This window comes from Streptomyces sp. AgN23, assembly GCF_001598115.1.
GTDB lineage: Bacteria > Actinomycetota > Actinomycetes > Streptomycetales > Streptomycetaceae > Streptomyces > Streptomyces antimycoticus.
In genome coordinates, this window is the sequence record NZ_CP007153.1 from 1,832,429 (window position 1) to 2,063,114 (window position 230,686).

199 protein-coding genes and 17 pseudogenes are annotated in these 230,686 nt (G+C 69.7%); 101 read left to right on the plus strand and 115 right to left on the minus strand.

Features of this window, described 5'->3' with window-relative positions; translation table 11 throughout:
• Positions 1-4: 4 nt before the first annotated feature.
• A complete protein-coding gene (locus tag AS97_RS08085) occupies positions 5-676 on the minus strand; it encodes a phosphatase PAP2 family protein (protein WP_125755770.1) in 672 nt (223 codons plus the stop codon).
• Between the two features lie 161 nt (positions 677-837).
• On the minus strand, positions 838-1,770 hold the full coding sequence (locus AS97_RS08090; protein ID WP_210564619.1) for an alcohol dehydrogenase catalytic domain-containing protein: 933 nt from the start codon (positions 1,768-1,770) through the stop codon (positions 838-840).
• A gap of 83 nt (positions 1,771-1,853) precedes the next feature.
• Between AS97_RS08090 and AS97_RS08095 the strand changes: the two genes are divergently transcribed.
• Positions 1,854-2,639 carry a TetR/AcrR family transcriptional regulator C-terminal domain-containing protein gene (locus AS97_RS08095; RefSeq protein ID WP_247204271.1) on the plus strand — a complete coding sequence of 262 codons (786 nt, stop codon included), beginning with the start codon at positions 1,854-1,856 and terminating at the stop codon, positions 2,637-2,639.
• 171 nt (positions 2,640-2,810) lie between these two features.
• Positions 2,811-6,236 (plus strand): protein kinase, encoded by a 3,426-nt coding sequence (locus AS97_RS08100; RefSeq protein ID WP_210564620.1) that lies wholly within the window; start codon positions 2,811-2,813, stop codon positions 6,234-6,236.
• Between the two features lie 91 nt (positions 6,237-6,327).
• Here the strand turns inward: AS97_RS08100 and AS97_RS08105 are convergent, their stop codons facing one another.
• Both AS97_RS08105 and AS97_RS08110 read right to left on the minus strand, forming a co-directional pair.
• Positions 6,328-6,486, minus strand: a complete 159-nt coding sequence (locus AS97_RS08105; protein WP_156107413.1) for a hypothetical protein — start codon at positions 6,484-6,486, stop codon at positions 6,328-6,330.
• A gap of 175 nt (positions 6,487-6,661) precedes the next feature.
• A complete protein-coding gene (locus AS97_RS08110; protein ID WP_247204272.1) occupies positions 6,662-7,234 on the minus strand; it encodes a helix-turn-helix transcriptional regulator in 573 nt (190 codons plus the stop codon).
• A 94-nt stretch (positions 7,235-7,328) separates the two neighbouring features.
• On the opposite strand from AS97_RS08110, the gene AS97_RS08115 reads away from it, so the two are divergent.
• From AS97_RS08115 to AS97_RS47005, 3 genes are all read left to right on the plus strand, one after another.
• On the plus strand, positions 7,329-8,435 hold the full coding sequence (locus AS97_RS08115) for an alpha/beta hydrolase (RefSeq protein ID WP_210564621.1): 1,107 nt from the start codon (positions 7,329-7,331) through the stop codon (positions 8,433-8,435).
• 163 nt (positions 8,436-8,598) lie between these two features.
• Positions 8,599-9,819, plus strand: coding sequence for a metallophosphoesterase (locus AS97_RS08120; protein ID WP_210564622.1), 1,221 nt, complete (start codon positions 8,599-8,601; stop codon positions 9,817-9,819).
• A gap of 63 nt (positions 9,820-9,882) precedes the next feature.
• Entirely contained in the window at positions 9,883-10,242 is a 360-nt protein-coding gene (locus AS97_RS47005; RefSeq protein ID WP_349017583.1) for an HAD family hydrolase, read from the plus strand.
• Here the strand turns inward: AS97_RS47005 and AS97_RS08130 are convergent.
• A complete protein-coding gene (locus AS97_RS08130) occupies positions 10,236-11,705 on the minus strand; it encodes an FG-GAP repeat protein (protein ID WP_247204273.1) in 1,470 nt (489 codons plus the stop codon). The genes AS97_RS47005 and AS97_RS08130 overlap by 7 nt on opposite strands.
• A 102-nt stretch (positions 11,706-11,807) precedes the next feature.
• Here AS97_RS08130 and AS97_RS08135 point away from each other — a divergent pair, with 102 nt between their 5' ends.
• Entirely contained in the window at positions 11,808-12,074 is a 267-nt protein-coding gene (locus AS97_RS08135; RefSeq protein WP_210564624.1) for a hypothetical protein, read from the plus strand.
• On the opposite strand, the gene AS97_RS08140 is transcribed toward AS97_RS08135, so the two are convergent.
• From AS97_RS08140 to AS97_RS08150, 3 genes and pseudogenes are all read right to left on the minus strand, one after another.
• Positions 12,057-12,956, minus strand: a complete 900-nt coding sequence (locus AS97_RS08140; protein ID WP_086707984.1) for a MerR family transcriptional regulator — start codon at positions 12,954-12,956, stop codon at positions 12,057-12,059. The two genes, AS97_RS08135 and AS97_RS08140, sit on opposite strands and share 18 nt — an antisense overlap.
• 178 nt (positions 12,957-13,134) lie before the next feature.
• A pseudogene (locus tag AS97_RS08145) lies at positions 13,135-13,482 on the minus strand (transposase); the annotation flags it as partial.
• 486 nt (positions 13,483-13,968) lie between these two features.
• Positions 13,969-15,756 carry an AfsR/SARP family transcriptional regulator gene (locus AS97_RS08150; protein ID WP_086707986.1) on the minus strand — a complete coding sequence of 596 codons (1,788 nt, stop codon included), beginning with the start codon at positions 15,754-15,756 and terminating at the stop codon, positions 13,969-13,971.
• 219 nt (positions 15,757-15,975) lie between these two features.
• Between AS97_RS08150 and AS97_RS08155 the strand changes: the two genes are divergently transcribed.
• Positions 15,976-17,229, plus strand: a complete 1,254-nt coding sequence (locus tag AS97_RS08155) for an MFS transporter (protein ID WP_185929684.1) — start codon at positions 15,976-15,978, stop codon at positions 17,227-17,229.
• A gap of 126 nt (positions 17,230-17,355) precedes the next feature.
• Here AS97_RS08155 and AS97_RS08160 read toward each other — a convergent pair whose 3' ends face one another.
• Genes AS97_RS08160 through AS97_RS08195 form a run of 8 tightly spaced genes read right to left on the minus strand, consistent with a single transcriptional unit; the run spans position 17,356 to position 24,410 of the window.
• A complete protein-coding gene (locus AS97_RS08160; RefSeq protein WP_161500393.1) occupies positions 17,356-18,738 on the minus strand; it encodes a class I adenylate-forming enzyme family protein in 1,383 nt (460 codons plus the stop codon).
• A 5-nt stretch (positions 18,739-18,743) separates the two neighbouring features.
• Positions 18,744-19,337: a hypothetical protein gene (locus AS97_RS08165; RefSeq protein WP_059143060.1), complete on the minus strand. Its 594-nt coding sequence runs from the start codon at positions 19,335-19,337 to the stop codon at positions 18,744-18,746.
• The gene (locus AS97_RS08170) at positions 19,334-20,455 is read right to left on the minus strand and encodes a beta-ketoacyl synthase N-terminal-like domain-containing protein (protein WP_086707992.1); all 1,122 of its coding nucleotides are present in this window, start codon (positions 20,453-20,455) and stop codon (positions 19,334-19,336) included. Before AS97_RS08170 ends, AS97_RS08165 begins: the two co-directional genes overlap by 4 nt.
• Positions 20,456-20,514: 59 nt before the next feature.
• Positions 20,515-21,018, minus strand: a complete 504-nt coding sequence (locus AS97_RS08175; RefSeq protein WP_232546478.1) for a beta-hydroxyacyl-ACP dehydratase — start codon at positions 21,016-21,018, stop codon at positions 20,515-20,517.
• Complete coding sequence (locus AS97_RS08180; RefSeq protein WP_059143062.1) at positions 21,005-21,457, minus strand: thioesterase family protein; 453 nt, start codon at positions 21,455-21,457, stop codon at positions 21,005-21,007. Before AS97_RS08180 ends, AS97_RS08175 begins: the two co-directional genes overlap by 14 nt.
• On the minus strand, positions 21,454-22,827 hold the full coding sequence (locus AS97_RS08185; RefSeq protein ID WP_210564625.1) for an aminotransferase class III-fold pyridoxal phosphate-dependent enzyme: 1,374 nt from the start codon (positions 22,825-22,827) through the stop codon (positions 21,454-21,456). Before AS97_RS08185 ends, AS97_RS08180 begins: the two co-directional genes overlap by 4 nt.
• 46 nt (positions 22,828-22,873) lie before the next feature.
• The gene (locus AS97_RS08190) at positions 22,874-23,140 is read right to left on the minus strand and encodes an acyl carrier protein (protein WP_059143064.1); all 267 of its coding nucleotides are present in this window, start codon (positions 23,138-23,140) and stop codon (positions 22,874-22,876) included.
• A 19-nt stretch (positions 23,141-23,159) separates the two neighbouring features.
• The gene (locus AS97_RS08195) at positions 23,160-24,410 is read right to left on the minus strand and encodes an ATP-grasp domain-containing protein (RefSeq protein WP_247204274.1); all 1,251 of its coding nucleotides are present in this window, start codon (positions 24,408-24,410) and stop codon (positions 23,160-23,162) included.
• Between the two features lie 541 nt (positions 24,411-24,951).
• On the opposite strand from AS97_RS08195, the gene AS97_RS48490 reads away from it, so the two are divergent.
• Both AS97_RS48490 and AS97_RS08200 read left to right on the plus strand, forming a co-directional pair.
• Positions 24,952-25,086: a hypothetical protein gene (locus tag AS97_RS48490; RefSeq protein WP_260612994.1), complete on the plus strand. Its 135-nt coding sequence runs from the start codon at positions 24,952-24,954 to the stop codon at positions 25,084-25,086.
• A 244-nt stretch (positions 25,087-25,330) separates the two neighbouring features.
• Positions 25,331-26,143 (plus strand): AfsR/SARP family transcriptional regulator, encoded by an 813-nt coding sequence (locus tag AS97_RS08200; RefSeq protein ID WP_059143065.1) that lies wholly within the window; start codon positions 25,331-25,333, stop codon positions 26,141-26,143.
• 134 nt (positions 26,144-26,277) lie between these two features.
• Here the strand turns inward: AS97_RS08200 and AS97_RS08205 are convergent, their stop codons facing one another.
• From AS97_RS08205 to AS97_RS08220, 4 genes are all read right to left on the minus strand, one after another.
• Positions 26,278-27,060 (minus strand): SDR family oxidoreductase, encoded by a 783-nt coding sequence (locus AS97_RS08205; protein WP_059143066.1) that lies wholly within the window; start codon positions 27,058-27,060, stop codon positions 26,278-26,280.
• 19 nt (positions 27,061-27,079) lie between these two features.
• On the minus strand, positions 27,080-28,045 hold the full coding sequence (locus tag AS97_RS08210) for a DUF3500 domain-containing protein (protein WP_125755754.1): 966 nt from the start codon (positions 28,043-28,045) through the stop codon (positions 27,080-27,082).
• A 136-nt stretch (positions 28,046-28,181) separates the two neighbouring features.
• Positions 28,182-29,243, minus strand: a complete 1,062-nt coding sequence (locus AS97_RS08215) for a Gfo/Idh/MocA family oxidoreductase (RefSeq protein WP_059143068.1) — start codon at positions 29,241-29,243, stop codon at positions 28,182-28,184.
• Positions 29,240-30,244, minus strand: coding sequence for an aminotransferase class IV (locus AS97_RS08220; RefSeq protein WP_063804845.1), 1,005 nt, complete (start codon positions 30,242-30,244; stop codon positions 29,240-29,242). The genes AS97_RS08215 and AS97_RS08220 overlap by 4 nt, the downstream gene beginning before the upstream one ends.
• A gap of 924 nt (positions 30,245-31,168) precedes the next feature.
• Between AS97_RS08220 and AS97_RS08225 the strand changes: the two genes are divergently transcribed.
• The 15 genes from AS97_RS08225 to AS97_RS08295 all read left to right on the plus strand — a co-directional run bounded on the left by AS97_RS08225 (position 31,169) and on the right by AS97_RS08295 (position 47,721).
• The gene (locus tag AS97_RS08225; RefSeq protein ID WP_059143069.1) at positions 31,169-31,948 is read left to right on the plus strand and encodes a transketolase; all 780 of its coding nucleotides are present in this window, start codon (positions 31,169-31,171) and stop codon (positions 31,946-31,948) included.
• Between the two features lie 10 nt (positions 31,949-31,958).
• The gene (locus tag AS97_RS08230) at positions 31,959-32,936 is read left to right on the plus strand and encodes a transketolase C-terminal domain-containing protein (protein ID WP_059143070.1); all 978 of its coding nucleotides are present in this window, start codon (positions 31,959-31,961) and stop codon (positions 32,934-32,936) included.
• Positions 32,937-32,938: 2 nt separating this feature from the next.
• On the plus strand, positions 32,939-34,195 hold the full coding sequence (locus AS97_RS08235; RefSeq protein WP_210564626.1) for a hypothetical protein: 1,257 nt from the start codon (positions 32,939-32,941) through the stop codon (positions 34,193-34,195).
• Complete coding sequence (locus AS97_RS08240) at positions 34,192-35,181, plus strand: phosphotransferase (protein ID WP_086708002.1); 990 nt, start codon at positions 34,192-34,194, stop codon at positions 35,179-35,181. The genes AS97_RS08235 and AS97_RS08240 overlap by 4 nt, the downstream gene beginning before the upstream one ends.
• Complete coding sequence (locus tag AS97_RS08245) at positions 35,174-36,658, plus strand: NAD(P)/FAD-dependent oxidoreductase (RefSeq protein ID WP_125755750.1); 1,485 nt, start codon at positions 35,174-35,176, stop codon at positions 36,656-36,658. Before AS97_RS08240 ends, AS97_RS08245 begins: the two co-directional genes overlap by 8 nt.
• Positions 36,658-39,054 (plus strand): non-ribosomal peptide synthetase, encoded by a 2,397-nt coding sequence (locus AS97_RS08250; RefSeq protein ID WP_210564627.1) that lies wholly within the window; start codon positions 36,658-36,660, stop codon positions 39,052-39,054. Before AS97_RS08245 ends, AS97_RS08250 begins: the two co-directional genes overlap by 1 nt.
• Before the next feature lie 2 nt (positions 39,055-39,056).
• Entirely contained in the window at positions 39,057-42,053 is a 2,997-nt protein-coding gene (locus AS97_RS08255; protein ID WP_210564628.1) for a type I polyketide synthase, read from the plus strand.
• Complete coding sequence (locus tag AS97_RS08260; RefSeq protein ID WP_210564629.1) at positions 42,050-42,892, plus strand: 3-hydroxyacyl-CoA dehydrogenase family protein; 843 nt, start codon at positions 42,050-42,052, stop codon at positions 42,890-42,892. Before AS97_RS08255 ends, AS97_RS08260 begins: the two co-directional genes overlap by 4 nt.
• Before the next feature lie 4 nt (positions 42,893-42,896).
• Positions 42,897-43,160: an acyl carrier protein gene (locus tag AS97_RS08265; RefSeq protein ID WP_063804846.1), complete on the plus strand. Its 264-nt coding sequence runs from the start codon at positions 42,897-42,899 to the stop codon at positions 43,158-43,160.
• Positions 43,157-44,296, plus strand: coding sequence for an acyl-CoA dehydrogenase family protein (locus AS97_RS08270; RefSeq protein ID WP_210564630.1), 1,140 nt, complete (start codon positions 43,157-43,159; stop codon positions 44,294-44,296). The genes AS97_RS08265 and AS97_RS08270 overlap by 4 nt, the downstream gene beginning before the upstream one ends.
• Positions 44,293-45,375 (plus strand): HAD-IIIC family phosphatase, encoded by a 1,083-nt coding sequence (locus AS97_RS08275; RefSeq protein ID WP_059143078.1) that lies wholly within the window; start codon positions 44,293-44,295, stop codon positions 45,373-45,375. The genes AS97_RS08270 and AS97_RS08275 overlap by 4 nt, the downstream gene beginning before the upstream one ends.
• A complete protein-coding gene (locus AS97_RS08280) occupies positions 45,372-45,995 on the plus strand; it encodes a class I SAM-dependent methyltransferase (RefSeq protein ID WP_059143079.1) in 624 nt (207 codons plus the stop codon). The genes AS97_RS08275 and AS97_RS08280 overlap by 4 nt, the downstream gene beginning before the upstream one ends.
• Positions 45,995-46,729 (plus strand): SDR family oxidoreductase, encoded by a 735-nt coding sequence (locus AS97_RS08285; protein ID WP_059143080.1) that lies wholly within the window; start codon positions 45,995-45,997, stop codon positions 46,727-46,729. The genes AS97_RS08280 and AS97_RS08285 overlap by 1 nt, the downstream gene beginning before the upstream one ends.
• The gene (locus AS97_RS08290) at positions 46,716-47,324 is read left to right on the plus strand and encodes a TIGR00730 family Rossman fold protein (protein ID WP_059143081.1); all 609 of its coding nucleotides are present in this window, start codon (positions 46,716-46,718) and stop codon (positions 47,322-47,324) included. The genes AS97_RS08285 and AS97_RS08290 overlap by 14 nt, the downstream gene beginning before the upstream one ends.
• Before the next feature lie 100 nt (positions 47,325-47,424).
• Positions 47,425-47,721 carry a hypothetical protein gene (locus AS97_RS08295; RefSeq protein WP_086708818.1) on the plus strand — a complete coding sequence of 99 codons (297 nt, stop codon included), beginning with the start codon at positions 47,425-47,427 and terminating at the stop codon, positions 47,719-47,721.
• Between the two features lie 156 nt (positions 47,722-47,877).
• Here AS97_RS08295 and AS97_RS08300 read toward each other — a convergent pair whose 3' ends face one another.
• The 7 genes from AS97_RS08300 to AS97_RS08330 all read right to left on the minus strand — a co-directional run bounded on the left by AS97_RS08300 (position 47,878) and on the right by AS97_RS08330 (position 54,685).
• The gene (locus AS97_RS08300; RefSeq protein WP_059143083.1) at positions 47,878-48,189 is read right to left on the minus strand and encodes an SCO5918 family protein; all 312 of its coding nucleotides are present in this window, start codon (positions 48,187-48,189) and stop codon (positions 47,878-47,880) included.
• Between the two features lie 54 nt (positions 48,190-48,243).
• Positions 48,244-48,648, minus strand: coding sequence for a CBS domain-containing protein (locus AS97_RS08305; protein WP_086708819.1), 405 nt, complete (start codon positions 48,646-48,648; stop codon positions 48,244-48,246).
• 46 nt (positions 48,649-48,694) lie between these two features.
• Positions 48,695-50,209, minus strand: a complete 1,515-nt coding sequence (locus AS97_RS08310; protein ID WP_086708820.1) for a DEAD/DEAH box helicase — start codon at positions 50,207-50,209, stop codon at positions 48,695-48,697.
• 319 nt (positions 50,210-50,528) lie between these two features.
• Positions 50,529-50,732 carry a cold-shock protein gene (locus AS97_RS08315; protein WP_059143086.1) on the minus strand — a complete coding sequence of 68 codons (204 nt, stop codon included), beginning with the start codon at positions 50,730-50,732 and terminating at the stop codon, positions 50,529-50,531.
• Positions 50,733-51,246: 514 nt separating this feature from the next.
• Positions 51,247-51,585 (minus strand): MerR family transcriptional regulator, encoded by a 339-nt coding sequence (locus AS97_RS08320; RefSeq protein WP_059143087.1) that lies wholly within the window; start codon positions 51,583-51,585, stop codon positions 51,247-51,249.
• 902 nt (positions 51,586-52,487) lie between these two features.
• Positions 52,488-53,954, minus strand: a complete 1,467-nt coding sequence (locus AS97_RS08325) for a HAMP domain-containing sensor histidine kinase (protein WP_086708821.1) — start codon at positions 53,952-53,954, stop codon at positions 52,488-52,490.
• Positions 53,951-54,685 carry a response regulator transcription factor gene (locus AS97_RS08330; protein ID WP_059143089.1) on the minus strand — a complete coding sequence of 245 codons (735 nt, stop codon included), beginning with the start codon at positions 54,683-54,685 and terminating at the stop codon, positions 53,951-53,953. Before AS97_RS08330 ends, AS97_RS08325 begins: the two co-directional genes overlap by 4 nt.
• 251 nt (positions 54,686-54,936) lie before the next feature.
• Here AS97_RS08330 and AS97_RS47010 point away from each other — a divergent pair.
• From AS97_RS47010 to AS97_RS08335, 3 genes and pseudogenes are all read left to right on the plus strand, one after another.
• A pseudogene (locus AS97_RS47010) lies at positions 54,937-55,231 on the plus strand (ferric reductase); the annotation flags it as partial.
• Positions 55,232-55,540: 309 nt separating this feature from the next.
• Positions 55,541-55,702: pseudogene (locus tag AS97_RS47015) on the plus strand (DUF1918 domain-containing protein); the annotation flags it as partial.
• A 72-nt stretch (positions 55,703-55,774) separates the two neighbouring features.
• Positions 55,775-56,773 carry a nitroreductase family protein gene (locus AS97_RS08335; RefSeq protein ID WP_349017637.1) on the plus strand — a complete coding sequence of 333 codons (999 nt, stop codon included), beginning with the start codon at positions 55,775-55,777 and terminating at the stop codon, positions 56,771-56,773.
• A gap of 29 nt (positions 56,774-56,802) precedes the next feature.
• Here AS97_RS08335 and AS97_RS08340 read toward each other — a convergent pair whose 3' ends face one another.
• From AS97_RS08340 to AS97_RS08355, 4 genes are all read right to left on the minus strand, one after another.
• Positions 56,803-57,474 carry a CBS domain-containing protein gene (locus tag AS97_RS08340; RefSeq protein ID WP_210564632.1) on the minus strand — a complete coding sequence of 224 codons (672 nt, stop codon included), beginning with the start codon at positions 57,472-57,474 and terminating at the stop codon, positions 56,803-56,805.
• A gap of 717 nt (positions 57,475-58,191) precedes the next feature.
• A complete protein-coding gene (locus tag AS97_RS08345) occupies positions 58,192-59,289 on the minus strand; it encodes an alkene reductase (protein WP_210564633.1) in 1,098 nt (365 codons plus the stop codon).
• A 122-nt stretch (positions 59,290-59,411) separates the two neighbouring features.
• Positions 59,412-60,374, minus strand: coding sequence for an Lrp/AsnC family transcriptional regulator (locus tag AS97_RS08350; RefSeq protein ID WP_059148771.1), 963 nt, complete (start codon positions 60,372-60,374; stop codon positions 59,412-59,414).
• Between the two features lie 554 nt (positions 60,375-60,928).
• Positions 60,929-61,666, minus strand: a complete 738-nt coding sequence (locus AS97_RS08355) for an SDR family oxidoreductase (RefSeq protein ID WP_059148779.1) — start codon at positions 61,664-61,666, stop codon at positions 60,929-60,931.
• 93 nt (positions 61,667-61,759) lie between these two features.
• Between AS97_RS08355 and AS97_RS08360 the strand changes: the two genes are divergently transcribed.
• Together AS97_RS08360 and AS97_RS08365 are read left to right on the plus strand one after the other, a co-directional pair.
• The gene (locus AS97_RS08360) at positions 61,760-62,599 is read left to right on the plus strand and encodes a LysR family transcriptional regulator (RefSeq protein ID WP_086710368.1); all 840 of its coding nucleotides are present in this window, start codon (positions 61,760-61,762) and stop codon (positions 62,597-62,599) included.
• Positions 62,600-62,660: 61 nt separating this feature from the next.
• Positions 62,661-63,254: a DinB family protein gene (locus AS97_RS08365; protein ID WP_059148769.1), complete on the plus strand. Its 594-nt coding sequence runs from the start codon at positions 62,661-62,663 to the stop codon at positions 63,252-63,254.
• A gap of 275 nt (positions 63,255-63,529) precedes the next feature.
• Here AS97_RS08365 and AS97_RS08370 read toward each other — a convergent pair whose 3' ends face one another.
• On the minus strand, positions 63,530-64,018 hold the full coding sequence (locus AS97_RS08370) for an ArsI/CadI family heavy metal resistance metalloenzyme (RefSeq protein ID WP_210564634.1): 489 nt from the start codon (positions 64,016-64,018) through the stop codon (positions 63,530-63,532).
• An 80-nt stretch (positions 64,019-64,098) separates the two neighbouring features.
• Here AS97_RS08370 and AS97_RS08375 point away from each other — a divergent pair, with 80 nt between their 5' ends.
• From AS97_RS08375 to AS97_RS47025, 6 genes and pseudogenes are all read left to right on the plus strand, one after another.
• Entirely contained in the window at positions 64,099-64,509 is a 411-nt protein-coding gene (locus AS97_RS08375) for a metalloregulator ArsR/SmtB family transcription factor (RefSeq protein WP_059148767.1), read from the plus strand.
• Complete coding sequence (gene arsB, locus AS97_RS08380; protein WP_059148766.1) at positions 64,506-65,618, plus strand: ACR3 family arsenite efflux transporter; 1,113 nt, start codon at positions 64,506-64,508, stop codon at positions 65,616-65,618. Before AS97_RS08375 ends, arsB begins: the two co-directional genes overlap by 4 nt.
• Positions 65,611-66,030, plus strand: coding sequence for an arsenate reductase ArsC (locus tag AS97_RS08385; protein ID WP_210564635.1), 420 nt, complete (start codon positions 65,611-65,613; stop codon positions 66,028-66,030). The genes arsB and AS97_RS08385 overlap by 8 nt, the downstream gene beginning before the upstream one ends.
• 120 nt (positions 66,031-66,150) lie before the next feature.
• Positions 66,151-66,368: pseudogene (locus AS97_RS47020) on the plus strand (site-specific integrase); the annotation flags it as partial.
• Positions 66,369-66,764: 396 nt separating this feature from the next.
• The gene (locus AS97_RS08390; protein ID WP_059148764.1) at positions 66,765-67,268 is read left to right on the plus strand and encodes an ATP-binding protein; all 504 of its coding nucleotides are present in this window, start codon (positions 66,765-66,767) and stop codon (positions 67,266-67,268) included.
• A gap of 35 nt (positions 67,269-67,303) precedes the next feature.
• On the plus strand, positions 67,304-67,774 hold the full coding sequence (locus AS97_RS47025; RefSeq protein ID WP_247204275.1) for a hypothetical protein: 471 nt from the start codon (positions 67,304-67,306) through the stop codon (positions 67,772-67,774).
• Positions 67,775-67,806: 32 nt separating this feature from the next.
• On the opposite strand, the gene AS97_RS08400 is transcribed toward AS97_RS47025, so the two are convergent.
• Positions 67,807-68,490 carry a pyridoxamine 5'-phosphate oxidase family protein gene (locus AS97_RS08400; RefSeq protein WP_125759524.1) on the minus strand — a complete coding sequence of 228 codons (684 nt, stop codon included), beginning with the start codon at positions 68,488-68,490 and terminating at the stop codon, positions 67,807-67,809.
• 372 nt (positions 68,491-68,862) lie between these two features.
• Here AS97_RS08400 and AS97_RS08405 point away from each other — a divergent pair, with 372 nt between their 5' ends.
• Positions 68,863-69,738 (plus strand): universal stress protein, encoded by an 876-nt coding sequence (locus AS97_RS08405; protein ID WP_086710376.1) that lies wholly within the window; start codon positions 68,863-68,865, stop codon positions 69,736-69,738.
• Between the two features lie 65 nt (positions 69,739-69,803).
• On the opposite strand, the gene AS97_RS08410 is transcribed toward AS97_RS08405, so the two are convergent.
• Positions 69,804-70,673: a universal stress protein gene (locus AS97_RS08410; protein WP_086710373.1), complete on the minus strand. Its 870-nt coding sequence runs from the start codon at positions 70,671-70,673 to the stop codon at positions 69,804-69,806.
• 137 nt (positions 70,674-70,810) lie between these two features.
• Positions 70,811-71,329: a CBS domain-containing protein gene (locus AS97_RS08415; protein ID WP_059148761.1), complete on the minus strand. Its 519-nt coding sequence runs from the start codon at positions 71,327-71,329 to the stop codon at positions 70,811-70,813.
• 166 nt (positions 71,330-71,495) lie between these two features.
• Here AS97_RS08415 and AS97_RS08420 point away from each other — a divergent pair, with 166 nt between their 5' ends.
• The 9 genes from AS97_RS08420 to AS97_RS08460 are packed head-to-tail and all read left to right on the plus strand — an operon-like array spanning position 71,496 to position 79,398.
• The gene (locus tag AS97_RS08420; RefSeq protein WP_059148760.1) at positions 71,496-71,993 is read left to right on the plus strand and encodes a hypothetical protein; all 498 of its coding nucleotides are present in this window, start codon (positions 71,496-71,498) and stop codon (positions 71,991-71,993) included.
• Positions 71,993-72,919, plus strand: coding sequence for a V-type ATPase subunit (locus AS97_RS08425; RefSeq protein ID WP_210564637.1), 927 nt, complete (start codon positions 71,993-71,995; stop codon positions 72,917-72,919). Before AS97_RS08420 ends, AS97_RS08425 begins: the two co-directional genes overlap by 1 nt.
• 4 nt (positions 72,920-72,923) lie before the next feature.
• Complete coding sequence (locus tag AS97_RS08430; protein WP_247204277.1) at positions 72,924-74,375, plus strand: V-type ATPase 116kDa subunit family protein; 1,452 nt, start codon at positions 72,924-72,926, stop codon at positions 74,373-74,375.
• Positions 74,372-74,791, plus strand: a complete 420-nt coding sequence (locus AS97_RS08435) for an ATP synthase subunit C (protein WP_125759520.1) — start codon at positions 74,372-74,374, stop codon at positions 74,789-74,791. The genes AS97_RS08430 and AS97_RS08435 overlap by 4 nt, the downstream gene beginning before the upstream one ends.
• Positions 74,792-74,829: 38 nt before the next feature.
• Positions 74,830-75,015 carry a hypothetical protein gene (locus AS97_RS08440; protein WP_247204278.1) on the plus strand — a complete coding sequence of 62 codons (186 nt, stop codon included), beginning with the start codon at positions 74,830-74,832 and terminating at the stop codon, positions 75,013-75,015.
• The gene (locus tag AS97_RS08445) at positions 75,012-75,536 is read left to right on the plus strand and encodes a hypothetical protein (protein ID WP_210567457.1); all 525 of its coding nucleotides are present in this window, start codon (positions 75,012-75,014) and stop codon (positions 75,534-75,536) included. The genes AS97_RS08440 and AS97_RS08445 overlap by 4 nt, the downstream gene beginning before the upstream one ends.
• Positions 75,524-77,302, plus strand: a complete 1,779-nt coding sequence (locus AS97_RS08450) for a V-type ATP synthase subunit A (RefSeq protein WP_247204279.1) — start codon at positions 75,524-75,526, stop codon at positions 77,300-77,302. The genes AS97_RS08445 and AS97_RS08450 overlap by 13 nt, the downstream gene beginning before the upstream one ends.
• Positions 77,303-77,347: 45 nt before the next feature.
• The gene (locus AS97_RS08455) at positions 77,348-78,763 is read left to right on the plus strand and encodes a V-type ATP synthase subunit B (RefSeq protein WP_059148756.1); all 1,416 of its coding nucleotides are present in this window, start codon (positions 77,348-77,350) and stop codon (positions 78,761-78,763) included.
• Positions 78,760-79,398 carry a V-type ATP synthase subunit D gene (locus AS97_RS08460; protein ID WP_210564640.1) on the plus strand — a complete coding sequence of 213 codons (639 nt, stop codon included), beginning with the start codon at positions 78,760-78,762 and terminating at the stop codon, positions 79,396-79,398. Before AS97_RS08455 ends, AS97_RS08460 begins: the two co-directional genes overlap by 4 nt.
• A gap of 81 nt (positions 79,399-79,479) precedes the next feature.
• Here AS97_RS08460 and AS97_RS08465 read toward each other — a convergent pair whose 3' ends face one another.
• Positions 79,480-79,674 carry an acyl carrier protein gene (locus AS97_RS08465; RefSeq protein WP_247204280.1) on the minus strand — a complete coding sequence of 65 codons (195 nt, stop codon included), beginning with the start codon at positions 79,672-79,674 and terminating at the stop codon, positions 79,480-79,482.
• 186 nt (positions 79,675-79,860) lie between these two features.
• Between AS97_RS08465 and AS97_RS08470 the strand changes: the two genes are divergently transcribed.
• Together AS97_RS08470 and AS97_RS08475 are read left to right on the plus strand one after the other, a co-directional pair.
• Positions 79,861-80,061 (plus strand): hypothetical protein, encoded by a 201-nt coding sequence (locus tag AS97_RS08470; protein ID WP_059148754.1) that lies wholly within the window; start codon positions 79,861-79,863, stop codon positions 80,059-80,061.
• 125 nt (positions 80,062-80,186) lie between these two features.
• Positions 80,187-80,346, plus strand: a pseudogene (locus AS97_RS08475) (universal stress protein); the annotation flags it as partial.
• Positions 80,347-80,397: 51 nt separating this feature from the next.
• Here the strand turns inward: AS97_RS08475 and AS97_RS08480 are convergent.
• From AS97_RS08480 to AS97_RS47035, 3 genes are all read right to left on the minus strand, one after another.
• Positions 80,398-80,904 carry a DUF6328 family protein gene (locus AS97_RS08480; RefSeq protein ID WP_086710238.1) on the minus strand — a complete coding sequence of 169 codons (507 nt, stop codon included), beginning with the start codon at positions 80,902-80,904 and terminating at the stop codon, positions 80,398-80,400.
• Positions 80,905-80,930: 26 nt separating this feature from the next.
• Complete coding sequence (locus AS97_RS47030) at positions 80,931-81,296, minus strand: hypothetical protein (RefSeq protein ID WP_247204281.1); 366 nt, start codon at positions 81,294-81,296, stop codon at positions 80,931-80,933.
• Positions 81,297-81,357: 61 nt separating this feature from the next.
• Complete coding sequence (locus AS97_RS47035; protein WP_125760539.1) at positions 81,358-81,510, minus strand: cation-transporting P-type ATPase; 153 nt, start codon at positions 81,508-81,510, stop codon at positions 81,358-81,360.
• Between the two features lie 185 nt (positions 81,511-81,695).
• Between AS97_RS47035 and AS97_RS08490 the strand changes: the two genes are divergently transcribed.
• A complete protein-coding gene (locus tag AS97_RS08490; RefSeq protein ID WP_125760547.1) occupies positions 81,696-82,571 on the plus strand; it encodes a universal stress protein in 876 nt (291 codons plus the stop codon).
• Positions 82,572-82,585: 14 nt separating this feature from the next.
• On the opposite strand, the pseudogene AS97_RS08495 reads toward AS97_RS08490, so the two are convergent.
• The 5 genes and pseudogenes from AS97_RS08495 to AS97_RS08515 all read right to left on the minus strand — a co-directional run bounded on the left by AS97_RS08495 (position 82,586) and on the right by AS97_RS08515 (position 88,099).
• Positions 82,586-85,314, minus strand: a pseudogene (locus AS97_RS08495) (bifunctional GNAT family N-acetyltransferase/acetate--CoA ligase family protein).
• The gene (ppk2, locus tag AS97_RS08500; RefSeq protein WP_125760541.1) at positions 85,311-86,192 is read right to left on the minus strand and encodes a polyphosphate kinase 2; all 882 of its coding nucleotides are present in this window, start codon (positions 86,190-86,192) and stop codon (positions 85,311-85,313) included. Before ppk2 ends, AS97_RS08495 begins: the two are co-directional and overlap by 4 nt.
• Before the next feature lie 34 nt (positions 86,193-86,226).
• Positions 86,227-86,376: pseudogene (locus AS97_RS47040) on the minus strand (universal stress protein); the annotation flags it as partial.
• Positions 86,377-86,522: 146 nt separating this feature from the next.
• Positions 86,523-87,377 carry a universal stress protein gene (locus tag AS97_RS08510; RefSeq protein ID WP_125760543.1) on the minus strand — a complete coding sequence of 285 codons (855 nt, stop codon included), beginning with the start codon at positions 87,375-87,377 and terminating at the stop codon, positions 86,523-86,525.
• A gap of 47 nt (positions 87,378-87,424) precedes the next feature.
• The gene (locus AS97_RS08515; RefSeq protein ID WP_125760545.1) at positions 87,425-88,099 is read right to left on the minus strand and encodes a CBS domain-containing protein; all 675 of its coding nucleotides are present in this window, start codon (positions 88,097-88,099) and stop codon (positions 87,425-87,427) included.
• 233 nt (positions 88,100-88,332) lie between these two features.
• Between AS97_RS08515 and AS97_RS47045 the strand changes: the two are divergent.
• A pseudogene (locus AS97_RS47045) lies at positions 88,333-88,494 on the plus strand (DUF1918 domain-containing protein); the annotation flags it as partial.
• Between the two features lie 72 nt (positions 88,495-88,566).
• Entirely contained in the window at positions 88,567-89,565 is a 999-nt protein-coding gene (locus AS97_RS08520) for a nitroreductase (protein ID WP_247204780.1), read from the plus strand.
• A 77-nt stretch (positions 89,566-89,642) separates the two neighbouring features.
• Here the strand turns inward: AS97_RS08520 and AS97_RS47050 are convergent.
• From AS97_RS47050 to AS97_RS08580, 12 genes and pseudogenes are all read right to left on the minus strand, one after another.
• Positions 89,643-89,882, minus strand: a pseudogene (locus AS97_RS47050) (BON domain-containing protein); the annotation flags it as partial.
• A gap of 7 nt (positions 89,883-89,889) precedes the next feature.
• The gene (gene hypE / locus AS97_RS08530) at positions 89,890-90,951 is read right to left on the minus strand and encodes a hydrogenase expression/formation protein HypE (RefSeq protein WP_059149066.1); all 1,062 of its coding nucleotides are present in this window, start codon (positions 90,949-90,951) and stop codon (positions 89,890-89,892) included.
• Complete coding sequence (gene hypD, locus AS97_RS08535; protein ID WP_210564642.1) at positions 90,944-92,065, minus strand: hydrogenase formation protein HypD; 1,122 nt, start codon at positions 92,063-92,065, stop codon at positions 90,944-90,946. Before hypD ends, hypE begins: the two co-directional genes overlap by 8 nt.
• The gene (locus AS97_RS08540) at positions 92,062-92,361 is read right to left on the minus strand and encodes a HypC/HybG/HupF family hydrogenase formation chaperone (protein WP_059149064.1); all 300 of its coding nucleotides are present in this window, start codon (positions 92,359-92,361) and stop codon (positions 92,062-92,064) included. Before AS97_RS08540 ends, hypD begins: the two co-directional genes overlap by 4 nt.
• A gap of 18 nt (positions 92,362-92,379) precedes the next feature.
• Positions 92,380-94,665, minus strand: coding sequence for a carbamoyltransferase HypF (gene hypF / locus AS97_RS08545; protein ID WP_210567165.1), 2,286 nt, complete (start codon positions 94,663-94,665; stop codon positions 92,380-92,382).
• A 218-nt stretch (positions 94,666-94,883) separates the two neighbouring features.
• Positions 94,884-95,393: a hydrogenase maturation protease gene (locus tag AS97_RS08550; RefSeq protein WP_210564643.1), complete on the minus strand. Its 510-nt coding sequence runs from the start codon at positions 95,391-95,393 to the stop codon at positions 94,884-94,886.
• On the minus strand, positions 95,390-96,745 hold the full coding sequence (locus tag AS97_RS08555; protein ID WP_059149062.1) for a nickel-dependent hydrogenase large subunit: 1,356 nt from the start codon (positions 96,743-96,745) through the stop codon (positions 95,390-95,392). Before AS97_RS08555 ends, AS97_RS08550 begins: the two co-directional genes overlap by 4 nt.
• On the minus strand, positions 96,742-97,584 hold the full coding sequence (locus AS97_RS08560; protein WP_236669549.1) for an oxidoreductase: 843 nt from the start codon (positions 97,582-97,584) through the stop codon (positions 96,742-96,744). Before AS97_RS08560 ends, AS97_RS08555 begins: the two co-directional genes overlap by 4 nt.
• A 1-nt stretch (position 97,585) precedes the next feature.
• A complete protein-coding gene (locus AS97_RS08565; RefSeq protein WP_210564644.1) occupies positions 97,586-98,398 on the minus strand; it encodes an FAD/NAD(P)-binding protein in 813 nt (270 codons plus the stop codon).
• On the minus strand, positions 98,395-98,853 hold the full coding sequence (locus AS97_RS08570; RefSeq protein WP_312846990.1) for a cyclic nucleotide-binding domain-containing protein: 459 nt from the start codon (positions 98,851-98,853) through the stop codon (positions 98,395-98,397). The genes AS97_RS08565 and AS97_RS08570 overlap by 4 nt, the downstream gene beginning before the upstream one ends.
• Positions 98,850-100,001 carry a 4Fe-4S dicluster domain-containing protein gene (locus AS97_RS08575; RefSeq protein ID WP_236669548.1) on the minus strand — a complete coding sequence of 384 codons (1,152 nt, stop codon included), beginning with the start codon at positions 99,999-100,001 and terminating at the stop codon, positions 98,850-98,852. The genes AS97_RS08570 and AS97_RS08575 overlap by 4 nt, the downstream gene beginning before the upstream one ends.
• Positions 100,002-100,976: 975 nt before the next feature.
• Positions 100,977-101,420, minus strand: a complete 444-nt coding sequence (locus AS97_RS08580; RefSeq protein WP_125759023.1) for an ATP-binding protein — start codon at positions 101,418-101,420, stop codon at positions 100,977-100,979.
• A 412-nt stretch (positions 101,421-101,832) separates the two neighbouring features.
• On the opposite strand from AS97_RS08580, the gene AS97_RS08585 reads away from it, so the two are divergent.
• The 3 genes and pseudogenes from AS97_RS08585 to AS97_RS08595 all read left to right on the plus strand — a co-directional run.
• The gene (locus tag AS97_RS08585) at positions 101,833-102,525 is read left to right on the plus strand and encodes a FadR/GntR family transcriptional regulator (protein ID WP_086706484.1); all 693 of its coding nucleotides are present in this window, start codon (positions 101,833-101,835) and stop codon (positions 102,523-102,525) included.
• Complete coding sequence (locus AS97_RS08590; RefSeq protein WP_247204282.1) at positions 102,522-103,796, plus strand: MFS transporter; 1,275 nt, start codon at positions 102,522-102,524, stop codon at positions 103,794-103,796. Before AS97_RS08585 ends, AS97_RS08590 begins: the two co-directional genes overlap by 4 nt.
• 116 nt (positions 103,797-103,912) lie before the next feature.
• Positions 103,913-104,451: pseudogene (locus AS97_RS08595) on the plus strand (acyl-CoA dehydrogenase family protein); the annotation flags it as partial.
• A gap of 194 nt (positions 104,452-104,645) precedes the next feature.
• Here AS97_RS08595 and AS97_RS08600 read toward each other — a convergent pair.
• From AS97_RS08600 to AS97_RS08620, 4 genes are all read right to left on the minus strand, one after another.
• The gene (locus tag AS97_RS08600; protein WP_059149054.1) at positions 104,646-105,308 is read right to left on the minus strand and encodes an adenylate kinase; all 663 of its coding nucleotides are present in this window, start codon (positions 105,306-105,308) and stop codon (positions 104,646-104,648) included.
• Between the two features lie 529 nt (positions 105,309-105,837).
• The gene (locus AS97_RS08605; RefSeq protein WP_125759021.1) at positions 105,838-108,180 is read right to left on the minus strand and encodes a pyruvate dehydrogenase; all 2,343 of its coding nucleotides are present in this window, start codon (positions 108,178-108,180) and stop codon (positions 105,838-105,840) included.
• An 893-nt stretch (positions 108,181-109,073) separates the two neighbouring features.
• The gene (locus AS97_RS08615; RefSeq protein WP_125759017.1) at positions 109,074-110,639 is read right to left on the minus strand and encodes an acyl--CoA ligase family protein; all 1,566 of its coding nucleotides are present in this window, start codon (positions 110,637-110,639) and stop codon (positions 109,074-109,076) included.
• Positions 110,640-110,739: 100 nt separating this feature from the next.
• Entirely contained in the window at positions 110,740-111,921 is a 1,182-nt protein-coding gene (locus tag AS97_RS08620; RefSeq protein ID WP_210564646.1) for an LLM class flavin-dependent oxidoreductase, read from the minus strand.
• Between the two features lie 308 nt (positions 111,922-112,229).
• Between AS97_RS08620 and AS97_RS08625 the strand changes: the two genes are divergently transcribed.
• The 5 genes from AS97_RS08625 to AS97_RS08645 all read left to right on the plus strand — a co-directional run bounded on the left by AS97_RS08625 (position 112,230) and on the right by AS97_RS08645 (position 115,600).
• A complete protein-coding gene (locus AS97_RS08625) occupies positions 112,230-112,400 on the plus strand; it encodes a hypothetical protein (protein WP_156107833.1) in 171 nt (56 codons plus the stop codon).
• Positions 112,393-112,887: a flavin reductase family protein gene (locus AS97_RS08630; RefSeq protein ID WP_086706482.1), complete on the plus strand. Its 495-nt coding sequence runs from the start codon at positions 112,393-112,395 to the stop codon at positions 112,885-112,887. The genes AS97_RS08625 and AS97_RS08630 overlap by 8 nt, the downstream gene beginning before the upstream one ends.
• Positions 112,888-112,999: 112 nt before the next feature.
• Positions 113,000-113,365: a VOC family protein gene (locus AS97_RS08635; protein WP_059149049.1), complete on the plus strand. Its 366-nt coding sequence runs from the start codon at positions 113,000-113,002 to the stop codon at positions 113,363-113,365.
• Positions 113,366-113,729: 364 nt separating this feature from the next.
• Positions 113,730-113,945: a hypothetical protein gene (locus AS97_RS08640; RefSeq protein ID WP_125761037.1), complete on the plus strand. Its 216-nt coding sequence runs from the start codon at positions 113,730-113,732 to the stop codon at positions 113,943-113,945.
• 11 nt (positions 113,946-113,956) lie between these two features.
• Positions 113,957-115,600, plus strand: coding sequence for a transporter (locus tag AS97_RS08645; protein ID WP_247204285.1), 1,644 nt, complete (start codon positions 113,957-113,959; stop codon positions 115,598-115,600).
• 91 nt (positions 115,601-115,691) lie between these two features.
• Here AS97_RS08645 and AS97_RS08650 read toward each other — a convergent pair whose 3' ends face one another.
• From AS97_RS08650 to AS97_RS08665, 4 genes are all read right to left on the minus strand, one after another.
• Positions 115,692-116,990, minus strand: a complete 1,299-nt coding sequence (locus tag AS97_RS08650; protein WP_059149047.1) for an MFS transporter — start codon at positions 116,988-116,990, stop codon at positions 115,692-115,694.
• Positions 116,991-117,746: 756 nt separating this feature from the next.
• A complete protein-coding gene (locus AS97_RS08655) occupies positions 117,747-118,616 on the minus strand; it encodes an AMP-binding protein (RefSeq protein WP_059149046.1) in 870 nt (289 codons plus the stop codon).
• Between the two features lie 343 nt (positions 118,617-118,959).
• Positions 118,960-119,508, minus strand: coding sequence for a TetR/AcrR family transcriptional regulator (locus AS97_RS08660; RefSeq protein ID WP_197049295.1), 549 nt, complete (start codon positions 119,506-119,508; stop codon positions 118,960-118,962).
• 68 nt (positions 119,509-119,576) lie between these two features.
• The gene (locus tag AS97_RS08665) at positions 119,577-120,344 is read right to left on the minus strand and encodes a creatininase family protein (protein ID WP_197049294.1); all 768 of its coding nucleotides are present in this window, start codon (positions 120,342-120,344) and stop codon (positions 119,577-119,579) included.
• A 197-nt stretch (positions 120,345-120,541) separates the two neighbouring features.
• Here AS97_RS08665 and AS97_RS08670 point away from each other — a divergent pair, with 197 nt between their 5' ends.
• The 6 genes from AS97_RS08670 (at position 120,542) to AS97_RS08695 (ending at position 127,014) form a co-directional block, all read left to right on the plus strand.
• On the plus strand, positions 120,542-121,720 hold the full coding sequence (locus AS97_RS08670; RefSeq protein WP_059143249.1) for an LLM class flavin-dependent oxidoreductase: 1,179 nt from the start codon (positions 120,542-120,544) through the stop codon (positions 121,718-121,720).
• Positions 121,717-122,535 carry an enoyl-CoA hydratase/isomerase family protein gene (locus AS97_RS08675; RefSeq protein WP_125759194.1) on the plus strand — a complete coding sequence of 273 codons (819 nt, stop codon included), beginning with the start codon at positions 121,717-121,719 and terminating at the stop codon, positions 122,533-122,535. Before AS97_RS08670 ends, AS97_RS08675 begins: the two co-directional genes overlap by 4 nt.
• Positions 122,536-122,547: 12 nt before the next feature.
• Positions 122,548-123,327: an enoyl-CoA hydratase/isomerase family protein gene (locus AS97_RS08680; protein WP_059148589.1), complete on the plus strand. Its 780-nt coding sequence runs from the start codon at positions 122,548-122,550 to the stop codon at positions 123,325-123,327.
• Positions 123,320-123,820 carry a flavin reductase family protein gene (locus tag AS97_RS08685; RefSeq protein ID WP_125759196.1) on the plus strand — a complete coding sequence of 167 codons (501 nt, stop codon included), beginning with the start codon at positions 123,320-123,322 and terminating at the stop codon, positions 123,818-123,820. Before AS97_RS08680 ends, AS97_RS08685 begins: the two co-directional genes overlap by 8 nt.
• A 46-nt stretch (positions 123,821-123,866) precedes the next feature.
• Positions 123,867-125,702, plus strand: a complete 1,836-nt coding sequence (locus AS97_RS08690) for an AMP-binding protein (protein ID WP_059148587.1) — start codon at positions 123,867-123,869, stop codon at positions 125,700-125,702.
• A 328-nt stretch (positions 125,703-126,030) separates the two neighbouring features.
• A complete protein-coding gene (locus AS97_RS08695) occupies positions 126,031-127,014 on the plus strand; it encodes a LysR family transcriptional regulator (RefSeq protein ID WP_059148586.1) in 984 nt (327 codons plus the stop codon).
• A 461-nt stretch (positions 127,015-127,475) separates the two neighbouring features.
• Here the strand turns inward: AS97_RS08695 and AS97_RS08700 are convergent.
• From AS97_RS08700 to AS97_RS08760, 13 genes and pseudogenes are all read right to left on the minus strand, one after another.
• Positions 127,476-127,646 (minus strand): annotated as a pseudogene (locus AS97_RS08700) (LuxR family transcriptional regulator); the annotation flags it as partial.
• A 45-nt stretch (positions 127,647-127,691) separates the two neighbouring features.
• Positions 127,692-128,435, minus strand: a complete 744-nt coding sequence (gene narI, locus AS97_RS08705) for a respiratory nitrate reductase subunit gamma (protein ID WP_059148584.1) — start codon at positions 128,433-128,435, stop codon at positions 127,692-127,694.
• Positions 128,432-129,154 carry a nitrate reductase molybdenum cofactor assembly chaperone gene (gene narJ, locus AS97_RS08710; protein ID WP_059148583.1) on the minus strand — a complete coding sequence of 241 codons (723 nt, stop codon included), beginning with the start codon at positions 129,152-129,154 and terminating at the stop codon, positions 128,432-128,434. Before narJ ends, narI begins: the two co-directional genes overlap by 4 nt.
• The gene (gene narH, locus AS97_RS08715; protein ID WP_059148582.1) at positions 129,151-130,806 is read right to left on the minus strand and encodes a nitrate reductase subunit beta; all 1,656 of its coding nucleotides are present in this window, start codon (positions 130,804-130,806) and stop codon (positions 129,151-129,153) included. Before narH ends, narJ begins: the two co-directional genes overlap by 4 nt.
• Entirely contained in the window at positions 130,806-134,462 is a 3,657-nt protein-coding gene (locus tag AS97_RS08720) for a nitrate reductase subunit alpha (protein WP_210567166.1), read from the minus strand. The genes narH and AS97_RS08720 overlap by 1 nt, the downstream gene beginning before the upstream one ends.
• A 414-nt stretch (positions 134,463-134,876) precedes the next feature.
• Positions 134,877-135,938: a tellurite resistance/C4-dicarboxylate transporter family protein gene (locus AS97_RS08725; RefSeq protein WP_086709605.1), complete on the minus strand. Its 1,062-nt coding sequence runs from the start codon at positions 135,936-135,938 to the stop codon at positions 134,877-134,879.
• Positions 135,939-136,507: 569 nt separating this feature from the next.
• A complete protein-coding gene (locus AS97_RS08730; protein ID WP_236669999.1) occupies positions 136,508-137,185 on the minus strand; it encodes a VOC family protein in 678 nt (225 codons plus the stop codon).
• Between the two features lie 6 nt (positions 137,186-137,191).
• Positions 137,192-138,550 (minus strand): MFS transporter, encoded by a 1,359-nt coding sequence (locus AS97_RS08735; protein WP_210564647.1) that lies wholly within the window; start codon positions 138,548-138,550, stop codon positions 137,192-137,194.
• A 171-nt stretch (positions 138,551-138,721) separates the two neighbouring features.
• Entirely contained in the window at positions 138,722-139,696 is a 975-nt protein-coding gene (locus AS97_RS08740; protein WP_210564648.1) for an amidohydrolase family protein, read from the minus strand.
• Complete coding sequence (locus AS97_RS08745; RefSeq protein WP_125759204.1) at positions 139,693-140,163, minus strand: hypothetical protein; 471 nt, start codon at positions 140,161-140,163, stop codon at positions 139,693-139,695. Before AS97_RS08745 ends, AS97_RS08740 begins: the two co-directional genes overlap by 4 nt.
• 60 nt (positions 140,164-140,223) lie before the next feature.
• Entirely contained in the window at positions 140,224-141,414 is a 1,191-nt protein-coding gene (locus AS97_RS08750) for an FAD binding domain-containing protein (RefSeq protein WP_210564649.1), read from the minus strand.
• Positions 141,411-142,808 (minus strand): MFS transporter, encoded by a 1,398-nt coding sequence (locus AS97_RS08755; protein WP_247204286.1) that lies wholly within the window; start codon positions 142,806-142,808, stop codon positions 141,411-141,413. The genes AS97_RS08750 and AS97_RS08755 overlap by 4 nt, the downstream gene beginning before the upstream one ends.
• A gap of 88 nt (positions 142,809-142,896) precedes the next feature.
• Entirely contained in the window at positions 142,897-144,402 is a 1,506-nt protein-coding gene (locus AS97_RS08760; protein WP_210564650.1) for an aldehyde dehydrogenase family protein, read from the minus strand.
• Between the two features lie 197 nt (positions 144,403-144,599).
• On the opposite strand from AS97_RS08760, the gene AS97_RS08765 reads away from it, so the two are divergent.
• A complete protein-coding gene (locus AS97_RS08765) occupies positions 144,600-146,474 on the plus strand; it encodes a GAF domain-containing protein (protein ID WP_125759068.1) in 1,875 nt (624 codons plus the stop codon).
• 592 nt (positions 146,475-147,066) lie between these two features.
• Positions 147,067-148,299 carry an MFS transporter gene (locus AS97_RS08770; RefSeq protein WP_236669863.1) on the plus strand — a complete coding sequence of 411 codons (1,233 nt, stop codon included), beginning with the start codon at positions 147,067-147,069 and terminating at the stop codon, positions 148,297-148,299.
• Positions 148,300-148,487: 188 nt separating this feature from the next.
• Here AS97_RS08770 and AS97_RS08775 read toward each other — a convergent pair whose 3' ends face one another.
• From AS97_RS08775 to AS97_RS08785, 3 genes are all read right to left on the minus strand, one after another.
• Positions 148,488-149,366: a LysR family transcriptional regulator gene (locus AS97_RS08775; protein ID WP_210564651.1), complete on the minus strand. Its 879-nt coding sequence runs from the start codon at positions 149,364-149,366 to the stop codon at positions 148,488-148,490.
• A gap of 851 nt (positions 149,367-150,217) precedes the next feature.
• Positions 150,218-151,072, minus strand: coding sequence for an alpha/beta hydrolase-fold protein (locus AS97_RS08780; RefSeq protein WP_210564652.1), 855 nt, complete (start codon positions 151,070-151,072; stop codon positions 150,218-150,220).
• The gene (locus AS97_RS08785; RefSeq protein ID WP_247204287.1) at positions 151,069-152,346 is read right to left on the minus strand and encodes an amidohydrolase family protein; all 1,278 of its coding nucleotides are present in this window, start codon (positions 152,344-152,346) and stop codon (positions 151,069-151,071) included. Before AS97_RS08785 ends, AS97_RS08780 begins: the two co-directional genes overlap by 4 nt.
• Positions 152,347-152,381: 35 nt before the next feature.
• Here AS97_RS08785 and AS97_RS08790 point away from each other — a divergent pair, with 35 nt between their 5' ends.
• From AS97_RS08790 to AS97_RS08800, 3 genes are all read left to right on the plus strand, one after another.
• Positions 152,382-152,984, plus strand: coding sequence for a TetR/AcrR family transcriptional regulator (locus tag AS97_RS08790; RefSeq protein ID WP_210564653.1), 603 nt, complete (start codon positions 152,382-152,384; stop codon positions 152,982-152,984).
• Between the two features lie 170 nt (positions 152,985-153,154).
• Positions 153,155-154,465 (plus strand): FAD-dependent oxidoreductase, encoded by a 1,311-nt coding sequence (locus tag AS97_RS08795; protein ID WP_125759059.1) that lies wholly within the window; start codon positions 153,155-153,157, stop codon positions 154,463-154,465.
• Positions 154,466-154,825: 360 nt separating this feature from the next.
• Positions 154,826-155,086 (plus strand): hypothetical protein, encoded by a 261-nt coding sequence (locus AS97_RS08800; RefSeq protein WP_059148569.1) that lies wholly within the window; start codon positions 154,826-154,828, stop codon positions 155,084-155,086.
• Between the two features lie 27 nt (positions 155,087-155,113).
• On the opposite strand, the gene AS97_RS08805 is transcribed toward AS97_RS08800, so the two are convergent.
• The 6 genes and pseudogenes from AS97_RS08805 to AS97_RS08830 form a co-directional block, all read right to left on the minus strand.
• A complete protein-coding gene (locus AS97_RS08805; protein WP_185929959.1) occupies positions 155,114-156,370 on the minus strand; it encodes a helix-turn-helix domain-containing protein in 1,257 nt (418 codons plus the stop codon).
• Between the two features lie 55 nt (positions 156,371-156,425).
• Positions 156,426-157,028, minus strand: a pseudogene (locus tag AS97_RS08810) (IS5 family transposase); the annotation flags it as partial.
• 103 nt (positions 157,029-157,131) lie between these two features.
• Entirely contained in the window at positions 157,132-158,031 is a 900-nt protein-coding gene (locus tag AS97_RS08815) for an SDR family NAD(P)-dependent oxidoreductase (protein WP_125759055.1), read from the minus strand.
• A gap of 76 nt (positions 158,032-158,107) precedes the next feature.
• Positions 158,108-158,845: an SDR family oxidoreductase gene (locus AS97_RS08820; protein WP_086708599.1), complete on the minus strand. Its 738-nt coding sequence runs from the start codon at positions 158,843-158,845 to the stop codon at positions 158,108-158,110.
• An 838-nt stretch (positions 158,846-159,683) separates the two neighbouring features.
• Positions 159,684-160,691: an aldo/keto reductase gene (locus tag AS97_RS08825; RefSeq protein ID WP_210564654.1), complete on the minus strand. Its 1,008-nt coding sequence runs from the start codon at positions 160,689-160,691 to the stop codon at positions 159,684-159,686.
• A gap of 77 nt (positions 160,692-160,768) precedes the next feature.
• Entirely contained in the window at positions 160,769-161,089 is a 321-nt protein-coding gene (locus tag AS97_RS08830) for a hypothetical protein (protein ID WP_059148564.1), read from the minus strand.
• A 117-nt stretch (positions 161,090-161,206) separates the two neighbouring features.
• On the opposite strand from AS97_RS08830, the gene AS97_RS08835 reads away from it, so the two are divergent.
• The 3 genes and pseudogenes from AS97_RS08835 to AS97_RS47055 all read left to right on the plus strand — a co-directional run.
• Entirely contained in the window at positions 161,207-161,965 is a 759-nt protein-coding gene (locus AS97_RS08835; protein WP_210564655.1) for a TetR/AcrR family transcriptional regulator, read from the plus strand.
• Between the two features lie 166 nt (positions 161,966-162,131).
• Complete coding sequence (locus AS97_RS08840; protein ID WP_210564656.1) at positions 162,132-162,326, plus strand: DUF6192 family protein; 195 nt, start codon at positions 162,132-162,134, stop codon at positions 162,324-162,326.
• A gap of 140 nt (positions 162,327-162,466) precedes the next feature.
• Positions 162,467-162,568, plus strand: a pseudogene (locus tag AS97_RS47055) (GlxA family transcriptional regulator); the annotation flags it as partial.
• Between the two features lie 42 nt (positions 162,569-162,610).
• On the opposite strand, the gene AS97_RS08845 reads toward AS97_RS47055, so the two are convergent.
• Positions 162,611-163,447 carry an SDR family NAD(P)-dependent oxidoreductase gene (locus tag AS97_RS08845; RefSeq protein WP_210564657.1) on the minus strand — a complete coding sequence of 279 codons (837 nt, stop codon included), beginning with the start codon at positions 163,445-163,447 and terminating at the stop codon, positions 162,611-162,613.
• A 157-nt stretch (positions 163,448-163,604) separates the two neighbouring features.
• Here AS97_RS08845 and AS97_RS08850 point away from each other — a divergent pair, with 157 nt between their 5' ends.
• Entirely contained in the window at positions 163,605-164,243 is a 639-nt protein-coding gene (locus AS97_RS08850) for a TetR/AcrR family transcriptional regulator (protein WP_210564658.1), read from the plus strand.
• Positions 164,244-164,369: 126 nt separating this feature from the next.
• Here the strand turns inward: AS97_RS08850 and AS97_RS08855 are convergent, their stop codons facing one another.
• Positions 164,370-164,930 (minus strand): TetR/AcrR family transcriptional regulator C-terminal domain-containing protein, encoded by a 561-nt coding sequence (locus AS97_RS08855; RefSeq protein ID WP_185930009.1) that lies wholly within the window; start codon positions 164,928-164,930, stop codon positions 164,370-164,372.
• 78 nt (positions 164,931-165,008) lie between these two features.
• Here AS97_RS08855 and AS97_RS08860 point away from each other — a divergent pair, with 78 nt between their 5' ends.
• The gene (locus tag AS97_RS08860) at positions 165,009-166,259 is read left to right on the plus strand and encodes an FAD-dependent monooxygenase (protein WP_059145416.1); all 1,251 of its coding nucleotides are present in this window, start codon (positions 165,009-165,011) and stop codon (positions 166,257-166,259) included.
• A gap of 111 nt (positions 166,260-166,370) precedes the next feature.
• On the opposite strand, the pseudogene AS97_RS47060 reads toward AS97_RS08860, so the two are convergent.
• From AS97_RS47060 to AS97_RS08895, 8 genes and pseudogenes are all read right to left on the minus strand, one after another.
• Positions 166,371-166,804, minus strand: a pseudogene (locus AS97_RS47060) (integrase); the annotation flags it as partial.
• 231 nt (positions 166,805-167,035) lie between these two features.
• Positions 167,036-168,172, minus strand: coding sequence for a mandelate racemase/muconate lactonizing enzyme family protein (locus AS97_RS08865; protein ID WP_125759689.1), 1,137 nt, complete (start codon positions 168,170-168,172; stop codon positions 167,036-167,038).
• The gene (locus AS97_RS08870; RefSeq protein WP_236670205.1) at positions 168,169-169,113 is read right to left on the minus strand and encodes a dihydrodipicolinate synthase family protein; all 945 of its coding nucleotides are present in this window, start codon (positions 169,111-169,113) and stop codon (positions 168,169-168,171) included. The genes AS97_RS08865 and AS97_RS08870 overlap by 4 nt, the downstream gene beginning before the upstream one ends.
• Positions 169,110-170,411 (minus strand): MFS transporter, encoded by a 1,302-nt coding sequence (locus tag AS97_RS08875; RefSeq protein ID WP_059145357.1) that lies wholly within the window; start codon positions 170,409-170,411, stop codon positions 169,110-169,112. Before AS97_RS08875 ends, AS97_RS08870 begins: the two co-directional genes overlap by 4 nt.
• A 169-nt stretch (positions 170,412-170,580) precedes the next feature.
• On the minus strand, positions 170,581-171,219 hold the full coding sequence (locus AS97_RS08880) for a GntR family transcriptional regulator (protein WP_059145358.1): 639 nt from the start codon (positions 171,217-171,219) through the stop codon (positions 170,581-170,583).
• A gap of 194 nt (positions 171,220-171,413) precedes the next feature.
• Positions 171,414-171,578 (minus strand): hypothetical protein, encoded by a 165-nt coding sequence (locus tag AS97_RS08885; RefSeq protein ID WP_185930008.1) that lies wholly within the window; start codon positions 171,576-171,578, stop codon positions 171,414-171,416.
• A 185-nt stretch (positions 171,579-171,763) separates the two neighbouring features.
• Positions 171,764-173,179: a C4-dicarboxylate transporter DctA gene (gene dctA / locus AS97_RS08890; RefSeq protein ID WP_210564659.1), complete on the minus strand. Its 1,416-nt coding sequence runs from the start codon at positions 173,177-173,179 to the stop codon at positions 171,764-171,766.
• Positions 173,176-174,294, minus strand: a complete 1,119-nt coding sequence (locus tag AS97_RS08895) for a PrpF domain-containing protein (RefSeq protein WP_210564660.1) — start codon at positions 174,292-174,294, stop codon at positions 173,176-173,178. The genes dctA and AS97_RS08895 overlap by 4 nt, the downstream gene beginning before the upstream one ends.
• 146 nt (positions 174,295-174,440) lie before the next feature.
• Between AS97_RS08895 and AS97_RS08900 the strand changes: the two genes are divergently transcribed.
• Positions 174,441-175,346, plus strand: a complete 906-nt coding sequence (locus AS97_RS08900) for a LysR family transcriptional regulator (RefSeq protein ID WP_210564661.1) — start codon at positions 174,441-174,443, stop codon at positions 175,344-175,346.
• A 686-nt stretch (positions 175,347-176,032) separates the two neighbouring features.
• Here AS97_RS08900 and AS97_RS08905 read toward each other — a convergent pair.
• Positions 176,033-177,931, minus strand: a complete 1,899-nt coding sequence (locus AS97_RS08905; RefSeq protein ID WP_247204289.1) for a beta-L-arabinofuranosidase domain-containing protein — start codon at positions 177,929-177,931, stop codon at positions 176,033-176,035.
• Positions 177,932-178,649: 718 nt separating this feature from the next.
• Between AS97_RS08905 and AS97_RS08910 the strand changes: the two are divergent.
• Positions 178,650-180,303 (plus strand): annotated as a pseudogene (locus AS97_RS08910) (alpha-L-fucosidase).
• 513 nt (positions 180,304-180,816) lie between these two features.
• Here the strand turns inward: AS97_RS08910 and AS97_RS08920 are convergent.
• Positions 180,817-181,689, minus strand: a complete 873-nt coding sequence (locus AS97_RS08920; protein ID WP_086710673.1) for a helix-turn-helix transcriptional regulator — start codon at positions 181,687-181,689, stop codon at positions 180,817-180,819.
• Between the two features lie 130 nt (positions 181,690-181,819).
• Here AS97_RS08920 and AS97_RS08925 point away from each other — a divergent pair, with 130 nt between their 5' ends.
• Entirely contained in the window at positions 181,820-182,770 is a 951-nt protein-coding gene (locus AS97_RS08925; protein WP_210564662.1) for an NADP-dependent oxidoreductase, read from the plus strand.
• Positions 182,771-183,228: 458 nt separating this feature from the next.
• On the opposite strand, the gene AS97_RS08930 is transcribed toward AS97_RS08925, so the two are convergent.
• Together AS97_RS08930 and AS97_RS08935 are read right to left on the minus strand one after the other, a co-directional pair.
• Entirely contained in the window at positions 183,229-185,640 is a 2,412-nt protein-coding gene (locus tag AS97_RS08930) for a right-handed parallel beta-helix repeat-containing protein (protein WP_210564663.1), read from the minus strand.
• Positions 185,641-185,995: 355 nt separating this feature from the next.
• Entirely contained in the window at positions 185,996-187,045 is a 1,050-nt protein-coding gene (locus AS97_RS08935) for an aldo/keto reductase (RefSeq protein WP_349017584.1), read from the minus strand.
• A gap of 88 nt (positions 187,046-187,133) precedes the next feature.
• Here AS97_RS08935 and AS97_RS08940 point away from each other — a divergent pair, with 88 nt between their 5' ends.
• Both AS97_RS08940 and AS97_RS08945 read left to right on the plus strand, forming a co-directional pair.
• Positions 187,134-188,153: an alcohol dehydrogenase catalytic domain-containing protein gene (locus AS97_RS08940; RefSeq protein ID WP_210564664.1), complete on the plus strand. Its 1,020-nt coding sequence runs from the start codon at positions 187,134-187,136 to the stop codon at positions 188,151-188,153.
• On the plus strand, positions 188,150-188,911 hold the full coding sequence (locus tag AS97_RS08945) for an SDR family oxidoreductase (protein ID WP_210564665.1): 762 nt from the start codon (positions 188,150-188,152) through the stop codon (positions 188,909-188,911). The genes AS97_RS08940 and AS97_RS08945 overlap by 4 nt, the downstream gene beginning before the upstream one ends.
• 272 nt (positions 188,912-189,183) lie before the next feature.
• Here the strand turns inward: AS97_RS08945 and AS97_RS08950 are convergent, their stop codons facing one another.
• Positions 189,184-189,486 (minus strand): hypothetical protein, encoded by a 303-nt coding sequence (locus AS97_RS08950; protein WP_059145365.1) that lies wholly within the window; start codon positions 189,484-189,486, stop codon positions 189,184-189,186.
• 800 nt (positions 189,487-190,286) lie between these two features.
• Here AS97_RS08950 and AS97_RS08955 point away from each other — a divergent pair.
• The 6 genes from AS97_RS08955 to AS97_RS08980 are packed head-to-tail and all read left to right on the plus strand — an operon-like array spanning position 190,287 to position 195,898.
• Complete coding sequence (locus tag AS97_RS08955) at positions 190,287-191,657, plus strand: ABC transporter substrate-binding protein (protein ID WP_125756527.1); 1,371 nt, start codon at positions 190,287-190,289, stop codon at positions 191,655-191,657.
• A 1-nt stretch (position 191,658) separates the two neighbouring features.
• Positions 191,659-192,612, plus strand: coding sequence for a sugar ABC transporter permease (locus tag AS97_RS08960; protein ID WP_059145367.1), 954 nt, complete (start codon positions 191,659-191,661; stop codon positions 192,610-192,612).
• A 2-nt stretch (positions 192,613-192,614) separates the two neighbouring features.
• On the plus strand, positions 192,615-193,517 hold the full coding sequence (locus tag AS97_RS08965; protein WP_210564666.1) for a carbohydrate ABC transporter permease: 903 nt from the start codon (positions 192,615-192,617) through the stop codon (positions 193,515-193,517).
• A 31-nt stretch (positions 193,518-193,548) separates the two neighbouring features.
• A complete protein-coding gene (locus AS97_RS08970; RefSeq protein WP_210564667.1) occupies positions 193,549-194,730 on the plus strand; it encodes a mandelate racemase/muconate lactonizing enzyme family protein in 1,182 nt (393 codons plus the stop codon).
• On the plus strand, positions 194,727-195,065 hold the full coding sequence (locus AS97_RS08975; RefSeq protein ID WP_059145370.1) for an L-rhamnose mutarotase: 339 nt from the start codon (positions 194,727-194,729) through the stop codon (positions 195,063-195,065). The genes AS97_RS08970 and AS97_RS08975 overlap by 4 nt, the downstream gene beginning before the upstream one ends.
• Positions 195,062-195,898 (plus strand): amidohydrolase family protein, encoded by an 837-nt coding sequence (locus AS97_RS08980; RefSeq protein ID WP_185929740.1) that lies wholly within the window; start codon positions 195,062-195,064, stop codon positions 195,896-195,898. The genes AS97_RS08975 and AS97_RS08980 overlap by 4 nt, the downstream gene beginning before the upstream one ends.
• Here the strand turns inward: AS97_RS08980 and AS97_RS08985 are convergent.
• Positions 195,883-196,665: a FadR/GntR family transcriptional regulator gene (locus tag AS97_RS08985; protein WP_059145371.1), complete on the minus strand. Its 783-nt coding sequence runs from the start codon at positions 196,663-196,665 to the stop codon at positions 195,883-195,885. The genes AS97_RS08980 and AS97_RS08985 overlap by 16 nt on opposite strands.
• A 162-nt stretch (positions 196,666-196,827) precedes the next feature.
• Here AS97_RS08985 and AS97_RS47065 point away from each other — a divergent pair.
• The 4 genes and pseudogenes from AS97_RS47065 to AS97_RS09005 all read left to right on the plus strand — a co-directional run.
• Positions 196,828-197,030, plus strand: a pseudogene (locus AS97_RS47065) (zinc-binding dehydrogenase); the annotation flags it as partial.
• Between the two features lie 737 nt (positions 197,031-197,767).
• Positions 197,768-198,529, plus strand: a complete 762-nt coding sequence (locus AS97_RS08995) for a class I SAM-dependent methyltransferase (RefSeq protein WP_086711012.1) — start codon at positions 197,768-197,770, stop codon at positions 198,527-198,529.
• A 117-nt stretch (positions 198,530-198,646) separates the two neighbouring features.
• Complete coding sequence (locus tag AS97_RS09000; RefSeq protein WP_236670287.1) at positions 198,647-198,841, plus strand: hypothetical protein; 195 nt, start codon at positions 198,647-198,649, stop codon at positions 198,839-198,841.
• Between the two features lie 212 nt (positions 198,842-199,053).
• Complete coding sequence (locus AS97_RS09005) at positions 199,054-200,766, plus strand: chloride channel protein (RefSeq protein WP_201724764.1); 1,713 nt, start codon at positions 199,054-199,056, stop codon at positions 200,764-200,766.
• A 218-nt stretch (positions 200,767-200,984) separates the two neighbouring features.
• Here the strand turns inward: AS97_RS09005 and AS97_RS09010 are convergent, their stop codons facing one another.
• The 6 genes from AS97_RS09010 to AS97_RS09035 form a co-directional block, all read right to left on the minus strand.
• Positions 200,985-201,989, minus strand: a complete 1,005-nt coding sequence (locus AS97_RS09010) for a PP2C family protein-serine/threonine phosphatase (RefSeq protein WP_210564668.1) — start codon at positions 201,987-201,989, stop codon at positions 200,985-200,987.
• Between the two features lie 215 nt (positions 201,990-202,204).
• A complete protein-coding gene (locus tag AS97_RS09015) occupies positions 202,205-202,594 on the minus strand; it encodes a hypothetical protein (protein ID WP_059145374.1) in 390 nt (129 codons plus the stop codon).
• 139 nt (positions 202,595-202,733) lie between these two features.
• Positions 202,734-203,846, minus strand: coding sequence for a helix-turn-helix domain-containing protein (locus AS97_RS09020; RefSeq protein ID WP_210564669.1), 1,113 nt, complete (start codon positions 203,844-203,846; stop codon positions 202,734-202,736).
• A 28-nt stretch (positions 203,847-203,874) separates the two neighbouring features.
• On the minus strand, positions 203,875-205,173 hold the full coding sequence (locus AS97_RS09025; protein WP_210564670.1) for an ArsB/NhaD family transporter: 1,299 nt from the start codon (positions 205,171-205,173) through the stop codon (positions 203,875-203,877).
• Positions 205,166-205,636: a CBS domain-containing protein gene (locus AS97_RS09030; RefSeq protein WP_059145377.1), complete on the minus strand. Its 471-nt coding sequence runs from the start codon at positions 205,634-205,636 to the stop codon at positions 205,166-205,168. Before AS97_RS09030 ends, AS97_RS09025 begins: the two co-directional genes overlap by 8 nt.
• Positions 205,623-206,906: a cation:proton antiporter gene (locus AS97_RS09035; protein WP_059145378.1), complete on the minus strand. Its 1,284-nt coding sequence runs from the start codon at positions 206,904-206,906 to the stop codon at positions 205,623-205,625. Before AS97_RS09035 ends, AS97_RS09030 begins: the two co-directional genes overlap by 14 nt.
• 593 nt (positions 206,907-207,499) lie before the next feature.
• On the opposite strand from AS97_RS09035, the gene AS97_RS09045 reads away from it, so the two are divergent.
• From AS97_RS09045 to AS97_RS09055, 3 genes are all read left to right on the plus strand, one after another.
• Complete coding sequence (locus tag AS97_RS09045; RefSeq protein WP_210567168.1) at positions 207,500-208,258, plus strand: AraC family transcriptional regulator; 759 nt, start codon at positions 207,500-207,502, stop codon at positions 208,256-208,258.
• Between the two features lie 160 nt (positions 208,259-208,418).
• Positions 208,419-209,591, plus strand: a complete 1,173-nt coding sequence (locus AS97_RS09050; protein WP_210564671.1) for a 4-hydroxybenzoate 3-monooxygenase — start codon at positions 208,419-208,421, stop codon at positions 209,589-209,591.
• A 65-nt stretch (positions 209,592-209,656) separates the two neighbouring features.
• Positions 209,657-210,436 carry a siderophore-interacting protein gene (locus tag AS97_RS09055; protein ID WP_210564672.1) on the plus strand — a complete coding sequence of 260 codons (780 nt, stop codon included), beginning with the start codon at positions 209,657-209,659 and terminating at the stop codon, positions 210,434-210,436.
• Positions 210,437-210,701: 265 nt separating this feature from the next.
• On the opposite strand, the gene AS97_RS09060 is transcribed toward AS97_RS09055, so the two are convergent.
• Entirely contained in the window at positions 210,702-212,678 is a 1,977-nt protein-coding gene (locus AS97_RS09060; RefSeq protein ID WP_086707870.1) for a helix-turn-helix domain-containing protein, read from the minus strand.
• Between the two features lie 223 nt (positions 212,679-212,901).
• Between AS97_RS09060 and AS97_RS09065 the strand changes: the two genes are divergently transcribed.
• The 7 genes from AS97_RS09065 to AS97_RS09095 all read left to right on the plus strand — a co-directional run bounded on the left by AS97_RS09065 (position 212,902) and on the right by AS97_RS09095 (position 222,261).
• The gene (locus AS97_RS09065) at positions 212,902-213,414 is read left to right on the plus strand and encodes an ATP-binding protein (RefSeq protein WP_059145382.1); all 513 of its coding nucleotides are present in this window, start codon (positions 212,902-212,904) and stop codon (positions 213,412-213,414) included.
• A gap of 118 nt (positions 213,415-213,532) precedes the next feature.
• Positions 213,533-214,807: a hydroxymethylglutaryl-CoA reductase, degradative gene (locus AS97_RS09070; protein WP_059145383.1), complete on the plus strand. Its 1,275-nt coding sequence runs from the start codon at positions 213,533-213,535 to the stop codon at positions 214,805-214,807.
• 50 nt (positions 214,808-214,857) lie between these two features.
• Complete coding sequence (locus AS97_RS09075) at positions 214,858-216,918, plus strand: hydantoinase/oxoprolinase family protein (RefSeq protein ID WP_059145384.1); 2,061 nt, start codon at positions 214,858-214,860, stop codon at positions 216,916-216,918.
• A 28-nt stretch (positions 216,919-216,946) separates the two neighbouring features.
• Positions 216,947-219,103: a hydantoinase B/oxoprolinase family protein gene (locus AS97_RS09080; protein ID WP_210564673.1), complete on the plus strand. Its 2,157-nt coding sequence runs from the start codon at positions 216,947-216,949 to the stop codon at positions 219,101-219,103.
• A gap of 36 nt (positions 219,104-219,139) precedes the next feature.
• The gene (locus AS97_RS09085; RefSeq protein WP_197049140.1) at positions 219,140-220,402 is read left to right on the plus strand and encodes a CoA transferase; all 1,263 of its coding nucleotides are present in this window, start codon (positions 219,140-219,142) and stop codon (positions 220,400-220,402) included.
• Between the two features lies 1 nt (position 220,403).
• The gene (locus AS97_RS09090; RefSeq protein ID WP_125756508.1) at positions 220,404-221,201 is read left to right on the plus strand and encodes an enoyl-CoA hydratase/isomerase family protein; all 798 of its coding nucleotides are present in this window, start codon (positions 220,404-220,406) and stop codon (positions 221,199-221,201) included.
• A gap of 109 nt (positions 221,202-221,310) precedes the next feature.
• Positions 221,311-222,261, plus strand: coding sequence for a hydroxymethylglutaryl-CoA lyase (locus tag AS97_RS09095; protein ID WP_059145387.1), 951 nt, complete (start codon positions 221,311-221,313; stop codon positions 222,259-222,261).
• A gap of 865 nt (positions 222,262-223,126) precedes the next feature.
• Here AS97_RS09095 and AS97_RS09100 read toward each other — a convergent pair.
• From AS97_RS09100 to AS97_RS09120, 5 genes and pseudogenes are all read right to left on the minus strand, one after another.
• Positions 223,127-224,866: pseudogene (locus AS97_RS09100) on the minus strand (pyruvate dehydrogenase).
• 538 nt (positions 224,867-225,404) lie between these two features.
• Complete coding sequence (locus tag AS97_RS09105) at positions 225,405-226,367, minus strand: pirin family protein (protein ID WP_125756504.1); 963 nt, start codon at positions 226,365-226,367, stop codon at positions 225,405-225,407.
• 149 nt (positions 226,368-226,516) lie between these two features.
• Positions 226,517-226,822, minus strand: a complete 306-nt coding sequence (locus AS97_RS09110) for a GNAT family N-acetyltransferase (RefSeq protein ID WP_210564674.1) — start codon at positions 226,820-226,822, stop codon at positions 226,517-226,519.
• A gap of 275 nt (positions 226,823-227,097) precedes the next feature.
• A complete protein-coding gene (locus tag AS97_RS09115) occupies positions 227,098-227,379 on the minus strand; it encodes a (4Fe-4S)-binding protein (protein ID WP_059145390.1) in 282 nt (93 codons plus the stop codon).
• A gap of 31 nt (positions 227,380-227,410) precedes the next feature.
• Positions 227,411-227,719 (minus strand): GNAT family N-acetyltransferase, encoded by a 309-nt coding sequence (locus AS97_RS09120; RefSeq protein ID WP_059145391.1) that lies wholly within the window; start codon positions 227,717-227,719, stop codon positions 227,411-227,413.
• 446 nt (positions 227,720-228,165) lie between these two features.
• Between AS97_RS09120 and AS97_RS09125 the strand changes: the two genes are divergently transcribed.
• A complete protein-coding gene (locus AS97_RS09125) occupies positions 228,166-228,633 on the plus strand; it encodes a MarR family transcriptional regulator (RefSeq protein ID WP_086710526.1) in 468 nt (155 codons plus the stop codon).
• Positions 228,634-229,016: 383 nt separating this feature from the next.
• Positions 229,017-229,607 carry a GPP34 family phosphoprotein gene (locus AS97_RS09130; RefSeq protein WP_086710525.1) on the plus strand — a complete coding sequence of 197 codons (591 nt, stop codon included), beginning with the start codon at positions 229,017-229,019 and terminating at the stop codon, positions 229,605-229,607.
• Between the two features lie 272 nt (positions 229,608-229,879).
• On the opposite strand, the gene AS97_RS09140 is transcribed toward AS97_RS09130, so the two are convergent.
• A complete protein-coding gene (locus AS97_RS09140; protein ID WP_125756500.1) occupies positions 229,880-230,536 on the minus strand; it encodes a hydrolase in 657 nt (218 codons plus the stop codon).
• Positions 230,537-230,686: the final 150 nt, after the last annotated feature.

Consider the following 230,686-nt stretch of genomic DNA (forward strand, 5'->3'; position numbering starts at 1 on the left):
GACGTCAGTGACGCTCCCGCCGACCGGCGTCGGCCAGCCGGTCGGCCAGCCGGTCGACCAGCCACGCGGTCGCCGGTATCACCGCCAGCGCGGTGCACCAGCCGCCGAGGACGTCGGTCGGGTAGTGCGCGCCCAGGGCGACCTGCGCCCAGCCCATCGCGGCGCCGGCAACCAGCGCCGCGGCGAGCACGAGTGATGTGCCGGCCGTCCTGCCGAGGCCGAGCCGACCGGTCGCGAGCAGGGCCACCACGAGGGCGAGCGCGGTGAGGAAGGCGGTGTGCCCGCTCGGGTAGGAAAGGTTGTCGGCGCCGTGGATGGTGCGTCCCACCAAGGACTTGAGCAGGGTCGCGGTCCCCACGGTCATGCTGGCGCCGACCACGACGAGCACCGCCGCGCGAGGACTCCGAAGCAGCAAACAGCCCGTCACGGTGGCCACGACCAGCGTCGCCGCTCCCACCGGCTCCCCCAAGAAGTCCGTGGCCGAAGCGACATGCCGCCACGGCGACCCCATACCGTCCACCGCCGCCCAGATCCGGGCGTCCACCATGCCGGGCCCGCTGTCGCCGGCATACCGGACCCCGAGCACGACGACCACCAGCGCGGCGAGGGCCGCGATCGGCCCGAGCCACACGCGCAGCGATGGGGGCAGCACCGCAGGCGCCGACCGGCCGGTCACCCGCCCACCGCGTCCGGTCGACCCGCTCCCGCCAGGCGATCCAACGCGAGCCCCCCTCGTGTCCGACCCACTCTCAAGCCGCCGTCATCCTAACCAACCGTCCGGTCGCGGCAACCGCCGTCGGATTCCGTGTCCTCGCGCCTGCTGTGAGCCGACCGCCGTCAGGGGTGAAGGACGACCTTGATGGCTCCGGAGGCCCGGTCACCGGCCACGCGGAAGGCCTCCGCGGCTTCGTCGAGCGGGAAGCGGTGGGTGATCACGGTCTGCGCGATCGTGGGGTTGCCGGCGAGCAGCGCCGCGGCCTGTTCGGTGTCGCGGATGCCGTCGTGTCGGCCGTAGGCGATGGAGTGGACGTAGGTGAGTTCCTTGACCAGGCTGACGATGCCCGGGATGGGAAGGGTGTGCTGGTATACGCCCAGCAGCACGACGCGACCGCCGGGGCGGGCCAGTTCGGCGCACCGGGCGAGACCGGTCTCGCTGCCCGCGGCGTCGATCACGACGTCGTAGAGTCCTTCGGCCGAGCCGACTTCGAGGCGTTCCGCCGCGATCCTCTGGTGCTTGTGGCGCACCTCGATATCGACGTCGAAGCCGCGCTGCCGGGTCGCGGCCGCGGCCAGCAGCCCGATGCTGCCGCCGCCCACGACTGCCACCCGCTCCCCCGGCGTGAGGGCCGCGCTGCGGACACCGTGCCAGGCCACTGACGCCGGCTCCACGAGGCAGGCGTCGCGTACGTCCAGGCCGTCCGGAAGCGGGACAAGCATGTTCTCGGAGACTGTCACGGCATCGCACATGCCGCCGTCCCGGAATATCCCGAGCGTTCCGTGCTCCGGGGCGACGCACCGCTGGACATGGCCGGCGCGGCATTGGCCGCACTCTCCGCAGTACACCGTGGGCTCGACGGCGTAGCACCGGCCGTCGGCGGCAGTGCCGGCGAACTCGTGACCATAGGTGTAGCCCTGAACGCCACCGGTCGCGAAGTTCACGTCGGTCCCGCAGATGCCCGCCGAGCGGACGGTGAGGCGTACCCCGGGCGCCTCCGGTTCGTCGGCCTCGGTCACGAGGATGCCCTGATCGGTGTTGCGTACTGCGCGCATGGTGACCCCTTCGACCTCCGCTATGCGAACGCTGTTAGCTTATGTTAAGTGATCGGAGTTCGCCTCACACCTATCCTTGTCCGGTGCGTGAACCGATGACGAAAGCCACGGCAGGCGAGCCGCCGCCGGAGGCCCCGCGGAAGAACCAGCGGGCGGACCCGAGGCCGGGCACGGCGGCCTGGTGGCTTGCCCGGGAGAACGAACCCGCGCGGCAGCGGCGGCGCAGATCACTGACCCTCGATGCCGTCCTCGACGCGGCCATGGCCCTGCTCGACACGCGTGGGGCAGCCGCGCTGACGATGCGCAACATCGCCGATGCGCTCGGCTGCACGCAGGCGTCCCTCTACCGCCATGTGCGCAACCGTGAGGAACTGGTGACCCTACTGGTCGACCGGGCACTCGACGTGGCGAGCTCGGTTCCGCCCGACGGCGGGGACTGGGCCGAGAAGGCGGCGTGGTCCGCACGCCTGTTCCGCGAGCACCTGCTCCGGCACCCCGGCGTGGCCTCGCTCCTTCGCGGGACCGAGCGGCTCGGTCCCAACTCGCTGGCCGGGGTGCAGTACTCCCTCGAACTGTTCATCGGCGCCGGCCTCAACCCCCGGCTCGCGTCCGCCGCCGCATCGTCGCTGGCCACCTTCATCATCGGCTCGGTGCACCTCAACCTCGGCCTGGACATGTCGGATCCCGAAGAGAGCCGTCACCGACGCCTGCTGTACCGCTCCCGAGACGCCGCGGCCTTCCCCCTGCTCGTCCAGCACGCCGACACCCTCGCGGAGGTCAGCAGCGACGACGAGTTCGAAGTCGGCCTCAACGCCTTGTTGACCGGATTCCGCACCCTGATCCAGAACTCGGACCTCACACGCGACTAGGGCGCGTTCACGGGGCCTGTGAACGGCGCGCTCCCGCACCACCGCGCTGAGCCCGAGACATCGACACCAGGATCGACGACGTCACATACTGGCCCTCGTCGAAAGCTGGCCCTTCTGCGTCCGGGCCTTCCAGGACAGCGACTTCTGCCGCGATCACGATGAGGAATCCCAGTGAACGCACCTACGTCACCGGCGGTTTGGGTGACCGGCGAGACCGTCGACGGCCGGTACCGGGTGATCGGCGAGCTCGGCCGGGGCGGGATGGGCGTCGTGCACCGGGTACGGCATCTCGGCTGGGGCATCGACATGGCGGTGAAGAGTTCGCGGCCCGAGCTGTTCCGGACCCCCGGCGATCAGGAGCTGTTCGTCAGGGAGGCCGAGGCGTGGGTGTCCCTCGGGCTCCATCCCAACGTCTGCGCCTGCCATTACGTGCGGGTGATCGACGGTGTCCCCCGCGTGTTCGCCGAGTACGTCGACGGCGGCAGCCTGGCCGAGTGGATCGGCGACGGGCGCCTCCACGCCGGGGATGCGCGGCAGGCCCTCGCCCGTGTTCTCGACACGGCAGTCCAGGCGGCCCGTGGGCTCGAGCACGCCCATCGCGCAGACCTGGTGCACCAGGACGTGAAGCCGGCCAACATTCTGCTCGACGGCACGGGCGCCGCGAAGATCACCGACTTCGGTCTCGCCCGGTCCAAGGCCGCCACGGCCCCGACTGACCTCCAAGGGGCGCCGGACGCCAGCGTGCTGGTGCCGTTCGGCGGCATGACGGTCGGCTACGCGTCCCCGGAGCAGCTCGCGGGCGAGCCCGTCGGGCGGCGCAGCGATGTCTACAGTTTCGCGGTCTCGGTCCTGGAGATGTTCACCGGCGGTGTGCATTGGGCGGCTGGTTCGGTCGCGGGTCTCGCCCTGGAGGAATACCTGGCCGACCCCTCGAATCCGGTCGCGGCGCCACCGGAAGTCGCCCACCTGCTCCGGCGCTGCCTGCGGCAGCACCCGGCCCACCGGCCGGCCTCGATGGCGGACATCGCGGATGTACTGGCCGGGATCTACGAGCAGGCGACCGGCTCGGCGTATCCGCGTCCCGCGTCGCAGGCCGCCGATCTGCGCGCCGACGAGCTCAACAACCGTGGCCTCTCGCTCCTCGACCTGGACCGGGCCGCCGACGCCGAGCATGCCTTCGACCAGGCGCTCGCGGTCGACCCGCACCACGTCGGGGCCGTGTACAACGGTGGCCTGTTCCGGTGGCGTACGGGGGCGATCACCGATGGGGAACTCGTCGCCCGGTTGGAGGCGATCCCACGTGGGTCCGGCGCGTCCTCCTGGCAGGTGCGGCTGTTTCTGGCCCGGGTCCACCTCGAACGCGGCGACCTCGCGGCGGCACACGACCTGCTCGACGCGCTCGTGCGCGAACGGCCCGACGACACCGACGTACGGGCGGCGCTGCGGGTGGCGGCCTCCGGAACCGTGGCCGATGCCCGCCACACCGGCACCCGCGTGTTTCGCGAGCCGTTCGCGCTGCCGTTCGCGCCGGTGGAACTGCTCGCCCGGCACGAGGTGATGGGCTACCTGCCGATCCGGTTCACTCCCGACGGGCGCCTCGCGCTGAGCGGCCACTGGGACGGCGTGCTGCGGCTGTGGGACACGGCGACCGGCGCACAGCGGTTGGCGGTCGAGGGCCACCGCACGCAGGTGCTCGGCGTCGACCTCACCCCTGACGGCTCGTACGCACTGTCCACGAGCCGCGACGGCACGGTGCAGTTCTGGGATCTCAGGGCAGGCAGGTGTACCCGCGTCCTCCGCTCCACCGCACGCGCCACGGGGTGCCCGGTCAGGTTGAGTGCCGACGGGCGCATCGGTGTGTGGCAGGGCGTGGACGGGCGCGTCCAGGTCTGGGAACCGCGGACCGGGACCCACCGGTGGTCGCTCGGGGCAGCACTCGAGGACGGCGCCCTGGACGGCTCGCAGTACGAGGTGAGCGCCGACGGGCGCCATGTGCTCACCGCCGAGGAGGACGGGGCGCGGCTGTGGAACGTGGCCGATGGCCGGTGCCGGGTGCTGGCCGCCGGCTCGGCGACGCATGCGCTGTGCTTCCGTCCCGACGGGCGGATGGTCGCGGTGGCCGGCACGGACCGGGTGATCCGGTTGTGGGATGTGGGGGACGGCCGACAGGTCGGTACATCGCGTACCTTGACGGGGCTGACCGCCGCGGCCGGTCACCTGGCCTTCGCCGACAGTGGGCGGCTGCTGCTGTCCGGAACCACCGGCGACCACACCGTTCAGATCTGGGAGCTGGGCAGCGGCCGGTGTCTGCGGACCTTCACCGCCCACGCGTACGGGATGCACCACGTCGGATTCCCCGACGGCGACGACCGGTTCGGCTGCTCCGTCGGAGGACATCCCGAACTGCCCCTGCACCGCTGGCGGTTGCCCGACACCGCATACGCCGCCGAGCCGCACGTGATCAAGCCGCGCGAGTACGCGGAGGTCAGCCGGCTCGGCGGACTGGCCGAGGGACTGCTCGCCGAAGCACGTCAGGCGATGTCGAACGGCCGACACCGGTCAGCCTTCGACCTGTTGACCCGCGCACGGGAGATACCGGGGTACGAGCGCGCGCCCCAGGTCCTGGCCGCCTGGCACGAACTGGGCCGCTCGGCGCGCCACGTACGGCTGCGCTCCGCCTGGTCGCGGCCCCTGGACGCCGGCCACCTCTCCTTCGGCGCCATCACGGCGATCGGTGTCGCCGCGGGTGTCCGGCTCGCCGTCAGCGGGCAGAGCGACGGCACGGTACGGATCTGGGATCTGGACAGCGGCGCGTGCACGCACGTCCTCGACGATCACCCGGGCAGGGTGGGCGGAGTGGCGTTGAGCGACGACGGTCGGCACGTCCTGTGCGAGGGCACCAAGCCACTCGCGATCATCCGGCGGCGACTGGCAGACGGCGAGTGCCGTCGGCTGACTCCGGACTGGGACATGAGGCGGACCATCGTGTTCACCGGCGACGGAAGGTACGCCTGGTTCGGCAGCGGCGACGGTGTCCTTCGCCGATGGGACCTGGACGACGACCGCTGCGTCACGACGATCACCGGACACGGCCCGGTCAACGTGATCTCCACGGCCGCGGACGGGCGGCTCGCGGCGGTCGGCGACTCAGGCGGCGTGGTCCGGCTGCGAGATCTTGACACCGGAGCCTGCCTGCGGACCTGGACCGGCCCCCGGGAACCGATCCTGTCGGCGTGCCTGAGCGCCGACGGCCGCCTGGCCATGTCCACACACCAGGTCATGTCCTCGGGCGCCGAGGACGAACCGATCCGGCTGTGGGACGCCGGTTCCGGGCGGTGCGTACGCGAGTTCGCGGGGCACGAGGGCTGGGTCTCCGCCGTGCGGTTCACACCCGACGCCCGGTTCGCCTTCTCGGCCGGCCACGACAGAACCGTACGGATGTGGGAGGTCGCCACCGGCCGATGCCTGCACGTGCTCGAAGGGCACCAACAACGCATCCGGCACCTCGAACTCACCTCCGACCTGCGCAACTTGGTCTCGGCGGGAGACGACGGCATCCGGCTCTGGGACCTCGACTGGGAGCTGGCGGCCGACTGAGCGGAGCGGGAGGCGAACGGCCCGACGCCGTGCTCAAGCTGCTGCTCGAGCCGGCGCACGGCGGCCGCGCCGACCTCAAGGCCATCCGCGGCTACTCGGTGATCCGGGAGCTCGGCCGTGGCGGCATGGGCGCGGTGTACCTGGCCCGGCACGAGGCCACCGGCGTCGAGGTGGCGCTGAAGGTGATGCTGCCGAAGGTGGCGGCGAGCGAGACGGCGCGCGCCCGGTTCCTGCGCGAGGTGGCGCTCACCCGGGCAATGAAGCTCCGCACGTCGTCGCGCTGCACGACGCGGGCTTCGGATACGGAACCTCCGCAAAGACCTCATGGCCGACCAGGAAGCCGCCTATGCCCGCCGCACGCATCCGCCGGGGTATCCGACAACTGCCACGCGATATGGCGTCCGACAGGACCGTGTCAGGCGTTCTCAGACGTCCGTGATGTGAACTCGTTCGCCTTGCTGCCCGTAGAGCACGATGGTCTCCGCCGGCGTATCGTCCCGGGCATTGCCGATCCAGTGAGGCACGTTCGTATCGAACTCCGCCGCTTCGCCCGCCGTCAGTTCCGTCCGGGTACCGGTGAGGACTAGGTGGACCGCCCCATGGAGCACGTAGAACCACTCCCGGCCGGGATGCCTATGAAATTTCGGCGGCGGGAGTCGCGAAACCGGGGGATAGATCACCTTGTACGCCTGCAAGCCACCTGTTTTCATGCCCAGCGGCACGAATGTCAGCCCATGTTTGCGAAAGGGGCGCAGGTGGACTCGCGGATCGGCACTGGCCGGCGCGGCAACCAGTTCATCGAGCGGCACAGCGTAGGCGCGGGCAAGCGGCAATAGCTGTTCCAGAGTCGGACGAATGTGTCCGCGTTCGAGCCGAGAGATGGTGCTCGGCGTGAGCCCCGTGCGTTCCGCCAGCTCGGCGAGGGTGACACCGAGAGCCTTGCGGAAGCCCCGCAGCCTCGGACCGACGTTCTGCAATACCGCTTCGTCTTCCGTCACTGACCGGCTCCTCCACTCGGATCCACCCGGGGCCATTTTTGCAATCCTGCAAAAAAGTCTCCAGAACCGCAAGGCCGCATCTGAGGATTGCGACATGAACCTGACTCTCAACCACAGGCGCCCTCCCCGCCGACGCCTCCTCCTCGGAGCCGGCGCGCTGGCCCTCTCACTCGCCGTGGGCAGTACTGCCGGGTGCGATGGGCACGACGGGGCCGCCGCGTCATCTCCCGCTACCGTCTCGACGGCCGGGCCGGCGGCGTCGTACGACGCCGCGACGGAGCATGACGCAGAGTTCAACGCGACGTTCAAGCACAAGTTCTCGACCGTCCGCGGTGTGCGCATGCACTACGTCACCGGCGGCAAGGGCCCGGCGCTGGTGCTGCTGCACGGCTGGCCGCAGACGTGGTACGAGTGGCGGAAGATCATGCCGGCTCTCGCCAGACATCACACGGTATACGCTCTCGATCTCCCCGGCCTCGGCGACAGCAAGGGAAGCCCGGAGAGCTTCGACAAAAAGACCCTGGCACGTTACGTCCACGGTCTCCTGCGTGACCAGATCGGACTCGACAGGTTCGACCTGGTCGCACACGACCTCGGCGGTGGCGTCGGTTTCCAGTACGTCTCGCAGTTCCCCGGACAGGTGAACTCTTACGTACACATGGACTATCCGCTCCCCGGGCGGAAGCTTCCCGCCGCGCAGTACCGGACCTTCTCCTGGCACATGGCCTTCAACAGTCAGCAGGCGATCCCCGAGAAACTCGTCGACAACCCGAGCGATGTGCGCGAATACCTCACGGCGTTCTATCCGCAAGTCGCCTACGGCGGAACGTCATTCGGCGGCAAGAGGACACGGTCCCCCTTCACCGAGGCGGAAATCAACGAGTACGTCCGCACCTACAGCCGCCCGGACGTACTGCACGCGGGATTCGAGCTCTACCGAAGCCTGGACAAGGACGAACGTGACAACACCGCGGCCGCCCGTATCAACACCCGCACCCTCCTCCTCACGGCAACCGGCTCACTCGCCTCCACCCGACCCACCCTGACACCGGCGCTGCACAACATCACCCGCGCAGTCGAGATTCCCACATCGGGCCACTGGCTCGCGGAAGAAAACCCCGAGGCCGTGGTGCGTGAGATCCTCTCGTTCATCAGCAAGACGGGAACGAAGTCGTACTCAAACTCGGGTACGAGCACCTGAGCCGCCACGACCCTGCGCCACACCGGCCTGACCTGGATGGCAGACGCCGGAGTCCCGTCCACGTTCTGCGAGGAATCGCCGGACACGGCTCGAACGCCGGTCCGGCGGCCCAAGGCCACCGGATACAGTGCGCGAGACGGCAGCCTGGTCAGGGAGGGACAGCGTGACCGACACCAGCAACACCCGGCCCGCCGAGGGCGAAACGCAAGCGCCACGGCAGAGCCGGCTGCGCCGCCTGATGCACTACATACCCCTGATCGCCCCCGTCCTGCTGTGGGCCGTGCCCTGCTGGGTGCTCCTGCACACCGGCCAGCACTGGCCACCGCCCGTCACCCTGGTCGGCACCGCCCTGTTCGCCCTCGGTCTCATCGGCATGCCGCTCGCGATGGTGCGCGGCCACGGCCGGCGCCAGCAGGACCGGGCGGCGATCATCGGCGACACCCTGCTGGGCACTAGCTGGATTCTGTTCACCTGGTCCGTTCTGCTCGGCGTCCTCTTGCGGCTCGCCCTGACCGTGGCCGGCGTCGGCGAGAGCCAGGACCGGGCCCGAATCGTCACCTGGGCCGTCCTCGGCATCACCGCCGTACTGCTCGGCTGGGGGTACGCCGAGGCCCGACGCGTGCCACGCGTGCGCCGACTCGACGTGCAACTCCCACGGCTGGGAGCCGGGTTGGACGGCATGCGCGTCGTCCTCGTCACCGACACCCACTACGGCCCGCTCGATCGCACTCGCTGGTCGGCGCGGGTATGCGAGACGGTGAACACTCTGGAAGCCGACCTGGTCTGCCACACCGGCGACATCGCGGACGGCACGGCCGAACGCCGCCGCGCCCAGGCCGCCCCACTCGGTACCGTGCGGGCCACCCGGGCCCGGGTATACGTCACCGGCAACCACGAGTACTACAGCGAGGCCCAGGGCTGGGTCGACCTGATGGACGAGCTGGGCTGGGAGCCGCTGCGCAACCGCCATCTGCTACTCGAACGCGGAGGCGACACCCTCGTGGTCGCCGGCGTGGATGACGTCACCGCCGAGTCCTCCGGCCTGGCGGGCCACCGCGCCCACCTCGCCGGAGCCTTGAACGGCGCCGACCCCGACCTCCCCGTCCTGCTCCTGGCACACCAGCCCAAGTTCATCGACCGGGCGGCAGCCGCCGGCATCGACCTCCAACTCTCCGGCCACACCCACGGCGGCCAGATCTGGCCCTTCCACCACCTCGTCCGCATCGACCAGCCCGCCCTCGCCGGCCTCAGCCACCACGGCCCCCGCACCCTCCTCTACACCAGCCGCGGCACCGGCTTCTGGGGCCCGCCGTTCCGCGTCTTCGCCCCCAGCGAGATCACCCTGCTCGTGCTCCGCTCCCCGCACCTGCCCACCTCGACGTAGCACTCGACGGGCCGACACAACCACCTGGAGCAGTCCACGAGCCGAGGGATGCAGCGTCGGCAGATGACCAGACCCGTCTCGTCGTCCCGGACCCGGCCGGTGCGCTACCTTCCCTCCGCGCTCGCGGAAGGTTGTCCCGTGAAGGAGACCGGCGCCGACGCGGTGGCCGAGCTGCGGGGACTGGACCTGAGGCCCGTCCTGCTGACCGGCGACAACCAGGCCGCTGCCGAATCGGTCGCCAGGGCCGTCGGCATCGACGAGGTGATCGCCGAGGTCCTGCCGCAGGACAAGGTGGATGTGATCAAGCGTCTGCAGGACGATGGCCTGGCCGGCGCGGCTTCGCGATGGCGCCATGGCCATCCTGCGGCCCAACGGCCCAATCCCCTCCGCGCAGACCGCCCGACCTGTAGGGGCACTCAGTGACTGCTCAGTGGCTTGCCGTACTTCTGGGCCGTGGACAGGTACGGGAGGCCGAGCGTACGGGGCGAGAGGGCCGTCGAGCCGGCGGCCGAGCCGCTGCGGAAGAGCCATGCGGCGCCCAGGGAGGCGTTCTCGCCAGGGGATCCGACCGTGACATCCGGTACGCCGTCGGCGTCGCAGTCACCCGAGGCGACCGCCGCGCCGAAGGTGTCGCCCGCCTCGGCGACGCCCGGGACACCGGGCGTGTCCTGGTTCCAGGAGACGGATGTGGCGGCGCCGCCTGCGTCGAGCAGGCCCTGAGCACTGCCAGAGAGCAGCCAGGCGGCGCCCGCCCCCGCTTTACTTCCGATGGCCTCACCAGGAGCACCCACGACCAGGTCGTCGCGGCCGTCGCGGTTGACGTCGGCGACGGCAAGGGCGGCGCCGAAGCGGTCGCCGTCCTCGGCCACGCCCGGGACACCCTCCGTGTCCTGGTTGAGAGTCTGGGCGCGGCTGCCGAACGAGCCGCTCGCGGGGCTTCCGTAGTGGAGGTGGATGCCGCCCCCCTCGGCGAGTCTTTCGGGGCCGCACGGGTCGTCGATGTTCTCGTCGGCGATCTCACGGCACTCGCCGAGGGCCAGGTCGTCGTGGCCATCGCCGTCGAAGTCGCCGGCGGCCAGGGCGGTCACGCCGGCGTTGTCCGTGTTCCAGAAGTTGGCCATCTCCGACCGGTCGGCGTCCCACTTCCACAGGCGCACGTGAGACTGCGTGTTGGGGTTGCCCGCGGTCCAGTACGCCACGGCCAGGTCCGCCGTGCCGTCGCTGTCGAAGTCGCCGGTGGTCAGGACGGGGGCGCGGCCGCCCATGGGGGCGGCGACGACGGTGGTGATCATGCTGTCTTCACCCTGGATGACACGCGCGACGACCCTGTCCGTGCCGCCGATCACGATCTCCTTGTTGTCGTCACCGGTCAGCTCGGCTGCCGCGACCGATGTGCCGTACGCGGCCGACGGCGACGGCCCGGTCAGGACTGTCGCCCCCGGTCCCGGCGCGTCCGTCGAGCCGCCTACGGCGATGACCATGCCTGCGTCCGTACCGCGGTCGATGACATCCTCGCCGGGGGCACCGGCGAGCAGTTCCGCGATGCCGTCGCTGTTGAGGTCCACCAGGGCCACGGATGCGCCGAAGCGGTCACCCGCCTCCGGGGTCCCGGGAACCTCGGGAGTGGCCTGGGTGACACGGATGCTTCCGTAGGCGCCGAGACCCTTCGGCCCACCCCAGACGATGTTCACGTATCCGGCCTTGGCCTGGCCGCCGACGGTCCCGTCCGGGACGCCGACGGCGAGGTCCGCGTAGCCGTCCCCGTTGAAGTCGCTCGTGGCGGTACGGGGTGCGGCAGCGGTGGCGCCAGGCGGGAACACGAACCCGGCGGTGGCCACAGCGCCGGCCGCGATGGCGTATGTCAGGATGCCGCATCTGTGTGGCACGGAGGCTCCCACTCGGTCGACGGGTGCGGGTTATCCGGTGTGACCGTCGAAGGCCGGTGCTGGTTGTACGGAAGGCCGGTGCCGGTTGTACGGAGTGCACCGGTGGTTGGCTCGCTCAACGCCCTCACTGCGGATGCGGACACTTTGGAGCGCATCCTCGAGGACACGGTCTTCTCCTCCCGCGCGCACCTCGAAGTACAGCGGCAGCAGGCTGAGCGGAAGCTCACCCAGACCCGTCAAGCCAACCTGAACCTGGCCGAGGAGCTCACCGCCGCCGCCGTCGCGCTGCGCTTGCGGATCAGCGAGGCGGAAGCCGAACTCGCCCGCATCTCCCGACGCCGCCGCGGCTGCTTAGGCTTGGGCGGATAGCTCTTCGGCCAGTTCCATACAGCGCAGGCGGGCTGGGGAGAAGTCGTAGGGCATCTTGCCGGTGGCTTCGAACGCGCTCATGGAGTCAGCCTCCCGCCCGCCAGAGCTGAGGTCGGCCTCGTCCTCGCCGTCATCGGCGGTAGCAGGGTGCATGGTGTCCCAGGCGTCGCAGAGGGCATCGTCGTCCTTGCCCAGGCCGGACTCCTCGATGACGGCTTGCAGGGCGCATTCGAAGGCGTGCCGCTCGACCGCCACTTGAGCCACCCGTGGATCATCGACGGCGACGCTGTCATCGAGTGCCTCCTCGGCGTCGTCGATGCGGTCGGAATCCTCCCGCAGAGTGGGATGCGTGGCCAGGACGACGAAGCGGGTGGCCTGGAGGGCCGCGCCGAGTGGGCCGAAGATCCGCTCAGTGACCAGCAGACTGTCCAGGTCCGCCTGACGCAGGGAGCCCTCGGGCAGGCTCTTGAGGCGTTCGGTGACGACGTCGGAGAGCAGGCCCATCCGGCTGCCTTCGGTGCGCATCCGCTGCACGGCGGTCCGTTGCCGCCGCAATTTTGCCTCCTGCTCGGCGAGGGTTTCCTCCAACTGCTCCAGGATGCCCGCGATACCGTCTCCGCTGTCCGCACCGGCGGAAGCCATGCCGGTGGTAAAGGCGTCACGGATGTCGTCCAGGGCGATCCCGGCGTCGGCCATCTTGCGAATCCACAGCAGGCGGATCATGTCCTCGTACCCGTAGCGGCGGCGGTCATCGCCGCCCCGCTCAGGCTCGGGGAGCAGGCCGATCGCGTGGTAATGGCGAATCGCCCGTGGCGTGCTGCCGGCGAAGGCCGCCGCGTCACCGATCTTGACCTGGCGGGGTGGCATGAAAGACGCATGCATGAGCAGAGACCTTTCCTCAAGGGATCGGGACGTAAGTCCACCGGACCACATGCCGCTACGGAAGATGCAACCCCATACACACCGCCCCGCGCCAATGCCAGGAAATGCGCCCTTCCTCCGTAATGACCGCAGGGCGTCGTTTCCTGCCGGGGCGTCCACACGACGGCAGGCTGAGTGTTCACAGCCACTGATGAATCGCCGCGACCTGAACCGTCGCCTCGAACCGAACCGCAGGTTCGTCAAACCGGGTCGCCACGGCCCGGTGCTGCGTGAGACGGCTGATCCCGCATTCGACCGCGTGCCGGGCCTTGCAGTCCTCGCGGTCGAAGAAGGGCGGACGGCCACCGCCACGTCCTCGGCGCCTGCGGTTGCGGACCTGATCGACCGGCGCAGGAATCGTGCACCTGATGCCACGTCTGCGCAGGCAGGAGCGATTCGCGCGTGAAGAGTACGCCTTATCGCCCCGCACCCGCGGCGGGCGGCTTCTCGGCCGGCCGGCACCGGGCCGGGGCACCCCGATCGCGTCCGGCGCGGGAGCACCCGGGGTGGGGCTACCGCCGCAGCCACGGCCGGCTCGTCGGCCCGCAGCGAGTCGTTGGATTCGCCGAGCGGTACTGGACACCGTCCCTCGCCGCCCGCGGGCGTCTTCTTCCCTTCGCTTACGCCACGTTCTGCTTCCGTCGAGGTCATCCGCCCTGGTCAGAGGGGATACACCAAGCTCCGCGGTCGTCGGCCACGGTCGCTCGTGCAGATGCTCTCGCGTAGCCGGTGGTCCACACGTGATGATGACCGATCGTGCGGCCGCGACTGGCCTACCTCGGCGTGACGAATGCGTTCGCGCTGCTGCGTCTGCCGCCGTTGCCCGCCCAGCGGCGTCTGCGACGTTCGGCACGCGGTTGTACGTACTCGTGGTGACCGGGCACAGCAGCCGCCGCATGAGGTGCTCGGCAAGGACACCGATCCGCGGGCTTCGCGAGCGGGTAGAGCGGACACGGCCTGGGTGCGGATATCCTCATGCCAGCGACAACAGCCGACGCAGAGCGTACGGGCTGCCCCCGCTGCGCTTGTGCAGGGCCAGCGTCGCCTCGGCGTCGACGTCGGCATCGACGTGAGTGGCCACCAGGGCGGCGACCGCCTGCTCGGAGAGGCCGCCCAGCCGCAGGGTCAACGTCCGGGCGCTGCCCAGCAGATGGTCCAGCGCCGTCTGCGGTGTGCTCTCGGACGCCGGGCGCGGGTCGGCGCTGGCCACCAGGACGCCCAGCGGCACCTCGGGCAACCGGCAGGTGAGCAGGTGCAGCAGGTTCAGGGAGGAGTAGTCGGCCGACTGCAGATCGTCCAGCACCAGCAGGAACGGCTTCTGCCGGGCCAGCGCCACGAGGATGGCGCACACGGCGTCCTCGACGAGGAAGGGCGCCCGCAGCGGCGGTTGCACGTCCTCCACCGCGTCTGACGGCACGTCGGACAGGAGGCCGCCGAGCAGACGGCTGTACCGTGCGCTGACCATACGGAAGCCCTCGGGGTGCGTATGGGAGAGCTGCCGCAGTATCCGGGCCCACACCCCGTACGCCGGACCGTCCTTCCCGCGGCAGGAGACGCCGATCACTTCGTGCCCGGCTTCCCGCGCCCCACGCGTGACTTCCATCGTCAACTCGGTCTTGCCGATCCCGGATTGACCCGTCACCGCGGCCAGACCGCCCTCGCCGGAGAGGGCCGCGTCCGCCCAGGCGCCGAGCACGGTCAGCTCATAGGTGCGGCCGACGAATGGCAACGATGTCAGGGGGTGGGGAATCCCCGCACTGCGCGGAACCCCGGCACTGCGCGGAACCGCAGCCCCGGCATCCGGCTCCGCCCGCTCATGGGAGAGGGCCGACCGGGCCGACCGGGCGCCGCACGCCACCACGTCCTCGTGGCCGCCACCCGTGGGGTGTTCGGCCTGCGGTGAGGCCGCCGCGTCAGCCCGGTCCTCGCCCGCGGTCACCTCCACACGCGTGGCGGCACGGTCGCCGAACGGCAGCTCCTGCCGCAGTATGGCGGCGTGGATCCGCTGGAGCTCGGCGCCGGCGTCCACACCTAGCTCCTCCGCCAGGTGCGCACGCGTCCGCTCGAACAGCCGCAGCGCGTCGGCCTGCCGGCCCAGCCGGTACAGACCGGTCATCAGATACGCGATCAGGCATTCGCGCGTCGGGTACCGCTGGGCCTCCGGATGCAGCCGCGCCACGACGGCGTCGTTCTCCCCGAGCGCGAGGGACGTCTCGGCGTGCAACTCCACGGCGGTCAACCGCGCCTGCTCCAGCCGGGCGCTCTCCTCGGCCATCGGCGCGTAGTCGACGAGCTCCAGGTAGGGGACGCCCCGCCACAACGCCAGGGCGGCGCCGAGCCGGTCCTGCGCCACCCGGTGGTCCTGGGCCGCTATGTCGCGCCGTGCCTGGATCACCAAGCGCTCGAACCGGTGGGCGTCGACCTCGTCCGGGTCCAGGGCGAGGACGTAGCCGGGCGCCTGGTGGCGCACCAGCATCGACGGGCCTCCCGGCCTCGCGCCGAAGCTGAGCGCACGGCGCAGATGGCAGATGTACGTGTGCAGGGCGGCCGTTGGGCGCCGGGGCGGACGGTCACCCCACAACTCCTCGATGAGCTGGGGGACGGGGACGACCTGGTTCAGCCGCACCATCAGGAGTCCCAGCAGCGCCCGATGGCGCGGAGCGCCTAACGACAGTTCCCGCGTCCCGTGTAAGGCGACCATCGTCCCGAAGACCCGCATCCTCAAGCCCTGGGCGGAAAGCGCACGTCGCTGATCACTCATAACTCTCCCGCCGTGCTTTGTCGTTACGGTGGTTTGTTACCCTTCCCGCCAGGTCCTTATCCGCTCGCCCCACGTCCTCGGCCACCATTGTGGCGCTCAGCGTCGGGGGACCGACGGACCGTCAGACCGACAGGATATGGTCAAACTTGTCCCGTTCTGCCTCGGTTTGGATATCTCCGCATGCCCTCTGCCCCTGGGCCCACATCCACACACGCGTCATTGCCCGGCTACGGGGGGTTCCTGACCGGCTGGAGCGCCACCGCGTTCGGCAGCGGTATGGTGCTGCCCCTCATCGTGGCCTACCTGCGGGAGACGCTCGGCGTGTCCACCTCGGGCGTCTCCTTATACTTCGCGCTGTTCGCGCTCTCCGGGCTCGTGGTCAATCCGTTCGCCGCCTGGATCGGCCGCGTCCGGGGACCCGGCCCGACCGCGGTCGCCGCCACCGTCCTCCAGGCCGCGGGCGCGACCTGGCTCACGACGGCGGACTCGATGGCGGCCACGGTGCCCGCCGCCTGCCTGTCCGGTGCGGGCACGGGCATCTACTATGCGGTCCAGACCCCGTTGCTGACCAGGGCGTTCGGCGACGCGGCGTTCAGCCGTGTGCTGTCCGGCCAACACCGCGCGTCCGCGCTGATGATGACGGTCGGTTCACTACTGGGCGGCCAGGCCGTCCAGCGGCTCGGTGACGACGGCTACACCGTGTGCCTGGCGGCCAACGCCGCCAGCTACCTGGTGTACGGGGTGATGCTGGTCCGCCTCAGGCGGACACGCGTGGAGCCACCGGGCTCGATGTCCAGTGCCAGCGCCACCGAGGCCGCCGCCGCGCCGGGTCGGCGCTCCGCCGCCCTGCGCGATCCCGTGTTCCTGCGTCTGCTGGTGCTCCAGTCGGCCCTCGTGATCTTCGGACTCGGCCAGTTCGAGTCCGTGGTGCCCGCCGTACTGCGCGACGCGCACCTCTCCGTGGTGGCGATCAGCGTCGTCATCGCGTGCAACACCGCCGGAATCATCATCTTTCAGGGGCTCGCCCTGCGCGTCGTCGAACGCGTCGGCTACACGAGTGCCCTGTGGGTGGCGATCCTGGCCTGGATGGCGGCGCTGGCCTTCCTGGCGGGCGCCCTGCTGGTCCCCATGCCGCGTGGACGACTGCTGCTGGGAGTCCTGTTCGGCCTCGTGTTCTCCATCGGGCAGTGCCTCATCGCGCCCAGCGTCCAACCGCTCGTCACCCGGACCGCTCCGCCGGGCGCGGTGGAGGGCTATGCCGCCGCCACGTCGCTCGCGCACGGCCTCGGCATGTTCGTCGCGCCCTTGGTGGTGCTTCCGGTCGTGGAGAGCGGCGGGACCGGGAGCTATCTCTCCGTCCAACTCCTCGGCTACTGCCTGGCCCTGTACGCCCTGTGGTCCTTCCGCACCCGGAGGACCACCCCGCGCCAGGACACCGTCCAGCCCGCCGGCAAGGCGTGGGTGTCGCGGTGACCCAAGGCCCGTCGTGTGCGCCGCGGCGGGCGTGCAGCGGGGCGTGGTCCGCAAAGGCCCCGTGGAGCGGAGACCTCGGTCCGGTACGGGCCCATGGCCCGGCCCCGAACCGGCGTATGGGCGCGGTCACTTGTGCCAGTCGGTGGTCCGCGCCGGCCGTACGGTGATGCGGTGCGGTCGCTCGTTGCGGAGCAGAAGGCGGTAGAGGGTCCGCTTGATGTCCGCGGTCAGCGCCGGACTCGGGTGATCCACGTACACGTCGAGCTCGTAGCGGTGCTCGCCGTTCTCCGCGTGCACCCGGCTCGTGGACCGGCGCACGCCCGGGATGGCCTCGGCGGCGGCGCGGACCGAGGGAAGCCAGACCTTCTCGCCGCCCACGATGATGGAGTCGGAGAGCCTGCCCTGGATGTAGTGGTATCCGTCCTCGTCGATGGTGAAGAGGTCGCCGGTGGCGATGGTCCCCGGTGCGACCAGCGGACTGCTCTGGTCGTCCGGCACCCTGCGGCGGAGCACCGTGCTGGATTCCACCAGGAGTTCCTGGGAGCCGTCGGCGAGACCGGACGGCCGCAGCCGCGTACGGACTCCGTGCAGCGGAAGGCCGCTGGACGCGTACCGGCGGGGCGGCTCGCGGTGCGCCGCCAAAGTGGTGACCCGCGGGCCGGCCTCGGTGAGGCCGTACGTGAGGTAGAGCTCGAGTCCGGGCCTGGACGCCAGCAGCCTCCGCACGTGGGCCGGTGGCAGTCGGTCTCCGCCCACGGTCAGGGTGCGCAGTGTGCCCGGCAGGGCGAGGTCCTGCTCGATGAACCGGGCGACCGCGGCCGGGGTCAGGGACGAGAGGGCGACCTGGTGGGTGCGCAGCGCCTCGGCGTAGGTCCGCGGAGTGAACGGCGGGCCCGTGATGACGAGGCGTGAGCCGCGGACCAGCGCGGCGAGGGCCTGCGCCACGAGAGCGTACGAGTAGTGCAGCGGAAGGTTGAGCAGCACCGTGTCGCCCTCCCGCTGGCCGACGGCGTTCGCGTGCCGTGCCGCGTTCTCCAGCAGCGAGTCGAAGGCGTGCAGGCACCCGCTGGCGATACCGGAGGTGCCCGAGGTCATCAGGATGACCTCACCACGGGAGTGGTGCCGCCGTTCGCTCCACGGCAGGAGCAGCAGATCGGCGTCCCCGAACGGGCGCGGGGGCGCCGCGCCGTAGCGCCGTGCGTCAACTCTCGGCGCGATCAGCGCACGTGCGCCGAGCCGGCGGGCCACTTCGGTGATACGGGCGGAACTCGACGCCGGTGCCAGGGGAACGGGCACGCCGCCGTGGAGGAGCACCGCGAAGAAGGCCGTCAGGAGGGACGTACCGTTGGGCATGGCGATCAGGACGGGCTCCCCCGCGCCCACGACCGTCCCGGCGAGGTCGTCGAGCGCGGCAGCCAGGGGTCGGGGCGGGCCGTGCCCGTGCACGTCCACCGTGCTGCCGAGGAACGTCTCGATCACGTCCGCGTCCGGAAGGGAGTCCGTCGGCATGGCGCTCACTCCCGGCCTGCCGTGGCACGGCCCACGTCCCCGGCGTGTGCGACGCCGGCCGCGGGGGCCAGCAGGGCACAGCGCACCGAATGCCCCTGTCCCTCGTGCACCTGGTGGGCGCAGAGCACCACGTAGGGGGCGGCACCGGAGCGCAGCCATGAACGGGCGACCGTACGCGCGGCGGGCAGCCCGTCCTCGGGTGTCATCGAGAACGTCAGGGACGATCCCTTGAAGCCGTGCAGCAGGCAGAGCAGACTCCCCGCGCTGCCCGGACTCGCGCCCGCGAAGCGCAGCGGGGACACGCGTGGGGCGGGCAGCGAACGCGCCACCGCGTCCATGGTGTGCAGCGTGCAGTGCGCGCTCACCAGGATCACGGCGACGTCTTCGCGGCAGGCCAGGACATCGGCGGCGCACTCCGACAGCGCGTTCTCGACCGCGTCCGCGACCAGCCAGGCCAGCGGGTCGGCGTACAGGGACGGGATACGGCTGCGGACAGCCGTCAACTGCTCCCGGGAGGCGTCCCCGTGGCCCACGACGGCGACGTCCGCCGTGTCCGGCGGACAGATGGCGTACGACCCGAAGGCCGGGAAGGCGTTCATGGTGTCCCCTCAAAGGCCAGGCAGGTGTTGAAGCCGCCGAAGCCGAGGGTCACGCTCAGCCCGAGTCGGCCGGTGAACGCGGCGGGCCGGCTTTTCGGCACCGGCAGCGGGAAGTCCGGACGGAGCGTGGTGAGGCCGTGGACCGGTGGCACCGCGCGGTCACGGAGAGCCAGCAGTACGGTGATGGCCTCGATCGCACCGGTCGCCCCGAGGGTGTGGCCGAACGCCCCCTTGGTGGCGAACACCGTAGGGGCGCCTGGCGCCTGGCCGCCGGTGCCGAACAGCCGTGTGTAGCTGACGGATTCGACCGCGTCGTTCGCGGGAGTGCCGGAGCCGTGGGCGTTGACCACGTTCACGTCGGCCGCGCCACGGGCCGCGCCGCGCAGCGCCTTGCTGACGGCCCGTACGACGCTGTCACCGGTCGCGTCGGGGGCCGCGGGGCTCACCGCGTCATTGGCCGAGCCGGTGCCGACGAGGAAACCGTGCGCGCGAGCCCCGCGCGTACGGGCCGACCGGCCGGATTCCAGGACGAGGAACGCCGCGCCTTCCCCCAGGATCGTGCCGTCGTTGTCGACATCGAAGGCGCGGAGCGAGGTGGGCGACATGGTGCCGAGCACCGAGTGCCCGAGTCTCTTGGCCGCGGTGAGGACGTCCGCTCCTCCGCAGACGCAGAGGTCCTCCGCACCGCTGCGGATGAGCTCCGCGCCGACCAGGAGGCTGTCGGAGCCGGAGGAACAGGCGGTCGTCACCGAGAGCGGGGCCTTCGCGATGCCGAGTGCCCGTACGGCATCGGCGGCCCAGCGGTCGAGGGCCGGTACGCCGACCGTGTCCAGGTGCGGTCCGTAGCTGGTGCCCAGCACGGGCCGCAGGCGCGCGTCGGTGAGTTCGAGTCCGGCGTCGCGCACCGCGGCGGCCAGGGTGTCCCGGGTGAGGAGGTGCTGGCGCTCGACCGGGGTCATGGACAGCGGAAGGTCGCGGACGACCGCGGCGTCGCCGTTGCGCAACCGGTGCTCGGAGGGGACCGCGTCGACACCGGTACGGCCCTGCAGCAGAGCGCTCCAGACCTCCTCCAGCCCGCATCCGAGGGCGGTCGCCCACCCCAGGCCCGTGACCCACACGTCCGCGTTCTCCCCTGCCGACGCGGGAGTCGACGCCGGTGCCGGACGTGAGCTGGACGTCACCACAACTGCTCGCCCAAGTCCGCGATCTTGGACCGCACCAGCGTGCCCTTGAACGCCGCGACGACGTGGTCGTCCACGGTCGCCCTGCAGGAGAAGCTGAAGGTGTTGCCCCTGATGCGGTCACTCCGCACATCGAAGATCACACGGTCGCCCGGGACCACGACGCGGGTGAAGCGCGCCTTCACCGAGCCGATGACGGTGATCTCGTCGTCGGTGAGGCGGGAGGTGCTGAGCTGGTAGAGGATGATGCCCGACTGGGCGAACGCCTGGGTCAGATGGCTGGCGGGGAAGACGGCCCGCTCCGGGAAGTGTCCCGCGATCACGTCCATGGTCCCGGAGACCGACAGGCTGCTCCGGAGCCGGACCCCGGGCTCGTAGTCGAGGATCCGGTCCAGATACACCATCGGGTGGCGGTGGCGAAGCCAGCTCTTGAGCTCCGTGAAGCCCATGGTCCGCTTCGCCGTCGGCTCTGTCGTCTGGGCGGAATCAACCCTCTGCACGGGCAGTGCACTCCTTCAGTGTGGTTCTGACGTTTTCGGGGAGCAGGGAGGGTGCCCCGGTCGAGCGGTCCACCGCGCCGAGCAGCAGGCTCCCGGACGCGCACCGCGGCACGTCGCCGGGGTTCTCCCGCGAGATCTCCCCGGAGACCTGGACGCGTGCGGGCCCGACTCGTTCGACACGGGCTCTGACGCGGACGTGGTCCAGGAAGCGGGCCGGTGCGTGATAGAGCATGCGAAGTTCCACGACGGCCAGTTCGAGGTTCGCGCGAGCCAGAGCATCGAGCCCGGCGCCGAGGCGATCCAGATTCTCCAGCACGGCGGTTTCGAGCCAGGAGGAGTATCGGGAGAAGTGCACGACGCCGGACGCGTCGGTGTCGACGTGCTCCACGCGTCGACGGACCTCCGCCCATTCCCGCGGTACGGGTTCTACGGCGGTCACGCGGATACCTCGAGAAAGGAGCGGGAACCGGCCGCCAGACGCTCCACGATCGCGTCCGCGTCCGCGAGGGTGGAGACGATGGGAGGGGCGACCCGCATGGTCGGGAAGACGTAGCGCAGACCGCCCGAACGCCGGCCCGCGCCGCCCATGAATTCGACGAACACACCGCTGCGGATCATCGTCTCGCGGAATTCGCCCAATCGGTCGGCCACGCGTTGCGTCAGCTCGACGCCGTGCATGACGCCGGATCCTCGGCTCTCCGTGTAGAGCTCCGGGAAGGCGGTGACGAGTTCCTCGTCCAGCCGCTTGGCCACGTGCTCACCCAGGCCCCGTGACTTCTCCAGCATTCCCTCGGCCTGGATGTGTTCGAGGCCCGCCCGGATCACCGCGCAGGTGAGGGGGCGAAGGTCCGAGGTGGAAATGGCGCCGGTGGCCCGTACGGTCAGGTTGCGGCGGGCGATGACCATGGACGTGGACAGCGCGCCCATGCCGAGGCTCTTGCCCACCACGGAGACATCGGTCGGAATCGGCCCGTTCTCGTCGGCCATACCGAAGAACTGGCCCGTCTTGGCGAAGGTGAGGACCTCGTCCGCCACGAGGAGGGCCCCGCTGTCCGTGCACAACCGGGCGACTTCACGCAGATAGCCGGCGGGCGGCACGATGATTCCGGCGTCGCCCTGAACGGGTTCGATCACCACCGCGAGTACGCGGTCACCGTGTCGTGCGAAGAATTCGCGGGCCGCGTCGAACTGCCCGAACGGGATGTGCCGGACGGTGAAACCGTACGGCTCCGGTGCCACGGAGGGCAGTCCGATCCGGTAGTGCCTCTTGTTCAGCAGCGGGAGCAACCCACCGGTCCAGCCGTGCCACGCCCCCTCGAAGGCGAGAACGATGTCCCGATGTCCCCGCCCTTCCGCGGGCCGTAGACGACGGTGGTCGAAGCGGGATTCCAGCGCCAGCCGCAGCGCCATCTCCATTCCCTCCGACCCGGAATTGCGTCCGGCGACGTGGTACTCGTCGGCCGGAAACTGCTCGGCCCACAACCCGTCTCCGCGGAAGAGGAGTTCGAGCAGTTTCGAGCGTTCCCACGAGTGGATCTCGTCGGTGACATAGCCCGCCTCCTCCACGGCGCGGGAGAGAGCCGCGCCGACCACCGGTGAGCCGGCCCCCAGACACGCGCTGGCATAACCACCGCTCGCGTCGAGGACGTTCAGCTCGCGCCCCCGGTCGGCACCGCTCAGCTCCACGAAGCGGTGGGTCAGCCCCTTGGCGCCGAGGCTGCCGAACGGAAGCCGCGTTCCGTACTGGTCCATGTGCATCGTGCGGTCGAACCAGGACTCGGTCGTTTCGCTGTCATGTCCGTGAGTCATATCAGGCAGCTCGCTTCGCGGGAGGTCCTCTGCGGACGCCATAGGCTCAGGTCGTTTCGAGCTGGGTCTCACGCAGGCGGAGAACCAGGTCGGAGATGGATCGGATGCTGGTGAAGTTCTCGGGAGTGAAGTCGTCCTCGGAGATCTCGATGTCGAACTGCTGCTCGCAGATGACACGCAACTCGAGGAAGCCGAGTGAGTCGAGTGCCAGTACGTTCCGCAGTCCGTCGTCGACTCCTATCTCGGATTCGGGGATCTCGCAGAACAAGTCGTTCACGATGATCGACCTGATGGCAGCCTGAATTTCCTTCATCGCGCACTCCCTTCGTAGGTCACACATAGGGCCCCTGGACGGTCAGGGCGCGTTCGGCCTCGGTGAGGCGTTCGTGGACCTGATCGGCGTGGGTGCCCTCCGCGATCACCCACCCGGCCCGGCCGAAGAAGTCCTCGGGCGGAGGCTCCACCACGGCGCCGCGTTCGGGCAGTTCACCTACCTCGTGGAGCCACGGCTGCGCCCTCAACTCCGGTGCCTCGGCCAGCCCTTCGAAACGCTGCCGGCGGGCGGGGTAGAGAAACTTGATGCCGGCGGCGCGGTGGGGAACGGGCTCGGCGCGCAGCGGGCGCCCCAGAGCCGCGTCCGCCAGCAGGCCGCCGACGCTCAGACCGGTGCCGAGGTGGGCGATCACGGAGGCCAGGTCCCCGGCGGGGCGCCCGTTGATCTCCATGACGCGGGGGCCGTGGGGCGTCAGCACGACGTCCAGGTTGGCGATCGTGCGGTCGATACCGGCGGCCAGGACGGCGTCCCGGGCCAGGGCGAGGCCGGCGGCGTACTCCGCTGCCGGGAGCGCGCCCTCGCCCATGATGTGCCCGGTGTCGATCGGGTACGGGTCGCGCGCCATGTACTTCCGGCCGCAGTAGACGACCTCGGCCGTTCCCCCGCTGCTCCAGACGTCGACCAGGAACTCGGTCCCCGTCACGCACTCCTCGACCAGGACGCCGTCGCTGGCCAGGTCCATCTTGTCGACTCCCGCGGCCAGTTCGAAGAACCGGGTGAAGTCCGCCGGGTCGGCGACGCGGCCGACACCGAGGCTTCCGGACAGGCCACGCGGCTTGACCACGACGGGGTAGCCGATGTCGGCGGCGGACCGCAGCCCCTCGTGGACGTCGTGTACGAGGACGGACGCGGTGGGCGAGAGACCCGTGCGGTTGAGCAGCTCGCGCTGCCGGTGCTTGTCCCTGCTGATCCGCGCCGCCTCGACGGGCAGGCCGGGCAGGCCGAGCGTCGCGGCGAGTTCGGCCGCCAGGAGGATTTCCGACTCGTTGTAGGCGACGACGGCCCGCACCTCGTGATCCCGGCACAGCCGGCGGGCCTGCTCCACGGGGAACGGCGTGTCCCGGGGGTCGTACACCTCCGCGCCCTTGAGCCAGGGCTTCTGCCAGGTCGGTGCCACGGTGTCGAGGAGGACCACGTCAGCGGCGGCGGCCAGCTGGGACAGGAGGTGTCCCTGACGGAGGCGGGAACCGGATCCGACCAGAAGGAGGGTGGACGAGGTCGCGGGTGGTTCGGACGGAGGCAGCTTCAAGGCGCGAACTCCTTGCCGAGGGCGGGACGGTGTCCGGGCGTTTCCACGGTGAGATGTGTCTCGCTGACGTCGCGTGCGGCCGAGGATCCCCCACATCTCAAAGGAATAAGCGGCGATGGGATTCAGGGCCAGCGAAACAGATTCCGTCGCCATGGTCGATACGGCGTGGTCGATCCGTGTGTGGTACCAGTTCCGGAAGTCTCCACCATGCTCCTTGCGGTTGTCTTGTCCGCGGGCTTGTCCAACTCCTTACGGGGCTCTTGCGGCCGGCTTGGTTCCCGCGGCCGCCGCCTGTTCCACCGGCCGATTTACGTAAACGCCGGAAAGCTGACTGCGTGACCCCTACAAGGAGTTGGACAAGGTGGTGAACAAGGTATTGGACAAGCCGACGGGTAAGACGGCCGTAAGACGCGTCGTGGAGACTTCAGGAATTCAGCGCGACGCTGTGTGCCGCGGAAGTGATGGCGTGAGGGGAAGGGCGAATGAGGGCGTTCACCGACCGTTGGGCCGCCAAGTTCTCCACCACCTGCCCGGACCCACCGTGGCGCGGCCGTCCCGGTGCACCGCCTCGCCGGGGATCGAGCTGATCAAGCTGGTGGTCGACGGGGTGATCAAGCGGGGTGACCGCGTCGTCGACTTCGGCTGCGTGGCCCGGTGTCGGCCCGGCACGAACTGATCCGTCCTGCGGTCACCGCGCCCGTAGACGTGGCAGAACAACCGGTTCTCGCCGGTCGGCGCGTCAGGGCGGAGCCAATCGCCTACGTCCACGGCCAGCACGATCCGTCCGTCGGCCGCCCGCTACCGCCGTGCGGGGAGTCGACGGGATCCTGCGCCACCGCAACGACACCGGCGAGGACCCGAGGAGACTTCATGCCGGAACGCACCCCCGGTCCTGCGTCGATCCCGGAGGAGCGTGAACCATGACCCACGACTTGCGCTTCGAGATCCTCGGTCCACCCCGCCTCGTCGTCGACGGTCGCCCCCACCCGATCCGGTCGCGAAACCTGTCAGTGATCCTGACCACCCTGCTGGTCCGGAGCGGCCGCGTGGTCAGCGTCGAGGAGTTGATCGGCGAGGTGTGGCACCAGCCGCCACGGCGGGCCCGGGACGCCATCTACGTCTACATCTCCAAGCTGAGGGACCAGATCGGGAATGGGGTCGTCGACAGCCAGTTCCCCGGCTACACCATGCTTGTCCGCGGTCAGCAGCTGGACGTGCAGCTGTTCGGCCGGTATCGCGCCGACGGCCATCTCAGCATGGCCAACGGTGATCACGAGGAGGCGGCGCGGGCGTGGCGCAACGCGCTCGCCCTGCACCGGGGCAGCCTGGTGGGGGGCGTGTGTGCGGGGCCGATCCTCAGCTCGTTCGATTCATGGCTGCGGCAGTCGCGCACCGAATGCGTGGAACTCACCGCCTGGGCGCAGCTCAGCGCCGGCCTGTACCACGAGGCAATAGGCTTCCTCACTCAGCAAGTGCCGCGGAATCCGCTCAACGAGATCCTGCACCAACAGCTGATGCTGGCGTTTCTCCTGTCTCGTCATCGTGCCCAGGCGCTACGGGTGTTCGGCAACGCCCGTCGGACGTTCTCGGACAGGCTCGGTCTGGAGCCCGGCGGCGACCTGGTGGAGGTGCACGACATCGTGCGGTCCGACGACGTCGGCCGGGCCAAACGGGCCATCTCGAGCGCCGTCGCCTCGCGACTGCGCTCGCACCGGTCGCCGGTGGAGTCCTGACATCGGACGTGCGGGGGGGCGCAGATGGGCTCCCGCACCGCCCCGGTGCGGTCCGGGGTTCGGACCGGAGTTCGGTAGATCGCCTGCGTCACGGGGACGCAAAGAATGCTGGCCCGGACCGCGACGCGGCGGCCTCACACCACGGGCGATGCGCCGCCGTCCATATTGATCGCCGTCCCGGCGGTGAAGCCCGCGTGATCCGAGCACAGGAAGCAGGCCATGGCGGCGAACTCCTCGGCCTTGCCCATGCGGCCGACCGGGATATTGGCGCCGGCCTTGGCAACATAGTCCTCGAATGAAACGTTCGTGCCCTCGGCCCTGTAACGACGCACGATCTGATCCGACACGATCTGGCCGACGAGCATGGCGTTGACCAGGATGCCATGCGGGGCGCCCTCACCGGCGAGGACCTTCATCAGCGCCATGCCGGCCGCACGCGACACCACCGTGGGGGCACCATTGGCCTGCGGTGTCTTGGCCCCGGTGTTGAGCACGTTGATGATCCGGCCCCATGTGCGTTGCTTCATACCCGGCCAGACAAGCCGGGTAAAGCGGATCGCCGCGAAAACCTTCAGATCCAGGTCTTCCTGCCAGATGTCATCGGTAATCTGGTCCGACGGCATGGACCGGGTCTGGCCGGCATTGTTGATCAGGATATCGACCTGCCCGAACGCGCCGACGACCGCATCATAGGCATTCTGGATGTCGGCGGCTTTGGAAACGTCGCAGCCGAAGGTTTCGACCCGTCCCTGGGCACCGGCCGATGTAACAGCCTTGGCTGCGGCCAGCGTATCGGGATCGCGGGCCAGGATCGCCACATTGGCGCCGGAGGCAGCGAATTCCTTGGCCATCGCGAGTCCGAGACCCTTGCTGGCACCTGTGATGATGGCGCTGCGGCCGTCCAGACGGACGTCCATCGGTTTCCTCCCGGGTTCCTCAACCGTTCTGGGCCGCTCCAAGGGCGACAGTGTGCCGTGACGCGTCGCAGTGGGCGGCAAGGAGGTCGTCGCCGAAGTCACCGCAATGGCGACGCCAGACGGTGTGGATGTGGTTGGCCTCGTTGAATGTGTTGTCGTACTCGATAAGCAGTTCCGGGCCCTGGACGCGGTAATAGTGGCCTTCGCCGCGCCGCAGCGAACCCTCCCACGAGAAGTGCAGGCGTTCCTGGTCGATCCGCGCGAACTCCTCGTCGGCCAGTTCGTGCCTGAGCCGGTCGAGGTAGAAGCGGACGATGTCGAGCAGTAGCTCGCCGGCGGGCTTGCTGAGTTGCGCCGGGGTCACGCCGACCGGTTCCGATGGGTTGACGCGCGGGGAATCGCTGCTGCGGATGTCGTGTGGCGTGAGGTCCGACACGACGGCGAGGCGGCGGGCGGTCGGGTCCATGCGGTCGAGGAGTTCGCGGGCGAGTTCCTCTTCGAACAGCAACGGTTGGCCGACGACGCGGCCGCGGTAGGTGACGCGGGCCGGGTTCGCGCCGAGGAAGAACGGTGTCGCCGAGACGCGGCCGTCGGCGACGAGGACGTTCACCGACAGGTGGTGGCCTTCGATGCGCCATCCCCACGGTTCGTCGCCGTCCGGGGTGCCGAAGAGGATTGTCCAGTAGTCGCCGCTGTGACGGTCGCGGTGCCCGCCCTCTCGGTGGTCGAGGACGTCTTCCAGCGCCATGACCGCCGCGGCCTGCGTGTAGGTGTGAGGACTGAGCACTGTCGCGAGCATGCCGTGCACCGCCTTGCGCTGGTCTCGCCGCAGATCGCCGAGGACCAGGCCAGGTCGTATGCCGGGGGCGTATCCCCAGCGGTGCCTGAGATCGTCGTCGGTGACCGAGCGCATCGCGTGTTCGCGTTGGTCGGCGTCCAGCAAACCGATAAACCGGCGCGTGGCATCGGTGACATCGTGCAGCATGCTTCGGACTCCCCTTCACTCGCTTCCAGAAACCGCTTGACGAATGGAATTCCTCCGCCGTCGCCGGTTCAGCACGCGGGGCAGGCCGCCGGGCGGCTCGGCGCCGACCGCAGCCACGGTCTCTGCCACCGGTGACTCAGCTCCTGAGCGCTGAGAGGACGGGAGACGCCACCTCGTGCCGGGCCGCACGATAGATGTCCTGGAGCAGGATCAGGGTCTCCAGCCCGGCCCGTTCGTCGGCGATCATCTTGTGCCCGTCCCGCACGGCCGCCGCGAAGTCCGCGATCTGCCGGCGGTGGGAGATGCCGTAGTAGCCGATCCCCGGCGGAGCCTGCTCCACCTCCGCTGAGGCGAGTTCTGCCGCCGCCGCGCGCAGCTCCTCGTTGCCTTCCGCCACGTGCAGGGTCCCGGGGTGGTCGAGGTCGAACAGGACCGACCCTCCGGTGCCGATGATCTCGACGCGGGTGCGCCAGGTGATGCTGCTGGCCACGGTGACCTGGTAGGTCACCAGCGCGCCCTGCGGGCCGCGCAGCAGAGCCGCGAGGGTGTCCTCGGTCTCCATGCCGCCCCGCGGCGCGGTGTGCCCGGCGGCCGCGCCGACCACCGCGAGCCCGCCGGTCAGCCAGCGGGTCACGTCGAGCGCGTGGTAGCCCTGGTTGACCAGCGCCGAGCCACCCTCACCCGCGTAGGTGCCGCGCCAGTCACTGCCCGCGTAGTACGCGTCGTCGCGGCCGCACTGCAGGCTGACCACGCCCGAGACGAGGCTGCCGAGCAGGCCGGCCCCGATCCAGTCCCGGACGGCGGTGACGACGCGGTCGTAGCGGTGCTGGGAGACGACCGACAGCACCCGTCCGGCGCGCTCGGCGAGGGACGTCAGGGCCGCGCCGTCCTCGGCGCTGAGGGCGAGCGGCTTCTCCACGAGCACGTGCTTGCCCGCTTCGAGCGCCGCCGCGGCCAGCCCGTGGTGCGTGGCGTGCCCGGTCGCGACGGAGACGCTGTCCACCTCCGGGTCGGCCAGCACCTCGCGCACGTCCGTCGTGACGCGCGGCAGGCCGTGCGCGCGAGCCAGCGACTGGGCGGTCGTGAGATCGCGGTCGCAGGCCCAGCGCACCTCCACGTCGGGCAGGACGGAGAAGCCGTCGACGTGGTTGGGGGCGACACGGCCGCAGCCCACGACGGCATGGACGAGACGCTTCACTTCGCACTCCCGGCATCGCTCGAACCAGTGAGGGAGGGGACCGACGGCGCGCCAGGAGCTCGGTCGAGGTGCACCGGGGTCAGCCATTCGTCGTGCTTGCCGGTCACGGCTCGCACGGTGTCGTGGTAGCAGGCCTCGATCGCCTGCGTGATCTCACCCGCGGTCTTGCCGTCGCCGACCGGGAAGCCGTCCACCTCGACGGCGGGCAGCACCTCGGCCGAGGTGCCCATGAGGAAGATCTCGTCGGCGAGGTACAGCTCGGTGCGCTCCACCGGCCTGGTCTCCACGTCGAGGCCGAGCTCCTCCTGGACCAGCTGGATGAGCGTGCGTCGGGTGATGCTGTCCAGCACACCGTCGGACAGGGCCGGGGTGACCAGCCGGCCGCGTTCGACCAGGGCGATGCACGACCCCGACGACTCGGTGACGTGGCCGCCTGTGTTGAGGAAGATCGGCCAGTCGGCCCCGCGTGCTCTGGCGTCGATGTTGCCCAGTCGGCCGTTGTGGTAGTTGGAGAACACCTTCATCGACGCCGGTGAGGCACCGTGGTTGAACCGCGGCCACGAGCTGACCGCGAGCGTGCAGGTGCGGCCTTGGCGCAGCTTGCTCTCGAACTCCCAGGTCTCGATGGCGATCTCGGCCGGGGTGCCGCGCGGCACCATCTGCTGGCGATGCGTTCCGGCGGCGAAGCCCCACGGGCGGATGTGCAGGTCCTTACCCGTGGTCTGCCAGGACGCGAGGAGTTCGACCGTCGCGGTGACGAGCGCGTCCGCGTCGAACTCGGGCTCCATCCAGCTCATCCGCAGCGATTCGAGCAGGCGTTGCATGTGGTCGCGCAACCGGAAGCCGTGGAGCGTCTCCCGCGTGCTGCTCCAGTACGCGTGCACGCCTTCGAACGCGGCTGAGACCGAGGCGTGGCCCACTGAGCTGATGTGGACGGTGGCCTCCTCCCACGGCAAGAGGACACCGTTGCGCCAGATCAGCCGCCCGTAGCCAGCAGACATGAATGGTCCTTTCCGGAAAAGGATGGGGCAGAGAACAAGGATGTCCATGCGCGCGAAGCCGTATTGGCCGGCAGGGTCAGCTGTCGGGGCCGGTCGAACGGGGCGTCGATGTGCCCGAGCGCACGCCGATTGACATCCGCACCCTGTCGTTCGTGCCGTGCCGGAAACCAGAGCCGGGCGTCATCCGCACCCCGCTCACGGTCAGAACCCGTTCGCGCAGCTGCTCGGGTCGGCCGGTTTGAGCCATGCAGTACCGTATGGGACTGGCGCTCTGTCAGAGACGCTCTCGTACCGCGGGCGACGCATCGACATCATGGTGCCCCCTCGAAGCGAATTTCTGGTGTACGCGGCTCGATTCGCAGCCGGCCTGTGGTGATCACGGACGCCGTGGCTCCCATCACAACACGGCAACGAGCGGCTGTCCAAGATTTCGAGGCGTCGACGATACTTCATTTAGGCGAGGTATAGGCGGGCGTTTAGGTCGCATTTAGATTACTGGCAACCGGGCGATCCAGGCTGATACAAAAAAGCGATACGTTTCTTTCGGGCCCACCGGGAGCGGCGGAGACGACCTTCTCGACCGCGGGTGGGCATCTGCCCCGGTCTCGATCAGGAGGTGGAGGGCTGGCTGAGACTGGCGAGAAGCCGTTCAGGCGGAATCCGGACTCCGGTGGCCGTGTCGTTCGCGGGCGCGGCTGTCGCTCTCTACACCAGTCCGGCCTTCGTCAAGGCGTTGAGCGACGTCGCGGGTGAACAGGTGTTGGAGTCGCACGATCATCGACATGGCTTACGCGGCCGAACGGGATCTGAGCGAGGAAGTTTCGCACGAAATCATGGAAGACCTTTCTGCGTCTAGAAGCCAGACGGCTTTGTCCCGCGCTTATCCGGCTCATTCCAACCCCGTTCTCGCGAGGAGTGTTCCTTATGTCGAACGTGGACGAACTGGCCAGGCGGGCCCGACTCCGCGTCGTCGAACTGGCGGCGCGCAAGGCCATCCACTTGGGCCCCGCGCTTTCGCTGATCGACGTGCTGGTCGCGCTCTACACCAGGATTTTGCGTCGCGACCCGGCCCGCCCCGACTGGCCGGACCGCGATCAGCTCGTCCTCAGCAAGGGCCACGGCGTCTACGGCCTGTACGCCGTGCTCGCCGAACTGGGCGTGCTGACCACGGACCTGAATGAGCTGCCAGGGCACCCCTCGGACGGTATTCCCGGGATCGAGGCGGCCACCGGGGCGCTGGGCCACGGCCTGTCCCTCGCAAGCGGCCTGGCGCTGGGCGCACGGCTCGCGGGCAAGGACCGCCGGGTCTACGTGATCACGGGCGACGGCGAGCTCGACGAGGGCAGCAACTGGGAGGCGGCGCAGTTCGCCGCCCACCACCGGCTCGGCAACCTCGTGGCCGTCGTCGACCGCAACCGCCTTCAGCAGGAGGGTGACACGGAAGAGGTCTGCGCGCTGGAACCCCTGGCGGACAAGTGGCGTGCCTTCGGCTGGCGGGTCGGCGAGAGCGACGGCCACGACATCACGGCTGTCGCCGACGCCGTCACCGCGCTGGAGGCCGGTGACGGCCCGGCGGTGCTGATCGCCCACACCACCAAGGGCAGAGGCGTTCCCTTCGCCGAGGGTGATCCCGCCTGGCACATGGGAGAGCTGGACGCCGCCCAACGCCGGATCGCCGTCGCGGCGCTGACCGCGACGGCGTGAGGAGACTACCTTGACCACCACATCCATCCCGCCGCACCACACATCCATCCCGCCGCGGAGCATGCGAGCCGCGCTCGCTCCGGTGCTGGCCGCCGCCGTGGACGCCGACCCCAGCCTGATCGCCCTGGGTGCGGACGGACGGGCCTTGTTCACCCAGGTCCTCGAGCAGGATCCGCGTCGCTATGTGGACGCGGGCATCGCCGAGGCCAATCTGGTCGGCGTCGCCGCGGGGCTGGCCCGCGCCGGCCTGCGTCCGGTGGCCGCCGCCATGGCGCCGTTCCTGGTCCGCCGGGCCAACGAACAGATCCGGCTGGACGTATGCGTGCCCGGCCTGCCGGTCGTACTGCTCGGCGTGGGCGGCGGCTTCGGCTATGGCCCGCTCGGCCCCACCCACCACGCCCCGGACGACATCACCCTGATGTCGGCCATGCCCGGCATGAGGGTGTACTGCCCGGCCGATGCCGCCGACGCCGTCTCCGTGGTGCGAACGCTGCTGGCCGACCCCTCGGGACCGGCCTACGTGCGGCTCTCCGCGCGTCCTGATCCCGTGCTGCCGGCCGCGGCTTCCGAGAGTGATCCCCGCGGGCCCCGGCTGCTGCGGGACGGCGAGGACGTCCTGGTCCTGGCAACCGGGCGATGCGTGGCCGAGGCACTCGACGCCGCGGACGGGCTGGCCGCGGACGGGGTGGCGGCGGCTGTCGCCTCGGTGACCACCCTGCACCCCTTTCCCGCCACCGCGATCCGAGAGCTCGCCGGCCGCCGGCCGCTCGTCGTGACCGCGGCGGAATCCCTGGCGCCCGGCGGTCTCGGTCCGTCCACCGCGGAGGCACTCGGCCGCCGCGGTCCGGCGGTGATCAGCCTGCACACCGACCACCGGTACCCGCCGGTCGCCGCCCACCAGGACCTTCTCCGTTTCTACGGCGTCGACGGCCAGAGCATCCGGTCCGCCGTACTGAGCTACCGCAACCGGAAGACGAGGGAAGCGTGACGATGAGGATCCTCTCCAGCGCCCAGGCCTGCGGCTTCGGACCCATCTCCAAACTGACCGCCATATCGCCGCTGTTCGAGGGCGCCACGATCGACTTCACGGGCCGCGACGTCGCGCTGGACTTCGCGCGGCGCCACGTGCACCGCTTCACCAACATCAGCGAGGGCGACACCCAGCGGTACGAGGACGTGGCGGCCGGCCTGGCCGAGGCCGACTTCGTGGTCAGCGTGATGGACGCGGAGCTGGTGTTCTGGGCGGTGCGTGCCGACGTGCCGGTGCTGTTCTTCGACAGCCTGCTGAGCTTCTGGCTCACCGAGCGCAGCATTGAGGAACTGGCCGCCCGCGCTCAGCTCGTGCGCTGGTCCGACGACGAGACCGCGCGGTTCGTCTTCGACACGCTGACGCCGCACGAGCGCATCCTGCTGGCCCACCTGCTGGCCACCCGGTCCTACGCGCAGAACTTCCCCGGTGTCGCGGCGCGCATCGACTCCCTGACCAGGGCGGGCGCGAGCCACATCGAGCTGTGCGGCCCCATCGTGGACCGAGGCGCGCTGGATGCCGCGTTGTCCGCTCCCGCCCCGGACCGCATTCCCGACCTACTGATCAACTTGGGTGGCTTCCAGAACTTCTTCCTGAATTACGAGTCCCACAACGCCTATCTCGACCTGCTGCGCCGGTGGGTCGCCGAACTCGCCGCGGCGCAGCCCGAGCTGCGCCGCGTCCTGGTGTGCGGTGGTGCGTTCCGCGAATCGGTGACCGAGACCCACGGAGGCGTCGAGATCGAGTACACCATGTTGCCGCACAAGGACTTCCTGCGGCACCTGGCCCACGCCCCGTTGTACGCGGTGCCGCCCAGCCTCACCTCGTTACACGAGGCGGTCATCCTGCGCAAACTCCCGCTGCTGCTGCCCGAACAGCACTACGGGCATGTAACCAACCTGCGGGCCCTGCGCGGTACCGCGATCGGTGACAACGCGGCCAGCCTCATCGACCTCGGCACCCGGTTCAAGGTACCGGAGGACGATCTGGAGGGCACGCGGGCGCTGGACCGGCTCACCCGCGAACTCCTCTCGGACGAGGCGGAGTACCGCTCCTTCGCCGACTACCTGGACAAGCGGCTGGCCGACTACCGGCAGCTGACGAACCAGGAACGCGACGCCGCCGTCGACGAGCTCGGCGGGCTTCTCGGCGGCCCCGCCCTGGCCGACCTGCTCGCCCACGTCAGTGACCGCCTCACTCCCGCCGGGAAGACGTCGTGACCGCCGCCGATCTCGCGGAGCGCACCGTCGACACCGACGAGATCATTCAACTCATGCTGGCCGCGCACCGGGAACGCACCGGGCAGGGCGAGGTGTCACCGGAGCGCGTGACCACCAGCACCTGGACGCCTGCCAGCGCCCGCAAGGTCCGCCGTCGGACGTTCGTCCGTCTCGACATCGACGGAGAGGCCGTGGCGGTGGCCAAGATCCCGCTGTCGCACAGCGACCCAAAGCTCGCCGGCGAGTTCGAGGTCCTGCGCTCCTTCCGGCCTCCGTCGCCCCTGGGCTGTCCGGCTCCGCTCGACGCGCTGGGGGGCGGGTTCACCATGAGCTACCTGCCCGGCGTCGACCTGCCCACCGCCGTCACGGGCGTGGACACCCCTGACGGCCTGTGGCAGGTGCTGCGCCCGGCAGTGGACCGCGTCGTCGAACTGCACCGGTCGCATCCCGCGGTCTCCAGCACGCCCGAGCTCGCGCTGGAGACGGCCGCTACTTACGTCCGCACGCCGGAGTTCGGCGTTCAGCAGGCCGACGAGGCACTGCGCACGGCACTGCTGGCGCCGACCCACGGCGACCTCGGCCCGTGGAACGTCCGCTGCGACCCGCGTGACGGCACCGCCAGGGTGCTGGACTTCGAGGACTACCGCGCCACCGGCATCGCCGCCATGGACGTCGTCAACCTGCTCATCACGACGGCGCTCGCGGTCTTTCCCGACTACCAGGAGCGCGGCTTCGACTGGCTCTACGACCAGGTCTTCGACGGCGAGCACTGGTTCGGCGCCGTCCTGGCCCGCGGTCTCGGCCACTACGCCGCCCACACCGGTCAGCGGCCCGGCCGCGTGCTCGACCTGCTGCCGTTCACCTGCCAGTGGCTGATCGAGCGCATCGAGGCCGAAGGCCGCGACACCAGCCGTCTCTTCTACCGCCCCTTCCGCGAGCGCTACCTCGAACGGCGCCCAACGGTCAACGGGAGGATCCATGTCTGACCCCAACGCCACGCCGGTCCGCAGCGACGCCGTGGTCATCGGCGGCGGCCCCGCCGGACTGTTCGCGGCCCTGACCCTGGTGCGGGCCGGCCGCCGCGTCGCCCTGCTGGAGGCCGGCGGCGACATGCGGGAGAGCCTGTGCTCCCGCCTGGTGGCCCGCATGGACGGGCGGTCCGTGCGGGACGCCGAGAAGTTCCGCCTGCAGTGCCCCCGCTGCACCTGCCTGACGGGGCTGGGCGGCGCCGCCTTCCACTTCGACACCAACCTCGGCTACATCTCCTCGCTCACCCGCTCCAAGATCGAGTCGGCGCCGGACGGCACGGTCCGCTCCTACAGCGGGCTGGAGCGCGCCCTCGGTTCGTTCCACCGCGCCCAGGAGCTGATCTCCACGGCGTACCGCGTCTTCTACGAACTGGGCTTGCCGCCCGCCGAGCCCGTCCACGCCGAACAGGACGACTCCTTCGGTGCGATGTTCCAGCACGTCGACACCGCGTTCTCGCAGAGCGTCACCGTGGACGACTCCCTGGTCGTCATCGCCCGTCTCAAGGCCGAACTGGAGGAGAGAGGCGGCCGCGTCCTGCTGCACCACCGCGCCGAGGACATCGAGCCGCTGGACGGCGGCGGGTTCGAGGTGCGCGCGGCCACTCCTGACGGGCCGGCCGCCTTCCACGCCGATGACGTCGTGGTGGGCGTGGGCAAGCTCGGCCTGCCGTGGGTGCGCGAGCTCATCGGCCGGATCGGCGTGCGCCACCGGCCCAGCCGCCGCGTCGATCTGGGCGTGCGCCTGGAGACGCGGCGGGAGGACCTCGACCGCCTGCTGGACGGCTGCCACAACCCGAAGCTGTCCTTCCTCAACGAGGAGGGCCACTCCGTGCGGACGTTCTGTGTCTGCGGGGGCGGCCGGGTCATGCAGTACGGCTTCCTGGACGCCGTCGCCCTGGACGGGCAGCACTGCCTCAACCAGCCCACCAGCAAGTCCAACATGGGTGTTCTCACCACCGTCGACCTGCCGGAGGGGACCGACGGCACCGAGCACGCCGCCGCGTTCGCGGCCAGGGTCGCGGCCTACGGCCGAGGTCTTCCGGTCGTGTCCACCGTGGACGAGTTGGCGCAGCGCCCTGCCGTGGAGGGGCCGCTGACCACCAGCCTGATCAACTACCACCACGGCGACCTGCGCGAGTGCCTGCCCCCGTCGCTGGTCCGCGACGTGCTGGCCATGGTCGAGCGGCTCAACGCCCTGCACCCGGGACTCGTGCCCGGCACGGCCACCGTCGCCGCCCCCGTTGTCGAGCGGATCTTCCCCGACATCGAGCTCTCCGACGACCTGGAGTCCTCCATCCCCGGGCTGTACTTCGTCGGCGACAGCTCCTCGAAGATCATCGGCATCACCTACGGCGCCGCGACCGGTATGGCGGCGGCTCGCTCCGTGCTGCGCCGCAGGGCCGGCCTGGCGACCGTGACGGGCGGGGATCGGTGATGATCACTCTCCCGCAGCGCATTCCCGATCACGGCGAGCCGCGGCCCCGGCACGCCACGGCACGGTTGAGCAGCCCGGCGGCAGCTTCGCTGCGGGGGCCCGGCGGGGTGGTCCGGCTGGCCGCCCTGAGCCGTCTGCTGCTGCACCGCTACGGCGCCGGCTGGGATGTCGTCTCAGTCGCCGACGACGGCCGCACGGTCGTGTGCCACGACAGCGATGCGGACCAGGAGACCGCCCCGCTGGGCGAACTCGCCCGCGCCATCCGGCCGCGGCCCGCCGCGCCGCCTGCCGAGGGCGAGCTGTACACGGCCGTGCTCCCGGCCCCCGCCGAGATGCCACCGGCCGTACTCGGCCGGCCCGTCTGGACGCTTTCCGCCGACGGTGACGTACTGGACCTGGCGCACGACGCCGCCGTATTCGACGACGGCAGTGCGGATCGGGTCGCGGAACACCTGGCGCTGCTCGCCCACGAAGTGGCCGAGCACCCGGACCGGGCCGCCGGCGACGCCGAGTTGCTGCTGCCGGCGGAGCGCACGCTCCTGCTGGAAACCTGGAACGCCCCGCACACCCCGCACGCCGACGTCACCTTGCACCGCCTCTTCCGCGAGCAGAGCGCCCGCACGCCGGATGCCGTCGCCCTGCGGTACGGCGACACCGAACTGACCTACGGCCGGCTGGACGCGGCCTCCGACCGGTTCGCGCACGCCCTGCTCCCGTACCTCGGGGCACCCGGCGACCTCGTGGTGCTGACCGGTGAGCGGGACCTCGTCCTGTTCACCGCCATCCTGGGCATCTGGAAGGCGGGCGGCGCGTTCGTCTACCTCGACCCGGCACTGCCCGCACCGCGGGCCGCGGACATCCTCGGCCTCACCGATCCGGTGGCCCAGCTCACCACCGCCAGTGGCCACACCGCCGTCGGCGGGCAGGCCCGGAAGGTCGAGGCCCTGCTCGCCCTCGACCAGCCGTCCGGTCCCCCGCCGGACACCGCACAGCCCGACACCACGGCCTACGTCCTCTTCACCTCGGGCAGCAGCGGCACCCCCAAGGCCGTGCTGCGCCCGCACCGGATGCACACCTCCCGCATCCGACTCGAACAGGACCTCTACGGCCCCGGCCCGGCGGACCGGCACCTGCTCAAGTCGCCCATCAGTTTCCGGGAGTTCGTCTGGCCGCTGGCCGGCGGTGGCACCGCGGTGCTGGCCGAGCCCGGCCGCGACCGGGACGACCGGTACCTCGCCCGGCTCATCCACGACGAGGGCATCACCACCGTCAGCTTCGTGCCGTCAATGCTGCGGCTCCTGCTGACCCAGCCCGCGTTCCGCACGGCGCCCGCGTTGCGGCACGTGTTCGTCGGGGGCGAGGCGCTGAGCCAGGACCTGGAGGGCGAACTGCGCTCGCTGGGCTTCGCGGTGCACAACACCTACACCCTCAGCGAGGCCGACTACGTCTGCCACCGCACCGCGGCCCCGGCCACCCCCGCGACCGGCGGCCCCGGCACCAACGTCGGCGTCCCACTCGACATGCGCGTGTACCTGTGCGACTCAGCGGGCCGGCTGGTGCCGCCCGGCATCCCCGGCGAGATCCATACCGGAGGCCCCGGGCTGTCCGACGGCTACCTCGGGCGGCCCGACCTGACCGCCGAGCGGTTCCTGCCCAACCGGCACGATCCCGGTCGCCCGCCGGTCGTGTTCCGGACCGGGGACCTGGCCCGGTACCTGCCCAGCGGCGAGCTGGAGTACCTGGGCCGGGCCGACGACCAGGTCAAGGTGCGCGGGCAGCGGGTGGAGCCGGCGGAGGTCGAGACCGTGCTGCGGGGGCACCCGGGCGTGGCCGACGCCGCCGTCGTCAGCGCGCCGGATCCCGACCAGGGGGCCGCCCTGGTCGCCTACGTCGTGCCCGCGGGCGAGGAGGTCCCTGTCCAGCGGCTGCGGGAGTACCTGGCCGGGCGGTTGCCGGACTTCATGGTGCCGGCGCGGCTGGCTTCGGTGCCCGCCCTGCCCCTGCTGGGCAGCGGCAAAGTCGACCGCAAGGCACTGCGGGTCGTGCCCCGTGGCCGTCCGGAACTCGACGTGCCCTACGCCGAACCGGCCACTGCCGGGCAGCGCGGGGCCGCCGAACTCGTGGCCCGCGTCCTGGGGCTGGACCAGGTCGGCCTCGACGACGACTTCTTCGCCCTCGGCGGCGACTCGCTGCGTCTGATGCTGCTGCGCGGCGCGCTGGAGACCGCGGCGGGCAGGCAGTTCGCGCTGGCCGAGGTGTTCGCCGCCGGCACCCCGCGTGGCTACGCCCGTCTGCTGGACGCCCAGGAGCCCGCCCGCCCACCCGCCCGGCGGCCGTCCGACCGCCGCCGGCGCGTCCACTCTCGGACCGCCACCCACGTCGAAGGAGGTGATTGAAGGTGAACGCGCTCGACCACGAGGACGCCGTCGCGGTCGTCGGCCTGTCCGTGCGGCTGCCCGGCTGTGACAGCGTGGCGCGGTACTGGTCCATCCTCGAAGCCGGCGTAGACAGCATCACCCGGCGGGAGGCCGCCACGGCTGCCACGTTCGTGCCTGCCTACGGATCGGTGCCGAGCCCCGGTCACTTCGACCGCGACCGCTTCGGGATCGCCTCGTCCGAGGCACTGCTGACCGATCCGCAGCAGCGGCTGCTGCTGGAGGCCGTCGACGAGGCCCTGACCACGGCCAACGTCGACCGGGCCGGGACGATGGCGGTCAGCGTCTACGCCGGGGTCGGCCACAGCGACTACGAGCGGTGGGTCGGCAGTGCGCTGGCCGGCCGCCCCGGCGTCGACGCCCAGTCCCTGGAGGTGACCAACCGCGGCGACTACGCCGCCACCCGGGTCGCCTACCGGCTCGGCCTCCAGGGCGCCGCCGTCACCGTGCAGTCGGCCTGCTCCACCGCGCTGACCGCCGTCCACCTGGCCGTGCAGGACCTGCTCGGCCACGGCAGCGACCTGGCCGTGGCCGCCGTGTCCTCGGTCCGCGTCCCCGCTCCCGGCGGCTACGACGCCCCGCTCGGCGGCATCGGCTCCCCGGACGGGGTGTGCCGCCCCTTCGACGCGGCGGCGGGCGGGTCCGTACCCGGCGACGGCGTCGGCGCCGTCGTCTTCAAGCGGCTGGCCGACGCGGTGAGCGACGGCGACGAGATCTGGGCCGTGGTGCGGGGCAGTGCCATGAACAACGACGGCTGGGGCAAGTCGGGTTTCGCCGGGGTCGACGCCGCCGCCCAGGCCGAGGTGATCCGGGCCGCACTGGACGTGGCCGGGCTCGGGCCCGGGGACATCGACTACGTGGAGGCGCACGGCAGCGGAACCCGGATCGGGGACTCCACCGAGTGGTCGGCGCTGGCCGAGGTGTTCGCCGAGGCCGGCCACCCGGTCCACGTCGGGGCGGTCAAGGGCGGTCTCGGGCATCTGCGGGAAGCGGCGGGCCTGGCCGGCTTCGCCAAGGCGGTGCTCTCGCTGCGCCACCGGCGTCTGGCCGCCACCCCGCACTTCGAGCGGCTGCCCGCCGACCTGGCCGCCCGGTCCGGCCCGCTGCGGCCACTGGGCGAGGCCCTGGACTGGCCCGCGGTGCCCGGCCGGCCCCGGCGGGCCGGGGTGAGTGCCTTCGGCCTGGGCGGCACGAACTGCCACGTGGTACTGGAGGAAGCGCCCGCCGCACCGGTGACGCCGCCTTCGCGGGATCCCGAGTTGCTGCTGCTGTCCAGCCACCACCCGGACGCCCTGGACGTCGACCTGGCCGCTCTGCGCGACCACGTGGGCGAGAACCCTTCGCGGATCGCTGACGCGGCGTGGACGACCCAGACCGCACGCCACCGCTATCCGCATCGTGCCTACGCCGTGGTGCGCTCCCCGGACGAGGTGGCCGCGGCGTTCGGCGGCGACCGGCTGCGGATCCAGCGCGGCCACGCCACAGCCGACGCCCCCGAGGTCGTGTTCGTGCTGCCGGGCCTCGGCAGTCACTACCCGGGCATGGGCGCCGAACTGGCCCGTACGGACCCGCTGTTCGCCCGCCACCTCCAGGCCGTCGTGGCCGTGGCGGACACGCTGACCGACGGTGCCGTGGGCCGGTCGTTCGCCACCGAGCCGGCCGGGCCGGACCGCCAGGGCGACCGCGTGGACCTGCGCGCCCTGCTGCGGCGCGGCGGCTCGGCGCCCGCGCCCCGGGTACTGCGCGAGGTGCACCTGTCACTGTTCTGCATGGAACACGCCATGGCCCGCACGCTCATGGACCTCGGGATCCGCCCGGCCGCGCTGCTGGGCCACAGCCTTGGCGAATGGGTGGCGGCCGTACTAGCCGGGGTCGTCGGGCCAAAGGACGCGATGGCCGCCGTCGCCCGCCGGGCCGACCTGGTCGAGACCGCCGGGCCGGGCGCCATGCTCAGCGTGCTCGCCGCCGCGGAGGAGGTGGAGCGCTACGCCGAGGAGGACACCTGGATCGCGGCCGAGAACGGGCCGGGCCACTGCGTGTTCTCCGGCCGGCCGGAAGCCGTGTCGACGCTGGCCGCCCGGCTGCGTGCCGCGGGGTTCACCACGTTGCCCGTGGACACCAGGCATCCCTTCCACACACCGCAGTTGGCGGGCGCCGCCGCCCTGCTCGGCGAGGATCTGCGCCACGTGGACCTGGCGCCGGCCCGCATCCCCATCGCTTCGAGCGTGCTCGGCGCGTGGCTGGACGGGGAGGTACCCGAACCCGGCTACTGGCGTGACCACATGGTCAGCCGGGTGCGGTTCCGCACGGCGGCCGGGCTGGTCCTGTCCCGGCACCGGGTCCTGGTCGAGGTGGGACCGGGCACCGCCCGTCCCTGGATCGCCCAGGCCGACCCGGACGCCGTGTGCGTGCGCACCGTGCGGCAGTCCTACGAGAACGCCGGCGACCGGCAGATCCTGCTGGAGGCACTGGGAGCACTGTGGGCCCACGGGGTCGAGGCCGACTGGCCACGCCTGCGCCGTGATCCGGCGCGCCGGGCCAACCTGCCCCCGCGCGCCCTGCTGCGCCGCCGGTACCTGCCCGACACCGAGCCGCCCGCCGGTCCCTGGCCGGCGCCTGCCACGGCGCGGCAGGCCGGGCCGGCACCCGAGACCCCCGCGCCGGCGCCGCCGGAAGAGGCACCCGGATCCACCGTCGGGCAGTTCCTGGCCCACCGCTTCCGGGTCCTGCTCGGACTGCGCCAAGTCCATCCCGACGACCACTTCTTCCACCTCGGTGGCGATTCCCTGATGGGCGTGCACCTGATCGCGGGCCTCAAGGAACTCACCGGACAGGCCGTGCCCTCCTCCGTCGTCTTCGCCTCCGCGACCCTCGGCGGCATGACGCGCGAGATCCAGGACTGGCTCGCCGCCACCGAGCACGAACCGGAACCCCTCGACCACGGGAGCCCAGTGTCATGAGCGCACCCACGCTCGGAGTGATCGGAGCCGGTGTCATCGGCTCCAGCGTCGCCCACGCCGCCGCGGCGGCAGGCTACGCCGTCACCCTCGTCGACACCGATACCTCCGCACTGGACGCGGCCCGCGCGGCCGTCCGGCGGCACGAGCGGCTGGCCGCGCTGCTGGGCGGCCGGGGACCGCGGCCGCTGGACATCCGCTTCAGCACCGGCCTGGCCAACGTGGCCGGCGCCGGATTCGTGGTGGAGAACACCACCGAATCGGAATCGGGCAAGCGCGAGCTGTACCCGTTGCTGGACAAGGCGCTGGCGCCCGGCGTGACCATCGCCGCCAACACCTCCGCCATCCCCATCGCCCGGCTGGCGGAGTGCCTTGCCGACCCCGGCCGCGTGGTCGGCGTGCACTTCATGAACCCGGTCGACCGCATCGACATGGTCGAGGTCGTCCGCTCCCCGTCCACTTCGGACACCGCGCTGGCCGCGGCCCGGGATCTGCTGGGCCGCATGGGCAAGCGCTCCGTCGTGGTCAACGACGCCCCCGGCTTCGTCATCAACCGCGTGCTGATGCCGGTGGTCAACCTCGCGGCCGCCGTCGTCGCGGACGGTGTCGCCACCCCGAACCAGGTCGACGAGCTGTTCAAGGGCTGCCTCGGCCACACCTCCGGGCCGCTGCGCACCGCCGACCTGATCGGCCTCGACACGGTCGTGCGCACGCTCGAGGTCCTGCACGAGCACTACGGGACCACCGAGTTCGCCACCCACCCGCACCTGCGCCGGATGGTCGACGAGGGCCGGACCGGGGCCAAGAGCGGCCGCGGTTTCTACTCCTACGACGGGAGCTGACACGATGACTGCTCAGAGCACGCCCACGCATGAGGAAATCGCCGCCGTGGTGCGGGAATTCATCGCCCGGCTCAGCGGCCACCCGGACATCGAGGACGACTGGCCGCTGATCTCCGGGGGCGTCCTGGACTCGATCGCCGCGGTCCAGATGGTCGACTTCGTCGAGCGCACCTTCCACGTCGAGGTGGCCGACGAGGACCTGGAACTGCTCAACTTCGACTCCGTGCGGGGACTGGCCGCCCTGGTCACCCGCCGGGTGGCGGCGTGAGCACCACTGTGCCGGTAGCGGTCCTCGACGTGCTGCGGGGCGAGCAGTTCGCCGACCTGGCCACGACCTGGGAACGGGCGGGCGCCGTCCCGCGCGAGGACGTCGAGTTCCTGGCCGGGCACGGACTGCTCGGCATGACCGTCGGCACCGCGCACCACGGCAGCGATCTCCCGCTGGTGGACGTGACCGAGGTGCACCGGCTGGTGGCCGCCGCCTCGCCCAGCCTGCACAGCCTGCTGGTGGTCCACGCCATGGTCTGTCACGCCCTGCGCCGCTGGGCGGTGCGGGAGACCCGCGACGCGTTCCTGCCCGAGCTGGCCACCGGCCGGGTGCTCGCCGCCTTCGCCCTCACCGAGACCACCGGCGGAGCCGACGCCGGGGCACTGACCACCAGGATCGACCGGGAGGGCGACACCCTGCGCGTCACCGGGGTGAAGCGCTGGCTGTCCTTCGGCCAGATCGCCGACGCCTACCTCGTCTTCGGCCTCACCGAGGGCCTGGACAGTTGCGCGCTGGTCGACGCGGGCGGTGCGGTGCGGGTCGAGCCCGAACCCCGCACCGCGGGCCTGCGGGCCGCGCGGCTGGCCCGCGTCGCCTTCGACGGGGCGACCGCCCCCGCCGCCCGTGTGGTGGGGCGACCGGGCACCGGCATCCCGTTCGTCGCGACGTCGTGCCTGACCCTGGGCCGGCTCTGCGTCGCGGCGGGTGCGGCGGGCATCGCTCAGGCCGCGCTCGACCTGGCCGTCGGCCATGCCACCACCCGCTCCACGGGGGACCGCGTGCTCGGGGACCACCAGCTGGTGCGCGGGCTGCTCGCCGACGCCGCCCTCGCCACCGAGTCCGCGACCCACTACGTGCGGTCGGCGGCACAGGAGGTCGAGAACCGCACGCCGACGGCGGCGGTGACCGCCGCCCGCGCCAAGCTGCTGGCCTCCCGGGCGGCCAGCAGCGTGACCGCCGCTGCCTCGCGTCTGCTGGGCGCCGAGGGCCAGACCGAGAACCATCCGCTGGCCCGGCTGGCCGCCGCGGCCCGGGTGCACGAGGTGATCGAGGGACCCACCGAGGTGCTCCAGGACGTCGTGGCCACCGCGCTGCTGCGCGACCAGGGCGCCGCGGGGAAAGGAAAGCAGCGATGACCCCGGCCACGGCCGAGAACACCGTCAAGTGCGTGGTCTGGGACCTGGACGACACCCTATGGGACGGCACGCTCCTGGAGGGCGACGAACTCCACGTTCCCGACGCCAACCGCACCCTCGTGCGCGTCCTGGACGAGCACGGCATCCTCCAGTCCGTCGCCAGCCGCAACGAGCCCGGTCCCGCCGAGGACCGGCTCCGCGACTTCGGGCTCGACACGTACTTCCTGCATCCGCAGCTCGGCTGGTCGGCCAAGTCCGCTTCGCTGCGCACGCTGCTGGACCTGCTCAACATCAGCGCCGACAGCGTGCTGTTCGTCGACGACTCGGAGTTCGAACGTGCCGAGGTGGCCAGGGAACTGCCCGAAGTCCGCTGCGTGACGCGGGAGAAGCTGCACGAACTGGTCGCCGGCGGCCGGGTCCTGCCGCGGCAGGTGACCGCCGACGCCGCCCGCCGCCGGGAGATGTACCAGGCCGAGGACCGCCGCCGCGGGCACGAGGAGACGTTCCAGGGCCCGGCCGAGGAGTTCCTGTCCTCGCTGGGCATGACGTTGCGGGTGCGCAACGCGACCGAGGGCGATCTGGACCGCGCGGCGGAGCTGACCCGGCGCACCCACCAGCTCAACACCACCGGCATCACCTTCGACCGGGACGAGCTGGCCGAGCTGGTGCGGGACCCCGGCCACCGGGTGATCGTCGCCGAACTCGACGACCGCTTCGGCACCTACGGCACCATCGGGCTGGCGGTGCTGTCCACCGGTCCCGAGTGGACGATCCGGCTGCTGCTGATGTCCTGCCGGGTCATGGGCCGCAACGTCGGCACCGCGCTCATCGCGGCGCTGGCCCGCACCGCCGCCGCGCACGGTGCCCGCACCGTCGCCCACTTCCGGCCCACCGACCGGAACCGGCAGATGCTCGTCACCTACCGATTCGCCGGATTCGCCGTCGTGTCCCGTTCCGAGGACCGCGTCGTCCTCACCATGCCGGAGGACCGGATCCCGGCCGTACCCGGTTACGTCCGCCTCGTCACCGACGACACCGCCACCGTGCTGAGCCGCCCGACCCAGGAGGTCACCCGATGACTGCCTTCACACAGAGCTGGACCGACACGTTTTCCTCCGTCTATGCCAACGAGTCGCTGGCCAAGCTCTCCTGGTTCAACGCCTCCCCCGGCCTGGAGCTGATCAAGCGGGTGATCGACGGCACGCTGGCCCCCGGTCAGCGCCTGATCGATCTGGGCAGCGGCCCCGGCGTCGACGCCGTCTTCCTGTCCGTGCAGGGCCTGGACGTCACCGGCGTCGACCTGTCCGCGGACGCCGTCGCCCGGGCCACCCGCTGGGCCGAACTGGCGGGCGCCGACGCCGAGTTCATCGAGGGCGACGTGCTCGACGTCCCGCTGCCGGACTCCTCGGCCGATGTCGTCACCGACTCCTTCGTGTTCCACAACATGCGTGACGACGCCAGGTCGCGCTACGCCGACGAGGTGCACCGCCTGCTCAAGCCCGGCGGCCTGTTCCTGCTGAACTCCTTCTCCGACAAGATGGTGGCCGGTACCGGCCCGCGCCGGATCACCAGCGAGGAGATCCTCACCACCTTCAGCGCCGACCGGTTCGAGTGCGTGGCGCTGTACGTGTACCGCAACGTGCCCACCCGCTCCAAGCCGGACCAGCTGCACTGGTTCGGCGAGTTCCGGGCGCGCTGATGCGGGTCGTGGTCACCGGCGGCGGCCGGGGCATCGGGCGCGCCGTCGCCCTCGGCTTCGCGGCCCGCGGTGCGCGGGTCGCGGTGCTGGCCCGCACCGGGTCCCAGGTGGAGTCGGTGGCAGGCGAGATCGCGGAACTCGGCGCCGAGAGCGTGGCCGTGGACGTGGACGTCGCGGACGAGGCGGCGCTGGGCGAGGCGGCCGAGCGGGTGGTCCAGAGGTTCGGCGGCGTGGACGTCCTCGTCAACGCCGCAGGCGTCTTCCATCTCGGGCCCACTGCCGGGTTTCCAGCGGAATCCGCGCGGACCCTGCTGGAAACCAATGTCATGGGCACGTTCCTGGCCTGCAAGATCTTCGGCAGGCACCTGCTCGAGCAAGGCCATGGCAAGGTCGTCAACTTCTGCTCGCTGTTGTCCTACACCGCTTTCCCGGAACGGGCGCTGTACGCCGCGAGCAAGGGCGGCGTACTCCAGCTGACCCGCAGCCTGGGGGTGGAGTGGGCGGCGCGCAACGTCAACGTCAACGCGGTCGCCCCCGGCATGATCCGCATCGAGACCCCGCATCCGGCCGCGCTCGACGAGGACGCCATCGTCGGGCGCATCCCCTCCGGCCGACGCGGTCGGCCGGACGACATCGTCGGACCCGTCCTGTTCCTGGCCTCCTCTGCGGCCGACTACATAAACGGCCAGACCCTGGTCGTCGACGGAGGCTGGCTCAGTTATGGATACCTCTGAAAGCTCCCTGGCGCTCGGAGTCTTCTGTGGCTTCTCCACGGGACCGTCGGACCGGTACGTCCAGGCCGCCGCCGAGCTCGGCGCCGGCTTGGCCGCCCGCGGCCACCAGCTGGTCTACGGGGCGGGCGGGGCCGGCCTGATGGGCGCGGTGGCGCGCGGTGCCGCCGAGGGCGGTGCGCCGATCCTCGGGGTCATCCCGGAGTTCTTGCGCGCCAAGGAGATGAACGACCACCTGCCGCCACAGCAGATCGTACTCACGGAGGACCTCCTGGAACGCAAGCGCGTCATGATCGACCGCGCGGACGCCTTCGTCGCGCTTCCGGGCGGCTACGGCACGCTCGACGAGGTGCTCGAAGTGGTGTCCATGGCCGCACTCGGGCAGGACGTCGGTCCCCTCGTGCTCCTGGACGTGGACGACGACTGGCTGCCCTTGCTCAACTACGTCGAGCGGCTGCGGAGACGGGGTTTCGTGCGCGACGCCGGCATCCTGCGCGTGGCCCGGACACCGGAGCAGGCGCTCGACATGGTGGCACCGACCTCGGCCGGTGCGCTTGCCCTGGCGGGCGATCCGCAGGGCACGCAGGCGGCTTCATGATCTCCGCGGTGTCCCGGGCACGACTGGCCGATTACCGGGCTTTCCTGACCGGCTGGGGTGCCACCACGTTCGGCAGCGGGCTGGTGGGAACTGCCGCGGCGTGTCTGTCGCAGGCGAAGCCGTCGGCAAGATGATGTACCCGCTCGTCCGCGAGCCGACTGCCGCCGGTGCCCCTTACCGGGTGCCGGTGGCGGTGACGTACCGGGTGCTCGGACTGGCCCGCCGGCCCTACTACCGGTGGCTGGACCGCCCGGTCACCGACGCCGAGAGGCTGGACGCCTGGAGCCGACGATGGGCAAGGGAAACGGACACCGCGACCCGGTATGACACGACCGCCGCGGCCTATGAAGCAGCGGTCTCCCTGGCCTCGCGCCTGCTTTGGGCAAGATCCGTTTGATGACGGGCCCTGGACGGCATCGCACGTCTTGTACACACATCGACGAGGGTGACACCTCCTCGCCGAGAAACCCTCGGTACGCGGTGCGAGTCCGACCGGCGCATCCCGGTCGGACCCTCACCGCAGTTTCGGTGGCAGCTCGCGCCTGCCCGTCGGTCAGACGGCCGCAGGGGCGCCGAGCATCGCGGATGCCTGCTGCAACGGGTTGAGGACGCGAGCGGGCGGGGCGGCCTGGGGAAGGCCGCGGCAGGTGAAGCCGAGCTGGGTCATGGCCCGGAGGACTTCGCCGGCGCTGAAATCGCGGCGGTCCTGGCGCGTGATGACCTGGCCGACCTGCTTGACGGGGTAGGTGCGCCGGCCGATGATCACGGACTCGCCGGTGACCTGCTCGGGCTTGACGCCCTTCATGGCTTCCAGGACGCCGCTTTTGGTGAGGTCGAACGGGAAGCGGGCGATGACACAGCGCATGATGCCTCACAGGAAGAAGAGTGAAGGGGGATGGTTCTGCCGCGGTGAGGTGGTTCAGCGGGCAGGGGCGAGGACACCTGGAGCGCTGCCTTGTTTGTCGACGACAGGCAGGGCAGCGTGCCGGCTGTAGCGCATCGCGTGCTCGGCTTCGGTCATCGTGGTCACGGGCGAGGTGAACAGCCCGTGGTCGCCGAGGATGTCGCGCAGTTGGACCCGGTCCGTGTACGCGGAGCTGTCGCGGACTGCGGCGAGCTGGGCCCGGGTGACCAGTCCGGTACGCAGGCCGTCGTCGTCGCAGACGAGCAGGTGCCCGGTGCGGGCGCTTGCCATGACGGACAGGGCGACCTCGATGGTCATGTCGTCGCAGACCTGCGGCCCGGCTGTGTCCACGGCGTCGGCCTCGTTCCTGGGCACGGGGGTGGCATTCGCCGAGCGGAGCTGCATCTGAACCAGCGTCAAAACGTGCCTCCTGCAGAGATAGGTCAGTTTTCTGATCACGAAGGCTCTAGGCTGCCTTCGCGTCGAAGGAGGACTGCCGCGCGGTCACGCGCCGGGAAGCCGAAGCGGGGCTGCGCCGGCCGCGTGCGGCCGTGCTGCGCTTACGTCGCTCGGTCACCGGCGCGGTGATCGTCACGGGGACGCCGGAGGGGGTCTGGGCACCGGTGATCTGGCTGAGTGCCTCTTCGCCGGAGCGGATCTGGGTGGTCTGGGGCACGATGCCGGCGGCCGTCATGAGGCGGGTCATGTCGCGGCGCTGGTTGGGGGTGACCAGGGTGACGACACTGCCGGTCTCACCGGCTCGCGCGGTACGACCTCCGCGGTGGAGGTATTCCTTGTGGTCGGTCGGCGGGTCGACGTTGACGACGAGGTCAAGGTTGTCGACGTGGATGCCGCGCGCCGCGACGTTCGTCGCCACGAGCACGGTGACGTGCCCGGTCTTGAACTGGGCCAGGGTCCGGGTGCGCTGCGGCTGCGACTTCCCGCCATGCAGGGCGGCGGCCCGGACACCGCTGTTCAGCAGGTCCCGCGTCAGCCGGTCGACGGCGTGCTTGGTGTCCAGGAACATGATCACCCGGCCTTCGCGGGCCGCGATCTCCGTCGTCGTCCGCAGCTTGTCGGCGCCGTGGATGTGCAGCACGTGGTGCTCCATCGTGGTGACCGCACCTGCGGACGGGTCGACGGAGTGGACGACCGGGTCGGTGAGGTAGCGGCGGACCAGGAGGTCGACGTTGCGGTCGAGGGTGGCGGAGAACAGCATCCGCTGGCCCTCGGGGCGGACCTGGTCCAGGAGCGCGGTGACCTGGTGCATGAAGCCCATGTCGGCCATCTGATCGGCCTCGTCCAGGACGGTGATCGCGACCTGGTTCAGCCGGCAGTCACCCCGGCCGATAAGATCCTTGAGGCGGCCCGGCGTAGCGACGACGACCTCGGCGCCACCGCGCAGCGCACTGGCCTGACGGCCGATCGACATTCCGCCGACGACGGTGGCCAGACGCAGCTTCACCGAGCGGGCGTAGGGGGTGAGCGCGTCAGTCACCTGCTGGGCCAGCTCACGCGTCGGCACGAGGATCAGGGCCAGCGGCTGGCGGGGTTCGGCGCGCTGTCCGGCGGTGCGGGCCAGCAGGGCCAGGCCGAAGGCGAGGGTCTTGCCGGAGCCGGTGCGCCCGCGACCGAGGACGTCGCGGCCCGCGAGGCTGTTGGGCAGGGTCGCGCCCTGGATCGGGAACGGGACGCTCACGTCTTGTGCGGTGAGCGCGGCCAGCAACTGCTCGGGCATGTCGAGATCGGCGAACGCCTCGACGGCGGGCAGTACGGGAGTGATCGTTTTCGGCAGGGCGAACTCGCCCTGGGGCTCTGCGGGCCGCCGGCCGTGGCCGCCCGAGCGGCGCTGCCCCCCTGAACGGCCCGGGACGGGCGAGCCGACACGGCTACCCCGGCCCGCACCGGCACCGGAGCGGAAAGCGGGGCCGTCGGTGCGGCGGGGGCGGGAGGAGCGGCCGTTCGTACGTGAGGGGTTCATTCAGAACCTTCCTTGATACGGCGCGTATCAAGGAATTCCCGCAGCGGAAGAGCAGCGCGGGCAATCACAAGAACGGGCCGAATAGAATGCGAAAGCCAATCTGGCTTGCAGTGAATCTGGTGCGGGCGCAGCCATGAAATGGGTGACGCCAGGTGGACGTGAAATCCAGGATGCCGACGGGTGTAGCTCCGAAGAGGACCGCTCCCCGGTGAGGGGGTCACGGACGGCGCCATCCCACAGGTGAAACCTCGGAGAATGCCCGTAGCCGAGGCCCGCGCCCCGAGGGATGCGGGCCCCAGTTACAAAGTGCGCGTCAGCATCAGAGAGGAACGATGTTCTCGGCCGTCGGGCCCTTCTGACCCTGCGCGACGTCGAAGGTGACCTTCTGGCCTTCGAGCAGCTCACGGAAGCCCTGTGCGGCGATGTTCGAGAAGTGGGCGAACACGTCAGCGCCGCCACCGTCCTGCTCGATGAAGCCGAAACCCTTGGCCGCGTTGAACCACTTCACGGTGCCTGACGCCATGTCATATCTCCTTTGGGGCAGTACGCCGGACCCGCAATGCACGGATACCGGGTCGCCGCGATGATGCCCCACCCGGAAAATGACCGGAAATACAAAATGCTTCCAACGGCAAAAATGCCGATGGAGGTGCTTCAAGTTTGGGAATCAAGACTGCAACTGAGATCGACACTAGCATGCCGTAGCAGTCTGTGCACGTTAAATGATTCCACTCTGTTCATTGCGGTAAGAAAATTCTCCGCACGGCACGTTAAACCTTCACGTCGCGGCCATAGATATTGATCCGCCCGGAGCACAACGTTTCAGGAAGTTCGGGTGACCCGTTAGGCAGCAGGGCGTGCCCGGGGGCAGCCGTACGCTCCGAGCGCGGGCGGGAAGGTCAGGCGGGGTTGTTCCCGTAGCCAGTCTTATGCCTTCCAGTCGATGAACGCCTCCCACGACGTACGGAAGGGGGGACGACCCATGCGCCACGCCCCGCGTATGCGGGGCCGCCGGTACCCGGCGGGCCCGCATCACCTCAGACCGCGGGCGGTGAATTCACAGATTCGGCGGCACGGCGGTATTCGGCGTTGATGCGCTGGGCTTCTTCGAGCTGGTCTTCGAGGATGACGATGCGGCAGGCGGCCTCGATGGGGGTGCCCTGGTCGACGAGTTCACGCGCGCGGGCCGCGATGCGCAGTTGGTAGCGGGAGTAGCGGCGGTGGCCGCCCTCGGATCGGAGCGGGGTGATGAGGCGCGCTTCGCCGATGGCGCGCAGGAAGCCGGGGGTGGTGCCGAGCATCTCGGCGGCCCGGCCCATGGTGTACGCGGGATAGTCGTCGTCATCGAGACGGCCGAACGAGTCGTCTGCTGTCATTGCACCTCTCTGTGGAACACGCTGGAGGGGCCCTGGTGCCAATGGCACCAGGGCCCCGAAGGAACTGCTACACCATCTGCCGGCCCTGGTACTGCGCCGGCGTCATGTTTCCGCTGACCCGACCGAGATGCTGTCGGGGTTGCGGGGATCGCGGTTGCTTGACCGGAGACCACCTCACTATCGATGTCCTGCGGTACCCGGGCTCAGACTTCCGCCCGGGCGATCCTGATGGCGCGTGGCTCCTCCGTTCTTCCCTCTGGGACCAACCGCTTGCCAAGCGGGGGACTGCGTACTTGCTGGTGATGCGAACTCTCTCCGTGGCCTGTGACAGCGCCACTCTTCGGCAGCCAGCCCCATCGCCCGTCCTGCGTTTGCTCTGGCTTGGAACCCCACTGCCGAAGGTCCCGGTGCGCGCGTCCGCAGCCGACGCCTTCACCGAGGTGCTGCTTACCGACTTCGCTGCTGGGTACTGCGACCTGCTCTTACGGGTACTGCCACTGCGGTACTGCTTACGGCGGCCCCTGATCACCGCGGGCCACCCGGTCCGGTCGCCAGTCCCGTCGCCGTCCTGCAACCACCTTGGCTTCGGAACTCCACCACCGCACCGTCCTGCGCACTGCAACTGCGTGTACTACCGCCTGCCAGTTCGTTTCTGCCAGGCCCTGTTGACCTCGGTTACGAGAGAAACCATAACCACACCACCACCCAATGTCTACTCCAGCCAACACAGATTTCCGCGTGTTCGACTGTGAGGTAATCCACCTCGAACAGCGATGGAGGGACGGGAGCGAGATGGTCGTCGCCGAGTTGGCGGACCGCCGGCCGGGGCACAGGCACTGGCACTGGCAGGGCAGAAGATGACCGTCCAGGGGCCGGGCTGTTGAACTCCGCCCGTCCCCCGCTCAGCCCGGATCGGGCGCCGTGGTAGGGCGGGGGAGCCGGGTCCGGAAGACGGTGGTGCCCGGCCTGCTGGTCAGCGTGATCGTGCCGCCGTGGGCCGCGACCACGGCCCGGACGATCGCCAGGCCCAGTCCCGTTCCGCCGGCCGTCCGCGAGCGGCCGGGGTCGGCGCGCGCGAACCGCTCGAACACCTCGTCCTGGAGTCCGTCGGGCACCCCCGGACCGTTGTCCGACACTGTCAGCTCCGCCCAGGCCGCACCGGCCGTGGCGAGCCGTACGGTGATCCGCGTGCCGGGCGGGGTGTGGGTACGGGCGTTGGCCAGCAGGTTGCCCACCACCTGCTGGAGCCGGTGCTCGTCGCCGAGTACCCTCACCGGCTCCTCGGCCAGCTCCAGCGTCCAGCGGTGCCCCGGACCGGCGGCCCGTGCGTCGTCCGTCGCGTCCAGCACCAGCCGGGTCAGATCGACCGATCGGCGGCCCAGCGGCCGTCCCGCGTCGAGCCGGGCGAGCAGCAGCAGATCGTCCACCAGCGTGGACATCCGCTCCGACTCGGCTTGGATTCGCTCCAGCGCGTGCCGCACCTCATCCGGCACCGGACCTGGATGACGCAGTGCCAGCTCGGCGTGTCCGCGGACGGAGGCCACCGGCGTCCGCAGCTCGTGGCTGGCGTCGGCGGCGAAGTGCCGCAGCCGCTCCTCGCTCGCGTGACGACGGGCCAGCGCGTCCCCGACGTGGCCGAGCATGCGGTTGAGCGCGGTGCCCACCTGGCCCACCTCGGTGCGCGGGTCGGTGTCCGGCACCGGTGGCGGCATGGCCACCTCACCGCTGGCCAGTGGCAGCTCGACCACTTGGGCGGCCGTCGTGGTCACCCGCCGCAGCGGGCGCAGCGACAGCCGTACCCACAGTGCCCCGGCCACCCCGGTGACCAGCAGCGCGCTGCCGAACACCACGGTCTCCACAAGCTCCAGCCGGTGCACGGTCTCCTCCACCGGGCGCAGCGGCAGCCCGGTGACCAGGACGTCGCCGTCGTCCCCGTGGACGGCGGCCACTCGGTAGCCGCCGAGCGCGGACAGACGCACGCTGTGGCCGTCGCCGTCCACCGGCACCCCCGCCAGGACCCGCCGGTCGGCGCCGGTCAGCGGTACGGCGGCGTCCGTCTGGTCCCGTACCACCGCGGCATCGGTCGTCGTACCGCGCAGCAGCCGGGCGCCGAAGGTGCGTTCCGACTGGCCGCGGGTGTCGGGCGCGTTGTCGGCGTCGGGGCGCCGCTCACTGTGTTCAAGGCTGGCCGGGAACCGGCCTCCGGCCGCCGTGAGCTGCTGGTCCAACCGGCGCACCAGAAATCCCTCCAGCGCGAACACCGTCGTCAGCCCCACCGCCAGGCTCGCCACCGCCAGCAGCACCACCAGACCGGCGGTCAGCCGGGCGCGCAGCGTACGGGGCAGCCACCCGGGCAGCCGCCCCCTCATGACACCTCCGCCTTCAGGACATAGCCGACCCCGCGCACCGTGTGGATCAGCGGCGCCCGCCCCGCGTCGATCTTCTTGCGCAGATAGCTGATGTACAGCTCGACCACATGAGCCTGGCCACCGAAGTCGTAGCTCCACACCCGGTCCAGGATCTGCGCCTTGGACAGCACCCGCCGGGGGTTGCGCATCAGGAACCGCAGCAGTTCGAACTCGGTGCGGGACAACTCAACGGCCACACCCCCGCGGGTCACCTCCCGCGCCTGCTCGTCCATCACCAGATCCGCGACCACCAGCCGGTCGTCGCCCGGCTCCCGCGCCATCCCGGCCCGGCGCAGCAGCCCGCGCAGCCGGGCCAGCACCTCCTCCAGGCTGAACGGCTTGGTCACATAGTCGTCGCCGCCCGCCGTGATACCCGCGATCCGGTCCTCCACCGCGTCCCGCGCGGTCAGGAACAGCACGCACACATCCGGCAACTCCGACCGCACCGCGCGCAGCACCGCGAGCCCGTCGGTGTCCGGCAGCATCCAGTCGAGCACCACCGCATCCGGGTGGAACGCCCGCACGGCGTCCAGCGCGGACGCGCCATCGGCGGCGGTACGGACCTCCCAGCCCTCGTAGCGCAGCGCCCCCGACAGCACCTCGGTCAGATCGGGCTCGTCGTCGACGACGAGAACGCGGACCCGGGCGCCGTCGGGCCGCAGCAGAAAACGGCCGGTGGTGTGCGTATCCATGATGCGTCCAGCATCCCTCGCGGTGCGCCGTGGGCAGGCCCGCCCTTCCTCTGAGTTTCCTCTGAATCCGAAGGCGTCCGCCTCGTTCACAGGGTCCACAGGGCTTCGCCGATGACGCTGGCCGGGCACAATCGCCCGGGAGGACCCCCATGACCAGCACGACCCCAACGGTCCCGGCCATGACCCGCCCGTCCCGGTCGGCACCGCGCCCGCCCAGCCCCGTCCCGGCACTCGCACACCTGATGATCTGGGGCGGGGCCGCCGCCGTCCTGGCACTCGCCCGTCTCCACACCGGCCCCCGGGTACTCGCCGAGGGTCCGTACGGGGGCTTCACCGCACGCCGCCGCACCCGCAAGACCCTCCTGCTGGGCGGCGGCGTCGGGATCACCCCACTGCGGACCCTCTTCGAGACACTGCGGCGAGGTGACTCTCGTCTACCGGGCCCGGCGCCCCGAGGACCTGGCGCTGCGCGGCGAACTCGACGCCGTCGCCGCGGCGCGCGGGGCGGCCGTCCATTACGTCGTGGACGAGCCCGCCGTCTACTCCTCACCGCCTTCTCTGCCCCCTCCTCGCGGACCTCGGGAGCCTGAGCGGTCCGCGCCGCGTGCGGCGGCAGCATCCAGGTGTTCACCACAACGCGGGAGGGGCAGCCGACCGGACGTGTCGGTCTGACCAGACGACTTGCGCAGCAGATCGGCCTCGGACACCACGCCGATCGGACGCCTCATGGCTCCCTCTCCTGGCCACACGGCCCACCAGCGGGCCGTTCGGCCCCTGGTTCGAGGGCTGGCCGCCCCCGGGACACCGCTCGCCGACCGTGCCACGTTGGAGGTGAGGCAGAGAGGCGGGATGTCGATGCGTGCCCAAGTCGGCGACCAACTGATTGTCGAAAGCCCCCACACCGGTGCCACCAAACGGGACGGTGAAATCGTCGGACTCCACCACGACGACGGAACACCTCCCTATGACGTGCGATGGTCGGACACCGACCAGATCACCCTCGTGTTCCCCGGTCCGGACGCACACATTCACCCCATCGGGCACAGGCCGGAAGGGCAACGGGAGACGACCGGCCCCCACGGGTCCGCAGTGACGCACCGCAGTGCGCGTTCGCTCTCCGAAGCGGTGGTCATGGCGCTGGTGCGGGACGCCACGGCCGCCCCCTCGATGCACAACGCCCAGCCCTGGCGATTCCAGTACTCCCGGCGCAACCGCGTCTTCCATCTGCGAGCCGACCTCCGGGGCGCTCTCCCGCACACCGACCCCGTACTCCGCGCCCTGCACATCGGCTGCGGCGCCGCCCTGATGAACCTGCGGGTCGCGGTCGCCCACGAAGGCTGGCAGGCCACCACCCGGGTACTGCCCGACCCCAGCGACCCCATGCTGCTGGCCACCGTGACCCTCACCGGCCCGCTCGGCGACAAGGACGATCCAGCCGCCCTGTACCCCGCCGTGCACACCCGCCACACCAGCCGGTACCCCTTCGCCGAGACCCCGCTGCCCGATGCGGTGCTGACCGCCCTCGCCGAGGCCGCACACCGGGAGCACCTTTCGCTGTCCTTCGCCTCCGGCTCGCATCTGCGGTCCGTTATGGACCTGGCGCTGGAGGCCGAGGCCCGCAACCTCACCGACGCCGGCGCCGCCGCGGACCTGGCCCGCTTCACCCGCCGGGCGGGCGACACACGGCCGGCCACCGAAGGGGTCCCGGAATACGCCTTCGGGCCCCGCCGCCGCATCGGCAAGGCCCCCATGCGCGACTTCGCCGGCGGCAAACCGATCCCCGGCCGCCCGACCGTCGATTTCGAAACCGCACCCCACCTGGCGCTGCTGAGCACCGCACGCGACCGGCCCCTGGACTGGCTGCGCACCGGCCAGGCGACGGAACGGGTCCTGCTGCGCGCCACCGTCGAGGGAGTCTCGACCTCGTTCCTCACCCAGGCCCTCGAATGGCACGACCTGCGCTGGCCACTGCGTGACCCCATGTCGGGCAACGCGTATGTGCAGATGGTGCTGCGCCTTGGATACGGACCTCCGGGTACGCGGACCCCCAGGCGGCCGGTCCACGATGTGCTGGACATCGAGCCATAGCCACACCCGCACGATCAGGAACACCCCGTTCAGAAGGTGCCCGCCGTCGTCTCCCCCCGTCCGACACCCCGGAAATGGCACTCGACATCCACCACGCCCTCCACGGCCCGGGCAAGGCGCGCGGCCACAGGGATCGGCGCGGTGTCGCGGAGCTGCCCGCTGAGCGTGACAACTCCCTCATCCACCCCGACATGGATGCCGCTGTCGCCAGGAAAGAGATAGGCCACCACCGTGCGGCGGACCTCCTCCTCAATGTCCTCGTCCGGACGAAGGAAGACCTTCAGCAGATCAGCCCGGCTGACGATTCCCAGCAACATCCCCTCGGCATCGACCACGGGAAGCCGTTTGACCCCTCTGACGGCCATGATCCGGGCCGCCTCGGCCAACGTGGCATCCGTGTGCACGCTCACCGCCGGGGAACTCATCAGCTCCTCCGCCGTCACCGCCCTCGCTTTGGCGAGGTCAGGGAGGCGCCGCAGCTGCTCGAAGCGGCCCGGGTCGCTGTCCCGGAGTTCCTCCTTGGGCAGCAGATCCGCCTCGGAAACGACGCCGATAACACGCCCCTCACCCTCCAGCACCGGCATGGCGCTCACCCGCCACTGCCTCAGCGTCTGCACCATCTCCTTGAACGGCGCGTCACGCCCGACGGCGACCACCGTCCGGGTCATCACATCACTCACGATGTGCGGAGTCTCGGACACACGACCATCCTCCTTCTGCTTCTGCCTCGCCCGCCCCACGGCTCCCGACGCCCCACCACTTCCAGTCTCCGGCCGGGGAGTGTCCTCCGGCCACCGGAGAGCGCCCGGCCACCGGAGAGCGCATCGTTCGGCGAATCAGTCGATCACCGTCCTCTCCGCCCTGCGGGGGACATGGATCACCCCACAGCTGCTGGACGTCGTCCGTATCGTGATCGCGCTGCAATGGCCGCCTGGGCTGCTGTGCTGCCGAGGCGGCCTTTCGGGGGGATGGTTGGGGTCAGCGGCCGGGTGTGAGTTCGCCACTGAGCTTGCCGTGGAGGTAAGCGCTGGGCCCTCGGACACCGGATCGCCGCCTCGACCACTACAACAGACACCGGCGGCACCGATCCGTCGGACAACGGGCACCAGACCGACTCACCGGTCCAGAGCCGCCCATCGCCGGGGACCACACTCGCATCAGTGGACACGATCGGCTCAGCGGCCTCATCCGCGAAGACGCGCGGATCGCATAGGGTGACACGGATTCCGGCACCCACAGGCCCCGATCCGACCGGATCGGCGACCGCCCTCACGCTGCGGTCACTCAGAGAGTGGAGAGCTGGGACAGCGAGGCTCGACCCCCGCGCGCGGCCGGCCAGGGTGAGCCTGCGGCGTTTGCGGGGCTGATGCGACTGCCGGCACCGGTGACCACGGTGATCGCGCTGCTCAGGGCAGCGGTCACGAGAGGACTTCCTCGAAGCAGGGGTAGTCGGTGTAGCCGCGGTGGTCGCCGCGGTAGAACGTGGTCTCGTCGGCCTCGGCGAGCGGCGCGCCGAGGCGGAGGCGGTGCACGAGGTCGGGGTTGGAGATGAACAGCGTCCCGAACGAGAGGATGTCCGCCAGCCCGTCGTCGACCAGGCGCAGTTGCCGGGGGCCGGCGGGCCAGTCGTGGTGGGTCTCGTGCGGATTGAGCATGAACACTCCTGCCCAGTGCTCCCGCAGTTTCACCGTGAGGTCGCGGTGGCCCGGGAACTCGAATACGTGCAGGTAGGCCAGGCCGCGTGGCAGACCGTCGACCAGGGTCGGGTAGAGCTCGTGCAGGTCCGGCTCTTCGAGGCCGAACGCGGTGCAGCCAGGGGAGATCCGCAGTGCGAGCCGCTCGGCTCCGATGCGCGCGGCGACGGCATCGACGAGGTCGAGCGGGAACCGGACGCGCCCGGCGACGTTGCCTCCGTAGCGGTCGGTGCGGCGGTTGGCGTTGCCGGAGAGGAACTGCTGAATGAGGTAACCGTAGGCTCCATGCAGTTCGACACCGTCGAACCCGGCGTCGATCGCGTTCGCGGCCGCGTCGGCGAAGTCGGCGATGGTATCCGCGATGCCCTGCAGGGTCAGGGCTTGCGGTATCGGGTACGGCTTGCGCACGGCCGGTTCGCCGCCGTGGACGCGCACGACGCCTTCGGCGGCACACGCGGACGGCGCGAGCGGGTGCAGCCCGCCGCCGAGGAGTTCGGGGTGGCTGTTACGGCCGGCGTGCATGAGCTGTGCGTAGATCCGGCCGCCCGCGTCGTGCACGGCGTCGGTGACCTGGCGCCAGGACGCGACCTGCGCCGTGTCGTGCAGGCCGGGGGTGTCGGTATAGCCCTGGCCGACACGACTGGGTTGGGCGGCTTCGGCGACGATCAGCCCGGCCGTCGCGCGCTGCCGGTAGTACTCGGCCATGAGCGGGGTCGCTGACAGGCCGTCGCCGTAGGCGCGGCGGCGGGCCAGCGGGGCCATGGCGACGCGGTTGGGCAGGGTAAGCGGTCCGATGGTGATCGGGTCGAATGCGTTGGGCATCGGAAGTTCTTTCTCGGAGGGATGTGTTCTCGTGCCCCGCCACAATCCCCTCGCGCCGAGTTCCGCGGCAGGAACACCGTTTCAGTGGGCGCTATCCGACACGAAGGGCCTCGTACGCGGCGCTATCCGACGATCGGAGACGCCCCCTTGACCACCCGCATACTCGGCGCGGTCTCCACCGACAGCAGCCCGGGCAATGCCGCCACCGAGCCCGTCAGGTACTCGTACAGCGCCGTGCCAGTGGGGCACTGCACGCTCGCGTACAGATTGGACACACCGGTGGTGGCAGCCGCGAAGCTCACCTGCGGATGCTCCGCCAGCGCCGCACCCGCAGCCGCCAGCTCACCCGGCGCGACCGTCAGCCACAACCCCGCCGACGTCCGCGACCCCAGCAACGCCGGGTCGACATCGACATCGAAGTACACCACCCCGCCCGAGCGCAGCTCCGCCAGCCGCCGCCGCACAATCGTCTGCGACCAGCCCGTCGCCGTGGCCAGCGACCGGAACCCGGCCCGCCCGTCCAGCGCGAGCGCCTCCAGCAACGCGTTGTCCCCCGCCGACAGTTCCACCGGTCCGGTCACGCGTTTCGCCGCCGGTGGCGACAGCTGCGCGCGCTGCTCCGCCGTGAGCGGCCCGTTCTTCGTCAGCTGACTCTCGCTTCCACCGAAGAACGGGTGCAGCACGCGGTGCGCACTCACCCCGGTGACCCGGGGCGTGCGGGGCAGGCGAGACAGCACGGTCGACTCCGCGGCCGGCGTGTCCGTCACCGCCTGAACCATGCACAGGACCTCCGCGCCACCCGAGGCGATCTGCACCCACGACGTCTCCGCCTGCTTCGCCAGCGCTCGCGCGAGCCCCGCGACCGCCTCCGGTACGCACCGCACCCGCACCAGCCACAACTGCCGCCCCACCGCCTCCGGCCACACCGCACCGATCACCCGAACGCCCGCCTCGTTCCGCAGCCGCGCGTACCGGCGCGCCACTGTCTGGTCCGAAACCCCCAGCACCGCACCGACCAGCGAGAACGCGACCCGCCCATCGATCTGGAGCGCCTGCAGCAGCCCACGTTCGACCGCGTCCAACATGTGTCCCGTCCTACCGATCCGACTCATCCAGCGCGCCCCGTGGGCTCCCCGTACCGGCCACGCCTGATGGGCTCCGCCAACTACGCGTATCAGGGTTGATGCTCCGGTCTCGACGCCGTTGAGACCGGCCCGGCGTTATACGACAGACCGCTGGCCGACGGGGTGCTATGCGTCGATGAGTTCGGCCCGCTGCAACCTGATGCCGCGCGAGGCCAAGGCTTGGCGCCTGCCGGCCAAGCCTTGGCGCCTGCGGGCCACGTACAACCGCTAGCGGCGGGGTGATCCACACGCTCGCAGCCCGCGACCTGACCACCGGCCAGATCCGCTACCGGATCCTCAAACGCTGACGCGAGTTCCACGCCGCCCGCATCCGCTGGTACAACGCCCGCGCCGAGCCGAGGAACCGCCCCGCACCCAAGTCGCCCATCCGGCAGTGGACCGAGTACCCGGCCAAGGCTGCGTGGCAGAGCCCAGCGACGGCGATCTCCGCGGGACGCACATGGTCCGACGCGCGGTTACGGCCTGATCGACGGGGAACGCATCCGAGGGTCAGATCACCAGGGGACGACCCCGTTGTCGTCGAAAAGCTGGCCGGTCGGGCCGTCGTCCGGCAGGGTCGCCAGCCGGATGGCGATCGCCGCGCCCTGCTCGGGGGTCTGGGTCCCGCTGAATCCGTTGAGGTCGGTGGCCACGTAACCAGGGCAGGCGTTGTTGATCAGGATGCCGGTGCCGTCCAGCTCCTTGGCGTACTGGATGGTGATGGCGTTGAGGTAGGTCTTCGTCGGCGCGTAGGCCCCGCTGATCCCCCCGAGGTCGACAGCGGGCGTGGTCTGCAGGGTCAGGGAGCCGACATGGCTGGACTGGTTGACGATCCGCGGGTGCGCCGAACGGCGCAGCAACGGCAGCATCGCATTGGTGACCCTGATGACGCCGACGACATTGGTCTCCACCAGCCGCCGCACGGTGTCGAGGTCGAGGGTCGAGGGTTCCTCCGGCCAGCCGCCGGCCACGCCGGCGTTGTTGACCAGTACGTCCAGCCGCCCCGCACGCTCCTCGATCAGTTGGACCGCGGCGATCACGCTCTCGTCGTCGGTCACGTCCAGGGGCACACCGAAGGCGTCGGCACCAGCCGCGCGCAACTTCGCCACGGCGTCCTCCCGGCGCTGCTCGTCCCGGGCGCCGACGCCGACACTCCAGCCCCGCGCACCGAGCCCGGCCGCGATCTCGTACCCGATTCCCTTGTTCGCGCCAGTGACCAGCGCGATCGTTTTCTCGTTCACGACAGCGAGCATGCCCGCGCCGCGGCCGGACACCAACACCTACTCGGTCGTGCAGAAATACCCGAACGATATCGATCAGCCGTGAGCGGTCATTAGCCTGGGCGCATGGAAATACGCGAGCTGCGGTACTTCGTCGCCGTCGCCGAGGAGCTGCACTTCGGCAAGGCTGCCCAGCGCCTTGGGATAGCCCAGCCGCCCCTGTCCCGCACGATCACCCAGCTCGAACGGCGGCTCGGAATCGCACTGCTGGAGCGCACCAGCCGCAAGGTCACGCTCACCGAGGCCGGAGCCGTGCTGCTGGCCGAAGGACACGCGATCCTCAGCGCAGTGACCGCGGCTGAGCGGCATGCTCAACAGGCCGCGACAGCACACCCCAGCCTCGTCCTCGCCGTCAAAACCGGCACCGCCGGCGAGCTGCTGACGAAACTGCTCGACGCCTACGCCGCGGAACCCGGCGCAGCCACCGTCGAGCTGCTGCTCTGCGAGGCACACCAGCACCAGCGGCTGCTGCAGGACGGGCAAGCCGACGTGGCGCTGCTCCACCTGCCCTTCGACTCAGCGGCCGGGCTCGACACCGAAACCCTGTACACAGAGGGACAGGTCGCGATCCTGCCGGCCTCACACCCGCTCGCCGGCCGCTCCCAGGTCCAGATGGCCGACGTCACCACCCTGCCAACCCTCCCGATGGCCCGCTGGCCCGGCCCCGGCGGCAGCTACCCAGAAGGACCGGGCGCAGAGGTACGGAACCTGACGCAGCTCTTCCAGCTGATCGCGCTTGGCCGTACCACCGTGGTCATTCCCGAGTCCGCCGCCGCCGACCTGCGCCGGGACCTCGCCGCCGTGCCGGTCCTGGATGCCCCGTCCGTGACAACGGTGATCGCCTGGCCGCCGCGCAGCCGCCTTCGTACAGTTGCCGACCTGATCCGCGTGGCGACACGTCTTTGAACCGGGACGAGGAGGGCGGGAGCCGCGACCGCTGTCGGCGGGCGGTGCGAGACTCAGCCCCATGAAGCCCAATGACCCCAAAGATGACCTGCACCGCTACCTCAAGGCAGCCCGCGAAGCCGTCGTCTGGAAGCTGGACGGACTGTCCGAGTACGACGTCCGCCGCCCCCTGACACCGACCGGCACCAACCTTCTCGGCCTCGTCAAGCACCTCGCCAGCGTCGAACTCGGGTACTTCGGCCCAACCTTCGGCCGCCCGCACAACGAATCCCTCCCCTGGCACGAGGAGAACGCCGAGCCCAACTCGGACATGTGGGCACCCGCCGACGAGTCGCGCGAGGATGTCCTCAGCCTCTACCACCGCGCCTGGGCGCACGCGGACGCGACGATCGAGGCGCTGCCACTCGATGCGATGGGCCACGTCGCGTGGTGGGGCGACAACGACGGCGTGACGCTTCAGCGGATCATGCTGCATATGACGGCCGAGACGAACCGTCACGCCGGCCACGCCGACATCGTCCGCGAACTGATCGACGGCAAGGTCGGCATGCGGGAAACCAACAGCAACATGGATGGTGGCGACGTGGCCTGGTACGAGGAGTACTGGAACAGGCTGGAGGCGTCTGCCAAGGAGGCCCAGGCCAAGCCGAGCTGAACGGAGTCCGTTCGCGGAGGTGGGGGCTTGCTCGGGCAGCTCGCGTTGTCGCTACCTCCCCATCTCCACCTCATGAGGGCGTCGTCCGTTCCGCAGATTGATGACGTGAGGAGCCGTGTCCCGGAAGAAGTGGTGGGACAGGGGGCACCGCGAGCCGAGCCATCAACGGCAGCCAGCCTGAAAACCATCCCTGCCCCACCTGCAGGTCCCCATCGTCGCGAGCGATCAGGACGTGCTCAAGAAGGTAGGGCCGCCTGACCACCCATGGTCGCTTGTCAGTTGCCGCACCCGCAGCCCGCACCGGCCGCGGCGGGCGCGTCTTTCTCTTCGCCGCCGCAGCATCCGCCGGTGCCGGTGCCGGAGCTGGTGCTGAGGGCGGGGCCGTTGCCCATCTGCTCGGTGTCGGCCTTGACGGTGTAGACCTCCCAGGGCTCCTTGCCCGGGCCGTGGACCCAGACCTTGTCCTGGAGCGCGTAGCAGCAGGAGGTGTCGTTCTCCTCGAAGGTGGCCAGCCCCGCATCCTTCAGACGACCGGCGGCCGCGAGCACCTGGCCGGTGGAGGTGACCTCGACGCCGAGGTGATCCAGGCGGGTGTCCTGGCCGGGTTCGCCTTCGATCAGGACGAGCTTGAGCGGCGGCTCGCTGATGGCGAAGTTGGCGTACCCGGGGCGACGCTTGGCGGGCTCGACGCCGAAGAGCTGAGAGTAGAACGCGATGGACCCCTCAAGGTCGGCGACGTTGAGAGCGAGCTGGACGCGGGACATGACGATCCCCCTGTTCTCGTTGTATCGATGTCTGTCGATATAACCTTGCGCCTTGAATCGAAGAACGTCAACATAGAGGCATGTCGAAACAAGAGCTTGATGTGCTCGACCAGGACGGGGTCGAGGGCTGCTGCCCGGGACTGCTGACCGCCCCGCTGGACGAAGCACAGTCGGTGGAGCTGGCGAAGGTGTTCAAGGCCCTGGGCGACCCGATCCGGCTGCGGCTGCTGTCAATGATCGCCTCCCGGGCGGGGGGCGAGGTCTGCGTGTGCGACCTGACCCCCGCCTTCGACCTGTCGCAGCCGACGATCTCCCACCACCTCAAGCTGCTGCGGCAGGCCGGGCTGATCGACTGCGAGCGCCGTGGCACCTGGGTGTACTACTGGCTGCTGCCGGAAATGACCGACCGGCTCGCCGGCATCCTCACCCGCCCCGCGGGCACACCGCTCCCCGAGCGGACCGGGAAGACCGCCGCGGGGGCCGCCTCATGACCGCCCAGACACCCCACTCCGGGCCGGTCGCGGCCCGGCTGTCATTCCTGGACCGGTTCCTGGCGGTCTGGATCCTGCTCGCGATGGCCGCCGGCCTCGGCCTGGGACGGCTCGTTCCCGGCCTGGGCGAGGCGCTGGCGAAGGTGACCGTCACCGGTGTCTCGCTGCCGATCGCGCTCGGCCTGCTGGTGATGATGTACCCGGTGCTGGCCAAGGTCCGCTACGACCGCCTGGACACCGTCACCCGGGACCGCCGCCTGCTCATCCCCTCCTTGGCCGTGAACTGGATCGCCGGACCGGCGGTGATGTTCGCCCTGGCCTGGCTTCTCCTGCCGGACCTGCCGCAGTACCGGACCGGCCTGATCATCGTCGGCCTGGCCCGTTGCATCGCCATGGTCATCATCTGGAACGACCTCGCCTGCGGCCACCGCGAGGCGGCCGCCGTCCTGGTGGCGCTCAACAGCGTGTTCCAGGTGATCGCCTTCTCCGCGCTCGGCTGGTTCTACCTCTCGGTGCTGCCCGGCTGGCTCGGTCTGGAACAGACCGGCCTCGATGTCAGCGTGTGGGAGATCGCCCGCAGCGTGCTGATCTTCCTGGGTATCCCGCTGCTGGCCGGGTTCCTCACCCGCCGCCTGGGCGAGAAGGCCCGGGGCCGCACCTGGTACGAGAACAAGCTCATCCCGCGCATCGGACCGTTCGCGCTGTACGGGCTGCTGTTCACCATCGTCCTGCTCTTCGCCCTCCAGGGCGACGCGATCACCTCCCAGCCGTGGGATGTGGCACGCATCGCGTTGCCGCTGCTGGTGTACTTCGCCGTGATGTGGACCGGATCCATGGCCCTGGGACGGGCGGTCGGGCTGGACTATCCGCGGGCGGTCACGCTGGCCTTCACCGCGGCGGGCAACAACTTCGAACTGGCCATCGCGGTCGCCATCGCGACCTTCGGCGCCTCCTCCGGACAGGCCCTGGCCGGAGTCGTCGGCCCGCTGATCGAAGTCCCGGTCCTGATCGGCCTGGTCTACGTCGCCCTGGCCGCACGGCGCTTCTTCCCCGCCCCCGACAGCGCCCTTCAGCCGACCGTTGCTCCGGAAGGTTCCGCCCGTGTCTGAGTCCCGCAAGCCCTCGGTGCTGTTCGTCTGCGTCCACAACGCGGGCCGCTCGCAGATGGCCGCCGCCTTCCTCACCCACCTGGCCGGCGACCGCATCGAGGTCTGCTCCGCCGGGTCCGCCCCCGCGGACACGATCAACCCCGCCGTGGTGGAAGCGATGGCCGAGGTCGGCATCGACATCGCCGCCGAAACGCCCAAGGTCCTCACCAGTGAGGCCGTGCAGGCATCGGATGTGGTCATCACCATGGGCTGCGGCGACGCCTGTCCCGTCTTCCCCGGCAAGACCTACCTCGACTGGAAACTCGACGACCCGGCCGGACAAGGCGTCGCGGCTGTCCGACCGATCCGCGACGACATCCGCACCCGCGTCCAGAACCTGATCAACGAACTCACCCAGGGACACCGCGCGTGACCGCCACCACCGGGATATCCCGCACGAGGTCGGTCAACCCGCCCTACGGTGCGTTGATGCCCTGACCGGAGGCGTCCATGGAGACGACGGCCACCATGCAGCCGTACAGCTCGTTCCTCGGATGAGCACACCGTGGTGCGGGGGCCGGGTACCGGGTGGGATCTGCACGAGTACCGCCATTCCGTCCTGACCCACCCCGCGAGCAGGGCACTTCGCTGCTGATGCTGATGGCGAAGTCCCGGCACAAAAAGCCGGAGAACGTCCGCCGCGACTTCAAGCCGTCCCCCGAGGCGATCTCGGAGCTGACCAGCCTGCTCGCCCCCGGCGACGCCCGCCGCCGACCCGGCTGTCACAGCTGTGCCCCGCCGTGGAACCGCACCACGGCCAGACGGCATACCGCTGCCCGCCACCGCTCCGGGCGCCCACGCCGCCCGGGGCACAGTCGGTCCGCTATGGTCAAGGCATGTGCTGCTGTGCTCCCATGACAACAACCGCCGCTTAGCGGCGGTACCGCGGTTCCCGTAACCGCGGCCATTGCCTGCCCCCGCATGGGGCGGTGCCAGGACGTACCGCCGGATCAGTGTCCTGCCGGCAGTCACTCATCTTCCTGTGACGCCGGGTCGTCCTGCCTGATCAGGGAAGTCATGCCTCAGTCGCAGCGTTTCGATTCACAGCATCCGCATGCAGCCGGACCCAGCGTTACGCAACACCCACGTGCTGCCATCCTGCTTCTGATGGTCGGGCTCCCCGGGGCTGGGAAAACCACCCGCGCAAAAGAACTCGCCGCAACCCACCGGGCGCTGCGGCTGACCCCAGATCACTGGATGATCCCGCTGTTCGGCGATTCCATGGCCGACGGCAAGCGCTGGCTGCTCGAAGGGCGGCTCATCTCGGTCGCCCTGCAGGCGCTGAGGCTGGGGACCAGCGTCGTGCTCGACTTCGGGCTCTGGAGCCGCGATGAACGGTCGGCGCTGCGCTGGCTGGCCCGGTCGGTGGGGGCCTCATGCCAGGTGGTCTACCTACCCGTGGACAAGGACGTCCAGCTCGCCCGCGTCGCGCACCGCCAGGAAACAACACCGCATCAAACGTTCCCGATGAGCGAGGCCGACCTGGATGCCTGGCGGGAGCAGTTCCAGGTGCCTGACGCCGCCGAACTCGACGGCGGCGAGATTCCCACCCCACCGGCGGGCTGGCCGGAGTGGGCGGTAGACAAATGGCCCTCGTGTACCGACAGCTGACCTGGCCGGCCGCCATCGGCCACCACCCTTCGGTGATGACGCTCGACCCGCTGCGACTGGCAGCGGTGTTCCCGCGCCGCGCCGCCGGCGCAGAGATCACTCACCTCATCCACGACCGGGACGCGAAACTCACGACCGCCTTCGACGCCGTGTTCACCAGCGAGGACATCACCGTGGCCAAGGCCCCTCCACGCAGCCCCGACTACACCCCACACCCAGAACGCTTCACCCGCTCGGCACGGAAAGAGTGCACCGACCGTGTCCTGCTCTTCGACCGTGGTCACGCCCAGAAGATCCTCCGCACGACTACGCACACCACTTCAACAGCCGCCGCCCCCGCCACGGCCGACGCCGACAAGCCGCAGGCCCCATCAACGAGTACCACCGAGCCGGCTGACCGTAAGGAAAATCCCAGCTCACAACCAGCGAAGCCGTCTCAAGCGCTACGGGGTTCCCCAAGCCGCCGGCCCGGTGCGCAGGGCGGTGCGTGGTGTCACATGCCGTGACGCCGAAGCCGACCGGCACCCGTAGCGGCTGGTCAATCCACCTGGATCCGGCGACCGGTGATGCTCGTGGGCTCGAGGCGCAGCCACAGGTCACGGCTGCCGCCGGGCCATGGGGTGGTGAACGCCTTGTCGGCCAGCTCGCGTACCGCCGCCGGCTCTGTGACCTGCTGAGCGCGTCCGACGACGAGAACGCTCCAGCCCTGGCTGAGCGCCTCATCGAGATGATCCACCTCGAAGGCGACCTCGGTGCCGCCGGCCGCCGCCGTTGCGGTGTCGGGCGCGGTCCGGAAGACGACGGCGTCGTCGATCACGCTGTAGTTGACCGGGAGGATGACCGGTCCCCGGGAGGTGGACACCGAGATCCTGCCCACGCCGTGCGTCGCGAGTCGGGCCCGACACTCGGTGATGTCCAGCTCCAGCAGTCGGGGGTGGTGTCCGGCCCGACCGAGGCCGGGCGGCTGATCGGTGCCGCAGCCGTGCAGTGCGGCCGTGGTGGTCTCCAGGGCCGCGGCGATCCGGAGGAGGGTGCCGAAGCTCGGGTCGGCGGCGGACTCCTCCAGATAGCGCACGTAGCCCGGCGAGCTGCCCGCACGGGCGGCTACCTCCTCCTGTGAGAGGCCGAGCTGCGCGCGCCGCAGCGCGATGCGCCGCCCGAGGTCGCCTCCGTCGCCGGTGGGCTGCCTCGCTGCCGGGCTGGGGCGTGGTGGCTCGGACATCGGGGATCACCATCCCTTCGCCCATCGATGTCCTCTTCTGATACTCCGTGCGCGACCTTGAGCGGCGCCGGTGCTCCGGACGCCGAGCGCTCGGGACCCGAGCGCCTCGGCCATGGCCTCGCGGCCGAGGAACCTGCCAATCCGTCCTCCCAACCCGGTCATGAAGGCTCACTCGCCGCGACGTGGACTCGAGCCCCGCCGAAAAGGATCGCCCTCATGGCTCCATCGAATCACCGCTGTGGCCACACCGCGACGGGGCAAGCGGTGAAGCCGCGCATGACCGACTCGCGGCCGACGGACGCGCGTGGTGGGATCGCGCGCCCACGGGTACCCGAAGCGACCGGGACAGCCGCAGGAGAGGCGGTGGAAATCATGGATCTCCCGCTGGTGGTGGGTGTCGACGGCTCGGACTCCAGTCTGCGAGCGGTGGACTGGGCCGTGGACGAGGCGGCGCTCCATGGGCTGCCCTTGCGCCTGATCTACGCCTCCCGATGGGAGCACTACGAGGAAGAGCTGGCGTCGTACACGGGCTGCTCGTCAGGGGAAGTGGTCGCGCAGCACATCGTCGCCTCCTGCGTGGAACGCGCCCGGCTCCGGAGTCCGGCGGTGAGGATTTCCGGCGAGGTCCTGTACGACGGCCCCGTGTTGGCACTGCTGCGAGAGGGCCGTGAAGCTTTCGCTCTGGTCACGGGCTCCCGTGGCTGGAGCGAACCCGTGGAGACCCTTTTGGGCTCGGTGAGTCTGGCAGTGGCGGCCCGCGCCGTGTGCCCGGTGATCGTGGTCCGCGGCCCGGAGCAGGACCGGCGTGGGGCCGGTCGGCCGGTGGTGCTCGGGATCGGCCGCCTCGCTCAGGACGCCGCGGCTGTACGGTTCGCCTACCGCGAGGCGCGGGCGCGGGGTGCCGAGCTGCACGCCGTACACGCCTGGCGGCGCCCCGCACAGGCGCAGACGGGTCGGTCACTGCTCATGCACGAGGCGACTCATCTCCTCTACGAGGAACGGGCGACGACCATCCTGGACGAGGCCATGAGCCGGCTCCCGTGCAATGGCGGGGAGACGGTGTGCCGCCGCAAGGTGGTCGAGGGGCCGGCGCACAGGGTCCTCCTGGCGGCGTCGGCAGGGGCCGACCTGCTGGTCGTCGGCGCCCTCCGGACTCCGGGCGACTCCGGTCTGCAGCTCGGCCGGGTCGCCCATGCCGTACTGCACCAGGCCGACTGCCCGGTCGCCGTCGTCCCGCGGCGGGGATGAGCCCACGACGTCGCACCGCGGGCCGCCCGTCCGCCGGTGTGTCCGCACCACGTCGCAATCCGGCCTCAGCCGTGGGGGACGACCGCGACGGGGCACGCCGCGTGGTGGAGCAGGGCATGCGCCACATGGCCGAGGCGCGGGCCGACGGCGGGCCGGTGTGAGTACCGGCCGACGACCACGAGCCCCGCCCCTGCGGCCGATGTCAACAGCACCTCCGCGGCGTTGCCCAGCTCGACGTGCTCGGTCACCGGTACCTGCGGGTACTTCTCCCGCCACAGCAGTACCGCTTCCGCCAGCCGTTTCCGCTCACCTGGTCCGATGCCACCGGCCTCATCGAGGGCCCGCAGATACGCCGGGCCGTACTCGAACACCGGCGGCAGCGCCCAGGCCCGCACGGCGCGCACTCCCGTGCCTCGTGCCGCGGCCGTGGCGAAGGCGAACTCGATCGGTGCGGCCGACCCGGGCGGGTCCTGGATGCCCACCACCACATCTCCCCCGGCTGCCCCATGAGCCTGGCCGCTCCGGTGCCGCACCAGCACGACCGGACGCGTGGCCCGGCCGAGCACCCGCAGCCCAATGGAGCCGAGCAGGAAGCCGGCCATGGCGCCACGGCCCCGCGAACCCAGCACCAGCATCTGAGAGCCCGCGCCGTGAGCCGCCAAGGCCGGGACGGCCGTCTCCGCCACCAGCTCGGAGGAGACCGCCACCTCCGGGTAGCGGGCGGCCAGATCGGCTTCCGCGTCGTCCAGGGTCTTGCGGGCCCACTCCTTGCGGACCTCGGGAGCTTGAGCGGTCCGCGCCGTCTGTGGCGGCAGCATCCAGGCGTGTACCAGACGCAAGGGCGCATGACGCCACCGAGCCTCCCGCGCCGCCCAGTCGGCGGCGTCCAGGCTCTCGGGCGATCCGTCCACGCCTACGGTTATGGGGTGGGTCATGGAGCCTCCTCCGTATCCGCCGCGGTTCACGGCTGCCGAAGGCGCGGGGTCGGGTCAGGTGACCCCGGTGAGGTGATCGACCACATCGTCGACGTCCTCGATCGCCCGGATCGACTCGACCAGTCCGGGGGCTGCTGTCACGTCCGCCCCCTGCCCTCCACGGCCACGACGCCGCCCTCCACTGTCACCTCGATGGCATGCGGGTCGAGATGGTGTTCCTCGCGGAGGATCCGGGACTCGATCGCCTCGCGGATCTCCGGGGCGCCACGGACGGGCGACCGCGGCAGATCCGCCCGGGTCACCACGCCGACGACGTGTTCTGCGGCATCGACCACCGGTATCGCGCTCAGATGTTCGTGCGCGAGCGTACGGGCGACATCGAGGAAGGGCGTATAGCCCGGCGCCGGGACGGCCGGCGCCCTCATCACCTGGCCCACCCGCGGTGCGGTGGCGTGTGCCGGAGTCCGGCGCCTGGCGCGTACGGGTGCGGCCCGCCCCTCTCGTGCCGTCTCTCCCGCGGTGGACGAGGCGGTGGCGACGGCACCGAGGTAACGCCTCAGCATGTCCTGGCGCCGCTCCGCCTCCGGTGTCCGGTGGCGGCCGGGGGCGCCGTGGTGGGCTTCCTCCCCCGCCGCATGACGTTCGAAGTCGCTCATGGCAACCTCCCCATGAGCGCGGCCGGTCACCTATGCCGCCAGTGTCGCACCGATCGGGCGGTCGCGCCGCCGGTCGCACGGCCCCACGGGCGGGCCCGTTCGGCGCGACAGGTAAGCAGCGCGTACGCACACTTGGGGCAGGGGCCTGACCGTGAGGAGGGCGGCAGTGGCCGGATTCCGGGATTTCCTGCTGCGGTTCCGCCCGGTCGGCTCTCCGGGCCGGGCAGCGCCCGGAGGTGTGCCCGCGGACCGCGCCGCCGAGCTCACCGCGGAGCTGGTGCCACCGCTGTCCTTGCTGGAAGAGGCCGAGGCGGAAGCTCGTGGCATCAGGGACGAAGCGGCCCGCACGGCGGCGGAGAGGCGCCGCGTGGCCGAGCGACAGGCCGAGGAGATCGTGGAGCGGGCGACCGCGCGTGCCCGGGACCTACGGGCGCGGACGGCGGCCCGGGTGCGCCATCAGGCCGAGGCAGCGGCCGCGGCGCTGCTCGACGCAGCGGAGCGGGAGGTGTCCGCGGTGCGCTCCCGTGCCGAGGCCCGTATGCCCGCCCTCCTGGACCGGGTGGCACGGCTCGTGGCCGAGGACATCGGGATGCCGTCGGCCCCCGGAGCCGGGGGCCCCGGGACGCCGGGGCACCCCGAGGGGCCGCGGAAAAGGGGCCCGTGATGGGCGCCGGCTGGGTCGCGGGGGTCACGCGTGCCAGGGCCATGCTCTCCCGTGCCCTCGGGAGGGAGAGGGCCGAACAGGTGGCTTCGGCTCCGGGCCTCGATGACGCCGTGCGTAGTCTGAGCGCCACGGCGTACGGCCACGATCTGCTGCCCGGGGCGTGTCTCGCCGATGCCCAGCGGGCGGTCGGAGCGACGCTGCTGTGGAATCTGCGGGTGCTCGCCGGCTGGCAGCCGCCGGCGGGCGCGACCGCCCTCCGCCTGCTCGCCTCCGGCTTCGAGATCGCCAATACCCGGGACCATCTGCGTGCGTTGACGGGCAGCGGGCCGCCCCGGGCTCCGTACCGTCTGGGCACGCTGGCGACCGCCTGGCCGCTGCTGGCCCGTACCCGTTCCCCCCAAGAGCTGCGGGCCTCGCTGGCCGCCTCCGCCTGGGGTGATCCGGGAGCCGCGTCCCCGGCGGCGGTGGCCACCGGCATGCGGGTCTCCGCCGCGGTGCGCACAGGAACTGCCCTGCCGGAGGCCGTGCGCTGGGCGGCGGGCCGCCTGGCGCTGCTGGTCGGCCGTGAGGTGTTCGTCGCCCACCGCCCGATGACGCGGGCCTCCGGGCGACGGGCGGGGCGGCTGCTCGGTGCCGAGGCCATGACGGCGACGTCGTATCAGGACTTCCGGCAGCACCTGCCGACCACCGCACGCTGGGCTGTGAACGGCGTCGAGAGCGCGGGCGACCTGTGGCGAGCGGAGGCACGGTGGTGGTACCGGGTCGAAGACGACGGACGGGAGCTGCTGCACGGGGCCCGGCTGGGCTCCGCACCGGTGGTGGGTGCGGTCGCCGTGCTCTCCGCCGACGCCTGGCGGGTGCGTGGCGCGCTGGAGCTGGCCGCGCGGGGCGGGGGACGGCTGGAGGTCTTCGATGTTCCGGCTTGAGGAGATGACTCCGGTTCGCATGCGGCGGGTGGCGATCGTCGCGCCGCGAGAGGCGATGCGGAGCGCGCTGGTGCGCGTCGCCGAGGCCGGATGCGTCGAAATCGACAGTATCGACAGTATCGACGACGCCGGATCGGTCGGGCCGTCGGCCGCGCCGGGGTCCGCCGTCCGCCGGCTGCGGCACGCGCGCGTCGAGCCGCCGCGCGCCATCCTCAGCGTGGCTCCACCCGATCTCGACTCACTGGAGCGTGCGGGGCGTATGGACCTGCTGGCGGGCGAGGCACAGCTGGAGGAACGCCTCGGCGGCGCGCTGCCGCACGGCGCCGTCGCGGCACTCGCCGGATGGTGTCCCGCCGCGGACGTCCCGGCGACCGCCGAGCGCCTGGCCGGGGCGGGCGCGGCGCTGGTACCCCTGCGCGCGCCACGCGGAGCCGATCCGCCGACGCTGCTCCGCGGTACCGGGGCGGTACGGCGCTCGTTCGCGCCACTGGTGCGCACCTACGGCACCGTGCCCTACGCGGACCTCGACCCGACGATGCCCGCGGGCATCGTCTACGTGGTGATGTTCGGGGTCATGTTCGGGGACGCCGGACACGGGGCGCTGTTGCTCCTCGCCGGGCTCCTGCTGCGCCTCGGGCGCCCCCGCCGGGCCCGACCGCTGCGTCCGCTGTGGCCGTTCATCGCCGGGGCCGGGCTGACCAGCGCCCTGGCCGGTGTGGCGTACGGGGAGTTCTTCGGCCCCACCGGTGTACTGCCGGTGCTCTGGCTCAATCCGCTTCAGGAGCCGATGCGGCTGCTCATCGCCGCCGTCGAGTTCGGCGCCGTGCTGCTCGCCCTGGCCTACGGGGTGGGCATCGTCAACCGCTGGCGGGAGGGCGGGCCGACGGGTGCCCTGTACGCGCTCTCCGGCATCGCCGGAGCGGCGCTCTACTTCGGGCTCGCCGCCATGGGCGGTGCTGCCTCGCTGCACCGCGCGGAATGGGCTTATGCGGGCGCGGCGCTCGCGGGCACGGGTCTCGTCCTGGCGGGCACCGGTCTGTTCGCCGTGACCGGCGGCGGACCGGGAGGCGTCGTCCAAGTCGGCATCCAGCTCTTCGACGGGGTGCTGCGCATCGGGTCGAACGTCGTCTCCTTCGCCCGGCTCGCGGCGTTCGGACTCACGCACGCGGCGCTCGGCGCGATCGTGTGGCAGGGCACCACGGCGCTGGCGGGATGGGGCCCGGCGGGACTGCCCGCGGCCGTGGTGCTCTTCGTCGTCGGGAATGCGCTCGCCTTCGCCCTCGAGGCTCTGGTCGCCGGGGTGCAGGCGCTGCGGCTGGAGTTCTACGAGTTGTTCTCGCGGGTTTTCGAGCCCCAGGGCCGCCCGTTCCACCCCTGGCGGCTGCCCGTGCTGGACGGTGACGGGCCCATGGCCGCTCCGCCGCGAGGGGACCCCCCTGGCAAGGAGACCACATGATCGTTTGGCTCATCGTTCTGCCCGTTGTGGCCGTCGTCCTGGCGGTCGGCCGGGGGCTGCTGCGGCGTTCCGGGCACACCGCCCTGCGGTGGGTGCTCGCCACCAACTCCCTGCTGTTCATGGGTGCGGTGGCGCTGCTCTCGGTGGCGCTCGACCACCGCCCGGCGCAGGCGGCCGCGCCGGCCGCGGCGGCGGCGCAGGGCTCCGGTTCCGCCGCGCTGATCGGTGCGGCGATCTCGGTGGCCGGGGCGTCCATCGGCGCCGCCATCGCCGTGGCCTACACCGGGGCCGCCGCCGTGGCCGCGATCAGCGAGCGTCCGGAACTGTTCGGCCGGGCGATGGTGATCGTCGGGCTGGCCGAGGGCATCGCCATCTACGGACTCGTCGTGGCGATCATCTTGATCGGAAAGTCCTGATCATGGGTCGGGTGGTAGCTGTCGGGGAGTGGACACGAGTGGCCGGATTCGTCCTGGCGGGGGTCACCGTGGTGGCCGCCGAGGAACCGGACGCGGTCCGCGAGGCGTGGCGGGCCCTGCCCCCCGGGGCCGCGCTGGTCATCCTCACTCCCGCCGCGGCGGACGCCCTCGGCCAAGTCCTCGTGGAGAGTACCCGGCCACTCACCGTGGTGATGCCGTCATGAAACCGGCTTCCGACCAGGCGGTGACCGCGCTCGCGCCGGTGCGTGCCGCGTTGCTGCGCACGGCCCGCGGTGAGGCGCAGGGGCTCCTCGAGCGGGCGGACCGGGAGACCGCGGCCCTGCTCGACGAGGCGAGGGCCCAGGCGCGCTCGCTTGTGGAGGAGGCTTCGCGGCAGGGCGAGCGGGACGGCGCGGCCGCCGCCCGTGCCATACGGGCGGACGCCCGCCGCGCGGCCAGGGCCCGTACGCTCACCGTCCGGCGGGAGGCGTACGAAGAGCTACGTCGCCGGGCTTTCGCACGTGGCCGTGGACTGCGGGACGCCGAGACGTATCCGGCCGCCCGGGACCGGCTGCGAGGGCGGGCGTCGCGGTTGCTGGGCCCTGATGCCGAGATCACCGAGGCCCCGGATGGAGGGGTGGTGGGCCGCGCCGCGGGCCGGCGCGCCGAATGCACTCTCGACGGTCTCACCGCACGCGCGCTGGACCGGCTCGGGGCGGAGGCGGAGACGCTGTGGTCGCCGTAAGCGGGTCCGCCGAGGCGTCCGGGCGATCCGGGCACCGAGCCGGCCCGGGAGGTTCCTGCCGCGTTCTGCGGGTCGCCGGGCCACTGGTCGAGCTGGAGTACGTGGGCGGTACCGCGATGTACGACCTGGTCTCCCTCGGTGAGACCGGGATTCCCGGCGAGGTGGTGGCGATCAGCGGCGGAGTGGTGACCGCGCAGTCCTACGAGTACACCGGCGGGCTGGCCCCGGGTGATGTGGCGCGGCCGCAGGGCACCCCGTTGTCCGCGTCGCTCGGCCCCGGACTGCTCGGTGGCGTGTTCGACGGCCTGCTGCGGCCGCTGTCCGGCAGCGGGGACTGGCTCTCGCCGGGGACGGCCCGGGGCGTGGCCGAGGAGCGCGCCTGGCCCTTCGTGCCGGCGGTGAGCGAGGGGGACCGCGTCCAGGAGGGCGGCGTGGTGGGGCGAATCCGGGACGGGGGGCCGGTCCCGTTGCGGGTCCTGGTGCCTCCGGGGGCCGGTGGAGTGGTGGAGCGCGTCGCCTCCGAAGGGGGATACCGCCAGGAGGCGGTGGTCGCCGTCGTGAACGGGACGGAGGTACGGATCGGCACCACATGGCCGGTCCGCCGTCCGCGCCCGGTGCGGACGCGTGGTGGCGAGCGGGAGGCACTCGCCACCGGACAGCGCGTGATCGATCTGCTCTTCCCCGTGGCGCGCGGTGGCACGGTGGCCGTCCCGGGTGGCTTCGGCACCGGGAAGACCATGCTGTTGCAGCAGATCGCCAAGTGGTGCGACGCCGATGTGATCGTCTATGTCGGCTGCGGGGAGCGCGGCAATGAGATGGCGGATGTCATCGCCGAGTTGTCCGCCCTGGAGGACCCGCGCGGCGGGGGGCGGCTGGCCGACCGCACGGTGACCATCGCCAACACCTCCAACATGCCGATGATGGCCCGCGAAGCCAGCATCTACACGGGGGCCACGGTCGCCGAGTACTTCCGCGACATGGACCTCGATGTGGTCGTCATCGCCGATTCCACCTCGCGGTGGGCCGAGGCGTTGCGCGAGTTCGCCTCCCGTACCGGGGCACTGCCCGCTGAAGAGGGCTATCCGGCGGGCCTGGCGTCGGCGATCGCCGCGTTCTACGAGCGTGCGGGGGCGGTGACGACGCTGGGGGGCGGGCAGGGCTCGGTCACCTTGATCGGGGCGGTCTCGCCGCCCGGCGGCGACCTGACCGAGCCGGTCACCGCGCACACCGAACGTTTCGTGCGCTGCCTGTGGACGCTGGACCGCGATCTGGCCTACGCCCGCCACTATCCGGCGCTGTCCTGGGCGGGCTCGTTCTCCCGGGACGCGGCGGCGCTCGCCGCCCGGCACGCGGCGGCGGGCGACCCCGCCTGGTCCGTCCGGCGTGACCGGATCGCCTCGGTGCTCGCGGAGGCCGACCGGCTGGCCGACCTGGTCGACCTGATCGGCATCACGGCCCTGCCCGACCAGGAGCGTGTCAGTGTCCTGGCCGGGCGGCTGGTGCGCGAGGGAGTGCTGCGGCAGAGCGCGCTGTCCGCCCACGACGCGTACTGCGGGCCGGACAAGGCCGCGGCGCTGGCCGAGGCCGTGCTCGCGGTCGTCGACCGCTGCCGGGAACTGGTCGCCTCGGGGCTGCCCGCGGCCACCGTCGAGACGGTGGACTTCGGCCCGGTGCTCCGGGCCGGGGAGGAGGTGGGGCCGCACGACGCCGAAGGGGTGCGGGCGCGGCGGGAGGCGATGCTCACCCGCCTGGGGGACCTCCGGTGACCGGGTGTCTTCCACCGTCCCGCGGCGGGTCGGGGGTGAGCGACCGTGACCGGCTGGAGTGAGGTCGAGTACACGGCCGTGCGGGAGCTGCGCGGTCCGCTCGCCATCGTGGAGGGGGTCTCTGGAGTGGGGTGGGACGAATTCGCCCGGATCACTCTCGACTCGGGCGAGCGCCGCTACGGCCTGGTCCTGGAGGTGGATCGCGAACTCGCCGTGGTGCAGGTGCTGGAGGACACCTCCGGAATGGACCCGGAGGGTGTACGGGTGTCCTTCGCCGGGCAACCGCTGCGGATCCCAGTCGGGCCGGGCTGGCTGGGCAGGGTGTGCAACGGCCGGGGCGAGCCCGTCGACGGCGGTCCGCCGGTCTTCGGTGAGCACAGCGCGGCGGTGGGCGGCACCCCGATCAATCCGGTTCGGCGGGAGCCGCCCTCGGATCCGGTCCTCACCGGGGTCGGCGCCGTCGACGCTCTGACGACGCTGGTGCGCGGGCAGAAGCTGCCGGTGTTCTCCGTGGCCGGGCTCCCCCATCTGGAGCTGGCCGCCCAGATCGCCGCGCAGTCCACCGTCGGCGGCGATCCGTTCAGCGTGGTCTTCGCCGGCATGGGCCTGACCCACCCCGATGCGCGTTTCGTCCGGGACGTCCTCGAAGAGCGTTCGGCCGCCGGGGAACTCGTGCTGCTGCTCAACACCGCCGACGATCCCGTGATCGAGCGGATCCTGACCCCGCGGATCGCGCTGACCGTGGCCGAACACCTCGCCTTCGCCGGCGGACGCCATGTGCTCGTGGTGATGACCGACATGACGGCCTACGCCGAGGCGCTGCGCGAGGTCTCCGCCGCCCGGGGCGAGGTCCCGGCCCGCCGCGCCTACCCCGGCTACCTCTACAGCGACCTGGCCTCGCTCTACGAGCGCTGCGGGCGGATCCGCGGCCGGAAGGGATCGATCACCGTACTGCCGGTCCTCACGATGCCCGCGGGCGACATCACCCACCCGGTCCCCGACCTGACCGGCTACATCACCGAAGGCCAGATCGTGCTCTCCCGCCGCACACATGCCCTGGGCGTGTATCCGCCGATGGACGCCCTCTCCTCGCTGTCCCGGCTGATGCGCAAGGGCGCGGGCCCTGGGCGGACCCGGCCCGATCACCTCGATCTGGCCGCCCAGATGCTGGCCGCCCTCTCCCGGGCACGGCAGGTCCGGGAGCTGGCCGACCTCGTCGGGGAGGCGGCCCTGAGCCCGACCGACCACCGCTACCTCGCCTTCGACGAGGCGTTCCTGCACCATTTCGTGGACCAGCCGCGCGACGAGGCGCGCTCCATGGACCAGACGCTGGACACCGCCTGGCGGGTGCTGCTCGCCCTCCCCCGCAGCCAACTCGCCATGCTTTCCCCCACACTGCTCGACGCGCACGGCGCGCGGGAAGGGACAGCCGACGGCGAGGAACGGGAGTCAGGAGCGTGAGCGCCACGTCCGCCATCCCGCCCTCACGCGCGGCCCGCCTGCGGCTGCGGCACAGCCTGGACGTCGCCTTGCGAGGAGCCGACCTCCTCGAGCAGAAGCTGCGCATCCTGCGAACGCGGCACGAGAGCCTGCTGCGTGCCGAGGAGGCCGGTGCGCGCGCCTGGCGCGACACGGTCCGAGAAGCTGAGACCTGGCTGCTGCGAGGACTTCTCCAGGGCGGCGAACACGCCCTGGCGACGGCGGCGGACGGCGTCGGCCCCACGGAGATCACCTGGCGCGCGGAGACCACGATGGGAGTGCGCCACCCCTGGCACCTCTCGTGCCAGGTCCCCGACCGCTCCCCCGACGCCGCCACTCCCGGGAACACTGCCTTGGTACACGCCGAAGCCGCCTGGCGGGAAGCGCTGCGGGCAGGCGCGGAGTACGCCGTCGCGCGGGCGGCCGCCGGGATCGTCGGGGCCGAGGTGGCGCGCACCCGCCAGCGGGTGCGCGCGCTGAGGCGCCATTGGATCCCCCGTCTGGAGGAGTCGCTCGCCCAGATCGGACTGGCCTTGGAGGAGAGTGAACACGAGGACGCCGTTCGACGCCGGTGGACGACCGGTTCGTCCGACACCGGCAGGACCGGTGGCGGATGACCTCCGCCCGGCCCTGGCCCCGGCTGGTCGGATGCGCCGACCGCCGCGGTGGACGCGAACCCGCGTCAGCCGCCGCCCTTCTCACTCCGGGTGCGAGGTGAGGAACTCGGCGCAGCCGGACAGGGTGGTGAGCCGCGGAGTGTCTTCGTCGTCGATGCGGACGCCCGTGCGCCGGCTGAGTGTCTCGATGAAGCTCAGGAAGTCCAGCGAGTCGAGGTCGAGGGCGTCGCGGAAGGCATCGTCCGGGCGCAGGGCGGCGAGGTCGGCACCCGGCACGACCTGCGCCAGGGATTCCTTGACGACGTCCGTCGCTTCGGTTCCCCCACCCGGCCGAGGAACGCCAGGTCATTCGGCACAAGTCCTTCTGCCTGGCTCGCGAGTCACCCGACGAGGCGGCCTTCGAGCCGGAGACGATGGACTACGGTCCACCTGTTCACCGACATCGGAACCGGCGAGGACAGCGTGCTGTACCGGTCCGGCCCGACCGGCTACCGCCTCGCTCGGGTACACCCCCACCCCCACCTCTCCGGCCTGGTGGCCGTGCCGCTCACCCTCAGCGACCTGCCCGCACCCCGGATGAACGTGGCCAGGGCGAAGCAACGACTGGACCTCGCCGGCTTGCCGTTCGTGTTCTTCGCCGACGACACCACCGGGCGGGGATAGCGCTCGGCTGGGCCGCCGACGCGGCGGACCGGCGCCGTCTGCCGCTGGTCCTCGCGCAGAACCTGCCGACCCCGGGCTACCGGCCGACGGGTGGGCGGCCCTCCTGGGCGGAGTGGAACGAGGCGGTGCAGGTCCTCGCCAAGGCGTCCGAGCACGCCCTCGGCCTGGTCGTGGGCACGCGCGGGCGCGGCGGCTTCACCGGCATGCCGCCGGACTCCGTCAGCCAGGGAGCGGGGCACCACGCGCTGCCCGGTCATCGCTGTTCCGCACGCGCACGATGAGTAGGCCGCCGTTCATCGAGGGGAGGCTCCTCAAGTCCGGGCCCCCTCTGTCTGGCTAGATCCGCCCTCGATCCTTCCGCGGTGAGACAATCGCCCGCCGCACCACCCACGGCAGGATCCGCCACAGCCCCACGCACACCAGCAGCGTCCCCGCACCGGCCGCGACCCCTGTCACACGGCCGAGCGACACGTCCACCACCAGTAGCACCGAGCCGGTGAACGCCAGCATGAGCACCCACATCCCGATCTTGGCCAGGCGCGAGGAGACGCGCACGACGACGGGCTTGGCATGCTGCTGGAACAGCGCCCTGTGCAGCGCGGCGGGTGCTGTGAAGATGGCCGCGGCCAGCATGGCGAGCAGGAGCGTCGTCACGTACGTGACGCGCTGGACCGTGTCCAGCGTCGGAAAGCGCGGAGCGAAGGCCAGCGTCAACAGGAACGCGAAGAGGATCTGCACCCCGGTCTGGGTGACGCGCAGCTCCTGCAACAACTCGGCGAAGTTACGGTCAGCACGCTCCAGGGACGTCTCGTGCCGTGCTTCGTCGGGAGGTCGGTCGGCCATGCTCAACAAGTATCCGCTCCATCCCCTCACGCACGCGAGGCAAGGCGTGCTTCGTGGAGTGACGGCAGGCCGACGGGGTAACGGCGTACCGCGGCGTCACCCCGTCGGACGACGCAGGCGCCCGGCTCGAACAGGCTCATATCCAGCCGTCCCAGTCCGTGTTGGAGTCCCTGGCCCGCGTTCTGCGTCTGGACGACGACCAGCGCGCCTACCTGTACGAACTCGCGGCCAAACGGCACCACGTCGGCCGCCGGTACGGAAGAGTCCACGCCATCGCGTCTCACCCGGGCGGTCGGCGCGCTGAGGGCCGTCAGGGCGGCCACGGCACGTTCCGCCCTGACCTCCTGGACGACGCCGGCCACGGTGTTCACCGTGATGACGAGCGGGATCACCGAGGCGTCGGGCAGGTCTCCGTGGCCAGGGTCAGCACGGCGGCCACGAGCAACACCACGATCAGCGGTCGCGCAACTGCTGCAGCACACGACGCCACACCGGAGTGCGCCGCTCCCGGGCGACGACATCGGAGCCGTACTCCTCCAGCCGCCGCGCCGCCTCCTCCCGCGGCAGACCCGCGGCGAAGCGCTCGGCGGGGCCGGGGGGCGGCATGCCTTCATCGTGTGGCCGATGTTCCCGGATCGCATCCGGCGCCCACCGGACCGGGCGACGGGGGCCGAAGCCGACCGGTTCCGCCGTCAGAACTGATCGGTCCGAGCGGGGAAGCGGGGCGGTGTGTGCGTGGCCACGGGGTACCCGAGGCGGACGAGTCGACCGGAGGAAAGGCGGTGGGGATGATGGCGCTCCCGCTGGTCGTGGGTGTCGATGGATCGGAGTCCAGCCTGGAGGCCCTGGACTGGGCCGTGGACGAGGCGGCACGCCATGAACTGCCCTTGCACCTGGTCAACGCTTCCCGATGGGAACGGTACGAAGGACGTCTGCCCTCGTTCGGCACCGATCGTCCCACCGGGGATGTGGCGGCCGAGAACATCGTCGCCGCCTGCGCGGAACGCGCGACGTTGCGCAACCCTGATGTGAAGGTGTCCGCCGAGGTGCTGGCCGAGGACACCGTGATGGCGCTGTTGGAGCAGAGCCGTGAGGCGTTCGCCGTGGTCACGGGGTCCCGTGGCAGGGGCGCGATCACGGAGTCGCTTCTGGGGTCGGTCAGTTTGGCGGTGGCGGCGCGTGCCGTCTCCCCGGTGGTCGTGGTCCGTGGTGGGGAGAGCAACCGCGCGGGCGCCCTCGGGCGCGTGGTTCTCGCGGTCGGCGACCTGGTGGAGGGGTCGGTGGCCGTCCGGTTCGCCTTCCGCGAGGCGCGGGCGCGGCACGCCGCACTGCACGCCGTACGCTCCTGGCGGCGCCCCGCGCACCCCCGTGCGGGCCAGTCGCCGCTGGAGCGTGAGGCGAGGGGCCTGATCTACGAGGAGCAGGCGGCGGGCGTCCTCAGCGAGGTGCTGGACCAGGTCGAGCGCGAGCAGGATGACCTCACGGTCCACCGCGAGGTCATCGAAGGACCGGCGCATCGGGTGCTGCTGGACGTGTCGGAGCAGGCCGATCTGCTGGTCGTCGGTGCTCTCCGGCGCCGCGACCACATCGGACTGCAACTCGGTCGGGTCAGCCACGCCGTACTCCACCGCTCCGCATGCCCGGTGGTGATCGTGCCGCAGGTGTGACGGCGGCACGGTGCTCAGGCCCGCCACTGCCGGGCGGCGCGCAGCCGCCGCAGATAGGGATCGTGCGCATGGCGTGGCAGGAGGCGCAGCCGGACGTCCAGGGCGACGACTCCGTCTGGCCGGGCCACCACGGGGTTGAGGTCGGTCTCGGCGAGCTGAGGCAGGTCACAGGCCATCCGGGACAGCCTCAGCAGCAGCTGTTCCAGCCCCGCCAGGTCCACCGGCCCGCCACCCCGGTAGCCGAAGAGCAGCGGGGCGCAGCGCGGGGCGGTGAGGAGGCTGTGCACATCGCGGTCGGTGAGGGGGCGAGCCTGGCGGCGTGGTCGGCGAGGAGCTCGGTGGCGGTGCCACCGAGGCCGAAGAGCACCAAGGGGCCGAACACCTCGTCCTGGACGACGCCCGCGAACAGCTCGATACCCCGGCGCGCCATGGGCTGGAGGAACACACCGGCCATCCGGTCACCGAAACGCGCGCGCAGGTCCCGGTAGGCGTGGCGCACCTGGTCCGGTCCCTCCAGGTCGAGCCGCAGCGCTCCCAGGTCGCTCTTGTGCACCAGCCCCGGCCAGTACGCCTTGATGGCCACCCGGCCGCGCTCGTCCGCCACCAGGTGCCGTGCGGCGGCCAGGGCGGTGTCCTCGTCCTCGGCCCAGGCCCAGGGCAGCTGGGGGATGCGGTAGCGGTCGAGCAGGGCCGCGCAGTCACGGGGGTCGGGCCATCCCCCGTCGGGGTGGCGGGTGAGGAACTCCTCAACGATGGCCGTGGCACCGGCGGGGTCGATGCCCGACAGTGGTGGCACGCTGCCCGGCGGTTCGGCGCGCCAGCGCGCGTAGCGGGCGGCGTGGACGAGTGCGCGCGCCGCCGACTGCGGCTCGGCGTAGGCGGGTACGGGGCGGTCGTCGGCGCTCGCGAGCAGCCGTACGGGGGCCTCCTGGTCGAGGAGGACCGCGGCCACCGGCCGGGGCCGCCGTCCCGGTGCTCCGGTGAGGGCCAGCAGCGGGTCGTCCCGCGTTCCGGTGGCGAGCGCGGTGGGCACGAGCACCACCAGCACGGCGTCCACGGTTCCGTGCGCCGCCAGCCGGTCCACGCAGGAGCGCATCCGGTCGGCGGTGACGGCGGCCGTGGTGTCCACGGGGTTACTGGTGGCAGCGCCGGGCGGCAGGACCGCCCGCAGTTCACCGGCCAGGCCGACGTCCAGGGCGGGGACGGCGAGTCCCGCGTCGACGCAGGCGTCGGCGGCGAGCACACCGGTGCCCCCCGCGTTGCTCACCACCGCGACCCGGATGCCCGCGGGCAGCGGTTGGGCGTGCAGCAGGGCCGTGGTGTCGACCAGTTCGGCGATGCTCCGGGTGGCGATGATGCCCGCCTGGGTGAACAGGGCGCCGCGGGTCATGGTGGGGGTGGCCGCGGCGGCGGTGTGCGAGGCGGCGGCGCGCCGTCCGGCTTCCGAGCGGCCCGCGTCCACGGTGAGCACGGGCATGGTGCGGGCGACACGGCGCGCGGTGCGGGAGAAGGCCCGCGGATTGCCGAAGGACTCCAGGTGGAGCACGGCGAGCCGGGTACGGGCGTCCGCCTCCCACCACTGGAGCATGTCGTTGCCGCTGACGTCGTACTTGTCGCCCAGCGATACGAAACTGGACACGCCGACGCCGAGCCGTCCGAACTGCTCGAGCAGCGCGATGCCGACCCCTCCGGACTGCACGGCGACCCCAGCGCACCCTGGTAGCGGAGGATGCGCGGCGAACGTGGCGTTCAGCCGCGCCTCGTCGGCCGTGTCGGCGATGCCCAGGCAGTTGGGGCCCACCAGCCGCATCCCGTGGCGTCGGCAGCAGGTGAACAGCGCCTCCGCCTGGCCGGTGTCGAGCCCCGCCGTCAGGACCACCAGCGCCCGCACACCCACCGTGCCGCACTGCCCGGCGACGTCGGCCACGGCGGGCGCCGGTACGGCGAGTACGACGAGATCCGGTACGAGCGGGAGGTCCGCCACGGAGGGGAACGCCGGTGTCCCCTCGATGACCCGGGCGTGCGGGTTGACCGCGTACAGCGCCCCGGTGAGGCCGCCGGACCGCAGGTTTCGCAGTACGGCCCGCCCGACCGATCCGGGCCGCCGGCCCGCCCCCGCGACGGCCACCGAGCGTGGTCTCAGCAGTGGCCGCAGGCTGGCCACGTCGGCGATCCGGCCCCGTCGGTCCACCGCCGCCAGGTAGTGCTCGTCCTGCTCCAGGTGGACGGTGCAGCGGACGTCGGTGCCGTCGAAGTGGCGGGAGGTGCGCAGCCCCAGATCGGCGAAGACCTTCAGCACCTCGTGATTCTCTGCGAGCGCTTCGGCGGTGAAGCCGGAGATGCCCGCCTCCCGGGCAGCGTGGACGAGGTGTTCGAGCAGCAGGGTGCCTATGCCTAGGCCGTGGCGGCCCTCGGCGACGGCCAGAGCGATGTCCGCGGACACCGGTTCGCCGGGGGCCATGGGCAGCATGGTGTACTCGGCCACCCCGACCACCCGGCCGTCGGCCAAGGCGACGAGCGCTCGGTGACCACGGTGTCCCGGTGTGCAGATGCGCTCCGCCGCCTCCTGTGCGTAGCGCGGGTTGACGGCGAAGAAGCGCAGCCGCATGGCCTCGGGAGACATCTCCTGATGCATGCGCAGTACTTCGTCCCGGTCCTGTGGTCGCGCGGGGCGTATCTCAACGGTGCTGCCGTCGGCGAGCAGGGCGTGGACCGTATCGGGACGGTGTGTGGTGTCCGTCATCCGTGTCCCCTCGCTTCGGCCGTGTCCGTGTCGGGGGCTGGTCCACGGCCCGGCGCCAGGAGTGAGGCCGCGTGGTCGGGCACGAAGGTCTGCAGCTCCTTGGGCGGCCGCTGGTAGCCGGTGGACGGGGGGCGGGACGGCAGGCGCAATTCCGGGAGCCGGACGTCGCCGTACGGCACGGTCGACAGCAGATGGGCGATCATGTTGATCCGGGCGGCGCGCTTGTCATCGCTGTCGACGACGTACCACGGGGCCTCGGGGATGTCGGTGCACGCGAACATCTCGTCCTTGGCGCGGGAGTACGCCTCCCAGCGTTTGACGGATTCCAGGTCCATCGCGGAGATCTTCCAGCGCCGCGTGGGATCGCTCAGCCGCTGGCGGAACCGCCGTTCCTGTTCGGCGTCGCTCACCGAGAACCAGTACTTGCGCAGCAGGATCCCGTCCTCGACCAGCATCCGCTCGAAGACCGGGCACTGGTGGAGGAAGCGCTGATGCTCCTCCTCGGTGCAAAAACCCATGACGCGTTCGACGCCGGCCCGGTTGTACCAGCTGCGGTCGAAGAGCACGATCTCTCCCGCGGCGGGAAGCTGTTCGGCATAGCGCTGGAAGTACCACTGGGTGCGTTCGCGGTCCGTGGGCACGGGCAGGGCGACGGTGCGTACGACGCGCGGGTTCAGGCGTGCGGTGACCCGTTTGATCGCTCCGCCCTTCCCAGCCGCGTCCCGTCCCTCGAAGACCACCACGACCCGCTGTCCCCCGGCCCGCACCCACTCCTGGAGCTTCACCAGTTCGATCTGCAGACGGCGCAGTTCCTTCTCGTACCGGGCGCGCGGCAGCCGTCCTGGTCCGTCTTCGCCCTGCGGTGAGCGGCGTGCCATCGGTGCTCCCTTCCGGACCGGCCGAGCAGTGACGTCATGGGTGGGGCACGACAGCGACGGGGCACGCGGCGTGGTGGAGGAGCGCGTGAGCGACATGGCCGAGGCGTGGGCCCACGGCGGGCCGGTTGATGGGGCGGCCGACCACCATCAGCCCGGCCTGCGACGCAGCTCCCAGCAGGACCTCCGCCACGTGTGCCTCCCGCGCCGCCCAGTCGGTGGCGGCCAGGCTTTCGAGTGCCCCGTGCAAGCCCGCGGTGATGGGGTGAACCATGGAGATCTCCGTCGTCGGGAATGCGGATGGTCATCCGTCCCGCCAATGCCGCGTCCCGGTCATTCGTGGGGGACGACGGCGACCGGACAGTCCGCGTGGTGCACCGCCGCCTGCACCACGGGCCCCAGGCGGGGACCCAGCGCGGGCGGGTGCTTCCGCCGTCCGACCATCAGCAGATCGCTGTCGGCCGCGGCCTGTACGACGGCCTGGGCCGGGCTCTCCAGCCGGACCTCGTCGACAACTCGCACCCGGGGGAACTTCTCCCGCCAGGGCCGCAGTACCTCATCCAGCTCCCGTCGCGCCTGCTCCATGGTGTCCTGAGCCACCTCGGGTTCCCCGCCCCGGGCGGTGTGAACCCGGTCGGGCCTTCTTCCGTGGACGGCGTGCAGTGGCACATCGCGAGTGAAGGCGGTGACATAGGCGAACTCCAGGAGGTTGTCCTGGGGACCGTGCAGACTCAGGCCCACGACCACAGGTCGCCGGCGTCCGTCCGCTTCCCGCCCCGCGCGCATCAGCACCACCGGCCGCTCCGCCCGGGCAATGGTGTGCGATCCGATGTCACCCAGGAAGAAGCTCGCCACCCGGTCCAGCCCTCGCGACCCGAGCACCAGCATGCGGGACCGCGCCGCCGCGTCGAGCAGGGCCGTCTCGGCCTCGTCCGCGACCAGGTCCTCGATGATGGTCAGCTTCGGGTGGCCGCGGGCCAGTTCGGTGTGCGCGTCGTGCACGATCCGCTTCGCCCAGTAGTTCTGTTCTTCCGCCGCTGGGCTGTCGGGCGTGGGCGGGCACAGCAGGATCCACGCGTGCGTCAGACGCAAGCCCAGCTCACGCCGTTCCGCCTCGTCGGCGGCCCAGCGAGCGGCGGCCAGGCTCTCGGCCGAGCCGTCGAGACCCACGGTGACCACTTGTTCCATGGCAGTGCCTCCTGCCGGGTGCTGGGGTGTCGGTGGGGTGCCGGCTTTCACGCGGCCGCGGCGGAGCCGCCGGTGTCATCGGTGCCGTAGGCGATGTGCTCGGTGACCGACACCACCCCGTCCACGCCGCGGCACAACCGCACAATGACCGGGATCAGGCTCCTGGCCTCGACCGATCCGTCCAGTGTCACCTCGCCCTCCCGCACATCGACTGTCACGGCCGAGGGAGCCAGCCGCAGGGTCCGTCGCAGCAGATCCCTTTCGATCTCGTCGCGGATCGCGTCGTCGTGGCGCAGGAAGACCCGCAGCAGGTCGCCACGGCTGATGATGCCGAGCAGCTTGCCGGTCTCGTCCACCACGGGTAGCCGCTTGATGTTCCCGTCCGACATCACACGGGCCGCCTCGACGACCGTCCACTCCGGGCGCGCGCACACCGCGGGTGCCGACATCAGCTCCTCCGCGCTCGCGCCCTGCGCCTTCGCGCGTTCCCACGCCTCCAGATGCGGGACCGGGAGGAGACCGGAGGGATCCGCCTGGCCGGACGACTTCCGCAGCAGATCACCCTCGGACACAACGCCGACCGGACGTCCCGAACCGTCCACGACCGGCACGGCGGTGACATCGTGCTCCGTGAGCAGTTGTACGAGTTCCTTGAACGGCATGTCACGCGGTGCCTGGACCACCGGACGTGTCATGAGCTCTCCGACCGTTCTGTGGTGCATGTCCCGACTCCTCTCGCAGAGTCGCGGTGGGTCGGCCCGTGTTCCCTTATAGAGCTTGCCAGCTATAGAGCCTGTCGGCTCGTCCCCGCCACCGAATGAGCCTCATGGCTCCCTCTCCTGGCCACACGGCCCCCAACGGGGCCGTTCGGCCCCTGGCTCGAGGGCTGGCCGCCCCCAGGACACCACTCGCCGACCGTGCCACGTTGGAGGTGAGGCAGAGAGGCGGGATGTCGATGCGTGCCCAAGTCGGCGACCAACTGATTGTCGAAAGCCCCCACACCGGTGCCACCAAACGGGACGGTGAAATCGTCGGACTCCACCACGACGACGGAACACCTCCCTATGACGTGCGATGGTCGGACACCGACCAGATCACCCTCGTGTTCCCCGGTCCGGACGCACACATTCACCCCATCGGGCACGGGCCGGAAGGGCAACGGGAGACGACCGGCCCCCACAGGTCCGCAATGACGCACCGCAGTGCGCGTTCGCTCTCCGAAGCGGTGGTCATGGCGCTGGTGCGGGACGCCACGGCCGCCCCCTCGATGCACAACGCCCAGCCCTGGCGATTCCAGTACTCCCGGCGCAACCGCGTCTTCCATCTGCGAGCCGACCTCCGGGGCGCTCTCCCGCACACCGACCCCGTACTCCGCGCCCTGCACATCGGCTGCGGCGCCGCCCTGATGAACCTGCGGGTCGCGGTCGCCCACGAAGGCTGGCAGGCCACCACCCGGGTACTGCCCGACCCCAGCGACCCCATGCTGCTGGCCACCGTAACCCTCACCGGCCCGCTCGGCGACAAGGACGATCCAGCCGCCCTGTACCCCGCCGTGCACACCCGCCACACCAGCCGGTACCCCTTCGCCGAGGCAGAGATCCCCATGTCCGTGCGGACCGCCCTGGTCGACGCAGCGGACCAGGAGCACGTCTCGCTGTCCTTCGCCTCCGGCTGGCATCTGCAGTCCGTCCTGGACCTGGCGCGAGAGGGTGAGGCCCGCAACCTCACCGACGCCGGCGCCGCCGCGGACCTGGACCGCTTCACCCGCCGGGCGGACGACACACGGCCGGCCACCGAAGGGGTCCCGGAATACGCCTTCGGGCCCCTTCGCCGGATCGGCAAGGCCCCCATGCGCGACTTCGCGGGCGGCAAGACCGTCCCCGGCCGCCCGACCGCCGATTTCGAGACCTCCCCTCACCTGGCGTTGCTGACCACCTCCCGCGACCGCCCGGTGGACTGGCTGCGCACCGGCCAGGCGGTGGAACGTGTTCTGCTGCGCGCCACCCTGGCGGGACTGTCCGCCTCGTTCGTCACCCAGGCCCTCGAATGGCACGACCTGCGCTGGCCACTGCGTGACCCGATGGCGGGCATGGCCTATGTGCAGATGGTGCTGCGGCTCGGATACGGACCTCCGGGTACGCGGACCCCCAGGCGGCCGGTCCAGGATGTGCTGGACATCGAGCCGTAGTACCGGCCGCGTGTCCCGGAGGAATCGCCCTCGGATCGTGCGCTCCGCCTCGTCCGGTCCGACGCCCGGAAGTGGCATTCCACCTCCACGGCCCCCTCCACGGCCCGGGCGAGGCGAACGGCCACGGGCACCAGCGAGGTATCGCGCAGCTGTCCGCCGAGCGTGACCACTCCCTCCCGCACCCGGACATGGACACTGCTGCCAGGGAGAAGGTAGGGGAGCCGGCGCAGCTGCTCGAAGCGGTCCGGATCGCTGTCCCGGAACTCCTCCTTGGGCAGCAGATCCGCCTCGGAAACGACGCCGACAACCCGGAGACCGTGCCGTTCAGCAGATCCGGGGCAGTTGCTCGCCCAGCGGCAGATCGACGATCCGGGTCCCGCCGAGTCCGGTGCGGGCCACGACCATGCCGGGGTGTTCGGCCACACACGTGCCGATCACGGCCGCCTCCCGTCCCAGCGGATGGGCACGCATCGCGTCCAGTACCGCGTCGGCGTCTTTCCTGGGCACGAAGGCGACCAGGCGGCCCTCGTTGGCCACGTACAGAGGGTCCAGGCCCAGGAGGGCGCAAGCGGTGGCCACCGCCTCCGGGACAGGCACCGCTCCCTCGTCCAGGACGACACCGGTGTCCGAAGCGGTCGCGATCTCGTTGAGCGCGGCGGCCAGGCCGCCTCGCGTCGGATCGCGCAGGACGTGGATTCCGGGGGTGACGGCGAGCATCGCCTGGACCAGTCCGGCCAGAGGCGCGGTGTCACTGACCACCTCGGTGCCGAACGTCAGCCCTTCGCGGACGCTGAGGATGGCGATGCCGTGCTGTCCGATCGGCCCGCTGACGATCACCACGTCACCGGGCCGGGCACGCTGCGGACGGATGTCCACGCCCTCGGGGATCAGCCCGATCCCCGCCGTGTTCACGTACACACCGTCGCCGTGGCCGGAGTCGACCACCTTGGTGTCGCCGGTGACCACCGTGACGTCCGCCGCTCGGGCTGCCGCGCCGAGCGCCTGGGCGATCCGGCCGACGGTGCTCAGCTCCGTGCCCTCCTCCAGGATGAACGCGCAGGACAGATAGGCGGGAACGGCTCCGCTCATGGCGAGGTCGTTGACGGTGCCATTGACCGCCAGATCCCCGATGCCGCCGCCGGAGAAGAACAGCGGGCGGACGACGTAGGAGTCGGTCGAGAAGGCCAGCCGGGCGCCCCCGAGCGTGACGGCGGCCGAGTCGGTGAGTCCTCGCAGCGCCTGGCTGCCGTAGGCCGGGAGGAAGAGGTGCCGGGTCAGCTCCGCGGAAAGCGCTCCTCCGCCGCCGTGGCCCATCACCACCACCGGGTGGTCGCGCAGCGGCGTCGGGCAGGACCAGCCTGCGGTGTCGGCGGTGATGTCAGTCAACGGAAGCCGTCTCCTCGATGCGGGGCGTGGCCAGACGCCGGTACAGGTAGTAGGCGGCGCACGTGCCCTCGCTGGAGACCATGGTCGCGCCGAGCGGTGTGCGCGGAGTGCAGATGGTGCCGAAGGCCGCGCACTCATGGGGCTTGATCAGGCCCTGGAGCACCTCTCCGCTGCGGCACACCGCGGGCTCGTCGGTGACCAGACCGGTGACCTCGAACCGGTGCTCGGCGTCGTAGTCACGGTAGGCGTCCGACAGCCGCCAGCCACTGTCCGCGATGGTGCCGATCCCGCGCCAGGCGCGGTCGGTGGTGGTGAACACCTCTCGCAGCACGCTCAGGGCGACCGGATTGCCCTGCGGGCGCACCACGCGTGGGTAGGCGTTCTCGACGCGGTGTTCTCCTCGCTCGAGTTGGCGGGCCGCCCGCCGGATGCCCTCCAGGATGTCCAGCGGCTCGAATCCGGTCACCACAATGGGCACCTTGTAGGTGTTGGCGAGGTCGGGGTACTCGGTGGTGCCCATGACGCTGCAGACGTGCCCGGCGGCGAGGAACGCCTGGACGCGGCAGTCCGGTGATCGCATGACCGCCTCGATGGCCGGCGGCACCCGGACATGTGAGACCAGCAGGCTGAAGTTCCGGACCTCGAGCCGCTTGGCCTGGTGGACCGCCATGGCGATGGCGGGCGCGGTGGTCTCGAAGCCGACGCCGAAGAACACCACCTGCCGGCCCGGGGTCTGCTGGGCGATCCGCAGCGCGTCCAGCGGTGAGTAGACGACACGGACGTCACCGCCGCCACTCTTGATCCGGAACAGGTCGCGGTCGCTTCCCGGCACCCGGAGCATGTCGCCGAATGAGCAGAAGACCACACCCGGGCGCGAGGCGATTTCCAGCGCCTTGTCGATCACTTCCAGCGGTGTGACGCAGACCGGACAGCCCGGCCCGTGGATCAGCTCGATGTTCTCGGGCAGCAGTTGGTCGATGCCGTGCCGGATGATCGAGTGGGTCTGACCGCCGCAGACCTCCATCATCGTCCAGGGCCGGGTGACCGTCCGGGCGATGTCGTCCAAGAGCCGTCGGGCCAGGGCAGGGTCCTGGAATTCGTCGATGTATTTCACCGGTTCTCCTCCTCGGGCGCCCGTTCCACCTCGGCCGCCGCTCGTTCCCAGGCATCGCCGAACTCTTCGTCCAGTGCCCCGATCCGCTCGAAGAGCCGGAGGGTGGCCAGGGCGGATTCCTCGTCGAGCCGCTGGATGGCGAAGCCGACGTGGACGATCGCGTACTCACCGACCTGGATCTGAGGCAAATAGGCGAGGCAGACGTCCTTGACCACCCCGCCGAAGTCGACCCGCGCCATCGGCGTGCCGTCCCGTTCCTCGATGCCGACCACGCGGCCGGGTACCGCCAGGCACATGTGCTCCTCCTCGGTTCCTCAGTCGTCGGCGACGCGGCCGGCGATGACCGCCTGTCCCAGGGCCAGGCCGCCGTCGCCGGGCGGCACCACCGTGTGCCCGAGGACGGTCAAACCGTCCTCGCCCAGCGCGGCGGTGCACATCTCGTCCAGGAGGGCGTTGGCGAACACCCCGCCGGTGAGGACGACCGTCCGCACTCCCGTGCTCTGGCGAGCCTTCCGGCAGGCCGTGCGGACCGCACCGGCCACCGCCAGATGGAAGCGGGCTGCGATCAGCGGGACCGCCGTACCCGCGCGGAGGTCGGCCACGATCGCCGCCAGCAGCGGTGCGGGAGCCTCGAGCGCGAAGGCATAGCCGTCCCGCACCCCGTCGGCGGTCAGGGCCGCGGCCTCCAACTCCACGGCGGCCTGAGCCTCGTACCCCGCCCGGTGACAGACACCGACCAGCGAGGACACGGCGTCGAACAGCCGCCCCACGCTGGACGTCGGCACACACGCGATACCGCGCGCCAACTGGCCTTCCAGCAGCCGGCGTTCCTCGGGCGGACAGGCGGCCACGCACGGCAGGTCGGGCGACCAGGCGAGACCGGCCGCGCGCAGATGCGCCAGTGCCATCCGATACGGGTTGCGCACCGCCGCGTCACCGCCCGGCAGGGGTGCGTACGCCAGGTGTGCCAGACGGCGGTAGCCCGCGTAGTCGGCCAGCAGCACCTCGCCGCCCCAGACGGCGCCGTCGTCGCCGTAGCCAGTGCCGTCGAAGGCGACGCCGAGCACCGGCTCGTCCAGCCCGTGCTCCGCCATCACGGAAGCGATGTGGGCATGGTGGTGCTGCACCAGGGTCAGCGGCCGGCCGCCACGCCGTGCCCATCGCGCGGACCGGTAGCCGGGGTGGCGATCAGCCGCGACGCGGACCGGGTCGACGCGGGTGAGCGCCCGCAGATGACCCTCGGCACGCTCGAAGGCCCGCTGGGCGGCCAGGCTGTCCATGTCCCCGATATGGGCGGACAGCCAGGCGGAGTCGCCCTCTGCCAAGCACAGGGTGTTCTTCAGATCCCCACCGACGGCGAGAACCGGACGGACGGCCACCGGAAGACCGATACGCACCGGGGCGAAGCCGCGCGAGCGGCGGACCGGCAGCGGCGAACCGTCCGCACGGACCCGGACCACCGAGTCGTCACAGGCCACCACGATGGGCCGGTCGTGCCAGAGCCAGGCGTCGGCCAGCCCGTCCAGACGGCGCAGCGCCTCCCGGTCGTCGGTCACCAGCGGCTCGCCGGAAACGTTTCCGCTGGTCACCACCAAGACGCCGGGACCAGGTGGATCGCCCGGAAGGCCGAACAAGAGCCGGTGCAGCGGGGTGTAGGGCAGCATCACCCCGATGTCCGGGCTCCCCGGACACACCTGCGGTGCGAGCGGAGACGGAGTTCGGCGGCGCAGCAGCACGATGGGGCGGGACCGCCCGGTGAGGACGCGATGCTCCGCCGGGCCGAGGTGGCCGAGCCGGGCGGCGGAGTCGGAATCGGGGGTCATGACGGCGAACGGCTTGTCCGCACGGGCCTTGCGGCGTCGCAGTTCGCCCACGGCCCTCGGGGCGGTGGCGTCGCAGACCAGGTGATAGCCGCCGATGCCCTTGACCGCCAGGATCGCCCCGGCCGCCAGCATCCGCCGGGCCCCGGCCAACGCGGCCCCGCCCTCCCGTCGTACGGAGCCGGTGAGTCTCAGGCGTGGCCCGCAGGCCCAGCAGGCGATGGGCTGGGCGTGGAACCGCCGGTCGGACGGGTCCGTGTACTCCGCCGCGCAGTCCGGGCACATCGGGAAGGCCGCCATGGTGGTCGTAGCCCGGTCATACGGCATGGCGGTGGTGATGGTGAAGCGCGGGCCGCAGTCGGTGCAGGTGATGAACGGGTGCCGGTGGCGGCGGTCGGCCGGGTCGGCAAGCTCCGTCAGACACGCGTCGCAGGTGGCGGCGTCGGGCGGGACCAGGGTGCGGCCGTGGCCCTTCGCGGAGGGCACGATCGCGAAACCGGTGCCGCCGGTCGGGCGCAGCTCGGAGCTGGCCACCGCGGCGATGTCCGCCAGCGGTGGTGCGTCCGCCGTCAGCCGGTGGCAGAAGGCGTCCACCACCTCGGGGTCGCCCTCGATCTCGATCCGCGCCCCGGCCGGTCCGTTGGCCACCTGTCCGGACAGGCCCAGTTCGGTGGCCAACGCATGGACGAAGGGCCGGAAGCCGACTCCCTGCACCACACCACCGACCGCCAGCATGCGGCGGACCGGCCGTTGCGAGCCCTTGGTGTCCGGCTCCGCCATGGCGGAGCCGGACACCAAGGGCTGTTTCATGGACACGGCGCTTCCGTCCGGAGTGGTCATGAGCCTGCGTGAGGTTCCGGCCGTGCCACCAAACCCGTCCGACCAGACCGTTCGCCATGTTAGGAACGGGGCCGGCCATCGTGGGAAACCACGCCCGCGCGGCGGCCCGACGCACCCCGAACGGCCCAGGCGACGCACCATGTTGCCCAGCGGGCGGACTATGCGGTTCCCCGGTCGTCGGTCAGCGCGCTCGCGAACCGAAACCGGTCGTGCGCCTCGTCGATGGCCTTGGCCACGTGGCGGATCAGCTCGGGGAGCGCGTCGGCCACCGCGGTGCTGAACCCGCGGCCGAGGCCGAAGTCGCCCCCTTCCACCGCGTGCACCGTCAGCTCCCTGGGCATCCGGTCGAGCGCCGCGGCCAGGGCGAAGGTCTCACCGAGCCCGAGGGCATGGGTACTGGCGGAGCGGGCGGCGCATCGCGCGGCACGCTCCGCCGTCAGCGTGTGCAGCCGCCCCGGCCGCCCGGGATGCGCGTGCACCACCTCGACCACGACAACGGCATCCTGCCAGCGCCACAGGCCGAGCATCCTCCCGGGCTCGCCATCGCTGTCGGCCAGCACCGTGCCCGCAGGCACTCGGGTACGCAGGGCCTCGATCACGGCCGGGCCGGCTCCATCGTCCCGGCGGTACGGATTGCCCACGCCAATGACCACCACCCGGCCCGTCATCCGCGCTCCACCGTCAGGTCCAGGAAGTGCGCGGAACAGGAGATGCACGGGTCGTGGTTGCGGACCGCCCGCTCGCACAGCGCGGTCAGCTCCTCGTCGCCGGGCGGCTCGCCCGGCTCATCCAGGCGGGACTGCACCTGGCGGCGCAGGTCGTCCTCGATGGCCGCCTGGTTCTGCGCGGTGGGCGGCACGATACGGGCCAGGGTGAGGGTGCCGTCGGCGTCCATGGCATAGCGGTGATAGAGCAGCCCGCGCGGCGCCTCGGTGGCCGCGCAGCCGGTGGCCGGGCGCGCTGGGACCGCGACGTACGGCCGGGAGGGCGGCTCGTAGGCGTCGATGATCCGCAGCGCCTCAGCCACGGCATGGGCAACCTCGACGGCGCGGACGATGATGCTCCGGAACGGATTGCGGCACACCGCGCCGGTGGCCGGATCGCCCAGCCCCGCCGCTCGTGCCGCGTCGAGGGCCGAGGGGTGGAGCCACCGTCCGCTGATCGCGTAACGGGCCAGGCAGCCGGTCAGGTAGTGGTGGCCGTCCAGCTCGGACACCAGGGCGGTCGAGTGGGGCACCTGCCGTTCCACCACATGGCGCTCGAACTCCTCCACCGGAAGCGCTCGTACGGGGGCGGCGCCGTCCGATCCCGCCCCGGCGGCCATGACGGCCGGGGTTCCGGAGGCGATGGCGTACCGGCCGGGGTCGCGCATCGCCAGCAGCGGGCCGTCGTATTCGACATCGGGGAAGTCGAAGCCGGCCACCCAGCGCACGGTCTCCAGCGCGTCGTCACGGGCCCGGCGCAGCCGCTCGGCCAGCGGGGCGAGTTCGGCCGGAGCGGGTACGTGGTAGAAGCCTCCGATCCGGACGTTGATCGGGTGGATGGCGCGGCCGCCGAGCCGCTCCATGATGGTGTTGCCCGCTTGTTTGATCCGCAGGCCGCGCTCCACGGCCGCGCGGTGCTCGCGGGCGAGTTCGACGGCGCTGGGGTGGCCGAGGAAGTCGGGGGCGTGCAGCAGATGGATGTGCAGGGACTGGCTCTCGATCCATTCGCCGTAGTAGAGCAGCCGCCGCAGTTCCGCGACCGGTCCGTCGACCGTCACCCCGCAGGCCCGCTCGATGGCCTGGCATGCGGTCGTCTGGTAGGCGACCGGGCAGATCCCGCAGATCCGTGAGGTGATGTCGGGTGGCTCGCCGTGGCCGCGGCCGACCAGGAACGCTTCGAAGAAGCGGGGCGGCTCGTAGATCCGCAGTCGCGCCTCGGTGACCGTCCCGTCGCGCACGGCCAGGTGGAGGGCCGCTTCCCCCTCCACCCGGGCGAGTGCGTCCAGACGCAGCACACGGGATCCGCGGTGGCTCATCGGGGCTCTTCCTCCGCCGGGGGCCCGGGGGTCTCCTGCGCCGCGAGTTCGGGTACGGGGCCGTATTCGGGCGAGGCCGCGTTGAAGGTGCGGAAGACCCGCACGATGTCCCGCTCGGTCATGCCGTCGTGCCGCAGCTCGCGCACCATGGCCTCCAGGTTGGGCTGGACCATCGGCCCGAAGCAGCCGTAGCAGCCACGCCCGTAGGCGGGACAGAGGGCACCGCACCCGGCATGGGTGACCGGCCCCAGGCACGGGATGCCCTGGGCGACGGTGATACAGGTCGTGCCGCGCCGCTTGCACTCGAAGCAGACACTGTGGCCGGAGACGTTCGGCTTGCGCCCGGCCAGGAACGCCGTGATCACCTCCAACAGCTGGCCGCGGTCGATCGGACAGCCGCGCAACTCGAAGTCGACCGGCACATGCGCCGAGATGGGCGTGGAGGTGTCCAGGGTGGCGATGTACTCCGGACTGGCGTACACCGCGGCCCGGAATTCCTCGACGTCCGCGAAGTTGCGCAGCGCCTGGATGCCGCCCGCGGTGGCGCAGGCGCCGATGGTGACCAGGCGGCGGGAGATCCGGCGGATGCGGTGGATGCGCCGGACATCCTCGGCGGTGGTGATGGACCCGTCCACCAGGGAGAGGTCGTACGGCCCGGTCCCCGCGAGGGTGGCCGGCTCCCGGGAGTCTTCAGCACTGGACATCTCCAGGAAGTGCGTGATGCGCACCCGGTCGGTGAGCGGGAGCAGTTCGTCCTCGCAGTCGAGCAGGGTCAGCTGGCAGCCGTCGCACGAGGCGAACTTCCACACGGCCAGGGAGGGGCGGGAGTCGGGTTCCACGTCACAGCTCCCTGACGGCGAGCAGGGGCCGGGCGCGGTCGTAGCCGACCACCGGGCCGTCCCGGCACAGCAGCAGGGGCCCGAGCTGGCAGTGACCACAGTGGCCGGTGCCGCAGCGCATGTTCCGTTCCAGTGACACCTGGATCCGACGCGCGGGCAGGCCGCGGGTGAGCAGCACCCGGGCGGTGTGCCGGATCATCACCTCGGGGCCGCAGATCAGCACGGCGGTCCGATCCGGGCGCCAGTCGACCCGGTCCAGCAGGGTGGTGACCACGCCCACGCTGCCGCGCCAGCCGGGGACGGGCCGGTCGACGGTCACCTCCACCTCGGCCGAGGCGCGCCGCCAGTGCTCCAGTTCCTCCCCGTAGAGCAGATCCTCGGGGGTGCGGGCCCCGATCAGCACGTGAAGGCGGCCGTAGTGGCCGGGGCGGTCGAGCACATGGCGTACCACCGGGCGCAGCGGGGCGAGCCCGATACCGCCGGCGACCACCAGGACGTCCAACCCGGCCGCCGCGTCGAGGTCCCAGCCCGTACCGTAGGGGCCCCGCAGGCCAATCGCGTCCCCGGCCCTGAGCCGGCACAGCGCGCCGGTGACCGCGCCGATCGCACGCACGGTGTGCACCAGACGGCGGCCGTCACCGGTCGCGCTGACCGAGATCGGCACCTCCCCGACGCCGAAGGCGTACACCATGGCGAACCGGCCCGGCGAAAACTCCGGCAGCGCCCGCCCCACCGGTGCCACCTCCAGCGACACACAGTCCGCGGTCTCCGCCGAAACAGCGGTCACCCGGTACGGCACGGGCACAGTGGTCACGACGGGACGCTTCCGTGCGGCGTGTACAGGTCGAGCAGCCGCAACCGGGTGGCCTGCAGCCGGTCGGCGATCAGCGCCGCGCAACGCAGCATCAGCTCGTATCCGAGCGCTGTATCGGCCATGCACAGCTCACGCACCTCGGCAGCGGGAAACTCCCACGTCCGCACGGTCCCCAAGGCGCGGGCGCCCAGATGCCAGCGGTACGGCGGGAAGATCCACGACCATCCGAGCTGCTGCCGCGGCCCGAGGGTCTCCACCACCTGGGCCCGACGGCCGGGGACGTAAACATCCAGGGCGACCTCGCCGGAACGGATCAGCCAGAACCGGTCGGCGATGTCGCCCTCGTCGAACAGGGTGCTGCCCGCGGAGAAGTCCCGCTCGTCGGCGAGCGTGAACAGCCGGTCGCGCTGGACCCGGGGAAGGGTCTCCAGCAGCAGTGGCCACCCGGTCATCATGGCTCGTCCTCCGCACGCCGGGTCCAGTCGTACAGGGCCGCGGCCTCCTCGGTGATGTCGATGGCGACCGGACACCAGACGATGCACCGCCCGCAGCCCACACATCCCGAGGACCCGAACTGGTCGTACCAGGTGCCCAGTTTGTGGGTGAGCCACTGCCGGTAGCGGCTGCGCGGCGAGGCGCGCACGGGTCCGCCCGGAAGATAGGAGAAGTCCAGGTCGAAGCAGACGTCCCAGACCCGCCAGCGCTCGGCGTGGTCCCCCGTCAGGTCGGTGACATCCTCGGTGGTGGTGCAGAAACAGGTGGGACACACCATGGTGCAGTTGCCGCAGGTCAGGCACCGGGAGGCGACGTCGTCCCAGCGGGGCGCCTCCAGCGTTTCCGCCATCAGCCGCCGCATGTCGGTGTCCGGCATCGTGCGGCCCATCCGCTCGGCGGCGGACGCGACGGCGCCCACGGCGGCCCGGCAGACGGCCTCGGAGGCCGGTTCGCCCGGTAGCTCCGCCAGGATCTCGGCCCCCTCCGCGCTGCCGGCGCGGGCCCAGAACCGGTGTCCCCCGTCGTCGACCAGCTCGGTCAGCACCAGGTCGTACCCGGGCCCGGCGGCGGGACCGGTGCCCATCGAGACGCAGAAGCAGGTCCCACCGGGCTCGGTGCACTCCACCGCCACCAGAAACGCCCCGGCCCTCCTGCCCCGATAGACCGGGTCGGAGTGCGGCCCTGCGGTGAGGATCCGGTCCTGGACGGCGATGGCCCGCAGATCGCACGAGCGGACACCGAGGAACGCGAAACGGGGAGGCGCGGTGTCGTCCGCCTCGATGACCAGCTCTCCGCCCGCGCGTTCCGCCGTCCACTGGCGGACCCGGGCGGGGTGCAGAAAGGTCTTCCACGACTGCGGACCGGCCGCGTTGGCGAACGCCGCGCCATCCGTACGCGACCGCAGCCGGTACTGCCCGGCCTCCAGGTCCACGCCCCATCCATACGGCAGCTGAGCAGCGGATTCCAGCTCCTGCAAGACAATGGCACCGTCCCGCACAGTGGGTCCGACCACCGTGTACCCGCGTGCCCGCAGCACATCGACCAGGGCGACCAGCCCCTCCTTACCGATCGCGACTCCTTCGGCAGAAGGAAGGGTCGGCGCACTCACCACAGCTCACCCCGGTCACCGGCGGACAACGGGCCCCATATGCTCACACGTCCCGCCATCAGCGCGGGAAGTGCGGCCCCGACACGGCGATGATCGGCCGAACGCGCACACCGGCACCACTTGTGCGGCGCAGCCGCGACGTCGAACGCCGCGTCATCCCTGAGACCGGCAGCAGCCGGTGGGGCAAGCTCGCCGAGTGAGAGAGCGTGGTCCGTGAAGCCTCGCCATGCCTCGGTCGCCGCCCGGTGCCCGGCTGTCACCGTTGCCGTCATCGCCGGTCTCTCCCTCACTCCGCCCGCGGCACTTCCGCGCTTCGCATGCTCGTCGCTCGCGATGGCCGTCTGGAGGGACTCTCGGCGCACCTGGGGCGCGCCATCCGTCCCTCTTATGCCGGGCTGTAGGTCCCTGCCAGGACGGCCCCCCTTCCCATCGCCTGCCCTCAGGACGCGCCTATGGGCTCGCTCCGCGGCCTGGCCTGTGGCAGCGCGAACGGCCGGGGCACCTCCGCCAACGAGCGGAGGTGCCCCGGCCCGAGAAGCATCCGGCCCTCAGAGGAGCCAGCGGTTGCGGCTGACGAAGGGCAGCCGCGCCCCACCCCGCCCAGCCCCCCAGCGGCGCCGGCGCCCGCGGCTGCGAGTGCGGGCTGCGTCCGCGTCGGCGTTGCTTTCCAGGCCGAGCGGTACCTCGCGCCCGTTGGCGCAGGGCTGGTCCCCTCGGACGACCGGGTGGACCGGTCCAGTCGGCCGACCAGCTCTGGCGCCAGGCGCTGGATGAACGCCGCAATCTCCTCCACGAGCGGTGGCCGACCGGGCGCGGCTGGAGTTCGGCGCGATTTCCAGCGCACCAGACGACGGTGCCACGTCAGCAAAGTGCCCGGTGTGACCAGCCGAGGGCACCAGCCGCGGGTGACACGTCTGCCGCGCGACCGCACGCTGCCATGCGGGGTGGACGTCGGGGGCCTGGTCAGGGCGTGGGCTATTGGATTTCCGCCCATCGAGTGGTCCCGCCTTGGTAAATCGCGGTTCCGGAGCGGGCGGACAGTGCGGCGACGATGGCGCTCCCGCGGCCGCTCTCCTCGGGCTGCCGAGGACTGCCGCCGTGGTGGCGCGGCAGCGCCGGGCCCGCGTCAGTGACCTCGATGCGGACAGCGCACGCAGCCCGGCCACCCTGCCGGGACAAGCAGAGCGACGCAGGGGGAAGGGCATGAACGACCGCGTTGGTGATCAGTTCGGAGACGACCAGAAGCGCATCGTCCGCGAGGTCCGAGGGGATGCGCCACTGTTGCATGGCGCGGGCGGCGCGTCGCCGGACGGCGGCAAGACCTTCTGGAATGGGAGGCAGAGGGAAGACCACATCTGTCCGAGCGGACGAGACTGTCTCAAGGCTGTTGCCGAGCTTCACGGGCAGGTTGTGAGGCATGGTGCTGTCCTGGGGGTGTTCCCGGTGGGGCGGGAGACGACGAGGCCGGAGAGGAACGCGTCGGGCGCGGTGTGGCGGTGCCCGGCCACCGGGGATCCGGCGGGGGTGGCCCCTCAGCCATGGCGACGACGTCCGTACCGACTCTTCCGTCGTTATTCATGACTAACGTTATGGACGATTCACATTCAACGTATGTCCTGATATCAGGGCAGTCAAGGCGTGAACGAAAGAGAAAAAGGTTAATGCGCAGTAATGTGCCCGCCGCGTCAGGCTTCGATCCGCCATCCCCTCGCGCGGCTGCGACCCGACGGCACCACCAGGGAGGACGCGGCCCAGGCACGACAGGAGGACCAAGGCGGGTGGCGACCTAGATCACGTACAGATGTCAGACATTCGGTGTTAGGGTCGCCTTATGAAAGAACTTCATGCGCCTCGCCGCGTCGCGAGCTTGTCGGCGCAACTGGTGGACACCCTTCGCGAGCAGATCACATCCGGCGCATGGCCTGTAGGGATGCGGATTCCGCCCGAACATGATCTGGTCGAGCAACTCGGTGTCGGGCGTACAACGGTGCGCGAGGCGCTCGGCGCACTGGTGCATCTGGGCCTGCTGGAGGCTCGGAAGGGTGACGGGACGTACGTCCGGACATCGAGCGAAATGCACTCGGTACTGATGAGGCGCGCCAACACCTCGAGGTGGAGCGACGTGCTGGAACTGCGCGCAGTGCTGGAAGAGTACGCCTCGGGCTTGGCCGCGTTGCGGCGTACCGAAGACGACCTGAACCGCCTGCGGCACCTCCTCGACGAGGCCGAGGCGACAGTGGAGTCAGCGGAGATGCCCGCCATCGCGGAGAGCGATACCCGCTTCCACCAGGCCGTGGTGAGTGCCAGCGGGAACACCCTTCTCACCGAGGTGTACGACGTCCTCAGCACCGCGGTCACCGAACAGATCGGCGGCACGCTCTGGCCCAGCGCGACGGCCTCAGAGCACAGCCTTCTGCACAGGCGTCTCGTTGAGGCGATCGCCGCCCAAGACGAGGTCGGTGCACGCTACTGCGCCACCGAGATCGTGAAGCTCACCGAGACCGGAACGGAACGGCAGAAGTGACCACCTCGAGGAACTCCAGCGCCGGCCTCACCACGGCTACGAAGGCCGACCGGATCACAACCCCGAAGACGCCGGTTACTACGCCCGCCCTTTCGGCCGGCCTCTTGATCGCGATCCTTTTGGTGGCGGCCAACCTACGCGTGACCTTGACGGGTGTGGGCACACTGCTGCCGGCCATCGAGCACGACACCGGGTTGACCGCGTCAGAGGGTGGCGTACTGAGCACCCTGCCGCTGTTTGTGTTCGCTGTGACTTCGCCCTTTGTCGGGCGCGCCTCGCACCGGGTCGGCACCACCCGCCTCCTCGTAGCTGCCCTCGCAGTGCTGGCAGCGGGCACCGTGATCCGGTCCTTGCCTTCGCTTGCCTGTTTGTTCGTCGGAACCGTGATCCTCTCGGTGGCGATCGCAGTTGGCAACGTCCTGCTGCCCACGGTGATTCGCACCCACGTGCCCGGCTCGCGGGTTCATACCGTCAGCGCTCTCTACGTCACCGCCATGGGAGTGGTCGCCGCTCTGTCGTCAGGCATCTCCGTCCCGCTTGCCGAGGCCCTACCCGGAACCTGGCATTCCGCCCTGGCCTGGGGAGTAGTCGTCGCCGTCGCCGCTCTCGCCGTGTGGCTGCCTCGGCTACGCGGGTCCCGCCCGGACAGCGGCCTTCGGTCTCGTGGGACGCACGCTCGAACCCCATGGCGATCCTGGCTGGCGTGGCAGGTGTCCTTCTTTATGGGCCTGCAATCCCTTGCCTTCTACACCGCCGTCGCCTGGCTGCCCACCATCCTCAGTGAGCAGGGCATGAGCACCACAGCTGCCGGCTGGATGCTGTTCTACTACCAGCTCGTCGCACTGGTCACGAGCATGCTGCTGCCTTTGATCACTCGAGGCCGCCACGACCAGCGCTTCGCCGCGGCCGCGGGCTCAGCGATCGTCGCCGCAGGCTTCGCGCTTCTGCTCCTCTTCCCAGCGCTCGCACTCGCGGCGTGCACTCTTCTCGGGTTGGGCGCCGGTGTCTGTCTCGTGCTCGCCCTGAGCTTCCAAAGCCAACGTGCCACTGGTCCCAGCGAGACCACGGCCCTGGCCGGGATGGCTCAGTCCATCGGCTATCTCGTCGCCGCGGCCGGACCCCTTCTTCTGGGCGTCCTCCACGACACCACCGGCAGCTGGACTGGTGCTCTCCTTCTCCTCACCGCATTGAGCCTGGTCATGGCCGCTGCCGGTTATGGCGCTGGACGCGACCGCCACGTTCGCATCCGGCCTGACCGCGAGCGGGACTAACGCCGTCCAGGACGCGTCGGACCGGATGCGGAGAACGCGGAGTCGGCCTCCTGAGCCGCTGCGGGAAAACTGCAGCTCAGGAGGCACCCTCCTGCCGCGGTGGGCGGGTCTCGGACGCCGCTGCGGTGGACGAGGAGGCCCGCTTCCCGCAGGAGGCCCGCAAGGCCCTCGTCGCGAATGACCTGCACGCGATGCACGTGCCCGAGGAGTACGGTGGGGCGGGCGCGGACGCCCTCCCCACCGTGATCGTGGACGCCGGCTCCGACGCGGCCGGCATGAAGACCAAGACGGTCCGCGACGGCCACCACTGGGTGCTCAACGGCGTCAAGCGCTGGATCACCTACGGGGACGTGTCCGAGTACTGCACGGCGATGGCCGTCACCGGCCCCACCAAGCGCTCCAAGGGCATCAGCGCATTCGTCGTCGAGGAGTCCGACGAGGGCGTCTCCTTCGGCACCCCGGAGAAGAAGCTCGGCACCAAGGGCTCCTCAAGGTACGAGGTCTGCCTGGACAACAAGGTACGAGGTCTGCCTGGACAACAAGGTACGAGGTCTGCCTGGACAACGTCCGCATCCCCGCGGACCGCATGATCGGTGAGGAGGGGACCGGCTTCGCCGCCGCGATGAGGACGCTGGATCACACCCGGTCCTCAATCCGGTGGAGCCGGTCCCCTCCCTGGTGGGACTTGGCAGAAGGCCCAGATGCCGTTGGCGGAGCCTGGTGCGCGAGCCATCCCTCGATGGATGCTTTGCGACGTTCTCGCCGGTCAGGTCTCCTCGGACGTCAAAGCGCGCTCCGCTTTGGGCATACGCCCGCCGCCGTCTTTGGTGGTGGAAGACGTGCCGGCGGCTACTTGCCGTCGTCCTCGCGCTCGAGGGCTTCCAGCGCCCGCCGCGTGACCTCGTCCACCGGGCCCAGGGAGGAGATCGTGACCGCCAGGCCCTGCGTCTTGTAGTACTCGATGATCGGCTCGGTCTGCGTGTGGTAGACCTCGAGCCGCTTGCGGACGGTCTCCTCGGAGTCGTCGTCGCGCTGGTAGAGCTCACCGCCGCAGACGTCGCACACGCCCTGCTTCTTCGGCGGGCTGTACGAGACGTGGAACACGTGTGCCGGCCGGCTGCGGCAGATGCGCCGGCCGGCGATGCGCTCGACGACCTCTCCCTCGGGGACTTCGAGGTCAAGAACCGCGTCCAGCGTGATGGCCTCGGTCTTCAGCAGCTCGTCGAGCGCCTCGGCCTGCGAGACGTTGCGCGGGAAACCGTCGAGCAGGAAGCCGTTCTCGGCATCCGGCTGTCGCATGCGGTCCTTCGCCATCGCGATGGTGAGCTCGTCGGGGACGAGGTTGCCGGCGTCCATGGAGACCTTCGCGAGTTTCCCCAGCTCGGTCTGCCGACTGATGTTGGCCCGGAACAGATCGCCCGTAGAGATGTGCGGGATCGACAGCTTCCCGGCCAGACGTGTGGCCTGAGTGCCCTTTCCAGCACCCGGCGGCCCGACGAGGACGATGCGCATCAGCGGAGGAACCCTTCGTCCTCGCGCTCATCGGCGGCGGAGGCGCTTGCCGACGGCTTGGAGACGACCTCGCCGATCCTGCCACCCACGGCCAGATACGGACGACTGGCTGACGGTGCGGCTGGTCGGGGAATGGCCGGAGCCCCGGACCACTTTCGTTCGATTCCGCTCAGAGCCTTCATCACATGTCCAATCGTCTGGGTGGTGCGTCTGCTCGGCTCGCCGTGGGAAGGACGGACAGGTTGGTTGCGACCGTCCAGCGGCACGGCGCGGCTTGTCAGGGCGGGTGCCGCGCCGTGCCGCCGGACGGAGTGGGTGGGGAGCTGTTGCCCCATGGGGTGGTGGTACGGGTCGGCTGTGCCGGGACCGTCCGGCGGTACGTCTTTCCGGCAGGACAGGGACGTGCCGCCGGACGGGGTATGAGAGGCGAATCCCCGGCGAGGGGACGGCGCGGCGGACCGGTTGTGCATGGTGGCTGCCGCGGTCAACTCCTGGTGCGACCCAGCACGGTGTTGTCGAGGGTTCTTCCTCAATCGACGAGGTCGAGGGCGGTGGTGACGATGCTGTCCGTGTCGATGCAGTGGTAGCGGTAGACGTCCTCGATCGCCCCGGACTGGCCGAACCGGGTCACGCCGAGAGTGCTGACGGGAACGTTCTGGATCGTGCTCAGGAAAGCCAAGGTGTGGGGATGCCCGTCCAGGACGGTGACCAGCGGGGTGGCCCGGCCTGGGGGGAAGACCTGGTCGAGGATCCAGGCCGGGTCGTCCGACAGGCCGCGACGGGCCTGGAGCGCGCGGAAGAGCAGGTCCGGGCTGGTCACGCAGACCACGTCGGCGCCATACCCGAGGGCGGCGAGCCGGTCGGCGGCGGCCAGGGCCTCCGGGACCAAAGCGCCCATCGCGGCGAGTGTCACCACGGGCTTCTCGTGCTGCCGCAGCCGGTAGGCCCCGGCGGTCACCTGTCGGCGACGGCGTTCGCGAGCGGCCGGGTCGCTGGGCACCGCGGCTGTCGACTGGTCGATGGGTCGGGTCGACAGCCGCAGATAGGCCGACCTGCCTTCTGGACTGGCCAAGTTGCCGAGTGCGGCGAGCAGGCACCATTCGGTGTCGATGGCGAACGCCGGCTCATAGGTGACGCAGCCGGGCTGTTCGATGCCCAGCGAGGGGGTGGTGATCGACTGATGTGCACCGCCCTCCGGCGCGAGGGTGACACCGGAGGGGGTGCCGACCAGGATCGACTGGCCACCGGCATAGATGCCGAACGACCAGGGCTCCAGTGCCCGGTTGACGAAGGGATCGTAGACGACGCCGATCGGCAGCAGCGGCTGGCCCCACCGGCTCCAGGTGGCGCCCAGCTCGCCGAGGAGACCGACCAGGTTGGTCTCCGCGATGCCCAGCTCCACGTGCTGACCGGCCGGCTGCTCGCGCCAGTGCAGGATGGTCTCGGCGTCGTCGGCGAACCAGTCGGTGCGCTCGGTGGGCGACCACACGCCCACCTTGTTGAGCCAGCCGCCCAGGTTGGTGGTGGAGCTGACGTCCGGGCTGACGGTGACGATCCGGGCGGCCGCCTCCGGCGCCCGCCGGGTGAGATCCAGCAGGACGCGGCCGAGAGCCTGCTGAGTGTTCCCGATGCCGGAAGGGGCCGGGCGCGCTAGGTCGGCGGGGACCGCCGGGGGCTTTTGGGGCGCCTGTTCGGGGCGGCGCAGCCGCTGGGCGGCCGCCGCGCACAGGGCCGCTTCCGCCGAACCCTCGCCGAAACGCGTCCACGGGTGGTCGAGATCGGTTCCCAGGCGGTCGGCCAGTGCACTCATCTGGTCGGCCGTCAGGAGCGAGGAGTGGTTTTGCGGGTGGCCCTCGACGGGGAGCCCGTAGCCCTTGACCGTGTAGGCGAAGATCACGGTCGGGCGGGTGTCGTCGACACCGGCGAACGCGTCCGACAGCGCGCCGATGTCGTGGCCGCCCAGGTTGCGCAGCGCCGCCAGGAGCGAGGCGTCGTCCAGGGGGGCGATGAGGTCGGCGATCGGCCCGGCGGTCGAGCCGGTGCCGGGCAGGCGCTCGCGCAGCTCGTCGGCGGAGCAGCGCAGCAGGCGCTGGTATTCGGGGTTGCCCATGGCATCGATACGAGCGCGCAGGGCCTCGCCGCCGGGCCGGGTGAACAACTCCTGCAGGAGACGCCCGTACTTGAGGGAGATCACTTGCCAGCCGGCCGCGGCGAACATGCCCTGCAGCCTGTCCGCGGCGATGCCGGGGATGACTCGGTCGAGAGACTGCCGGTTCAGGTCGACGACCCACACCACTTCGCCCAGGCCCGGCACCATCGGATCCTGGAGGGCTTCCCAGATCGCGCCTTCGTCCAGCTCGGCGTCGCCGAGCAGGGAGTACTGGCGCCCCCTCCCGGCACCGCCGAAGCGCCCCTCCACGTAGCGCCGGGCGAGAGCGCCCCACAGGGGCGCGGTGGCGCCGATACCGACCGAACCGGTGGAGTAGTCGACCGGGTCGGGGTCCTTGGAACGACTGGGGTAGCTCTGCAGACCGCCGAAGGCACGCAGCGTGGTCAGGTAGGACTCGTCCAGCTCGCCCAGCAAGTAGTTGATCGCATGCAACACCGGTGAGGCGTGGGGCTTGACCGACACCCGGTCCTCGGCAGTCAGCGCATGAAACCACAGCGCCGTCATGATCGAGGTCATCGAGGCACTGGACGCCTGGTGACCGCCCACCTTCAGCCCCGAAGGGTTCGGCCGCACCCGGTTGGCGTGGTCGATGATCGCGGTGGACAGCCACAGCACCCGCTGTTCGACCGACTCCAGCGCGGCAAGCTCCTCCGGCTGGGCAGGACCGCCGTCGCCGCCGGCCGACCTCAGTTCCTCGACCATCACAGACCACCTCCGCATTCGGCACCATGCCGTAGAAATTTCGCGTTATGCTCCGCCAGAAGACGGGTAACTCTGCGACTGCACAAGATGTTTCTTATAAATCGAGCATTCTGCTCGGATTCGGGCAACCTGATCGGCTGGCCCGGGGCGATGGACCGGTTCGCACCGGCCTTAAGACGCGACCCCATCACGCGCCTTGGCTGACGGCAGAGAGTCGACTGCGCGCAGGACATCCGTCAGCCATGCGACCTGCCCGTCGAACTGTGGCAGCTTCCCAGGCCGTACCCACCGGTATGCCTTGTGCTCCCAGTTGAGAGTGAGCCGGCGTTGACTGGTGCAGGCCAAAAAAGTGTGCACGGTCCAGTCCGGCCCGCCACGAGGGTCGGCCAGACGCAGCGTGGGGCCCGCAGTCAGCTGCTCCAGAGCGCGGGCGGGGAGCAGAGTCTCCTCCCAGATCTCCTGGATGGCTTGCCGTACCGGGTCGCTGTCAGCGTCCAGGTATCCGGTGATGCAGTGCCACAAGCCCGCATCATGCTGGACAGATCCACTGTGCTTGAACAACCCGATGCGGCCCCGCCACATGAGGATGACAGCGACTACCTGCCGCGGGCCCTGAGACCTGGGGCGACCGGACGCGTTCAGGGACTGGGCCCCTGATGAAGCCCGGGAGACCACCCCGCGACCACCGCCTTCGGTACGGACACCCGGGGAGGACCCGACGCGCTTCTTCATCTGGTGCCTCCTTCATGTGAGGGCCTGGCCAAGGAGAAGTCCCCTTGCGGGCAGGAACTCTTCGTGTTCCCGAACACCCGCCGGGCGCCCTGCCGCGTGGAAGCACGAGGCGTGACACTCCCTGACGACGACCTCGCGTGCCACGGGTCCGTTCACGTCGTTCACCGGATGCGGCTCTCGCTCCCGGCCCATGCCTTGTCCCGCAACACAAACTTCTGGATCTTCCCGGTGGAGGTCTTCGGCAACTCGGCGAACGTGACCGTCTTCGGCGCTTTGAACCGGGCCAGCCTGCCCCGCACATGCTCGATGATCTCCGCCTCGGTGGCTGTAGCGCCTTCCCGCAGGCTCACATAGGCGGCAGGGACCTCACCCCAGCGCTCGTCCGGCACCGCGATCACCGCCACCTCCAGTACCGCCGGATGATCCATGATCGCCTGCTCCACCTCGACCGACGCGATGTTCTCCCCACCCGAGATGATCACGTCCTTCGAGCGGTCACGCAGCTCCACGTACCCGTCGGGGTGCAGGATGCCGATGTCCCCGGTCCGGAACCATCCGTCCGGCACCGCTGCCAGGGTGGCCTCCGGATCGTCGAGGTAGCCGAGCATGAGGTTGTTGCCGCGCAACGCGATCTGCCCCGTGGTGACACCGTCCGCCGGGACGTCCGTGCCGTCGTCCGCGATCACCCGCGGCACGCACGAGATCATGTTCCCGACGCCCTGGCGCGCCTTGAGCCGCGCTTGTGCCGCGGCGTCGCGGTCGTTCCACTCCGGGCGCCAGTCGCACAGCATCGCTGGGCCGTAAGTCTCGGTCAGCCCGTACAGGTGCGTGACCTCGAACCCCAGCTCCGCCATCCGCCGCAGGATCGCCGGTGACGGCGGCGCCCCACCGGTGGCGATCCGCACCGTGCGGTCCAGTGGTGCGGCTTCCTGGGCGTAGGCGATCATCGACAGCACCGTCGGCGCCCCGTTGAGGTGCGTGACGCCCTCCTCCCGGAGCAGTCGCCAGATCTCCGCCGGATTCACCTGCCGCAGGCAGACGTGCGTCCCAGCCGCCGCGGTCACCGCCCACGGGAACGTCCATCCGTTGCAGTGGAACATCGGCAGCGTCCACAGGTGCACGCTCGACGGCGTCAGTCCGGTGTGCCCCACCATCGCCACGGCCTGGAGGAACGCGCCCCGGTGGTGGTACATCACGCCCTTCGGGCGGCCCGTGGTCCCCGAGGTGTAGTTGATCGACAGCAGCGCCCGTTCGTCGGTCGGGGTCAGATGCAGCGGCTCCGCCGCGGCCAGCAGATCCTCGTATTCCCGCCCCGCCCTGATCCGGTGCGGTGGGGCGGCCAGCCGGGCCAGGGCCTCGTCCACCAACGCGTCGAACGACGGGTCGTGGATCAGCACGGACGCCTTGGAGTGCTCCAGGATGTAGGCGACCTCGCCCACCGACAGCCGGGTGTTCACCGCGACCAGCGGCACCCCCGCCCACGGCACCCCGTAGTGCGCCTCCAGCGACACATGCGTGTTCGGCGCCAGCACCGCCACCGGACGCCCCCCGGCCAACGGGGCCAGCCCGCCCGCCAACCGCTGACACCGATCACGCAGCTCCGCATAGGTCCACCGGGACCGCCCATCCACCACCGCGACCCGATCCCCGTGCGCCGCCGCGGCACGATCCAGATACGACGTCGGGGTCAACGGCTCGAAGGACAAGGAGCCCGGGTCGCGGGTCATCGCACCGCTCCGGGCGCCGGGACGCCGGTCGTGATGAGGAGGACGCCGTTGTCGTGGCGTTCGGTGAGGACGTCGCCGGTGCCGTGGTTGTAGAGGTCGGTCATCGGCTGGTCTCCTTGTCGTGTGTGGGGTTGTGCTGGGAGTGGAACTGGCTGAGTGCTTCTTGGTGGGCGGGGCGTGCGGCTCGGATGTCGGCGAGTACGTCGTCGGCGGGGCGGACGACGTTGCGGGGGTTTTTGAAGTGGGGGATGACGTATTTGCCGAAGAGTTCGATGGAGCGCATGAGCTGGTGGTGGGGGAGGCTGTCGACGCGTAGGACGAGTGCGTCGACGCCCATGTCGGCGTATCGCTGTACGTGTTCGATGCAGTGGTCGGGGTCGCCGACCAGGAAGCCTTGGGAGCGTTCGAACATGTACTCCTCGTCGTTGAAGTCGATGTCTTTGACGGCTCCCATGTAGGCGTAGTCCTGTGAGAGCTTGGAGAGTCGTTCGTAGGCGTCGGTGGAGAGTTTGGCCATGTCGAAGAGGGGTTTGGCTTCGGTGCGGGCCTGTGCTGTTGTCTCGGCGCAGTGCATGCCGCCTGAGATCGCGACCATCTTGCGTGGTGTGATCGGGTGGGGGTGGTCGGTGGCGGCGAGTGTCTTGTCGTAGAGCTTCACCATGTTTTCGACGAGGTCGTATCCGAGGTAGAGGCCGCCCATGATGGCGCCGATGCCCATGGTGGCCGCGGTTTCGACGGAGCTGGGGCTGCCGGCGGCGGCTGAGATGGGCGGGTAGGGCGTTTGGAGGGGCTTGGGGACCAGGCTGCGGGGTGGGATCTTGTAGTGCTCGCCCACGTAGGAGAACGGGTCGTCGAGGAAGGCGCGGCGGATGAGTTCGACGCCTTCTCGCCACTGGGACTTGTTCTCGGACGGGTCGACTTCGAAGGCGCGCAGGGCGAGGGTGGTGTTGCCTCGTCCGGTGCCGAGTTCGACGCGGCCGTTGGAGAGGATGTCCTCGGTCGCGACGCGCTCGGCCACGCGCAGTGCGTGGTTCATCCGTGTCGGCAGCAGTGTCACGAGGTGAATGAAGCGGATCCGGCTGGTGAGAGCCATCAGGTACGGGTAGAGCACCTCCGGAGCCGAGACCGAGGCCGTCCCGAGGGCGACGTGCTGCTCGGAACTGCCGAAGGCGTCGAAGCCGACGCGCTCGGCGAGCAGTACCTCCTCGACCAGTTCCCGGTAGCGGTGCTCATGCGTGAGCCCGACCGGGGTGTCCCCCTCAGACATGAGGATGAAGTCCATACCGACCCTTCCGTCGAATGTTATTCGCCGATAACGTAGGGCGTAGCACAGCCCAGGTCAAGGCCCCAGAAAGAGCGACAGGCGTTACCTTGCGATAACTACGAAGGTCACCCAGGCGCGCACGGGAGGGGTCACAGCCAAGGCGACCCCGGTCGCACCGCGACCGACGACCACAGAGGCGGCAGCGGCCTGAGGTGGCGCCCACTTCGTTACTGTGCGCTAACGGCCTAGCCTCTCCATTCGGGGACTTGACCGCACCTAAGCCAAGCCTTACGTTATTCGTCAATAACATTCGAGGGAGGATCGACATGGACGTCATCGTCATGACTGAGGGGGACATCCCGACGGGGCTCGCACGTGAGCACCGCTACCGAGAGCCGGCCGAGGAGGCGCTACTCGCAGAGCATGTCGACGTTGATGCCTTCGGTAGCTGCCACGACCTTGCCGCCCGAGCTGCCCGCGAGGTGTGGAATGGCTGACCAAGGGCTGGACGCGGCTGCCTTCCGTTCGGCGTTGGCCCGCTTCCCTTCCGGCGTGACGATCGTGACGACCCGAAGCGCCGGGGGCACGTCGCATGGGTTCACCGCGAGTTCCTTCGCGGCGCTGTCGCTTGATCCACCGCTTGTTCTCGTCTGTCTGGACCAAGGAGCGGACTGCTTCCCAGCTTTCATAGCGGCTGAGCAGTTCGTCGTGAACATCGTGACGCCCGCGCATGCGAAGCTGGCCAAGAGGTTCGCCACCAAGGGCGAGGACAAGTTCGCACACGGGAGCTTCGAGTCCGACGAGGGCGGACACCCGATACTGCCCGACGCCGCAGCGATCATCCGCTGCGAGCTGGAGCAAGCCGTACCCGGCGGAGATCACGTCATTCTCATCGGTCGTGTGCACGACGCACGCATAGGCAGCGGCAAGCCGGTGATGTGGTACCGCGGTGACTTCCTCCACCTCGGGCAGAGCGTCACATGACTGACATCGAGCCCGGCTCGTCAGCTCCGGTGGATCGCGCGAGTGATTCATCCACGCGCGGCGCGCGGTGTGGTGGAACCCTCCGCTCGGGCCGTGCTGCGGGGGCCGTCCGGTGAGTGATTCCGTGGAGTTCGACCGCGTGAAGATCGGGAACGTGCTGCACCCGGTGGCCGACATCGACGCCGCCGTGCGCTTCTACACCGACACCTTCGGCCTGGCCACCAAGTTCGTCGACGGCGACCGCTACGCCGCCCTCGACGCCGGCAGCACCACGTTGGCCCTGACCGGCCCGGCCGAGGACGTCACCGGTGGGGTGCCCGCGGCGTCGTTCAAGGTCCCCGACGTGACCTCGGCGCTCACCGCCCTCGTACAAGGCGGCGGATCCGTAGTCCGGGAGCCCGAGCAGGGCCCGCACGAGGTCCGAGCCGTGGCCCGGGACCCATGGGGCAACACCGTAGTGATCTACGGGCCGCGGTAGCGGTCAGTCCGGTAGCGGATCGGCCTCCGCCGTGCCCCGGACCGAGACGTCGGATGCCATGGACATTCCTGTTCATGTCCCTCCCCGGCCGTCGGCCAGATCCCAGATCTTTCGCGCGCCGGAACGACCTGCGCGTCCGAGGCACCAGCACTCGCCGACCGCGTCACCCGCCCTCCAAGCCCGGAAGGTTTCCGTGCACCCCGTCTTCCCCTCACCCTCACCCGATCGCCCGCCGGCACCGGACCCATCGCTCGATGCCCTCCGACTGCGGCACGGTGAACGTCTCCGCGAAACCACGCGTCGTGCCCGGCGGGCATTCGTTGCCGCCAACACCGTCCCTCTTGCCGTCGGCATCGCGCTGTCCTTGCTGACCTCCGTTCCCGCGGTTCATGTGTACGGGCACATCACCTTCGGCCTTGTCTGGGGCGTCCTTCAGTGCGGCCTCTTCGTCGCCACCGTGTGGGTGTACGAGGCGCGTTGCACAGCCTGCGATCCCGTCGAGCGGGCCCGGACCTCCGGCATGCCCCAGGCCGAGACGTCGGGTGCGTCCACCGTCGATGATTCCTGGCGGAAGCGGTGACCGTGCCCATCGTGAGCGCAGCTGTACTCGACCCGATCGGTTCAGACGCCAGAGGCCCCGTGATCGTCGCCTTCCTGGTATTCATCGGGCTGTCTCTCCTGTGGCTTTTCACGCTTGCCTCGAGTCAGGAGCACGAGCCGGAAAGGCTCTACATCGCGGACCGGTCACTCTCTCCGGTCTTCAACGGGTTCGCCATGGCGGGCGAGCAGATCACGGTCGTCACCCTGTTGGTGACGTCCGGGTTTATCGCTCTGTACGGCTACGACGGGTTCAGCATCGCCATCGACCTCATGCTCGCCCTCGGCGTACTGCTGCTCCTTGCTCAAAAAATACGCGACAGCGGACTTTACACTCTCGGTGACCTCTTCTCCCTGCGTGCCGCGGGGCGCACGTCGCGGACTGCCGCGGCCCTGGTGACACTTGCGATCACCATTCCCCTACTCATGGTCCAACTGCGGGCCACCGGCATCAGCGTGGCCCTCCTGATCGGCCGGTCGACCCATGGAACCCAAGTGGTCTGCACGGTGCTGATGGGGCTTCTCGTCGGCTTCTTCGCCGTCGTGGCAGATCTGCGAGGCACCAGCTTCATGCAGGTCGTCAAGGTGGTCGTCACCCTGATCACGCTTTCGCTGATCACGCTGCTGGCCCTCGGCAGATTCGAATGGAACCCCGGGAATCTGCTCTCCGCGGCGGCGGAGAAGAGTGCGTCGCCGAACGGATATCTGGGCCCCGGGCTCTGGCCTCGCACCGCGAACCTCGGATCGCTCAACGTGATCGGCGAACACATCGTCGTCATCCTCGGTACGGCCGTGCTGCCGAACCTGATCCTGCGTGTCGGCGCCTCCCGCACCGGGCGCTCGGCACGACGATCCATGAGCATTGCCTCGGGACTGGGCGCTGCCTTTGCCGTCCTCCTGAGCGCGGCGGGCTTCGCGGCCGCGGCCGTGGTGGGAGGCGACGTCATTCGAGCGGTTGACGACGCTGGGCAGGGGTCCCCGATTCTGCTGGCTTCGGAAGTACTCCCGCACGGCTCAGTGGCGCGCGTCGCGCTCATCACGGCCATGGCGTCCGTGGCCTTCCTCGCCGCACTCACGACCGTGTCAAGTGTGGCCTTCGCTGCCGCTGTCACCTTCGCGCGTGATGTGTTCGCTCACGGCAAGGGCCCGCGCACCCGATTCGGAGAAGCGCGAGTACTGCGTCTGGCCCTCGTCGTCCTGGTCGCCGTGAGCCTGTCGCTGTCCACAGCCATCAGCCGGTATCCGGTCGAGTCCCTGGTCATCTTCGCTCTCTGCGTTGCGGCGTCGAGTATATTCCCGGCGCTGATCTACACTTTCTTCTGGCCCAAGTTCAATCGCCGGGGGCTTCTCTGGTCCGTCTACGGGGGACTGCTGCTGTCCCTCGTGCTCACGGTCTCCTCACCCGTCGTCACCGGTACCAAGAACTCACTATGGCCGGAATTGAGTTTCAACTGGTACCCGTACTACAACGCGGGCATGGTGTCCGTGCCAGCGGCACTCTTCCTCGGGTGGATCGGCAGCCTCACCTCACCAAAGAGTTCTCCACCCGTTGCCGGTGCGGTGAATACGACGGGGAGGGAAGTCGGACGGAGGAGCACAGCCCGCCCGCGGACAGCGCACGGTCGACATGCAGGCTGATCCGCCACGGTTGGTATCCGCAGGCTCGACGATCTCCCGCACCCGGGCGGCTTCCGCGCGGGTGCGGGAGATCGTGGACCTGGCCGTCCGCTTAGGCGGGCAGCGGTTTCGACGCGGTCTTCGGCAGTCGCGCGACGGTGATCACTCCGATGAGCGTTACGGCGAGGATCCAGTAGACGGGGCTGGTTCTGCTTCCGGTGCCGGCCACGAGGGCAGCGGCGACGAGTGGCGTGATGCCGCCGATGATCACGCCCAGGTTGTAGCCGATCGCGATGCCTGAGTAGCGCACGTTTGCCGGAAACAGCTCCGTGGCCAACGGCCACGTAGGTACCTGCGCCCACCCGGTGAAGAACATGAAGACCAGATAGACGGCCCCGACGGCCCAGAGGTTGGTTGCCGCGATGAGGAGTGCGAAGACCGGCCAAGCGATGACGGCGAAGATGATGTAGGACGCCAGCAGGATGGGCTTGCGGTCGTAGCGATCCGTCAACTTGCCCGCCCAGGGATAGGTGAAGGTGGCCAGGGCGATGCACAACGCCGAGGTCCAGGCGACGCCTGTGGCGGAGAATCCTTCCTCCTGCAGGAAGATGGCGAAGTAGGCAACGCCGAAGTAGCCGGTGCCGTTGAACGCGATAGCCAGGCCCGCCACGCGGGCAACCGACAGCGGGTGGCTACGCAGAGCGGCCAGCATCGGGCTGCGTACGATCGCGGCCTTCTCCTTCAGCTCTTGGAATTGAGGCGACTCCTCGACACGCAGCCGAGCCTGCAGACACACCACCGTGAGGACCAGCGAGAGGAGGAACGGAATCCGCCAGCCCCACGTTGCCATCTGGTCGGCCGGAACCAGCAGACGGACCAGCCCTACGACGCCGGCGGCCACGGCGAACCCGAGAGTGGACCCCATGGAAACCGTCGATCCGTAGAAACCCCGCTTGCCGGGCGGCGCCAGCTCGGCGATGTAGGTGGCAGCGCCACCGATCTCACCACCGGCAGCGAACCCCTGGGCGAGTCGCACGACGATGATAGCGATGGTCGCTGCGACTCCCACCTGTCCGTAGGTGGGCAGCAGCCCCATCACGCCGCACGCCGCCCCCATCATCACAATCGTCGCGACGAGGGCTGTCCGGCGGCCGCGGCGGTCGCCGAGGCGACTGAAGAACCAGCCACCGAGCGGACGGATGAGGTAGGACGACGCGAACACCGCGAGCGCGGACAGGGTTGAGACCGTCGGATTCTCGCTGGGGAAGAACAGCGGTCCGATAGTGAGCGTCAGAAACCCATAGACGCTGAAGTCGTAGTACTCGATCAGTGTCCCGACGCCGCCGGCCAGCGATGCGCGCCGGGCGGACCTCAAACTGATCGTCTTTTCGGGATGTTGTGCCGTCGTCATTGACTCTCCTTGTCACACCAGGATGGGAGGTGCGCCGTTCGGCCGCCCTCGCCGCGCGAGGTCGGCGCCGTCACGTTGTTCGGCGCGATCAGAGGGTTCAGAAGGTGGGTACTGACGGGAACCCGTCCGTCGGGTCAGGCTCCGAGGCACTATGGCGAGGTCGATGGTTGCCGGTGCCCGGTGCTGCCTCAGGGGGCTGAAGCCCCCACCTCTCCGGGTTCGAGCGGCGCAGGCGTCGGGGCTACCTCGTCGGTGACTGCTGATTCGACGACTGCGGGATGGCCATCGGATGAGGGGGCGCATTGATGGAGCGCCGTCGATCGCATGCCATACCTCATGGGTCAGCAAGAACTGCGTACGCGCACACTCGCTGCACTTCTCATGTGCTGACTCTGACCCGTCGTGCACAGACGCGCAATGCACTGATACGACTGGACTAATTCAAATTCCACAAGCATGGATGCAGAAGAGACATGGTCCGGGAGTGGCGCGCAGGAATGGAATCAAGTCAGCATTGCCGAACGACTCAAGCCGCAGGGCGGTCCGGGGAATCGGCCCAGGGCGGAAGCCCGAGATGATCTGTGGTCGTCGCGCCTGTCGCGCGCTCACCGAGTCCGCGTCGCGGTGCCGCCTTGCGCTGCTCGGATCTGTTGCCGTGTCAGGTCGGGAGCCACATGAGTCCACCCATTGCCGTACACGCGTCAGCAGACGTAGGAGCCATGGCCAACCCATCAAGGTTCTTCGCTCAGGCGACCGCTACCGTAGGTGGTTCGCGATCGCTGTGCCGTCATTCCCGCCGCACATTTCGTCGATCAACGTGGCGAATGAGTGCACTACCGCGTTCCGCCTGACCTTGCCGTTCGCGGTCCGCTCGCCGCGTTCGGCCTCGAGGGGCCGAGGCAGCACGCGGAAGTCCTTCAGCTGTTGGGCGCGTGCGAGGTCCGTGTTGACTCGCCCTAGCTCAGCTCGCAGGCGTTCGGACAGCGCCGTCATAGTCAGCGCCCTGGCCTGTGCGCTCGACTCGAGTAGCACGGTGAGGCACCTGCGCGCGTCGCCCACGACGATCGCTTCGCTGATCAGCGAGCTCTCCGTCAGCCGGGTTTCGATCGGCTGCGGATTGATCGTTTTGCCGCCGCTGGTGATGATCACGTCCTTCTTTCGGCCGATGCGGCGGATCTCACCGTGCGCGGTACGCTCGACCAGGTCGCCGGTACGGAACCAACCGTCCCGCAGAACGGCATCAGTCTCTTCCGGGTCGCGCCAGTATTCGCGGAACAGCAGTGGTGCGCGGACCAGCATCTCACCATCATGTGCGACCTCGGCCTGGAAGCGTGGGTCCGAGAATTCGCGACCAATATATCCCGGGCGAGGAAACGTCTGGTCGAAATGAGCGACGGGGCAGCCGGCTGTTTCGGTGAGGCCGTCGCTTTCGCGTAGATCCAGCCCCCAGACCTGCCACAGCGCAATGACGTTCTCGGGCGTCGCGGCAGAGGCGGTGAAAGCGACCCGAAGGCGGTCCAATCCGACGCTTGCCCGCAACGGCAGGAAGACGCGGTGGAGCACGGTGGTGTATGCGATCCGCAGCAATACCGAGGGCTGACCACTGGACCAACGGCGCTCGGCCATTCGGCGACCGACCCACATCGCGCCTTTGTAGGCGTACCGGCGCGCCCGGGGCCAAGTCCGCGTTCGTGCGATCAGCTCGCCGGCGACCTTCTCCTAGAAGCGCGGGGGCCACAGCAGTGCCGTCGGAGCGCGCACGGTCAAGCAACAGCTGCGGATGCGTCCGGATCGGTTCAAAATTCATCAGACCCCTGGACCGCCGCCGACGACGCGGTGCCAGCGCTCGCCGCCAGCGGCGCGCCGGCATCCGGGCCACCCCGAAGCGCCGGGTCACCTCCCGGTTACCGGCCCCGGCCTGGATCAGGTCAGCGGCTACGAGCCGCGCCCTTGAAGACCGCTCTTCTTGTCAGATCGCGTCCGCGGGGACGAGCAGCGCGTTGATCGCGGCGGTGCGGATGGTCGTCGCGACGATGTCGGGATCGAGGCCGCTGTTGAACTGGGGTACCGCGTTGATCATCGAGAAGACGGCGTGTGTGAGAACGCGGGTCTGCGCGTCTGACAGGTCGGGCCGCAGCCGGGTGACCAGTCCGCTCCACTCTTCGGCGTAGAGGCGCATCATGCGTCTCATGCGATGGCGTTCGTCATCGGGGACGTTGTGTTCGTTCTTCAGGAACACCAGCGTGGACGGAACGTTCTGGAGACTGCGTTTGACGTGGTAATCGATCATCTCCTCGAGTGCCTTGCGTGGATCCGTCACCTCGGCTGCCGTCTTGCGGGCATGAGCCAGCAGTTCGTCCAGCGGATCCTCGAGCACGGCGATCAGCAACGCCTGCTTGCTCGGGAAGTGCCGGTAGAGCGCGGGGCCGGTCACACCGGCACGCGCGCCGATCATCTCAGTGGTGACCGCATCAAAGGCACGCTCGTTGAACAACTCTCCGGCGACCTTGATCAGCACCTGCCGACGGGTGGCTCGGGGAGACTCGGTACGGGGGGTAGGTGAGCTCGACACACCGAAAGTCTAGTCTAGGTGAGCGGCCGATAACGCGCCATTGCGTGTTCCGCGAGCAGGTCGGCCACCGCGGTCAGACAGGCGAAGCCCAGCTCAGACGACATGCCGCGCGGATCACCGAGCACCCCGCTGGGGGCGACTGCCTTGACACCGTCAGTGAATACGCGGGCCAGCAACGCGTCATCCATGGACCCGGTGAAACCCGCGGCGGCGCGATCGTTCCTCACGGCGTCCGGCCGCACGGCCAGCATGATCGAACTTTCGGCGACGTCGGCATGTCCCCCGACGTGGTCGGCGAGGCCGGCGACGCGTTGAGCGGCATCGCGCCACGCGCGGAGGACCGCTGCCGAGTCCGCGAACGCGATGACATCCAGGTCGGAGGGGAGCCGCGCGGCGAGCTTCGGCTCGATGTCACTGAGCACCGGATAGTTGCCGATATGCGCCGAAAAGATCAGCACCCGGCGGAAGCCGTGCGCAGCAAGGCTCGCGCAGCAGTCGGCGCAGATCGCCTCGAGCGTCTCGGCCCGCACCGAGAGCGTTCCGGCGAAGCCGAGATGGTGCGACGAGCAGCCGATCCGCACCGTCGGCAGCACGAGCGCGTCGCCAAGCCGCTCGGCGACAAGAACGCCTAGCCGATCGGCGTGATCACTGTCGACCGACATCGGCAGGTGCGCGCCGTGCTGCTCCGTGGCGCCCAGCGGCAAGACCGCCGTACGCATACCGCTCGCGATGGCGCTCGCGATGTCGGGCGAGGTCAAACGCTCAATCCGCAACTCGCTCACGTGTGGTCACTCCTCCTTCTGCGCCCGCTCGGCCAGTACCTCACGGATGCGTCACTACTCGACGGATGGGGAGAGGCCCGCAGTCCAGGCCCACGCACGTTAATCAGAACTAACACCCGTCGCTCTTTCTGGGGCCTTGACCTGGGCTGCGCTACGCCCTACGTTATCGGCGAATAACATTCGACGGAAGGGTCGGTATGGACTTCATCCTCATGACCGAGGGGGACACCCCGGTCGGGCTCACGCATGAGCACCGCTACCGGGAGCTGGTGGAGGAGGTTCTGCTTGCGGAGCGGGTGGGCTTCGATGCCTTCGGCAGTTCCGAGCAGCATGTTGCTCTGGGTACGGCTTCGGTCTCCGCTCCGGAGGTGCTTTACCCGTACCTGATGGCTCTGACGAGCCGGATGCGGTTCATCCACCTGGTGACGCTGCTGCCGACGCGGATGAACCATGCGCTGCGCGTCGCGGAGCGTGTGGCGACCGAGGACATCCTGTCCAACGGCCGTGTCGAGCTTGGTACCGGGCGCGGCAACACGACGCTCGCCCTGCGCGCGTTTGAGGTGGACCCCTCCGAGAACAAGGCTCAGTGGCGTGAGGGCATCGAGCTGATCCGGAGCGCGTTCCTCAACGACGTGTTCTCGTACGTGGGCGAGCACTACAAGGTTCCGCCGCGCAGTCTGGTCCCCAAGCCCCTGCAGGGTCCCTACCCGCCCATTTCGGCTGCCGCCGGCAGCCCGAGCTCGGTCGAGACGGCCGCCTCGATGGGTATCGGCGCCATCATGGGCGGCCTCTACCTCGGGTTCGACCTCGTCGAGAACATGGTCAAGCTCTACGACGACACGCTCGCCGCCACCAACCACCCCTACCCGATCACGCCGCGCAAGATGGTCGCGGTCGCCGGTGGTATGCACTGCGCCGAGACCACTGCCCAGGCCCGCCTCGAGGCGAAGCCCCTGTTCGAGATGGCCAAGCTGTCCACCGACGCATATGAGCGCCTGTCGAAGCTGTCGAAGGACTACGCCTACATGGGCGCTGTCAAGGACATCGACTTCAACGACGAAGAGTACATGTTCGAACGCTCCCAGGGCTTCATGGTCGGCGACCCCGAGCACTGCATCGAACACGTACAGCGATACGCGGACATGGGCGTCGAAGCACTCGTCCTGCGTGTCGACAGCCTGCCCCACGACCAGCTGATGCGCTCGATCGAACTCTTCGGCAAGTACGTCATCCCCCGCTTCAAGCACCCCCGCAACGTCGTGCGCTCGGCCGACGACGTCCTCGCCGAGATCCGAGCCGCCCGCCCCGCCCACGAAGAAGCACTCCGCCAGTTCAACGACACGCACAACCTCGCGCAGAAGGAGACGGTTCGATGAGCGACCTCTACCAGCACGGCACCGGCGACGTCCTCACCGAACGCCACGACAACGGCGTCCTCCTCATCACGATCAACCGACCCGACCGGTACAACTCGCTCACCCTGCCGATGTTCGAGGAGATGAACCAGATCTGGGCCGACGTCGAGCGCGACGACCAGACCCGGGTCGTCGTCATCACCGGGGCCGGCAAAGCCTTCTGTACCGGGATGGACGTCGCTCAGCCCGATCCCACGCCCCAGGATGCGCTCGCGATGCTGGAGACCGAACGCAAGCGGGTCGCGACGATGTTGCGCATCGAGAAGCCGATCATCTCCGCGATCAACGGCCCCGCGGTCGGCTACGGGCTGTCGACCGCGCTTCTCGCCGACATCAGCATCGCCGCGGATGACGCGGTGCTGATCGAAGGCCACACCAAGGTCGGCGTGACCGCCGGCGACCACGCCGCCCTCATCTGGCCATTGCTTGTCGGCATGGCCAAGACCAAGTACTACGTGCTCACCTCCGAGAAGCTGACGGGCGCCGAGGCCGAGCGGATCGGGCTCGTGAGCCTGTCCGTTCCCCGCGAGCAGGTGTTGCCCCGCGCCCTCGAGGTCGCGTCCCAGCTGGGCCGCGGTTCCCAGCAGGCGCTCCGTTTCACCAAGCGCGCTCTCAACGCCTGGCTCACCAACGCGGTGCCCCAGCACGAGCTGTCCTCGGCGCTCGAGATCCTCGACTTCGCCGGTGCCGACTACGCCGAAGCGCGCCAGGCTTTCCGGGAGAAGCGCCCCGTGGACTTCCCCTCCGCTCGCACCGCCGGCGGACCGGCGAACTGAGGGAAGGCGAGCATGAGCATTGCCTCGCACAACACAGCGCCCAGCGCTGTGCACGCGTCCGACGAAGTGGACGGCGTGGTTGTACTCACCCTGAACCACCCGCCGGCGAACGCGCTCAGCAACTCGCTCGTCAGCGAGCTGACAACGACGCTGGAAACCCTCGCCAACGGCCCCGGCACCCCCGCGGTGGTCTTGACGGGAGCTGGTGAGCGCTTCTTCTGCGCGGGTGGCGACATCAAGGAAGCCATCGGCTTCGGGGCCGATTCGATGGTCGAGCGGATGGCGTCGTTTCACGCGCTGCTCTGCGCTCTGGAGGACTTCGCCCGGCCGCTGGTGTGTGCGGTCAACGGCTGGTGCGTCGGTGGTGGCATCGAAATGGCACTGTTCGCCGACATGGTGTACGCGTCGTCTGAGGCGCGTTTCGTCTTCCCCGAGATCAACCACGGGATGCTGCCGGCCGTGAAGGGGATCACCCGGGCACGCGGGGTCCTGGGCGACCGCGCGGCCCGGCGCCTCCTGCTGGGCGGAGAGCCCGTCGACGCGTTCGACGCGGAGCGGATGGGCATCGTCGACCAGGTGGTCGAACAGGACGACCTGCTCGCGACCGCGATGGCGTACGCGCGGACGGCAGCGGCGAAACCACCTGCCGTGTTCACGGCGCTGAAACGGGCCCTGCACTCAGGGACTTCCAGTTGGCCGGTCGAAGAGCAGCTCCGCGTCACGGTCGCCGACGCGCGCACGGTCTTCAACGACCCTGCCGCCCGAGCTGCCCGCGAGGGATATCATGGTTGATCAATTTCAAGGGCTGGACCCGGTCGCCTTCCGCTCGGCGTTGGCCTGCTTCCCTTCAGGCGTGACGATCGTGACGACGCGAAGCGCGTCAGGCACGCTCCACGGGTTCACCGCGAGTTCCTTCTCGGCGCTGTCGCTCGATCCGCCGCTCGTCCTGGTGTGCCTGGACCAAGGAGCGGACTGCTCTCCCGTCTTCATGGCAGCTGAGCGGTTCATCGTCAACATCGTGACACCCGCACACGCCGAGTTGGCGATCAAGTTCGCGACAAAAGGTGAAAACAAGTTCGCCTACGGAGCCTTCGAATTCGATGAGAGGGGTCAACCGCTCCTGCCCGACGCAGCGGCAGTCATCCGTTGCGAACTGGAGCAAGCCGTACCCGGCGGAGATCACGTGATCCTCATCGGCCGTGTACACGACGCGCGGACAGGTAGCGGCAAACCGGTGACGTGGTACCAAGGTGGCTTCCTCCACCTCGGGGAGAGTGCCGCATGAATCTCATCGGGCCCGGGCTTGTCGGCTCTGGAAGAGAGGCCGTGTCATGGATCTGACCAATTTCGAGCCAACCCGGACGCTACCGGGGCTGCTGCTCGATCGCGCGAACAGGGAACCCGACGCCGTCGCACTGCGTTACTGGCGTGATGGAGTCATGCAGGCGATCACCTGGCGAACGTACCGGGATCGCGTGCAAGATCTCGCGCTCGGCCTTATCGCACAAGGTGTGCAGCACGGTGATCGCGTCGCGGTGATGAGCGGCGCACGCCCGGAGTGGGTGTTCGCCGCGCTGGCCGTGCAGAGTGTCGGCGGCGCCGTGATCGGCGTCTATCCGACCAACTCACCTGCCGAGATCCAGCAACTCCTCGCACACAGTGAGGCCGTCGCCTTCATCGGCGAGACGACGACGGAGCTCATCAAGGTGGCGGAGGTCGCCGCACACACACCGACGCTGCGGCTCGTGGTCGGAATCGACGCCACTCCGCCGGAGCTACCCGAGGTGATCAAGAGGACAACGTGGGAGGCGCTGTGCGAGGAAGGAACACAGTACGCCAACGACAGCGCCGATCCCCTGTCCGAATTGGTCGCCGGCGGATCCCTCGACGATGCCGCCGTGCTGTTTTACACGTCGGGGTCCACGGGAGTTCCGAAAGGCGTCACACACTCGCACCGCACGCTTCAGCACTCGGTTCAGACCTTCGTCGGCCTCTACCCGCAGCTCCTCAGTCACGAGCACGACGTGGTGGGCTTCCTGCCGTTGGCCCACGTGGCGCCGGCGGTGGTGTCGGTGTTCGCGCCGCTGCTCTCACGGCTGGTGGTCACATACTGCCCCATTGGTGACTACCCAGACGTGTTGCGCTTGGTGCGGCCGACGGCAGTGCTCTGGCCGCCGCGGTTCTACGAGAAGATGGCCGGCGAACTGATCGCACAGACGGAGGTCTGGCCGCGCCTTCGTCGCTACGCCTATGACGCCGCCATGTGGACCGGCCGCAGAGTAGCCGAACGCCGCTGGTCCCGTCGCCGGCCCTCGGTACTGTTGCGGATCGCGTACGCTGCCGCACTTCGTTGGGTGTTCTTGCCACTGCGGGCAACCGTCGGAATGGATCGTATCCGGGTTGCCTACACCGCATCTGCCGCGATGCCCGAAAGCGTCATCGCGATTTGGCAGATCTGGGGGCTCGATCTTCGCGAGAACTACGGTCTCACCGAGACCGCCGGGTGTCCCATAGCCCATTTCAACCAGCCGTTCCCCCGTCCGGGCTTCATCGGCAGGGAATTCCCGGACCCGCGGTTCCAGGTGAAGGTCGCGGACGATGGCGAAATGCTGCTCCGCGCGCCGTTGCTCTTCGACGGATACTGGCGCAACCCGGCGGAGACCGAGGCTGTTTTCCAGGATGGCTGGTTCCACACCGGTGATCTGATGGAGCGCACACCCCACGGCGACATCCGGCTCATCGGCCGGAAGAAGGACGTGATCATCACCCGAGGCGGCAAAACGATCAATCCTCAGCCCATCGAAAATCGGTTGAAGGAGAGTTCGCTGATCAACGAAGCGATCGTCGTCGGCGATGCCCGCAAATACCTCACCGTCCTGCTCGAGCCGAGCCCGAGCACAACCGCAGACGCCCGGTCGGCAGAGGTGCTGGCCGAACGCCTGCGAGCGGAGGTCGCTCGGGTCAACGCGGACCTCGCGCGCGTAGAGCAGTTGAAGGACTTTCGCGTTCTGCCGCGGTCACTGGAAGTCGAGCGCGGCGAACGGACCGCGAACGGCAAGATCAAGCGCAATGCCATCGTGAGCTCGTTCGCAACGTTGATCGACGACATGTACGGCGCGAACGACGACGTGGCGATCGCGAACCACGTGCGCTCGAGGTCGAACTAGGCGGTTGATCGCGTGAAGACCGCGTGAACTGAGGTCGGTCCGCAGGCGTGGGAGGAGGGCGTTCAAGGTTGACGTGTGAACGAAGACCTGAACACCCTTCTCGTGCACTCTCCGTGTTGATCAACGATCACGTCGTCCTGTCCCGTGCCTGCCGTGGCCGTCAGCTGTTGTTGTCCGCCCCCCTGTGCCCTGCGGCATGTCGCGGGAAACGGTCACGGTCAAGCGCTCGGAGCCGGCAGGGCACACCGAGAACGGCTACTGCGCCGCCGGACCGCAGGCTCAGTCGTGAATGCAACGTCCACCCGAGTGTGCGGCAATAGGTGGAGCCATGCCGATCCCTGACCTGACGCTGCAGCAGCTTCGCGCAGTACGGGCACTCGCCGCATCCGGCAGTTTCACGAAAGCAGCCGCGGCGGAGCACATCTCTCAGTCAGTCCTCAGCAGAAGGATCAAGGAAGTCGAGCGTCTCCTGCGAGTGCGGTTGTTCGACCGCTCCACTCGGCAACTCGACATCACGGCCGCAGGGCAGGCCTTTCTGCTCATGACGGGCGCCGTCCTCGACGACATGGACATGCGACTGAGCCGCTTCATGTCATACGTAGCGGCTCAGTCCGGAACCATCGCCGTAGCCGCGCTTCCGTCGCTCGCGGCGGCTGTGCTGCCGGAGATGATGCGCGGCTTCATGCTGGATCACCCCGAGGTGGAGTTCGAGATCATCGACAGGGCTGCGGATGAAGTCGTCGAATGCCTCGAAAGTGGGGCTGTCGAACTGGGCTTGACCGCCCATGGTGACCTGCCGGACGGATTCTGCTTCACACCACTGCTGCAGGAACAGTTCTACGGCGTCGCGCACCACAGCCACCCTTGGTCGGCGCAGAGCTCCATCTCGTGGTCGGACTTCAACAGGGAGACCGTGGTCGCAACGCGGCCCGGTACCAGCATCCGAGCGATCACTGATGCCGCGTTCAGCAAGTACTCGATCTCGGTGAGCCACCGCTTCAATGCCTCTAGCGCGGCGACGATCTGTGGGCTGCTACGGGCCCGCGTGGGCGTGGCAGCTCTGCCGGCCTTGGAGTTGCAGGGTTTCGGCCTGAATGATCTCGTGGCGGTACCCGTGGATTCTCCGGGAGCAACCAGGGTCATCGGCGTGATGTACCACCGCTCTCAGGACCTCTCCCCCGTCGCGGCTCGCTTTTTGGATTTCATGCGCGCCTCCGAGATCGCTCTCCCGCGAGGAGTCTCCCGCGTTCACGGGGGCTACACCGGCGGACCAGACACATCGAGCCACGCGGAAGCGCAGCCGGCAGGATGAGGTCGGCGATCGTCTCGGGCCGGATGGTGCTTCCGGGTGGCCTTCGGCAGGCCGCCGGTCTTGCCGTATCGGCCCAGCCACCGCCGTCCCACGGTCGCGGTCGCCGGGGGCCGGGGCCGGGGGTGACGCTCGGGTGGTCCTCTGTGGGTGTGCGGGTCGAGGGTGCGGTGTCGCTGCTCGGCGCGCCGCACCCGGTCGACCGCCGGGTACTCGCGCCGCTGGTGGCGGGGGCGTACCTGTATCTCGGCCAGCTGCCGGCGGCGAGCCCGGCGCGCCCGTCACCGCCGGCACTCGGCTGGGCGACATCGCCACCGGCTTCCACACCGACCCGGGAGCGCTGACCGGGGCGAACGCCGACCTCCTGGTGCGGGCCGTGTCCGACCTGACCGCCCAGCCGTCGCTGGTCCGCACCGACTACTGCCTCACCGGGCACGGTGATCCGCTGAGCACACCGCTCATCCGGACCGGCCTGGATGTTCGGCCAGGGCAGTGCCGGCGCGCAGGGCGATGAGTGTCTGGCGCAGGGTGTGCTCGTGGCCGCCGTAGAGGGTCTCGGCGCCGCGACCCGTGGCGGAAGCCGCGGCCCGCTCCAGGTGCTCGCGGGCCTTCGCGTCAGGGGAGAGCTTCTGCATGGCGTGGTTGCCGTTTCTCTGTCGGAGAGCTTGTGTGGGATCGGGTCAGTAGCGGACACCGATACGGCGCCGGCGGCGTCCGCTCGTGCCGGGTTCCGTGGGGTGGGCGGCGGTGCGAGAGCGGTAGAGAACGAACGGCCGCCACAAGTACCACAGCGGGACGCTCCAGGCGTGCACGAGCCGGGTGAAGGGCCACACGGCGAGGATGGCCCAGGCGGCGGTGGCATGGACCTGGTAGATCGGCGGGGCGTGGGAGATCGCGGCCACATCCGGGTTGCCGGCGAACAGGCCGCGGAACCACAACGCCACGCTCTGGCGGTAGTCGTAGCCGGCGCCGAGGAGGTTGACGCCCATGGTGGGGATGATGCCGAGCACGATGACGACGGCGAGCAGGATGAGGGCCACCCAGTCGGCGGGGCTGGTGGTGGCACGGACCTTGGGCACGGTGGTGCGGCGGAAGGCGAGGATCCCCATGCCGATGATGACGGCGAGCGCGGCGACGGTGCCGCCGATGGAGGAGAACCAGCGGTAGGTGTCCTCGGGGATGCCGAGCCATCGGGTGAGGGATTCGGGGATGAGGATGCCCATGACGTGGCCGGCGATGGCGGCGAAGGTGCCGAAGTGGAAGAGCGGCCCGCCCCATTTCAGCAGGCGGCGTTCCTGGAGCTGGGTGGAGCGGCTGGTCCAGCCGAACTGGTCGTAGCGCCAGCGCCAGACGTGGCCGACGACGAAGGTGACAAGGGCGAGGTAGGGCAGGGTGACCCACCACCACAGGTCCCAGGAGCTCACCGGCCCTCCTCTGTGCTCAGGAACGCTCTGTGCGTCGGATATGGGGATGTCGCCGCATGTCCGGGCGGGGCGAACGGCTCCAGGCCGGTCTGCTCCGGTGGGCCGAAGGGCTCCAGTCCGACGTGTTCGCCGGGCGGTCCCTCGGCGGCCAGCCGCCGCCAGGCGTCGCGCTCTCGGCGGGCCGGTTCGGGCAGTCGGCCGCAGAGCGTGTCGAGGACAGCGGCGTAGGGGGTGGAGTGTTCGTGGAGCGCCTGCCGGAGGAGTTCGAGCCCGGCCCGGCACTGCAGCAGGATGCGGTGTCCGGGCTCGGGAGCGAGGGCGGCGAACTCCAGAATCAGCGGCAGGAAGTCCGGCAGCTCCGCCTCGGGTGGTTCGTGTCCGGCTTGGCGGTAGGCGTGTTTCAGGGCGAGCAGGGCCATGCCGCGGGCGCGGGTGTCGCCATGCCGGTAGTAGGTCAGGTGCAGACTGCGGCGCCGGGTGTGGTCAAAGGTGTCCACATACCGCTGGGCGGCCTCGGTCGGCCTCAGCTCGAGCAGGCGGTCGCAGACGGTGGCGAGACGGGTGCGGTCGACCGGGTCGGCGACGGCGGGGAGTGCGGTAGTGATGTCGTCGACGCAGGCGAGCGTCTTCTCGTCCGGGTAGCGCAGGAGGACCGAGGCGATGCGGTGCACCAGGGGGGTGTCGGCCGCCGGGCGGCGGGCGCGGCGGCGGGGGATCACCGGCCGCTCCCGTCGTCGAAGAGGCCGGGTGCGGTGCCGGTGCCGTTCCAGCCGAGGAGGTTGAAGCGGACCTTTCCGTCGCTGTCGCGGAACTGGCTGCCGCCGCCTGACGGGTTCAGGCCGGGCAGGGGTGGCGGGGCGGGGGTGAGCCGGTCCTCGTCGTGGGCGGCGAGGTCGGCCGCGCCGCCGGGGTAGTCGAGGGAGCAGTGCTGGGCCATGAGGGCGCCCGAGCCCTCGGCGTGCGCGCGGGGGATGACGTAGCGGTCGTCGTACTTGGCGATGGCCAGCAGCCGGTACAGGTCCTCGATGTCGTCGGCGCTCGCGCCGACCTGGCCGAGCAGATCCTGATCGGGCGGGTCGCCGAGCTGCCGGGCGCGCATGTGGGCCCGCATCGCCGTCAGTTTACGCAGCACGCCCTCCACCACGGCGGTGTCCCCGGCGGTGAAGAGGTTGGCCAGGTACCCCATGGGGATGCGCAGAGCGTCGATGGCGGCGAACACCCGGTCGGGGTCGTCGTCGTGGTAACCGGTGGCGTGCACCGCGTCCGTGACCGGGGACAGCGGCGGGACGTACCAGACCATGGGCATGGTGCGGTACTCCGGGTGCAACGGCAGCGCCACCCGGTGCTTCTTGATCAACGCGTACACCGGGGAGCGGCGGGCGGCCTGGATCCAGTCGTGGGCGATGCCGTCGCGTTCGGCCGCGGCCAGGACGCCGGGGTCGTGGGGGTCGAGGAAGACCGACAGCTGCGCCTCGTACAGCTCCTCGTCGTCCTTGACCGAAGCAGCGTCCAGGACGGCGTCGGCGTCGTAGAGCATCACACCGAGGTGGCGTAGTCGGCCCACGCACGTCTCGGAGCAGATGGTGGGCTCTCCGGCCTCGATGCGCGGGTAGCAGAAGGTGCACTTCTCGGCCTTGCCGGTGCGGTGGTTGAAGTAGACCTTCTTGTACGGGCATCCGGAGACGCAGAACCGCCAGCCTCGGCAGCGGTCCTGGTCGACCAGGACGATGCCGTCCTCCTCTCGCTTGTACATTGCCCCGGACGGGCAGGAGGCCACGCAGGACGGGTTGAGGCAGTGCTCGCAGATCCGCGGCAGGTAGAACATGAACGCCTGCTCGAACTCCATCCGCACCCGCTCGGCCATGCCCCGCAGGTTCGGGTCGGCGGTGGCGTACTCGGCGGCTCCGGCCAGGTCGTCGTCCCAGTTCGGGCCGTGCACCGGGCGCATGTCCCGGCCGGTGAGCTGGGACTTGGGGCGGACGCTGGTGAAGCTGTCGGACAGCGGCGTGGTGGTCAGGCTCCGGTAGTCGTACGTCCACGGCTCGTAGAAGTCGTCGAGCGAGGGCAGGTCGGGGTTGTAGAAGATGGTGGCCAGCTTGCGCAGCCGGCCGCCGGCCTTGAGCTTCAGCTTGCCGCGGCGGTTCAGGGTCCAGCCGCCCTTCCACTTCTCCTGGTCCTCATACCGGCGCGGGTAGCCGGCGCCCGGTTTGGTCTCGACGTTGTTGAACCAGACGTACTCCGATCCGGGCCGGTTGGTCCAGGTCTGCTTGCAGGTGACCGAGCAGGTGTGGCAGCCGATGCACTTGTCGAGGTTCATCACCATCGCCACCTGGGCCATACAGCGCCCGATAGTGCCTGCGGCACGGGCCATCAGAAGTCCACCTCCTGGCTGCGCCGCCGGATGACGGTGATCTCGTCGCGTTGGTTGCCGGTGGGGCCGATGTAGTTGAAGCCGTAGGAGAACTGGGCGTAGCCGCCGATCAGATGGGTGGGTTTGATCAGGAGCCTGGTCAGGGAATTGTCGCCGCCGCCGGGCAGGCCGGAGGTCTCCGTCTTCGGCACGTTCAGGTGCCGGTCCATCGTGTGGTACATGTACACCGTGCCCTCGGGCATCCGGTGGCTGACCACCGCGCGGCAGGCGACCACGCCGTTGCGGTTGTACGCCTCGATCCAGTCGTTGTCCGTCACGCCGATCTTCTCCGCGTCCAGCGGGCTCATCCAGATCACCGGCCCGCCGCGGAAGAGCGTGAGCATGTGCAGGTTCTCCTGGTACTCGGAGTGGATCGACCACTTCGAGTGCGGGGTCAAGTAGCGCACCACCAGCTCCGGGTGACCGTCCGGTGAGCGGGTCGGATCGCCGAACTGGGCCACCATGTTCAACGGCGGCCGGTACACGGGAAGTTGTTCGCCGAACTCGGCCATCCAGTCGTGGTCGAGGAAGAAGTGCTGGCGGCCGGTGAGCGTGTGCCAGGGTGTGAGGCGTTCGACGTTGACCGTGAACGGGGAGTAGCGGCGGCCGCCGGACTCGGTGCCGGACCACTCCGCCGAGGTGATCACCGCACGGGGCTGGGTGCGGGTGTCCTCGAACGTGATGCGGTCGCCGGAGCGTTCCTCGGCCAGGTCGGCCAGGTCCACGCCGGTGCGCTCCTCCAGCGCCCGTAGCGACTGAACGGCGAGGCGGCCGTTGGTGGTGCCGGACAGGGCGAGGATCGCCTCGCAGAACTGGTCGTCGCGGGCGATCGAGGGACGGCCGTCGGCGATGCCGCCGCGGACCGTGCCGTTGCGGCGGCACAGGTAGTCGATCTCCGCTTCGGGTTTCCACGTGAGGCCCTTGGTGGTGGTGCCCAGGGTGTCCAGCAGGGGTCCGACGGCGGCCATCTTCTCGGCCACCGCGGTGTAGTCGCGCTCCACCACGATCAGCCTGGGCATCGTCCGGCCCGGTACCGGCTCGCACTCGCCGGCCTTCCAGTCCCGCACTCGGCCGTGCGGCTGCGCCAGCTCGTCCGCCGTGTCGTGGGCCAGCGGAGCAGCGATCACGTCCCGCCGCACCCCCAGATGGACGGCGGCGAGCTTGGAGAACTCGGCGGCGACGGTGTGGAAGACGTCGAAGTCGGTGCGGGTCTGCCAGGGCGGTGCGATGGCGGGGCTGAAGGCGTGCACGAAGGGGTGCATGTCGGTGGAGGACAGGTCGTACTTCTCGTACCAGGTCGCGGCCGGCAGCACCACGTCGGAGAACAGGCAGGTGCTGGTCATGCGGAAGTCGACGGCCACCGACAGGTCGAGCTTGCCGACCGGGGCCTGCTCCCGCCAGGTGACGTCCTTGGGGCGCACCTCCGGCGGGGTCTCGGCGGCGGTCACCGCGTCTTCGGTGCCGAGCAGGTGCCGCAGCATGTACTCGTGGCCTTTCATCGACGAGGCGAACAGGTTCGCCCGCCAGATGAGAAGGACGCGGGGAAAGTTGGCCGGGTCATCCGGGTCCTCGGCGGCGAACCGCAACCTGCCCGCCTTCAACTCCTCGACGACGTACTCCGGTACGTCCTTGCCGGCCCGCTCGGCCTCGTCGCAGACGTCGAGGGGGTTGCGGTTGAAGGCGGGGTGGGAGGGCATCCAGCCCAGGCGGGCGGCCAGTGCGTTGCAGTCCGGCAGGGTACGTCCCGCCAGCCGGCCCTGCCCGAGCGGGCTGGCCAGCGTGTCGGCGGGGAACGCCTCGTAGCGCCACTGGTCGGTGGCCAGCCAGAACAGCGGCGTGCCCACCATGTGCCGGGTGGGCCGCTGCCAGTCCAGGCCGAACGCGAGATGGAACCAGCCGGTCAGCGGGCGAACCTTCTCCTGGCCGACGTAGTGCGCCCAGCCGCCGCCGTTCACGCCCTGACTACCGGTGAGCATCACCAGCGACAGGAACGCGCGGTAGATCTGGTCGGAGTGGAACCAGTGGTTGGTACCCGCCCCCATCGCGATCATCGACCGGCCGCCGGTGCGTTCGGCGTTGCGGGCGAACTCCCGCGCCACCCGCGCCGCGGCCTTCGCCGGCACCGAGGTGATCGCCTCCTGCCAGGCCGGGGTGTAGGGCGCGTCGGCATCGTCGTACCCGGTCGGCCACTCCCCCGGCAGGCCCTCGCGGGCCACGCCGTACTGGGCGAGCACCAGGTCGAAGACGGTGGTCACCAGGTGCCCGCCGACCCGCGCCGTCGGCACGCCGCGCCGCAGCACCCCGCCGGACTCGCCGGGCCCGGCGTCGAAGCGCGGCAGGTCGACGGCCACCGCCTGGCGGTGCGGCCGTCCGTACAGGGACAGCAGCGGATCCGCACCTTCCAGGTTCAGATTCCACCGGGGGCCATCATCCTGGGAGGTCCAGCGAAAGCCCAGCGATCCGTTCGGCACCAGCGCTTCTCCCGTACGGGCGTCCAGCAGCACCGTCTTGAACTCGGCCGCCTCCTCCTCACCGTCCCGGCTGGGAAGGTCGGCGGCGGTGAGGAACTTCTCCGGCACGTATCCGCCGCCGTCGCGCTCGCGCAGCCGGACCAGGAACGGCAGGTCGGTGTAGGTCTGGGCGTACTCGGTGAAGTACGGCACCTGCCGGTCGTGGTAGAACTCGGTCAGGATGACGTGCCCCATGGCCATCGCCAGGGCGCCGTCCGTGCCCGGGGCTGCCGCCAGCCAGTCGTCGGCGAACTTGGTGTGGTCCCCGTAGTCCGGGGAGACCACCACGACCTTCTGCCCCTTGTAGCGGGCCTCGGTCATGAAGTGCGCGTCCGGGGTGCGGGTGATGGGCAGATTGGTGCCCCACACGATCAGGTAGCCGGCGTTCCACCAGTCGCCGGACTCCGGCACGTCCGTCTGGTCGCCGAACACCTGCGGCGAGGCCATCGGCAGGTCGGCGTACCAGTCGTAGAACGAGGAGATCGTTCCGCCGATCATCGACAGGAACCGTGTACCGGCCGCGTACGAGGCCATCGACATCGCCGGGATCGGCGAGAAGCCCACGATCCGGTCGGGGCCGTACCGCTTGACGGTGTGCACCTGTGCCGCCGCCACCAGTTCGGTGACCTCCTGCCAGGTGCAGCGGACGAAGCCACCCTTGCCGCGGGCCCGCTTGTAGGTGGCGCACCGTTCCGGGTCCGAGGTCAGCCACTGCCACGCCTCGACCGGGTCCGCGTGCTGCGCCCTCGCCTGCCGCCACAGCTGAAGCAGCGGGCCGCGCACGTAGGGGTAGCGGATGCGGGTGGGCGAGTAGGTGTACCAGGAGAACGAGGCGCCGCGCGGGCAGCCGCGCGGCTCGTACTCCGGGGAGTCCGGGCCGACCGAGGGGTAGTCGGTTGCCTGCGTCTCCCAGGTGATCAGGCCGTCCTTGACGAATACCCGCCAGGAGCACGAGCCGGTGCAGTTCACTCCGTGCGTGGAGCGCACCTCCCGGTCGTGGCGCCACCGTTCCCGGTAGAACTCCTCCGCCGCCCGGCCGCCCTCGCGGTACAGCATCCGCCGGTCGGGTGACTGGGTGCCGGGGAAGAAGTACTGCGCCGTACGCATCAGCCGCTCGGCCGCGGCGTCGGCCCGGTCGGTGCTCACACCATTCGCCTCCTCAGCTGCTGCAGCTGCCTGCTTGCGCGTTGTGCGCCCCGATGCCTCGGGTGACCGGCCCTGAGGGCGGTGGCCACCATGCTCTGCCGACGGCCGTGTCGAATCGAGCAGACACTCCGTCAGCTCACATACACGGCAGGCCAGGATTTCGAGAGCTGAAGTACGACGGCCCGTGTGCGGGCCAGGCATCGGTGCAAGGCGTAGGGGGACTCTGCCAGGGGGCCGTGCTGTCGCGGCCGTGGCCACTCCCGCTGCGGACGGCGCGGTCCGGGGTCCGCGTCGGGATCCGGGCACGGTCAGCCTTGGGGCCGACTACCCCAGCTGCGACCGGCCAATCGCACACACCGTCTCTCGCGCATCCCGTCACTTGGATCCCGGCTGCCGGGAATGCCGGAACGCGGTGACCGGTGCGGCGAGCATCCCGGCGAAGACCACTGCCCACACCGCCAGCCCCGCCCACGCCTCGCCCATGCCGGTCGCGGTCATCCAGCCCCAGCCTGCCGCCTCGCCCAACTCCCGGGTCGCCACCCCGTACATGCCGATGGGGAAGACCATGCTCCACAGACTTGTCTCATACCGCAGCGGCACGCGGTGCAGCACGTGCCGCCACACGCCCATGGCGAGCAGCAGCGGGATCAGCCAGGTGCAGAACGACCACACCACCGCGGAGACGCCCAGCACGAACGCTCCGGGCAGCAGAGCGTCTGCGGGCGGGAGACGAAGGAGCCTCGCACCGGCCAGCACACTGATCGCGGCGGCGCCCATGAACACCCAGTACGGCGGGATCAGTTCCGTCGGCTCGACGGGCTCCAGCAGCAGGCGGGCCAGCGCCAGCGCGGCCACCAGCAGGTACTGCAGCAGTCCGACGGCCCAGCACGCCGAGGCCAGGACACCCAGGGCCCGGCTCCCGGTGTGCGGGACGAGGGCAGCGGTGACGACCGCGACGGTCTGCGTGCCCACCACCCAGATGAACCAGGTGCCATTGACCTGACGCAGCGACAGGCCACGGACGGAGCAGACCAGCAGCAGCGGCACACCGTAGCCGAGCACCAGCCACCCGGCCACACCGATCACCGCCAGTGCGGTGGCGGCGCCGTAGTGCCCATCGAGGGCCAGTCGGCCGGCCAGCACGTCGGAGGCCGCGACCAGGGTGAGGAAGGCGAAGCCGCGCGGCCCGGCAAGGTCGGTGCGCACACGCTGCCATCGGAACGCCGTGCGCCACAGGTAGCCGGCCCACAGCACCACGTATCCCACGGCCGCGATCCACAGCAGGACCGCCGAGGAGGCCGACGCGCCGCGCCCGGCCAGCGCGGTCGACACGATGCCCGTGGCCATGACGAAGGCGAACGCCCCGGGGCTGAGGTCCTCCGCCGCACCGACGACCGCACCCCGCCAGGTACCGGGCCTGCTGGATACCGCATCCACGCCCTCACCTCCGTCTCGGCTCCAAGGTGACTGGTTTGCCTCGCACCATTCCGTCCCCGTCCGTGGTCGACGCCGCGGAATCCTCCTGGCCCGCCGCCTTGACGCCCCGTCAGCGATTGCCCGATACGCAGCCAGGCGTGCCACGGGCCGTCGCGAATGTGCACGTGGCAGCTCCCTGAGCACCCAGCACCCAAACCGGTGCGATCAGTACGATACCGGGTGCGCCGCCATCGAGTGTGTGAACGCAGCCGTGAGCGATGAAGCTGAGCAGGCCCCGAGCACCCGCCGCTCCGGCGCATCCGGTGGTGGGCGATGCGTACCGTGAGCTGGCCCGTCTGACGGATGACCACCAGGCCGACGCGCGGGTGCTCGGCACTCCGGAGCACCGGCTGCACCACCTCATCGGGTCGGTACCGGTGTGGAAGGCCCGCCACGCGCACTGCCCCGTCGTCATCGCTTTGGACCGGCACCGGCTGCGGCACCTCAGAATCACGGGGGGAACTTCAACGCTTGCTTCTCCGCTCCCACGTGCACACCAGGGCCGTTCTGTGGCAATCGGCCTTGAGGAGCTATTCCGGCTGGGTGACAGCCGTACGGCGGATGACCACCTCGCCCTGGTCCGTAGCGACTGCCACGGCGTACAGACCGGGCCGCCCGCCGTTGTACTCAAGGGGAAGGTCGGCGGCGCCGTCGCCCAGCCACGCACGCATGTCCGCCTCGGTGCCGCCGACCTCCATCCACGTGATCCCGTGGGGCGTGTTCCGCTGCCCGTCGCGCGGCTGTGCGGCGGGGTGCTCGGCGAGGTCCTCGATCAGGAATACGTTGGGCACTCCCCGCTGCCAGCAGGGGATCGTCTCGGGAACGCGGATCGCATTGCGCTGCAGGCCGTCCGTCCGCTTGCGCAGTGGCGCATCGATGACACCCGTGTCGAAGTGCTCGGCCAGTTCCTCCAGCTCGCTGCGCGAGTCGACGCGCAGACACCAGCCGATGAACACGTCGCCGCCTTCGATCTGGTCGTAGAACCAGCGGGCATTGGGGTTGGTCCGCGGCGAGTAGGCATCTATGACGCTCTCGACCTCGATGTACTGGTCGGGTCCGAGGGGGACGATGCGGTTGGCGATGCCCAGGTGGGGAAACCAGCCCCCCTCATACTGCCCGAACCCGGTCTCCTCGCAGAGCTGTTCGGTGCCCGCGTAGATGTTGCGGGATCCCAGGGAGATGTGGTCGATCGTGAGCAAGGTGTTCATCCTTTGTCAGTGGGTGGTGACTTCTTCGACGTCGCCACGGTGTGAAAGGAAGGTGGGGAGGGCCGCGCTGCTCGTCCGTATCCGGTTGCCGGCCACGGTGACGACGGCACAGCCGATGAGCGAGGCGGCGATGAAGTACAGACCGCTGTTGTAGTTTCCGGTCGCGTCGCGCAGCCATCCCACGATGTAGGGGGCCAGGAAGCTGCCGATGTTGCCGAGCATGGTCGTGAGGGCGATGCCGACGGACATGGCGACGGGGCCGCGCAGGTGCCCGACCGGGATCTGCCACATGAGGAAGAGGGCCGCATAGATACCGGAGGTGAGCAGGACCGTACCGAGCAGGGTGAGCCACAGGCCGGAGGTGTTCGCGGCCAGTACGGTGCCGGTGGCGGCCAGCAGCGCACCGCACGCCACGTGCCACACCCGCTCGTTGCGCCGGTCCGAGCTGGACACCCATATCAGGGCGACGAGTGTCGCGGGGACGTAGACGGCCCCGGACAGCAGGCCCGTCTGAAGCAGGCTCAACTTGGTGTGGGCCTGCTGGGCGAAGCCGGTGATGATCAGCGGAAGGAAGGAGGTGATGGCGACGAAGCCGACCCACAAGAGGCTGACGCCCACGGAAAGGGTGACCAGGCGGAGATCGCGCAGGCGCTGGAGGACATCGCTGAACCGGATCTTCGGCTTCTGGGTTGAGGTCTCCGCCGTGGTGACCCGCAGCAGTGCCTCCCGTTCCGCCTCCGTGAGCCAGGCGGCGGTCGCCGGAGAGTCGGTCAGGAACCGGAGCAGCACCAGACCGAGGATGATCGTCGGCACCCCCTCCAGGACGAACATCCACCGCCACCCGGCCACTCCCAGCATGCCGTGGGCGTACTGGATGATGGCCGCGGACAGCGGCGTTCCCAGGATCGCGTAGAACGGCAGGCACACCACAGCGGTGACCCGGCCGCGCATCCGCGGCGGGAACCAGATGGTCAGGTACATCAGCATGCCGGGGAGCATGCCTGCCTCGACGGCGCCCAAGGCGATTCTGGTCGCGATGAGGCTGCCCTCGCCCTGGATCAGGCTCGACGATACGGCCACGACGCCCCAGGACACCGTGAGCAGACCGAGCCAGCGCCGCGGGCCCAGCCGGTTGAGGGCTAGGTTGCCGGGGACTTGCAGGGCGATGTAACCGGCCGAGAAGATCCCGGTGGCGAAGCCGAAGGCGGAGATGCTGATGCCGAGATCGGCGTTCATGGTCAGCGCGGCGGTCCCGAGGTTGACCCGGTCAAGGTAGCCGGCTGTGTAGAGGAGCAGGACCAACGGGCCCAGTCGTCTGAGGGCCTTGCTGACTGCCCGGCGCTCGGCCGGGGAGATGTCTGACACGGTCGGTTCCCTTCTCGGAACGGTTCTGTCCGCCGGCCTCAGCGGCGGAGGGGTTTGGCGTCGCGTCGTGCCCCGCGCCACCCGGCGAACGGCTGTCGCCGGGTGGGCTCGTACGGGACCGCTCACGGTGGGGGAGCCGTAGTGCGGGGAGGTCGGGTGTCGCCGGGCCCGTCACAGGCCGAGGAACGCCCGCGCGTTGGCGGTGAGCGTTCCGGCATCAGGTCCGTGGTCGGTGGCGAAGCGGACGGGTTCTGGCTGGGCCATGTCGAACGGGTAGTCGCTCCCGCAGACGACGCCGCCCTTGGAGGCTTGCGCGGCCAGCAGCCCCAGCGGCCCGGGGTCATGGGTGACACTGTCGAAGAAGAGCTCGCCGAACACCTCCGCCGGCGGGCGGGTCGAGTGGCGGCGCACATCGGCCCGGGTCCGCCAGCCGTGGGTCCACCTGCCGAGCAGCCATGGTGCGCAGCCACCGCCGTGTACGAAGCAGATCCGCAGCCGTGGCAGCTGCTCCTTGACACCGCCCAGGATGAGCGCGGCAACGGCGGTGGCGCTCTCGACGGGGTTGCCGACGAGGTTGGAGAGGTAGTGCTGCGACCACTCCGGCCGGGACAGTTGCATGGGATGGACGAGCACGGCGAGGTCGAGGTCAGCGGCATCGGTGAGGACGCGGCGCAGCTCGCCCTGGTCCAGGGAGCGGCCGGCGAGCAGCGGCGGTATCGCGATCCCGGCGATGCCGTCGGTCCGGGCCAGCCGCTCCATCTGTGCGCGGGCCTCGTCCGCGTTGCCGAGGCTCACCAGGCCGAGCCCCACGAGCCTGCCACCGGCCCCGGACACCACGGCGGACAGCGCGTCGTTGAACGCCGTCACATACTCACCGGCCCCCGGCACGCCGCCCACGGGGAACGCGAAGGGCGGTGCGGACAGGACCCGCACCCCCACCCCCGTGGCGCGCATGTCCTCGAGGATCGCGGGAACGTCGCTCATCGCCCGGGTCGGGATGGACAGCGGGATGTCGCCGAGGTGGAGTTCGCCGCCGCGGTCGTGCATGCGCCCGTACGGAGCGCCCGGGGGGAGGTGGAACAGCTCGGTGGGCAGCCAGTGGGCGTGGACGTCGATGACTCCTTCGGCGAGCGGGGCACTGATCACGCCTCTCCCCCCTGCCTGGCGTCCGTCCCGTCGTCGTGTATGTCCAGCGGCGCGTTGGCGCCGTCGAGGTGTTCGACGGTGGTGAAGACGAGCTCGGTGTCGCCGACGTTCTCGATGTCGTGCAGGAGGTATTCGCCCGGCCCGAAGGTGAAGTGGCGGGTCTCCCCGGCCGCGTAGGAGACCTCCCGGGTCGTGCCGTCGTGCGTGTGCTGGCGGCTGCGGCCCGCGTTCACCGCGGTCCAGAAGTAGTCGAGGACATGCCGGTGGGCATGCCAGCGCTCGCCGGGGGCGAGCCGGATCTCCCAGACCCGTACCCGCGGTGTCTGGCTCAGCAGCCGGGAGCCGACCCGGCCGTCGTGGGCATGCGCCTCGAACTCGGCGCGCAGCTCCTGGGGCCATCCGTTGAACCCGGTGGCGACGAGGTTGCCCGCCAGAGGCAGGTCCGCGAGGAAGTTGTCACTGGTCATCGTTTTCTCCTGGGGCGTGGCCGGTGGTGGATCGTGGGGACGCTCGGATCCGCGGTGGGGTCAGCGTCCGGGGCCGTAGAGCCCGAACCGCAGGCTCGGGTCGCCGGGCGTCCAGGTGTTGGAGAACTGGGATCGCTCGCCCATGGCGACGACCCGCTCCAGCAGCCGGGCGCTGAGTTCGAGCTGGACCGGCTCCCATTTACGCAGGGCGGCACTGATGTCGCCCTCCGCCTCCCGCAGCGCGGCGACCAGGGCCCAGGCGTCGGCCGCCGCTTTCGCGGTGCCGGCCGCGGCGTGCGGCCGGGCGGCACACGCGGCGTCGCCGATCAGGGCCACCCGGCCGTCGGCCATCCGGGACGCGCGCGCGTCGGAGACGACCTGGATGTACGGCGTGGCCGTCGAGGTCACGACTTCGGCCGCCGCGGGCGACAGCATCCGCCGCGCGGCGTCACGCATCTCGGCCACGTAGCGGTCCTGGACCTGGGACGGGTGGATCGACACCGTGCCGGCGAAGCCGCGCTTGTCGATCAGCATCTCGGACAGCTCGGGGCCCGCGGGGACGTTTCGGTACCAGACGTAGTTCATGAGTCGGTCCTGCGGCCCGGTACCGCCTTCGCCGGGGATCGGGTAGAGCGTGATGTGGGAGTGGGGCACCACGGTGTAGGTGATGGAGTCCTTCAGCAGCTCACGGGTGGTCTCGGACAGGTCCTTCTCCGGGACCGTGCCGCGCCATCCGATGTAGCCGGAGTAGGTGAGATCCGCGGCCGGGTCGAGGCGCCGGCGCCCGATGGAGGTGATTCCGTCGGCGAAGACCACCAGGTCCGCCGTCACCTCACGCCCGCTCACGAACCGCACCGTGACGGACCGGTCGTCCTGATGGAATCCGCAGGCGTACTCACCCAGGTGGTAGTGGTCGTGTCCGAAGTCGCTGAGCAGGGCGCGGTAGAACGTGCCCCATGACGTGTAGCTCCACGTTCGTCGCTCGCGGTGCACGAGCCGGTTGTCGATGTCCAGGTATTGCACCCAGTCCGTGGTGGTGCTGAGGTTCTCCGGATGCTGGTCACTGCGCTCGGTGAACCAGCGCAGGGTGTCCGGCTGCAACACGATGCCGCTGCCGCGTCCGTCGAGGGCGGTGGGGGTCCGCTCGAAGACGTTGACGGTGAAGCCCAGGTCGCGCAGGAGGAGCGCGGTGGTGAGCCCGCCGATCGACCCGCCGATGACCACCGCGGTGGTGCCGTCGTACGCGTTCATGTGTGCATCTCCTTGCTGGTGATCGGCCCGGTCTGTGGCTGTGCCCGGTCCGGGCCGGGGTCGCTGGGGTCGCTGGGGAGCTCGGCTCCGCGGGTCTCCGGTGCGAAGGCCAGACCGGCCACGGCGATCAGTCCGACCGCGGCGACACAGGTGGTGGCCAGGCCCAGGTCTCCGCCGAACCACGAGGCGGCGATGACGCTGGCCACCAGCGGGCCGGCCGCGGTGATGAACCGGCCGATGCTGTTGCACAGGGCCATGCCGGTGGCTCGCACACTGGGCGGGAACAGTTCCGGGCCGTAGACGAAAGTGCCCGACAGGGCCCCGAACAGGCCGAACCCGACGACCGGCAGGGCGAGCAGGAACTCGCCGTAGCCGTGGTGGAAGGGGAAGAGATAACCGACGCTCACCGCGGAGACGGCGAAGCTGACGGCGAATGCCTTGCGTCGGCCGAACGCGTCGGCCAGGAACCCCCACGAGGCATAGCCGAGGACGCCGCCCGCGTTGAACAGCATCGAGGCGACCGCGACGCGGCTGTTGGCGGTCTCGGGGGACATCGCGCCGGCGGCGGTCATCTGGCGGATGATCTGGGGATACCAGGTCGACACGCTCCAGAAGGCGATCAGCGAGCCGGTGGCCAGCGCCGTGCAGATCGCCGTCTTGCTCAACAGCGGGGCGGCCAGCAGCCGGCGCAGGACGAACCGGTCCGCCTCGGCGACCTGCCCCTGTGCCTTGCGCGTCCGGCGGGCCGCGATGCTGTCCCGGATCTCCGGGGGCTCGGGAACGTAACGGCGGATGAACCACACCAGGAGGGCCGGCGCCATCGCGATGCCCATCATCAGCCGCCAGCCGTGGCCGCCGAGCAGCTGGTAGGCGAGCGCGGCGATGAAGAAGCCGGCCGCGTAGCCGGACATCATCACACCACAGGCTCGCGCCCGGTAGCGGTTGCGCCACACCTCGGCCACCAGCGCGGCCCCGACCGGGGCCTCGACGCCCGAGCCCAGACCGGCGACGAACCGCAGGGTACCGAGTTGCCACCAGGTGTCGGCGAAGGCCGCCAGCGCGGTGAACACCGCGTAGGTGACGATGCCGGCCGACAGCACCCGGACCCGCCCGAAGTAGTCGGCGAGCATGCCGAACAGGAGCCCGCCGACCGCCCAGCCGACGAGGAACAGGGCCACGGTCAGACCGCCGTAAAAACCGATGCCGTCGGGATTCACCACGATCCCGCTGTGCGGCAGCAGTTCGGTCATGGCCGGGCCGAGGACCAGTGCGTAGAGGCTTCCGGCGAAGCCGTCCAGGGCCCAGCCCATCGTCGTGCCCAGCAGGACGAGCCATTGTGTTCGGGTGATCTCCGCGCGCCAGCCGTGCGGCCGGGCGGTCTGTGTATTCGACATGGGCGGGTCCTTCGTTGGACGTGGCCGGTGCGGGAGTGGGTTCATGGGGACCGGGGGCAAGCTGGTGGGGGTGGGAGGGGAGGGTCGGTCAGTTGAGCCGCCCGGGCTCGGTGTTCCCGTACCAGTCGACGTCGTCCGCGGCGGTCCGCACCACGACGGTCTTGATCCAGGTGAAGTCGTCGAAGGACTCCTGGCCGGCGTCCCGTCCGGTGCCGGACTCCTTGACCCCGCCCCACGGGAGCGACGGCTCCAGCCGGTGATGGTCGTTGACCCACACCATTCCGGCGGTGACGCGGTCCGCGACGCGGTGGCCCCGAGCGATGTCGCGGGTCCACACGCCGGCCCCGAGACCGAACCGGTTGTCGTTGGCCATCGCGACCGCCTCGTCCTCCCCGTCGAAGGGCACGACGACCGCGACCGGCCCGAAGATCTCCTCGCGCGCGACGGTCATGGACATGGTGGCGTCGGCCAGTACGGTGGGCTGCACGTAGTAGCCGGAGGCGAGTTCGGCCGGCAGGTCGGGGACGCCTCCGCCGGCGGCGACGCGGACACCCTCCTCGACACCGGCCGTGATCAGGCGCAGGACCTTGTCCCGCTGGACGTCGCTGATCAGCGGCCCCAACTGGGTCTCCGGTCGCACCGGGTCCCCGATCCGGATCGCCGTCGCACGGGCGCTCAGCGCCTCGACGAAGTCGTCGTAGACCCGGCGCTGGACGAGGAACCGCGAGCCGGCCACGCAGGACTGGCCGGCCGCCACGAAGGCGGCGAAGGCCGCTCCCTCGGCGGCGACCCGTGGGTCGATGTCGTCGAAGACGACGATCGGGGTCTTGCCACCGAGCTCCGCGGTGACGCGGGCGAAGCGGGCCGCTGTGGCGACCGCCGCGGCCCGCCCGGCCTCGGTGCCACCGGTGAGTGTGATCTTGGCGATGTCGGGATGGCCGGTGAGCCGTTCCCCCACCTCGCGTCCACCGGTCACGACGCGGACCACGCCCTCGGGCAGCCCGGCCTCGCGCAGGATGTCGACCAGCGCCAGCGTGGTCAGCGGTGTCATCTCGGAGGGCTTGACCACCACGGTGTTCCCGGTGGCCAGCGCCGCGGACAAGCTGCGCGCGAGGATCAGCAGCGGGTGGTTGAACGGCGTGATGATGCCGCACACGCCAAGCGGGGACCGCCGCTGATAGGTCAGATAGGGGCCGTCGCCGGGCAGAACGGCGTCCCGCTGGGTGGCCAGCAGCCCCGCGTTGTAGCGGAACCATTCCGGAACGCGCGACAGCTGCGCCCTGGTCTCGGTGATGGGGCGGCCGTTGTTCCGCGTCTCCAGTTGGAACAGCGCCTCGGTGTGCGCCTCGATCGCATCGGCGAACCGCAGCAGGCACCTGGCTCGCTCACTGCGCGGCATACGCGGCCACGGACCCGATGCGAAGGCCGCCCTCGCCGCCCGCACCGCCTCGTCCACCTCGACGATCGTGCTGTCCGCGACGGTGCGGATCACCTCGCCGGTGGCCGGGTTGATGATCGCCCGGACGCGGTGCGGAGCGTCGTCCGACGCCGTCGTGGCTACGGCGTCGGTGAGCGGGGTGGCGTTCTCGTTCATGGGCTGTCCTCACGAAAGGCACAAGGTCGGGGATGCGGGCGCGGTGGGAAGGGGGGTGGGCGCGGTGTCCACGCCTCGGCGCGGCGGCGTGCAGTCGAGTATTCAGACAGGACCTGGGCTGCTCCATGTTTCGGCTGACACAATCAGCCCGGGTACGTGTCATCGGCAACACTGCGCCGCGTGCCATGCTGGGGGGTATGCAGACGAGGTCGCCGGAGGGCCCGGACCCCGCGGGGCCGGGCGGAGCCGAATCGCACACCGAGCTACGCCGCTGGCTGGAGGCCGTACAGGCGCTGAGCACCGCGGTGAGCGCCGGGCACAGTCTGCGAGAGGTCCTCGACCTCGTCGCGGACACGGCGCGGGCCCTGCTGGGCTTCGACTTCTGCGGAGTCCTGATCCCCGACGGCTCCGGGCGGAATCTCGTCATCAAGGGGTGGAGCGGGCTGTCGGCCGAGTACGTGGCACGCGTCAACTCCGACCGCCCGGTGCGCCTGCACGGGGACGGTGTCCACCACGCGCCGTCGAGCCAGGCATACCAGTCGGGTCTGCCCGTCGCGGTGCGGGACATCGCCCGAGAGCCGCAGTTCACGCCGTGGGGCGGGGTCGCCAGAGAACAGGGCTATCGGTCGATGCTCTCGGTGCCGCTCGTCGCCGGCGGGGATGTGGTCGGCACACTCAACAGCTACCACTCAGCCGTCCACGACTTCACCGACCGCGAGGTCGAGCGGCTGACCCTGCTGGCCAACCACGCCGCGATCGCGCTCACCTCGGCACGGATGGTCGAGGAACTCCAGCAGCTGAACGTCTCGCTGCGCCGCCAGCGCGACCTGCTGACGAAATCGGAGCGGATACACCAACGTCTCCTCGCGGTCGCGCTCCGGGCGGGCGGCCTGGACGGCATCGTCCAGGCGCTGGCCGAGCTCGTGTCGCGGCCCGTACTCGTCGAGGACGCCCGGGGCGCCGTGCTCGCCCGGACCGGCTCCCCCTCGGAGCTGCCGGGCAGTGATGTCCGGGCCGCGCTACCCCTGGAGGAGGACCCCTCGGCCCCCCGAGCGCCCGGCACCGGCATCGTTCGCGCGGAAGGCGGATACATCGCCGCCACCGTCAGGCTGGCGGGGGAGGTGGTCGCCCGCGTGTGGCTGCCGCGCGGCGCCGCGTTCTCGTCCCTCGACGAACGGGCGCTGGAACACGCCTCGATCGTGATCTCGCTCGAACTCTTCCGGCTGCGCACCGGTACCGAGGCCGAGCACCGGCTGCGCGGTGAACTGCTCGCCGACATCCTGAACGGCGCCGCCGTCGCGTCCCGCCCGGTCACGGAGCGCGCTCGCCGACTGGGCCACGAGCTGTCCCACCCCCACGTCGCCGTCGTCGGACAGCTCGACGTGGCGACCGAATCCCGGAGGTCCTACGCCTACCAGCGGGCCTTGTCCCTGGTCTCCGAACTCGCCGCCGGATACACGCCGAGGCCCCTCGTCGCGATGCACCAGGGAGCCGTGGTCGCGCTGTGGCCCCTGGACAGCGTCCATACCAGAGCGTCGGCGGGCCCGGCCGGCGATACGGAGCACATGGAGGTTGTCGCTTCCTCGATCCGGCGTGCGATGGCCTCGGTCCCTGACGCGGAGGGAGCGACCGTCGCACTGTCCGGTGCCGATCGGCGGACCTTCCTCCAGGCATACCGGACCGCCCGCGGAGCACTCAACGTGGCGCTGCGCACCGGGCGTTCGGACACCGTCGTGACACTGGACGACCTCGGCGTGGCCGGCCTGCTTCTGCAACTGGGCGACGCCCGGCAACTGGTCGCCTTCGCCGACCGCACACTGGCAGCGGTCCGACAGCACGATCTGCTGCGCGGCACTCACCTGCTGCGGACGCTCCGCGTCTTCCTGGACAGCGAACTCAACAGGACAAAGGCCGCACAGCGGCTCAGCGTCCATCCCAACACCGTGAGCCAGCGGCTGCGGCGGATCGAGATGGTGGCCGGCCTCGACCTCTCCGCTCCGGCGACCCTCGTGGAGGTCAGCGCGGCCCTGACGCTCCTGGACGTGGCCGAGGGCAGTCACCCGGCAGGCTGAGGTCTCAGTTCCCCGCGGTGAGGTGGTCGATGACCTGTGGTAAGCGGTGGGCAGTCCACCGGTATCTCCTGGCGCCTGACCGCGCCGGCGGGTAGCGGGATGGTGTCCCGGTCGTGGTCCGGGGCTCGTGGGTCGAGGCGGAGGTGGGCTCGTCCGGTGCTGGAACTGACGGGCCTCGACCTGTCCGCTCCGGCAGCCATGGCGGAGGCCGGTGCGGCTCTCGTGCCCGCAGCGCCCCCTTCACCAGGTCGTCGGTGTCGGGTCGAGCCGGCCGCCCTCGGTGTCGTAGACCGGAACCTGCGCGGGCGGGAGCGCCCAGCGGCCGGGAGTGCCGGCGGCCGACGGAGCCGCCTGCCGACCTGAGTGACGCCGCCGCGCAGAAAGCCTCCTGACGGGCAGCAGCGCCCGGCGCGGGATGGCCATCTCCGAATGAGATGACTGACATCTGGATTCATCGCTGAGGAAGGGGAAGCAAGGGGAGCCGCCCAGCGCTTATCCCCCTGTGAGAGCAGCAAGGAAGTTGCTCGACCACCATCAGGCGTCCTTGTCGAGCCGTCCACCAGTCGACTCCCCCTCCATGAAGAAGGTCCCCGTGTCCCAGTCAACCGATCTCCGGACCTCGCGTCAGGGCGCGACCAGCGCAGAAGCCGCACACGGTGTGCCGGGCTGGCTGATCGCCCTGCTGGCCGTCGCCTCCGGTATGACCGTCGCCAACCTGTACTACGCGCAGCCCCTGCTGGCGTCCCTGCGCGACGTCTTCCACACCACGACGGCCACCGCAGGCGTGCTGATCACCCTCACCCAGGTCGGCTACGTCATCGGCATGCTCTTCCTGGTCCCCCTCGGCGACCGCCTGGAAAGGCGCAGCCTGATCACCGTCCTGCTCACGGTCACCACCCTCGCTCTGATCGCGGCCGGACTCGCCACGAACTTCTCCACGCTGCTCATCGCATCCCTCATCAGCGGCGCCACCTCCGTCGTCGCCCAGATCCTGGTGCCCTTCGCCGCGGACCTCGCCCCCGACCACGCCCGCGGCCGCGTCGTCGGCCGGGTGATGAGCGGCCTGCTCACCGGCATCCTGCTCTCCCGCACCGTCAGCAGCCTGGTCTCCGAGGTCGCCGGCTGGCGCGTCGTCTACCTCGGCTCCGCGGCCCTGATGGCCCTCCTGGCCATAGCCCTGCGGGCCGCACTGCCACAGCACGCGCCCACCACCTCCGTGCCGTACCACCACGTACTGCGCTCCACCATCACACTGGTACGAACCCACCCCGCTCTCCTGCGCCGCGGCCTCTACCAGGCAGCCATGTTCGGCGCCTTCAGCGCCTTCTGGACCACCGTCTCCTACGTGCTCACCGGCCCCCACTTCCACTACTCCCCCATCGGCGTCGGCGTCTTCGCCCTCGTCGGAGCCGCCGGAGCCGCCATAGCCCCGCTCGCCGGACACTGGGCCGACCGCAAGCTGACCCGACCCATGACCGGCGCCGCCTTCGCCCTCACCGCACTGGCCTTCGCCCTCGCCGGCTTCGGCCAGCACCACATCGTCCTGATCGCCCTCGCCGCCGTCCTCATCGACATGGCCGTACAAACCACCCTGATCCTCGGCCAGCACACCATCTACCAACTCGACCCCCGCGCCCGCGCCCGCCTCAACAGCGCCTTCATCGCCATCTTCTTCCTCGGCGGCGCCCTCGGATCCCAACTCGGCTCCATCGCCTACCGCACCGCAGGCTGGACCGCTGTCACCGCCCTCGGCGCCGCCCTGCCCCTGATCACCCTCATCTACTGGAGCACCGAGCACCGCCCACAACGCCGATCCACACGTTGAGCACCCGACGTCGGGAAGCTCGACGTACCGCACGGCCGCCGCCGAACACACCCGCTTCCGGCCCGGGGAGACTGACCCCGGTCTGAAGCGGGTGCCGGTGTCGGCCGCTCGCCGTGGGCTCGATCACGGCCGGGACGGGCGCCTGCCCCGCATCGAGGGCCAGGACACCCGTGAACGCGCTCCGCCCGTCAGCTTTGGCCTGGCGTGGGAGTGATGTGCCGCAGCAGTGCCTGTACCGCCGGGGGCGCTTCGCCGCGGGGCCGGGCCACCATGACCTTCCAGGTCGGTACGTGCTGGACGAACCTGCGCACGGTCAGGTCGGGGAATCGGGCGGCGATCGATGTCGGCATGACGCAGACGCCCAGATCGTGCCGGACCAGTTCGGACGCCGCGACAATGTCGTTCACTTCGAAGGTGGTGACGCGCTCGACACCGGCAGCGCGGAAAGCACGATCTACTGCGTAACGGATCGCCCAGCCGGATGTGAAGTCCACGAAGGGCAAGGGAGCGACCTCGGCAAACGCCACCACGTCGTCCTCGGCGAAGGCCCGCTCCGGCGAGGCCACCAGGACCATCTCCTCGCGTGACAGCAACCGGGTCACCAGACCCCTCTGCTGCTGGCGATCGAACGCGACCACAGCCAGATCTACCGTGCCTTCCCGCAGCGCCTGCCGAATATCGGCCACCGCCGCCTGCCTGAGATGGACGATCACGCCTGGGTGCTCCGCCCGCAGACTTGCCAGGGCACGGTGCAGACCAGCCCAGACGCCCTGCATCGTGCCGACCGTGACCAGTCCCCGGAGCTCCCCTCGTACGACGTCGACCGCTGCCCGGGCCTGCTCGGCGGCTCGCAGCACCGCACGCGCGGCCGGTACGAACGCCTCGCCGGCCGGGGTCAGCGCCACGCGGTGCGTCGTGCGTTCGAACAACTGGCTGCCCAGTTCCTTTTCCAGTGCGCGCACCGTGCTTGATACCGCGGACTGCACCACGTGCAGCCGCTGCGCCGCCGCCGTGAATCCGCCCTCCTCGGCGACCGCGACAACGACCTCCATCTGCCGCAGATCCATGTGCGCCTGCCGCCGCCTCTCCGATCGGTGAACTCAGCGAGGAGCCATCGCTCGACGAGATCATTCCACGCTTGAATCAGCCGGGTGCTCGGGCCGGACGCCACGGGCCGCCAGGTCGAGGGTCAGCCTGACAGCGTTCCAGGCGCCGCCCTGGGGACCGGCGGCCGACAGGTCCGAAGGCGGCGCAATATACCCGGTCGCTTCGAGCACTCCCGCCCCGTCGGCTCCGGTCGGCGCCTCACGCCGCATCGAACGGGGGCGTCACGCATCACGGTGCGGCAAGCCGGATGCCGTGTGGGCGGTCCAGCCAGGCTGTTCCCGCGGGGGCTGGACTCCGCCCTTCCCGTTGACGAACCCCGGCATCGGGTCGATTCCCTTGGCGTTCCTGTCCGCGACCGTCGCGACGCTGTGCACCGCGCGCGCAGAGCGGCAGCCCGGCCTCGTGGATCTGCGACCGCGGGCGCTCTCGGGGGGCCTCTGCGAGTCGCCGGCCATGAGCCCGCGCAAAGATCAGCCGTCTGCCGGCAGCTGAACCCCGGGCATCCGGACCTCGTCGGTGCTCTTGGCACGCACGACGGCCACCGCTCGGCCAACAGGCGTCCGCACCGCCTGGTCGTGGGAGAGACCGGCGACGATGTCCGGATCAGTCACCACCCGGCCGGCGGGCAGCCGTCGCCTTGCTCCGTTCCGTTCCTCCCCTGGGTGGCGCGCTTCCCGGCGCGACCGGCTCGGGCTCGAAACGCGTACCGGTCGGGTGCGGCGAGCGGTGCCAGGCACTCGGGGCGGCGGCACTGGCCAGGAGCGCCGCCGCCCGGCGCGGCGGTCAGGCAGAGCCGCGGCGTCCAGGCTGCTTACTGGGCACGGCAGGTCCTGAGGTAGCTGAGGAACGATGCCTGCAACCCGGTCACGTGGGTTTCGTGCATGAGTGCGCTGGTGACGGATCCGCTGCGTGAGGTGAGGCGGTGAAGGAACGTGGCCGCGTTCTTCGCGAGATTCTGGTAGATCGCCATGTCTCCGAGGATCTCTCGGTCGTTGAAGGTCACGTGAAGCTTGGTAGCGGGCAGGGTGTCACCCATTGCTTGAAGACGAGCGAAGACCTGACTGTCTGCATTGACGATGCCGGGGCTGCCCGCGCCGATGCTCTCGAAGAAGGTGCTCTTGGTGAGCCAGGCGTAGAGACTGAAGAGTCCGCCATAGGAATAGCCGAAGAGACCGTGACCGCTCGGGGCTGTGCCGTAGTCGCGTTCGATCCGCGGGTGTAGGTCGTCGGTAAGGAAGTCCAGGAACATATCCCCGCGGCTGTCGCTCAATTCGGCGAGGTAGGCGTCGGCTTGCTCGCGAGTCGTCGTGCCCGCTTCGACCCCCATCTCCACCGCATCGATGTACTCCTTCGCGATGGGTTCGCCGGGGGGCACGAGGTCGCGGTTGCGCAACCGCTCCCACTGCTCTGCTTCCTCGCCTGCGTAACCCACGCTGACCTGGACGTAGGGCTGAATCGACTGCATGGGGTCCAGTTGCGTGACGATGAGTGGGGCGGTCATGCCCACGGCCCAGTTGCCGTCGAGCACGTACACGACAGGCGCTTGCGCCGCGGCAGGGTCGTAGCGCGGCGGCGTGGTGACCCAGACGCCGTAGTCGTGCCCACCGCTTGAGCGCATCTCGAAGTAGTCGGTGTGGGCGAGGCAGCCCTGCCACATGGCGCTCATCGGAGGTCCTTTACGATTCGGCCGGCCTGGATGACGAGGACGGCGTTGGTGGGGTCGGAGAACAGTTCTGGGTCTTCGAGCGGGTTGCCGTTCCAAAGAACGAGGTCTGCCTGCGCGCCGGGAGTGATGACACCCACCTGGCCGGACAGGCCGAGGATCTCGGCGTTGGTCCGGGTCGCCGCCACGAGCGCGTCCATCGGTGTCTCGAGGGCCGCGCGCAGGCTGAGTTCCGTGCCGCGACGGTCCTGGGCCGGACCGATGAGATCGGAACCCAGCCCGATCCGTACTCCTGCGTGCTTGGCGACGGCGAGCGCCTTCGTCATCTGCTCGCGTACGCCCTTGACTCGGTCGCGGGTCGACTCGGCGAGACCGGCTCCGGCGGTGTCGTGCAGCAGTTGCTCGACGACAGCGAACGTGGGCACGAGGGCAACCTCGTGAGCGGCCATCAGGGTCGCTGTGGATTCGTCGAGGCTGGTGCCGTGCTCGACACAGCGCACCCCGGCCTCGACCGCATTTCGTATGCCCTCGTTGTTGTGGGCGTGAACGGTCACATAGGTGTTCCGTGCCGCGGCTTCTTGAACTGCGACAGCGATCTCTTCGACGGTGAACTGGGTGTCGCTCAGTCGATCATGTGCGCCCACCACTCCGCCGGTCACGCAGAGCTTCAGGAAGGAGGCTCCGCGACGGAAGGCTTCGCGGACGTTGTGTCGCAGCTCGTCCGCGTTGCCCGCCATCATGGAGAGGGCGCACAGGCCCGGGATGTGGTGGCTGCTCCACAGCTCGGTGGGTTCCCATTCGGCTCCGTAGTAGCCGTGCCCGCCGATCTGGCACTGAACAGGTCCGCACGACAACACGCGCGGCCCTCTGACCTTGCCCTTCGCGATCGCGGTGACGACACCGCCGTCGATCCCGCCGGTGTCGCGAACGGTGGTGAAGCCGGCGTCGAGCGTCGCGCCGGCCGTGGCGAAGATGTCCGCCGCGATCTCCGCGGCGCTTATCCGAAACGAGAAGTGCGGCTGGATCGGGCTCGACAGGCCCAGGTGGACGTGAGCGTCGATCAGGCCGGGCGTCATCGTCAATCCCTCGGCATCGAGGCGCTCGCCGTGCGCGCTGGAGGCACCGAGGTGGGTGATGCGGCCGTCCTCGATGGTGATGTCGAGGTTGCTGGGATCGCGCCCCGACCCGTCGATGACCGTCGCGCCGACTACATGAGCAGGTCCCATAGTCGATCCTCCGTCGTTGCGAGCTGACTGCGACCATGTGTGAAGCAACACGGAACCGCCAGTCCTTCTTTTCCAATGGATAAACTGTGGGAGTGATCCTGTCAACCTCGGAACGCAAGGGCAGCGCGCGCGAGCGACTCCTGGCACGGCTTCTCGACGCCTTCGGCGAGGCCCTTCCCCCGCCGGAGATGTCGCTCCGTGAGATCGCCGCCCGGATCGAGACCAGCCACGCCCTGCTGCGATACCACTTCGGGTCACTCTCGGGCGTCTTGGCCGCCATGCTCGAGGCGCAGCGATCCCGTGACAACGAGGCACTTCTGGAGGCCGCCCAGCAGAGCACCTTCGACGATTTCGTGGTGGCGATCTGGCGCACTTACACCCGGCCGGAGCGGCTGTCGCGTGCCCGCGGCTTCTTCTACGTCGCCGGACTGGCCGCGTACGGCCCCGAGGACTTCCGTGAGTTCGTGGAGTCGCTCGGTGACCTGACCGTGATGCTGTCCGCACTCGCGGAACGCGAAGGGCTCGACACGAAGGAAGCGCGGGATGTGGCCACCGTCACCGTTGCCGCGCTTCGCGGCCTCCTCTTGCAGGAAGTCCTGACTCCCGGAACCCGCTCGGAGGACGCGGTCACCTTGATCCTGCGCATGAGAGAGGGCCGATCCCTTCCACCATCACGTCCGGAGCGTTGAGCAGGCGCACACGCGCGCGACAACTGTTGGGTACGACGACAGAAAGTGGCGACAACAGTCGCCGGAACATGGCCTCTGAACTGCGTAATCTGCGGACAACGGGCGGAGCGGCGACCCTCCGCGCCGCCAGAGCGACCGTCTGATCCGGCAACGAGAAGGTGGGTTGGAACATGGCTGAGAGCACAGACGCTGTCGTCGTCGGAGCCGGGGTAATCGGATCCTCTATCGCTCTCGAACTGGTGCGGAGCGGTCTACGGGTCGTCGTGGTCGACAAGTTCGGCGGCGCAGGCAACGGCTCCACCAGCGCCTCGAGCGCCGTAGTCCGCTTCACCTATCCCACGATCGCGGGCGTCACCGCTGCTTGGGAGTCCCGTCACTGCTGGGAAGCATGGCGCGACCATCTCCAAGCACCCGCCGGTGAACCCCTCGCAGCGTTCAACCGCTGCGGCGTCACCATGCTGGACGTGGACTTCGCACCCTGCGGCATGTTCACGCGACACTTCGACACGGTCGGTGTCCCGTACGAAAAATGGGGTGCGCGAGAGCTGTCCAAGCGGTTGCCCGCCGTGGACACCGGCCGGTACTTCCCGCCCCGCCCCGTGGATGACGACGAGTTCTTCGCCGACGCGTCCGCTCGGCTCGGTGCTCTCCACACACCCGACGGGGGCTTTGTCGACGACCCGCAACTCGCCGCGCACAACCTTGCTACGGCGGCCCAGCGGCACGGAGCCGCCTTCCGGTGGAAGGCCACCGTCACCGCGGTGACGCGGCGCGGGGGACGCGTGCGCGGGGTGCGCCTCAAGGATGGAACCGAACTGTCCGCCGGGGTGGTCGTCAACGCGGCCGGCCCATGGTCGGGACAGCTGAACCGGCTCGCCGAAGTGGGCGGCGACTTCACCGTCGGTCCGCGGCCGCTGCGCCAGGAGGTGCACCACGTAGCGGCACCCGCCGGCTACCACGACGCCGGCGGCGACGGGCACGCACCGGTGCTGCTCGATATGGACCTCGGCACGTATATACGGCCCGAGGGCAGGGAGTTCCTGCTCGTCGGCGGTACGGAACCCGAGTGCGACCCGCTGGAATGGCTCGACGATCCGGACGACGGGAGTCCCACTCCGACCGTGTCGCGGTTCAGGACGCAGGTGACGCGGGCGGCTCGCCGACTGCCCGGCCTGCGCGTTCCCAACAAGCCTCGTGGTGTGGCAGGCGTATACGACGTGACCGACGACTGGACCCCCGTATACGACCGAACCGAACTTGCCGGCTTCTACGTGGCCATAGGCACCAGCGGGAATCAGTTCAAGAACGCCCCTCTGGTAGGCCGCCTCATGACCACCCTGATCCACGGTGTCGAAGGCGGGCACGACCACGACCGGAGTGCGCTCACGCACACCTGCGAACACACCGACCAGACCATCGACCTCGGTGCGTTCTCACGCCGGCGTCGGCCGGCCCCGTCCACGGGCACAGTCCTCGGCTGACGCCGGCCGCTGAGCCGGGTTCCCCGTCGCAGAGGATGGCTCGTACCCGGCGGTCGACCACCTGTGCGAACCTGGCGAGCCGGAGCTGGGCGACCCCACGCAGTGTGCGAAGCGCACATCAGCGGCACCAGCGACGTCTTCGACCAGCTAGCGGATCCTGCTCGCCGTCGCCGCCCCGGAAGCGTCAACAGCAGTTCTCCTCTCTGCTGGAGGCAACGACCGGTGTGGTGGGGGTGTCGCCTGTCCCCCGGTCGCGGTCCGGGCCGCCAGGGGCCGGTCAGGCGCGCTCGCGGCCATCCGGCAGCGCATCAGCCGCCTGACGGGCGAGAAAAGCACACCCAGCTGAAGGAGCCCACCCGCATGGACCACTACGTCGTCTCGGCCGACCTGGTGCCGGGTAACCGGTCAACGTTGCCGCGCATCATGGCGACTTTGCACAGCCGCAACGCCGACATCCACGAGGTGAGCTTCCGGCGCAGGCCCGCAGGCACCTCCGTCTTCAGCGCCGTAGTATGCGCGGATCCCGAGCGCCTTGATCATCTCGTTGCGGCACTGGGCAGGCTCGTACACGTCACGGGGGTGACGGCGCGGCGAACGCCGCAGGTTCTGCGGCGACCGTAGCAACGTTGCCCAGCTGCTGCCCCGTGCTCAGAACACCACGTCCGGCGCTGTCATCGATGCCGGCGAGCGGGGGTGCAACTCTGCCATCTTCAGGCCGAGATGCGCGGCCAGTCGGTCATCGCCGACGTCCAGTCGCAGTCCAGTGAGCTGCTCGACGCGATGCAGCCGTTTGTAGAGTGTGGAACGGTGGATATGTAGGGCGGTGGCGGCGTGCTGGGCATCGCCGGCGTGATCGAGATACACCCGCAGGGTTTCAACCAGCCCACGGTGCACGGGGTTTGAAAGCAGGGAGCGCAGCCCCGGGTGGATGCCCTCGGCAAGCTCGTCGGGGGTGAGCTTGCCCAATAGCGCGTACACGCCCAGCTGTGTATGAGCCACCACTTGGCCCAGGGTGCCCGTGATGCGGGCGACCTCGGCAGCACGGCGGGCTTCCTCGTAGGAAGAGTGGGCCTCCGTGAGGCGTGGGCGTGGCCCGCCTACGCCTACCCAGCACAGGGCGGCCCGTCCCGGGCCGAGTTCTGCGACCAGCTTTTCGCGCAGCACCTCGGCAAGCTCGGCGGCATTGCGCTCGATGACCTGGGAACGTGCCCCAGGCCAGATCGTCAGCAGAAGCGCGTGATCCGGGCGCGTCAGAGCCAATCCGCGCGAGGGGGGAAGCCGTCGTCGACAGTGGTCGACGGCGAGCTCCAGGGCCAGACGGCGTTCTTCAGCCAGAGGCTCGCCCTCTTCGCGCGCCACCATGGCTACCAGGACGGTGACCGGGCCGGCCACGGCGTGTTCCTCCTCGACGAGCGCGGCACCCGCCTCCGTCCGGAGTGCCTGGTCCGGGGCGATCAGGTCGCGGACCAGCTTCCTGGCGTGGCTGCGAGTCACTTCGACGCCAAGGTGGCCGCGGTGCAGGATCAGGGCGGCTTGCGCAGCCGCCTCGCGCAGCAACTGGACGGCCCGGTCGCCGATAGGGCCATCGGAGCCGATCAGCCATACGTAGCCGAGCAGGGCATCGTCGTAGCGGATCGGCATGCCGACCCGTTCCATCGTGATGCCGATCTGGGGGCACGGCGGAAGAGTGAAGACATCGGAAGCCTGGGCAGCGCCCTGCTCGCAGACGTGCGCGACCAGCGCGGTCGACACACCACGGTGCATGACCGATTCGATCCGGGCGTCGTCCACGTCGCCAGTGTGCGCGTTGTACGCGAGCAGCTTGAGTCGCGTGTCGTCGATGGCGATCGACCGACCAAGGCGGGCACCGAACGAGTCGACAAGTCGCTGCAGCTCCGAAACCATCTCGGCACTGTATAGGGGGCATCCACAAATCGGCATACGGCGTCGGCCCTCCATCGTGGAGGCGATGGCATCCGGCGAGCCAAGTCATCGTGCGCTGAATGATCCACCGGTGCCGGCCGAGCCGCTGCGAGGTTTCGGCGCCTGCGCCGGCGATGCGATGCCGGATGCCTCGCCGGGAAAGCCATTGCCACGGGTGGCGGTAGTCGTAGCCCTTGTCGGCGTGGAGCTTGCCGGGCTTGCGGCGTCGCCGGCCCCGGCGGGAGCAGAACGGAGGTATACCCTTCACGAGCGGGATCAGGGCTTGTCTGTCGTGCAGGTTGGCGCCGGAGATCCCGACAGAAATGGGCGGACCGGTCCGCTCGGTGATCAGATGGATCTACGAGCCGTACTTGCCTCGGTCGACAGGATTCGGACCGGTCAGGTCCCCCTTCTCACGGCCCGCATGTTCACCGAGTCGATCGCGCATCGCGACCAGTCGAGCTCTTTACGGGAGCCGAGGTCGTCCAGGACCAGCCGGTGCGATGTGGCCGACACCCTGGCCTTCGACCACTCGGCGAACCGGCGGCGAGCGGTCGCACCGGACGGTCCGAAACGACGCCGATGGGGCCTGCTGCCACGTACAGCCCGACGTCGCCACGAACACGATCGCGGCCAGTACCCGACAAGCTTGCCGTCCACTACCTCGCGGCGCTGAATCACACACCGCCGGGCGAGGGAGCCGACACGGTACGGTCGGCTTCATCGCCCGGCGGTGCGCAGTATCACGCCCCCGCCGGGTGCACGGTCAGCAGGTCGCCCAGGTCGATCCGGGTCAGGAACTCACGGCGGATCCGGTCTGCGACCGTCGAGACTTCCTCGGAGCCGTCGTTCGCCGGGTCTATGTGGACCCGGTACGGGCGCTCGCCGTCGGGCAGGGAGACGATGCGGGCGATCTCGTCGGAGACCAGCGATGCCTCGGCGCTCTCCGGGGCGAGCGTCGCGAGCTTCTGGGAGACCTGCTGGAGCAGCCCCGGATACTTGGTCTCGTACTCGGACTCGACGGCACCGTCGGCCGGGTGACCGGAGTGCGCGAAGTGGTTGGTGCCGCTGGTGAAGGAGCCGGGCACCACGATGGAGGTCTCGACGCCCCAGCGAGCCAGCTCGCCGGCGTAGCTGACCGCGAGGGAGTCCATCGCGGCCTTCGCGGCGAAGTAAGGGCCCAGGTAGGGCGGGGTGCCGCCCTTGACACTGCTACTGGACACCCAGACAACCAGACCCCGGCCAGCCTTGCGCAGGTGCGGCAGCACGGCACGGTTGACCCGCTGAGTGGACAGCACGTTGACGTCGTAGAGCTGGGCCAACTGCTCCGGGGTGAATGCCTCGGCCGGCCCGGTGACCATGTGACCCGCGTTGTGGATCACGACGTCGATGCAGCCGTGCTCCTCGATCACCTGCTTGACCGCCGAGTCCACCGAGTCGCCGGAGTTCACGTCCAGTTCGATGGAGCGCAGGTCAACGCCATGCTCCTTAGCGTAGTCGGCGGCGGCCTGCACCTGCGGCGCGTTCCGGCCGGCGGTCTCCCTCATACCGGCGTAAACGGTGTTGCCGGCGTCGGCGAGGGCGCGGGCGGCGAGAGCGCCGAAGCCGCTGGAGGCACCCGTGATAACGACGATCTTGCTCATGGAATCTCCTTGACCGCAGAGTGGATTACTAAGGTGCGTGAGGGTGGGTGGGTGCTGAGAGGAGTCGCCTGTGGACTCAGGCGATGCCACCGTTGGCGAAGAGGATCTGGCCGTTGATCCATCGGGCCGGGCCAGCCAGGAAGGCGACGGCCTCGGCGATGTCCTCGGGGATGCCGAGGCGCTCCAGCGGGGCCGCCTTGGAGAGGTTGTCGAGCGCCGTCTGGTCCTTGCCCTCCAGGAACAGCGGGGTGGCGGTGGGGCCGGGGGCGACGGCGTTGACAGTGACGTCCTTGCCTCGCAGTTCGCGGGCGAGGACCAGGGTCATCGCCTCGACCGCGCCCTTGCTCGCGGCATAGGCACCGTAGGTGGGGAACTGGAGCCGAGTGACGGACGTGGAGAAGTTGACCAGCGCGCCACCGCGGCGCAGACGCCGGGCCGCCTGCTGGGAGACGACGAAGGTGCCGCGGATGTTGGTGCGGTGCATCCGGTCCAAGTCGTCCAGCTTCAGCGTGGCGATCGGCGCAAGGAGCATGATGCCCGCCGTGTTGACGACGACGTCGATGCCGCCGAATTCAGCCTCAGTGGCGTCGAAGGCGGCGGCCATGGCCTCCTCGTCCGCCACGTCACCGCCTACGGCGATGGCCGCGCCGCCACGGGCCTTGATGGCGTCGACCGTCTCATTGGCCTTGGCCTTGTTGCCCGCGTAATGCACGGCGACGGCGTAGCCGTCCTGGGCCAGCCGGTCGGTCACGGCCCGGCCGATGCCTCCGGTGGCGCCCGTGACCAGTGCGACGCGGGTGTTGGTGTCCGTCATGATGACCAGTCCTTCGAGTGATGTGACAGTGCTCGACAAGCGGGGACGAGCTGTAAGCGGCGATGCCGCCTTGACGTGATCAACGATAACACACGACCACAGCATCGCCAACGCTTTTATGTGAGCATCGATAACGGCGCTGAGTGGAAGGGAGGCCCTCGATGCACCGCAAGTCTTCCGTCGGCACTTTCCGCAACCATCGAGCAGGCTGGATTTCAGGGCGTGCGACTGCCCGCACACAGGCGTAAGGACCCCAAGCGGGCGTACGAGAACCCACCGACGGCGTCAACGGACGTGACGGCTCACCCTGCGGCGGTCAGCTCCCGCAACCGGGCCACCGAGCGCCCGCCCGCTGTGGCCGACGACGCGCTGGCGCTGAAGGCCAACGGGACAACTGTGCACCCGGACTCATCGAGGCCCACGTCCACATTTTGATCGCCGGCCTGGACTTCGCCGAACAAGGCTCCTGGGAGCCGGCTGCGCCACCGTCCGCCCGCTGAAGGAGGCCGACCGCATGCCGCGGCTTCGCTACCGTCCGTTACATAGGCGGCCAGACCATGGCACGCCCGAGGCCCTGTCCGAGGGCCTCATCCACGGCGACCCGCGCCCCCTGCTGCGGCCACCGCCCCGGCTTCGCCCGTGTCGCAGACGGTGTCGACGCCGTCCATGCCGCCAGCACGCGACGAGTTCCGTAAAGGCGCGCCACCTCAAGGTTCTCTTGTCCGGCGGCGACGCCTCGCCGCACGACCCGGCCTCGGCCGACATGATGTCTCGCACGTGTCTGCCACGGGCCCGTAGTGAACCGGGCCCGTGGCTCGCAGGCGACTGCCGCGATACGTCAGCGTTCGCTGTCGAGCGTGGCCATCATGGGGGCGGCGTACCGCTCGCCCGCCGCCGCGTCGACCGGGACGACCTTCTCGATCTCGTTCAGCGTCGCCGTGTCGAGGGTGAGGGCTGCCGCGTCCAGCGACTCCGCCAGCCGCTCCCGCCGCCGCGCTCCCACCAGCGGCACGATGTCCTCGCCCTGGGCCGCCACCCAGGCGATGGCCACCTGGCTGGTGGTGGCACCCAGCCGCTCCGCCACCCGGCCAAGCGCCTCGACCAGACGCAGGTTGGCCTCCAGGTTCTCGCCCTGGAAACGTGGCGAGTGGGCACGGAAGTCATTGCCCGCCAGCTCGCGCGAGGGTGTCCAGTGGCCGCTCAGCAGACCGCGCGAGAGCACGCCGTACGCCGTCAGGCCGATGCCCAGCTCCCGCAGTACGGGGATGATGACCGCCTCCGGGCCGCGCGACATCAGCGAGTACTCGATTTGCAGATCGCAGATGGGGGCGACCGCGGCGGCGCGACGGATCGTCTCGGCGCCCAGTTCCGACAGGCCGATGTGGCGGATGTGACCGGCCTGGCGCATCTCCTCCAGCGCGCCGACGGTCTCCTCCACCGGGATGTCCGGGTTCAGCCGGGCCGGACGGTAGATGTCGATGTGGTCGGTCCCCAGGCGGCGCAGCGAGTAGGCCAGCCGGTCCTTCACGGCTTCCGGCGACACGTCGTAGGGCACCGGCTGGAAGCTGCCGTCGGGGGTGCGGCGGGAGCCGAACTTGACGCTCAGTACGACGTCCTCGCGCCGCCGTTCGCGCAGGGCGCGGGCGATGAGCATCTCGTTGGCGCCCGAGCCGTAGAAGTCGGCGGTGTCGATCAGGTTGACTCCCGCGTCGATCGCCGCGTGCAGCGTGGCGATGCTCTCCGCGTCGTCGGCCGGGCCGTACAGGTCCGACATTCCCATGGCGCCCAGGCCGATGGCGGAAACCTCGGGGCCCGAGCGGCCGAGCGTGCGCCGATTCACAGACATGGCTTTCTCCTTGTACGAGTAGTCGCGGGTCTTGGTACGGATACAAAAGGGGACTTGGCGCGGTTGTTCACCGCGGTTCAGAGGCGGCCGAGCAGGCCGGTGATGCCCATGCGGCGGGCCAGGCGCAGCCTCAGTTCCTCGGCGGCGCCGTTGATGATCTCGGCGCCGTAGTCGGAGCCGTCGGCGATGGCCCGGCGCGGACGCTGCCCCACGGGCAGCCCGGCGACCCGGACGACTTCGTCGGCCTTCCTCGCGTTGCGGCCCCGCGGGTCGCGCATCGAGGCGAAGACGCGGTGGCCGGCCCGGGCGAGCGAGACGGATGAGAGGGCTCCTATGCCGGTGCCCGCGCCGGCGACCAGAACCGTGCGCGAGGGGGAGGGCGAGGGCGCTGTGGACATGTTCTTCCTCCTTGACGATGGCGACGACGCGCCACCCTTCGGCCGTATCGGCGATCACCAATTCAACACATCAACGATAACATAGCGTCGATCACGGTCAACCGTTATCATCGATCCATGACGGCATCCGACATCGAGACGACCCCGCAGCAGCCGCGCGAGCGCATCCTCCGGGCGGCGGCGGACCTGCTGGCCAAGGGCGGACGCGAAGCGGTCTCCACGCGTTCCGTCAGCGCGGCCGCGGGTGTCCAGGCACAGACGATCTACCGGCAGTTCGGCGATATGCAGGGCCTGCTCGACGAGGTCGCCTGGCGGGGCCTCGCGGCCTATCTCGCCGAGAAACAGGCCAACCTCGCAGCCGGCGACCCCGTGGAGCAGCTTCGGCACGGCTGGGATCTGCACGTGGCCTTCGGGCTCGCCAACCCGGCCCTGTACCGGCTCCTCTACACCGACCCCCACCCCGGTGAGGGCTCCACTGCCATGGGCGAGGCATACGACATACTGCTGCACCTGGTCACCCGGGTCGCCGAGACGGGCCGGCTGCGCATGGGCGTCGAGGCCGCGGCGGCGATGATCCAGGCCACGGGCATCGGCGTGACCGTCACCCTCATAGGAGCGAACGCGGCCGGGCGGCTTCCCGAACACGAAGGACTGTCGGACAGCACACGTGAGGCCGTACTGGCGGCCCTGGTCGCGGACCCGGAGCAGGACCCCGCCGAGGACACGCACACGGCACGCGGCGCTCGGCACGCGGTGGCGCTCAAGGCCCTGCTCGACGCCCAGGAGGACCACGCCTTCACCCCGGGTGAGCACCTTCTGCTCTCCGAATGGCTGACCCGCCTCGCCTCCGGCACGATTCCCGGCAGCACCGGCTAGCCCTCTCCCGCCCGCGCCACCGCGCCACCCACCCGGCGCGGGCCCTCCACTCCCCCACGCGCGCCGACCCCACCCCGTGCACCGTGGTCTCTACGAGATCGAGGGCTGCCCACAAGCTGTGCGGCACGTACGAGGCGAGGGTCCCGGCGGGGCTGATCACCGTCGCGTGCCGGTAGACGCCCTCGAAGTCGCCCTGCCCGGCGACAGGCCGGTCAGCGGCCTGCGCGGCCATCGACCGGTCCAGGAGCAGGCCGCGCGGATCCACGACCTGGCCGCGGACGCGTTGCGGCGTCCGTCGGTGGCCGCGAAGGTCATGGCCGGCGATCCCACCCGGCAGGCGGTCAACCAGGCCCAGACATAGCCGACCCGCCGCAGTGAGCCGGCTGGGTCAGTGAAGTCGTCCAGGTACCTCTTGACCTCACCAGCTTGTTTGAAGGTGAGGAACGCGGAGACTAGCTCGACATTGACTGGGCGGTCGTCGAAAACCCAGAGGCACCGCCGGCCATCCCGCCGGCCCGGGCCGGGCTCCTGGACGGCCGGCGGGTCACGACACACTGGGCGTGCTGCGACCAGCCCGCCCGGGACCACCCCGCCGTCGGAGTATGTACGGCCGGGCATCCTTCGAGCTTCCGCGAGCCCGCATCCTCATACCGCGTTGATCAGGTCGTGCGTGAGGTGGTGCAGACGCAGTGCGCTGGCCTGGTCAAACGCAGGGCCTTTCAAGGGCAGCTGGTGCGTGGCGCGGTGGGCGGTGAAGCGTTCGCCTGGTGGTTCGTCCAGGAGACAGGCCATCGGCGTGACAGCCTTCGTCACCGAAGCGGCGAACAAGGTGAAGGACGCCTTGGTGAGAGCGCGGAGCGGTTGTGGAAGGTGGCCGGGCATGCCGGTCGACACCACGCCCGGGTTGTAGCCGACATAGCGAATCGGGGTATCGGCATGCAGGACGGCGAAGGCCACGCCGAGCAGGTCGTTGGCACGGAAGGACTGCAGTGTGGCCTTGAAGCCGCTATAGCGGCGCGCCAGTTGCAGATCGTCCCAGTGGATCCGGCCCAAGGGGACACCGGGAGTTGCCACGTTCATAATGACCGGCTGTGACGCGGACTCCAGCACCTTGCGCAGGCCGTGGCTGAGGACGTAGCGGCTCAGGTAGGCGAGGGCGAAGCTATGTTCGAAGCCCTCGCGGGTAACAGTGCGGGAGCCGAAGAGCCGGTACCGCTGGGCGCACAAAACGAGTTTGTCCACCGAGGAACAGGTGCTCTCGACCGCGGCAACCAGATCCCTGGCTGCCGCGACCGACGTCAGATCGGCTCGCAGGAAGGCCGCGCGGCCAACGGCTGAGATCGTTGCCGCCTGGGCCAAAAGGGCCTCACCCTTGGCGGGCGTACTGCCCACGGCGATCACGCGTGCTCCTTGGCGCAGGTAGTGCAGTGCGAGCCCCCTTCCAAGCCCGTCGGTTCCTCCGGTGATGACCACAGTCTGCATCCCTGGCTCTCCTTCCCTCCGAACTGTGCGACGACGGGCGGCACGGCACCCCGAACAACTATCCGGATAACCGATATCCGGTTCCGTCAGGACCGTAGCATGAAGCGGATATGATGTATCCAGTTATGGATCGGTCACGTCGCCGGAAGGGCAGCCCATGGGCAGGCACAGGGGGGAAGAGGAACCCGCCGCGGCGGGGACACGTCCGCTGAGGCGGGATGCCGAACTCAATCGCCAACGCATCCTCCAAGCCGGGCGCGAGGTCTTCGCCGCCCGCGGACTGCAGGCCACGCTCAACGACGTCGCACACCACGCCGGGCTCGGAGTGGGTACCGTCTACCGGAAATTCCCCGACAAGCAGGCGCTCGCGGTGGCGATCTTCACCGAAGAGCTCGACGAGATCGCGGCAATGGCACAAAAAGCCCGCGCCGAGGGCGACGCCTTCACCGCCCTTGCCGGCTTCCTCGAGGGAGCCCTGGGGCGGGCCGCGCATAACCGCGGGCTGCGCGAGTTGATGCGTCACGGCACCGTCGAGGGCACCGGCCTCGCCCGAGCGCGGCGGGAGATCACATCGCACTGCGAGGCCCTCGTGGCACGGGCCCGCACTCAAGGTGCGCTGCGCGATGGGGTCACCGAGACCGACATCGCACCGATCGCCGCAATGATCGACGCCATCATGGCCCTGCCCGGGGAACGGCCCTCCGAGCTGTGGCGGCGCTATCTGGCGATCATTCTCGACGGGCTCCGCGCCCAGCCGCGCCAGACACCGCTGCCCAGTCCTGGCAGCGTCGGCTGACTTCGGCGTTCACGAGATCGCCGACAGAACCTCGAAACGGCCACCCCCTGCTCGGGGATGACCCCACACCTGCTCAGTGGATCTCCCCACCCATCTGGCGTCTGACCCGCGGGACCAGTCAATCTCCTACACCCCGGTGCGGTGCACCAGGCCGTTCAGGATGAGGGCGAGGCCCGCCTCGAACGCCGACGAGTGATCGATCACCGGTACGTCAGCCGGTAGATCCGCGCTGTCACCAGGGCCGGTGTCTGCCTGCTCTTCCAGGACGCTGCCGACCGTGAAGCGGCTAGCCGCCAGCATGGCCATTTGCGCTTCCCGCTCGGGGACGCCGGAGGCGACGAGGAAGTCCATCTTGCGGCGGATCCGGTCGAGGTTGCCGGTGGGGGTGGAGCCGGCGTGGAGCCGTGCGCCGTCCCGGCGCATCAGCAGGGTGCGCCTGAAACTGCGCGTGTTGTCCAGGAACCAGTCGCGCCAGTCGTCATCGGGCGTCGGCAGTGGTGCGGTCGCATGGGGTGTCATCGCCGCCTCCGCCATGGCGGCGAGGAGGTCCTTCTTCGTACGGAAGTACCAGTAGAGCGATGGCTGCTCCACGTTCAGTCGCTTCGCCAGCCGTCTCGTACTGACGGCGTCCAACCCCACCTCGTCGAGCAGGGCGAGCGCCTCAGCGATGACTGCCTCGCGGTTCATCTTGGTCACGTTGACAATCTATCGCTGATAGATGACTCTGAAAAGGAATCTTTCACCGATAGATTTGAGGTGATGGGCATGACAAAGCGATCGAGAACGCAACCCCTGCGGGTCCTCGTCGCCGGTGGTGGTGTCGCGGGACAGGCTCTGGCCTTCTGGCTCACACGGAGCGGCCACCGGGTGACCGTTGTCGAACGCTTTCCGGCACTGCGGGCCACCGGGGCTCAGGTCGATCTCCGGGGGCAGGGCATCGAGGCCGTCAAGCGCATGGGGCTCCTCGACGCCGTCCGGGGCAAGCTCGTGGACGAGGCGGGCGTCGCCTTCGTCGATGCCCGAGGCACGGCCAAGGCGACAATCATGGCCAACACCTCCGGGCGGGGCCGGCAGACCCTCACGTCCGAGTACGAGATCATGCGCGGGGACCTGGTGCGCATCTTGCACGACACGACGAGGGACGACACCGAGTACGTTTTCGGCAAGAGCGTGGACGGCTTCGAGCAGGACGAACACAAGGTCGTCGCGCACTTCTCCGACGGGTCCTCCGGCGAATTCGACCTCCTGGTCGGCGCGGATGGGCAGGGATCACGCATCCGGCGAGCGGTTCTCCCGGAGGGCTTCGACCCGTACTGGCGGGTGGGCATCCACATGGCCTACTGGTTCGTTCCGCGCATCGCGTCCGACGGCAACATCCGGGACACCTACATGGTCCCGGGAGGCCGCCAGATCATGCGCCGCAGCCACAACCCGACCGAGACCCAGGTGTACTTCGTCATACGGGAGGAATCCGATGAAGCCTCAGCGATCCACCGGGCGCCCGTCGAGCGCCAGCAGGAGTTCTGGGCCGACAGGTTCCGCGACGCCGGGTGGCAGACCGAGCGCTTCATCGAGGGCATGAAGACGAGCCCGTTCTTCTACTCCCAGGAGGTCGTCCAGGTCCGTACCGACACCTGGTCCAAGGGCCGCGTGGTCCTGGCCGGCGACGCCGCGCACTGCGCCTCCCCCTACAGCGGCATGGGAATCTCCGGCGGCCTGGTCGGCGCCCATGTCCTGGCTGGTGAGATCAACCGGCACCCGGGCGACCTGCCGACTGCGCTGGCGGACTACGACAGCGTGCTGCGGCCCTTCATCAACGAGATCCAGGGCGAAGTGAATCCGCGCCTTCTGCGCCTGGGCATGCCGATGACCCGGCGTGCGATCGATGTCTTCCAGGCCGCCACCGCGCTGGCCTGCTTCCTGCACGTCCCCGACCTCGCCGCGCGCCTTTCGAAGAAGGACCGCGGCGGCAACTGGCAGCTCCCCGAGAACCCGGCACCGATCAGCGCCGCCTGAATGCGACCGGGCAGCGGAAATCGATGGCCGTCATGACCAGGGCCCGGCCGGTGGCGCGAACTTGTGCCGCTCGAAAATTCGCCGCCGCACGTCCTGCCGCGTATCTGTACTCGTTGATGCGGCGATCCGAGGCCCGGGTCGAGTCGACTCCCCTTGGCTCCGTCGGTACCCCACCGCGGATTCTCTCGGGCCAGCCGCATGACGAGCGACTTGATCGCGGCCGGGGTGGGCGGTCGTCCCGCGCGTCGGCGCGCGGTGTAGTCCCACTTCGCGGCGATGCACCTGCGGTGCCAGGTAAGCAGGGTGCCGGGGGTGACAGGGAAGGAATCGCGCCAGTGGCGTCGGGGGATCAGTGCGGACAGGGCCGCGATCCGGAGCCGGTCGGCGGGTTCATAGCGGACCGGCCCGGCCAGTTGGCGGCGCAGGACCGCGTTCTCGTGCCGCAACACCAGCAATTCTGCGTCCTTCGCCGTCCCGCGGCGGAGGAGCACCGCTGGAACGGTCAGCAGCATCCGGGTCACCTTGCACAGCAAGGAAACGATCACGTGGACAGGGGCCCAGCGGCCTGGCCACACCGCGCCCGTCTGCGGCATGACGTTTCGAGCGGCACAGGATAGCCCCGGGACAGGCGTCAGGTACCGTCCCGAGGCCGGTGCGGGGGATGTGTTCAGCCGACGGCCTTCAAGACCATGCGGCGTTCGGGGTCAGTACGCTTCATGGTCAGCTCCCCGTTGCCCTTCCTGCCCTCTCCCGCTTTCGCGCGCGGAGCCACCTGCTTACATCCATGCGGTCGAACCATCGGGGCGCACGGGCACCCTCCGTTTCCAGGAAACCCAGTCGTCCGTCCTCAGCGCTGCCTCGTCGATCTCAATACCCCAACCGGGACGTTCCGGGCGAAGGTCGAGGTATCCGTCGGCGGGCAGGTAGGGGTCCGGGCACCATGGGACGGCGTCGGGTTTGTACTCCAGGATGCCAAAGTTGGTCGTGGCCGCCGCGAAGTGCACATTCGCCGCGGTCGCCAGCGGCCCCAGCGGGTTGTGTGGCGCCACGGGGACGTAGTGCGCGTCGGCGATGGCCGCGATCTTCAGCATCTGCGTCAGCCCGCCGACGACGCAGATGTCGGGCTGCGCGATGTCGGTGCCCCCCGCGCTCAGCAGCGAAAGGAACTCGTGCGGGGAGTACAGCGACTCTCCCGTGGCCAGCGGTACGGCAAGCTCGCCGCGGATGCGTGACCAGGCTGGGATGTGCTCCGGCCGCAGCGGCTCCTCCAGAAACAGTGGCTCGTTCGGTGCCAGGGCCGCGCCCAGCTCGACGGCTTGCCGGGGCTGCCAGAGGCAGGCGTGTGCGTCGAACGCGAACTCCCAGTCCGCGGGGTGTGCGTCGCGGACCTCGCCGAAGTAGCTGCCGAGCTCCCGCGCCACCCGCCCGAACCGGGTGCGGTGCAGGTCGCTTCGATAGGGGCTGAGCTTGAAGGCGGTGAAGCCGAAGCGTTGGTGCAGCTCCGAGGTGGTGTCCCGGAGTTCGGCGAGGTCGGGGGCTGTGTACAGCCCTGCGTACACGCGTACCCGGTCACGGACGGCGCCGCCGAGCAATTGGTAGACCGGCACCCCAAGCGCCTTCGCCGCGATATCCCACAGCGCGAGGTCGATCGCGGCGATCGCGGCGAGCCCGAGCGCCCCCTGCGGGAAGCGGGAAGACTGGAGCAGAAACTGGTTGACGTGGCTGGGACGCCGAGCGTCCATGCCTCTGATCTGCTCGAAGAGGTAGTCGAGCAGGGGCGGATACGCGAGGTCGGGGCCGTGGTTGTACACCTCCGACCAGCCCTCGACCCCGGAGTCAGTGGTGATCTTCACCAGTACGCGGGGACGGTCCCCCACCCGCTGGAGGTAGGTGTGGAGCGCGTCGATCCTCATGCCACGCGCTCCCTGCCGAGCTGGGGCACAAGGGAGCGCCACGGCTGGATCGCCATGGCCACCTCCCGAGCGAGCGTGGCGGGCAGCGGATGGCTTGGCGGACGGACCTCGCGTCGGCACAGGCCGAGTTGGTGCATGGCCTCCTTGACCACGGAGACGTTGTTCGCCGAGCCGTCCCTGGCCCGCAGCTCCTCGAAGTGCCTGATCCGCTGCCACACCCGGGACGCGGCGGCGTAGTCGCTCTTTCGGAGTGCCGAGAGCATCTCCAGGCACAGGGCGGGGGCGAGGTTGACCAGGCCCGAGGTGAAGCCGCGGGCACCAGCCTGCCAATAGGCGGGCGCGTAGGACTCCGCGAGGCCCGCGATCCACAGTAGTTCGTCGCCTGCCTGCGTCTTCACCGTGGTGAACGTGACGGGGTCGGCTACCGAGTACTTCAGCCCGACCACGTTGGGCGCGCGTTCGGTCAGGCGCGCGATGTGGGCGCCGGAGACGACGGGGTTGGTGAGGTAGGGCAGGACCCCGAGGTCGGGGACGGCAGCGGCGACGGCCGCGTTGTACTCGACCCAGCCGTCGGCGGCCAGATACGGCACCACCGGCTGGTGGATCATGATGGCGTCCGCACCGAGGTCGCGTGCGAAGCAGGCGTCGGAGACAGCGGTGTGCACGTCGAGCCCGACACCGGCGATGATCGTCGTAGTGGCGTCACGGGCCGAGACGACGCTCGCCAGCACGGCACGGCGCTCCTCAGGGGAGAGGGCGTAGAACTCCCCGGTGTTCCCGTTGACGGTGAGCGCGGACACGCCGTTGCCGATCAGGCGGGCGGCGAGCGCCACCGTCAGATCATGGTCGATCTTCCCGTCGGCGTCATAGGGAACGACGGGAATTCCGACGACGGTGCTGAGGCGTTCGGCCAGGCCCGGGTGGTTGACGGAGCCGTTCACGAGGTGGTCCTTTCATCGGGTGCGGCGGGCGTCCCCAGTCCGTCGTCAGGTGCGGCGATCGGCTTGACACGCACCCAGAACAGGTAGATCGAGGCGCTCACCAGACAGCTCGCGGCCGCCCCCAGCAGCGGTCCGACGTAAGAGCCGTTGCTGGAGGTGAGGAACAGGCCGATGGCGATGGGACTGATCAGGCTGCCGATCTGGGAGCCGAAATTCTGGAAGCCGGCGACGGTACCCACGCTCTGTGGAGAGGACGCGACCTCCGCCGGGAGACTGAGGATCGCCGCGCCGGCGAAGGAGTGGGCCGCGCTGCTGACGGTGAGCACGATCATCAGCACCAGGTTGCTCTCGATGAACGGCGCGCATCCGATGCAGGCACTCAGGCCGAGTCCGGCGACGATCGGGACCTTCCGGGCGGCGCCTGGCGACCGCCCGGCCGCCAGCATCCGGTCCGATACGATTCCGCCGAGCACGGTGGATCCGATCGCGATGATCGGCGGAATCGCCCCCACCATGCCGAACTCTGCCTCGGTGAATCCGCGGTCATCGAGCAGGTAGCTGGGATACCAGGTGAGGAAGAACGTTCCAGCAAGCGAGCGGAAAACGTACCCGGTGGTCAGCGCCCAGACCTGGTTATCGCGGAGCAGCGGCCGCCATGACACCGTGGCGTCGGTAGCCTCGGTGGCCACCATGTCGCCTCTATCGGAGCGAATGTGCGCCAGTTCCGTGGCGGAAACCCTCGGATGCTTCTCCGGGGGGCGATAGACCGTGACCCATCCCACGATCCACAGCAGTCCCGCGAGACCGATGACTACGAAGGACATGCGCCACCCGGCGGCGAGAGTCAGTGCCGTCACGATGGGAACAGAAAGCGCCGTACCGATCTGCTGGCCCATGTCGAACAGGCTCGACGCGAACGCGCGCTCTTTGCGTGGAAACCACTGCGAGACAACCTTGACGTTCGCCGGCTGTACCGGCGCCTCACCGATACCGAGGCCGAGACGGAACGCGATGACCGAGCCAACGCCGGTGGCGAGTGTTGTCGCTGTCGTCCAGATCGACCACCAACCGACCGCGATCGGATAGATCACACGGGGGCCGAACCGGTCCAGCAGCCAACCGGAGGGAATCTGGAACAGCGCGTAGGTCCAGAAGAAGGCGGAGAGGAGGACGCCCTCAACCGCGGGACTGATCTTGAAATCGTCCGCCATGAACGGCATCGCCACGCTCAGCGCGGCGCGGTCCAGGTAGGCGATGGAAAGCCCCAGGGCCGAAAAGCCGACTATCGTCCAGCGCATGCGGCTGCGCCGACCAGCAGGCGTACTCCCGGCTGTCGTGGATGGGGTCACGCTAGGATGAAGCATCGTTGCTCCTGAGGGGTGACGTGACGCTCAAAAGAGCGTTTATCCGGGGTGCGGCCTGGGATCTTGGCGGAAAGCGGGCCGCACCTCGTTGTTATCGCGCAGGTCAATCCCTTCTGATCTGCCGATCGATAAAGCCTTGGATATGGCGGTGGACGAGGGCCGCCGCACCATCCGGGTCGCCGTCCACCGCTCTCTCCAGGATCTCGGCGTGCTCCTGGGCTTCCTGCTCCCAGGACGCGATGCGGGACCACGACGACGCCGAAACGAGAGCGGTCTGGTCCCGCAGGCCGTCGAGTGTGCGGACCAGCAAGGGGTTCCCGCACTCGGCATACAGGCCCCCGTGGAAGTCCCGGTTCGCGGTGCTGCGCTCGGAAGCGTCCGCCGCGAGCGCCGCGCGGTCCAACGACTGCTTGGCGGCGGAGAAATCCGCACCCGCCCGGATACTGCGTCGTACCGCCTCCGGCTCCAGTAGCAGGCGCATGTCGTAGATCGCTATCGCGTCCTTACCGCTCAGTCGGCGCACGGTCGCTCCCGCGTACGGGCGGATGACGACGAGCCCGGTGCTCTCCAGTGTTTTCAGCGCCTCACGCACCGGCGTCTTGGAGACCTTGAACTCGCCGGCGAGCTCGTTCTCCACCAGCGGGCTCCCCGGCTCGAACCGACCGTTGAGAATCGCCGCCTTGATGGTCTCCAGTACGTGGGCGGTCCGCGAGGGCAACTCGCCGGGACTGGTCAGCGGCATCGACGGCTCCTGTGGTACACCATATGTCATATACGATGTGAGACTGTAGAACTGATTACCGCTCATGACAAGCCATCTGGCCGAAGGACACCACCTCCGCAGAGTTGTTCGGCGGCCTCGGGGTCGAGGGCATAGGGGGCCACACCGCCGGCGCTTCCGGCCTGGCGGGACTGTGTGTCCCGCGCCGCTTCGGCCTAGTTGCGGCCTTCGAAGTACCGGCCGGACATCCCCAGCTCCCCGCAGACCTGCTTGGCCATGACCGGCGTATCCGCCCGTCGCACCACGTCCATGATCTGCTGGTGGTCCTCCGGCAGTACCGTCTCGTCGGTGCCGCGCTCGCGCTGCGACACCAGCAGCATCGCGCGGCCCGCGACCTGGCCGACGCCCCCAGGCGTCGTCCTGGGACTTGACCAGCGGTTGGAAGACTGGGCGTACCGGCGGGCCAGACCTTCCTGACCAGCCCGGACGGCGAGTACGACGTCGTGTTGAGACGTGGGCGGGCCGGCCCGGAGCATCTGCTCCGGGCCGGCCCGCCCACGCGATATCAGCTTGCGGTGGGCACCGGGTCGCGGGTTGGTTCGGGCATCGCCTCGGGTGCGGGCGTCTGCCTCGGATCGGGCTCGGCTGTCACCGCGGAGGGAGCGGGGGTGGGGGCGTAGGGGATCTCTCCGCTCAGGACGGCCTTGGCGCGGTCCTCGTCGAGCTCGCCCTCCCAGCGGGCGACGGCCAGGGTGGCGACGCCGTTGCCGACCAGGCTGGTCAGGGCGCGGGCTTCGGACATGAACCGGTCGACGCCGAAGATCAGCGCGAGGGCGGCGACCGGGACGTGCGGGACGGCGCTGAGAGTGGCGGCCAGGGCGATGAAGCCGGAGCCGGTGACGCCCGCGGCGCCCTTGGAGGTGAGCAGCATGACGGCGAGCATGGTCAGCTGCTGGGTGAGGCTGAGGTCGATGCCGAGGGCCTGGGCGAGGAAGACCGAGCCCATGGTCAGGTAGATGGCGGTGCCGTCGAGGTTGAAGGAGTACCCGGCGGGCAGCGTGATGCCGACGACCGGTTTCGAGGCGCCCGCGTGCTGGAGCTTGGCCATCATCCGCGGCAGGACGGGCTCGGTGGAGGAGGTGCCCAGGACGATCAGCAGCTCTTCCTTGATGTAGCGCAAGAACGGCAGCATCCGCAGTCCGTTCAGGCGCATCACGGTCCCGAGGACGACCAGGACGAAGAAGAGGGCGGTCAGCCAGAACGAGCCGACCAGCAGGGCCAGGTGGCGCAGGGTGCCCAGACCGTAGTTGCCGATGGTGAAGGCCATCGAGCCGAACGCGCCGACGGGGGCCAGCCGCATGATCCAGCGGATGAGCGTGAACAGGACCGTGGAGAACTTCTCGACGCCCCGGGCGATCCCCAGGCCGGCCTCCCCGCTGGCGTGCAGGCCGAAGCCGAACAGCACCGACACCAGCAGCACCGGCAGGATCTCGTTGCCGGTCAGAGCGCTGACCAGGGTGGCCGGGATGATGGCGAGGACGAAGGCGGCGAAGCCCTCATGGGCCGTGGTCGCCTCCGGCGGCAGGCCCTTGGCGGACAGGGTCGAGAGGTCGATGTGCAGACCGCTGCCCGGCTTGACGACGTTGACGACGACCAGGCCGATCACCATGGCCACGGTGGTCAGCACCTCGAAGTAGACCAGAGCCTTCAGGCTCACGCGGCCGACCGCGCGGGCGTTGCCCATGGAGGCGATGCCGTGGACGACCGTGCAGAAGATGATCGGCGCGATGAACATCTTCACCAGCGCGATGAAGCCGTCGCCGAGCGGCTTGAGGGCAGCGCCGACGGACGGCCACAGCCCGCCCACGGCGGCGCCGAGGAGGACGCCGATCAGGCACTGGACGTACAGGTGGGACAGCATCCGGCGGATGCGGCCCGGTGGTGCGGTGACGGTACCCGGGGCGGCGTCGTTGCGGCTCATGCGGGGCGTCCTTCCAGGACGGGAACGAGGAGTTCGGCTCGGGCGATACGCCGGGCGGCACGGTGCAGCAGCACCGTGGGGGACGCGCCGTCCGGTGCGGGGACGGCTTGGGTGGTGACCACGCCGGCAGGGGTGCCCAGGCGCAGCGTGCCGTCGGCGGTCTGCCGGGCGACGCGGTGGGCGAGGGTGCCAGGGGTGGCGGCGGCCGTGGCCAGGGCCACGGCGGAGGTCAGGCCGATCGCCGGGTGCGGCGCGTGCATGGAGACCATGCGCACGGCCAGGTCGTACTCGTCCTGGTTGACGAGTATGCCCTGTGTGGTGCGATAGGGGGCTGGACGGGCGACGATGCCCGCTTTCGGCACCGCGTGGCTGACCGGATCGCCCTCGCGGGCCAGGCCCATGGCCAGCGCTGCCTGGCGGCGCAGCAGCGTCAGCGCGGGCACGGTGGTGGCGAACGCGGTGAGGGATTCCGTGCCGTCGAGGCCGAACGCCTTGGCCTCGAACAGAGCGGCCGGCGCGCCGGCGTCCACCAGGGATGCCTCGACGGGACCGTCCGGACCGGTCAGCTCGTCCAGTGCCCGGCCGGTCGGCAGTGCGCGGCCGGTCGTCGAGCCCGCCGGGTCCTGAAACCCGAGCAGGACCGGCACGCCCGGCGCGGAGGTACCGGGCACCACGGCCGTGCCCTCCTCCGGGGTCACGCCCGCGGGGGTGGGGATCGTGCCGGTGAGGCGGGCCCCGGTGTTGATGTTGAGCATGCGGACGGTGGTGGTGTCCGACGCGATCGGCACGAGGTTGTGGTGGACGGCGTACAGGGCCACGGCGGTGGCGCAGTTGCCGCAGTTGCTGGCCCACTCCACGCGCTCGTCGCCGATTCCGACCTGTGCGAAGGCGTACTCGACATCCACACCGGCCTGGGTCGACGCCTGTACGACGGCGGCCTTGGATGTGGTGGAGGAGGCGCCGCCCACGCCGTCGATCTGGCGGGGGTCGGCGGCGTTGAAGGCGGCGAGCAGAAGGGCATCGACGTCCACGCCCGTCGCGGCCACGTCGCGGTGGTCGAAGATCCAGCACTTGCTGGTTCCTCCGCGGATCATCTCGCCCTGCAGACGCAGCACAACTGACTCCTCACAGACATGGAAGGGGAAGTCCACCGACGGTCCCGCCGTGCGTGGTGTCCTCCACGGTGGGTGACCGCAGCGTGAAGTACAATCTCGGAAATCTGCATGGCTATTAAGATGAAGTGAACGCTGGAGGAGGCGGCATGCTCGATGTCCGGCGCATCCTGTTGTTCACGGAGGTCGCCCGGCGTGGCTCGGTGACCGCGACAGCCCGCGCTCTCAGCTACACCCCGTCAGCGGTATCGCAGCAGATCAGCCGCCTGGAAACGGAGGCAGGCCAGCTCCTGCTGGAGCGCCACGCCCGGGGTGTCACCGTCACCGACGCCGGACGGGCGCTGGCCGAACGAGGGCAACGGATCGAACGTGAACTGCGGGCCGCGGAAAACGAACTCGCCGACTTCGCCGGCCTGCGCGCGGGCACGCTGCGTATCGGCACCTTCCCAACGGTCGGCGCCTCGCTCCTCCCGCAGGCCGTGATCGCTTTCCGGGACGCCCACCCCGACGTACGGCTGACCGTCCGCAGTGCCCGCATCGCCGGACTCTGGACCATGCTGGAGAACCGGGAGATCGAAATGTCGCTGATGTGGGACTACGACTGGAGTCGAATCGACCGGGAGGACATCGTCGTCACCCGCCTCCTCGATGACCCGCCGGCCCTTCTCGTCAGCGACCACCATCCACTCGCCGGCCGCGACGCCGCCTCACTCGCCGACTTCGCACACGACCCCTGGATCACCCGCGCCGACCATCACCCGGTGGCCGAAGCGCTCGTCCGCGGCTGCCGCGCCGTCGGCTTCGAGCCCCAGATCGCCTACGAGGCCCACGACTACCAGGAAGCCCAGGCCATGGTCGCCGCCGGCATCGGCGTCGCCCTCGCCCCCACTCTGGCACTGGAGGGCATCCGTCCCGGCGTCAACATCCTGCCTCTCCAGCCGTCGGTCCCCATCCGCCGCATCCTCCTGGTTCGCATGGCCGACCACTCGCTCACCCCCGCCGCCCTGACCTTCGCCGGACTCCTCCGCGACGCCGCTGCGGCGCGAACCCTCTGACACCGAACCACGCCCACCGGTCAGGGAACCGTCGCGCTCATCGCCGCCTGCAATCCAGGCCCCGCACTTCGGTGTTGGACCTGAGCAACGGACGGCGGCAAGCAACCCTGGCCATACGTTGGGTTCGGCGGCATGGACCGGAAGGAGCACGGGATCCGAGGTGAGCTTGGCGAGCGTCGTCCCCATGACGAAGAACACGTGGAGACGCTTGAGGAAGACAGTCTCCACGTGCATGAAATCGCAGGCCAGCAGCGTGTGGGCCTGGGCGCGGAGGAAGGAGCGCCAGGTCTGCTGGGAGGCTCGCTGCGGTGCCGTCGGGGCTCGCCTTGGATTCTGACGTATCCGGTCGGCCACCCTTACCGGAAGAGACAGTCGCGCTCATCCAGCGTCTGGCGAGAGAGAACCCCGCCTGGGCGCCGGCGAAGCACAGCGACCTCATGACGAAGCACAAGCATCTCGGCGTTGTTCGCGGCCGACCGGCCCAGCGAAAGAAGGCAGCCCAGTAGCCGGCAGAAGATCAGGCAGAGCAGGCGCAGATCCGCGATCACTGATCATGCCCACATTCAGACGATCGCAAAGCCCCCGGTCAACCACCGTAGGGCAATAAAGACACCCTTCAGGGCCGTTGGCACCTACAACGTCACGATGCCAGCACCCGAGTGAGATCAGGCCGGCCTGATGAGGCGTTACTGGCCGCTGGTGTTCCAGTAGACGTTGTAGTTGTGGCCATGCGCGTCGTGGAACGGGCCCAGTCCGACGGTGGAGCCGTTGGCGGTGGCCGTGAAGGCGAGCGAGCCGCTGCTGGTCCGCGTGATGGAGGACGTGTTCAGGGACGGGAGGGAGGCGAGCGAGGTGTTGCCGTAGTTGCCCGACAGCACCACCGGTCCGTAGGTGATCGCGGCGATGTTCGCGTTGTCGTTGGCCGCCCGCATGATGATCCGCATGGGCAGGCGGACGGTGACCGTGTCGCCGGAGGTCCAGGAACGGGTCAGGGTGGCGTAGCTGCCAGGGGTTGTGGTGATGTTCTGCGTCGTGCCGTTGACGCTGATGGTGGCCCCGGCGGTCCAGCTCGGGATGCGGACGCGCATCGTCCAGGTACCGCTGACGTTTCCGGTGACCTGCAGGGTCGTGGTGTCGCTGACGGGGTACGACGTGGTCTGGGTGACCGTGATCCCCCGCTGTGTCCAGTTGAGCACCGAAGGCATGAACAGGTTCACGATCAGCGTGGTGTCGCTGGAGAAGTAGACGGAGTCCATCAGCTTGGTGTGCATCTCAAGGCCGGTGCCCTGACAGCACCAGAAGCTGTCGTAGTCGGTACTCCAGGTGCCACCGCCCCACGCCGGACCCACGCCACGTCGGCCCCCCGGGTTGAGCGGGGTGAAGTAGGTGACGTGGCCGTGGTTGTCGGCCGGGTTCTGCTGGCCGATCATCTGGTTCAGCCACGCCCGTTCGTAGTAGTCGAACAGCGCGACCCGGTTCGGATCCAGCGTGAACAGCTCCCGGGTGAGCGTGAGCATGTTGTACGTGTTGCAGCTTTCGCACGTGTCGCGGTTCAGGTAAGCGGCGATGGCGTTCGGGGGGCGGAAGTGCTCCGCCTGGCTGTTGCCGCCGATGACGTAGGTGTGCGCGTTGACGCAGATGTTCCAGGCGTTGAAGGCGATGTCCCGGTAGCGGGTGGCACCGGTGGCCTGGTACTCCCGGGCGGCGCCGATCCACTTGGGCACCTGGGTGTTGGCGTGCAGTCCGTTCAGCCGGTCCTGATTGGACGCCAGCGGGTCGAATACCGCGGCGTGGTCGAACCGCTGGGCAGTGGTGAGCCATCGCGAGTCGCCGGTCTGCTGGTAGATGTCGGCCAGCACGGCGTTCATACCCCCGAACTCCGTCCTCAGCACGGACTGCATCTGCCCGCTGCTCAGCCGACCAGTGCGCCAGTCGACCCACCCTGCCAGACCCAACAGCACGTCACGGGCTTGGGTACTGCCCATATAGCGCCACACATCCAGCAGGCCGGCCAGGATCTTGTGGATGACGTAGTACGGCACGTTGCCGTTGGACAGGGTTCCCGCCTCGAGAGCACTGAAATCGGACTCGGGGAAGCCGGACAGGTACCCGGTGTTGAACCCGGCGGCGCCGTTGTTGGCCTGGCACCTGGCCAACTCGGCGACCATATGGGCGGCCTTGTCCCGGCAGGTGGTGTCCCCCGTCACGGCATACACCTGCGCCCATGCCGTGAGGAAGTGCCCCTGCGCATGGGAGCGGAAGGGGAACGTCGGCCCGTCCCACCCGCCGTTGGATGCCGCACCGTTGGTGGACAGCCGGTGGTTGGCCCGGAAGTTGTACAGCAACCGCTCGGCATCGACGAACCGGAGGTAGTTCCGCGTGCGGTTCTGGTTGTCCAGCCATCGGCTCGCGGTCAACTGGACCTGACCGAATGCGAAAGGATGGGCGGACACGCCGATGTCGGCCCGGCCGGCGGTGCTTGCCGCTCGGGCGGGCGAGGATCCGATGACGGATTCCGCGGCGGAGACCGCGGCCGTGGCCCCGGTCGCCTGCAGCAGTCGTCGTCGACTGATGGAGGAGGACATGTGCACCCTTCCCGTGGTCAAGGAAAGCGGATACGTCCAATGTGTCGCGCCCGGCGCCGACCCGTGTCGCAGGGCTACAGGGTCGCCCCCGTTCGGGCCCTCCCGCTCCAGGAGGGCGTGTGAGCGGCCACACCACTGGATGATTCTGGCGGCCGCGCCGGGAGTGTCAATACCTGACACCACATCAGTCGTCCCGGTTTCGTCGGACCAATCACCAGGGCCGGGTGAATGAGGGCAACGGGGAGTGGCAACCGGACCGGGGATGCCGGTCGCTCGGCGGCGGAGTGCGCGGTCACCTGCCGTCGGCCGAAATGAGCGAGGTTCCCGACCGGCTCAGCGCCCGCCACCTGCCGATTGCCGCCTCGTTCGGGGACATGGGCCGGGGTGGGCGGGCCGGTTTCCGGTCTCGGGTGACGCGAGAGGTGTTGACGTCTGCGCCGGGCCGCCTATTATCCATGCTTGTCCGACGACCCGTATACTGTTCGACATTTCGAATAGGAACGGTAGACAGGTTCACGCTCGGCCCCACAGGCGACTACAGCCGTGCCCGGTGAGGTTCCCCCGCGCCATCCGTGCCGGAATTCGACGGCACAGATGGCGTCCGGGTGGTTGCTCCCGGCCGTCACCAACGGAGCTTCCGCATGCCCGCTTCTCTCGAGCGCGCCTGGACCCGCGACGACCGCGGGCTGATCCACACCCCACCAAGGAGGTTCCGCATATGTCCTCTTCAGGAATCAGCCGTCGCAACGTGCTGGTGCTGACCGGTCTCACCGGGGCAGCGACCGCCGGCCTGTTACGTGGCGGCGTGGCCCATGCCACGGAAGGTCCGAGCGGCTACACCCCGAGCTGGTCCTCGGTGGACCAGCACCCGCCGGCGCCGGAGTGGTTCCAGGACGCCAAGTTCGGCATCTACTACCACTGGGGCGCCTACAGCCTCCCGTCGTTCGGCAGCGAGTGGTACCCGCGTCTGATGTACAAGGCCGGCGACGGCTGCAACACCCATCACAAGGCGACGTATGGCGACCCCTCGGCGTGGCCGTACCACAACTTCATCCTGGGCGCCCGGGACAAGGCCGGCAACTTCGTCCAGTTCGCTCCGAAACTGAAGTCGGCGGGCGGCAACTTCGACCCCGACGAGTGGGCCCAGCTGTTCGCCGACGCCGGTGCGAAGTTCGCCGGGCCGGTGGCCGAGCACCATGACGGGTTCTCCCTGTGGAACAGCGCCGTCAACGAATGGAACTCAGTCGCCAAGGGCCCCGGACTCGACCTGCTGCGGCTGCACGCCGACGCGATCCGCAGGAAGGGCCTCAAACTGTGGGTCTCCCTGCACCACGCTTACAACTTCCTGGGCTACTTCGACAGCGTGCCCGCCCAGTCGGACAGCGGTCTGAAGAAGCTGTACGGTCAGCTCGGCCGGGCGGCGGAACAGCAGCTGTGGCTCGACAAGCTCAAGGAAGTCATCGACGGATACCAGCCCGACATCCTCTACCAGGACTTCGCGCTGAACCAACTCGACGAGTCGAAGCGGCTGGAGTTCCTGGCCTACTACTACAACCGGGCGGTGGCCTGGAACAAGGATGTCGTCGCCACCTACAAGGACGGCTTCAACAACAAGGGCGAGGTCTATGACTTCGAGCGAGGCGGGCCGGCCGACATCCAGACGCCGTACTGGCTGACGGACGACTCCGTGTCGAGTTCGAGCTGGTGCTACACCACGGGGATCGGCTACTACTCGCTGAAGGCACTTCTGCACGCTCTGCTCGACCGGGTCAGCAAGAACGGCACCATGGTGCTGAACGGCCGGGACCTATGTCGACCTGCCGAACCGCAGCCAGGACGGTTCGGGTCTGCGCATCACGATGCCGTCGGCGAGCGCGCCGTTCAGCGCCCCCGCCTACGTGTTCAAGCTGACCTTCTCGGGACAGATCCCGCCGCTGAAGGCCGGTCCGCTCCCCACCAGCTGGGTGAAGATCGGCAATGTCGCCAACGGGCTGGCGCTGGACAGCGGAGGCGGTGTGGCCTCGGGGTCCGTGGTCAAGCAGTGGACCTTCACCGACGGTTCCGCGAACCTGCAGTGGCAGTTGGCCGAGGCCGGCAACGGGTACCACCGCATCGTGAACCGGACCAACGGCATGGTGATCGACAGCCTGGGAGACGCGACCGCCGGCGCGAACCCGCGACAGGCGGCCTGGAGCGGCAGCAACAACCAGCAGTGGAAGATCAGCGACATCGGCAATGGCCGCTACACCATCGCCAACCGCAGCACAGGCACGTATCTCGACTCCGGCGGCGACGTCAGCGTGGGCACAGCCGTCAAGCTCTGGCCCGCGGACAGCAGCTCCAACCTCCAATGGAGCATCACCTCCATATAGCCCTGGTGCGACGACGCGGGCGTGGCCGGTGCCGATGCGAGGGCCGGCCACACCCACGCCGCTCCCGCGGTCGCAACCCACGATCACTGATCACGCCCATACTCGGGCAATCACAAAGCCCCAGGTCAACCACGGTACGGCAATAAAGACACCCTTCAGGCATCGCCAACATCACCTACGGCCGTGGCTATGCCGACTCGTTCCCCAACAGCCGCTTCGTGCCCATCCCCGACGCTGGTCACTTTCCGCAGATCGAGCAGCTCGGACAGACCCTTGAGGCCATCGGTGACTTCGTCGACACTGTCGTCAAGCCCGGCCTGGCCGACTGACTCCGGGGGCTCGCTCCGACCCGCAGGATGGCCGACCCGGTCCGCGCAGCCGTACGGCGTACGGGCCCCGTCGGCGCCGGGCAAATCACGGGTGCCATGACGTCTGACCGCTGAACGGCGGTGCAGATCTGACGCACGCACCGGCCACCGTCACGCGGGAATCCGTGGCGAGCAGGCCGGTGTGTCACGGTTGCCGGGTGGCCGCCGATGTCGTGCCGGGTGGGTCGAGCAAGCCGGCCAGCAACTGGAGTCGTTCGTCGTCCGGGCCTCCCGGCTCGGCGGTGTAGGTGATGAGCACCGGGCCGGGAGTACCGGGCATCGGGTAGGCGTCCCAGTCCAGGTTCAGCTCGCCGACCAGCGGGTGATTGACACGCATCCGGCCGCGGGTGGCATCTTGGACGTCGTGGCGTGCCCACAGTGTGGCGAACTCGTCGCTGCGGACGGCGAGTTCGCCGACGAGTCGCACGGCGCGCGGGTGCCCCGGGTCGGCGGCGATCTGGGTCCGCAGCATCCCGGTCAGCTCGGCGACGGTGGCCGCCCGGTCCGGGCACGCCTGGTCGGCTTCAGGGTGCAGCAGCAGCATGAGCAGGTTCCGTTCGGCCCGGTGAAGCCGGGTGAACTCGCCGAGCAGGACGCCCGCCAGCGGGTTCCATGCCAGGACGTCCAGGAAACGGCCGACGACCAGCGTGGGCGTGGTCATGGTGCCCAGCAGCCGCAGCGTGGTGGGCGGTACCTCCTCTGGCGCGCGGTGGTGTGGGCCGTGGGCGGGCGTGCGCGCGGCGGCGGCGAGGCTGTGCAGGTGGCGGGACTCCTCGGCGGAGAAGTTGAGAGAACGTGCCAGAGCGTCCAGGACCTGTTTGGAGGGCCGGACGTCACGTCCCTGCTCCATGCGCTGGTAGTAGTCCGCGCTCACACCGGCCAGCAGGGCCAGTTCTTCCCGCCGCAGCCCGGCGACGCGGCGCCTCGGGCCGGGTTCCAGGCCGACATCCTGTGGGAGCAGCCGGGTTCGGCGGGTTCGCAGGAACTCGGCGAGTTCACGTCGGGGATGCTCAGTCACGGCGTCAGTATGCCCTGGGCGCCGCTCTTGAGGGTGGGACTGCCAGACCCAGGACAAGGAGAACGACCGTGACGCCGCGTGCAGGGTCCAGCATCGGATTCACCACAGTCGGCCACGGAAGGACAGCGACATGAGGGCCGTTCAGGTCATGAGCTACGGTGCGGCGGACGTCCTGCGCATCAACGAGGTCGCCCGTCCCGCACCCGGTGCGGGCGAAGTACTGATCTCGGTCGAGGCCTCCAGCGTGAACGGACACGACGTGATCGTCCGCGCGGGAGGGCTGAAGATGATCTCGGGACGCCGGTTCCCGATCGGTGCTGGGCTGGACTTCGCGGGCGTCGTCGCCGCGACCGGCGCTGATGTCGAGGGTTACCGGGCTGGTGACCGGGTGTGGGGCATGGTGCATCCCCGGCAGCGGCACATCACCGCCGGGGCGGCCGAGTACGTTGTGGTCCCCGCAGACCGGATCGCGCCCGCCCCGGAAGGCATTTCGCCGGTTGAGGCGGCCTCCCTGGTCGTCGCGGGCTCCACGGCGTTGATCGCGCTGCGCGACAGCGTGCGTCTCACCAGCGGGGAACGGGTTCTGGTCCGGGGCGCGGCCGGAGGCGTTGGCACGGCCGCCGTGCAACTGGCGCACGCAATGGGCGGCCGTGTGACCGCGCTCGCTCGCGCCCGCCACGCCCGGCTCCTTGGCGACCTGGGTGCCGACGAGGTCCTCGACTACGGCTCCACCACCTCGGAGCGGATCGGCCCCTTCGACGTCATCGTCGACACCGTAGGCTCGGAACTCAACTGCTATCGAAGCCGGTTGGCCAAGGGCGGCCGGATGGTCACCGTCGGGCTGTCCGGTTCGGCCCTGGCCGCGATCGCCGCGTCGAGCGTGTACGGTGCCCGCCGCATCCGCACTTTCAGTGCCAACCCCGAAACCGCCGTGCTCCGTGATATGGCCGGCCATGTCGCGTCGGGTGCGCTGCGCCCCGTGGTCGACAGCGTGTATCCGCTCGCGGAGATCGCCGCCGCGCACCAGGCATTCGAGCGTGGCGGCGTCCTGGGCAAGCACGTGGTCGCGGTGACCGCGTAGCTCCGTCGTTCTCGTGAGCGTCCGGTGTGACGGACGCTCATACAGCCGGCGATGCCGACGGCTGGTTGCAGCGCGATCAGCGGGGTGACGAACCCTGCACCTGCCGCTGACCGGTTGGCCGACAGGGCGTAGGCGCACTCCGTCTCGTTGCCGCGTCGGCGGCCGACGGCACCATGCGCTTGAACAATTCCCACGGCTCGTCCGGTACTGGACGCTCACCGATTTGAGCGCTGGGAGACCATCGAGACCCAGCGAATGAGATGAGCTGTAAGCCAACCGGCCGTGTGGGGCGGGCGTACGCCCGCCCCACACGGCCGGTTGGCCGACCACAGGTCACACTGGGTGCTGTGGTCCTCTCGTGCGCCCGCCGCCAGAATCCGTGCACGTGAACCGTCGGTCTGCCGACGCGCTCCAGAGCACCTTGCCGGGCCTAGCGCCGACCCACCGAGAGCGGCTACCTACGGCGTCGTCACGGCTGTGACGGCGCTGGAGTCAAACTGGTTGATCGCTGACTGGGTCACGTCATGGGACGTGGAGAAGATGCCGGCGTCCTGTTTTGCTGCGGCCGAGGCCAACGTCACGGGCTGACCGATCGGGACATAGTTCGCGCCGTCGTAGGAGTACGAGGCTCTGAACGAGGTGCCGGATCGGGTGAGCTTCACCCAGACGGGGCGGAAGACGTCGACACTGGCGCGGGCGTCGGTGTCCAGGTACCCGTCGCCGTCGGTGTCCCACTGGAACACGACGCCGTTGCGAGCGGTGACCGCGACGACGGCATACCCGGCCGATCCTCCCGCCTTGGTCATGTCGTTGCGGACCATGACACCGGACTTGGCCCAGGCGTTGGCGTCGTTGACCGACACCACTCGGGTGGACACGCTCGAGCCGGCCTTGAACGCGCCAGCCCGATAGATCGAGCCGAATTGGTCGTCACGCTGACCGCCGGCACCCCATACGTCGGCGCCGGCCGCCGCGATCCCGAATCCATCCCCGCTCTGGCCGAAGTACGACCTGACGGCCGAACCACCCGCAGTCGCGAAGCCGCCTGCCACCGGTGCGTCGACTTCGCACCCGCTGAAGCCGAACTGGTTCGCGTTGAGCGATGTCCGGTACTGCGGCGCGACACCCGCCTGGCAGATCACGTCGCGTGCGCCCGAGGGCCAGTTGGCACCGGCGACCTTCACGTTGTTGATCAGCTTGTTGTTGTGCGCCTCGGCGTTCGGTGTGGAGGCTCCACCCGAGTTGTACCAGTTGTTCTGGATGACGTTGTCACTGGTGTTGTTGCGGAGGCTGTATGCGTTGGTGAAGAGGAAGGAGCCGCCCTGGACCACGTTGTTCTCGTACGTCATCGAGCGCGAGCCCTCGTCGAGATAGAGGCCGACTCCTGAGATGTTGAACAGGTAGTTCTTGGCGACCACGGTTCCCGGGCTGGCGGAGAGGTTGTAGACCGATCCGCCGTCGGCGAAACGTGCCTTCGTGTTGTGCACGAGGTTGCCCTCGATGCGGTTGTTCTTGAGCGTGGTCGGCGTCGAGTACAGCGTGTTCCACTTGTAGTAGCCACGGTCGACGTAGTCGTTCGACCCCCCGGCGTCGTTGATGCCCCAGCCGTAGCCGGTGTCGATGCCGTCATAGGGAACGTTGGAGACCTCGTTGTGCAGGATGCGGGCGCCTGTGACGTAGGTGCTGAGGATGCCGCTGTTGTCCTTGTAGTCCACCGCCACGCGATTGATCGTGTTGTTGGCGATCAGGATGTTCTGGTTGGCCATTCTCGGGTCGCTGGGGTGGTGCGCGTCAGGCAGTACGCCGCCGACCGCTATGCCGTGCCCACTGTTCTCCGTGAACCGGTTGCCGACCACGTCGATGTCGCCGGCGCCCAGCCCCACGCCGGTCCTCGTGGCGTTGGCGTCGTTTCCGACGCCCAGCGCCGACTGGCCGAGGTTGGTGAACGTGTTGCCGGTGAACGAGATGCGGCTGGCGGCGGAGACCTGCACGGCCGCGGGCTCCTGGTACCAGCTGGTGCGCGCTCGTTCGAACATCTCGCAGCCGCGCGAGCAACTGGTGAACGCGTCGGCGGGGCGGTACTTGTAGGCGCCCTTGATGAAGAGACCGTTCTGCTGATCCGCGTACCCGTCGGTCGAGGGGCCGAGCCAGGAGGTTCCGGAGAACTGGATGCCCTCGAAGGCAAGACCGGTCACCGGCTCGTCGTACGTCCCGCCGATGCTGATCAGTGTCTCCAGGCGGGGCAGCTCGATGTCGAGCCGGTTGGGGTCGACCCCGTCCGCCGGCTTGTAGTAGAGCTTCCCGGCGCCCGGATCTATGTACCACTGGCCGACCTGGGTGAGGAACTTCAGTGAGTTGTCGAGGTACCAGCTCGGTCCGGCCAGGAATGAGTTCTGGACGGTGTCCCAGCCCCACGTGTTGTTGTCCCATGCCGGTTGCGCCATCGTGATCTCGGTGGCGCTGATGCTCTGAACCGGCGAGTAGCGGTTCGTGAAGTCGCCGAGGGACTCGAACTCGATGCGCCCCTGGTCGGGGAGCGTGGCGAGGTAGCTCAGTGCCGGGTTCTTGATGGTGAGGCCGGTTGCGGTGGGAGTGACGTCCGCGTTGGCCAGGCGGATGGCGGCGCGAGGGGCGATCACGCTGTTCACGTATAGCTGGCGGGTGTCGAGGCCGCGGGGGGTGTCCGCCTCCCAGATGCCTGACCCTGCCTCGGACTTGGACCAGCCGGTGACCTTCGAGGCGCCTGTGATGACGGGGTGGGCGCCCGGGGCGGCGGTCCAGTGGACGGTGTGGTCGCCGCCGTCATCGCCGGGTCCGAACCGGAGAGGCTCGGAAAGGCGATAGGTGCCGTCGGCAAGCTGAACGGTCACGTCACCTTGCTTGGCGGCCGGGCCGGCCACATGCTGAGCGCGCTTGAGCGAGCACGGCTGCGACTGGCCGCAGGGTCCGGAGTCCTTGCCGTCCGGTGCCGCGAAGTACACCGTGCGAGGCGCGGCTTGCGCCTGGAGGGGAATGAGCGCTGAGGCGATGACGGCGCAGGCGCCGAGCGTCGCAAGGAGCCCTGCCCTGCGCCTCCACCGCGCGCTCACCGAGCGTGTCGAGTCTGACGTGGATGTCATGTTCGATCGCTTCCTGTGACTGGGGCCTTGATGCCCGCCACAGGGTTAGCATACGTATGATGTTTGCCACAAGAATTCGTACGATGTTTCCTTGGGCCCCGGGGCGCTAGCGTGTGCGGGCGGGGTCCGGGACGAGTCCTGTGAGGTGCAGCTCCTCCCACAGTGCCTCCGGGATCACCGCCCGATACCGCGCGGCATTGCCGCGCACGTGCTCCTCGGTGCGCATCCCTGTCACCACCGAGGTGACCGCGGGATGGCGCAGCGGGTACTGGACGGCGGCGGCGGGAAGCTCCACGCCGTGTCGCTCGCAGACGGCGGCGATGCGGGCAGCGCGTTCGACGACGGACCGCGGCGCTGCCCCGTAGTCGTAGGACGCCGAGCCGTCCACGGCCGTACTGCTCAACAGCCCGGAGTTGTAGACCGCCGCGGCGACGACGCCGACGCCGCGGGCGCCGGCGAGGGGCAGCAGGTCGTCCAGTGCCGATTGATCGAGGAGAGTGAACCGCCCGGCGACCATCACCACATCGACGTCGGTCCGCCTCACGAACTCGGCCAGCATCGCCGCCTCGTTCATGCCGGCGCCGATGGCACCGACGACGCCCTGGTCCCGAAGCTCGGCCAGAGCGGCGATCCCGCTCGATGATGCCGCCCCCCAGTGGTCGTCCGGATCGTGCAGATAGGCGATGTCGAGCCGGTCCGTCCCGAGCCGCGCCAGCGACTCCTCGACGGAACGAAAGATCCCCTCGCTGCTGAAGTCCCAGACCCGTCTCTTCGCCGCCGGCACGACGAACCCGTCGCCGTCGAGCCGGTGAGCCGTGGCGGGGCTGTCCACGAGCAGACGCCCGACCTTCGAGGAGATGACCACACCTTGTCGAGCGGTCGCACGCAGGGCGTCCCCCAGGCGGCGTTCGGACAGCCCGAGGCCGTAATGCGGCGCGGTGTCGAGGTAGCGGATCCCTTCCTCGGCCGCGGCTCTGACGGCGCGACACGACTCGTCGTCGGTCGTCTCGGTGAACAGATTGCCGAACTGGGCTGCGCCCAGGCCCAGTTCCGTGAGCCGGTGCCCGGTACGCAGGCCCCGGGCGGGCAGCGTCTTTCCCGTGGATGCGTGGTCGCGTGGCGGTTGCTTGCTGGTCACGAGGTCGAGTTCTACCATGACAGCATACGTATGATGTTTCATGCTAGGCTGCGCAGCCCCTGTGGGCCGGCGCGGCCCGCGACATGGCGAGGAGGAGCCGATCGGTATGTTGGCGGCAAGCTACGTGGGCGCCGGCACGATGACCATCGAGGAACAGGAACCGGCTGAGCCCCGTGCGGGGGAGGTCCGAATCGCCGTGGCCTACGTCGGAATCTGCGGCACGGACCTCCATGTCTTCCACGGGGACATGGACGGTCGGGTCAGCAAACCGGCGACGATCGGACACGAGATGTCAGGCACGATCGTCGCCCTCGGCGCCGGCGTGGAGGGCTGGTCGGTGGGTGATGCGGTGACCGTCATGCCGCTGGCCTGGGACGGCACCTGTCCGGCCTGCCGTGCGGGGAACGAGCACATCTGCCAGAACCTGGACTTCATAGGCATCGACAGCCCGGGAGCCCTTCAGGAGTACTGGAACGTACCGGCGTCGACACTCGTGCGGCTGCCCTCGGAGATCTCGCTGCGAGACGCCGCGCTCGTGGAGCCCGGCGCGGTGGCCGTTCACGACGTACGACGTTCCGAACTCGCCGCGGGCGACAAGGCGGTCGTCATCGGTGCGGGCCCGATCGGCGTTCTGATCGCGATCGTCGCCGCCGCGTTCGGTGCTGAGGTCGTGATCGCCGAGATCGACCCGACCCGGCGGGCCGCCGCCGAGGAGATGGGGCTGACGACGATGGACCCCTCGTCGGTCGATCAGGTCGCCTGGGTGGAGGAGTGGACGGACGGCGCCGGGGCGGACGTCGTGTTCGAAGTCTCCGGCTCGGCCACCGCCGTGCTCGGCGCCACCAGCCTGGCGAAGGTCCGCGGCACGCTCGTGGTGGTGGCCATCCACTCGCAACCGCGCCCCATCGACCTGCACCGCGTGTTCTGGCGGGAGCTGAGGTTGCTCGGTGCACGGGTCTACCAACGCCGTGACTTCGAGCACGCCATCGAGCTCCTGGCCGAGGGCGCCATCCCGGCCGAGAAGCTCATCACGGGCATCGTGCCCCTGAGAGAGGCCGAATCGGCCTTTGGCCTCCTTGAGACCGGGCAGGCGATGAAGCTGCTCGTCGAGGTGAGCGCGTCATGAACCCGTTCGACCTTACCGGGCGCCTCGCCGTGGTGACGGGGGCCAAGCGTGGAATCGGATTCGCCGTCGCCGAGGCTCTGGCCGCCGCCGGCGCCGACATCGTCGGACTCTCCGCCACCCTCGATCCGGACTCATCGGCGATCGGCGACCGCGTGCGCCAACTCGGCCGTGACTTCTCGGGACACCGCGTCGACTTCGCGGACCGGCGGCAGGTGACCCGGTTCGCCGAGGAACTCTCCGCAGGCGAGCGCCCGGTGGAGATCCTGGTCAACAACGCCGGGACCATCCGCCGCGCTCCCGCAGCCGAGCACCCCCTGGAATGGTTCGACGAGGTGCTCGAAGTCGATCTCACCAGTACCTTCGTACTCAGCCAGATTCTCGGGCGGCGGATGCTGGAGGCGCAGCACGGGCGCATCGTCTTCACCACCTCCCTGCTCTCGTTCCAGGGCGGGATCAATGTGCCGGGCTATGCGGCAGCCAAGTCCGGCGTGGCGGGACTGATCCGGGCGCTCTCGAACGAGTGGGCCGGACGGGGTGTGACCGTCAACGGCATCGCCCCGGGCTACATCGCGACCGACAACACCCAAGCGCTTCAGGACGACCCCGACCGGTCCCGCGCGATCCTCGAGCGGATTCCGGCAGGGCGGTGGGGAACGGCGGAGGACATCGCGGGCGCTGCTGTGTTCTTGGCGTCGGAGGCCGCGCGCTACGTCTCCGGGGCGATCCTGCCGGTCGACGGTGGCTGGCTCGGCCGATAAGGCTCTCCCCTTGCCGTAGCCCTCGGCCGACTCGGCATCGAGGCGGTCGCGGTGGGACGAGTCGGAGCCGACGCCCTCGGTCGGCGGGTCGTTCGCGACATGCGAGAGCAAGATGTCGGCGCGAGGGCCATCGTCGGTCCCGACGCGCCGACCGGCCCGATAGTCAAGGAGAGGCGCACCCTCACACCACAGGAGTGCGGTTCCACCGGTGCGCCGGATCGGCGCGAGCAGGCGATGGCCTGGCCGCAACCCTCATCACCCGCCCGGACGGCTCACCACCGCCATTGCTGCCTCAGCCGTTCGACATTCTCGGCAGCGGCAAGGCAGGCGTCGACATAGTCCCGCGCCGCGTTCGGGGTCACGGCGGCCGGCTCGCGCAGGGCGTCGGCGCTCAGTCGATGCAGGCGCTCGATGACCATCACCGTGTACGGGGACGCCCCGAGCGAGGTCAGTCGGGCGCCGACCTCCGACGGGTGGGAGGGCGCGGGGAGACCGACGGCTGTGACCACGTCGGCGCACAGGGCGTGCAGTGCGTTCCAGGCTGTGGCCACGGCACCGGCAGGCGCGGCGTCCACTTCGTGGCGTGCCTCACGCAGTTGAGTGCCTCGGATGTGTGCGGAGTACCCCCCGTTCTGGAACGGGGGGTACTCCGCAGGACGGGGGGCGGGTACCGGCCCCGGATACCCGTATCCGGCCCCGGATCCGGGCCGGGGCCCAGAGAGCGGTCCTCCTGGTTGCGGGCGATCGCCGGGTTCGCCGGCCCTTTCCCCGGTAGCGGGAGGAGGCGACTCGGTGTCGCCGCCGAACGGTGGAGGCTGCGGGGTGGAGACGGGCGGCGGCACGGAAGTCTGCGGGGGAGCGGATATGGCGCTGCTGTCCGTCGCGGTCTCGGACTGCCGGAGTACGTCCCGCGCTGCGGCTGCGAATTCGATGGCTCCGACCGGTGTTTCCAGCCGGGACATCCGCGCGATGGTGTCGCGCAGATGGGCCCGAAGGAACCAGAGCACGGTGAGTGTGACGGCGGGCCAGGCCAGCGCCTGCACATATTTGAGGATGAGTTCGGCGATGTGCATGGTGCCATGGTGGCGCATGAGCCCGGTGGTCAGCCTGACGGTCGGGCGCGTTCCTCGGGGACGAGTTGAGCCGTCCCTTGATCGCGGTCGGCTTCAGCGACCCCGAGTCGACAAGAGGCCCTGCCTCCACGCCGGCGTCCGACGGCGATCACGAGGCCGCCGTTCGCTGCGCACCCCTCAAGATCGCACCGACAACAGCCGCTCAAGGTGATACCCATCGCGCTCGTGACAAACATCATACGTATGCCCTACAGTCCTCGGCGCGGAGTCGTCAACGAAGTCGACAAGACGAAGGACATCTCATGGTCGGAATCCACACCGGGGTACGTTCGCGCCGTAGGGCGTCGACCGTCGCCGTGATGTGCGCCGCGACGGCGCTCCTCACCCTCGCTGGTTGCGGCGGCGGAGAAAGCTCGGCGAACGGGGCGTACGGCTTTCCCGAGGCCAAGCAGGAGCCCTCCTCGACGATCACCGTCTGGGTGGACGCGGACCGAAAGGCTGCTGCGAAGGCGTTCCAGACAGCGAACCCGGACACCAAGATCAAGGTCGTCACCTATGACGGGTCGGCCAACGGGTCCAACTCCTTCCGGACGAAGATGCAGCTCTTCGACCGCGCCGGCAGTGGCTGGCCCGACGTCGTCTTCTCCAGCCAAAGCAACGACGCGGCATGGGCCAGCCAGAAGAACCTCGGCAAGCAGGCGTTCGCGGCTGTGCTGGACAAGGGCCTGGTCCCGAAGAAGACGCTCAGCGACTTCACCAAGGGCTCGCTCGACCCCTGCACGGTGGACGGCCGCGTGTACTGCCTGCGCAATGACCTCGCCCAGGCGGTGCTCTGGTACAACAAGCCCCTGCTGGAGAAGTTCGGCTACGCCCTCCCGACCACGTGGGAGGAGTACCAGGCGCTCGGGGAGAAGGTCGCCAAGGAGCACCCCGGCTACATCATCGGGACGGCCGGGGATGCCTGGACGCCCGAGGTGTACATGTGGGCGAGCAAGTGCCAGGCCAATGACGTGACCGGTCCCAAGTCCGTCACCGTGAAGACCGATTCGGCCGAATGCAAGCGGGCGGCCTCGATGCTGGACACCCTCCGCCACAACCGGACCGTGCCGGTGGTCAGCGTGTTCACCCCCGAGTTCTTGAAGAAGTACTCCGGCAAGGTGCTGATGATGCCGGGTCCGGCGTGGTACGCCGGCGCGATCTTCAACAACCCTGAGTCGCTCGACGTGCGAGCCGGGCAGCTCGGCGTTGCCGCGCCGTTGGCCTGGAAGGGCGAGAGCAAGGCTGTGACCGGGAACGTGGGAGGCGGAACCTGGTTCATCTCCAGCCATTCGAAGAACCTGAAGGCTGCCGAGAAGTTCGTACAGTTCGTCACCACAGCCGACGCGTATCAGGTCGATGCCGCACCGGGTTACCCGGCGTACGCCCCCGCCGCGGAGAAGTGGATCGCCAAGCAGGAGGCGAGCGAGTACTACGCCACCTCGCTGCAGCCGGTGGTGAACGCGGCGTCACGGGTCTGGGGTGGTTGGGGTTACCCCACATTCAGCCAGGAGGCGATCTGGGCGAAGACGATGACCACGGGGATCACCGGCGGCAAGTCGATCGTGGACCTGCTCTCGACGTGGCAGACGGCGATCGAGAACCAAGCCAAGGTCAACGGATACGTGGTGAACTGAGATGACCCTGGCTCCTTCGAGTGATCAGCTGACCATCGACGCCTCGGAGGGGCGGCGGTCACGCCGGGGCGGCGGCAAGCCGGCTGGCCGCGCCTTCGCCCGGAGTCCGATCGGCTATGTCTTCGTCTCGCCCTACGCGCTGCTCGCCATCGTCTTCGGGATCGTTCCCTCGCTCTACGCAGTACTGCTGGCCTTCACGAACGCCGACGGCGGATTCGCGGGCTTCGACAACTTCACCAAGGTCATTGACGACTTCCGGTTCTGGCCGGCTGTGTTCCACGTGACCATCTATCTCGTCATCTGGCTCCTCGGGTTGGTCGTCTTCGTCGTCGGCCTGGCGCTGATGGTTCACGCCATCGGCGTCCGGTGGGTGAGCACGACCCTGCGCTTCGTCTACTACTTGCCCGGCGCGCTCGCGGGCGCGTCCAGCGTCCTGTTGTGGCTCTTCGTCCTCGATCCGACGGCGAGCCCGGTCAGCGGTCTGCTCGGCGCGATGGGGTTCGACAGCTTCGTGCAGGTGATTCAACCGGGCAACCTTCCGGCAATCTTCGCCATCATCGCGTTCTGGACCGGAGCCGGCGGGTGGATCATCATCATGTACGGCGCCCTCAACAACATCAGCACCGAGGTGATCGAGGCCGCCCGCATCGACGGTGCGAACGCCGTCCAGATCGCGTTGCGGATCCAGCTTCCGATGCTGCGCAAGTGGGTCGCGTACATGGGCGTCATGTCGCTCGCGGCCGGCACCCAGCTGTTCGTCGAGCCGCAGCTGCTCAGCCAGGCCAGCAACGCGGTGGTGCCCAACGACTACTCGCTCAACCAGCTGGCTTACCAGTACGCGTTCCAGCAGAACGACTTCAACGGCGCGGCCGCGATCTCGTTGATCCTGCTGGTCGTCGCACTCCTGCTGTCCTGGGTGTTCGTGACCCGCGGCGGCCTGTTCGAGAAGGAATGACCATGGCAGCACTCTCCACCGAACGCCGTCGGTCGAGCCTCAGCGGCTGGAGCGGGCGCTCCATCATCGGTGTCCTGCTCGTTGTCTTCATCCTGTTCTTCGCCGTCCCGATCGTCTGGCTGCTCCTCGCGGTCACGAAATCCTCGAAATCGCTCGTCGTCGCCCACTCGTTCGCTCCCGGGTCCTGGTCGGACCTCGTCGCCAACTGGCAACAGCTGTTCGACTTCCAGGACGGTGCGGTGACGACATGGATCGGGAACTCCGCGCTGTACGCGATCGGCGCTCTGGTGATCACGCTCCTCGTGAGTATCCCGGCCGGCTACGCACTCGCGCTCACGGAGTTCAGGCTTCGGCAGGCGCTGCTCGTGCTGACCCTCGTGGTCATGCTGATCCCCAGCACCGCATTGGTGCTGCCCATCTTCCTCGAGCTGAACAGTGTCGGTCTGATCGGCAGCCCGCTGTCGGTGATCCTGCCCATGTCGTTCTTCCCGTTCGGCGTCTATCTCACCTACATCTACTTCTCGACCAGCATCCCCCGCGACATCCTCGCCGCCGCGCGCATCGACGGCTGCAGCGGGTTCCAGGTCTTCACGCGGGTCGCCCTTCCGCTGGCCGCCCCGATCGTCGCGCTGGTGGCGTTCTTCAGCTTTGTGCAGAACTGGAACAACTTCTTCCTCCCGTTCGTGATGCTCCCCTCCAGCGACGGCTACCCGATCCAGGTCGGGCTCACCTCGCTTCTGGCCGCAACCCCGGCCTTCAATCCCAGCTCCGCAGGGTCCGACTCCGTTCAGCTGCCCACCTTGGCGCTGGGGACGATCGTGTCGATCCTGCCCGTCCTGATCGTCTTCCTGTTCTCCCAGCGATTCCTGGTCGCGGGCATGACAGCTGGAGGGACCAAGGAATGACCGCTAGCGCATGCAAGGAGAGCCACTGCCGATGAAGATCACTGGGTACCGCAGCCTGAGCACCGTCCATGACTGGGGCAGAATCACCGGGGACGTCAACGGTGTCCAGCCCGGCCACGCGACGCCGGTCCCGGTCCTCATCATCGAGACCGACACCGGAATCGAGGGGGTCGGCCTCGGGTCCCACGCCGACATCGCGCGTGTCTTCCCCGCGATCGAGGACGATGACCCGCGGTCGGTCGTGGCGCTCTACGACCGGATGCTCGCCTGGGTGTTCAAGGCCGGTCACTCAGGATCCACCTTCGGCACCATCGGGGCCGTCGACATGGCCCTCTGGGACATCAAGGCCAAGGCGGCCGACGAACCGCTTTGGCGGACCCTCGGGGCCCGCTCGCGCTTCGTACCCGGGTATGCGTCCGGTCTCGAGTACGGCCTGACCGATGAAGAACTCGCCGACCTCTACGGTCGGTTCACGGACCGCGGGTTCAAGGCCGGCAAGCTCAAAGGCGGCCGCGACCTCGACCGCGACCTGCCTCGGCTGGAGATCATGCGCGACATTCTCAGCCGCAACTCCCGCCGACCGGCGCTCATGTTCGACGCCAACGAGTCGTGGAACCACGCCCAGGCGGCCCGGTATGTCGCGGCCATCGAGCAACGCGTGGACCTCACCTGGGTGGAGGAACCGCTACGCCGGTGGGATGCGGCCGGAATGGCCGCGCTGCGCGGGAAGGTGCGCGCAGCGATAGCGAGCGGCGAGAACCTGACCGGGCTGGAGCAGTACCGCCCACTGCTGGACGCCAACGCGGTCGACATCGTGCAGGTCGGCAACGTGTGGGGGATCACCCACTTCCTCCGTGTCGCGACGCTCGCCCACGCCCACGATCTGCCGGTGAGTCCCGTCGCGTACAACGCGAACCCGGTGGCGCACGCAGCCGCCGCCGTACCGAACCTCCTGACCTACGAAGTCCAGGATCTTCTCTTTCCCACCGGTCTCGACGTCGACCAGCAGTTCGACGACGGAGGCATCGTCCTGGGTGATCGCCCAGGGATCGGGATCGTGGTCGACGAGTCCCAGATGTCACCGGCCGGAGCTGCAACGCCCCAGCCCGCTTCAACCGGACCGCACATCCGGCCCGAACGAGCTGCCCTGCGGCTGGTGGCCGAGCCGGATCTGACGGACACCCCGTTGCACCCCGGAGGCCGGCCCTCGTGACCTGTCGACCTGAGCGCAGGGCCTTCGTCGTGGGTGTGCGGCCCGAGAAGCGCGAGCAGTACCTGGCGCCGCACCGGACCGTGTGGCCGAGCGTCGAGCGGAAGCTCACCGAATGCAATGTGCGCGACTACAGCATCTTCATATGCGGCGACATCCTTTTCGCCTACTACGAGTACGTCGGGGAGGACCACGAGGCGGATATGCGACGGATCGCCGACGACCCGGCTACGCAAGAATGGTGGACGCACACCGACCCGTGTCAGGTGAGGATCGCCGAGGAGCGTGTTCCCCGGGCGCCGTGGCAGCCTGTCGACGAAGTCTGGCACCTCGCATGAGCGCCGGTATCGACGCCCACGTGCACCTGTGGGATCGAGCCATGGACCCGCAGGACTGGATCGACGCGGAGACCATGGCCCCGATCGCCCGCGACTTCGGCGCCTCCGATCTGAGCGAGATGCTGGCCTCGACCGGACTCGACCGTGCCGTGGTCGTGCAATCGAGCAACAGCCTCGAAGAGAGCATCCGGCTCGCCGAGCTGGACTCACCGGCCATCGCCGGCCTCGTCGCGTGGGTCGACCTCGCGGCGGAGGTCGGACCTCAGCTCGACCGGATCCGCGAGAACGCTGCTGTTCCCGTCGTCGGGGTGCGGCATCTGGCTCACATCGACCCGGACCCGCAGTGGATGATGCGCGAGGAGATCAGCGCGGGCCTCACCGTGCTCGAGGATGAGAACCTCTGCTTCGACCTCGTCGTGCGCGAGTGGCAGCTCCCCCAGGCAACCCGCCTGGCCGCGCGCCACAGCGGACTCCGCTTCGTCCTCGATCACCTGGGCGGTCCCCCCGAGCCCGGGCAGGACATGAGCAGGTGGGCGTCGCGGCTTCGGGAACTTACGCGGCAACCGAACGTCGTCGCGAAGGTCTCGGGACTCACCTCGGGCCTCGCCCCCGGGTCATGGCGTGCAGCCGATCTCGCCGCCCAGGTGACGCTCGCCCTGGAATCCTTCGGCCCTGAGCGTCTTCTCTACGGCTCCGACTGGCCATTGGCTGAGCTCGGCGGAGGAGCGGCGCCCTGGAAGTCCGCTGTGGAAGCCCTGCTCGACGGGCTTTCCACCGCGGAACGAGCGCGGGTGTTCGGCGGCAACGCCGCCGACGTCTACTCGCTTTCCTGACCGAGCGCCCGGCCGCGCGCCCGCGGCGCGTGGTCGGGCAGCCGGCGGCGCTCCCACGAAACGTGGATGTGATCATGCATCGCCTTCTGGGCCGCGGCGACGTCCTGCCGTGAGATGGCGTCGACGATCGCCGCGTGTTCCTTCAGCGTCAGGTCGAACGCGTCGGGCGGGTCGATGCCCTGGTAACGGCTCGACTCCACGGCCCGCTTGTACAGATGCTTGGCGATGTTCTCCGCCAGCCGGTTGCCGGAGATCTCCATGAGCGCGTAGTGGAACACCACATCCGCCTGCCGGAAGGAGTCCGTCTCGGACGCGCTTTCACGCATCGTGGTCAACGCGTTCTCCAGTCTCCTCAACCCGTCTGCGCTGCGAGATCCGGCAACCGCGCCCGCCATCGCCGACTCAAGGCTCGCCCGCACAATCGTCAGCTCGTCGAGGATGCCGAGCGTCTCATCGTTGTCGATCAACGCGGACAGCACCACCGGATCGAGCATGTTCCAGTAGCCCGGCGCCCGCACCTGAGTGCCACGACCCTGGGAAACGATCACCAGGCCCTTCTCCTCGAGCCGCTTCACCGATTCACGCAGGACCGTGCGACTCACGCCGAAGTGTTCGCTCAGCGGACCCTCCGGGGGCAGCAACTCGCCTTCCTTCAGCCGGCCCGTCACGATGAGGTCGACGAGCTCGGAAACGACGGCAACACCCAAGCGGCCGGCGGGAAGACGTCGCGGGAACAGAGGGGCTGCGGGATGCGACTCGGTTGGCATACGTATGACCTTACCGCTCGATCAATCCGCGGTTGAGGACGTCCCTGGTCCACGACATGCCGTGGACTTCAACGCCCGGGTCGCCGAGGCGTTCACGATGTACACCCTCGGAGCCGTCGATAGTGGCATGGCGAATCAGGGCCTGGACCACGGCGGTTTGCCCCGGTCGCCTACGGCGACGGCCTGGCCGACCGGGTCCGAGCGGACGCGAACGCTGCTCCCGGTGCCCTGGAAGAGATCGCCCGCCTGGTCGGGCGGGCCGACTGCGGGTGCCTGTCGCGGCGGCCCTCCCGATCGAGCAGATCCGCCGCGCGGCGGAACTCCAGGCCGGTGGGCACGTGCAGGGCACGGCCGTCATTGACCTCTGGTTGCTCTGTTTCGCTGGCTCGGGTGCCTTACAGATGGTTCATGTAGAAGTCGGTGAGGCGCCCGGCGGCAGCGTCGACGTACTCGGGCTCGTCGTACATCTCGTAGTGGCCGGCGCCTTCGATCACCATGAGGTCGACGGGGTTGGGGGCCTGCGGGTGCCGGGAATGATGTCACCCGGGATGACCTGCTGGTTTGGATCTGCCAGACCTCAGCAGGCCGCGAGCCGTTCCGAGGCAGCATGCCGGTCGTGGCGCCCTCGACGCCCGCCACTTCCACGCCGGGGTCATCGCGCGGTGCCAGTCGCAGGGTCAGCTCCGCACAGCCGGCCATCAACACCGTCACTCCCGCATACCCGAAGACCAGCACGAACGCGCTGCCGATCGACCTGTTCGTCCAGGCGTCCACTCCATCGAGCCCGATGTGCTTCGGCATCCGCCCCGGTAGGTCTGGGTAGCGGAACACACCCCAAGTCGACAGCACGACGAGCAGGACGGCGTGGGGAAGCAACCACATCCGGACAGAGGAGGAAAAGGGCACCATAAGACCCATCATGTGAGGGGAGCTTGAGGGTGGAAAGGGCTCTCAGCCAGTGACCGTTTGCCGCCCGGAGCGCGGCAGGCCGTCGAGCAGGGGACCAGCGCCACAACTCGTGAATAAGGCCAGCAGGGTGCGCCACGGACTCCCGCTACCGCGGGCTGTATCAAGTTCTCGTCCTGAAGGCGATGATGGGGGGATGTCCGCCAGCTCACGTGCCCGATCGTTCGATGTGGCCGCTGCCCAGTACGCGGCGAATCGGCCGTCTTATCCACCCGGACTCTTCGACCGCGTCGAGGAGTTCGCGGGCCGTCGCCTGGCCGGTGCCCGGGTCGCCGACGTCGGAGCGGGCACCGGAATCGCTACCACGCTCCTGCGGGAGCGGGGGGCCGAGGTGATCGCTGTCGAGCCCGGCGAGGCCATGGCCGCCGCGTTCCGCCGGGCGCTTCCGGACGTGCCGATCGTGAGGGGGGACGGCAACGCGCTGCCGCTGGCCGAGGCTTCCCGTGACCTCATCGTCTACGCGCAGTCCTGGCAGTGGACCGATCCCGGCCGCTCTGTTCCGGAAGCGTTGCGGGTCCTGCGTCCGGACGGCGCGCTGGCGATCTGGTGGAACACCACGGCCTTCGACGTCCCGTGGCTCCGTGAGCAGCACAATCGCATCGCTCACCACTGCGGGGTGAAGCCGAGATCCGCGGTACGTCCGAACGACGGCGATGCCACCCGGCTGGCGGGCCTGACGGGGCTGCGGGTCGCGCGCCGTCTCGTGCGCTGGAGCCGCACGGTCTCTCTGGACACGCATCTCGCCAACATCGGCAGCCGTTCGGCGTTCCTCGTCCTTGATGAGGCCGACCGTCACGCGTTTCTCGCCGATGAGCGGGAGCGGCTGGGCGAGGCTTTCCCCGACGAGTGGGTGGAAGAGACCTATGTGGTTGATCTCCTGGTGGCTGCCCGCCCCTGACGGTCCGATGTGGGCCTCGATCGAGTTCTCTCCCTCCCGTGACAGGGGGCTCGGCATCAGAGGGCCCCCGGGCACGCGGCCGCGCGGGGTGTGTCCGCGGAGGACCGGCGCACCAGCGTGATTTCGCTCACCGGAGATGGCCGACGGATCGCGAACGAGGCCACCGGGCGCAGGCGGCGGGAAAACGCGCGCATCGTCGACGTCATGCCGTCCGGCCAGCGACGCCATCTGGTCGAGGCACTACAGGCGTTCACGGAAGCGGGCGCCGAGCCCTCCGTTGCCAACGGCGCTCAGGCGCACGCGACCTGGTGACTCCTGGAGGCGGCTTCGACGCGCCCCCGGCCACCACGTACGACGCCCCGCGCGGCTGACACCGGGCCGACGCCGGCTGTGCGCCGCAGGCATTCTTTTGCATAATGCAAAACATGGTGAGTGAAACGATTAGTCCCAGGCGAGCGCCTTCCTCCCCCGCCCGAGCGGGAACTCGGCTACTGAGCGGCGCGGGGCAGGCGCAGCGAAGGGTGATCGCGCTCGCACTGGTCGTGGGGTGCGGGGCCGGGCTTGGGGCGATCGCCTTCCGGTGGCTGATCCAGACCTTCACCCGACTGCTGTCGGGCCACGCCGACTACTCCGCCGCCGGGCACGCCGCCCACCCGTGGTTGCCATGGCTCGGCCCGTGGTTCGTGGTGCTGGCGCCGGTGGCCGGCGGGCTGCTGTACGGGCCGCTGGTGCAGCGTTTCGCCAAGGAGGCACGCGGACACGGCGTACCGGAGGTGATGTACGCCGTCGCCCATCGTGGGGGCCGGATCGCCCCGCAGGTCGCGGTGGTCAAGGCGCTGGCGTCGGCGCTGTGCATGGGGTCGGGCGGTTCGGTGGGGCGGGAGGGGCCGATCGTGCAGATCGGCTCGGCGCTGGGCTCGACCGTCGGGGGCGTGCTGCGGGTGCCGGAGGACCGCAGGCGGCTGCTGGTCGCCTGTGGCGCGGCGGGCGGCATCGCCGCCACCTTCAACGCCCCGCTGGCCGGGGTGTTCTTCGCCATGGAGCTGATCCTGCGGGACTTCGCCGTGGAGTCCTTCGGCGCCATCGTCCTCTCCAGTGTCACGGCGAGCGTCATCGGCCGGGCGGTCCTGGGGGACGAGGCGTTCCTGACCCTGCCCGCCTTCCATGTCGCCCATCCCGCGCAGTACCTGCTGTTCGCCCTGCTGGGAGTGGTCGCGGGCGTGGTCGGTGTGGCGTTCACGCGGGTGCTGTACCTGATCGAGGACGCCTGCGACTGGGCCTGGCGCGGGCCTGAGTGGCTGCGCCCGGCGGTCGGCGGCCTGCTGCTGGGCGGCCTGCTGCTGGCGCTGCCCCAGATGTACGGGGTGGGCTACCCGGTCCTGGAGAACGCCATCGAAGGCCGGTACGCCATCGGCCTGCTGCTGCTCCTGCTGGTCGGCAAGATCGTGGCGACCAGCCTGACCATCGGTATCGGCGGCTCGGGCGGAGTGTTCGCGCCCAGCCTCTTTCTCGGCGCGATGACCGGCACCGCCTTCGGCGTCACGGCCCACCATCTGCTGCCCGGCACCGCCGGAGCGGTGGGCGCCTACGGGCTGGTCGGCATGGGCGCGGCCTTCGCGGGCGCGGCCCGCGCCCCCATCACCGCCGTGATCGTGCTGTTCGAGCTGACCGGGCAGTACACCATCATCCTGCCGATGATGCTCGCCATCGTCCTGGCCACGCTCACCAGCCGCCTGCTGTCACGCGACACCATCTACACCCTCAAGCTGCGCCGCCGCGGCATCGACCTGGACAGCGCGCGGCTGCGGTCCCCACTGGCCGGCGCGAGCGTCCGCGATGTGATGGAGGAACTTCCCGCCGCGTTGTCCGGCGGCCTGCCACTGGAGGACGCCACCGATGTGATCGCCCGCTCCGGCCACGGAGTCCTGCCCGTCACCGGCCGGGACGGGCGGTATGCGGGTGTGGTCACCGCACGTGCCGTGGCCGAAGCACTCACCGAGCCCGATCCCGCCCTCGACGCGCACGCCACCCCGCGCGTCGTCGCCGACCTCGCCGAACGGCCCCCGGCGGTGACCGCCGGCGCCCCCCTGAGCGGGGCCCTGCACACCCTGGTCACCGCCGACGGCGCCGGACTGCCCGTCCTGGACGCGGAGTCAGGCGAACCGGTCGGCTGGCTCACCCACCAGACAGTGCTGAGCGTCCTCCACGCGCCCGCGGCCCCCGCCGGGAACGCCTGACCGCACGTCGGCGCGTTTCCGCGAGCGCCGTGACTCACCGCGGCGTGGGCCGTTCGTCGGGGAGGACGCGGACGAAGGGGAGACGACTCCGGCCTGGTCGACGAGGCCACCTACGACGACATCGCCTCCACCTTCTGACACCCGCAGGCCTGCCAGGACGGCAGGCGCGCGCCGGGCGGGCCGAGGGATTCCCCTCTGCCGGGCCGCCCCGTCCATGGTCAGCCGTCGCGATAACGGAGCAGCAGCATGGCGGCGTCGTCCTGTAACGGCCCCTCCGCATGCTCCATCAGGTCCTGCCGCACGGCGGCCAGCGCCGCGTCCGGGTCACGCTGCGCGAGCCCGCCCACCCGCTGTTCCAGCGGATAGAAGTCCCCCGAGGGGTCACGTGCCTCGGTCACCCCGTCGGTGTAGAAGAGCACCTGGTCACCCGGAGCGAAAAGCACGTCGTACGGCTTCGGCCCCGGGGTTCCATGCGCACCCAGTCCGAGCGGCAGCGCCCGCTCCGGCGGCGCCAGATACCGCACTTCCCCATGTGTCCGCACCATCAGCGGTGCGGGATGGCCGAAGTTGAGCAGGGTGACGTAGGCGCCGCCGTCCTGTACCTGGGCCAGCACCGCCGTAACGAACTTCTCCCGGGTCAGATGCCGCTCCAGAGCCCGCTCCAACCGTTCACCGACGGCGGTGAGATCGGGCTCGTCGTACGCCGCTTCCCGGAAGGCGCCCACGACCACCGCCGCGGTCTCCACCGCCTCCAGGCCCTTGCCCTGCACATCCCCCACGATCAGCCGCACCCCCTGCGGCGAGGTCACCACCTCGTACAGGTCACCTCCAATGCGCGCCTCGGCGACAGCGGAGGTGTACGAGACGGCCACCCGAAGCCGCCCGGCGCCGCGCGGCACGGGGCGCAGCAGTACGCGCTGCGCCACCTCCGCGATCGAGCGGACATTGGCCAGCTCGGTCTCGCGCCGCTGCCTGCGCACCGCCGCCGCGAGACCGGCGGCCGTAACGCCCGCGATCGAGAGCAGTGCGGTGAAGCCGCGGCGGGTGCCGTACAACCCGTCGTACGCGCTGAGCACGAGGCACAGGGCGACGGCGACCACTCCTATGGCGACCGTGCGCCGCCATCCACCGGTGAGTCCCGCGAAGGCCGGTCCCAGGGACACCAGTGGCAGAAGACCCACTCCGGGCCCCGTGATGAGATCCGCCGCGGCCACCACCGCCATGACCCCGAACGGCAGGAAAGACAGGAGAAGGGAGTCCTTCGGACCACTTCCTTGAACCAATGAACCCTCCCAAGGGCGTCGCGTTGGCGCGTGCCGCTGCCACCGGGGCAGGACACAGGCCAGGACGGGCCCTTTGACCCTAAGCAAGGAGGGTGGTGGTGACCCTAAGCAAGGAGGGTGGTGGTGACCCTAAGCAAGGAGGGTGGTGGTACGGGTCACATCCGGGACACGACGCGATCGACGCCGCGCCGAGGGCGATCGAGCGGCCCGGCGGGCGGGAAGAGGCGGTGGGTCAGCCGGCGCTGCAGCCTCACACCCGCCCAGCCCGCTCCCGCCACGGCCGGCAGCACGGCGACGCGCAGCCAGTGCCGATCCGTCAGCGCGTCTCCGGCAAGCGCGATGAACCAGGCAGCCAGCGCGATTCCGGTCACGGTCACGGCGGTGCGCCGGGTGCCGACGGTGCCGGGGCGGACTCCGTCTCTCCCGTGAGCCCCGCCGCCGGCCCCGCCGATCCGCGCCACCAGCCGGTACCCGGCCACGACGAGGAGCGTCAGGCCGGACAGGCCCGCCGGACGCTCCTGCGCGGTCCGTGGACACTCAGCCACAGCGCCTCCCCCGATTCCCCCGTCCTGGTGCCGGGCACATCGTGACACCGGAATCACGAGCCGCACATTGCCGGATCCCGGCAATCTTTACGCGTTCCTGACGGCCTGGTAACACCGGAACCGCATGGGCAGGCCACGCCTACAACGGGCTCCCCGGCCACCCCAGCAGCCGGGCCCCCATGGCAGCCGTCTCCAAGGTGAAGCGCTGCAACGCGTCGCCCGGGTCGTAGCCCGTCAGGGCCCTGATGCGCTCCAGCCGGTAGGAGAGCGTGCGGACGCCGACGTTCAGTCGCCGTGCCGCCTCCGCGTTGACGTACCCCGCCGCCGCACACGTGGTGAGCGTCTCCAGGAGCGGGCCGGCCCCGCCCCGGGCCCGCGTGAGCGGGCCGAGCACCGTGCGCACCAGGTCGGCCATGGCCGCCCGGTCGCGCAGAAGCACCGGAAAGACCAGCAGTTCGGCGGCGCGCAGAACAGGGCCGGGCAGCTCCAGACGGTCGGCGAGCTCCAAGGCGCTCAGGGCCTCCTCGTAACTGCTCACCACACCCCCGGCCCCCGGGTGCTCACGGCCGACAGCTACCCGCCCCTCTCCCACGTACTCACTGCCGGGATCGTGCACCCGGCTCACGAAGGCATCCAGGATCGCGCGCTCACGCTCGCCGCTGGCCGCGACGCACACCAGCCGCCCGTCCTTCGTGGTCAGCAGCACATCGTGCTCACCGAACCGGGCGATCAGCTCGCGCTCGACACGCCGTACGACCGGATGCACATCGTCATACCGCTCTTCCCCCTCGGCGACCGCCACCGCGTGGCTCCGCGCCAGCCGCAGCCCGAACCGCTCCGCCCGCTCGGCCAACCGCCCCAAGTCGCTGCGCCCGTAGAGCAGGTCGTCCACGAACTCCCTCCGTGCCGCCTCCTCCTGCCGCACCGCCAGGCGCTGCGCCCGTTCATGGCCCTCACCGAGGGCGCCTACGGCCGTGTCCACGGCGCCCAGCAACGCGTCGACGGTACGGGCCGACGCCGACGCGCCGGACGCCCGGACCGCACCCGGCAGCGACCCCCACAGCCTGCGCGTCTCGCCCAGGTACAGCCCGATGAGCGGCCCAAGTCCGTATCCGGCCTCGGCCGCCCGCTCCCCCAGATCTCGCAGTTCGTCCAGCTCGGGACGGAGCAGCAGGCGGCCGGTCTCGGCGACGTCGGTGAGCATCCGCTCGTACCCGCCGAGGAAGTCCTCAGGTACCCGGGGCTGTCTCATCGGTCCGCTCCCTGTGATCGTCGTAGCGTCAGCTCAAGGCGAAGTACCGCAGCCACAGATATCCGGCGGACAGCACCACCGTCACGGCGGTGACGACCAGGCCGTACCGGGTGAACTGCCAGAAGGAGATGGGCTGGCGGTTGCGTTCGGCGATGCCCAGGACGACCACGTTGGCGGAGGCGCCGATGGCGGTGGCGTTGCCGCCCAGGTCGGCGCCGAGGGCCAGTGCCCACCACAGCACGTGGACGCCGTCGCCGCCGAAGCCGTGGGCGAGGTCGGCGGTGATGGGGGCCATGGTCGCGACGTACGGAATGTTGTCGACTATCCCCGACAGCACCGCCGAGCCGAACAACAGCAGCATCACCGCGCCGAGTTCGCTGCCGCCGGTGGCGTCCGCCAGGGCCCGGGAGATCTCCCCGATGACACCGGTCTCGATGAGCGACCCGACCATGATGAACAGCCCGGCGAAGAACGCCAGCGTCGGCCACTCCACCTCCTTCAGCGCCTCACCCGTCTCCACCTTCGAGACGGCGATGAGCAGCCCGGCGCCGAGCAGGGCGACCACGCTCGGCGCGTAGTGCAGCACTGGATGCGCCACGAACCCGAAGACGACCAGGACCAGGACCCCCAGCCCCTGGTACAGCAGCCGGTGGTCCCGGATGGCCTCCCGCTCCTCGAGCGCCATCACCTCGGCGGCCCGCTCCTCGTCGTACACAAGCGCCTTGCGGAACATCACCCGGCACAGCACCACCAGCACGGCGGTCAGGACCACGGCGATCGGGGCGAGGTGGACGAGGAAATCGTTGAAGGTCAGCCCGCCCCGGCTGGCGATGATGATGTTCGGCGGGTCACCGACGAGCGTCGCGGTGCCGCCGATGTTGGACGCCAGCACCTCCGCGATCAGGAAGGGCGCCGCCGGCAGCGCGAGACGTTCGCACACCAGCAGGGTGACCGGGGCGACCAGCAGGACCGTGGTGACGTTGTCCAGCAGCGCGGAGGCGGACGCGGTGATGACTATCAGCATGGTCATCACGCGGAAGGGCTTGCCGCGGGCGCGTTTGACCGCCCAGATCGCCAGATACTCGAAAAGACCCGTCTGCCGCAGGACCCCGACGATCGCCATCATCCCCAGCAGCAGGAAGATGACGTTCCAGTCGATCCCGGAGCGTTCGTCGAAGAAGGCGGCCTTGTCGTCGGTGGCACCGATCAGGAGCATGACCGCCGCCCCTCCCAGGGCGGCGGCCGTCCGGTGGACACGTTCACTGATGATCGCCACGTAGGCGACGACGAAAACGGCGATCGCCGCCCAACTGTGCCAGTCACTCATGGGGCTCCGCATGTCCGAGGAGTCGATGGAGGAGCTGCGAGGCGGTGATCACCCCGAGCAGATACAGGCCCGCCTTGTCCCGCCTCGCCACCGCCACCAGCGGGCTGCGCGCCTGCGCCATCAGCGCGGCCACCTCCAGCGCCGTGTCGTCGGGGTCGGCGATCGGCGGCCGGGCCGCCTTGTCGGACAGCAGGTCGCCGACCCGGCTGCCACGCAGTGCCTCGCACAGCCGGTCGGCGTGTTTCTCGTCGATGACCGCCGCGAGTGCCGGGTCCTCGATCACATAGGGCGGGACGAGTGCCTTGATCACCTGGGAGGCGGGCAGGATCGCCTTCGGCTCCCCCTCGCGGTCCAGGACCAGCAGCCCCGGCAGTTGGTGCTCGGCCATGAGGCGGGCCGCCTCCAACGCGTCGTCATCGACGCGGACCGACTCGTACGCCACCGCCAGATCACGTGCGCGCATCGTCGTCCTCCTCCACTCGGGACGCCGTCCGGGCTGCCCGGGCGGTCTGCTTCTCCCTGCCCTCATCGTGGCCGTCATCGTCATCGTCCGGGATGCCGACGAGGTCCTCGACGTCGAAGAGACGGGCGACGGGCACGTCCGTACTGCTGTGCGCGGCGATGGAGAACGCGATGCACACCGCGATCAGGGTGTACGCCCGCTCGCCCTGCGGGATGCCGGACTGGAGCACGAGCAGGCCGTACACGACGGAGGCGAAGCCCTTCGGCCCGAACCAGGCCGCCGCCAGCATCTCCCGCCGCGCGAAGCGGGTGCCGATCAGTGAGATCAGCAGCGAGGCCGGGCGGACCAGCACAATGGCCAGCACCACGGCCACGTAGCCGCCCACCGACAGGTCCCCGAACAGCCGAGGCGTCAGCAGCGCGCCGAAGACCAGCAGCGCCGCGAATTTGCTCAGCTCCGCCACGGCCTCGCCCAGTGGCTCGAAGGCACGGCCGGACTCCGGCGAGACGGAGGCGAGCACCGCGCCCGCCGAGAAGGCGGCCAGGTAGGGGTTGGCGTGAGTCAGATGGCAGCCGGCGTAGAGAATCACACCGGTCGCCAGCGGCAACAGGGGCTGGAGCTTCGGCTCGGCACCGAGTACCGGGAACCGCACGAGCGCACTGACCACCAGCGGCAGCACGGCGCCCAGGGCCAGGCCGCCGAGCAGTTCCAGGGCGATCTTCGACAACGACGTCTCCGCCTCGCCCGAGGCCGGACCGGCTACCGCGATCAACACCAGGACGACCGGCAGCGCCAGCCCGTCGTTGATGCCGCTCTCCACGTTCAAAAGCTGCCGCAGCCGAGCCGGAACCTCCTTGCGCCCCACGATCGCCGACGCGAAGACCGGGTCGGTCGGCGCCAGCACCGCGCCCACCAGGAACGACGTCGTCCAGTCCAGCCCCACCAGGAAGTGGGTGATCAGTGCCATCCCCACGAACGCCAGCGGCATGCCCAGGGCGAGCGCACGCGCCGGATTCCGCCAGGCGCCACGCAGCGCCGGGAACGAGACATGCATGCCGTCGGTGAACAGCACCGCGAACAGCGCAAGATCCGCCGTGACCGCCACGATCGGGCTGTCCGCCGTGATGTGAATCAGGCCGAAGGCCCCATCGCCGACGAGCGCGCCCGCCACGAGAAAGAGCAGCGAGGTGGAGAGAATCGAGCGGGCCGCCAGGCCCGAGACCAGGACCACGATGAGAAGCGCCACGCCGAAGACCGCGATGAGCACCATGAATACCGTCCCCGATCGGTGAAGAGAGCAATCCCCTACCGCCGACCAGGCTTCCCGGCACACCGCACGGCACTTTACATCACCCTTACGCTCTCCCTGCGGAACGTTGATGGGATACGGTCTTCCTGCGGCGCTGGTTCGTGCTGTTCTTCATCGACCACGGCACCCGGCGGGTGCACATCGCCGGCACCACCCGACGCCCGACCGGCCCCTGGATCACCCAGCGAGCACGGAACTACCTCATGGACCTCGGCGACCATGCCGAGTCGGTCAAGTTCCTCATCCGGGATCGCGGGGCCTACTTCACCGACAGCTTCGACGCCGTCTTCCAGGCGATCGGCGCCCACGTCCTTCCGACACCGCCCCGGGTACCGCGGATGAACGCCATCGCGGAACGCTGGATCGGATCATGCCGACGCGAGGCAACCGACCGCATCCTGATCACAGGCTCTGCCGTGCGCCAAGACGCCTGCCGCAGCTTCAGGTGGCCGTGCGTCAGCTTCAGGTGGCCGTGCGTCGGTCAAGCGGTAGGATCCTGGGTAATGCCGATAGACCGCCATTCAGCTCTGACTGTCATCCCATCGCACATGCCGATGCACAGCGGAGGCGGCTGGCTGCCGCATGGCTACCACCTCGACTCCCACAGCCACGCCCAGGGGCAGTTGGTGTACGCGGCCGCCGGGGCCCTGGCCACCACGACCGAGCGCGGCACCTGGGTTTCCCCGGCCAACCGAGCGACGTGGACGCCTCCAGGATTCGCCCACTCCCATCGCTTCTACGGTCGCACCGATGTCCGCGTGCTGGCGATTCCAGTCGATCTGTGTGGCGACCTGCTGCCGCATCCCAGCGTCTTCACCGTCCGCCCGCTGTTGCGCGAGGCCGTCCTCGTGCTGACCGATGGTCGGACCGAGGTCCGACCGGGCGCCCACCGGCGCATACTTTCCGTGATTGTGGATGAGCTGTCCGATAACCCGGACCAGTCTCTGCACCTGCCAGAACCCAGAGACGAGCGGCTTCGCACCGTCACTGACCTGCTGCACGCCGACCCCGCCCGGCCTGCGACGCTGACCGAACTGGGCGGTGCCGCAGGAGCCAGCGCCCGTACCCTCAGCCGCCTGTTCCAGGCCGAGCTAGGCATGAGCTTTCACCGCTGGCGGACCACTCTGCGCATCCACCATGCACTGGCCCACCTCACGGATGGCATGTCGGTGACCGACACCGCGGTGATGTGCGGATGGTCCAACCCTTCCAGCTTCATCGACGCCTTCAGCGAGATCGTCGGCCAGACGCCCGGCAGCTACCAGGCCGCCCTGCGCGTCAGCGCGCCGGACGTAGGGAGTCTGCGCACCTAGCGCCCCCAGGTTGGCGGCTTTCCGGTATCTGGTGTCCATTAGCCGGTGGTGAGCGGTGGGCCGGCTGCTCCAAGGTGGGGTCAGTACGCCGCTCAATCCGGGCGGCACTGATACGCGCACAGCGCGGAACCCTGCTATCTGCACGGAGGCTCGAAACACCATGTCCGAGACACGCGAAACTATCCCTGTCGTCATCGTGGGTGCTGGGGTGGCTGGGCTCACACTCGGCAACATCCTCCTGTGCAACGGCATCGACTGCATCGTGCTGGAGAAGCGCAGCCGCGCCTACGTCGACCAGCGTCAGCGGGCCGGCGCCCTCGACCGCTTCGGCATGGACACCTTCCGCCAGTGGGGCCTCGACGGGGTCTTGGAGGGCGACCCCATCACGCACGAAGAGGGTGGCTTCTTCATGGACGGTCAGGCCCTGCCGATCGACATCGAACACGACGAGGACAGCGGAATGTTCATCCCCCAGCACATCCTCGTCCGTAACCTCACCGACGCCTTCCTGGCCGCTGGCGGCGACCTCCGCTACGAGGCCCTCGACGTAACCCTTGCAGACATCAACACTGAACACCCCGCTGTCCACTACCAGGACACCGACGGCACAACACACACGCTGTACTGCGAGTTCATCGCCGGAGCGGACGGCTTCCACGGTGTGAGCCGGGCCTCGATCCCCGCCGACACCCTCACCGAATACTCCCACGAATACGGCTACTCATGGCTCACCGTCTGGGCCACGGCAGCGGCCAGCCCGGCAGGCATGGCAATCCACGAGCGTGGCTTGGGCGGCATGATCCCCCGCGGCGCCGACGCGGCACGCATCTACCTGCAATGCCCGGTCGGCGACACCCCCGAACAGTGGCCCGACGAGCGAATCTGGAGCGAACTGGAGGCGCGCTTCGGAACCCCCGTGACCCGTGGAGAGATCCTCAGCAAGCACATCATCCCGCTGCGCAGCGTGGTCTTCGACCCGATGAGCTACGGCAGGCTCTACCTGCTCGGCGACGCTGCCCACATCGTTCCGCCGATGAGCGCCAAGGGCATCCATCTCGCCCTCCACGACACCGACCTCTTCGCCCACGCCATCATCGCCCGGACCGAAAAGGGCGACTCGAGTCTGCTCGCCAACTACTCCTCGGCTGCCCTGCGCCACGTCTGGAACTACCAGGCATTCGCCGCATGGATCACAGACCTCATGCACAACTCCGGCGACACCTCCTACGAAGGAGAGTTCCGCAAGAAGACCGCCCGCGCGGAAATCGAGCGAATGTTCACCTCTCCCACGGCGAACAAGCTCTTCGACGAGCTCACTGCCGGAACCAACTAGCCCTCACCACTTCGCACTTGTAAGGGCTGTCCGCGCGCTCACAGGTGCACCGACAGCTCTCGCAAATGCGCTCCGCATTCTCCACCAAAGAAGAGAAGAACATGAAGAGCCGCCTAGTGGACCGCCTTCTCCTGCCGGTCCACGTCGACACCGTTGAGCAGTTGGGGCCACGTCTTCGCAGGGTCATCCTCACTGGCTCCGCATTGGCCGGTCTCACCTGGCATCCCGGTCAGCACGTGCGTCTGCAAGTCGCGCCCGCGCCGCCGGCCCTGGACTGGATCGTGGGCACCCTACGCACCTACTCCATATGGGATTTCGATGACCAGGCCATGGAACTTATCGTGTTCGACCACGGTGAGGGGCCTGGAGCGGGCTGGGCCCGCACCGCCCGACCCGGTGACGAGCTGATGCTCCTCAAGCCACAGGGCAACCTCGCCGTGCAGAGCGAGGCTCGTTATCACCTGTTCGCCGGGGACGAGACGGCCCAGGTCTCCTACGGCCCCATGCTGCGCGCACTGCCGGACGATGCCCAGGTCTTCGCCCGCGTGGAGGTCGACAGCCCAGCTGAGCGCATCGACCTGACCCCGAAGCAGCGGCCGGCGGCGCGACCCGGCTGGAATGTGGACTGGACCTACCGTCAGGGGCGCTCCGCCGCCTCCTCACGGTCCCTTGTCGAAGCTGTTCGCAGCCTGCCTCTGCCCGATGAACCGGGAATCGCGTATCTGGCGGGCGAGGCCAGAACCATCCAGCTCATCCGTCGCCACCTCGTCGAGGAGCGCAACTGGCCACGACGCCACGTGCGTACCAAGCCATTCTGGACTCCCGGACGCAAGGGCCTGGACTGACCCCTGCTGAGCGTTTCCGCTGCCCGTGATCACGCGGAAATGCTCGATGGGTGCTGGTTGCGCAAGGCCCTCCTGTGGATCGGCCGGGACCGTGACAGCTGGCCGGAGATGCAGCTGGGCCCGTCGGCCGGCACCAGGTGGCAGCGGCTGCGCCACACCGTGGATCCGAAGACCGGCGAGCACAGGTTCCAGCCGGCCACGAGCCGGCACGTCAAGCACTACATCTGGGGCGGGGTCTGGCAGCTGCCCGGCGGCTCCGCTCCTGTCAGGGATGCCGGAGTGGGTGTGAGGAGCTCCGAAGGGCTTCCGACAGGGTGTGCAGGCGGACCGCCACCGAGACGCGGAAGAACGAGTCCGGGTCCCGCCATGTGTCGCCGAGCAGTTGGGTGATCCTGTCGAGCCGCTGCAGCACGGTGTTGCTGTGCACGCCCATCAGCCGCGCGGTGCGGGCGGGGCTGGCGTTGCAGTCCACGAAGCGGTGGAGGGTGGCGAGCAGATCGGTCCCCCGTTCGGCGTCCCAGCGCCGGACGGGGCCGATGGTGCGATCGATGAACTGCCGCACGCTGGTGGGGTCGTGGGCGAACAGCGTCGTGTACGGCAGGTAGGCGTCGGCCGCGACCGCGGCCGCCTCGATGCCGAGGGCGGTCAGCACCCGGCCGCAATCCCGGGCCGTCGTGAAACGCGCGCTCAGTTCGTCGAGGCTCTCCGCAGGGGACCCGGCCACGGTCAGCACCGCGCCGACCCCCGTCGCGGCACACAGGCGGTCGCGGACGGCCGTCGCCGCGCGCTGCGGATCGCTCTCCGGCACGACGAGTGTGACGACGCCGTCCACTTCGCCCGCCAGGCCGGACGGCGCGGCCACGGCCTGGGTGGCCCGCAGCGCGGCGCGGCGCTGTTCGGGTGCCACCACGGTGATGACGACGGTCCGCAGGTCCTCCGGGCGCAGTCTGCGGGCGCGCAGCCGGGCGGGCAGGCTCGCGCGCCGCCGGGCGTCGGGACTGACGAGGTCACCGAGAAGCTCACCGCGCACATGGTCCTCGGCGTGGAGGACCGCGTCCTGTTTCAGAGTGAGGAGCGCGGTGATCTGTGCGGCGCGCTCGATGGTCCGCTGCTCCACCGCGCCGAGTTCGACCGTGCCGTCGCCGATGAGCAGCCCGCCGAGCATCATCTCTCCGGCGAGCACGGCGACCGCGGTGTGAAACTCGCCGGTCGGCGGGTCCAGCGGAGTGCAGCGCCCGGAGCGCAGGCTGTCGGTGATGGCCGCCCGGACGGCGGGCGGGTCGATCACCGAGGCGGTGCTCCGGTCGTCCGATGCGGCGAGCACGGCGTAGGTCTCGTCGAGGATGACCACGGGCCGCTCCAGTGCCGCTTCCAGAGTCCGCGCGACGTCCGCGGCACCGCCTCCGCGCAGAACCGCGGCGGTCAGCTCCTCGTGCACCCGGCTGGCGCGTTCCATCGCCTCGACGTGGTCGGCCAGCGCGTCATAGGCGCGCTGCGTCTCGGCGGCCGCGTCCCGGGCCTGGGTGAGCAGACGGGCCGATTGCAGTACGACGGCGACGTTGTCGGCGAAGGCCGACAACAGTGAGACCTCTTCCGGGGAGAAGGTGTGCTCGGTGCGATTGGCGGCGAACAGCACTCCCAGGACCCTGCCGCCGGCGATCAGCGGGACGCCGGCGATGGAGACGAGGCCCTCGGCGCGGACGGCGTTGTCGATGCTGTCGTCATGGGGCACGTCGCGCAGTTGCTCGTAACGTGAGGTCCACTGCGGGGCGCGGGACTCGACGATCTTGCTGGCCAGACCGATATGGGGCGGCACCCTCAGCTTCTGGAAGGACGGGGCGACCGCTCCCGCGGTGGAGCGGACCCTCAGCTCATGGGTGGTCTCGTCGAACTCGGACAGATAGGTGACATCGGTCCCGGCCAGGTCGTGGGCGCGCTGTACCAGCCGGGTGATCAGCAGATCCACATCGTGCAGTTCGGCGAGTTCCCGTGCGCTGGAGAACAGAGCGGCCAGTTCCTGTCCGCGCCGGTGCGACCGGGCCATCGCGCCCTGGAGCTCGCGAACCCGGCGGCCCACCTGGGTGGCCGTGGCGGTGTCGAGATGCTCGGTGAGCAGCAGGTCGGTCACGGCGTCGGGCTCGTCCGGGGGTCCTTTCGCGGCGAGATCGAGCAGGGTCAGGACAGCGGTCACCGGGATGTCGGCCCGTGGTGCCGGCCGCTCGGTGTCCTGGGGCGCTCCCATGTCCACCACCTTGTCCGCCCTGTGTGAATCACCCATTAAAAACTTTGCACCGTGTACTGATGGTACATGGGCGCTGTTACACCGCGTATCTAAAGTCTGAGGTGTGACAGCGGCGTCATCCACTGAAGATCTGCTGGTCACAGTGCCGCAACACAGGGGCCCGATGCCCACCTCGACCATAGTGCGACTCTCCGGCGTGACGCCGGACTCTTCACCGCAGGACATGATCGTGATCGATGAACAGCTACTCCAGCCCACCCACCGCCGCCGGTGTGGCGGGGCCGCGTCCCGGCAGCGGTCCGCCATGTGCTCCATGGGCGTGGAGCCCCGGGCGGTTCCCGCTCTGCGGGCCTTCACCCGCGACGTGGCGACACGGTGGGGGGCGCCCGAGGAAACCGTCGACGCACTGCGCGTGATCGCCACGGAACTGGTCACCAACAGCGTGCTGCACAGCGGAAGCCCCGAGGTGAGCCTGCTGCTGACGGTCGACGACTGCGCGGCCTCCGTCGAAGTCAGGGACGCCGGCACCTGGCGGGAACGGTGCCCTGGCACGGGGACGCCCGACCAGATGGTGGACGGGCGGGGGCTGGGCCTGGTCCACGCCTACGCCACAACGTGCCGGGTCCAGCGGGACTCGCAGGGCACGGCCGTCCGTGTCGAGCTGCTGATTCCGCTTCCCGCTCAGCGAGGACAGCGGCGGGAGCCGCCCGGCCGCCGGTCGCCGACCGGGTGTTGAAACGGACGGCTGCGGCGCCCGGCGGCGTCCTGGCCGTCATGCCCCGGGAGCCACGTCGCCGCTCGCCCGCCGCGGGGCCTGTCTCCCCGTGAGCTCGTCACCGAAAGCAGGAGGATCCATGGCAGTCAACAGCAGGCTTTCCGGCGTGAAGGATGTGTCGATCAGTGAGCGCCGCGGCCGTATCGCGCGCGGTGCCGCGGTCGAGCCGGAGAGTCTGGAGGTGCTCGATCCCGAGCGCGGCCTCACCCTTGAGCAGGCCGACCACATGGTCGAGAACGCCATAGGTGTCCTCGGCATCCCGCTGGGCGTGGCCACCAATTTCACCGTCAACGGCCGCGACTATCTGATCCCCATGGCCACCGAGGAGCCATCGGTGATCGCCGCGGCCAGCAACGCCGCCCGTATCGCCCGCGTCACCGGCGGATTCACCACCTCGACCACGGAACCGCTCATGCGGGCACAGATTCAGGTCCTCGGTGTCGCCGATCCGCACACCGCCCGGCTGCGGCTGCTCGAAGCGCGTGAGGAGCTCATCGCGCTGGCCGACGCACAGGACCCTCAGCTCATCCGGTTCGGCGGCGGCGCCCGGGATGTGGATGTGCATCTGGTCGACGCTCCCGGAGGAACCTATGTGGTACTGCACCTGATCGTGGACGTACGCGACGCGATGGGCGCCAATGCCGTCAACACCATGGCCGAGGCGATCGCCGGGCGGGTCGGGGAGATCGCCCGGGGGCGCACGCTGCTGCGAATCCTCAGCAACAAGGCCGACCTGCGGCTGTGCCGGGCACGCGCCGTGTTCGACCTCGACGCGCTCGGAGGGCCGGAGGTGGTCGACGACATCGTGCACGCCGCCGCCCTGGCCGAGGCGGACCCGTACCGCGCCGCCACTCACAACAAGGGGATCATGAACGGCGTCATCGCGGTCGTGCTGGCCACCGGCAATGACACCCGTGCCGTCGAAGCCGGCGCCCACTCGCACGCGAGCGGCCGGTACGGTGGGTACACGTCCCTGTCGCACTTCGAGAAGGACTCCGACGGCAACCTGGTCGGCGCGCTGGAGCTGCCGATGGCGGTCGGCCTGGTCGGCGGAGCCACCAAGGTGCACCCGGTCGCGCAGGCCGCCGTGGCCCTGCTCGGCGTCACCACCGCCCGCGAGCTGGGCGAAGTCATCACCGCTGTCGGCCTGGCGCAGAATCTCGCCGCGGTCCGGGCCCTGGCGACCGAGGGCATCCAGCGCGGCCATATGTCGCTGCACGCCCGCAACGTCGCCGTCACCGCGGGCGCCACCCCTGAGGAACTGCCGCTCGTGGTCGCCCGGCTGATCACCGACCGGGCCGTGCGCGCGGACCACGCCGAAAAAGTCCTCGCCCAGCTGCGCGGCGAGGGCTGATGCCCCGCCTCACCGCCTGCACGTATCCGAGCCAAGGGAGACGCTGAGACATGGCACTACAGGTTGGTATCGACGTCGGTGGCACATTCACCGACGCGGTCGCGGTCCTCGACGGCCGCGCGGTCCGTGGGAAGGCGTTCTCGACGAAGGACGTCACCACCGGCATCCTGGGCGCGCTGGCCGTGCTCCAGGAGCGCGCGGGCATGTCCGAGGAGGAGTTCTACCCGGCCGTCGACCGGTTCGTGCTCGGCAACACGATCGTCACCAACGCGGTCGACGAGCAGAAGTACGCCACGGTGGCGCTCCTCACCACGCAGGGGTTCCGCGACACGATGCGGATCGCCCGGTCGGCGCGGACCGACGAGCGCGACCCGCACAAGATGCTGCCACCGCCCGGCATCGTCGAGCGCGGCCGCGTCATCGAGGTCGCCGAACGCGTCGATGCCCACGGCGAGGTCCTTGTGCCGCTGCGGCAGGAGGTCATCGCCGCCGCGGTGGACTCCGCGCTCGCCACGGACGCGGAGGCCATCGCCGTATGCCTGCTGTGGTCGTTCCGCAACCCCGCCCATGAGCAGGCCATCGGCCGGTATCTGCGGGAGAACCACCCGGACGTCCCGTTCACCCTCTCCAGCGGCCTGACACCGGTCTACCGTGAGTACGAGCGCATGGTCACCACGGCGCTCGACGCCGCGGTCAAACCGCTCGTCGCCTCCCACTTCGACCACCTCGCCGAGGAGCTGCGCGCCCGCGGCCTGCGTACGCGTGTGCAGATCATGCAGGTCCACGGCGGGTTCCTGTCGGTCGAGGAGACCAGCAAGGCGCCGATCTCCATGTTCAACTCCGGGCCGGTCGGCGGGGTCACCGGCGCCCGTCTGCTCGGGCAGCAGCTGGGCAGGCGCCGGGTGCTGACCGCCGACATGGGTGGCACCAGCCTGGATGCCGCCGCGATCATGGATGGTGAGTTCCGGCTGCTCCCGCGGGCCGAGATCGGCGGTCTGCCGACGAGTCTGACCGTCGTCGACATCGAGACGATCGGCGCCGGCGGCGGCAGCGCCGCCTGGGTGGACGGCCGTGGGCTGCTCCGGGTCGGTCCGCACAGCACTGGCTCCACTCCCGGTCCCGCCTGCTACGGCAGGGGCGGAACCCGCCCGGCGGTCACCGACGCCGCGCTCGTGCTCGGCCTGATCAACCCCGGCTACTACCTCGGCGGGACAGTCGAGCTGTACGAGGACCTGGCCCGCGAAGCGCTGCGCGCCCATGTCGCGGAGCCCCTCGGAGTGGCCGAGGACGCCGCGGCCGAGGGGGTGTACCGCCTCGCCACCTCCCAGATGGCGAACGCCCTGCGCAAGATCACCGTCAACCGTGGCCACGACCCGCGGGAGTTCACCCTCGTCGGTTTCGGCGGTGCCTGCGGCCTGTTCGCCGCGAGCATCGCCGCCGAGATCGGCGTGAGCGAACTCGTCATCCCCCGAAACGCCGCGGTGTTCTCGGCCTACGGGCTCATGCACGCCGATTCCGTCTTCTCCGCCGTGCGGACCAGCCCCTGGACGATGCGGCAGCCGGCCGCCGACCTGGACCGCGAGTTCCAGGCCCTGGAGCGGCGCGCGCGGGCGTGGTTCGACGCCGAGGGCATCCCCGAGGACCGGCGGGAGCTCCACCGCGAGGCCGATATGAAGTTCGTCGGCCAGATCTTCGAGGTCACCACACGGCTGAAGGGCGGGACCTTCACCGAGGCGGACAAGGACGAACTGCGCGCGCGGTTCATCGCCGACTACGAGACCGAGTTCGGGGCCGGGACGGCCTGGACCGAGACCGACATCCTGCTGGTCAACTCCCGGGTGCGCGCGGTCGGCCGCAGTGACGTCCAGCAGGTCCGGCAGATCGTGGAGACCGACGGGGAGTGCCATACCCTGCTGCGCCGCACCATCCTCGAACCGGTGACCGGGGCCCGGACCGAGGTGGATGTGCACCGCGGCTTCGCCGCGCTGGCGCGGGCGAAGGGGCCGTGCCTGCTGGAGGAGCCCGACACCACCGTCTACGTACCCACCGGAGCCACGGTGGAGCTGACCGACGCCGGCCACTTCCTCATCCGGCTCCAGCCGTCCGTCTGAACGCCACGGCCCGATCCAGGAGACCCACATGACCGAATCCGCCACCGGCCGCCTTCCCGCCGGGTTCGACCCCGTCACGCTCGAGGTCATCCGTATGCGTCTGGACTCCATCGTCGAGGAGATGGGCATCGCGATGATCCGCTCGTCCGGCTCGCCGGTGATCACCGAGGCCGGCGACTTCAACACCGCGCTGTTCGACCCGACCGGCCGCATCTACGCCTACTCCGACTACGTCCAGTTCCACATCGGCTCCGGCAGCGTCGCCGTCCAGAATCTGGTCCGGGAGATCGCCGGTGAGCCACTCGCCCCCGGCGACGCCTTCATCTGCAACGATCCGCACACCGCCGGGGCGAGCCACCCGCCGGACACCAATGTGATCTCGCCGATCTTCCACGGTGACGAGCTGATCGGGTGGGCGCAGTCGCAGGCCCACCTCGTCGACGTCGGCGGTATGACACCGGGCGGCTTCGCCCCCGGGGCCTATGACTGCTACAGCGAGGCGCTCCGGCTCCCGCCGGGAGTGAAGATCTTCGACAAGGGCGAGCCCGTCGAATGGGTGCGGCGCATCCTGCTCAACAACGTCCGGGTGCCCGCGCTGTTCTGGAACGATGTGCGCTCCCTGGTGGCCAGCAACAACACCGGGATCCAGCGGCTTCTCGCCACGATCGGGGAATTCGGGCTCGACGACTTCCGCGAGTACACGCGGCTCAGCTTCGAGCTGGCGGAGCAGGTGGTCCGTGACCGTGTCGCGAAGATCCCCGACGGAACGTACACGGCCGAGGAGTGGACCGAGCACAACGGCCATGCCGACGAGCTGTACCGCGTCGCCTGTGCCATGACCAAGCGGGGCGAGCAGATCACGTTCGACTTCACCGGATCCAGCGAGCAGACCGACGGCTTCGTCAACTGCAGCTACGGAGCCCTCGTCGGCAGCGTCGCCACGGCGGTCGTGCCCATCCTCGCCTGGGACGTGCCGTTCAACGAGGGCGTCATGACCGCCTTCGAGGTCATCGCCGAGCCGGGCTCCATCGTCAACCCCACTCCCCCGGCCCCGATCAGCAACGGACACCTGACGACCGGTGCCCGCGTCAGCCGGCTGGTCACCAAGCTGATGAACGACGCCTGCCGGGGCAGCGCGGACGAGACCGTCCGCGGCCGCACCCAGGGTGTGTGGGCCGACTCGTGGACCGGCGGCATCTCGGCCGGCACCTCGGACGACGGCGAGTACTTCGTGCTGTTCAACATGGACGGCGGAGGAATGGGGGCGGGAGCCCAGCCGGACACCGACGGCCTGGACTGCGCCGGGATGATGACGCAGGTCAACAACATGCTCCCGGACATCGAGATGAACGAGATGCTCTATCCCGTCCTCTACTTGTGGAAGCGGCTCAACATCGCCAGCGCCGGGCACGGGGCCCACCGCGGCGGCCTGGGACTGGAGTTCGCCTGGACCCTGCACGGCGCGCCCTCCGCCACGCAGACCGTGTTCGCCCCCAGCGCCCAGGTGGTCGCCGACGGATACGGCGGCGGGCTTCCCGGCGGGGGCAGCGGGCACGAGATCCTGCGCCGGTCCAACGTCGCCGGCCTGCTCGCCGCGGGCACGGTGCCCACCGACGACAGCCTCGACTGCGACACGCGGGACCTGCTGGCCATCAACCAGTCCTCGGTGCGGGTCTCGGCCGGCGATGTCTTCGTCCAGTGGATCGCCGGTGGCGGCGGGTACGGAGACCCGCTCCTGCGTGACCCGCGGCGCGTCGCCGAGGATGTCCGGGACGCGTACATCACCGACCACACGGCATCCGCCGTCTACGGGGTGGTGCTCACCGACGGTGCCGTGGACGCCGCCGCGACCGCGCGCACACGCGAGGCGATGCGTGCCGCCCGGATCGGCGGGGAGCCGACCGCGCCGGTCGCCGCCGACGCCGCCGCCGGGGCGTCCGCGCCCCGCCGTGCCGCGGACGGCTGGTACTGCCCGGCCAGCGGCGCCCTCGTCAGCACCAAGGACGACTGGCGGCAGGACGCCATCGTCACCACGCGGGTGGCCGCCGACCGGCTGGGCGAGTACGGCGTCCGGGTACGCCCCCGGGGCGACGGGCAGCGGGTGCTCCTCGATGAGTTCTACAGCCCGCGCTGCGGCACCCTGCTCGACGCACGCATCCGGGTCGAAGCCGCCACCACCCGCTGATTCCACAGCGGTATTCGAAGAAGGAGGTGTGGTCGCGTGACGGAGTTCAACACCGGGTTCGACCTCGCTGCCGTCCTGCCGGGCGGTCCCGCACACGGGGCGCTGCGCGGGGTCGTGGTCCTCGACATCACTCGGGTGGTCGCCGGGCCGTTCTGCTCGATGATGCTCGCGGATCTCGGAGCGACCGTCATCAAGATCGAGAACCCGAAGGACCCGGACTATGCGCGCGAGTTTCCCCCCCTGCTGACATCGCCCGAGGGCGAGGCGTTCAGCGCGTTCTTCGCCCAGTACAACCGGAACAAGCTCGCCATGACCCTGGACCTGTCCCGGCCCGAGGGCAAGGACCTGCTGCGCACGCTCGTCAGCCGCGCGGACGTCCTGGTCGAGAACTTCCGTGGCGGGACCATGGACAAGCTGGGCGTCGGCTACCGCGAGCTGCGGAAGGTCAATCCACGGCTGATCTACACCGCGATCTCCGGCTACGGCCAGACCGGCCCGTACCGGCGCAAGCCCGCGTACGACAACAGCGCGCAGGCCACGGGCGGTCTGTGGTCGATGAACGGCTTCCCCGACCGCCCTCCGGTCCGGGTCGGCACCATCATCGGCGACCTGTCTGCCACGCTCTACGCCGTGATCGGCACGCTCGCCGCGCTGCGGCACGCCGAGCGCACCGGTGAAGGGCAGTTGGTGGACATCTCCCAGCAGGACTCGGTGCTCAGCCTGACCGAGAACGCGGTCGTGTCGCACACCGTCGAGGGCAAGGTGCCGGCTCCGCTCGGCAATGAGCATCCGTTCGTCAAACCCTATGAGCTCTATCCGTGCAGGGACGGCTTCGTCTTCTTCGGTGGCTACACCGACAAGTTCTGGCGGTTGACGTGCGAGATGTTCGGCGAACCCGAACTGGCGGCCGACCCGGAGATCGACACGATGGCCAAGCGGTTCACCCCGGAGGTCTACGAGCGCCGGGTGCGGCCGCTGCTGCACAGGTGGTTCGCCGATCGCGCCAAGCTCGAACTGGAGGAACTCGCCGGCGACCTCGTGCCGCTGAGCGCCATCAAGGACATCGGGGAGGTCATCGCGGATCCCCAGATCCAGGCCCGGGACATGGTCGTCGACGTCGAGTACCCGGACTTCGGTCCACTGCGCATGGTCGGCACACCGGTCAAACTCGACGTCACCCCGGCCCGGCCCCGGGGACTGGCTCCCCGGGTCGGCGAACACACCGACCAGTTGCTGCGCGCCTTCGCGGACCTCTCCGAGGAACACATCCGCGCCCTGCGCGAGTCGGGGGTGGTCTGACATGAGCGGCATCACCCTCGACCGTGACGGACCGGTAGCGCTGATCCGCTTCGACCGGCCGGAGAAACTGAACTCACTGACCCTGGCGATGTACGAGGAGTTGGGAGCGGCATTCGAAGAGGTCCGCGACGATGAGTCGATCGGCGTCGCGGTCCTCACGGGCGCGGGGCACCGTGCCTTCTGCGTCGGCGCCGATCTCACCGAATCGATCCCCGCGCTCGCCGAGGGACGGTTCGACATCTCCCGGTGGGACGGTGCCCATCAGAAACACACCACCTTGTTCAAGCCGGTCATCGCGGCGGTCAACGGACTCTGCCTCGGTGGCGGGTTCGAGATCATGCTCTCCACGGACCTGCGGATCGCCGCCGAGACGGCCGAGTTCGGGCTCCCCGAAAGCGGTGTCGGAGTCGTCCCGGCCGGCGGCACCCTGACGCGGCTGACCCGGCAGATCCCTTACGTCTGGGCCATGGAGCTGATGCTGCTCGGCGACCGGATCACCGCGGCCACCGCCCTGCGGTACGGCCTGCTCAACGCCGTGGTGCCGGCCGACCGGTTGCTCGAGGCGGCGATGGACCGGGCGCACCGGCTCACCGCCCGCAGCGGCACCGCCCTGGAGACGATCAAGGAATCGGTGCTGCGCCTCGGGGACCTCCCACAGGACCAGGCATTCCACTGTGAGGCGCGGTACGGGCAGCGGGCGTTCACCTCCCCGGACGCCCATGAGGGACTGGCCGCGTTCGCCGAACGCCGTCCGCCCGACTTTCCCTCCCGCCGGAGTGTCGGCAAGCCCCCCGTATGACGGATCCACGCGGGAACATCGCCCGCCGGTCCACCGTTGCCGGACGTCCGGCGCCGCGACGCTCCGCGGGCCGCACCCTCCGCCCTTCCCACCGCCTGACGAGGACGCCATGACACCCGAGACCACCTCGTCCACCGAAGCACTGCCCCGCGTCGCCCCCCAGCAGGGCATGCCCGAACAGGTCCGCATCTACGAGGTCGGCCCCCGCGACGGCCTCCAGGCCGAAGCCGTCCGCGTCCCCACCGCCGTCAAGGCCGAGTTCGTCCGGCGGCTCGTCGACGCGGGTCTGACCACCATTGAGGTCACCAGCTTCGTCTCCCCCCGATGGGTACCCCAACTCGACGACGCGCACGAGGTGCTCACCGCCGTGGGCCCCCTCGATGACATCCGCCTCCCGGTGCTCGTTCCCAACGACCGAGGTCTGGAGAGGGCACTGGCCGCCGGCGCCCGGGAGATCGCCGTCTTCGCCAGCGCGACGGAGTCCTTCGCGGAGAACAACCTGGCCCGGGACATGAAGGGGGTGCTGACGATGTTCGAACCCGTCGTGTCCCGGGCCCGCTCCGCGGGTCTGCCGGTGCGCGGCTATGTGTCGATGTGCTTCGGCGACCCCTGGGAGGGCGATGTGGAGCCCCGTGAGGTCGCCTCGGTCGCCCGCAGGCTCCTCGACATGGGCTGTACGTCCCTGTCGCTGGGAGACACGATCGGTACCGGCACCCCCGGCCACGTCCTGGAACTCCTCGACACCGTACGGGGCGCGGGCATCCCCCTGGACCGGACCGCCCTTCACTTCCACGACACCTACGGCCAGGCCCTCGCCAATGTGCATGCCGCGCTGACGGCGGGTGTCACCGAGTTCGACAGCTCGGCCGGCGGCATCGGAGGCTGCCCCTACGCCCGCAGCGCCACCGGCAACCTCGCCACCGAGGACCTGGAGTGGATGTTGCGCGGACTCGGCATCCACACCGGGGTCGACCTGAACGCGCTGGCGGCCACCAGCCGGTGGATGGCCCATCACCTCGGCCGCCCGAGCCCCTCCCGCGTCGTCACCGCCCTCGCCTGATACCCCGCCCGGCGCTCACGCCGACTTTCGGCCGGGACCCGAGGAGGAGGCGCAGTCAGGTACTCGACCTCGGCCGGGGTCCCGTGGTGGTCCAGGTAGTTCGGGAAGGCGGTCGGCGGCCGGGATGAAGGTGCTTCTCCGGTCGGCGGCCGTCGGCTGAGGCGCTCGATGTTTTCTTCACGCCACAGCCCGCCCAGGTGGTCTCCGACCCACATCGCCGTTGTACCGCCCGGGTTGCTCGCTCGCGCCATCTGCACGGTCAGAGAAGGGACTTGCTCACCAGAGCGGGCGTGGAGCGACAACGGGCACCTCGACAACTGCATCGGTACTTGAACAGAGCCGAGCTTCCGGACGGCCTCACCACCGTCGCGCACATAGTCGACGCGGTCGGCATCGACCCCGTCATGTCCGGCCCCCCTGGCGGAGGGGGTACGACTGGAACCGGGCACCGAGCCGTTCGGCGCCAACGTGGGCGCCGAAGAACTGCGTGCGATGCTTTTCCGCTTTCCGGAGTCGGAGCGCGCAAAGAGCATACGGTGCGCGCGGGCCGCCGCCGCGGAGTCGGCGGAGCACACGGCCTGATCGCCCAAACCGAGGCGGTCGGCGGACGGATAGCTCGAACGTGGTGAGCAACGCGCCGAGCAGCGCCATGACCAGGCCGCAGCACCGAGTGCGCGCACCCGCACCGGCCACGACCGGCACGGCACCGACCGGCACGGCACCGACAAGTCGGTGCCGTGGGTGTCTCGACGCGGCGTCCGTGAGGAGCCCGGTGGCCCACGGAGAGCTGGGCACAGTGGTTTGCGCCAGTGCTCGTCAGATCCTGGGGTCGTGGAACCGGATCTCGACGAGGACGGCGATCATCTCAGGGGCGGGGAATGTTTCGCAGGTTGGCGCGGGCCAGGTCGAGCATCTTGCCGACGCCCCCGTCGAGCACTGTCCGGCCCGCGGCGAAGGCGAATCCCTTGACCTGGGCGGCCGAGATGTGCGGCGGGATCGACAGCGCGTTGGGGTCGGTCACCAGGTCGACCAGGAACGGTCCGTCGTGGGCGAGCGCCCGCTTGAGTCCCTCGACGACATCCCCGGGGCGCTCGATGCGGATCGCCTCGATGCCCGCGCCGCGGGCGATTGCCGCGTAGTCCACCGGCTCGTGGTCAGTCTCGTGCTCGGGCAGCCCCTCGACCAGCATCTACAACTTCACCATGCCCAGGGAGGAGTTGTTGAAGACGATCGTCTTGACCGGCAGATCGTGCAGCTTCACTGTGAGCAACTCGCCCATCAGCATGCCCAGTCCACCGTCACCCGACATCGATATCACCTGGCGGCCGGCGTCAGCGAACTGCGCGCCGATGGCGTGCGGCAGCGCGTTGGCCATCGTGCCGTGCAGGAACGAACCGATCACCCGGCGCCGCCCATTGGGGGTCAGATAACGCGCCGCCCAAACGTTGGACATGCCGGTGTCCACGGTGAACACAGCGTCGTCAGCCGCGAGTTCGTCCAGAACCGTGGCCGCGTACTCAGGGTGGATCGGGATGTGCCGCTCGACGTCGTGGGTGTAGGCCGAGACCACCGTCTCCAGCGACTTGGCATGCTTGTGCAGCATCCGGTCCAGATAGGCGCGGTCCCGCTTCGCCTCGACCAACGGCAGCACAGCCCGCAGCGTCTCCCGGACGTCGCCGTGGACCCCGAGTTCCAGCACAGTACGACGGCCGAGGCGGCCCGCATCGTGGTCGATCTGCACGGTCCGTGCCTGCGGCAGGAAGTCGTTGTACGGGAAGTCGGTGCCGAGCAAGACGACCAGGTCGGCCTCGTGCATTGCGTCGAAGCAGGCGCCGTAGCCCAGCAGACCGCTCATGCCCACGTCGTACGGGTTGTCGAACTGGATCCACTCCTTGCCCCGCAGGGTGTGCCCGATGGGGGCGGCAGCCTTCTCGGCAAGCGCCATGACCTCGGCGTGCGCGTCCCGCACTCCCGCACCGCAGAACAGCATCACCTTCCGTGCCGCGTTCACCTTCTCGGCCAGCGCCCGAACCTGTGTGTCCGGCGCGACGACCCGGCCGCGCTCAGTGACCAGGTCGCTGCTCCCCGTCGGGTGAGTCGCCTCGTCGTGCGCGACATCGCCCGGTATCACCAGGACTGACACCGCGCTGTTGCCAAGAGCCCGCTGCATGGCGATCCGCAGAACCCGGGGCATCTGCCCGGGGGTGCTGATCATCTCGCAGTAGTCGCTGCACTCAGTGAACAGCCTCTCCGGGTGGGTCTCTTGGAAGAAGCCGGTGCCAATCTGGTGGGTCGGGATGTGCGAGGCGAGTGCCAGCACGGGCGCACCGGAGCGGTGCGCGTCGTACAGGCCCTGGATCAGATGCGTGTTTCCGGGGCCACAGCTTCCGGCACACACCGCGAGCTTGCCGGTCAGCTGTGCCTCCGCTGCCGCAGCGAAGGCGGCGGCCTCCTCATTCCGTACATGCACCCACTCGATGCCGTCGGTACGGCGCACCGCGTCGACCACCGAGTTCAGGCTGTCACCCACCACGCCATAGATCCGCTCCACGCCCGCCCGGCGCAGGATGTCCACCATCTGCTGGGCCACGGTCAGATTCCGCATCGCCGGACTTCTCCCCTCGGGCTGCACACCCGCCCCATGTCTCATGTGACTCTCGACAGCCTTGATATAGTTGATACATCTACCTTAAGGCTACGGGCGCCAGGGCTCGCCACTGTGGACGGCTCAGCCGCCGGACCTCGCATGGTGAGCCGGGAGCGAAAGCGGAGGCCGGGCCTTTTCCACCCCGACTCCCCGCTCCGTCGCGAATACCCGGCACAAGGCCGAGGTCCTGCGGGAGGCGCGCGCCGCATGGGTGGACGGGAGGACGCTCGCACTGCGGTGCTGATCGGGCTCATCTCCGCCAGTGGCGGCCTGCCCAGCCTCCACCGCACCATTCCGCGGTCGGGGAAAGGTCTACGAGCGCGCAAAGGAAGTCGAGAAGGGAGCCTGGGGCGCGGACGCGGTCAACACCGCCGTGAGTACGTCGATGGCGATCACTGTAGGGTGCACCGTCGCCGTGACCAGCGCCGTCGACGGAGGCGGGATTCCGGCGCGGCCGGCGCGGCCGGCACCGGAACGGTCCGCGCGGCCGCGGACGTCAGCGCGTACGGCCGCGGGGCTTGAGCGGGGTCACCGGCAAGGCGGGCGCGGGCAGCGGCGAGCCGTCGTAGCCGTTCACCGTTCCGAAACGGTCACCGGACGTCCACGCCTCGCGTCCCTGGGCGATCTCCTCCTGGGTTCGTCCGATGAGGTTCCACCACATGATGATCTTCTCCTCAAACGGCTCTCCCCCAAGCAGCAGCAGCCCCGAGTCGCTCAGGGCGCGCAGCGGCAGCTCGGAACGTCCGGAGCCCAGATAGAGCATGGAGCCGGGGTCGAGAGGCACCCCGTCGACCTCCGTGGCCCCGGACATCGTCAGCACGGCGTACTCGAAGTCCGGCTCCACGGGCAGCCGTACATTTGCGCCTTCGGCGAGTGCGAGGTCGGCGCTGACGAGAGGTGTGTACGTCGTGCCCGGCGAGACCGCGCCGTCCAGCCCGCCCAGGACGACGGTGGCCTTCAGCCCCGGGGCCGTGACGACGGGCAGGTCGGCGTGGTGCTCGAAGGCGGGCGTGGTGTGCCGGTAAGCCTCGGGCAACGCGACCCACAGCTGGGCGCCGTGGAGCAGGCGGGGGTGCGACACGGTGCTCTGCTCGGAGTGCGCGATGCCCCGCCCCGACGTCATCAGGCCGAGCTGGCGAGGGTGCAGGGTCTGCACGCTGCCAACGCTGTCCCGGTGCAGAACCTCGCCCTCGTGCAGCCAGCTCACCGTTTGCAGGCCCATGTGCGGATGCGGTGGCACCTGCATGCCTGGCTCGTCGGCGATGTCATCGGGGCCGTAGTGGTCGACGAAGCACCAGGCGCCCACCATCCGCCGCCCCAGATTCGGCAGCAGTCTACGGACGACCGTGGCGCCCAGGCTTGCCTCGCGCGGGTTCAGCAGTTCCCTGACGGGCCGCCCGGACACGTCAGCCCGGCCCCCGCACTCACGGAGACCGGGCTGGAGGTCGAGGTCACTCATGACGACTGCATCCTTTCTGCGGCGGCGGGCTGCGGTAAGGGTTGTGCCGCGCCGAGCGTTCGAGCGCGGGCACGATGGGCGTTTCACCGTGTACCACCCGCGTTCCAGGGGTCCGGTCGGCGCTCTCCTCCGTCTCCGGCACGGCCGCCTTACAGCCCGAACCGCGCCCGCTGCCCCTGCGGCACCAGGTCGGTGTACTCCGGGTGCTTGCCGATCCAGCCACGGATGAAGGGGCAGAAGGGAAGCACTCCGAGTCCTTGTTCCCTGGCCGCGTCGAGGGCGGCACGGGCGAGTACGCCGCCGAGCCCTCGGCCCTCGAACCGCGGGTCGATCTCCGTATGAATGAAGGCGATCTCGTCCTGGTACCGGTGATACTCGGCAAAGCCGGCGAGCTCGTCGTCGTCGAAGACCTCGAAACACGATCGTCCGGGATTGTCCGCCACGCGGGGTTCCATCGCTCCTCCTCGGGATGGTCGCTGCGTCGTATGTTCCTCCGCACGAGGAGGAGACTTCCGAGGCAAGCCAACCACCGACTTGGTTGACTAGTCAACTGATGCTGTTCCTCGACAACGGACTGCGCGCAGAAACGGGCACGACGGCGTCGCTGAACGCAGGGCCCCGCGTGGTCGCAGTACGGCTGGAGGCAGCTCCGCCCACAGCAACACAGCACGCCTCTGGTCCCGGCGCGCGGGCCTTCCGGCGTGTCCATACTCCGCTCACCCGCGCACGGTCAACCGCCCGGCGGCACTGCGGACGATCGCGGTGGGCCGGCCGGGGCATCTGTCCCGCCGTCCACGAGTTCGTACCGCAACGCACCCGAGGGACAGCGCCGCACCACTTCCGCCAGGCGCTCGGCCGTGGCGTTGCCCGGCTGGATCCACGGGCGCTTCGCTATGTCGAACACCTCAGGCAGGCCCTGGACGCATTCGGCGGCGTGCAGGCAGCGCCTGGCTTCGAAGGTCACCGTGATCGACCGCGCCTGGTACACCTTCTTCTCGGACCCACCGCTCATACCTGCCTCCGTCACTGCCGTACTCTGCTCTTCAGTCACTGACCTTGCTGCGGGACTGGTACAGCAGGTCCTGATACTCGGGGTGCCGGCTGATCCAGCCCGCGAAGAAGGGACAGGTGGCGAGCACTCGCAGGTTCGCGGCGCGTGCCTCGTCAAGGGCGGTGCGGGCCAGCGCGGACCCGACTCCCCTGCCCTCGTACTCCGCGCCGACCTCGGTGTGCACGAACGCGACGAGTTCCGTCGTACGAATGTATTCCGCGACGCCCGCCACCTTGGACTCGCCATCGACGCGGGCCTCGTAGCGCTTCGCCTCGGGCACGTCGCTCACTTCGACCGTCATATGTCCTCCTCCTGGGCCTGATCCCGCCCAATTCGGCAGAATCCCGTCAGCCAGGGCATCAGCCTAACCCCATCAGGTTGATGGATCAACTTAACCCCCGGCAAGCACGCTCGTACCGCGGAGCGAGCACGGAGGCCGGAGAATGCGGCGCCACGTCCCGACATGACCGCGGTCGGCCCCCTTCATTCCGCGGTGAGAGCTTCTACGTGGGGAGAGGCGAGCCCTCGGAGGAACGATCCCGGCGGTGACAGACGATCCACCACGACCCGTTCTTCGGTACGTTCTTCACCCGTCCGACGGACACCGATCCCGGCGCCTTCCGGCTCGCGCACCAGGACGGGCTCCGAACCGAGGCGCCTTGGACACGACGGACGCGGCCTCGCCGAGGGTACATCGCCGCCACCGCGAGTAGATGAGCTGTCAACGATTTCGTTAGACTACCCTGCATGGACGCACCGCCACGCTGGCTCAACGAGGAAGAGAAGTCCGCCTGGGACAGCTTCATCCGCATGCAGGAGACCCTCATCGGACGGCTGTCCCGCCGCATCCAGGCCGACTCCGGAATGTCCGCCTCCGACTACATCGTGCTTGTCAGCCTCACCGAAAGAGGCGGCGGGCGGATGCGCTTCTTGGATCTGGCCAAACTCGTGGAGTGGGAGAAGAGCCGGATGTCCCACCAGGTCACACGGATGGCGAAACGCGGGCTCGTGGCCAGGGAGGAATGCCCCGACGACGGACGCGGAGCATTCATCGTCGCCACCCCGGCCGGCTACGAGGCGATCGAAGAGGCCGCACCCCAGCACGTCGAGCACGTGCGCCGCCTCTTCATCGATGCCCTGACCCCGAACCAGCTCAGCACACTCGGCCGACTCTCCAAGCGCGTCCTGGACCACATGGAGAAGCAGCCGGACTGACCAGGCAGGGGACGCGACTGTCTGGATCACGAGAAGTCAGCCCTGCGTCAGCCCGAAGGGATGTCCTCGTGCGCGGGGCCGCCAACAATGCAAGCTTCCTCCCCCTCCGCCCACACCAGGGCCGAAAGGGCGCAGGACTAGCCGCGCTTACATCCAGAATCCTAGGGCAACATACTTGACCCGTCAACCTCTGAGGATCAGGGCAGAAGCAGCCACACCCCGCGTTGACCGACATAAGAGGTCTCAAGTCTCTGGCGCTCTCCGCGCAGGCGGCGACAAGGCCGGCGTCGGGCGGCGCTGCCGGGTCTAGACCATTGTTTGTCACGGCCGGCGAACCCCTGACGGTAGTCCACACCACAGGAGAGGGTGCCGACACATGACTCGTGCTCGCCGGGGCTGTGCTCGCGGACCTTGCCCTTCACGAATCGGTAGCCATTACGACAACCCGGACCGGGTCCATCAACGTGGAAGCCGTCCGGGAGAAGGCACCACCGTCGGACGAGATCCTCCACTCCGCCTGGGAGTACGTGTCGGACAAACCTCGTGGCGTGCAGACGGTGCTCCCCGCGATCGGTCCGAGGCTCCGTCACCCCCTGTTGGAACGCCTCATCGCACGCGGCGACATTCGCAGGGAAAACCGCAAGGTACTCGGCTTCTTCAAGATGACCGCCCTCAAGGACAGCCAGAACGGGCGGCGGGCCGGCCTCCTCAAAGAAGTCCGTGACGTCCTCGTCGACGGTACGGAGCCAACCGCTCGCATCGCCGCACTTGCCGCTCTGATCTGGGCCAGCGGCGCGCTCCCCCAGTTCGACCCGCAGATCCCCTGGACCCAGTCGGTGATCAACCGTGCTCGGGAGCTGGAACGCGGCAACTGGGGTACCGGAGCCACCAGCGAAGCGGTCACACGCACCGTGACCGCGGTCATCGTCAATAGCGTCATCAGCACAGCCGCCGTGGCGTCGCCGCATCAGTGAGCGCGTTCAGAGTGGCCGCTGAGTTCGCCCGGGTGACGAGATCCACGTCATGCTCGTCGATCAGCCGCTCGTAGATCCTGGGAACGTTGTCGGCATTCCCTTCGTCGTCGTACCGGACGAACTCCACAGGCCGGCCGAGAAGGCCGCCCCGGCTGTTGACGTCCTGACGCCAGATTTCATGGGCCAGACGGGCCGACCGGCCGTTGTCCGCGAGGGAACCGGTTAACGACAGGCAGTACCCGATACGAATCGGTGCCGGGGCGGCGGCGATGTCAGACCTCGTTTCCGGTGGGCGTGGCCAGGAGCTGCGTCTCCCAGGCGTAGGCCACACCGCTGGCACCGCCGTGCTGCGCCTGGACCTCGACGATGCCCGGCACGGTCTTCTCACGGGCCCAGTCGCGCTGCCACTCGGCCATCACGGCGATCCAGGTGATCGGGGTCACGCCCGCCTGGATCATGCGCCGCACCGCCATGTCATGGGCCTCCTCCGAGGCACCGCCCGACGCGTCGGTGACGACGAAGACTTCGAAGCCCTCGCCCGCCGCCTGTATCGCCGGCATGGCCACACAGACCTCCGTCCAGAGGCCGGCGATGATCAGCTTCTTGCGTCCTGTCGCCTTGACGGCATCCACGACGCGCTCGTCCTGCCAGGTGTTGACGAAGGTCCTGTTGATCGGCTTCTGCTCCGGGAACACATCCTGCAGACCCTGGAGAAGAAGGCCGCCGCGCTCCTCCAGAACGGTTGTCAGAATGGTCGGAACGTCGAACACCTTGGCGGCCTTGGCGAGCCCGACGGCGTTGTTGATGACCATCGTCGGTTCGTGGCTGTGCAGGTTGGCGACCTGGAACGGCTGGTGGTCGATGAGGGCGAGCACGCTCTCCTCGGGCGTCAACAGCGCGCCAAGTCCGGCCTTGTTGCCAGTACTCACGAGATTCCCCTTCTGGAACTTTGCGTCCGCGCGGGTCTCCGGCAGTGCACCGACATCTCGATGCCCCGCAATGAGGCAGATACGGGATGGCCGGGCCGGCAACCCCCAACCATTTGGTTGACGCGTCACCTACGCTATATGTCGGTGATT

Coding starts and splice junctions, on each gene's coding strand:
- AS97_RS08090 (WP_210564619.1), bottom strand. CDS start 1,770: ATGCGCGCAGTACGCAACACCGATCAGGGCATCCTCGTGACCGAGGCC.
- AS97_RS08115 (WP_210564621.1), top strand. CDS start 7,329: ATGAACCTGACTCTCAACCACAGGCGCCCTCCCCGCCGACGCCTCCTC.
- AS97_RS47005 (WP_349017583.1), top strand. CDS start 9,883: ATGACCAGACCCGTCTCGTCGTCCCGGACCCGGCCGGTGCGCTACCTT.
- AS97_RS08140 (WP_086707984.1), bottom strand. CDS start 12,956: ATGCATGCGTCTTTCATGCCACCCCGCCAGGTCAAGATCGGTGACGCG.
- AS97_RS08150 (WP_086707986.1), bottom strand. CDS start 15,756: ATGAGTGATCAGCGACGTGCGCTTTCCGCCCAGGGCTTGAGGATGCGG.
- AS97_RS08160 (WP_161500393.1), bottom strand. CDS start 18,738: ATGCCGACGGACTCCCTTCCGGACGCGGACGTGATCGAGACGTTCCTC.
- AS97_RS08165 (WP_059143060.1), bottom strand. CDS start 19,337: ATGAACGCCTTCCCGGCCTTCGGGTCGTACGCCATCTGTCCGCCGGAC.
- AS97_RS08185 (WP_210564625.1), bottom strand. CDS start 22,827: ATGACTCACGGACATGACAGCGAAACGACCGAGTCCTGGTTCGACCGC.
- AS97_RS08190 (WP_059143064.1), bottom strand. CDS start 23,140: ATGAAGGAAATTCAGGCTGCCATCAGGTCGATCATCGTGAACGACTTG.
- AS97_RS08200 (WP_059143065.1), top strand. CDS start 25,331: ATGACCCACGACTTGCGCTTCGAGATCCTCGGTCCACCCCGCCTCGTC.
- AS97_RS08205 (WP_059143066.1), bottom strand. CDS start 27,060: ATGGACGTCCGTCTGGACGGCCGCAGCGCCATCATCACAGGTGCCAGC.
- AS97_RS08210 (WP_125755754.1), bottom strand. CDS start 28,045: ATGCTGCACGATGTCACCGATGCCACGCGCCGGTTTATCGGTTTGCTG.
- AS97_RS08220 (WP_063804845.1), bottom strand. CDS start 30,244: ATGTCTGCTGGCTACGGGCGGCTGATCTGGCGCAACGGTGTCCTCTTG.
- AS97_RS08225 (WP_059143069.1), top strand. CDS start 31,169: ATGTCGAACGTGGACGAACTGGCCAGGCGGGCCCGACTCCGCGTCGTC.
- AS97_RS08235 (WP_210564626.1), top strand. CDS start 32,939: ATGAGGATCCTCTCCAGCGCCCAGGCCTGCGGCTTCGGACCCATCTCC.
- AS97_RS08245 (WP_125755750.1), top strand. CDS start 35,174: ATGTCTGACCCCAACGCCACGCCGGTCCGCAGCGACGCCGTGGTCATC.
- AS97_RS08250 (WP_210564627.1), top strand. CDS start 36,658: ATGATCACTCTCCCGCAGCGCATTCCCGATCACGGCGAGCCGCGGCCC.
- AS97_RS08260 (WP_210564629.1), top strand. CDS start 42,050: ATGAGCGCACCCACGCTCGGAGTGATCGGAGCCGGTGTCATCGGCTCC.
- AS97_RS08265 (WP_063804846.1), top strand. CDS start 42,897: ATGACTGCTCAGAGCACGCCCACGCATGAGGAAATCGCCGCCGTGGTG.
- AS97_RS08275 (WP_059143078.1), top strand. CDS start 44,293: ATGACCCCGGCCACGGCCGAGAACACCGTCAAGTGCGTGGTCTGGGAC.
- AS97_RS08280 (WP_059143079.1), top strand. CDS start 45,372: ATGACTGCCTTCACACAGAGCTGGACCGACACGTTTTCCTCCGTCTAT.
- AS97_RS08285 (WP_059143080.1), top strand. CDS start 45,995: ATGCGGGTCGTGGTCACCGGCGGCGGCCGGGGCATCGGGCGCGCCGTC.
- AS97_RS08290 (WP_059143081.1), top strand. CDS start 46,716: ATGGATACCTCTGAAAGCTCCCTGGCGCTCGGAGTCTTCTGTGGCTTC.
- AS97_RS08300 (WP_059143083.1), bottom strand. CDS start 48,189: ATGCGCTGTGTCATCGCCCGCTTCCCGTTCGACCTCACCAAAAGCGGC.
- AS97_RS08310 (WP_086708820.1), bottom strand. CDS start 50,209: ATGAACCCCTCACGTACGAACGGCCGCTCCTCCCGCCCCCGCCGCACC.
- AS97_RS08315 (WP_059143086.1), bottom strand. CDS start 50,732: ATGGCGTCAGGCACCGTGAAGTGGTTCAACGCGGCCAAGGGTTTCGGC.
- AS97_RS08320 (WP_059143087.1), bottom strand. CDS start 51,585: ATGACAGCAGACGACTCGTTCGGCCGTCTCGATGACGACGACTATCCC.
- AS97_RS08325 (WP_086708821.1), bottom strand. CDS start 53,954: ATGAGGGGGCGGCTGCCCGGGTGGCTGCCCCGTACGCTGCGCGCCCGG.
- AS97_RS08330 (WP_059143089.1), bottom strand. CDS start 54,685: ATGGATACGCACACCACCGGCCGTTTTCTGCTGCGGCCCGACGGCGCC.
- AS97_RS08345 (WP_210564633.1), bottom strand. CDS start 59,289: ATGCCCAACGCATTCGACCCGATCACCATCGGACCGCTTACCCTGCCC.
- AS97_RS08350 (WP_059148771.1), bottom strand. CDS start 60,374: ATGTTGGACGCGGTCGAACGTGGGCTGCTGCAGGCGCTCCAGATCGAT.
- AS97_RS08355 (WP_059148779.1), bottom strand. CDS start 61,666: ATGCTCGCTGTCGTGAACGAGAAAACGATCGCGCTGGTCACTGGCGCG.
- AS97_RS08360 (WP_086710368.1), top strand. CDS start 61,760: ATGGAAATACGCGAGCTGCGGTACTTCGTCGCCGTCGCCGAGGAGCTG.
- AS97_RS08365 (WP_059148769.1), top strand. CDS start 62,661: ATGAAGCCCAATGACCCCAAAGATGACCTGCACCGCTACCTCAAGGCA.
- AS97_RS08370 (WP_210564634.1), bottom strand. CDS start 64,018: ATGTCCCGCGTCCAGCTCGCTCTCAACGTCGCCGACCTTGAGGGGTCC.
- AS97_RS08375 (WP_059148767.1), top strand. CDS start 64,099: ATGTCGAAACAAGAGCTTGATGTGCTCGACCAGGACGGGGTCGAGGGC.
- arsB (WP_059148766.1), top strand. CDS start 64,506: ATGACCGCCCAGACACCCCACTCCGGGCCGGTCGCGGCCCGGCTGTCA.
- AS97_RS08390 (WP_059148764.1), top strand. CDS start 66,765: ATGGTCGGGCTCCCCGGGGCTGGGAAAACCACCCGCGCAAAAGAACTC.
- AS97_RS47025 (WP_247204275.1), top strand. CDS start 67,304: ATGACGCTCGACCCGCTGCGACTGGCAGCGGTGTTCCCGCGCCGCGCC.
- AS97_RS08400 (WP_125759524.1), bottom strand. CDS start 68,490: ATGTCCGAGCCACCACGCCCCAGCCCGGCAGCGAGGCAGCCCACCGGC.
- AS97_RS08405 (WP_086710376.1), top strand. CDS start 68,863: ATGGATCTCCCGCTGGTGGTGGGTGTCGACGGCTCGGACTCCAGTCTG.
- AS97_RS08410 (WP_086710373.1), bottom strand. CDS start 70,673: ATGACCCACCCCATAACCGTAGGCGTGGACGGATCGCCCGAGAGCCTG.
- AS97_RS08415 (WP_059148761.1), bottom strand. CDS start 71,329: ATGAGCGACTTCGAACGTCATGCGGCGGGGGAGGAAGCCCACCACGGC.
- AS97_RS08425 (WP_210564637.1), top strand. CDS start 71,993: ATGGGCGCCGGCTGGGTCGCGGGGGTCACGCGTGCCAGGGCCATGCTC.
- AS97_RS08430 (WP_247204277.1), top strand. CDS start 72,924: ATGACTCCGGTTCGCATGCGGCGGGTGGCGATCGTCGCGCCGCGAGAG.
- AS97_RS08435 (WP_125759520.1), top strand. CDS start 74,372: ATGATCGTTTGGCTCATCGTTCTGCCCGTTGTGGCCGTCGTCCTGGCG.
- AS97_RS08445 (WP_210567457.1), top strand. CDS start 75,012: ATGAAACCGGCTTCCGACCAGGCGGTGACCGCGCTCGCGCCGGTGCGT.
- AS97_RS08480 (WP_086710238.1), bottom strand. CDS start 80,904: ATGGCCGACCGACCTCCCGACGAAGCACGGCACGAGACGTCCCTGGAG.
- AS97_RS47035 (WP_125760539.1), bottom strand. CDS start 81,510: ATGCCGCCCCCCGGCCCCGCCGAGCGCTTCGCCGCGGGTCTGCCGCGG.
- AS97_RS08490 (WP_125760547.1), top strand. CDS start 81,696: ATGGCGCTCCCGCTGGTCGTGGGTGTCGATGGATCGGAGTCCAGCCTG.
- ppk2 (WP_125760541.1), bottom strand. CDS start 86,192: ATGGCACGCCGCTCACCGCAGGGCGAAGACGGACCAGGACGGCTGCCG.
- AS97_RS08510 (WP_125760543.1), bottom strand. CDS start 87,377: ATGGAACAAGTGGTCACCGTGGGTCTCGACGGCTCGGCCGAGAGCCTG.
- AS97_RS08515 (WP_125760545.1), bottom strand. CDS start 88,099: ATGCACCACAGAACGGTCGGAGAGCTCATGACACGTCCGGTGGTCCAG.
- AS97_RS08520 (WP_247204780.1), top strand. CDS start 88,567: ATGACGCACCGCAGTGCGCGTTCGCTCTCCGAAGCGGTGGTCATGGCG.
- AS97_RS08540 (WP_059149064.1), bottom strand. CDS start 92,361: ATGTGCCTGGCGGTACCCGGCCGCGTGGTCGGCATCGAGGAACGGGAC.
- hypF (WP_210567165.1), bottom strand. CDS start 94,665: ATGGCGGAGCCGGACACCAAGGGCTCGCAACGGCCGGTCCGCCGCATG.
- AS97_RS08550 (WP_210564643.1), bottom strand. CDS start 95,393: ATGACGGGCCGGGTGGTGGTCATTGGCGTGGGCAATCCGTACCGCCGG.
- AS97_RS08555 (WP_059149062.1), bottom strand. CDS start 96,745: ATGAGCCACCGCGGATCCCGTGTGCTGCGTCTGGACGCACTCGCCCGG.
- AS97_RS08570 (WP_312846990.1), bottom strand. CDS start 98,853: ATGATGACCGGGTGGCCACTGCTGCTGGAGACCCTTCCCCGGGTCCAG.
- AS97_RS08580 (WP_125759023.1), bottom strand. CDS start 101,420: ATGCCTCACAACCTGCCCGTGAAGCTCGGCAACAGCCTTGAGACAGTC.
- AS97_RS08585 (WP_086706484.1), top strand. CDS start 101,833: ATGAAAGAACTTCATGCGCCTCGCCGCGTCGCGAGCTTGTCGGCGCAA.
- AS97_RS08600 (WP_059149054.1), bottom strand. CDS start 105,308: ATGCGCATCGTCCTCGTCGGGCCGCCGGGTGCTGGAAAGGGCACTCAG.
- AS97_RS08605 (WP_125759021.1), bottom strand. CDS start 108,180: ATGGTCGAGGAACTGAGGTCGGCCGGCGGCGACGGCGGTCCTGCCCAG.
- AS97_RS08615 (WP_125759017.1), bottom strand. CDS start 110,639: ATGACCCGCGACCCGGGCTCCTTGTCCTTCGAGCCGTTGACCCCGACG.
- AS97_RS08620 (WP_210564646.1), bottom strand. CDS start 111,921: ATGGACTTCATCCTCATGTCTGAGGGGGACACCCCGGTCGGGCTCACG.
- AS97_RS08625 (WP_156107833.1), top strand. CDS start 112,230: ATGGACGTCATCGTCATGACTGAGGGGGACATCCCGACGGGGCTCGCA.
- AS97_RS08630 (WP_086706482.1), top strand. CDS start 112,393: ATGGCTGACCAAGGGCTGGACGCGGCTGCCTTCCGTTCGGCGTTGGCC.
- AS97_RS08650 (WP_059149047.1), bottom strand. CDS start 116,990: ATGACGACGGCACAACATCCCGAAAAGACGATCAGTTTGAGGTCCGCC.
- AS97_RS08655 (WP_059149046.1), bottom strand. CDS start 118,616: ATGGCCGAGCGCCGTTGGTCCAGTGGTCAGCCCTCGGTATTGCTGCGG.
- AS97_RS08670 (WP_059143249.1), top strand. CDS start 120,542: ATGGACTTCATCCTCATGACCGAGGGGGACACCCCGGTCGGGCTCACG.
- AS97_RS08675 (WP_125759194.1), top strand. CDS start 121,717: ATGAGCGACCTCTACCAGCACGGCACCGGCGACGTCCTCACCGAACGC.
- AS97_RS08680 (WP_059148589.1), top strand. CDS start 122,548: ATGAGCATTGCCTCGCACAACACAGCGCCCAGCGCTGTGCACGCGTCC.
- AS97_RS08685 (WP_125759196.1), top strand. CDS start 123,320: ATGGTTGATCAATTTCAAGGGCTGGACCCGGTCGCCTTCCGCTCGGCG.
- AS97_RS08690 (WP_059148587.1), top strand. CDS start 123,867: ATGGATCTGACCAATTTCGAGCCAACCCGGACGCTACCGGGGCTGCTG.
- AS97_RS08695 (WP_059148586.1), top strand. CDS start 126,031: ATGCCGATCCCTGACCTGACGCTGCAGCAGCTTCGCGCAGTACGGGCA.
- narH (WP_059148582.1), bottom strand. CDS start 130,806: ATGGCCCGTGCCGCAGGCACTATCGGGCGCTGTATGGCCCAGGTGGCG.
- AS97_RS08720 (WP_210567166.1), bottom strand. CDS start 134,462: ATGCGTACGGCGCAGTACTTCTTCCCCGGCACCCAGTCACCCGACCGG.
- AS97_RS08730 (WP_236669999.1), bottom strand. CDS start 137,185: ATGAACACCTTGCTCACGATCGACCACATCTCCCTGGGATCCCGCAAC.
- AS97_RS08745 (WP_125759204.1), bottom strand. CDS start 140,163: ATGACCAGTGACAACTTCCTCGCGGACCTGCCTCTGGCGGGCAACCTC.
- AS97_RS08750 (WP_210564649.1), bottom strand. CDS start 141,414: ATGAACGCGTACGACGGCACCACCGCGGTGGTCATCGGCGGGTCGATC.
- AS97_RS08755 (WP_247204286.1), bottom strand. CDS start 142,808: ATGTCGAATACACAGACCGCCCGGCCGCACGGCTGGCGCGCGGAGATC.
- AS97_RS08760 (WP_210564650.1), bottom strand. CDS start 144,402: ATGAACGAGAACGCCACCCCGCTCACCGACGCCGTAGCCACGACGGCG.
- AS97_RS08765 (WP_125759068.1), top strand. CDS start 144,600: ATGCAGACGAGGTCGCCGGAGGGCCCGGACCCCGCGGGGCCGGGCGGA.
- AS97_RS08775 (WP_210564651.1), bottom strand. CDS start 149,366: ATGGATCTGCGGCAGATGGAGGTCGTTGTCGCGGTCGCCGAGGAGGGC.
- AS97_RS08780 (WP_210564652.1), bottom strand. CDS start 151,072: ATGAGCGCCATGTGGCAGGGCTGCCTCGCCCACACCGACTACTTCGAG.
- AS97_RS08795 (WP_125759059.1), top strand. CDS start 153,155: ATGGCTGAGAGCACAGACGCTGTCGTCGTCGGAGCCGGGGTAATCGGA.
- AS97_RS08800 (WP_059148569.1), top strand. CDS start 154,826: ATGGACCACTACGTCGTCTCGGCCGACCTGGTGCCGGGTAACCGGTCA.
- AS97_RS08805 (WP_185929959.1), bottom strand. CDS start 156,370: ATGGTTTCGGAGCTGCAGCGACTTGTCGACTCGTTCGGTGCCCGCCTT.
- AS97_RS08815 (WP_125759055.1), bottom strand. CDS start 158,031: ATGAGCAAGATCGTCGTTATCACGGGTGCCTCCAGCGGCTTCGGCGCT.
- AS97_RS08820 (WP_086708599.1), bottom strand. CDS start 158,845: ATGACGGACACCAACACCCGCGTCGCACTGGTCACGGGCGCCACCGGA.
- AS97_RS08825 (WP_210564654.1), bottom strand. CDS start 160,691: ATGTCTGTGAATCGGCGCACGCTCGGCCGCTCGGGCCCCGAGGTTTCC.
- AS97_RS08830 (WP_059148564.1), bottom strand. CDS start 161,089: ATGTCCACAGCGCCCTCGCCCTCCCCCTCGCGCACGGTTCTGGTCGCC.
- AS97_RS08835 (WP_210564655.1), top strand. CDS start 161,207: ATGACGGCATCCGACATCGAGACGACCCCGCAGCAGCCGCGCGAGCGC.
- AS97_RS08845 (WP_210564657.1), bottom strand. CDS start 163,447: ATGCAGACTGTGGTCATCACCGGAGGAACCGACGGGCTTGGAAGGGGG.
- AS97_RS08850 (WP_210564658.1), top strand. CDS start 163,605: ATGGGCAGGCACAGGGGGGAAGAGGAACCCGCCGCGGCGGGGACACGT.
- AS97_RS08855 (WP_185930009.1), bottom strand. CDS start 164,930: ATGAACCGCGAGGCAGTCATCGCTGAGGCGCTCGCCCTGCTCGACGAG.
- AS97_RS08860 (WP_059145416.1), top strand. CDS start 165,009: ATGACAAAGCGATCGAGAACGCAACCCCTGCGGGTCCTCGTCGCCGGT.
- AS97_RS08865 (WP_125759689.1), bottom strand. CDS start 168,172: ATGAGGATCGACGCGCTCCACACCTACCTCCAGCGGGTGGGGGACCGT.
- AS97_RS08875 (WP_059145357.1), bottom strand. CDS start 170,411: ATGCGCTGGACGATAGTCGGCTTTTCGGCCCTGGGGCTTTCCATCGCC.
- AS97_RS08880 (WP_059145358.1), bottom strand. CDS start 171,219: ATGCCGCTGACCAGTCCCGGCGAGTTGCCCTCGCGGACCGCCCACGTA.
- AS97_RS08885 (WP_185930008.1), bottom strand. CDS start 171,578: ATGCTGCTGGTGTCGCAGCGCGAGCGCGGCACCGACGAGACGGTACTG.
- dctA (WP_210564659.1), bottom strand. CDS start 173,179: ATGAGCCGCAACGACGCCGCCCCGGGTACCGTCACCGCACCACCGGGC.
- AS97_RS08900 (WP_210564661.1), top strand. CDS start 174,441: ATGCTCGATGTCCGGCGCATCCTGTTGTTCACGGAGGTCGCCCGGCGT.
- AS97_RS08905 (WP_247204289.1), bottom strand. CDS start 177,931: ATGTCCTCCTCCATCAGTCGACGACGACTGCTGCAGGCGACCGGGGCC.
- AS97_RS08925 (WP_210564662.1), top strand. CDS start 181,820: ATGAGGGCCGTTCAGGTCATGAGCTACGGTGCGGCGGACGTCCTGCGC.
- AS97_RS08935 (WP_349017584.1), bottom strand. CDS start 187,045: ATGGTAGAACTCGACCTCGTGACCAGCAAGCAACCGCCACGCGACCAC.
- AS97_RS08940 (WP_210564664.1), top strand. CDS start 187,134: ATGTTGGCGGCAAGCTACGTGGGCGCCGGCACGATGACCATCGAGGAA.
- AS97_RS08945 (WP_210564665.1), top strand. CDS start 188,150: ATGAACCCGTTCGACCTTACCGGGCGCCTCGCCGTGGTGACGGGGGCC.
- AS97_RS08955 (WP_125756527.1), top strand. CDS start 190,287: ATGGTCGGAATCCACACCGGGGTACGTTCGCGCCGTAGGGCGTCGACC.
- AS97_RS08960 (WP_059145367.1), top strand. CDS start 191,659: ATGACCCTGGCTCCTTCGAGTGATCAGCTGACCATCGACGCCTCGGAG.
- AS97_RS08965 (WP_210564666.1), top strand. CDS start 192,615: ATGGCAGCACTCTCCACCGAACGCCGTCGGTCGAGCCTCAGCGGCTGG.
- AS97_RS08970 (WP_210564667.1), top strand. CDS start 193,549: ATGAAGATCACTGGGTACCGCAGCCTGAGCACCGTCCATGACTGGGGC.
- AS97_RS08980 (WP_185929740.1), top strand. CDS start 195,062: ATGAGCGCCGGTATCGACGCCCACGTGCACCTGTGGGATCGAGCCATG.
- AS97_RS08985 (WP_059145371.1), bottom strand. CDS start 196,665: ATGCCAACCGAGTCGCATCCCGCAGCCCCTCTGTTCCCGCGACGTCTT.
- AS97_RS08995 (WP_086711012.1), top strand. CDS start 197,768: ATGTCCGCCAGCTCACGTGCCCGATCGTTCGATGTGGCCGCTGCCCAG.
- AS97_RS09010 (WP_210564668.1), bottom strand. CDS start 201,989: ATGGCGGTGGTGGCCGCGGCGGATCTCATCACGGGGCCCGGAGTGGGT.
- AS97_RS09020 (WP_210564669.1), bottom strand. CDS start 203,846: ATGAGACAGCCCCGGGTACCTGAGGACTTCCTCGGCGGGTACGAGCGG.
- AS97_RS09025 (WP_210564670.1), bottom strand. CDS start 205,173: ATGAGTGACTGGCACAGTTGGGCGGCGATCGCCGTTTTCGTCGTCGCC.
- AS97_RS09030 (WP_059145377.1), bottom strand. CDS start 205,636: ATGCGCGCACGTGATCTGGCGGTGGCGTACGAGTCGGTCCGCGTCGAT.
- AS97_RS09035 (WP_059145378.1), bottom strand. CDS start 206,906: ATGGTGCTCATCGCGGTCTTCGGCGTGGCGCTTCTCATCGTGGTCCTG.
- AS97_RS09045 (WP_210567168.1), top strand. CDS start 207,500: ATGCACAGCGGAGGCGGCTGGCTGCCGCATGGCTACCACCTCGACTCC.
- AS97_RS09050 (WP_210564671.1), top strand. CDS start 208,419: ATGTCCGAGACACGCGAAACTATCCCTGTCGTCATCGTGGGTGCTGGG.
- AS97_RS09055 (WP_210564672.1), top strand. CDS start 209,657: ATGCGCTCCGCATTCTCCACCAAAGAAGAGAAGAACATGAAGAGCCGC.
- AS97_RS09060 (WP_086707870.1), bottom strand. CDS start 212,678: ATGGGAGCGCCCCAGGACACCGAGCGGCCGGCACCACGGGCCGACATC.
- AS97_RS09065 (WP_059145382.1), top strand. CDS start 212,902: ATGATCGTGATCGATGAACAGCTACTCCAGCCCACCCACCGCCGCCGG.
- AS97_RS09070 (WP_059145383.1), top strand. CDS start 213,533: ATGGCAGTCAACAGCAGGCTTTCCGGCGTGAAGGATGTGTCGATCAGT.
- AS97_RS09075 (WP_059145384.1), top strand. CDS start 214,858: ATGGCACTACAGGTTGGTATCGACGTCGGTGGCACATTCACCGACGCG.
- AS97_RS09080 (WP_210564673.1), top strand. CDS start 216,947: ATGACCGAATCCGCCACCGGCCGCCTTCCCGCCGGGTTCGACCCCGTC.
- AS97_RS09090 (WP_125756508.1), top strand. CDS start 220,404: ATGAGCGGCATCACCCTCGACCGTGACGGACCGGTAGCGCTGATCCGC.
- AS97_RS09095 (WP_059145387.1), top strand. CDS start 221,311: ATGACACCCGAGACCACCTCGTCCACCGAAGCACTGCCCCGCGTCGCC.
- AS97_RS09105 (WP_125756504.1), bottom strand. CDS start 226,367: ATGAGTGACCTCGACCTCCAGCCCGGTCTCCGTGAGTGCGGGGGCCGG.
- AS97_RS09110 (WP_210564674.1), bottom strand. CDS start 226,822: ATGGAACCCCGCGTGGCGGACAATCCCGGACGATCGTGTTTCGAGGTC.
- AS97_RS09115 (WP_059145390.1), bottom strand. CDS start 227,379: ATGAGCGGTGGGTCCGAGAAGAAGGTGTACCAGGCGCGGTCGATCACG.
- AS97_RS09120 (WP_059145391.1), bottom strand. CDS start 227,719: ATGACGGTCGAAGTGAGCGACGTGCCCGAGGCGAAGCGCTACGAGGCC.
- AS97_RS09125 (WP_086710526.1), top strand. CDS start 228,166: ATGGACGCACCGCCACGCTGGCTCAACGAGGAAGAGAAGTCCGCCTGG.